Source organism: Veillonella tobetsuensis (assembly GCF_001078375.1).
Lineage (GTDB): Bacteria > Bacillota > Negativicutes > Veillonellales > Veillonellaceae > Veillonella > Veillonella tobetsuensis.
Map to the genome: position 1 here is coordinate 57672 of NZ_BBXI01000014.1, position 169660 is coordinate 227331.

157 protein-coding genes, 1 tRNA gene, 2 other RNA genes, 2 pseudogenes, 1 riboswitch and 1 other annotated feature (1 of these 164 running past the window's edge) are annotated in these 169660 nt (G+C 37.8%); of the genes and pseudogenes, 17 read left to right on the forward strand and 145 right to left on the reverse strand.

Going from position 1 to position 169660, the window contains the following annotated elements; genetic code table 11:
- The 28 genes from VEI_RS05665 to VEI_RS05800 all read right to left on the reverse strand — a co-directional run.
- On the reverse strand, window positions 1–240 hold the 5' end (the start) of the coding sequence (locus VEI_RS05665; RefSeq protein WP_059363117.1) for a porin family protein. Its footprint begins 333 nt before the window's first position; the window shows 240 of its 573 coding nt (coding positions 1–240); it begins with the start codon at window positions 238–240; its stop codon lies off the left edge, out of view.
- A gap of 79 nt (window positions 241–319) precedes the next feature.
- The gene (ftsZ, locus tag VEI_RS05670; protein ID WP_059363119.1) at window positions 320–1357 is read right to left on the reverse strand and encodes a cell division protein FtsZ; all 1038 of its coding nucleotides are present in this window, start codon (window positions 1355–1357) and stop codon (window positions 320–322) included.
- Between the two features lie 145 nt (window positions 1358–1502).
- Window positions 1503–1847, reverse strand: a complete 345-nt coding sequence (locus tag VEI_RS05675) for a small basic family protein (protein ID WP_059363121.1) — start codon at window positions 1845–1847, stop codon at window positions 1503–1505.
- The gene (locus tag VEI_RS05680) at window positions 1844–2524 is read right to left on the reverse strand and encodes a DUF881 domain-containing protein (RefSeq protein ID WP_082161459.1); all 681 of its coding nucleotides are present in this window, start codon (window positions 2522–2524) and stop codon (window positions 1844–1846) included. Before VEI_RS05680 ends, VEI_RS05675 begins: the two co-directional genes overlap by 4 nt.
- A gap of 33 nt (window positions 2525–2557) precedes the next feature.
- Window positions 2558–3562, reverse strand: a complete 1005-nt coding sequence (locus VEI_RS05685) for a cell division protein FtsQ/DivIB (RefSeq protein WP_059363123.1) — start codon at window positions 3560–3562, stop codon at window positions 2558–2560.
- 27 nt (window positions 3563–3589) lie between these two features.
- Window positions 3590–4522, reverse strand: a complete 933-nt coding sequence (locus VEI_RS05690) for a D-alanine--D-alanine ligase family protein (RefSeq protein WP_059363125.1) — start codon at window positions 4520–4522, stop codon at window positions 3590–3592.
- On the reverse strand, window positions 4519–5901 hold the full coding sequence (gene murC / locus VEI_RS05695) for a UDP-N-acetylmuramate--L-alanine ligase (RefSeq protein ID WP_059363126.1): 1383 nt from the start codon (window positions 5899–5901) through the stop codon (window positions 4519–4521). Before murC ends, VEI_RS05690 begins: the two co-directional genes overlap by 4 nt.
- Before the next feature lie 15 nt (window positions 5902–5916).
- On the reverse strand, window positions 5917–7026 hold the full coding sequence (murG, locus tag VEI_RS05700; RefSeq protein WP_059363129.1) for an undecaprenyldiphospho-muramoylpentapeptide beta-N-acetylglucosaminyltransferase: 1110 nt from the start codon (window positions 7024–7026) through the stop codon (window positions 5917–5919).
- Between the two features lie 4 nt (window positions 7027–7030).
- On the reverse strand, window positions 7031–8395 hold the full coding sequence (gene murD, locus VEI_RS05705) for a UDP-N-acetylmuramoyl-L-alanine--D-glutamate ligase (RefSeq protein WP_059363131.1): 1365 nt from the start codon (window positions 8393–8395) through the stop codon (window positions 7031–7033).
- Window positions 8396–8526: 131 nt separating this feature from the next.
- Window positions 8527–9513 (reverse strand): phospho-N-acetylmuramoyl-pentapeptide-transferase, encoded by a 987-nt coding sequence (gene mraY / locus VEI_RS05710; protein ID WP_059363132.1) that lies wholly within the window; start codon window positions 9511–9513, stop codon window positions 8527–8529.
- 59 nt (window positions 9514–9572) lie between these two features.
- Entirely contained in the window at window positions 9573–10931 is a 1359-nt protein-coding gene (locus VEI_RS05715; protein ID WP_059363135.1) for a UDP-N-acetylmuramoyl-tripeptide--D-alanyl-D-alanine ligase, read from the reverse strand.
- 1 nt (window position 10932) lies between these two features.
- Window positions 10933–12417, reverse strand: a complete 1485-nt coding sequence (locus VEI_RS05720) for a UDP-N-acetylmuramoyl-L-alanyl-D-glutamate--2,6-diaminopimelate ligase (RefSeq protein ID WP_059363140.1) — start codon at window positions 12415–12417, stop codon at window positions 10933–10935.
- A gap of 58 nt (window positions 12418–12475) precedes the next feature.
- On the reverse strand, window positions 12476–12880 hold the full coding sequence (gene ftsL, locus VEI_RS05725; protein WP_059363143.1) for a cell division protein FtsL: 405 nt from the start codon (window positions 12878–12880) through the stop codon (window positions 12476–12478).
- 20 nt (window positions 12881–12900) lie between these two features.
- Window positions 12901–13833: a 16S rRNA (cytosine(1402)-N(4))-methyltransferase RsmH gene (gene rsmH / locus VEI_RS05730; RefSeq protein WP_059363145.1), complete on the reverse strand. Its 933-nt coding sequence runs from the start codon at window positions 13831–13833 to the stop codon at window positions 12901–12903.
- A 9-nt stretch (window positions 13834–13842) separates the two neighbouring features.
- Entirely contained in the window at window positions 13843–14274 is a 432-nt protein-coding gene (gene mraZ / locus VEI_RS05735; protein WP_059363147.1) for a division/cell wall cluster transcriptional repressor MraZ, read from the reverse strand.
- A gap of 355 nt (window positions 14275–14629) precedes the next feature.
- A complete protein-coding gene (locus VEI_RS05740) occupies window positions 14630–21292 on the reverse strand; it encodes an ESPR-type extended signal peptide-containing protein (RefSeq protein ID WP_059363150.1) in 6663 nt (2220 codons plus the stop codon).
- A gap of 359 nt (window positions 21293–21651) precedes the next feature.
- Window positions 21652–21972 carry a thioredoxin gene (trxA, locus tag VEI_RS05745; protein ID WP_059363153.1) on the reverse strand — a complete coding sequence of 107 codons (321 nt, stop codon included), beginning with the start codon at window positions 21970–21972 and terminating at the stop codon, window positions 21652–21654.
- Window positions 21973–21981: 9 nt separating this feature from the next.
- Complete coding sequence (locus tag VEI_RS05750; protein ID WP_059363154.1) at window positions 21982–22356, reverse strand: CoA-binding protein; 375 nt, start codon at window positions 22354–22356, stop codon at window positions 21982–21984.
- Window positions 22357–22409: 53 nt separating this feature from the next.
- On the reverse strand, window positions 22410–23357 hold the full coding sequence (gene gluQRS, locus VEI_RS05755) for a tRNA glutamyl-Q(34) synthetase GluQRS (protein WP_059363156.1): 948 nt from the start codon (window positions 23355–23357) through the stop codon (window positions 22410–22412).
- A 96-nt stretch (window positions 23358–23453) separates the two neighbouring features.
- Complete coding sequence (locus VEI_RS05760) at window positions 23454–26360, reverse strand: insulinase family protein (protein ID WP_059363158.1); 2907 nt, start codon at window positions 26358–26360, stop codon at window positions 23454–23456.
- Window positions 26361–26571: 211 nt separating this feature from the next.
- The gene (locus VEI_RS05765) at window positions 26572–26889 is read right to left on the reverse strand and encodes a hypothetical protein (protein WP_059363471.1); all 318 of its coding nucleotides are present in this window, start codon (window positions 26887–26889) and stop codon (window positions 26572–26574) included.
- 9 nt (window positions 26890–26898) lie between these two features.
- On the reverse strand, window positions 26899–28128 hold the full coding sequence (locus VEI_RS05770) for an aspartate kinase (protein ID WP_059363160.1): 1230 nt from the start codon (window positions 28126–28128) through the stop codon (window positions 26899–26901).
- Between the two features lie 242 nt (window positions 28129–28370).
- Window positions 28371–28760, reverse strand: coding sequence for a class II SORL domain-containing protein (locus tag VEI_RS05775; RefSeq protein ID WP_059363162.1), 390 nt, complete (start codon window positions 28758–28760; stop codon window positions 28371–28373).
- 125 nt (window positions 28761–28885) lie between these two features.
- Window positions 28886–29428, reverse strand: a complete 543-nt coding sequence (cobO, locus tag VEI_RS05780; protein WP_059363164.1) for a cob(I)yrinic acid a,c-diamide adenosyltransferase — start codon at window positions 29426–29428, stop codon at window positions 28886–28888.
- Between the two features lie 70 nt (window positions 29429–29498).
- On the reverse strand, window positions 29499–30872 hold the full coding sequence (locus VEI_RS05785; RefSeq protein ID WP_059363166.1) for a cobyrinate a,c-diamide synthase: 1374 nt from the start codon (window positions 30870–30872) through the stop codon (window positions 29499–29501).
- 73 nt (window positions 30873–30945) lie between these two features.
- Window positions 30946–31653 carry a precorrin-2 C(20)-methyltransferase gene (gene cobI / locus VEI_RS05790; RefSeq protein WP_059363168.1) on the reverse strand — a complete coding sequence of 236 codons (708 nt, stop codon included), beginning with the start codon at window positions 31651–31653 and terminating at the stop codon, window positions 30946–30948.
- 87 nt (window positions 31654–31740) lie between these two features.
- Entirely contained in the window at window positions 31741–32595 is an 855-nt protein-coding gene (locus tag VEI_RS05795) for a sirohydrochlorin cobaltochelatase (protein ID WP_059363170.1), read from the reverse strand.
- A 213-nt stretch (window positions 32596–32808) separates the two neighbouring features.
- Window positions 32809–33690 carry a sirohydrochlorin cobaltochelatase gene (locus tag VEI_RS05800; protein WP_059363172.1) on the reverse strand — a complete coding sequence of 294 codons (882 nt, stop codon included), beginning with the start codon at window positions 33688–33690 and terminating at the stop codon, window positions 32809–32811.
- A 1271-nt stretch (window positions 33691–34961) separates the two neighbouring features.
- On the opposite strand from VEI_RS05800, the gene VEI_RS05810 reads away from it, so the two are divergent.
- Both VEI_RS05810 and VEI_RS05815 read left to right on the forward strand, forming a co-directional pair.
- Window positions 34962–35963: a sirohydrochlorin cobaltochelatase gene (locus VEI_RS05810; RefSeq protein WP_059363174.1), complete on the forward strand. Its 1002-nt coding sequence runs from the start codon at window positions 34962–34964 to the stop codon at window positions 35961–35963.
- A gap of 51 nt (window positions 35964–36014) precedes the next feature.
- Window positions 36015–36956 carry an ABC transporter substrate-binding protein gene (locus tag VEI_RS05815; RefSeq protein ID WP_059363175.1) on the forward strand — a complete coding sequence of 314 codons (942 nt, stop codon included), beginning with the start codon at window positions 36015–36017 and terminating at the stop codon, window positions 36954–36956.
- Between the two features lie 70 nt (window positions 36957–37026).
- On the opposite strand, the gene VEI_RS05820 is transcribed toward VEI_RS05815, so the two are convergent.
- The 13 genes from VEI_RS05820 to VEI_RS05880 all read right to left on the reverse strand — a co-directional run bounded on the left by VEI_RS05820 (window position 37027) and on the right by VEI_RS05880 (window position 48592).
- A complete protein-coding gene (locus VEI_RS05820; protein ID WP_059363176.1) occupies window positions 37027–37809 on the reverse strand; it encodes an ABC transporter ATP-binding protein in 783 nt (260 codons plus the stop codon).
- Window positions 37809–38804, reverse strand: a complete 996-nt coding sequence (locus tag VEI_RS05825) for a FecCD family ABC transporter permease (RefSeq protein ID WP_005379268.1) — start codon at window positions 38802–38804, stop codon at window positions 37809–37811. Before VEI_RS05825 ends, VEI_RS05820 begins: the two co-directional genes overlap by 1 nt.
- 119 nt (window positions 38805–38923) lie before the next feature.
- Window positions 38924–39589, reverse strand: a complete 666-nt coding sequence (locus VEI_RS05830; RefSeq protein WP_005376263.1) for a precorrin-8X methylmutase — start codon at window positions 39587–39589, stop codon at window positions 38924–38926.
- Complete coding sequence (gene cobK / locus VEI_RS05835) at window positions 39576–40364, reverse strand: precorrin-6A reductase (RefSeq protein ID WP_059363177.1); 789 nt, start codon at window positions 40362–40364, stop codon at window positions 39576–39578. Before cobK ends, VEI_RS05830 begins: the two co-directional genes overlap by 14 nt.
- On the reverse strand, window positions 40361–41050 hold the full coding sequence (cobJ, locus tag VEI_RS05840; protein WP_059363180.1) for a precorrin-3B C(17)-methyltransferase: 690 nt from the start codon (window positions 41048–41050) through the stop codon (window positions 40361–40363). The genes cobK and cobJ overlap by 4 nt, the downstream gene beginning before the upstream one ends.
- Window positions 41051–41079: 29 nt before the next feature.
- Window positions 41080–42201 (reverse strand): cobalt-precorrin 5A hydrolase, encoded by a 1122-nt coding sequence (locus VEI_RS05845; RefSeq protein WP_059363475.1) that lies wholly within the window; start codon window positions 42199–42201, stop codon window positions 41080–41082.
- Window positions 42202–42205: 4 nt separating this feature from the next.
- Window positions 42206–42967 (reverse strand): precorrin-4 C(11)-methyltransferase, encoded by a 762-nt coding sequence (cobM, locus tag VEI_RS05850; protein ID WP_059363182.1) that lies wholly within the window; start codon window positions 42965–42967, stop codon window positions 42206–42208.
- Between the two features lies 1 nt (window position 42968).
- Window positions 42969–43556, reverse strand: a complete 588-nt coding sequence (gene cbiT / locus VEI_RS05855; protein ID WP_059363184.1) for a precorrin-6Y C5,15-methyltransferase (decarboxylating) subunit CbiT — start codon at window positions 43554–43556, stop codon at window positions 42969–42971.
- On the reverse strand, window positions 43553–44179 hold the full coding sequence (cbiE, locus tag VEI_RS05860) for a precorrin-6y C5,15-methyltransferase (decarboxylating) subunit CbiE (protein WP_059363188.1): 627 nt from the start codon (window positions 44177–44179) through the stop codon (window positions 43553–43555). The genes cbiT and cbiE overlap by 4 nt, the downstream gene beginning before the upstream one ends.
- Window positions 44155–45273, reverse strand: coding sequence for a cobalt-precorrin-5B (C(1))-methyltransferase CbiD (cbiD, locus tag VEI_RS05865; protein WP_059363190.1), 1119 nt, complete (start codon window positions 45271–45273; stop codon window positions 44155–44157). Before cbiD ends, cbiE begins: the two co-directional genes overlap by 25 nt.
- A 71-nt stretch (window positions 45274–45344) precedes the next feature.
- Window positions 45345–45839 (reverse strand): YajQ family cyclic di-GMP-binding protein, encoded by a 495-nt coding sequence (locus VEI_RS05870; RefSeq protein ID WP_059363192.1) that lies wholly within the window; start codon window positions 45837–45839, stop codon window positions 45345–45347.
- Between the two features lie 273 nt (window positions 45840–46112).
- The gene (locus VEI_RS05875) at window positions 46113–46829 is read right to left on the reverse strand and encodes a hypothetical protein (RefSeq protein ID WP_059363194.1); all 717 of its coding nucleotides are present in this window, start codon (window positions 46827–46829) and stop codon (window positions 46113–46115) included.
- Window positions 46830–46978: 149 nt separating this feature from the next.
- A complete protein-coding gene (locus tag VEI_RS05880) occupies window positions 46979–48592 on the reverse strand; it encodes a WG repeat-containing protein (RefSeq protein ID WP_059363196.1) in 1614 nt (537 codons plus the stop codon).
- Window positions 48593–48738: 146 nt separating this feature from the next.
- Between VEI_RS05880 and VEI_RS05885 the strand changes: the two genes are divergently transcribed.
- The 3 genes from VEI_RS05885 (at window position 48739) to VEI_RS05895 (ending at window position 52279) form a co-directional block, all read left to right on the forward strand.
- Window positions 48739–49659, forward strand: coding sequence for an RluA family pseudouridine synthase (locus tag VEI_RS05885; RefSeq protein WP_059363202.1), 921 nt, complete (start codon window positions 48739–48741; stop codon window positions 49657–49659).
- A gap of 130 nt (window positions 49660–49789) precedes the next feature.
- Entirely contained in the window at window positions 49790–50719 is a 930-nt protein-coding gene (fba, locus tag VEI_RS05890; RefSeq protein WP_059363205.1) for a class II fructose-1,6-bisphosphate aldolase, read from the forward strand.
- 3 nt (window positions 50720–50722) lie between these two features.
- Window positions 50723–52279 carry a putative polysaccharide biosynthesis protein gene (locus tag VEI_RS05895; protein ID WP_059363206.1) on the forward strand — a complete coding sequence of 519 codons (1557 nt, stop codon included), beginning with the start codon at window positions 50723–50725 and terminating at the stop codon, window positions 52277–52279.
- Between the two features lie 128 nt (window positions 52280–52407).
- Here the strand turns inward: VEI_RS05895 and VEI_RS05900 are convergent, their stop codons facing one another.
- Window positions 52408–53772, reverse strand: a complete 1365-nt coding sequence (locus tag VEI_RS05900) for a hypothetical protein (protein ID WP_059363208.1) — start codon at window positions 53770–53772, stop codon at window positions 52408–52410.
- Window positions 53773–54101: 329 nt separating this feature from the next.
- Between VEI_RS05900 and VEI_RS05905 the strand changes: the two genes are divergently transcribed.
- Entirely contained in the window at window positions 54102–54830 is a 729-nt protein-coding gene (locus VEI_RS05905) for a gamma-glutamyl-gamma-aminobutyrate hydrolase family protein (protein WP_059363213.1), read from the forward strand.
- Window positions 54831–54876: 46 nt separating this feature from the next.
- Here the strand turns inward: VEI_RS05905 and VEI_RS05910 are convergent, their stop codons facing one another.
- The 3 genes from VEI_RS05910 to VEI_RS05920 form a co-directional block, all read right to left on the reverse strand.
- On the reverse strand, window positions 54877–55719 hold the full coding sequence (locus VEI_RS05910; protein WP_059363216.1) for a hypothetical protein: 843 nt from the start codon (window positions 55717–55719) through the stop codon (window positions 54877–54879).
- A 79-nt stretch (window positions 55720–55798) separates the two neighbouring features.
- Window positions 55799–57973, reverse strand: a complete 2175-nt coding sequence (locus VEI_RS05915) for a YadA-like family protein (RefSeq protein ID WP_059363219.1) — start codon at window positions 57971–57973, stop codon at window positions 55799–55801.
- A 336-nt stretch (window positions 57974–58309) separates the two neighbouring features.
- The gene (locus VEI_RS05920) at window positions 58310–59308 is read right to left on the reverse strand and encodes an AEC family transporter (protein WP_059363222.1); all 999 of its coding nucleotides are present in this window, start codon (window positions 59306–59308) and stop codon (window positions 58310–58312) included.
- Between the two features lie 392 nt (window positions 59309–59700).
- On the opposite strand from VEI_RS05920, the gene VEI_RS05925 reads away from it, so the two are divergent.
- Window positions 59701–60312: an acetate uptake transporter gene (locus VEI_RS05925; RefSeq protein ID WP_059363224.1), complete on the forward strand. Its 612-nt coding sequence runs from the start codon at window positions 59701–59703 to the stop codon at window positions 60310–60312.
- 89 nt (window positions 60313–60401) lie between these two features.
- Here VEI_RS05925 and VEI_RS05930 read toward each other — a convergent pair whose 3' ends face one another.
- The 4 genes from VEI_RS05930 to VEI_RS05945 form a co-directional block, all read right to left on the reverse strand.
- Entirely contained in the window at window positions 60402–60989 is a 588-nt protein-coding gene (locus VEI_RS05930) for a hypothetical protein (RefSeq protein ID WP_059363225.1), read from the reverse strand.
- A gap of 17 nt (window positions 60990–61006) precedes the next feature.
- A complete protein-coding gene (locus tag VEI_RS05935; RefSeq protein WP_059363231.1) occupies window positions 61007–61321 on the reverse strand; it encodes a hypothetical protein in 315 nt (104 codons plus the stop codon).
- Window positions 61322–61546: 225 nt separating this feature from the next.
- Window positions 61547–62035: an SF0329 family protein gene (locus VEI_RS05940; RefSeq protein WP_059363237.1), complete on the reverse strand. Its 489-nt coding sequence runs from the start codon at window positions 62033–62035 to the stop codon at window positions 61547–61549.
- A gap of 143 nt (window positions 62036–62178) precedes the next feature.
- Window positions 62179–62427: a hypothetical protein gene (locus tag VEI_RS05945; RefSeq protein ID WP_059363239.1), complete on the reverse strand. Its 249-nt coding sequence runs from the start codon at window positions 62425–62427 to the stop codon at window positions 62179–62181.
- A 93-nt stretch (window positions 62428–62520) separates the two neighbouring features.
- Here VEI_RS05945 and VEI_RS05950 point away from each other — a divergent pair, with 93 nt between their 5' ends.
- From VEI_RS05950 to VEI_RS10585, 3 genes are all read left to right on the forward strand, one after another.
- Window positions 62521–63921 (forward strand): YkvI family membrane protein, encoded by a 1401-nt coding sequence (locus VEI_RS05950; RefSeq protein ID WP_059363241.1) that lies wholly within the window; start codon window positions 62521–62523, stop codon window positions 63919–63921.
- Between the two features lie 14 nt (window positions 63922–63935).
- Window positions 63936–65168, forward strand: a complete 1233-nt coding sequence (locus VEI_RS05955; RefSeq protein WP_059363243.1) for a threonine/serine exporter family protein — start codon at window positions 63936–63938, stop codon at window positions 65166–65168.
- 362 nt (window positions 65169–65530) lie between these two features.
- Window positions 65531–65581: a hypothetical protein gene (locus VEI_RS10585; RefSeq protein ID WP_353511575.1), complete on the forward strand. Its 51-nt coding sequence runs from the start codon at window positions 65531–65533 to the stop codon at window positions 65579–65581.
- A gap of 229 nt (window positions 65582–65810) precedes the next feature.
- Here the strand turns inward: VEI_RS10585 and VEI_RS10490 are convergent, their stop codons facing one another.
- From VEI_RS10490 to VEI_RS05965, 3 genes are all read right to left on the reverse strand, one after another.
- Window positions 65811–66296, reverse strand: coding sequence for a hypothetical protein (locus VEI_RS10490; protein WP_223209334.1), 486 nt, complete (start codon window positions 66294–66296; stop codon window positions 65811–65813).
- The gene (locus VEI_RS10495; RefSeq protein WP_223209335.1) at window positions 66278–66580 is read right to left on the reverse strand and encodes a hypothetical protein; all 303 of its coding nucleotides are present in this window, start codon (window positions 66578–66580) and stop codon (window positions 66278–66280) included. Before VEI_RS10495 ends, VEI_RS10490 begins: the two co-directional genes overlap by 19 nt.
- Before the next feature lie 196 nt (window positions 66581–66776).
- Window positions 66777–67994, reverse strand: coding sequence for a hypothetical protein (locus VEI_RS05965; RefSeq protein ID WP_059363244.1), 1218 nt, complete (start codon window positions 67992–67994; stop codon window positions 66777–66779).
- A 175-nt stretch (window positions 67995–68169) separates the two neighbouring features.
- Here VEI_RS05965 and VEI_RS10625 point away from each other — a divergent pair, with 175 nt between their 5' ends.
- From VEI_RS10625 to VEI_RS10600, 3 genes are all read left to right on the forward strand, one after another.
- Window positions 68170–68304, forward strand: coding sequence for a hypothetical protein (locus VEI_RS10625; protein WP_256359132.1), 135 nt, complete (start codon window positions 68170–68172; stop codon window positions 68302–68304).
- Window positions 68305–68563: 259 nt separating this feature from the next.
- Window positions 68564–68651, forward strand: a riboswitch (ZMP/ZTP riboswitch).
- An 85-nt stretch (window positions 68652–68736) separates the two neighbouring features.
- Entirely contained in the window at window positions 68737–69948 is a 1212-nt protein-coding gene (locus tag VEI_RS05970) for an L-lactate MFS transporter (protein WP_059363246.1), read from the forward strand.
- Between the two features lie 341 nt (window positions 69949–70289).
- Window positions 70290–70340: a hypothetical protein gene (locus VEI_RS10600; RefSeq protein WP_353511575.1), complete on the forward strand. Its 51-nt coding sequence runs from the start codon at window positions 70290–70292 to the stop codon at window positions 70338–70340.
- A 201-nt stretch (window positions 70341–70541) separates the two neighbouring features.
- Here the strand turns inward: VEI_RS10600 and VEI_RS05975 are convergent, their stop codons facing one another.
- Genes VEI_RS05975 through VEI_RS05985 form a run of 3 tightly spaced genes read right to left on the reverse strand, consistent with a single transcriptional unit; the run spans window position 70542 to window position 71795 of the window.
- Complete coding sequence (locus tag VEI_RS05975) at window positions 70542–71159, reverse strand: hypothetical protein (protein ID WP_059363247.1); 618 nt, start codon at window positions 71157–71159, stop codon at window positions 70542–70544.
- Window positions 71160–71168: 9 nt separating this feature from the next.
- A complete protein-coding gene (locus VEI_RS05980; protein WP_059363248.1) occupies window positions 71169–71576 on the reverse strand; it encodes a hypothetical protein in 408 nt (135 codons plus the stop codon).
- A gap of 3 nt (window positions 71577–71579) precedes the next feature.
- A complete protein-coding gene (locus tag VEI_RS05985; protein ID WP_059363250.1) occupies window positions 71580–71795 on the reverse strand; it encodes a hypothetical protein in 216 nt (71 codons plus the stop codon).
- Window positions 71796–72461: 666 nt separating this feature from the next.
- Here VEI_RS05985 and VEI_RS05990 point away from each other — a divergent pair.
- Window positions 72462–73401 (forward strand): annotated as a pseudogene (locus tag VEI_RS05990) (IS30 family transposase).
- Window positions 73402–73640: 239 nt separating this feature from the next.
- On the opposite strand, the gene VEI_RS05995 reads toward VEI_RS05990, so the two are convergent.
- The 4 genes and pseudogenes from VEI_RS05995 to VEI_RS06015 all read right to left on the reverse strand — a co-directional run bounded on the left by VEI_RS05995 (window position 73641) and on the right by VEI_RS06015 (window position 77568).
- The gene (locus VEI_RS05995) at window positions 73641–75194 is read right to left on the reverse strand and encodes a protein kinase domain-containing protein (RefSeq protein ID WP_059363252.1); all 1554 of its coding nucleotides are present in this window, start codon (window positions 75192–75194) and stop codon (window positions 73641–73643) included.
- Window positions 75195–75206: 12 nt separating this feature from the next.
- Window positions 75207–75968, reverse strand: coding sequence for a hypothetical protein (locus VEI_RS06000; protein ID WP_059363254.1), 762 nt, complete (start codon window positions 75966–75968; stop codon window positions 75207–75209).
- Between the two features lie 103 nt (window positions 75969–76071).
- Window positions 76072–77250: pseudogene (locus VEI_RS10500) on the reverse strand (IS256 family transposase).
- Window positions 77251–77349: 99 nt separating this feature from the next.
- Window positions 77350–77568: a hypothetical protein gene (locus VEI_RS06015; RefSeq protein ID WP_059363263.1), complete on the reverse strand. Its 219-nt coding sequence runs from the start codon at window positions 77566–77568 to the stop codon at window positions 77350–77352.
- Window positions 77569–77655: 87 nt separating this feature from the next.
- Here VEI_RS06015 and VEI_RS06020 point away from each other — a divergent pair, with 87 nt between their 5' ends.
- Window positions 77656–78138 (forward strand): restriction endonuclease subunit S domain-containing protein, encoded by a 483-nt coding sequence (locus VEI_RS06020; protein ID WP_323131781.1) that lies wholly within the window; start codon window positions 77656–77658, stop codon window positions 78136–78138.
- Between the two features lie 23 nt (window positions 78139–78161).
- Here the strand turns inward: VEI_RS06020 and VEI_RS06025 are convergent, their stop codons facing one another.
- The 16 genes from VEI_RS06025 to infC all read right to left on the reverse strand — a co-directional run bounded on the left by VEI_RS06025 (window position 78162) and on the right by infC (window position 92865).
- Window positions 78162–79088: a site-specific integrase gene (locus tag VEI_RS06025; protein WP_059363271.1), complete on the reverse strand. Its 927-nt coding sequence runs from the start codon at window positions 79086–79088 to the stop codon at window positions 78162–78164.
- Window positions 79082–79654, reverse strand: a complete 573-nt coding sequence (locus VEI_RS06030; RefSeq protein WP_059363273.1) for a restriction endonuclease subunit S — start codon at window positions 79652–79654, stop codon at window positions 79082–79084. The genes VEI_RS06025 and VEI_RS06030 overlap by 7 nt, the downstream gene beginning before the upstream one ends.
- Window positions 79655–79698: 44 nt before the next feature.
- Window positions 79699–81300: a type I restriction-modification system subunit M gene (locus VEI_RS06035; protein ID WP_059363275.1), complete on the reverse strand. Its 1602-nt coding sequence runs from the start codon at window positions 81298–81300 to the stop codon at window positions 79699–79701.
- A 16-nt stretch (window positions 81301–81316) separates the two neighbouring features.
- Entirely contained in the window at window positions 81317–82516 is a 1200-nt protein-coding gene (locus tag VEI_RS06040; RefSeq protein ID WP_059363277.1) for a restriction endonuclease subunit S, read from the reverse strand.
- A gap of 32 nt (window positions 82517–82548) precedes the next feature.
- On the reverse strand, window positions 82549–85773 hold the full coding sequence (locus VEI_RS06045; protein ID WP_059363279.1) for a type I restriction endonuclease subunit R: 3225 nt from the start codon (window positions 85771–85773) through the stop codon (window positions 82549–82551).
- A complete protein-coding gene (locus VEI_RS06050) occupies window positions 85774–86349 on the reverse strand; it encodes a restriction endonuclease subunit S (protein ID WP_059363281.1) in 576 nt (191 codons plus the stop codon).
- 150 nt (window positions 86350–86499) lie between these two features.
- Window positions 86500–87378: a GIY-YIG nuclease family protein gene (locus VEI_RS06055; RefSeq protein WP_059363282.1), complete on the reverse strand. Its 879-nt coding sequence runs from the start codon at window positions 87376–87378 to the stop codon at window positions 86500–86502.
- A 185-nt stretch (window positions 87379–87563) separates the two neighbouring features.
- Complete coding sequence (locus VEI_RS06060; protein ID WP_059363285.1) at window positions 87564–88094, reverse strand: hypothetical protein; 531 nt, start codon at window positions 88092–88094, stop codon at window positions 87564–87566.
- A gap of 105 nt (window positions 88095–88199) precedes the next feature.
- Window positions 88200–88574, reverse strand: coding sequence for a hypothetical protein (locus VEI_RS06065; protein ID WP_059363286.1), 375 nt, complete (start codon window positions 88572–88574; stop codon window positions 88200–88202).
- A complete protein-coding gene (locus tag VEI_RS06070; protein ID WP_059363289.1) occupies window positions 88564–89406 on the reverse strand; it encodes a BRO family protein in 843 nt (280 codons plus the stop codon). Before VEI_RS06070 ends, VEI_RS06065 begins: the two co-directional genes overlap by 11 nt.
- A gap of 450 nt (window positions 89407–89856) precedes the next feature.
- The gene (locus VEI_RS06080) at window positions 89857–90402 is read right to left on the reverse strand and encodes a hypothetical protein (protein WP_059363293.1); all 546 of its coding nucleotides are present in this window, start codon (window positions 90400–90402) and stop codon (window positions 89857–89859) included.
- 155 nt (window positions 90403–90557) lie between these two features.
- Window positions 90558–90860: a DUF6693 family protein gene (locus tag VEI_RS06085; protein WP_059363294.1), complete on the reverse strand. Its 303-nt coding sequence runs from the start codon at window positions 90858–90860 to the stop codon at window positions 90558–90560.
- Window positions 90861–90959: 99 nt separating this feature from the next.
- Entirely contained in the window at window positions 90960–91556 is a 597-nt protein-coding gene (locus VEI_RS06090) for a hypothetical protein (RefSeq protein ID WP_223209336.1), read from the reverse strand.
- Window positions 91557–91729: 173 nt separating this feature from the next.
- Window positions 91730–92080: a 50S ribosomal protein L20 gene (rplT, locus tag VEI_RS06095; protein WP_059363296.1), complete on the reverse strand. Its 351-nt coding sequence runs from the start codon at window positions 92078–92080 to the stop codon at window positions 91730–91732.
- A 47-nt stretch (window positions 92081–92127) separates the two neighbouring features.
- Window positions 92128–92325 (reverse strand): 50S ribosomal protein L35, encoded by a 198-nt coding sequence (rpmI, locus tag VEI_RS06100; RefSeq protein ID WP_004696338.1) that lies wholly within the window; start codon window positions 92323–92325, stop codon window positions 92128–92130.
- A 21-nt stretch (window positions 92326–92346) separates the two neighbouring features.
- Entirely contained in the window at window positions 92347–92865 is a 519-nt protein-coding gene (infC, locus tag VEI_RS06105; RefSeq protein WP_059363479.1) for a translation initiation factor IF-3, read from the reverse strand.
- 341 nt (window positions 92866–93206) lie between these two features.
- Here infC and VEI_RS06110 point away from each other — a divergent pair, with 341 nt between their 5' ends.
- Window positions 93207–94727, forward strand: a complete 1521-nt coding sequence (locus tag VEI_RS06110; protein WP_059363299.1) for a DASS family sodium-coupled anion symporter — start codon at window positions 93207–93209, stop codon at window positions 94725–94727.
- Window positions 94728–94803: 76 nt separating this feature from the next.
- Here VEI_RS06110 and VEI_RS06115 read toward each other — a convergent pair whose 3' ends face one another.
- The 67 genes from VEI_RS06115 to VEI_RS06445 form a co-directional block, all read right to left on the reverse strand.
- Entirely contained in the window at window positions 94804–96009 is a 1206-nt protein-coding gene (locus tag VEI_RS06115) for an MFS transporter (protein WP_059363305.1), read from the reverse strand.
- A gap of 216 nt (window positions 96010–96225) precedes the next feature.
- Entirely contained in the window at window positions 96226–98136 is a 1911-nt protein-coding gene (gene thrS / locus VEI_RS06120) for a threonine--tRNA ligase (RefSeq protein ID WP_059363307.1), read from the reverse strand.
- Between the two features lie 72 nt (window positions 98137–98208).
- Window positions 98209–98440: a binding site (T-box leader), on the reverse strand.
- A gap of 179 nt (window positions 98441–98619) precedes the next feature.
- On the reverse strand, window positions 98620–99612 hold the full coding sequence (locus tag VEI_RS06125) for a hypothetical protein (protein ID WP_059363309.1): 993 nt from the start codon (window positions 99610–99612) through the stop codon (window positions 98620–98622).
- Window positions 99613–99651: 39 nt separating this feature from the next.
- Complete coding sequence (locus tag VEI_RS10200) at window positions 99652–99981, reverse strand: DUF4911 domain-containing protein (protein WP_082161462.1); 330 nt, start codon at window positions 99979–99981, stop codon at window positions 99652–99654.
- Window position 99982: 1 nt separating this feature from the next.
- Entirely contained in the window at window positions 99983–101224 is a 1242-nt protein-coding gene (locus VEI_RS06135) for a peptidase U32 family protein (protein ID WP_059363310.1), read from the reverse strand.
- Window positions 101224–101829, reverse strand: coding sequence for an O-methyltransferase (locus tag VEI_RS06140; RefSeq protein WP_059363312.1), 606 nt, complete (start codon window positions 101827–101829; stop codon window positions 101224–101226). The genes VEI_RS06135 and VEI_RS06140 overlap by 1 nt, the downstream gene beginning before the upstream one ends.
- A gap of 107 nt (window positions 101830–101936) precedes the next feature.
- Window positions 101937–103364: an endolytic transglycosylase MltG gene (gene mltG / locus VEI_RS06145; RefSeq protein WP_059363313.1), complete on the reverse strand. Its 1428-nt coding sequence runs from the start codon at window positions 103362–103364 to the stop codon at window positions 101937–101939.
- Between the two features lie 128 nt (window positions 103365–103492).
- Window positions 103493–103783, reverse strand: a complete 291-nt coding sequence (locus VEI_RS06150) for a DUF1292 domain-containing protein (protein WP_059363315.1) — start codon at window positions 103781–103783, stop codon at window positions 103493–103495.
- Between the two features lie 53 nt (window positions 103784–103836).
- Window positions 103837–104259: a Holliday junction resolvase RuvX gene (gene ruvX, locus VEI_RS06155; protein WP_059363317.1), complete on the reverse strand. Its 423-nt coding sequence runs from the start codon at window positions 104257–104259 to the stop codon at window positions 103837–103839.
- Window positions 104259–104519, reverse strand: coding sequence for an IreB family regulatory phosphoprotein (locus VEI_RS06160; protein WP_059363319.1), 261 nt, complete (start codon window positions 104517–104519; stop codon window positions 104259–104261). Before VEI_RS06160 ends, ruvX begins: the two co-directional genes overlap by 1 nt.
- Before the next feature lie 96 nt (window positions 104520–104615).
- On the reverse strand, window positions 104616–107234 hold the full coding sequence (alaS, locus tag VEI_RS06165) for an alanine--tRNA ligase (RefSeq protein WP_059363321.1): 2619 nt from the start codon (window positions 107232–107234) through the stop codon (window positions 104616–104618).
- A 278-nt stretch (window positions 107235–107512) separates the two neighbouring features.
- Complete coding sequence (locus VEI_RS06170) at window positions 107513–108307, reverse strand: C40 family peptidase (protein WP_059363327.1); 795 nt, start codon at window positions 108305–108307, stop codon at window positions 107513–107515.
- A gap of 84 nt (window positions 108308–108391) precedes the next feature.
- Window positions 108392–109402, reverse strand: coding sequence for a glycosyltransferase family 2 protein (locus VEI_RS06175; protein WP_059363332.1), 1011 nt, complete (start codon window positions 109400–109402; stop codon window positions 108392–108394).
- A gap of 246 nt (window positions 109403–109648) precedes the next feature.
- Complete coding sequence (locus tag VEI_RS06180) at window positions 109649–110026, reverse strand: hydrogenase expression/formation C-terminal domain-containing protein (protein WP_059363338.1); 378 nt, start codon at window positions 110024–110026, stop codon at window positions 109649–109651.
- A gap of 68 nt (window positions 110027–110094) precedes the next feature.
- The gene (locus VEI_RS06185) at window positions 110095–110670 is read right to left on the reverse strand and encodes a HyaD/HybD family hydrogenase maturation endopeptidase (protein ID WP_059363343.1); all 576 of its coding nucleotides are present in this window, start codon (window positions 110668–110670) and stop codon (window positions 110095–110097) included.
- The gene (gene cybH, locus VEI_RS06190; protein ID WP_059363349.1) at window positions 110663–111472 is read right to left on the reverse strand and encodes a Ni/Fe-hydrogenase, b-type cytochrome subunit; all 810 of its coding nucleotides are present in this window, start codon (window positions 111470–111472) and stop codon (window positions 110663–110665) included. Before cybH ends, VEI_RS06185 begins: the two co-directional genes overlap by 8 nt.
- A gap of 14 nt (window positions 111473–111486) precedes the next feature.
- On the reverse strand, window positions 111487–113388 hold the full coding sequence (locus tag VEI_RS06195) for a nickel-dependent hydrogenase large subunit (RefSeq protein ID WP_059363351.1): 1902 nt from the start codon (window positions 113386–113388) through the stop codon (window positions 111487–111489).
- A gap of 11 nt (window positions 113389–113399) precedes the next feature.
- Complete coding sequence (locus tag VEI_RS06200; RefSeq protein WP_059363353.1) at window positions 113400–114527, reverse strand: hydrogenase small subunit; 1128 nt, start codon at window positions 114525–114527, stop codon at window positions 113400–113402.
- A gap of 216 nt (window positions 114528–114743) precedes the next feature.
- On the reverse strand, window positions 114744–115076 hold the full coding sequence (locus VEI_RS06205; protein ID WP_059363355.1) for a thioredoxin family protein: 333 nt from the start codon (window positions 115074–115076) through the stop codon (window positions 114744–114746).
- 38 nt (window positions 115077–115114) lie between these two features.
- Window positions 115115–115471, reverse strand: an RNA gene (gene rnpB / locus VEI_RS06210) — RNase P RNA component class A.
- A 70-nt stretch (window positions 115472–115541) separates the two neighbouring features.
- Window positions 115542–116648: a Nif3-like dinuclear metal center hexameric protein gene (locus VEI_RS06215; RefSeq protein WP_059363357.1), complete on the reverse strand. Its 1107-nt coding sequence runs from the start codon at window positions 116646–116648 to the stop codon at window positions 115542–115544.
- 26 nt (window positions 116649–116674) lie between these two features.
- Window positions 116675–117415: a tRNA (adenine(22)-N(1))-methyltransferase gene (locus VEI_RS06220; RefSeq protein ID WP_059363358.1), complete on the reverse strand. Its 741-nt coding sequence runs from the start codon at window positions 117413–117415 to the stop codon at window positions 116675–116677.
- Between the two features lie 149 nt (window positions 117416–117564).
- A tRNA-Ile gene (locus tag VEI_RS06225) sits at window positions 117565–117639 on the reverse strand.
- 321 nt (window positions 117640–117960) lie between these two features.
- Complete coding sequence (folE, locus tag VEI_RS06230; RefSeq protein WP_059363360.1) at window positions 117961–118524, reverse strand: GTP cyclohydrolase I FolE; 564 nt, start codon at window positions 118522–118524, stop codon at window positions 117961–117963.
- Between the two features lies 1 nt (window position 118525).
- Entirely contained in the window at window positions 118526–119188 is a 663-nt protein-coding gene (locus tag VEI_RS06235; protein ID WP_059363362.1) for a radical SAM protein, read from the reverse strand.
- Entirely contained in the window at window positions 119163–119501 is a 339-nt protein-coding gene (gene queD, locus VEI_RS06240) for a 6-carboxytetrahydropterin synthase QueD (protein WP_059363363.1), read from the reverse strand. Before queD ends, VEI_RS06235 begins: the two co-directional genes overlap by 26 nt.
- A 143-nt stretch (window positions 119502–119644) precedes the next feature.
- Window positions 119645–120808, reverse strand: coding sequence for an RNA polymerase sigma factor RpoD (gene rpoD, locus VEI_RS06245; RefSeq protein WP_059363365.1), 1164 nt, complete (start codon window positions 120806–120808; stop codon window positions 119645–119647).
- Window positions 120809–120829: 21 nt separating this feature from the next.
- A complete protein-coding gene (gene dnaG / locus VEI_RS06250) occupies window positions 120830–122587 on the reverse strand; it encodes a DNA primase (RefSeq protein ID WP_059363367.1) in 1758 nt (585 codons plus the stop codon).
- Window positions 122588–122759: 172 nt separating this feature from the next.
- Window positions 122760–124319 (reverse strand): ribonuclease Y, encoded by a 1560-nt coding sequence (rny, locus tag VEI_RS06255; protein WP_371851258.1) that lies wholly within the window; start codon window positions 124317–124319, stop codon window positions 122760–122762.
- A gap of 114 nt (window positions 124320–124433) precedes the next feature.
- Window positions 124434–124886: a regulatory protein RecX gene (locus VEI_RS06260; protein ID WP_059363370.1), complete on the reverse strand. Its 453-nt coding sequence runs from the start codon at window positions 124884–124886 to the stop codon at window positions 124434–124436.
- A gap of 58 nt (window positions 124887–124944) precedes the next feature.
- A complete protein-coding gene (recA, locus tag VEI_RS06265; protein WP_059363372.1) occupies window positions 124945–125988 on the reverse strand; it encodes a recombinase RecA in 1044 nt (347 codons plus the stop codon).
- Entirely contained in the window at window positions 125988–127238 is a 1251-nt protein-coding gene (locus tag VEI_RS06270) for a competence/damage-inducible protein A (protein WP_059363378.1), read from the reverse strand. Before VEI_RS06270 ends, recA begins: the two co-directional genes overlap by 1 nt.
- A 60-nt stretch (window positions 127239–127298) precedes the next feature.
- Window positions 127299–128645 carry a 30S ribosomal protein S12 methylthiotransferase RimO gene (gene rimO / locus VEI_RS06275; protein WP_059363379.1) on the reverse strand — a complete coding sequence of 449 codons (1347 nt, stop codon included), beginning with the start codon at window positions 128643–128645 and terminating at the stop codon, window positions 127299–127301.
- Between the two features lie 116 nt (window positions 128646–128761).
- Window positions 128762–129802 carry an ABC transporter substrate-binding protein gene (locus tag VEI_RS06280; RefSeq protein ID WP_059363382.1) on the reverse strand — a complete coding sequence of 347 codons (1041 nt, stop codon included), beginning with the start codon at window positions 129800–129802 and terminating at the stop codon, window positions 128762–128764.
- Window positions 129799–131700 carry a YgiQ family radical SAM protein gene (locus tag VEI_RS06285; protein WP_059363384.1) on the reverse strand — a complete coding sequence of 634 codons (1902 nt, stop codon included), beginning with the start codon at window positions 131698–131700 and terminating at the stop codon, window positions 129799–129801. The genes VEI_RS06280 and VEI_RS06285 overlap by 4 nt, the downstream gene beginning before the upstream one ends.
- Window positions 131701–131734: 34 nt before the next feature.
- Window positions 131735–132187 (reverse strand): helix-turn-helix domain-containing protein, encoded by a 453-nt coding sequence (locus tag VEI_RS06290; protein WP_059363386.1) that lies wholly within the window; start codon window positions 132185–132187, stop codon window positions 131735–131737.
- Window positions 132188–132200: 13 nt separating this feature from the next.
- On the reverse strand, window positions 132201–134894 hold the full coding sequence (locus VEI_RS06295; RefSeq protein WP_059363388.1) for a DNA translocase FtsK: 2694 nt from the start codon (window positions 134892–134894) through the stop codon (window positions 132201–132203).
- 77 nt (window positions 134895–134971) lie between these two features.
- A complete protein-coding gene (locus tag VEI_RS06300; protein WP_059363484.1) occupies window positions 134972–136276 on the reverse strand; it encodes a replication-associated recombination protein A in 1305 nt (434 codons plus the stop codon).
- A gap of 29 nt (window positions 136277–136305) precedes the next feature.
- Window positions 136306–136478, reverse strand: a non-coding RNA gene (ssrS, locus tag VEI_RS06305) — 6S RNA.
- Between the two features lie 100 nt (window positions 136479–136578).
- On the reverse strand, window positions 136579–138381 hold the full coding sequence (gene aspS, locus VEI_RS06310) for an aspartate--tRNA ligase (protein ID WP_059363389.1): 1803 nt from the start codon (window positions 138379–138381) through the stop codon (window positions 136579–136581).
- 8 nt (window positions 138382–138389) lie between these two features.
- A complete protein-coding gene (gene hisS / locus VEI_RS06315; RefSeq protein WP_059363392.1) occupies window positions 138390–139661 on the reverse strand; it encodes a histidine--tRNA ligase in 1272 nt (423 codons plus the stop codon).
- On the reverse strand, window positions 139661–141088 hold the full coding sequence (hemZ, locus tag VEI_RS06320) for a coproporphyrinogen dehydrogenase HemZ (RefSeq protein WP_059363394.1): 1428 nt from the start codon (window positions 141086–141088) through the stop codon (window positions 139661–139663). Before hemZ ends, hisS begins: the two co-directional genes overlap by 1 nt.
- Entirely contained in the window at window positions 141081–141569 is a 489-nt protein-coding gene (locus VEI_RS06325) for a Fur family transcriptional regulator (RefSeq protein ID WP_059363396.1), read from the reverse strand. Before VEI_RS06325 ends, hemZ begins: the two co-directional genes overlap by 8 nt.
- Before the next feature lie 127 nt (window positions 141570–141696).
- Entirely contained in the window at window positions 141697–142332 is a 636-nt protein-coding gene (locus tag VEI_RS06330) for an MBL fold metallo-hydrolase (protein ID WP_059363397.1), read from the reverse strand.
- Window positions 142332–144572: a RelA/SpoT family protein gene (locus VEI_RS06335; RefSeq protein ID WP_059363399.1), complete on the reverse strand. Its 2241-nt coding sequence runs from the start codon at window positions 144570–144572 to the stop codon at window positions 142332–142334. Before VEI_RS06335 ends, VEI_RS06330 begins: the two co-directional genes overlap by 1 nt.
- Window positions 144569–146563, reverse strand: a complete 1995-nt coding sequence (gene recJ / locus VEI_RS06340; RefSeq protein WP_059363400.1) for a single-stranded-DNA-specific exonuclease RecJ — start codon at window positions 146561–146563, stop codon at window positions 144569–144571. Before recJ ends, VEI_RS06335 begins: the two co-directional genes overlap by 4 nt.
- A 288-nt stretch (window positions 146564–146851) precedes the next feature.
- Window positions 146852–148270 carry a [FeFe] hydrogenase H-cluster radical SAM maturase HydG gene (hydG, locus tag VEI_RS06345; protein ID WP_059363402.1) on the reverse strand — a complete coding sequence of 473 codons (1419 nt, stop codon included), beginning with the start codon at window positions 148268–148270 and terminating at the stop codon, window positions 146852–146854.
- Between the two features lie 152 nt (window positions 148271–148422).
- Window positions 148423–149187 carry an ABC transporter permease gene (locus VEI_RS06350; RefSeq protein WP_059363405.1) on the reverse strand — a complete coding sequence of 255 codons (765 nt, stop codon included), beginning with the start codon at window positions 149185–149187 and terminating at the stop codon, window positions 148423–148425.
- The gene (locus tag VEI_RS06355; protein ID WP_059363407.1) at window positions 149184–149840 is read right to left on the reverse strand and encodes an ABC transporter ATP-binding protein; all 657 of its coding nucleotides are present in this window, start codon (window positions 149838–149840) and stop codon (window positions 149184–149186) included. The genes VEI_RS06350 and VEI_RS06355 overlap by 4 nt, the downstream gene beginning before the upstream one ends.
- A gap of 140 nt (window positions 149841–149980) precedes the next feature.
- A complete protein-coding gene (rpmA, locus tag VEI_RS06360; RefSeq protein ID WP_004696430.1) occupies window positions 149981–150265 on the reverse strand; it encodes a 50S ribosomal protein L27 in 285 nt (94 codons plus the stop codon).
- 12 nt (window positions 150266–150277) lie between these two features.
- A complete protein-coding gene (locus VEI_RS06365; protein ID WP_059363409.1) occupies window positions 150278–150592 on the reverse strand; it encodes a ribosomal-processing cysteine protease Prp in 315 nt (104 codons plus the stop codon).
- Window positions 150593–150594: 2 nt separating this feature from the next.
- Window positions 150595–150906, reverse strand: a complete 312-nt coding sequence (rplU, locus tag VEI_RS06370; protein WP_004698652.1) for a 50S ribosomal protein L21 — start codon at window positions 150904–150906, stop codon at window positions 150595–150597.
- 210 nt (window positions 150907–151116) lie between these two features.
- Window positions 151117–151683, reverse strand: a complete 567-nt coding sequence (locus VEI_RS06375; protein WP_059363411.1) for a manganese efflux pump MntP — start codon at window positions 151681–151683, stop codon at window positions 151117–151119.
- Between the two features lie 33 nt (window positions 151684–151716).
- Entirely contained in the window at window positions 151717–153144 is a 1428-nt protein-coding gene (locus VEI_RS06380; RefSeq protein ID WP_059363412.1) for an Rne/Rng family ribonuclease, read from the reverse strand.
- A gap of 10 nt (window positions 153145–153154) precedes the next feature.
- Window positions 153155–153847, reverse strand: coding sequence for a TIGR03936 family radical SAM-associated protein (locus VEI_RS06385; protein ID WP_059363414.1), 693 nt, complete (start codon window positions 153845–153847; stop codon window positions 153155–153157).
- A complete protein-coding gene (locus VEI_RS06390) occupies window positions 153819–155702 on the reverse strand; it encodes a TIGR03960 family B12-binding radical SAM protein (RefSeq protein ID WP_059363416.1) in 1884 nt (627 codons plus the stop codon). Before VEI_RS06390 ends, VEI_RS06385 begins: the two co-directional genes overlap by 29 nt.
- A 56-nt stretch (window positions 155703–155758) precedes the next feature.
- Window positions 155759–156862 carry a rod shape-determining protein RodA gene (gene rodA, locus VEI_RS06395; RefSeq protein WP_059363417.1) on the reverse strand — a complete coding sequence of 368 codons (1104 nt, stop codon included), beginning with the start codon at window positions 156860–156862 and terminating at the stop codon, window positions 155759–155761.
- A 7-nt stretch (window positions 156863–156869) separates the two neighbouring features.
- The gene (locus VEI_RS06400; RefSeq protein WP_059363420.1) at window positions 156870–157796 is read right to left on the reverse strand and encodes a P-loop NTPase; all 927 of its coding nucleotides are present in this window, start codon (window positions 157794–157796) and stop codon (window positions 156870–156872) included.
- 10 nt (window positions 157797–157806) lie between these two features.
- Window positions 157807–159684, reverse strand: coding sequence for a penicillin-binding protein 2 (gene mrdA / locus VEI_RS06405; protein ID WP_059363425.1), 1878 nt, complete (start codon window positions 159682–159684; stop codon window positions 157807–157809).
- 38 nt (window positions 159685–159722) lie between these two features.
- On the reverse strand, window positions 159723–160214 hold the full coding sequence (gene mreD / locus VEI_RS06410) for a rod shape-determining protein MreD (protein ID WP_059363430.1): 492 nt from the start codon (window positions 160212–160214) through the stop codon (window positions 159723–159725).
- Window positions 160211–161128, reverse strand: coding sequence for a rod shape-determining protein MreC (mreC, locus tag VEI_RS06415; protein ID WP_059363435.1), 918 nt, complete (start codon window positions 161126–161128; stop codon window positions 160211–160213). The genes mreD and mreC overlap by 4 nt, the downstream gene beginning before the upstream one ends.
- Window positions 161125–162162: a rod shape-determining protein gene (mreB, locus tag VEI_RS06420; protein WP_059363436.1), complete on the reverse strand. Its 1038-nt coding sequence runs from the start codon at window positions 162160–162162 to the stop codon at window positions 161125–161127. The genes mreC and mreB overlap by 4 nt, the downstream gene beginning before the upstream one ends.
- A gap of 44 nt (window positions 162163–162206) precedes the next feature.
- Complete coding sequence (radC, locus tag VEI_RS06425; RefSeq protein ID WP_059363438.1) at window positions 162207–162905, reverse strand: RadC family protein; 699 nt, start codon at window positions 162903–162905, stop codon at window positions 162207–162209.
- Window positions 162906–163008: 103 nt separating this feature from the next.
- Window positions 163009–163578 carry a Maf family protein gene (locus VEI_RS06430; protein WP_059363439.1) on the reverse strand — a complete coding sequence of 190 codons (570 nt, stop codon included), beginning with the start codon at window positions 163576–163578 and terminating at the stop codon, window positions 163009–163011.
- 8 nt (window positions 163579–163586) lie between these two features.
- Entirely contained in the window at window positions 163587–164192 is a 606-nt protein-coding gene (locus tag VEI_RS06435) for a hypothetical protein (protein ID WP_059363441.1), read from the reverse strand.
- A 157-nt stretch (window positions 164193–164349) separates the two neighbouring features.
- Window positions 164350–165552 carry an acetate/propionate family kinase gene (locus tag VEI_RS06440; RefSeq protein ID WP_059363444.1) on the reverse strand — a complete coding sequence of 401 codons (1203 nt, stop codon included), beginning with the start codon at window positions 165550–165552 and terminating at the stop codon, window positions 164350–164352.
- Window positions 165553–165555: 3 nt separating this feature from the next.
- Window positions 165556–166119: a hypothetical protein gene (locus VEI_RS06445; RefSeq protein WP_059363445.1), complete on the reverse strand. Its 564-nt coding sequence runs from the start codon at window positions 166117–166119 to the stop codon at window positions 165556–165558.
- A 208-nt stretch (window positions 166120–166327) separates the two neighbouring features.
- Here VEI_RS06445 and VEI_RS06450 point away from each other — a divergent pair, with 208 nt between their 5' ends.
- The gene (locus VEI_RS06450) at window positions 166328–167533 is read left to right on the forward strand and encodes a tRNA(Met) cytidine acetate ligase (protein ID WP_059363447.1); all 1206 of its coding nucleotides are present in this window, start codon (window positions 166328–166330) and stop codon (window positions 167531–167533) included.
- A gap of 55 nt (window positions 167534–167588) precedes the next feature.
- Here VEI_RS06450 and pyrR read toward each other — a convergent pair whose 3' ends face one another.
- The 3 genes from pyrR to lspA are packed head-to-tail and all read right to left on the reverse strand — an operon-like array spanning window position 167589 to window position 169480.
- Window positions 167589–168110 (reverse strand): bifunctional pyr operon transcriptional regulator/uracil phosphoribosyltransferase PyrR, encoded by a 522-nt coding sequence (gene pyrR / locus VEI_RS06455; RefSeq protein WP_059363450.1) that lies wholly within the window; start codon window positions 168108–168110, stop codon window positions 167589–167591.
- 11 nt (window positions 168111–168121) lie between these two features.
- Window positions 168122–169039 carry an RluA family pseudouridine synthase gene (locus VEI_RS06460; RefSeq protein ID WP_059363452.1) on the reverse strand — a complete coding sequence of 306 codons (918 nt, stop codon included), beginning with the start codon at window positions 169037–169039 and terminating at the stop codon, window positions 168122–168124.
- Window positions 169040–169480 carry a signal peptidase II gene (lspA, locus tag VEI_RS06465; protein ID WP_059363454.1) on the reverse strand — a complete coding sequence of 147 codons (441 nt, stop codon included), beginning with the start codon at window positions 169478–169480 and terminating at the stop codon, window positions 169040–169042. It lies immediately after the preceding gene.
- Window positions 169481–169660 lie beyond the last annotated feature (180 nt).

A 169660-nucleotide genomic window follows, 5' to 3' on the forward strand; every position in this document is an offset into this window, starting at 1 on the left:
TTTAGCATTTACTTTGCTATAAGAGTATTGAAGAGCAGATTTATTGCTTAAATCATGTTCTAAAGATACGCCAAAGCCATCATTGTTAATGCCACCGCTATTAGATACGCGTTGGTTGAATGCATAATCAGCTTGAATTTTTGTGGAATTATCACTCATTTTAGTTACTGGTACGGATGCTGCAAATGCACTACCAGCAACTACTGTTGCAGCTAAAGACAATAATACTAATTTTTTCATTGGTACCTCCTATACACACATATAAATATGTGTCTTAATAAGTTACATTTTATAATATGGTAAGTATATCTATCAATTATTAGCGTTTCATGAATACAGGGATATCAGGGATACCGCTTGTAGGTGCAGATGTACTTGCTGGACGTGTAGTAGTTGTTTTACCAAATTCTGGTACACTCTTAGCACTGGAGTTAAAACCAGTTGCAACAACTGTGATTTGTACTTTATCGCCCAAGTTTTCGTCGATAACAGAACCAAAGATAATGTTTGCATCAGGATCTGCAGCATCGGAAATGATTTCAGCAGCTTCGTTAATTTCGAACAAGCTCAAGTTGGAGCTACCAGTGATGTTAAGTAAGATACCTTTTGCACCATCGATAGAAGTTTCTAACAATGGACTATTGATAGCCATTTTTGCAGCATCTGCAGCACGGTTTTCACCTTCGCCCACACCGATACCCATCAACGCTTCGCCTTGCTCAGTCATGATAGTTTTAACATCTGCAAAATCAAGATTGATTAAACCAGGAACTTGAATCAAGTCGGAAATACCTTTAATACCTTGACGAAGTACTTCATCAGCTGTACGGAATGCATCGGACAAAGAGCATTTTTTATCTACAACTTGTAACAATTTGTCATTAGGAATAACGATAATTGTATCAACTTTTTGAGTTAAGAACTCAATGCCTTTTTCAGCTTGTGCACGACGACGTTTACCTTCAAATGCGAAAGGTTTAGTTACAACACCTACAGTTAATGCACCAACTTCTTTAGCACATTCAGCAACGATAGGAGCCGCACCAGTACCTGTACCACCGCCCATACCAGCAGTTACGAATACCATATCCGCACCTTCAAGAGCCTTCATGATGTCTTCGCGACTTTCTTGAGCAGCTTCTTCACCGATTTGTGGGTTAGCACCTGCACCAAGACCTTTAGTTACTTTTTCGCCAATTTGAATAGCCACATCCGCTCTGGATAATTCAAGCACTTGGCTTTCTGTATTAACGGACAAGAATTGAACACCTTTAAGATCGCTTTCAACCATGCGATTAACAGCGTTATTACCGCCGCCACCTACACCAATAACTTTAATATTTGCAAAATCAGACATTGCACTTCCTCCTCTTATCGTTATCTATTTTGTCAATATAAATTTGAATGTTTCTATTTATATACTGAGTTAATTATAACAATTACATTTATTTTACACTATAATTTAAAAACTTTCCACTACAACTATAATCGAATCATAATTATTAGAATCGTTTAGTCATAATGTTCTTGCGTATCGCAGCTAGATTTATAAACACCCGTAATCCAAATCCAATGAGCGCTACGTAATATAAATTAATCCCAATTAAATCACCTACATATACAAGCACGACTGCGAGTATTACATTGGAAAAAAATCCAGTAATAAAATTGCTCAAATCAAAGACCCGTTCTAAAGCGGCTCTACTACCGCCAAACACGGCATCTAGCGCAGCTAAAACAGCTACAGATGTATAGTTAGCATAACTTGCAGGAATATGTAATGGTGTTAACCATCCCACCACAACACCTAGTATAAGACCTACAATAGCAAAGATGTATATATTCATTCTTTACCTCCTAACTCATTAGATTGTAGGTGTTCTTCCCTATAAGAACCTGTAAAAGCAGGAATTGCTACAGACTGTTCTTCTTTTATAGTTACCTTTATTCCCCAATGTTTTAAGGAGTCTACTATGCCACCACGCATGGTTAACGCAGAATTTAACGTCTTCGGATCACCTATGGCCTTAACCGTAAACGGAGCACCATAGACTTTGCCATTAACAGTAATAGTTGGCCCCGAACAACGAATTTCTGAAGTACCAATCAATCGTTGATCATTAATAGCTAATGCTTCTGCACCGCCGGCCCGCAATTCATTGACAATACGCAATATATCCTCATCGTGAATTACGTATAAATTAGGATTTTCTCCACTTTGAATCGGTTTAGAACTATCCTCTATCAACACGGTTACACCAGGCCCCTTAACATTAGTTAAAGCTGCTTTTCTACGTAAGGATTCATCTGGCTCAGAACCATTCCCATTAGCCCTTAACTGGTCTATTTGTTTTAATAATGCGTCTTTTTCTTGTTCCGCATCCTTTAACTGAGCCACCAAATCACCGGTTCGTTGCAACCGTATATTTTCTTCAATATTATCTTGTGTCATCTTATATTGGGTTACCACCATAAACCCTAATATAAAACTAACGAGACCTATAGCCCATCGTTCATGTTTCACAACATTATTCCACCTTTTTATTTCTGCCAATAACTAGTCTTGCTTTGATTTAGACGTATTATCATTTTGTTTTGATGTATCTGTCTTGTCAGATTGGCTGGTGTCTGGCTTAGATTTATTATTTTTATTAGATTTTGGTTGCACTGTTATCCTATCAGTCTTGATATATGGAGATGATGGATTAACATCAATATATTCAACCTTACCTTGTGTTTCTGGCAAATCTTTTAACATAGCAGCTGTTAACTCGGCTTTATCTTTAAGATTTGTACCATCACCTAGTCGAATTTGTATTCCTGATACGGTATATACCAATATATTATCAGGATCACCAATATTAACCTCTGCAATTTGTTTAAACGTATCATCATCTAAAGCTCGCAGATAATCAAGAACCTGAACGATAGGCTTATCAGTAACCACATCACCTAATAGTATATTACCACCTTTAACACCAGAAATCATCGGCACCGTCGTATCTTCTATAACACTATCAGATGCAATAACTTGCCCATTTTTATCCAATGTTAAATATCCAAATTGTGCGGGTATAACAGAAATCCCCTTTCGCTCAGCGATGCGAATAACCATAGTCAATGGCAATTCATAACTTATTTGAGCATCTTCAACACGAAGATCTTTAGATAGGCGATTTCGTAATGTTTCCCTATTGATGCGAAGTATATTTACCGGTTCCCCAATATCACCGGCAACCTCAACATCTTGTACAGTCACTTTATCAGAGCCAACAACCTTTATAGAACCAAGTGGAATCGGAAGTGTAAATAACCCAACTAACACTAGGGCTACAACACCACCTATTTTTAGAAACTTCTTTCTAACCTCTGCTTTCTCCCGTTCATGATTACGAACTAATTCTCGCTCATGATTATGCGCAAAATCCCGTTCATTTCTATAGATTGAATTATGTTCATCATTATAGATTGAATCATGCTCCTGCTCATGGAGTAATTCCGTAGTATTAGTAGCAGACTCCTTTGACTCTGAGGCGGGTGGATGTTGATTCAACTCATCCATAACTACACTCCTTACATATATTAGTTCTTAGAATTTCCCATAACCTGCTGTTAATAATATTTTTTCGCATAATTCAGGGAAATCAATGCCCATCTCCTTGGCTGCCTTAGGCACTAAAGATGTAGCAGTCATCCCTGGAATTGTATTATATTCTAATACATACATATTATCTTTATCATCAGTCATAACATCAACGCGAATTGCGCCACTCGCTTGTACTTCACGATATACAAGTTCACCAATAGCTTGCATCTCTTTTGTCATGTCTTCACTAATTGGTGCAGGTACCAAATAATCGGTGGCCCCTGCTGTGTATTTACTTGCATAATCATATTCACCAGAGTGTGGACGAATTTCAATAATTGCCAATGCTTTACCATCAAGCACTGATACAGTAAATTCACGACCATTTAAAAACTGTTCAACTACGAGAATTGGATCATATGTAAGGGCCTCAGTAACGGCCTTAGCCAATTGATCTTGTTCTTTTACAATAGTTACGCCAATACTAGAGCCTTGTGTAGCAGGTTTTAATACAACTGGCAAGGAAAAAGTATCTTCAATATGTTTAATGATATCTTCTTTAGATTGCAAATTACCATTATAAGAAATGGATTCTGCTGTAGGGATATGTGCACCTTTAAACACATCCTTACTTACTTTTTTATTCATACCCACAGAATGAGCCATGATACCTGATCCAGTATAGGGAATTTCAGCCATTTCAAGAACGCCTTGTAAAGCGCCATCCTCACCATAGCGGCCATGGATTGCATTGAATACAACATCACCCTTCAAGTTTTCAATATCTTGCAATACAGTTTTTGGATTTAACTCCAATGTAGATACATGATAACCTTTGCTTTTTAAAGCATCTGCAATAGCAGCGCCAGTACGACGAGATACCTCTGCTTCTGCAGAAGGCCCCCCCATTAATACGATGATATGCTTATCTTTCATTGTAAACCTTCTTCCAATAATGCTAATAATTTTGGCCCATATTGATTAATGGATCCCGCCCCCATAGTGATAACTAAATCATTTTGTCTAACTACTTTAGCAAGAATAGCAGGTAAATCATTTACATCTTCCACATAATTTACATGTTGCTGTGTCGCTTCACTAATAGCATTAGGGATAGTATGACCATCAATACCTTCAATAGGATCTTCACCAGAACTATAGATATCTGTCATATAGATTTCATCCGCACTGGTGAAAGCAGTAGCAAATTCATCTTTCAACAAAAATGTACGAGAATAACGATGTGGTTGGAATACACAAATCACACGATGTTTTTCTAATTCTTTTGCCGCTTTCAAAGTAGCCTTAATTTCTGTTGGATGATGAGCATAATCATCGACAACCCATACGCCAGCTACATGACCTTTTGTTTCGAAACGGCGTTTAGCACCAATAAACTTACCAAGGGCTTTCACAATAGAAGCAACAGGAACATGACAACATTCATGAGCCACAATAAAGGAAGCTAACGAATTCAGTACATTGTGATTTCCAGGTACACGCAAAGATATGCGCTCCAAGTTGGCCCCCTTATGGACTACATCATATACGAGTGAGCTATCTTCGTAATGAATATTTTTAGCTACATAATCATTAGTTTCTTCTAAACCATAGGTAATAAATTGGCGATCAACCTTACCCATGATGTCACGAATATTGTCATTATCACCACATACAACAGCCTTACCGTCCATAGGTAATGTTTCAACAAATTGACAGAATGCATTAAGCAAATTATCCATTGTCTTATAATGATCCATATGATCATCTTCTATATTAGTGATAACAATAGTCTTTGGTTTTAATTTTAAGAATGATCCGTCACTTTCGTCTGCTTCTACAACAGAATATTCACCAGCACCTAAGCAACTACTCCCCTTTAAATAATCAACTTCACCACCAATAATCACCGTTGGATCCATCGCACCTTCTACGAGAATTTGACCTATCATAGAAGTAGTAGATGTTTTTCCATGGGCACCAGCTACAGCGATACCATTCGTTACATCCAATACTGCTTTTACAATATCAGAGCGATGTAAAATAGTGATTCCTTGTTCCTTAGCCGCTACAATTTCAGGATTATCTTCACGAATAGCAGTAGAACGAACTACAGCATCTACACCATTCACATAATCAGCATTATGACCAATATGAACGGTAGCCCCCATTTGTCTAAATCGTTCAATTACATCAGATTCTTTCACATCAGAACCAGATACTTCATATCCTTTTTGAATTAAAATATTCGCAATAGCGCGCATACCAGATCCACCTATACCGATGAGATGAATCTTATGGATACCTTCTAACATAATAACTCTCCTTAACTATTTCGCAATAGATAGTGCTAGTTCAGCAATATCATGAGCCGCATTTGGTTTACCTAAATGCAAAGCACTAGCCCCCATTTGAGCTAACAATTCACGGTTTGCCATAAACATTTCAATTTCACCAATCAAATCATGGCTCGTCAAAACCTTGTCAACAATCATATGTGCTGCTCCCTCTTGTACAAAGATGCGAGCATTATACGTTTGATGATCTTCTGCTGCATATGGATATGGCACCAATACAGATGGAATACCGCGTACTGCCAATTCAGCAAGACCGATAGCACCAGATCTAAACACAGCCAAATCAGTAGCCGCTAAAGCCTTTGGCATATCGTGTAAATATGGCAAAATCAACGATGATTCCCCCAAACCAGATTCATCATTAATTCCTAATTTTTCTAATACTGATGTATATTCCCCATTACCGGTAATATGAATTAATTTAATGCCGTCCTTACCCTGAAAATGTTTATGAACATCTATCATGGCATTATTAATAGTTCTAGCTCCACGAGAACCACCGGCAATAAGAACCGTAAAGATATCATCGGATAGACCAAAATGCTTACGACCTTCTACACGAGAATCTACCAATACATCGGGACGCACTGGATTTCCTGTATATACAACTTGCTTTGCCTTATCAAATGATTTTGCTGCTTCATTATAACCAACAGCAACTACATCTACAAAACGGCTTAAAATTTTATTAGTAATGCCAGCAATTACATTTTGTTCTTGAATAAGTGTAGGAATATTACGCAAAGCTGCAGCCATCAAGATAGGACCACATACATAGCCACCAGTCCCAATAACCACATCAGGTTTAAAGCTAGAAATAATAGAATTAGCCTTTATAAGTGAATACGCTGTTTTCCCCATAGTTACTAAAGTACCTAAAGACAGTTTTCGCTGTAAACCTTGTACTGGTAATGTAACAAATTCTATATTTTCCTTTGGTACTAAATCAGCTTCTAACCCATGTTTCGTTCCTACATAGAGGACCTGTGCATCAGGTTGCTGTTTCATAATTTCCTTGTAAATCGTAATGGCTGGATAAATATGACCACCCGTGCCACCGCCAGAAATAATGATTCGTTTCACTCCCTTAGCCCCTTTCCTCTAGTTCTTTAACACATTTTTTAAAATCGTCGCCCCGTTCTTCAAAGCAACTGTACCAGTCAAAACTTGAGCATGCTGGTGAAAGCAAAACAATATCACTAGGCTCAGCTAGTTTATAGCCTAGTTCAACAGCCTCCTTCATAGATTGAGCGCGATGAATATTCGTTACCCCAACTTTTGTAGCAACTGATTCAAAACGTTCCGCAGCTTCGCCCATAAAAATGACCTCTTTAGTATTCTTCTTCACTACGTTCATAAAATCTTCTAAAGGTGTCATTTTGTCATGGCCACCAGCCAACAAAATAACAGGTTTATCAAAGGCATCCAATGCTTTTACTACAGAATCAGTATTGGTTGCTTTCGAATCATTATAAAATGTTACATCATGGATTGTAGTAACACGTTCTAAACGGTGTTCTACACCATGGAAATTTTCAATTGTACGCTTAATACGTTCTACATCAACACCCAAAGCGTAGGTTAAGGCAATAACGGATAAAATATTTTCAATATTATGGGCGCCTTTGATATGAATCTGTTCTGTATCAATTACAAAAATAACATTACCATTTAACACGGCATAGCAAGTATTTCCTTCAAAATAAGCACCACATTCAACCTTATGGTGTTGGCTAATGCTAAGAATTTTACTATGTACATCCTTTTTCATAGCTGCCACAATAGGGTCGTCATCATTAAGAACAACAAAATTTTCAGCATTTTGGTTCATAAAAATGCGTGCTTTAGCAGCCGCATAATTTTCCATTGTTTTATGGCGCGCTAAATGGTCAGGCGTTACATTCAATACAATGGCACCTAGAGGACAAAAAGATTTAATTGTTTCTAGTTGATAACTTGATAATTCAGCGATTAAATAACCACCCTCAGGCATATTGAAAGCAGCTTCACTGAGAGAATCACCGATATTTCCACCTACTTTTATAGGCAATCCTGTGGACTCCATAACTTGAGTCAACAATGTTGTGGTCGTAGTTTTACCATTTGTCCCTGTCACACCAAGAATAGGTGATTTACAAACATCATAGGCAAGCTCAACTTCACTTACCACCTCTATATGACGATTAAACGCCTCTTGCACAATAGGAATAGATAAGGCTATTCCTGGAGAGATAACGATGCGATCGACACCATTAAGCAAACTATTATCCTGTCTACCTGTAATAATCGTTACACCTGCATCATCTAATTTCTTACGCGTAGATGATTCAAATTCTACAGGTTTATAATCATTTAATACGACATTTGCATGCAATTGTGCCAATACCCATGCAGCACCGATACCGCTTGAACCAGCGCCAAGAACAAGAATGTTTTTCTCTCCATAATCCATTTCTATCACCCAAATATACTAAGTAAGAACGAAATTTACCTTATTTTATAAGAATACCATTAAATGCCGTTCAAGTTAAGTATTTTCCCCATTCTAACCATAAATTAATTAAGGTAATTTATTTTTCAAAACTAAAGGGTAACAGTAGCTAATACAACGCCTAACACGGCTAGAACTGCACCACCAAACCAGAAGCGGTTTACTACGGTTTGCTCGGACCAGCCAGATAACTCAAAATGATGGTGAATTGGACTCATCTTAAACACCCGAACACCACGAGTTTTAAAGGAAATAACCTGAATAATAACAGACAAGGCTTCCATCACAAAAATACCACCAATAACCACGAGTAGTAATTCTGTTTTTGTTAAAATCGCCATACCTGCAAAAGCGCCACCAAGGGCTAAAGAACCAGTGTCCCCCATGAAAACCTTAGCTGGGTTTATATTAAATACTAAGAAGCCAAGACATACAGCAGTCACAATAGCTCCAAAGTAAGCTACACTTTCAGCAGCCACAGAGTTTTCTGTGGAATAAATCATGAGACCAATAACAGAAAAAGCAATAGCTGCTACTGCAGACGTACCAGAAGCTAGACCATCAAGTCCATCCGTTAGATTCACGGCATTTGTAGCACCTACAATAATTAAGAAAGCTAAAATATAATAAGCAAAGCCTAATTGCACATGAGCATCTATAACAGGGATCCACAAGGTTGTAGGAAGCACCATAATTTCAGTTATAAAATAGCAAAAAATAGCCGCTAAAATAAATTGACCTAGCAATTTTTGTTTTGCTGTTAAACCAAGATTACGTTTTTTTACGGCTTTTACAAAGTCATCAAAGAAACCGAGTAAACAATGCCCCAGAGTAAGGAATAATAACATGCCTGTGGCCACATTCCATGGTGCAAAAATAGCCACTCCAGTCGTAAGAGCAAGCATCATAAAAGCACCTCCCATAGTTGGCGTACCAGCCTTAGCTTGATGGCTTTCAGGGCCTTCCTCACGTATACTTTGTTGGGCATGTAAAGATTTAAGCATAGGAATGCCAACCTTGCCCAACACTAATGTAATTATAAAAGTCACTACAAATGCTAATAGAATGTGGTAAATCATATTACTCCCCTATTCTTTAAATAGGCATTACGGCTAGACCAAGCCAGCCGATACACCTTTTATTCACGTTCTTTTAATTCTTCTACAACACGTTCCATTCTAAGACCTCTGGAACCTTTTACCAATATAACATCGCCTTTTTCACGAATATCATTATAGGCATTTGCCATTTCGAGATGACTATTACAACGATGTACTTCAAGTCCTGCCAACTTTGCTTCCTTAGCGATAAAATTGGCTGCATCACCAAAGGTAAACACAACACTATAGCCTTCTTCTGCAAGCAATCTACCCACTTGGCGATGACCTTCTTCCGTAAAATCTCCAAGCTCAAGCATATCCCCAAGCATCGCTATTTTACGTTTACCTTCCAGTTGCCCCAATGCTTTAATTGCTTCACTCATAGAAGATGGGTTGGCATTATACGCATCATTAAGAATAACGATATCATCAAAGGCTACAATTTCTTGACGCATAGGTGTGCCTGTAAATTCACTAAGACCTTTTTTTATCTTACTGGATTTAACGCCCAACACACGACCTGCTCCGATAGCTGCCAATGCATCATATACATTATGCTCACCAATCATCGGCAAGAACACATCAAAAACTTCGTCATAACATTTGCAGGTAAATTTTATACCATCTTTTTTATAGCGCAAATGACTGCCAATTACAGTGGCATTGCTATGAATACCATAAGTAACGGTCTTCCCTTTAGCAATAGAGCTCATAGCCTTTACAAAAGAATCATCTTCATTCAGAATCGCTACGCTATCAGGACCTAAACAGCGAATTAACTCACCCTTGGCCTCTGCAATAGCTTCTTGAGACCCTAATAATTCAATATGGCTTGTTCCAACATTGGTAATAATACCAATCGTTGGTTCAGCAATAAGTGCTAATTCTTCAATTTGACCTAGCCCACGCATCCCCATTTCTACAACACAAGCCTCATGTTCTGATGTTAATTGCAATAAGGTTTTAGGCAAACCAATTTCATTATTGAAGTTCTTTTCTGTTTTTAACACATTAAACTCTGTACCAAGAACAGCTGCTACCATCTCTTTTGTTGTCGTTTTCCCAGATGAACCCGTAATAGCAACTACGGGAATTTGAAAACGCCGTCTATGATAATTCGCCAAATCTTGATAGGCTTTCAACGTATTCTCTACTTCAACACAGACAATCCCCTCTACAGCGCGACCATTTTCAACGATAGCCGCAGTGGCGCCCTTTTCAATAGCTGCATTAATAAAATCATGGCCATCGAACGTATCCCCACGCAACGCAACAAATACATACCCCGATTGAATTGTACGCGTATCAGTAGATATATCTTTAAACCGTAAACTTACATCGCCCTTACATGTGCCGCCTGTAGCATCAATTATTTCTTGTAATGTAAATTCTGCCATATTAGATCTCCTTAAGAGCCTGTCTAGCCTCTTCTCGGTCATCAAAATGAATAGTTTCATTCTTTAAAATTTGATAATTTTCATGACCCTTGCCCGCAATAATAACAATATCGCCTGCTTTAGCATCATGAATTGCATGATTGATTGCCTCTCTACGATCGACAATCACCTCATACGATGTACCATCACGAAGTGCTTCTTTTACACCTACCTCTACATCCTTAACAATTTGTATCGGATCTTCAGTGCGCGGATTATCGGATGTAACATAAATTCTATCGCCATATTCTGCTGCAATGCGTCCCATAATTGGACGTTTTGTAGCATCACGATCACCACCGCAACCAAATACGATGATAATGCGATTTTCTTTAATAGCCTTTGCTGTTTCTAAAATATTTTGTAAACCATCAGGTGTATGTGCATAATCTACAACTACAGCAAAATCTTGCCCTTCCTCGATTAATTCAAATCTACCTGGTACAGAACTAAATGTTTTCAAAGCCGTATCAATGGCTTCCATTGAAATACCTTCTTGTAAACAAGCCCCAATGGCAGCCAATGTGTTATACACATTAAATAGACCCGTAGTATTCATAGATACAGGATAACTTTCACCATTATAATTAACAGTATACTGGCTCATCTTAGTAGACATATGAACATCGGATGCATTTAAGGAACCATTTCCTAATGTACTATACGTAATAGTTGGAGCTGCCGTTTTTTCAACCACACGATGACCATACGCATCGTCAATATTGATTACAGCGCCTTTACTCCCTTTAACTTGATTGGATGCACTAACTTGTTCAAACAACTTACATTTAGCTTGCAAGTAGTTCTCAAAGGTTTTGTGGAAATCCAAATGATCTTGCGTCAAATTCGTAAATACGGCCGTATCGAATTCAACGCCACTAACACGACCTAGTGCTAGCGCGTGAGAAGATACCTCCATCACACAATATGTAACATCTTCTTGAACCATTTGATTCAAAATATGCTGTAGGTCAACTACATCAGGCGTCGTATTATGAATCGGATAACTAGTGTCACCAATCATAATATGAACCGTACCAATGACACCCACCTTATGGCCTTGAGCCTTTAAAATATGACGAATCATATGCGTCGTAGTAGTCTTGCCATTTGTACCAGTAACACCAATCATACGCATACGATTGGCCGGATAATCAAAGAAATATGGTACACAAGCCATCATAGCTTGACGGGTATCAAAAACGGTAATCACACATATATCATTAGGTACAGTTACTGGTTTAGATACAATAACTGCTACGGCACCCGCCTCAATAGCTTTATCAATATAATTATGACCATCTACTGTAGCGCCATCCAGAGCAATAAATAAACTATTAGATTTAACCGCTCTAGAATCAGCTGTAATATCTTGAATAACTACATCTTGATTACCTTGTAATTCTTGTACATCTAGTGTACTAATAATATCTTTTAAGGATTTCATATTATCGTCTCCTCTATATACGCAAATTAAAGCAGCCCATAAGAGCTGCTTTTGCCTGCTAGTCTATAATTTGCTGTTTCGCTTGTACATTGCGTTCTGAAGTCGTACTTTTAGTGCTATACACAAAGGAATCAGGCAAAACCATCCCCAATTGTTCTTCCGCAATCTTTTGAATGCGTACTGGAGATTTCAAGGATGCCACCTCTACATCAAGGGTATCATTGTCCTTCGCTAATTGTACTACAGCCTGTTGTGTTTTAACTACTTCATAACCTAATTTTGTAGTATATGCATTCATAGCCATCATAATCATCAAAAAGCCCGCAAGGATTGCTATACCTTGAACAATCTTTTTCATTAGTGGGCTAATATCAAATATAACACTAGCACTCGCTTTTCTTGCTTGTACACCTAACAACACATCACGTTTAACGTGGCCCACAACAGCCTTTCTCGCCAACATCTAAATAACCCCTTCCAATACTACAGTTTAACCCCTACTCTAAGCTTTGCACTCCTAGAACGAGGATTCACTTCGACTTCCCCTGCACTAGGCTCAATCGCCTTATTTTTAGCTTTAATAATCGCCTTATTATGACAGACACACACTGGCAACTCTGGTGGACAAATACAAGCTGTACTCAACTCTTTAAATGTTTGTTTTGTAATGCGATCCTCTAAGGAATGGAATGTGATGACACCAATTCTCCCCTTTGGCTTCAACATACTCACAGCATCTACAAAACTATCATGCAAAATAGCAAGCTCTCGGTTTACTTCAATGCGTATCGCTTGAAATGTACGTTTTGCTGGATGCGGACCATCCTGTCTCGCCTTTGCTGGTATAGCCTTCTTTATAATTGACACTAATTCGCCAGTAGTGGTAATTCTCTTTTCATTGCGTGCCGCTACGATAAACTCAACGATGCGCTTAGCCCATCGTTCTTCTCCGTAGTCACGAATAATTTTTAATAATTCATCTGGTTCATATTCATTCACCACGATTTCCGCATTAATTTTCGCCTCTTTATCCATACGCATATCAAGGGGCCCATCATTCATATACGAAAATCCACGTTCTGGTGTATCAAGCTGATAACTAGAAACACCTAAATCAAATATGAATCCGTCAACTTCGTAAATGCCTTGTTCTTGCAAAGCATGTTTTAAATTCGAAAAATTTGTAGGTATCGTCATCACTTGACAGGATAAATCGGACAATCGTTGTCTCGCTACACCTAAGGCATCCTCGTCTTGATCTAGACCGACAATCATACCTTGAGGACTTAGTCGTTCCCCTACAGCATGTGCATGACCTGCACCACCTAATGTGCAATCCACATAGATACCATCTGGATTGGTAACAACAGATTCTACCGTTTCATTCAACAGTACACTGACATGATTAAATTCCACGATAGCCTCCTACAATATAATGCCCTCTAATCCTTCAGCTAAGGATTCTACACTTTCAGCCACTTCCGCATCATAAGCATCGAAACGTTCACGGCTCCAAATTTCAACCTTATCGCCAGTACCAATAATAACTGCATCTTTTTGCAATTCAGCATGCTCACGAAGAGCACTAGGTACCAAGATTCGGCCTTGTTTGTCAAATTCAAGCTCTGCTGCACTACCAAAATAAAAGCGTTTAATGGCGCGAGCATTAGCTTTATTAGATGGTAAAGATTGTAATGTTTTTGAAAGTTGCTCCCAACTTTCGGCAGTATAAATAGCGATACAATTGTCTAAGCCCTTTGAAAGCACGCAATGATCACCTAGTTGTTCACGTATTTTGGCAGGTATAATCAACCGTCCTTTTGTATCTATAGTGTGATTATATTCCCCCATGAACATCTAAAATCACCGCCTAACATTCCTAATTCACCACTATATGGTAAATTTTACCACAATCCCCCACTTGTTACAATAAATAAAACGTAAAAATTGAGGAAATTATGAATTTTTCTTCATATTTTTATCTTTTTCTCTATTTTTCTCTATTTTTCACAAATATATGTTCGTTTTTATATGGTTATTTTTATAATTTTCACCATATATGTACCACCATTCACCACCAGCTATACATATTCACCACAACATTAAAACTTCAAGTTCAAAATCAAAAGAAAACCGCGTAGTACGAGTGTACTACGCGGTTATACATACCTTAGATAGACAGGTATTCAGTGCCTACCTTTTGGGAGGTATCTTATTTAGTTGTCTTTTTAGCTACTTGAGGATTAGCAGCTAATACTTTTTCAAGCACTTCTTTAATTTCTTTATTTTGTGCTTCTAAGCTAGCAACCTTATCTTCGAGAACTTTTACAGTTGCTGGAGATGCAGGTTTGGAAGGTGCTGTAGGAGCGGAGCCAATACCGATAGTTACACCAGCATTTGCCATTACACCATTATCACCATCATAAGCAGCACCAGCGTGGAATAACAAATCAGGATTTGCATAATGAGCAACACCTAATGCAGTTGCTGTTTTACCTTTGTATGTACCAACAGCTGCCATGATTTGAGCTTTTTGGCCTTCATGGTATTCAATAGGTTTCAATGCTGCCAATGCGGCTGCAGATGCACCTACTGTTTTAACTTCACGTTCTACACTGCTAATGCGACGAGAGTTATCTTGAATTTGTGCTGTATGTTGTTCAATAGTTTCATGATCTTGAATTGTTAATGCACTTGCACGCAAGCTGTAATTTGCAGCTTCAGCTAATGTACTAATATCTGCAGTATTCTTGTTAACTTGTAAGCCCATTACATTGATACGTTCATTGTTTTCCAATGCAATCGCACCTACTGCCTTAGCTAATTTAGTATTGTCATTAACTTGATTTGTTACAGTAGCAATACTTTGTGTATTTGTATTAACTTGGTTAGATACTTCTGTTACACGGTTATTAACAGTGTTAATATTAGTAGCATTTGCTTTCACAGATTCAGTAATACCAACAATAGCATTTGCATTAGTGGTTACACGGCTATCAATGTTTTTAATATTTTCTGTATTCACGCTAATATTCTTAGCATTTACATTGATATTATTGATATTCGTAGTAACTTGATTAGATACTTTAGCAATGTTAGTAGTATTTGCTGTTACTTGGTTATTTACTTTTGTAATATTGTTTGTATTTTCAATAACGGATGCATTGATAGTGGCAATATTATTAGTATTTTTATTAACTTGAGCAGATACACTATTAATTGCTGCAGTATGTTCATCAACCTTGTTGATTACTTTTTGAACAGTAACGTTAGTATTTTGAATTGCTTCTGCATTTTGCTTGATAGCAGCTTTGTTAATATTGATATTTTCAGTATTGTGTTTGATTCTATCAGTATTAACTTCTACTTGGCTTTGAACATTTTTAATGCGTTCTTCGTTAGCGTTAGCTTTGATTGTATTCGCATTAACTTGTTCTTTCACCTTAGATACATCAGCACTTACATTTTGCAAGTCTTTAATTGCTTGTGTATTTTTGCCAACTTGATCTTTCAAGCCAGATACATCTGTTTGGATGCCGTTGATAATCTTAATATTGTTTTCAACTTTTGCATTCACACTTGTTACATCAGATTTAATGCTAGTTACATCAGATTTGATGCTAGTCACATCATTCTTAATATTTGTAACTTGATTATTGATAGTCTTCACATCATTCTTGATGTTTTCAACATTGTTGTTCACAATATTAATCTTCGCATCAATCTTCGCATTGATGTTAGTAATATCATTCTTCACGATAGTTACATCAGCTTTGATATTGTTAACATTCTTTTCAACATTTACTACATTAGCTTTAATATTGTTAATGTTGGAAGTATTGTTTTGAATATTTACAGTATTAGCATTGATAACACTATTTTGAGCTTTAATGTTGTTTGTGATGTTTTCAACTTTCTTTTCAACATTAACGATTGTAGTGTTGCCTTTACCTACTTGACCTTTCAAGGATTCAATAGCTTTCGCATTAGAATCAACTTTACCATTCAAGTTACCAATAGCTGCTGCATTTGCATCGATACGAGTGGAGTTAGCATTTACCTTAGCAGAAACATCTGCGATGTTTGCTGTGTTACCTGCTACTTGTTTAGATACACTAGCAATAGCTGTTGTATTATTAGTTACATCAGTGCGAATTGCTTTAATATCTGCTGTATTCACATCAACTTTACTATTAATATTAGCTACATTATTTTGAATAGCTGTAATAGATTTGCTATTGTTTTCAATAGCTTTTGCATTCGCATCAACTTTTACATTTACATTATTGATCTTACTATCAATCTTCGTATTGTTTTCAACAATCTTCGCATCGATATTTTTATCAACTTTGTTAATAATAGTTGTATTGTTGTTATTAATTGCAGTATCAATATACTTGTTGATTACTGTGTTGTTATTAGAAATTGCGGTGTTGATATCGTTTCTAATCACTGTATTATTTGCTTCAATCTTAGTATTGATTGTATTTTCTACATTTGTGATTGTTGTACCAATTTTACCATTCAATTTCTTGATAGCATCTTCATTAGCAGAGATACGTTCAGAATGATGAATAATGTTGCCATCAATGTAATCAAGACGTTGATCATGACGGTCTATGCGTGCTTTAAGGCCAGATACATCACCTTTAACACCATCAATCTTAACATTTACATCACCAATCTTCGTATTGATTGTGTTGTTAATTTGTTTGTTGTTTTCATTGATTTTTACATCAATGTTTTTATCAACCTTATTAAGAATTGTAGTGTTATTTTCTGTAATCTTGTTATCGATAGACTTATTAATAACTACATTATTTTCATTAATTTTGTTAGTAATAGTGTTTTCGATATTTGTGATTTGAGTACCAATATGACCTTTTAATTCATCAATAGCTTTAGTATTGGATTTCACACCATCTTCTACAACACTGATACGTGTAGAATGATCTGCGATGTTATCTTGTAAGTAATCCAAACGTTGATCATGACGGTCTACACGTTTAGTAAGACCTGCTACATCACCTTTAACACCATCAACTTTTACATTGATATTATTAATATCACCTTTAATGCCGTCTACCTTAACATTTACGTTGTTAATAGCTGTTGTATTATTTGCAATGTTAGCTGTATTAACATCTACTTTCACATTTGTTGCATCAATACGTTTACTATTATCTACGATAGCTTGTGCATTAACAGCAATGTTCTTAGTATTATTTGCAATGTTAGTAGTATTATTTTCTACCTTAACATTTGTTTCGTTGATGCGTTTGCTATTATCGACGATAGCTTGTGCATTAACAGCGATGTTCTTAGTATTATTTGTGATGTTAGTAGTGTTATTTTCTACCTTACCATTGATATTAGTGATTTGGTTTTTAATATCGTTGATAACAGTAGAGGATTGACCTACTTGACCTTTCAATTCATCGATAGCTTTAGCATTGATATTAATATTCTTAGTATTGTTTGCAATGTTAGTAGTATTAACATTTACATTATCTTCAACAGCACTAATGCGTGTAGAGTTATCTACAATATTGTCTGCTAAGTAATCTAAACGTTGATCGTGACGATCCACGCGACCTTTGAGACCATCCAAGTCGCCTTTAAGACCATTTAAATCACCTTTAACGCCATCAATCTTAACATTTACTTCACCAATCTTAGTATTGATTGTATTGTTGATTTGTTTGTTATTTTCGTTGATTTTTACATCGATGTTTTTATCAACTTTATTAAGGATTGTTGTGTTGTTTTCATTGATTTTAACATCGATATTTTTATCAACTTTATTAAGAATTGTAGTATTGTTGTTAGTAATAGCAGTTTCAATATTTTTATTGATTACTGTATTGTTATTATTGATAGCTGTTTCAATGTTCTTATTGATAACAGTGTTGTTATTAGTGATTGCAGTATTGATATCATTTCTAATAACTGTGTTATTGGCTTCAATCTTAGCATTGATTGTATTTTCAACATTAGTGATTGTTGTACCAATTTGGCCTTTTAATTTCTTGATATCATCTTCGTTAGCACTAATACGTGTAGAGTTATCTACAATATTGTCATGCAAGTAGTCTAAACGTTCGTCATGACGATCTACGCGTTTAGTAAGACCAGCTACATCACCTTTAACACCATCTACACGAACATTAACATTATTGATGGCTGTTGTATTAGCATCGATTTTTTTGCTTAAGTCGATAACATTGTTATCAATCTTAGTATTGATTTCGTTAACCTTGTTATCAATGTTTGTGTTGATTTCAGTTACTTTATTATCAATCTTAGCATTGATTTCATTAACTTTATTATCTACCTTTGTATTGATAGTTACATCGTTCTTATCAATCTTAGCATTAATTTCGTTAACTTTATTATCAATATTAGTATTGATTTCGTTTACTTTATTATCAATCTTTTTGTTAATAGCAATATCGTTATTATCAATTTTTGTATTGATAATATTTACATTGTTATCGATTTTCTTGTTAATAATATTTACATTGTTATCAATGTTTGCATTGATTTCAGTTACTTTATTATCAATTTTTTGATCAATAGCAATTACTTTATTGTCAATCTTAGTATTGATTTCATTAACTTTATTATCTACTTTTGTATTGATAGCAATGTCATTTTGATCAATCTTTTTATTGATGTTTGTAATATCATTTTTAATATTGTTAATATCTACTTGAACGTTGCCAATATTTTGACCAACTTTACCCTTCAAATCAGCAATATCCTTTGTATTGATATTGACTTGATTTGTAGTATTGCTCAAATCAGTCTTGATATTCTTAACATCATTTTCTACAGCTTGTAAACGACCTTCATGGTTGCTCATAGCTTCAAGTACGTAGTTAATACGGGTGTTATTACTATTAACTGTATTAGTTAAGTTTGTAATAGCTGTCGCATTTTTATTAATGTTTGTAGTATTATTCGCAATATTTACTTCATTAGCAGCAATGCGTTTGCTATTATCTACAATTTTACTTGTATTGCCATCAACCTTAGTGTTCACATTGTTAATTGTAGTGTTGACATTATTAATCTTAGCATCAACATCAGCATTCACTTTATTGATAATAGTTGTGTTGTTAGCATTAATTTCATTTTTGATTGTCTTATTGATTTCGACATTATTTTGTTTAATGCTATTATCAATGTTAGCGTTAATAACTGTGTTATTAGCGTTAATTTCATTTTTGATTGTCTTGTTAATTTCAACATTATTTTGTTTAATACTATTATCAATGTTAGCGTTAATAACTGTGTTATTAGCGTTGATTTTATTATCAATATTAGTGTTTACTGTATTGATAATATTTGTTTTACTATTATCAATTTTAATGTCTATATCTTTATTGATTTGATTAATAATCTTAGAGTTGTTTTCATTAATCTTATTATCAATTGTTGTGTTGATGTTGTTAATAGTAGTACCAACTTTACCTTTCAACTCATCGATGGCTTTTTTATTATCATTGATATCTTTCTTATTGTCGCCGATAAGTTTGCGGTTTTCCATCGCAATTGTGTTGTTGAAAGTAATGTTTTTGGTGTTTTCGTTAACTTGTTTAGACAAGTCAGCAATAGACTTGCTGTTATTGTTAACATTAACAGTCAAGTTGTTGATAGCTTTGCTATTAGCATCTACCTTAACATCAACCTTGTTAATATTCGCTTGTAATTCATTTTTTACATTGGCGATATTTTGATCAATTTTTACATTATTTTCATTGATCTTATTAACAATCGTTTTATTAATTTCAACATTATTCGCTTCAATGCTATTTTTGATATTATTGTTAATAACAGTGTTATTAGCATTAATTTCATTCTTAATAGTCTTATTGATTTCTACATTATTAGCATTAATTTCATTTTTAATGTTGTTATTAATAACTGTATTGTTGTTTTGAATACTTTCATTAATAGTTTTATTCACTGTATTGATGATAGAAGTATTATTTTTTTCAATCTTAGCATCAATATTTTGATCTACTTTATTAATGATTGTTGTATTGTTATTTTCAATTTTATTATTAATTGTTTGATCAATATTTTGATTTACTTGATTAATAATAGTTGTATTGTTAGCTTCAATCTTATTATTAATTGTTTGATCAATATTTTGATTTACATTGTTAATAATAGTAGTGTTATTATTTTGAATTTCTTTTTTAATGTTAGCATTTACAGTATTAATAATAGTCTTATTATTTTCTGCAATCTTAATATCAATCTTATTATTTACATTGTTAATAACATTGTTAGTTACCTTGTTAGTAACATTATTAGTAATCTTATTTTCAATATTTTTAATATTGTTATTGATTGCATTAACGCTTACATTAAGTTGCTTAATATCTAAAGAGTTTTTAGATACCTTATCAGATAAGCAGTAAAACTGAGTACCAAGGCAATTAACTTTGTTATTTAATACATTGATATTATGAGTATTTGTATTAACTTGTTTTTTAATGTCGCCTAAACCAACAATAACGATTGCATTACCGTTTTTTTGAGATTGTTGATTCCATTGTTGTTGCTGTTGTTGCTGCTGCTGTTGTTGCCATTGTTGTTGGTCTTGTTGATGCAAATCAATTGGTCTTTGTTCAACTGGTTGAGATGCTTGACCAGGTGTTAACCATTTTTGACTACCAATAAGATCAGTTCGATACCAATCCGCAGGTGTGGATGCTGAAACAATGCCTCCACCCAAACTGGCACTAAACAAAATGGCTGCTACAATTGTAGTAGCTGTTTTTTGATGCGACTTTGCTAGTTCAGATGTAACTACATATGCATTTTTAGTCGCACTCCATACTACTTTGAATACCTTATTCATATAATGTTCCCTCCCAACTTATGCGGCTCTCACCCCGCAAAGATGAAATAAATGAAAATACTGGAATACACTTCACTAAATATTCACAATATCTAACTAAATACTAGCATAAGTAATTTTAAAATTAAAGCATTTTTTTAATAAGTTATTCTTATGCTTCACATTTTACTCATGTATTTTTCGCTAAAATCCAATACTTTCCTTTAAACATCGTATTCTTTAAATATTTAAACTACATTCTTCATTTTATATTTATTTTAAGATATTACTCGTATGTTTATTCACAGCAATAAAAAAGGCCTATTAATGTATATGTATACATTAATAAGCCTTATATGTTCTATATTATATAAATCTAATTAGAATTTAGATTCGATAGCACCTTGTAAATCACCTTTTGGTAAGAAGCCAATTTTACGATCTACTACTTCGCCATCTTTCAAAATTACAAATGTAGGTAATACTTCTACTTGTAATTCACGAGCTAAGCTTGGTTCTTCATCAGTATTTACTTTTACAAAGTTTGCTTTACCTTCTAATTCACCAGCGATTTCTTCGAAAACCGGCATCATGCGTACACAGTAACCGCACCATGGAGCCCAGAAATCAATTACTGTTACGCCACCTTGATTAAGAAGATCTTGATATTCTGCTGTTTTTAACTCTTTTAATTCGCTCATTATTTCCTCCTAAGGTAATTGAACTAATACACAATCTTGAATGTAATCCAAACCTACCTCTTTTGCCTTGGCCAAAACAGCTGGTTTATCCGCACCGGGTTGTAACCAGATTGTCTTAATACCTAATTCTTTACATTCATCAATTGCTGCAAGCCCTGCTGCTTCTGGAACTACAAAATCAACAACGCTAGGAACAACTGGCAAGGCAGATAGACTAGGATAACAAGTATCACCATCGATACTCGTCACATTTGGATTAACCGGATAGACTTCATATCCATGCTCTTTTAAGCACTTATAAATCTTATATCCAAACTTATCGGTTTTGTAAGTGGCACCTATTACAGCCCAAACTTTTTCAGCTAATGCGTTTTTAATAGTCATTCTTACCACCTCTTAATTAATATTATATATCAATATCGAAAATTGTCAATATATTATATTGATTTTTCTAATACAATATGTTCGCAATGCAATGCTTTTGTATGTGCAGTATATATTAATAATGATTCTAAAGAGATGCTCGGTGCATCGCTTTTGGGTATGAATCCAGCTAATACAGCTAATTCACCTAAAATGCGCTCCGGTGACCAACCACACTCTCTCAATTCTTTTACTGTTATACTTTTCTGTCGCTTTGAAAGTCGATGACCATCTGTGTCAATTAGCAATGGTGCATGTCCATAATAGGGCGGATTAGCTTGTAATGTACGATATAAAAATAGTTGTTGAGCCGTAGTTTCCAGTAAGTCATGACCTCGAATAATTTCAGTGATGCCCATAGATATATCATCTAATACAACTGCTAAATTATAAGCATACATACCATCACCGCGACGTAGAACAAAATCATCATTACCACACCTCAATGCAAAATGCTGTGATCCTTGATATAAATCTACGAATTCCATATGCGAATCCGCAACCTTAATTCGCATAGATGGGCTCTTTTCAAGTTTCTTTTGCGCCACAGTAAAACCATCTAAATCACGGCAATGACCATCATAATGATGAACTACTTCTCCGCGATGAGGTGCAGAAGCAATAGATTGCAAACGTGCGCGATTACAAAAACATGGATAAATTAATCCTTGTTCCTCAAGCCTATTAAGGACTTTGTCGTATAGTATAAATCGTTCACTCTGCCAATAGGATTCTTCAGGTCCACCCACACGTGGTCCTTCATCCCATTCAAAGCCAAGCCATTCCAAATCATCTAACAAGGCCTCTCCTAAAGAGCGTTTAGAGCGTTGTAAATCGATATCTTCCATCCGGACCACATAGGTGCCGTTTTGATTACGTGTAGATATATACGATAAAAGGGCGATCCACACATTCCCTAAGTGGATATACCCCGTTGGGCTAGGTGCAAATCGTCCTTTCATAAATAGTATCTCCTAATCACTCTATAATATACTAATATAATAATACATTATTATATTAATGTATCGTGAGAGTGTCATCAGTTTATAAACTATATATTATCCAAGGGATACAATGTTATCAAAGACACCAGCGTCTTTAATTTTTTGTTCATTTCCCATGGAGCAAATATTATTATCTTTCAAAACAGGCTCTACTAGTTCTGCAAGAGCTACAATATCCTCTGGCTTACAAGCGATAACTTGTTTCCTAAATGCTACCTTATCTTCGATATTGGCACCACTAAAGTATAAACCCATAGCACGTGGCCCACGTAATGCAGGCGTCATCGGCAAATCAAGACCACTCATGGTACCGATAATATATTTACGCATTTCACGATCTGTTAAGGTAAATTGTCGTAAATACTCTGGCAATTCCTTGTAAACATTTAATGTTTCTACAAGATTTGGATCTCGATAGCTACAGAAAATCATATTACCATCATCGTAGAAATTAGCAAAGGCACCATAGGCACCGCCTTGTACGCGGATGCGAATCCATAAGTATTCGTAACGTAAAATAGTTTCTAATACACTCATAGCGCCAACATGAGTAAATCCATGATCTATAAAATTGCCGCCTTGAGCTACATATTGAACCTTGCCGGCAGTAACAATCCCTTCATTACTCGTTGTATGCTCTATAGTTAAAACATCATCTGGTAATATTTCTGCATTCCAGTTTTCAAGTAATGGTGCCATCAATTCTGTAAATGGTGCTAACTCATGTTCTTCACCAACAAATAAAATATCTACGTTATTGGAGCGGAAAATTTTACGAGCCACATCGGCTAATTTTTCTGGCAATAACGGTAATGCAGCTGGATTAGTAGCTAATTCACTAATCTTTTGATAATAACCTAAATTACCATCATCACGGAATTTACCAACCTTAGATACCTTGGCCATAACGCGTTGGCTAACGATAGTATTACCTCTACGGAAAGCCTCATTATCCCAAATGGCTTTGCTTTCTTGCACAAGCTCGGTCAAACGAGTTACATCTGTATACTGTGCATCATGAATAACTTCATTTACAAGTTGGCATAGTTCAGGCAATTTAGCATGAAGTGCCTTACTACGTACAATCATAAGCGGTACAAATTCATCGCGTTTACCCGCTTTGCTAATACCCGTAACATCAGAACTCAAACCGCCAAGATTTAGGTTAATAGCCTTTGCCATATCTTCATAGGAACGTTTAGATGTATCTACACGCCCAATGATATCACTTAAAATATCAGCATAAAATAATTCTTCTTCTGTAAGGCACCCTAGATTAAAGTAATAGGACACATAATTAATGCCTTTTGCAAAGGTCGGTACAAAATGAAGTTTCGTATGACCAATCATGCTTTCACGACGTTCTACATCTTCAACGTCAGGACTCAAATCAGATAATTCTAACAACGGAATCGTAGCCAAAGCTTCTTCACTATCTGGTGTTTCTTGGCGAAGTTTAAGGCGTTTTGTTTGATCTACAATGGCTTGTAACTCGTCTTGTGTCATAGATACTTTAATATTTGCCAATTCAGCCTTAACCTCTGCGTCCTTTTGCTCTTGTAATCCTTGTTCTGGATATAAGGACACAATCGCTTTATGATTATTACCCAAAATAGAATGACGAATTAAATCTTCAAAATAAGTACCTTGTAAACCCTTGCGGATATTAACCAAAGCCTCTTCATAATGTAATAGTTCTAACGGGTCATGGCCATATAACCAATTGTCCATCATGCGAATCACATAAGCAAGACCAATTGGTCGACCGCCAAAGTCGCTTTCACGAAGGGCAAACTCAATAGAGTTAAGAGAGGCTTCTAATAACTCTTTATCAATACCCTCTGTACATAATTGTTCTAATGTGGATTCTACAATAGATTGTAATTGTTCTTGCATATCTAAATTAGAACCACTCGCATGAACAGCCCAAATTGGTTGACGGATACTATCTAAATAATAGCCGGACACATCAGAACCAATGCCAGCTTTTACCAATGCTTGTTTTAGCGGTGCTGCTGGAGATGTTAATAAAGCATGAGTTAACACCTCAAAGGCAAGGCTTTGTTCAGGTGTTACTGATGGTAATACATAGGCAAAAGCATGCAATGTACGATTATCTGTACTTTCATCAGAACCTACACTATATGGATATGTAATGACACGGCCTTCCTTAAATGGGGCCTGCTCAGTCACCTCTGTATCGATTTCAATAGCATCAAAATGACTTAAGTATTCATCATGGATAAAACGCAATTGCTCTTCAATATCCATCGTGCCATACAAGAAAATATAGCTATTGGATGGGTGATAATGAACATTGTAAAATTCCTTGAATTTTTCATAGGTTAATTCTGTAATATTATCTGGGTTACCACCAGAATCTACACCATATGTGGTATCAGGAAATAAGGCATGCATCAATTCACGTTCAAGGACGGAATCTGGAGATGAGTAAACACCTTTCATCTCATTAAATACTACGCCCTTATATGTCAATTCATCATCTACTGAATCGAGTTCATAATGCCAACCTTCTTGCATCATGATTTCTGGGTCATTCGCAGCACGTGGATAGAAAACGGCATCGAGATATACATCCATTAAGTTGTGGAAATCCTTGTCATTCTTACTTGCTACAGGATACATTGTCTTATCTGGATAGGTCATAGCATTCAAGAATGTATTTAGGGAACCTTTAACAAGTTCAACAAAAGGCTCTTTTAATGGAAACTTACGAGAACCACAAAGTACGGAATGCTCCATAATATGTGCTACCCCTGTACTATCTTGAGGTGTTGTTCTGAAAGCAATATTAAAGACTTTATTAGAATCAGGTGAGTCAATATAAATAAGACGAGCACCAGACTTTTCATGTTTCATTTCATAAGCAGTACCATTGATTTCATCAATGCGTTCTATGCGATCAAGGCGAAAGCCAGAATATATATTATGTAATTCCATACTGTCCCTTCTTTCTATTATGTAATATGTATATATATAAATATAGGTTTTTAATGTATTACTAACTATTTATTATACCACATCAGTATAGTTAACACGAATTTTCAAGAATAATTATCAAATTATAGATTATAAATTGCAAAATCTCATCATCACAGAATAATACAAAGATTTACAGCAAAAAAGGACACTGCGAGAGTGTCCTTCTTAATTATTTCTTAGGATTCATTTGCCATTTTAAATTGCGTCGACTAGTCAAAAGACCTTCGAGAACAACTTCGAATTGGCGAAACGTCAATGTATAAGGAGCATACATATTTGGTACCACCTTATACGATATGGTCACTTCGGACGTATCGTAATTATAGAAAATACCATGAAGATTGCTCATTGTTGTATAGCCTGTTTGTGCTTGCTCTAATGTAGGAATCGGTTGTGTTTTTAAATTAGCCAATAAATCACTAATAAAACCTTCCTTGCGCCCCTGATCATCGAGCATCTCGTCCATAAATGTACGGAGACTATCCATCATACTATATTAGCCTCGTTCGTTAAGTAAAAGACCATTATGAATTACGCGAACAGCATCTTTTACACGCTCTTCTGCTACCAAGCAAGAAATACTGATTTCAGAAGTACTGATGATTTCAATATTGATACCTTCTTGGCTAAGGATTTCAAACATTTGTGCAGCTACGCCAGGTTGGCCCAACATGCCCGCACCAATGATGGATACTTTAGCCATGTTTTCATCGATATTCACAGCTTCGATATCAACTGTTTTTTGTAACTCTTCCAACACTTCACGTGCTAAAACTACATCATCAAGAGCAACTGTAAAGATTAAGTCTGTTTTAGGCTCGCCAACGGAACGGATGGATTGGACAATCATATCCACGTCTACGTTTTTATCTGCTAATGCTTTAAATACTTTTGCTGCAATACCAGGTTTATTTTCAACGCCCACAAGAGCTACTTTCGCTGTATTAGTATCATCAGCTACGCCTGTAATAATATGTTTATTTGCTTCCACGGTATAATCCTCCCGAATAATTGTGCCTGTATTATCAGTGAATGTAGAACGAACATGAATAGGTACACCATAACGGAAACCCATTTCAACGGCACGCGGTTGCATAACACCAGCACCTAGACGAGCCATTTCAAGCATTTCACCATATGTAACTTCTTCTAATTTGAAAGCTTCCTTCGCTACGCGAGGATCAGTAGAGTATACACCTTCTACGTCTGTGAAGATTTCACACACATCAGCTTTCATAGCGCCAGCCAAAGCAACTGCAGTTGTATCGGAACCACCACGACCTAATGTTACCATATCACCATATTCAGTTATACCTTGGAAACCTGCGACAACAACGATATTGCCTTCTTCTAATGCCTCGAACACACGATTAGGATCAACACCTAGAATGCGACCTTTATTAAAGTTCTCACTACTTGTGATGCCTGCTTGATCACCTGTCAAAGAGATAGCCTTTTGACCACGTTCATTGAACGCCATCGCCATTAAAGCGATAGTTACTTGCTCACCAGTACATAGCAAACGGTCCATTTCACGACCATAAGGTTTAGATGTCACTTGTTTTGCCAAAGCAACCAAGTCATCTGTTGTATCACCCATTGCAGATACAACTAACACAATGCGATCGTCTTCTTTCTTTTCATGAAGGACACGATCAACAATATTAAATATTTTTTCAGGTGTAGCAACGGAACTGCCACCAAATTTTTTAACGATTAAGGCCACTGTTATCCCTCATTTACCTATCTATACTAAAAATAACATGCATATACTGTACCATAAACCAATAGCACTGTAAAGGCATATACACATATTTTTCCACCTGAAAAGTACAAAAATCTTTTTTAAGGGGACAAACATGCATATCAATAAGTTATATTAATTCATATAAAAAAGCTATATAAGATATACCAACATACAAAAAAGACCAGCCCTCAGGCTGGTCTTTTAAAGTCGAATAGATTCAATTATTCAACAACGATATCTTTTTCAGACTCCCATAAACCATGGATATTGCAGTAAGATACAGCAATTAATTTACCAGATTTTTTCAAGGATACTGCTAATGTACCTTCAGAAACTGCAACTACAGGACCTTCGTTTGCTGTTGCACCATCACCATGTACATTGAAGGATACTTCACCAACTTCGAAAGGCAATTGAGTACCTTCAGCTACGAAGTATAATTTAATCCAGTTAATATGATGTTCTACAGTATTTGGATGAGCAATATCTTTACCAACGGATAAGTTTACGTGGAATGTTTCACCAGCTTTTACTTTGTCAGCAGCTTCAATAACAGGAACGTGTTTTTCAGTAGCGAAATCGCCAGATTTAATGTAATCATGTACAGCCATAGTCAACCTCCTGGTTATAGTTATATACATACTTAATGTCTTAAAAAATAGCACCTTGTGCTTATGACTATATTATACATTTTCGATATAGTTTAGGCAAGGACTTTTTCGAAAATTTTCTATATTTAAAACTCAATTCCTTTTGCTGCTTTTATGCCTTTTTCGTAAGCGTGTTTTACTACGTTCATTTCGGTCACTGTATCAGCGACATCGATGATTTCAGGTTTTGCATAACGGCCTGTGAGGATGACATGTAGTCGTTCCGGTTTGTGTTTGAGCATGTCTACAACGGAGTTGACATCGATGAGTTCATAGTTAATGGCATTGTTGATTTCGTCCATAACGATGAGATCCCAATTATCGGAATTGACTTCTTCCACTAATGTTTTCCACGCTTCTTGAGCTGCTGCTTTGTGTTTTTCTAACTCTTCTACCGTAACTTTATCTCGGTTATAGTATATAAAACCTTTTCCCATAGATTTGATGGTAACAGCATCGCCTAGCTTTTTTAAACCCTCAAGTTCACCATAGCCATGTCCACTTTTGATAAATTGTAAAATTAAAACCTTTAATCCTTGTCCTACAGCGCGTAGCACAACACCTAAAGATGCCGTTGTTTTACCTTTACCATTACCAGTATTTACAAGTATTAAACCATGTTCACTCATTTCTAGTACTCCTATTATGTCATACACTGTTATGCCATATACCTATCATAATAAGGCTTATATAACAGCACTATTTTGCGTTACCAAAGGCTTCACACATATCTACAAAATGCTTGGCCCCTTCAAGAGAGCCTGCAAAATTAAGATGTAAGTAAGATGCTAACACATTATTCGTAGCGTAACCTCCATCATAGGATTGAGGTTTTCGACCACCTTCTAAATGAAAGGCCCATGGGAAGTCTTCAATAGTTGGTTCCATTGTAGAAAAATGGAATTCATGACCACGCAAAGCGGTTCCAGTATTACCCAGTAATGTATCCCGTTTTGCCGTTGCGGTCACATAGCCGACCTTTTGCAATTTTTGTTGCATTACGCAATTGGCAGGCACGACACCAACCGTATCAAATACATTACCACCAAAATCATGAATGTGTTTACAAAGATACATAAGTCCACCACATTCAGCATAAATCGGCATATGACGTTCATTTGCATCAAGGATGGATTGCTTCATAGATAGATTCTCGGATAAAGCCTGTAGGAACATTTCAGGGAAGCCGCCCCCAAACACAAGACCATTCACATCAGGAATAGTACTATCTTTCAAGGGACTAAAATATACAAGTTCTGCCCCTTGAGCCTCAAGAGCAGCTAAACTCGCTGGATAGTAGAAAGAAAAGGCTTCATCATACGCAATACCAATCTTGGTGCGCTTTGTAACACCCTTAGTAGCATCAATAGGTGCTGCCATAGGGGCTGCACTAGCGGCAACCTTGTAAAGTGCATCTAAATCCACCATTGATTGCACTGCATGTTGGATTGTAGCAATCGCCTCTGTTGGATCGATTTCTGTAACTGGTGTTAAACCAAGATGACGTTCTGGAGAATGCATACGATCATCACGGCGAATAGCACCAATAACAGGTACACCGATCTTCTCCATTCCTTCACGAACCATACGTTCATGATTATCGGAACCTAAACGGTTTAATATTACACCTTTAAAATCCACATCCTTATCATAGTCTCTAAAGCCCATTGCAATAGCAGCTGCGCTTTCACCCATGGCCTTACAATCGATAACGAGCACAACAGGAGCACCTAATTGCTTAGCAATTTGAGCCGTACTACTCACACCCTCTCGGCCACCATCATACAACCCCATAACGCCTTCAATAATGGCTAGATCTGCATCGCCCGCCATGGATGCAAAAAATGTTGGCAATGTATCCGGTGGAACTAACCAAGAATCCAAATTATAACTTTCACGGCCCGATGCAATTTTATGAAAGCCCGGATCGATATAATCCGGGCCCACTTTAAAGGATTGCACCCCATGGCCACTTGCTCGATACGCTGCGAGAAGGCCCGCAACAATAGTCGTTTTGCCGACACCGGAATTGGTACCAGCTATAACAACACGTGGAATGGGTACAGTATTCATATGTATTACCTCTTATTAATACTATCTATAGGGATTTTACAATATCCATATAGTTAACAGAGTATATAATCGATTAACGATCTTTACGTTTTGCCAAAATTGTGGACAAGTAATTCAATTTCTTGTCTTTAGGCATATTGTCTAAACCTACGAAAACTTGTTCATCAGGCAAACCAACGCGGGAAATCATAACGGCATCATCTGCCATATTATGTTTCAACAATACTTCTTGCACTTCATCAAAATTTTTATACACCTTCATGATAACTGCATCATCAGCTACTGCCAATACAGCATCAATTTTTTCCTTAGGTGCTGTAGCCGGAACGATAGCCAATACTTCTTCTTTTTCTACAATTGGATAACCAAGATGAGAACCAATAGCACAGAATGCAGTGATACCAGGAATTGTTTCAATTTCAAAGCCTGTATGTTCAATCAAACGATATACATACATGTAAGTGCTGTAGAACATTGGATCTCCAAGAGTAAGGAATACAACCTTCTTACCTTGTTCTAAGTAAGATACGATAATACGTTTCGCTTCTTCCCAACCCTCTTGTTGTGTAGCATCATCGAGTACCATTGGGAATACAACTGGAACGATTTCAGTATGTTCTTGAATGTATGGTTTCGCAATATTAAGGGCTACAGAACCATCTTTCTTTTCTGTTTTAGGTGTAATGATAACGTCCGCTTCGCCAACAATACGCGCCGCTTTCACCGTCATTAATTCAGAGTCCCCAGGACCAACACCTATGCCATATAATTTACCTTTCATGGTGATTCTCCTATTCTAATTTCAATATGTTTAACATTAATATTATACCTAATTTGCTAAACATATACAAAGAATTTTATGAAAGTACTATTTTACATTAGGAATAATTGGTCTATGTCCACTACGTTTACCGTATACATCATCAATACAGTCTTGAATATGTTGACAGTAAATATCTTGAATTTGTGAATATTCACCTAGAGCATGGTGCATCTCTTCTACTTTATAGCCTGCTTCACGCAATACATTGACCACACTATCCTCTTCATCGCCAAACAAATCATTGAGTGCATGGTCACCTAGCACAAGCAATAGTGGATGAACATAGATTGTATTAGGTCTTTTACCATCAAGCCACTCCCAAGGAAGCGCTACATCCTCAATTAAAGGTGCATTTTCTAGGGTAGCGATACGTACATGGCCGAGACCACTGCGAATTAATTGATATTGCAAATGACCATAAGAGGAGTTGCCAGAACTAATACCACCATGACCAACTAATAACAAACCATCATCAGCGGAAATAGATAGGCTCTTAATAAATGTATCAATAAAGATTTGATAATCATTAGGATGTTCTTCTTGTCCCATGTAGAATACCAACGGACGACCTACGCGAAGAACCTCTAGTTCACTAGCTCGTTCATGATGTAAAATATTATATTTTAGCTTTTCAAATTCTTCCCCACCGGCAAAGTGCAATGTTTGTACATAAATGTGAGTATATCCATCCTCAATGAGAGCATCGAGTGCACCTTGCTCTGTAGGAATATCAATACCACGATCGCGTAAGCGCTTTACAATGATACGAGATGAAAAGGCCAAACGCACTTCATAATCCGTATATTTCTCTTTAATACGATTTACAACAGCATCAATTTGGTTTTCACGAGCAGAATCAACAGTTGAGCCAAAGGCTACCACTAAAATAGCTTGTTTCATAACGTTCTCCTTATAAAATATAACTTACTATCCATCATACCATATGCCCTGTTATAGTGGGATACCATACCCCGTATAAAGCCTATATTATGATAAACTTTCATATGCATATAGTTAATACATATCAAAAAGCATCCTCCTGATTTAGAGGATGCTTTTCGATGATAGTGTGTATTATGAGAGAGTTTATATTACAACCTTACATGAAAGCAATTAGGAAATCATTCCCTGTGCTTCCATGCGTGTAGATCGAATAACGGATTGAAATGAGTCCTTTTGGGAACTGCGTTTTCTGTCAGACATACGGATGGCTTGACCTAAATGCTTTAAGAATAAATCTTGCACATAAGGATTTTCTCCAAGACCTTCATTCCAAATATCTACATTATAGCCTTGTTCTGTAAGAAGCGCATAAATCGAATCAGAACGATCGCCGCCGAGGTAATCCATTAAATGTGCAGAACCAATCAAAGCCAATGGCACAACGAGTATGTCCTTATGTCCCATACGTTCTACTAAGGTCAACGCTTGTTTAAATGTAGGGAAACCATTTGTAGTAAATACCGCTACATTAGGTGCTACCCCATACATGGCTTTCAATTGTAATGTAGAGAATTCCAATTGATTTTGTCCATTTGCCATCAATAAAACCGATTTATTGAGAGATTTTGTATTGATATGACGCATAATTCCATCAATGGTTGCTTCATAATCATCAGCGTAGTTTTTCACCCCCAAGGATGTCAATAAAGGTTTGCCAATATTAACTTGGGTGAAGCCATATTCACTGCTGTGAAGAAATTTAAGAGCTTGTTTACGCATTTGTTGATAACATTGATCTGCTACAAGAGTGATTGGTTGAATATAGACCTCATCTATCCCCTTGCGGCTAAATTCTTGCATGACCTCTGTGAAGGAAGAAATTGTATCGTCATATTTTTCATTCCACTTTTCCACCAATGCATCAGACAAAAATACCCGTCGTACCTCTACATCTCTGTATAAGGAACGAACTTTAGACTCTATAGTACCAATGGATGTTTCCACTGCTTCTTTATAAATTGATCCGAAGGATGCAATAATTATACCTTTCATATGTGACCTCCATATACTCATATATATGAAATAGATTTCATAATTGAAAACTATTATCAACTACTATGTATTAATAATACAAGATTAATATATGAAAGTCAATGAGAAATATTATCACTAATTTCATTTGTATAGGATAATATTTCGGTATTATTTCCAATTAAATCCAACGTATAAATATTTTCTACAGTTTTATCTATACTACTCTTTAAAATTTTAACAGCTTCATTAGTAAAATTACTCTTTATCACTAGTAACCATCCCTTATATTAAGAAACATCAATTTTCTGAAGTTTTTCCGGTGCCTCTGACATATCGACAGCACGATCTTACTATAATCCTCTATCTATTTACGAGTTTATAGCAACTACAGCTCTATAGGTCGCTATGACTATAATCAACAACTTTATAACCAGCGGCATCTCGCTTTGTATTAACCAAAATATAAATACTATGTAGCTAAGAATAATAAAGCTCCATTTAAACTTACTTTTAGGAACTATATTAATTCCTAGCAATTTGCCGTGTAAGCCTAAAAATACATAGAAAAATACCTTTGTTTGAGAACCACAATTCCTTAACGCTCGTTTATAAATAAATTTATATAGCTTTCGCCTTCTATATATAGGTCCTAATACAACGCACGCATATAAAAATGCGGGAAACATGCCTTCTAAAACAGATAGTGAAAGCTCATAATTCATATCTTGTAGGCTGCCGATAAAGAAACCAACCAATAATATTAACGAAGAAATCCATAGAAATCGTTGGTCATTTAGAAATGTTAGTAATACTCTCTCAACACACAAATTATCTCCTCCTATTATTAGTCAGTCTATCCGCAATATGAAGCAGAATATTTCCGATAAACTCTATAAACTCTCTAATAGTTTAAAGAAACAATACAATACTTTATTATTTTTTAATCTATCTAATTATATAACATATTTTTATAAGATATGCCTACTAAAAGAACTCTGAAGAAGTGTTTCTTCTCTCTATAAATCATGTTTCAAATATATTTATATATCTAGATACACAAGGTGAATCACTCATAATTATACCATTATAACTAATAAGAATATTAACCTCAAACATAAGAGCACTCTATATTTATCATAATATTTTATTAATAAACCCTTATATTATCTATACTTGTACAGGTATGGGGTTTATTGACTTATACATCCTAACTTGCTACGATTAATTATAGATTATATATATTTATGTCTGCATAGTCAGATGATGTTGTTTAATGAGGTGATTCACTTATGTTTAGTGTAAAAAAACAAGCATTAACAGTTTCTGCTGCATTAGCGGCTTTCGCATTGACATTTGGTGCTCCTGTACTTGGTCACGCTGCATACCAATTAAATGATCAAGTAAAAGACCCTACTCCAGCATTAAAAGAAGCTTCTACAATCGGTGTTCGTACACACAATACTGAAGCTTTACAAAACTTGCCAAACAAAGATGCTATCGTTGTTATGAGCTTTGGTACAACTTTCAAAGATACTCGTGCTAAAACAATTGATGCTACTGTAGATGCTATTAAAGCAGCTCATCCAAATACAAAAGTAGTAACAGCTTTCACAAGCCACATTATTCGTGACCGTATCCAACAAAAAGAAGGTATTACATACCCAACTCCTGAAGAAGCATTAGCCCAATTGAAATCTGAAGGTTACTCTCGCGTAGCTTTGACATCCTTGGATGTTATCCCTGGCATGGAATACAACTATGATGTAGCTGTTTATAACCTTTACAAAAACAACTTCAAAAAAATGACATTAGGCACTCCACTTATGTACTGGATGGGTCAAGAAGGTCAAACAGATGAAGTTATTCAAACAATTAAGGCTGTACAATCTCAATTCCCTAAAGTAGGCAAAGAAGATGCTGTTCTTATCATGGCTCATGGTACTCCGGATCCTGCAAATGCTTACTATTCTGTAATTCAAGACCGTATCCATACTCTTGGCTTGAAAAATGTATTTGTCTACACTGTAGAAGGTACTCCAAATCTTGAACAAGTTATCCCTCAATTGAAATTACATGGTATTAAGCATGTTACATTGATGCCATTTATGATGGTTGCCGGCGACCATGCAAACAACGACATGGCTGGTGATGAACCAGATTCCCATAAATCTATTCTTGAAAAAGAAGGCTTCAAAGTAGATACTTACCTTCATGGTTTAGGTGAAAACCAAAACATCCGTAAATTGTTCGTTGAACGTGCAAATGAATCTTGGGACGCTTTACAAAAATAATCAATTTACAATTTAACTAGTATCGTTATATAACGTACATAGGAGTACATCATGAAAAAACTACTATTTTGTAGTCTTGCTTTGGTCATGATCGTACTAGCAATAGCTGGGTGTGGTAAAACCACATCCAGCTCTTCTGCTACTACGAAGGAACTTACCTTTAATGGTGAAACCTACACTGTACCAAAGGATCCGCAACGCATCGCCGTTCTTTCAAATTCTGTATTGTCCATGCTATACGCAGTAGATGGAAAGGCAGTTTCCCGAGCTAGCACAACAGATAAGTTAGCGCCAGACTTAGAAGCATTACCAGCATTAGGTCAAACGGCTAACATCAATATGGAACAATTGTTAGGTTTAAAACCAGATGTGGTATTGGGTTTGGAAAACCAACATAAAAAATATGAATCCCAATTACAATCTAACAATATTCCAGCCGTACTTTTCAATTACGATGGTATCAAGGATAATGTGCCAATGCTAACATTCCTTGGAGAGTTAACAAACCATCAAGATAAGGCTAAATCCGTTATTGCCACCTATGAAAGTAATATTCAAAAGGTAAAGGATGCCATTAAAAACCAACAACCTGCACGTGTTGCCGTATTGCGTGCTACCGGTAAAGGTGTGACAGCCGAAACCGACGAAGCGGTAACTGCATCTATGGTCAAAGAATTAGGTATGACAAATGTTGTAACATCTCACCTAGATGGTACAGCTAAAGATAAAACGGTACCGTATTCTCTTGAAACATTAACCGCTGATAACCCTGATATTATCTTCGTCGTTACCATGGGTAAAGAAGAAGAAATTACAAAGGCCATGAAGAAATCTATGACAGATAATCCTGCATGGGCTAATCTTAAGGCTGTACAAAACAACCGTGTCATCTACTTACCATCTAAACTATTCCTACTTAACCCAGGTCTACAAACACCTGAGGCTATGGCTCGTTTAGTGAAAGAAGCATATGGCGTTGATGTTACATTTTAACATATCCTAACATACTAAAGAGGGCATTCCCCATTTTGGGAATGCCCTCTTTCACTATTAGTCTAGCTATCTACTCAACTAAACCTTTTACGCGTACATATTGTTTATCATCAAAGGTATCGATTTGTACATCTACGGAAAATACATCTCTAAATAGTTCATCCGATACGATTTCTTTCGTGTCTCCAGCTGTCACTAAATGACCATCTTTTATAATAGCCATATAATGAGAATATTGTACGGCTTGTGTCAATTCATGGAGTACCATCAATACGGTTAACCCTTGTTCATCGTTTAATCGTTTTAACAATTCCATGATTTCTAGTTGATGGTTAATATCTAAGTATGTTGTTGGTTCGTCTAACACTAATAATTTTGGTTGTTGTGCTAACGCCATAGCAATCCATACCCGTTGCCGTTCACCACCAGATAAGGAGGGAATTAATTGATTCCGTAAATGATTCGTTTTTGTAATTCCTAATGCATAGTCAACGATTTCTCGGTCCTCTTTGGCCGTATTCTTCCACCACATTTGGTATGGATAGCGTCCACAATATACCAATTCTTCTACGGTCATATCCTTTGGCATATTAGGCACCTGTGGCAGAAACGCCATTTGACGTGCCAATTCATTTTGTGAATACGACTGTAATGGTTTACCTAAAATAGTCACACATTCACGAGGACTATGAATATATCCAATCATAGACCGTAAGAGTGTACTTTTACCACAACCATTAGGCCCGATTAAAGTCGTTATTTTACCAGTAGGGACAGATACATTAATATCATGTAAAATATGACGACCTCCGAGAGTGACGGATAACTGATTTACATCAATAGCCGTATTCATTAGTTATCCCTCCTCAATAGATATAAGAAGAATGGCGCCCCAAAGAATGCCATGATAATGCCAACCGGTACCTCAATTGGACTCCACATAACACGCCCTACCGTATCACTAACAACGAGGACGAGTGCCCCTAATAATGCAGAGCCGGGGAGTAAATACGCATAATCATTACCGATTATAAGACGTAACATATGCGGTATAACGAGGCCTACGAAACCGATTAAGCCCGCAATACTAACGGCACCTGCTGCTAATAGAGCTGCAACAGCAGTCATAATAAACCGCGTTTGTTCTACCTTAAGGCCTAGCCCCTTTGCTGTTTCATCACCTAAACTTAAAATAGTAAGACGTTTGGCACCTAAACAGGCAAAGATAAGACCGACTAACGCGTATGGGAACAGAACCTCTACTTGAGGCCAACTGCGTGCAGCCAAGCCCCCCACCATCCAAAGTAAGGCTCCTTGCACACGATCTCCATAGAATACAAGTAGTGCAGAAATACCAGAGCCTAAAAAAGCAGCCACCGCAACACCAGCCAAGATGATACGGCTTGGGCGTACACCATTCTTCCAAGCAAGAGCATATACCATCAACGCCGCAGCCATAGCACCTATAAAGGCGACAAGAGGCACAATATGATCATAGCCAGGGAAAAGAATAAATATAATAACACCGGCAAGTCCAGCACCGGAGGAAACGCCAACGATTTGAGGATCTGCTAAAGGGTTCTTCATAACCGCCTGTAAAATGGCACCCGATACGGCTAAACAAGCACCAACTAATGCGGCAACAATATTACGAGGCAACCTAATATTCCAAATGATTTGCGATGCTGTATCTGTTAGCTCACTAGCCCACAATGTGTGCCAAATCTCCGATAGTGACACCGGTGTGGAGCCCCAAATCAGTGAGATAATCATGCTAGCTATGACAGCAATAACCAAGACAATAATAACTGATATGCGAAATAGTTTTCGTTCATTCAGAGAGTCCACAGTAACCTCTCCTTTCACCAATACATGATACTATCAGCACCCGTATTATACATATAAACCTCATAATAGATACAGTAAAACCCGAATCGCCCCCAATAAGCAACGATTCGGGTTAACTATTATTTAGATTCTTTGCCTTCTACGAAGAGCATATCGTTGCGTTTTACATCTGTGTAAAGCAATGCATTACATACGGAAGCAGCGATTGGGCTACCACCCTTGTTACCTTTTACAGTGATATAAGGAACTGGGGATACTTCCATTAAATAATCTTTAGATTCCGCAGCGCCAACAAAGCCTACAGGAATACCAATGATAAGAGCTGGTTTAATACCTTCTTCAAGAGCTAAACGCAATACTTCATACAATGCAGTTGGCGCATTACCAATAGCAACGATTTGGCCTTCTAGTTGTTTGCCAAATGTACGCATAGCAGCGATAGAACGTGTTACGCCCAATTCTTTAGCCATTTTAGCTACGTTTTCATCTTTGATTAAGCAATGTACTTCATTGCCACGAAGTTTAAGGGCTGGTTTAGAAATACCTGTGCGAACCATTTCTACGTCAGTGTAAATATCTGCACCATTGTCTAATGCTTCGATACCTTTTTGAACAGCGTCAGGGCTCATTTTTACGAGTTGAGCATATTCAACGTCACCAGATGCGTGAACTGTACGAGATACAACGCGTACTTCATCATCAGTTAAACCTAAATCCTTTACATAATCGTAAATGATTTCCATACTCTTATCTTCAATAGCTTTAGGATTTTTAACGTAATCCATTAGTGTCCTCCCATAATTTGAAAAATTCATCATTCGATGATACCACAGGGCATTCGAGTTTTACCCGCGGACGATCGATAACAATAACGTGGATGCCAAGGTCGATGGCAGCCTGTAATTTCGTATCAGCACCACCTACGAGGCCAGAGTTTTTCATAACCACAACGCTCGCCTTTGTATCGTGGAACATAATGCGGTTCATATCGTAAGAAAATGGACCTTGTACGGCAACGATCCGTTTAGGACTCACATTGAGGTCCTCCATCATTTGCAACACCTCAGCAGTTGGCAAAATACGTGTCCACACTTCACAGTCTCGCAAAGCTTCAGATTCAGCAAAGATGTGCATTGTCTTACTACCAGTAGTCAAATATACATGGTTATTATTTTCTTTTGCTAACTTGCCTGCTAGATTAGCTGCTTCTGTTTCATCCACTACGATATGCAACTTATCATAGTCTGGCAATGGTACCTCTTTTCGTTCAAACCGAACAAAAGGGATACCCATCGCCTTAGCTGCATCTTGAGCCGTTGCGGTCACAATAGCCGCATACGGATGGCTTGCATCGATGAGTAGGCGCACATTGTGCTCCTTAATCAATTGTTGCATAGCCTCTTGGTCAAGACGGCCTGTATGAACTGTAATGCCTTCATGAGCTGCCAATTCCGCCCCATATTGGCTCACAACCGTCACGAGAACCTCTTCACCGGTTCGTTCTTGAATATCTACCGCTAAGGTTCGACCATCCAAGGTACCAGCGATGACCCAAATCATAATTTATAGCCTCGAGGTGTAATCATACGACCATTTTCAACATAAGTTTGGCTGTTACCAATGATAACAAGTGTTTGCATATCCACTTCTTCTTTTGTGAAGTTTTCAAGGTCAGAGATAACCATGTGTTGACCTGGACGGCCTGCTTTTTGCACGATACCTACTGGTGTTTTAGGGTCGCGGTATTGAAGAACGATTTCACGTACTTCTTCTAAGTGAGTAACGCGTTTTTTACTGCGTGGGTTGTACAAGGAAATAACCATGTCACCTTGCGCACAAAGATCAGCACGTTTTTTGATAAGATCCCATGGAGTCATCAAGTCACTAAGAGAAATAACAGCAAAGTCATGCATCAATGGTGCACCCAAAACAGATGCTGCTACGTTTACAGCACTAAGTCCTGGTACGATATCTACAGAAGGACGTGTGTCAGCTGGTACTTTGTTAGCAAGCTCCAATACAAGACCTGCCATACCGTATACACCAGAGTCACCAGAGGATACTACGACTACTTGATGGCCTGCTACTGCAAGGTCAACAGCTTGTTGGCAACGATCTACTTCTTGCATCATCGCTGTACCAACAGTCTCTTTACCTTCGATAAGTTCTTTAATCAAATCAAGATATGTTAAATAACCGACTACACGATCTGCCGCTAAAATTGCTTCCCGTGCTTGTGGTGTCATAAATTCAGCGTCCCCAGGGCCAATGCCGATTACTTTGATGTTACCTGTGCAATGGCTACCGTTGTTTTGGGATACACCGTTTTGTGTTGTATTAATATTTGGCTCTTGGCCGCTAGTAATGCCGTTGTCTCGCATACGTTTCCTACTCCTATTGTTCCTTTTACAAATGTGGATTCTTTTAAATCCTGTTCTTCTATAACGGGTGCTATCTCTTCTTGTGTGTAGAAATGGATAGACCACCCTAATTCATTTACAGCCTCTAATAGACCGACTTCATCTTGTTTCACGATAACCGATGCAGCTGTGACGATGCTTTTTGGTGAAAGCTTATGCGTCTGCAGAGATTGTGTAATGGCATCCAGTATGAGTTCCTTTGGCGTATCTCGACGACAACCGATCCCCATCGTATACGTACAAGGGCGTAAGATGAGTTGCTCTGTATACTCAGGAATCACCTTATCTGTTATCACTACACGACGAACGCCATTAGTCTCAGGCAATGTAAATACATCTACCATCTGAACAGTACCATGCGTACCGATATGTGCTGTAGCAGATTGCGCTAAATGCTGTGCATTGACCAATGTGTTATCGATATAATAATTAACTGTTTCACCTGCGACGACAGCTGAGTTCACATCCACTAAGGTTTGGAAATCATCTACCAACAGATGCTCATGGCGCGCCAACACGTCAGGTGCTGGCAATCCGTTTACATCCGTAGCGGTTGTAATAACAGGGTCCGCATCGATGGCCAGCGAAATGGACTGCGTCCATTCGTTGGCGCCCCCAAGATGTCCGGATAATAAGCTAATTACATGGTGTCCTACTTCGTCCATTACAACAATCGCAGGGTCCTTAGATTTATGCTCAATATATGGTGCAATCATGCGCACTACAATACCGAGTGCCATAATGCACAACACTTGATCATAATCCTTGAAAATCTGTCCAATATGGTTTTTGAGGGAATCAAAATAGATGGCCTCGCCTCCAGATGGACGATTTTCTTTTTCAAAGCAATCTGCATGGGGTACCACCAAAGACTTGATGCGTTGACCTAGCTTTGCACCTCGTTCAGACACTGAAAGAATAGCTGTTCTATTCTTCTTGCTTCCCGTCAAAGGCGCAACAGTTTCTAGTGCTTTCATCACACTAGTCCTTAGCACTACGATACATGTGAGCAAAGCCCTTATCGTAAAGCTTAGATAATTCGTATTCACTATCTAGTACATGACTAACAACGATCATAGCTTGACGTAATACGCCTTCTTCAGCCACGATATCCGCAATCGTTTCTAATGTGCCACGAATAATGCGTTGGTCTGGCCAAGAAGCTTTCACTACGATAGCTACAGGTGTTGTTTTATCATAACCACCTTCGATAAGTTCAGCTACTACCTTATCTAGCATTTGAACGCTAAGGAAGATACACATGGTCGCTTCATGAGCCGCCAACATGCGCAATTTTTCCTTTGGAGGCATTGGTGTACGGCCTTCCATGCGCGTAATAATGACGGTTTGAGATACATTTGGCAATGTATATTCTTGTTTCAACGCCGCTGCTGTAGCAAGGAAAGAGCTTACACCTGGCACTACTTCATAGGTAATCCCCATGCCAGCCAAAGCATCCATTTGCTCTTGAATAGCACCGTAAATAGCAGGGTCGCCAGTGTGCAAACGGACAACCTTTTTGCCTTCTGCTACAGATGCTTTCATAACAGCTAGTACCTCATCAAGATTCATAGTAGCACTGTTATGAATTTCACAGCTAGGTTTACAAGCCTCTAAAATAGCAGGATTCACCAAGGAACCAGCATAGATAACAACGTCCGCTTCTTGTACTAAACGATAGCCTTTTCGCGTAATAAGCTCTGGATCCCCAGGGCCTGCGCCTACAATATGCACGTCAACCATATTACTCTCCTTCTGCGATACGCGTTGCAGATACAATAAAAATTGGACTCAATGGGTCCAACAAATGATATGGACCAGCCTTACGATAGCGGCTAATGGACATTTGGTACCCTTCATAGGTGAAAGGACGACCTTTCAACTCTTTTAAAATGGTATAACCCGTTTCCATCGTTACCGCAGTTACAACAAGGCGACCGCCTACCTTTAACAACCGTTGTACTTCATCCATAATGCCCGTCATACCACCAGCACTGCCGCCGATAATAACCGCATCAAGCTCAAGTAAATCTTCCATACCTTCTGGAGCCTTGGATTTTATAACAGTCATATTATTTACATTGAATTTCTTCATATTTTCATGAATCAACTCAATGCCTTTATCAAAACGTTCGATAGCATACACATGTCCTTTAGGTGCTGCAAGAGCCGCTTCAATTGAAATCGACCCAGTACCTGCACCTACGTCGAGGACGATGCTATCTTCTTCGATACGTGCTTCATTCATAACGGCTTTGCGAATCTCGCATTTCGTCATCGGCACGTCGCCGCGGATAAATTCCTCATCAGGAATTCCAAAAAAATGTCTCATCCTAGTACCACCATTACAGAATGACCAAATCCTTCGAGTTCTGTAAGAACCTCTAGCGTGGAGTCTACGATTTGCTCATCGTCATAACTCAATCGCTCAAGGGCTGCAGCTCTCGTTTCTTTTGGCCATCCTGCATCTATTAAAATACGCGCAATATGCGCTGGATTATATTCAGGATCCGTTAAGAATCCCATCTTCTTCCCTGCTTCATACACGAGTTTCTCAGGCGCTGGTTGGCGTCCATGAAAACTCATTAAATCCGCATCATGCCACACTTCGTTAAGGCGTGCAAAGGCAAATGTCATGGAACTAATGCCTGGCACCACTTCAATGCGTGTGGTAGGAAATTTCTTTTTCAAATACGGTAACAAGCTGTAGTAGCCTGTATCACCGCTTACCATAACTACAACATCATGGTCGTTGAGCTCACGCTCAATTTGTTCAGATAACATGCTTAGCTTACCTGTTACAGGATATGTAATTTGGCCAGGCTCTTGAAAGTCCTCTAAGGACCGTTCACTGCCTACCAATACTGTAGCATGTTTAATTAAATTAAGGCCTTTAGGCACCACATAATCAGGATTGCCCGGACCAATGCCTACGATATACAAGGTATGTGCCAATGTTCTAGCTCTCCTATCTCTTTTGCATGCTTATCCATAGCCAAAATCTCACCCTTTAATGTGGTAATAATAATACCTACTTCAGCCTCATTGGCAATATATCGTTCACTACGTAACGATGCACGATCTACCACACGTTGATATACACCAGTTAGGCCTTCTCGCTCTAAGATAGGGAACGTAGATTCTGTAGTTTGACAATTAAATAACTCTTCACAAACCGCCTGTGATGCACCTTCAAGGGCTGCATAGGCCACAATACTTTCCATGCGACCATCGCTCATGCGATTATGGGTATGAAAACTTCCGCTAGCAAGCTTAATAAGTTTACCAATATGACCAATAATTAAGATACGTTTAAATCCAATATGAACGGCTTGTTCAAGCATAAATCCGATGAAGTTACTCGTTTCAGCCATTTGGTTCTTATGGATACCAAGCACTTGTTCTGCCAAATCTTGACCAATCCGTCCTGGTACGAGAACCGCTGTTTCACAGCCATTGGCTTTCATCACCTTTAACTGAGGCACCAAAGAATTCTTGAACCCTTCTTCACTCATCGGTTTTACAATGCCCGTCGTACCAATAATGGAGATACCACCTTCAATACCAAGAGTATGATTCAATGTCTTCTTAGCCAACACCTTACCATTAGGCACACTAACGGTTACCGTTATGCCTTGACCATGAACACAGAATTCCTCAAAGACAAGTTTCATCATAGTCCGTGGACCCGGATTAATGGCAGGTTCGCCTGGCGGCATTGCTAGGCCTGGTTTCGTTACGGTGCCGACACCAAAGCCTGCGCGAAAGCGAATCTCCCCAGAATCATCAAGGGTAATGGTCGTTTCCACATCATTGCCATGTGTTACATCAGGGTCATCGCCGCCATCTTTCATAACGGTTGCCTTAGCCTCCGTATCAGATATAATCTCTACGGCCTTAATAGGCACCTCAATGTATTGACCTTGTGGGTTTTCAATAACCACCTTATCTACAATCTTCTTATCTAAGAGAGCCAATAAACCAGCTTTCATTCCTGCCGTAGCACATGAACCGGTTGTATATCCACCCTTCATGTCCTCTACTCTCATAGGGCCTCCTACACCAATAGGGTTAGCGATTCAAAGGAATCAATCTAACCCCATTTTTTATATCTATGTTATTAGGAACGGAAATTAACGAATTGCAATTCTACAGGAATATCCAATTGTTTTAACATTTGAATCACTGCTTGCAAATCATCTTTATCCTTGCCAGATACGCGCACTTGATCCTCTTGAATAGATGCTTGTACCTTTAATTTCATGTTTTTGATTGCTTTTACTACTTCTTTAGCATTTTCTTTTGTGATGCCTTTTTTAATAGTAATTACTTGACGTACAGTTGCACCTGCAGCTGGTTCAATCTTGCCATAGTCAAGATTTTTAATCGCTACATTACGCTTAACCATCTTGCCTTTTAATACATCGATAATAGCATTCAATTTATATTCGTCATCGCCAATAATTTTGATGGTGTCACCTTCAAGACTAATTTCTGCTTTAGAACCGCGGAAATCATAACGCGTACCAATCTCTTTCTTGGCTTGGTTTACCGCATTATCTACCTCTTGCATCTCAACTTCAGATACTACGTCAAAGGAACAATCTTTAGCCATATAATACCTCCCTACACCTGAACCCGTTGGGCATGGGGTCCACGCATTATTTTCATCATCATCCACGTATTCATTGAATAGAATACATCTATATAATTATATCGTAAATTATCAATATTTACTAGGAATTCAAATAATTAGATTATGATGATTTTTCATTAATCTAAATACAATAATTATCTTCGTATCCTATTATCTTTATATAATCAACTAAAATACCCAATAGCAATATTTTAAAATTTATCACTATTGGGTATTAATACTACTTATATTTTATTTAATTGGTAAAACAATATTTTGACCAGTAGGTTTGCTTGGATTCATAGCATTAGGCAAATCTTCCACTGATGCATTTAAATCTGTATCAGTAGATACAACAGCTACAAATTTTTGGCCAGGTTCATAGTATATATTAGTCCCTTTCATGAACAAGCCACCAACCAAACTTACTGCAGCAGCAACGGCAACTGCTCCATTATCAGAATGGCCCTTACCTTTAACTTCTGCAGTTAATGGAACATTTACACCATTAATAGTCTTAATGCTATCAATTTTAAACTCTAAACGACCTTTGCGTCCAAGCATACCATTTTTTCTTGCTTTTGTAATTGTCCCTAATACCTCTTGGTTTGCTGGAATAACAACTACATCATTAATTAGTAAATTTTCTATGGTCTTTAATCTAAAGGTATTTCCTTCTTTGCTTTTCTTAGAACTAATAGGATCGATTAATTCTAAATTTATATTTGTATCTTTAGGAATATACGCATGTCCAGCAGCAACAGATGATGTCTTTACAGTTGCCGTAGTTTCACCACTCTTTAACAACTGAATGCGATTAACTCCAGATGGTAATTCTGTCTTAACTACAGATTCCTGAGTCACACTTTGTGTACTTGTATCTTCTGCTGAAGCAGTCAGTGGTAATGCACAAGAAACACTAAGACAACCTACAACCAAAAGTTTTAATAATGCTTTAGATGTTTTCATATATTCCTCCAAAAGCGAATAAATTCACAAGCCAATTTATAACTACAGTATAGCACATTATGAAAAATTAATGAATTCCTCATTTATAGTTAAACAACACAATATACTAGGATAACCAATACATAAATTTTTATTATAATACAATCTATCTATAAAATCTCAATATCCTCATACTGTGGTTGTACAACCCACTCACCACGAAGATTTACAATTCCCCACTTACCTTGAGATTTGACCGGAGCAAAACCATGTTTAACGGGCATTGCAGAAGTGATTGTATTATCACTAAATAATACTTTACCACTATCATCAATAAGCTTATAATCACTAGAGGTCTTATGTACCCAAGTATATGGTCCACTAAATTTGTTTATCCCCATATCTTTGGAGGTAGTCAAAATGACATTTCCTGTTGTCATATCGATTAACTGTTGAGTATCACCACTCACGACAACCATATTAGTTAGGCTTACAAATCTAATAGAATCATAGGTAAACGGAATAACTTGTTTACCTGTATCCACGTCAAATACACCCGCTTTTTTATTATCTTTATTGATAAGTACTAACAATCCATTAATATCACTAAATTCGCCTAAATCATAATTACCTGGTTGAATAATATAATTACCTTCACGATTTACGAACCCAATAAGACCTTGATTTTTCACAAGTGTACCGTAAGCAGTAATTGGCCAAACTGCATCATTTTTACTGTCGATAACAATTTTACCATCACGATTAATATAACCACGCTTTACACCATCATATACAGGGTTCCATGCATCACCATAATAGATTCCGCCATGATTACTAAGGGTTATTCCTACAGCCATACTCAACAAGCCTCCAAGATTAAACTTGCTTATATGGCGTCGGAATTCTGCCAATCCATCATCATATGCGTCAATATCATTAGATGGTGCTTCAAATACAGTCTTACCTGTGCCATCAATTGCTACAGTTTTACCTTTCGCATCTTTTACAAAAGCACGATCTTCACTAAATTTCGTATATACTTCTTTAAATTGTGGTGCGATTACAGTATTACCTGATGCATCAGTAAAGCCCCATTTTCCTTTTACAGAAACGGCCGTATAAGAATCACTTGCATAGGTTTCCTTATGGTTTAACGAATTTTGATTCTTGTTTACAGTCTCATCATGATGATCAATAATTTGTTTAACCTGTTCATCTAAGGCATCTTTACCAGTTGATAAAACGGTACCATCTACTTTAATATGTTCTAAAGTTTTCTTTAACTTTACGAAGTATGTTCCGTCCTCAGCATAAGATGGATCTAACTCTTTATATTGTGGATCAAGCAAAACTTGACCATTAGTTCCTACAAGTCCCCATTTACCATTTTGCTTAACCTTAGCTAATTGACCCATTTTAATAAAAGCACTATTACTTTCAGTAGCCTCATCAATGTTTGCTTGGAGAGACTTAAATGCTTCTGGTGCTAATTTTTGAGTTGCTCCAATAATTGGTACGGCTACATAATCACCTAATTGCCCTACACCAACAGATACAGTTGTACCACTTGATTTAGTAGATACCTTTTCAGTCGTAGAAATATTAGTAGTAGATGTGGATGCACTATGTTGTTCACGTGTTACACGCGTACTTGTAGATGTTGGTGTATCATGATTTGTTACTGTTGTACTACTAGTGGATGTTGTACTAGATGCTGCGAAAGCACTCGTAGACATAGCCGCCAACACACATGCGACTAATAAAGATTTTCTGTTGAGTTTCATAGGCCTCTCCTCTTATTACTCAAAGTATTCTAGATATAAAAATTTTATAAACAACTATTAACATAAATTATACTATATAGCCCTTTATATATACAACAAATTGTGAAAAATTCTTCATCCATTATTTTTTTGCTATAATAGGACCTATGAAAACAGCAACCATAATCGACTTGATTGTAGATGCTAATGTACACACGCAATCTATGAATCACATCATAAAACAACAGCATATTTCACAGCGCATGCGACGACGTCTAAAAAATAATGGGATCATCACCATTAACGGACAATCGGCTACATGGGATACCCTTGTTCATGGCGGAGATCATCTACTTATGAAATTAGCACCTGAACAAGAATTTTCACGCACTCCAATAAATCTGGAAATCGTATACGAAGACGATTACATCCTCGCTGTAAATAAAGCCGCCGGTGTTCTTATGCACCCTACCTCGACAGTACGCGAGGGAACATTGGCCAATGGAGTTTTGTATTATTACAACAAAACACATCAAGTCCATGATTTCCACCCTGTCCATCGTCTCGATAAGGACACATCGGGCATCGTTATCATCGCTAAAACATCGGTAGTACAACACGCCTTTGATAAGCAACGCATAAAATTTCAAAAGGTTTATGACGCCATCGTTGAAGGCACTATGCCAAGTCAATCGCTAACCATTAATTATCCCATCGGACGTAAACCGGGTAGCATCATCGAACGGTGTTGCACATTAATCGGCAAACCGGCTCGTACAGATGTGACGGTATTGACACACCACATAGTTTCCGAGCCAATACAAATGGATATAAATATTAGCACGCAACAGGTTCTCACTCATGTGCAATGTGTATTGCATACGGGCCGAACCCATCAGATTCGTGTACATCTATCCCATTTAGGTTTTCCTTTAGCTGGTGATGATTTATATGGTGGTCATTTAGACCTAATTCAGCGCCAAGCATTACACGCAGGATATCTATCTTTCACCCATCCTATGACACAAAAACACATGGAATTACGTGCACCTCTACCAGAGGACATGAAAAATATACTTAATCCATAAAACAGTATAAAAATTGTGGTACTTTACATTGTTTCTTGATATACTAACAATGAATAGATATGTATCATCATAAGTTGATGACAATACTTTCAAAATACATAGAATCGGCTACTATGCCAAGGAGGACATTATGCCATTAGTAACGACTACGGAAATGTTTAAAAAAGCTTATGAAGGCGGTTACGCAGTAGGTGCTTTCAACGTTAACAATATGGAAATCGTGCAAGGTATCGTAGATGCAGCCAAAGAGGAACAATCCCCTCTTATTTTGCAAGTATCTGCAGGTGCTCGCAAATATGCTAAACATATTTATCTTGTAAAACTAGTAGAAGCAGCATTGGAAGATAGCAATTTACCTATCGCGCTTCACCTTGACCACGGCGATTCCTTCGAAATCTGTAAGGACTGTGTAGATGGCGGTTTCACATCCGTTATGATCGACGCATCTCACCATGATTTTGAAGAAAACGTAAAAATTACAAAACAAGTTGTTGAATACGCTCATGCGCACGGTGTTGTAGTAGAAGCAGAACTTGGTCGTTTAGCTGGCGTCGAAGATGACGTTAACGTATCCGATGCAGACGCTCGCTTCACAGACCCTGAACAAGCTGCTGAATTCGTAGCATTAACAGGCGTTGATTCCTTGGCTATCGCTATCGGTACTAGCCATGGTGCATACAAATTCAAAGGCAATCCTTACCTTGACTTCGATCGTTTGAAAAAAGTTGGCGAATTATTGCCTAACTTCCCAATCGTATTACATGGTGCATCCTCTGTATTGCCTGAATTCGTAGCAAAATGTAACGAATTTGGTGGCAACATTCCAGGTGCACAAGGCGTGCCTGAAGCAATGCTTCGTCAAGCAGCTCAAATGGCAGTTTGCAAAATCAACATCGATACAGACCTTCGCCTTGCGATGACTGCATCTGTTCGCGAATACTTGGCTCAAAATCCATCCGAGTTTGACCCTCGTAAATATTTAGGACCTGCTCGTGACGCTATTAAAGGCATGGTAGCTCACAAAATTAAAAACGTATTGGGTTCTTCCAACACTCTATAATCAATGGCTAGTGGATTTTTAAAAGGAACCTTAATTTTAACCATTGCCGGTTTCGTAGTAAAAGCCATCGGTAGTATTAACTGGATTCTTCTATCCCGTATTTTAGGCGGTGAAGGCATCGGTATCTACCAGATGGCCTTTCCTATCTATTTATTACTCTTACAAATTTCGAGCGCAGGTGTGCCAATCGCCATTTCTATATTAACGGCAGAACGGCTAGCCCTACACGACTTTGGTGGGGCCAAACGAGTATTCAATCTTTCCTTTATTATGCTCACCATAACAGGACTCATCGCCAGCCTCGCCATGTATTTTGGTGCGGATTGGCTCATCTCTAGTGGCATCATTACGGAAAGTCGTGCCTACTACTCTATTATCGCGCTCGCTCCGGCAGTGTTCTTTGTAACTTGGATATCCTGTTTCCGTGGTTATATTCAAGGTTATGAAATGATGACCCCTACAGCGGTCAGTCAAATCGTTGAGCAACTTTTGCGCGTTATCGTTATGCTCGGTGCGGCGGCCATTCTATTGCCTTACGGTTTACCTGAGGCGGCAGGCGGTGCTAGTCTAGGCGCCGGCGTTGGTGCCTTTGGTGCCTTTCTAGTACTCCTATACTATTACTACAAATTGCCTAAGGCTAGTAGTACTGGTGAAAGCTACGATGGCCCACGGGAATCCAGTGGTGAAATCTTAACACGCCTTGTGGGATTGGCTTTGCCAATTTCCTTGGCCAGTATCATGTTGCCATTGACGGCTAACCTAGATTTGCTCATCGTACCTCGTAGACTATTAGTGGCGGATTTCTCCATGAACGAAGTGACAGAGCTATTCGGTTACTTAACAGGCATGGCAGTACCACTCATCAACTTGGCTACTATCATCACGGCTGCCTTGGCTACGAGTATCGTACCGGCCATATCTCACGCATTTGCCAAACGAGATCAAGAGGGCATCTACTCACGTACATCAGGTTCCATGAAACTTACCTTTATGGCAACTGTGCCATTTACGGTACTCCTTTATGTATTAGCTGCTCCAACGGTAACATTAATCTATAATGCACCAAAAGCAGAGTTGGCTACACAAATTACAGCCTTCTCCATCTTCTTCCTCGGTGTTCACCAAGTAACAACAGGGATTTTACAAGGTTTAAATAAACCTCGTATCCCAGTTATCAACATGGCTATCGCCCTTGTTATCAAGGTTATCTTAAACTGGAACTTAACCTCCATACCTTGGCTTGGCATCGGTGGTGCTGCGTGGGCAACCGTTGCAGATATCGGCTTTGCAGCCTTACTCAACTTGATTTACATCAAAAAATACACAGGCTACTTCCTCGATATTTCCCTTCTATGGAAAAACGTAGTCAGTGCCGGTGTCATGGGTATACTCATCTTTATGAGTTACCACTACTTAACAGATATCTTACCAATGTGGGGTAACTTTATACTCACAGGTATCGAAGGGTTAGTCCTCTATGTTATCATTATGGTTCTATTAAAAGGAATCAATAAAAATGACGGGGCTAATATGCCGTTGATTGGTAGATTCTTTAGATAATTACATATAACAACAAGAGGACTGACCTATGCGAGTCAGTCCTCTTTCTTGTATCGAACAATATAAAATACTCTATATATGATCTCTATATGATTATACCCTATGAAAAGACATTTATTTTTTATTAGCTATTTTTTATTAGCTATTTTTTCTAGCAGTTTTTCTTCCAATAAATACGATGGCATACCTAAACCCGCCTTATACTTACTGTAATTCTCTTTATTTTGCTTATAATCTACATATTGCACAATATCACGAAGCTTAAAATTACTAACATGAACCTCATGAGGCTTTATTATATAGTGAGAATAACGATGTGTATCATCAAATACAGTCATAATAAATAAAGTATCCTTCTCACCCTTAATTTCAAAATATATGCCAGGCAACCCATCATTCCATACGGTCGCATATTGAATTGGCTTGCCTTCATTTAATGAATCTACACCTACAAAGTCCATTAAAGAATTGTATAAAAGATTTTGTGCTTTTACGTCATCCCTTTTATGAAGTGGGGCTACTGAAATAGACTCTTTAATTTTCCCTGATTGGAAATACTCTATTTGCTTACCAGTTTTAGTAATCTTCGTTCCCTTCGATTTACTATTTTTTAGAGTTCTAAATGTGAAAGGCCCTCTATGTACCTCAGAGGTGTACTCTAGTATATCACTAGCAGGCTTAACAGATGGCAATACAATATTGGCCAATGGAGCCATAATAGTCCGTACTACTGTATCTTCACCTTGAGCACTTAATTTTTTTGAAACACTCTTAGAAGGTATATAACCAAGATGATAAGAGATCGTTGGCTGTTTAGGCATTGTAAAGTTTATGGTACCTACTATTCGGTTATTTTTATATTCAAACACATCCCATGTAGCCTTGTTAACAGTTGTATATGTAAAAGGATTGGCACCTAAAACCTTTATACTACGTTTATCTTCATTCGATATAGGATTCCGTTTCTTATAAAATACGTCTTTCATAGATTCAGAGTTTAACTTATTATAGGCTATATTAGTGTCTTCCCAATTCTCACTCTTTGGCTGTGGTCTTAACTCATAAGACCATTCACCATCGTAACTCAAGATACCACCACTGCGTGTTATCTCCTTATGCTTACCGGAACTCTCATCAGCATGCCCTACGATACTCGCTTCAGGAACAGTAAATTTTATATCCGCCCCATGATCTTTTAAAATAAACACTGTACTAGAGTACTTAATACCATGATTCAATTCCGTATTATGGTAAATATCTGCTGGCAATCTAGACATATCATAATTGGGAATCGCCTCATCAGCCTTTGTAACACGCTCTACTATTTTTTGTTCCATTTGTCGGGACTGTGCTGTATTCTTACGATAGTTTTGATATTCATCTACAGACACTGTCGCATCAGCACCAGGTATATTGACAGAAATTCCATAGGCCTGTCCCATACCTAATGTCATACCAAGAAAACCTAATGCTATTAGTCGCTTCCAATTCATAAATACGCTCCTCTATACTTCTATCTCTTAAACTAACCATTATTATACCTAATTATTAAATATTTATCAATTTTCTTTAAATTTTTGTTTTTTTCATGAGTATGACAGTGTCTTAATATATAGAATTATTAGCATAGAAATAGTACTTGTGCATTATGTTATAGTCTATTAAAAATATATGCTATATACTAATACATAGTGTTAATGACTAGTGTATAGGATTAAGGCTTCTTGTTAGACCTTCTCTTTTTGTATGGTATTGATATAGACCTATAAGGTTACTACCAATTTATATAATTGAAACTATGATTTATATATGAGGTGATACGATGACTAAACCATGTATCGGTATTTCTGGCAGCATATTGCGTACAAATGAAGCGCCTTTTGCAGATGTGTTAAGAGCTTTTGTAAACGATGATTATGCTCGCTCTATTGAAGAAGCTGGTGGAATTCCAGTTATTATTCCTTTTACAAAAAATCTAAAGGTTGCCCGAGAATCACTCTCTCGTTTAGATGGGCTCCTCCTTACTGGTGGTCACGATGTGTACCCTCTGCACTATGGTGAAGAACCTTTACAAGGCATCGAAGATGTTTGGCCGGAGCGAGATCAATTTGACTTTGCTTTGTTGAAAGCTGCCGAAGAAAAACAAATTCCGATCTTTGCCATCTGCCGTGGACTTCAAATCCTTAACGTATATCGTGGTGGCACATTATATCAGGATTTAAAATATGATACATCCTGCTCCTTAAAACATTCACAAAATCAAACGCCAGCCCTTGGAACCCATACAATAGCAATTGATAGTAATTCAAAATTAGCCAACGCTATTGGACATACTAATTGGGTAACGAACTCACATCACCATCAATCGGTAAAGGATGTGGGCGATAGTTTACATATTACGGCCCATGCCAAAGACGGTACTGTGGAGGGCTTAGAGGATGATAACTATCCATGGCTTGTAGCTTGCCAGTTCCATCCAGAAATGATGACAATAAATGACCAAAAAGCAAAGCGCTTATTTAAAGCATTTATAAATGCTACAACAAAATAATACAGCAAAGAGGCAGGAGCAAGCTCCTGCCTCTTTATACGTTCTATTAAAACTCTTCGTCTATATTTTCTTCTGCTAGTTCTGCTAAGTCCTCTTCAATATAGCCTATATCGTCAAGGGCCTCATCTTCATCACGAGTATCTATGTACATACTGATTAAGGCCAACTCACCTTCTTCGTTAAGGCTCACAATGAGACTCATAGGTCCATATGTTAAGATGAGTTTATCCTCTTCATCGCGAATAATGTGCGGCACAGCAGCAAAATGTTGATTCATCAACTGATCAAAATAGTCCTCTACATCGAGACCATTTTCAAGGGTAATGGATTCGGCATCACCTTTTTGGAATACTACCTTTGTATCCTCCGCAATATATTTGTAGAAATCGTCTACATCTAGATTGTCTATTTCAAGCCATATACTAAGTGCTGCAATCCAGTCTTTCACCGTATGGGGCACGGTCATAAAGCGATATGGTGACTCATCTAAAGACAGTCGAAGATCATCATATTCGATGGTATAGTTTTCTTGGCTAGACACGATGCGCTCAATGCGACCATCGTCATTAAGGTCTACAAATAACATATACGCATATGCATCGCCTTCATCATAGGCCACCGTAAGACCTACACGGCCTTCGCGGAACAATGCATCATCTTCATAAACTTCAGCAATATGCATTACACGACAGATGACGGGCACGCGATCGGCTTTAATAGAATCGGTCATAGCCGATAAAAACTCTATGCTTTCAATTTTATTACGCGCTATGGTACCACGTCCCGTAGATACATACACACAATCTTCGGCGAGTAATGATTCAACACCGTGAAGATCTGAGGACTCTAGAGACGCTTTCAATAATAAAAGAGCTTGTATTTCAGTCATAACTACCTCATTATAAAACAACAGCCAACTACATTACTATTGTAACATAGTTGGCTGTATATACACTTAAAAATCTATATTATAAATTCAACTTAGCCATCATTTTTTCAATTTGTTCTTGCATAGCATTAATCTTTTCATCTTGCTCTTTAATTTTTGCATCTTGGTCATTGATAACCTTAACAAGTCCTGCTTTGGAGTAGTCTGCATAAGGTTCACTCTTACCAAATTTGAGACTAACGCCTAAGTTAAAGAGGTCCTCTCCGCCGCCTAGGCTAACACCAACAGAATATAACATCTTATTATTAGGACGATAGAATGCACCAAGAGCCATAGCATTAGCACCACGGTAATGACCATACCCAGCAGCAAAGGTCCATTGATCATTAGGGTCAAACTCTTGAGGATGCAATGCAGCCAATGCTGCTGCACCGGCACCTACACGTTTAACACGACCATCTACAGCATCAATACGATTATTAACTTGAGTCAATTGATTATTAATAGTAGATGTGGAATCTGCTGTAATTCGTTTTAACTGTGCTACATTGACAGCATCAGTATCTTCTGAACCAGCTGCTACATTTGTAATTTGGCGTGTAAGAACAGTTGTTCCTGTGGAATCACCAACAGAAATAGCGGCTGCCGTAGACTTCCAAGTTGGAGAACCATCAGTAGATGCTGCTTTTGTAGTTGGATCATACCCAGCAATCCCTTTATCTACAGAAGCAATCGATTCACTCCCTAATGCTACACCACCATTTCGAGTAACGTTCGTATTGTAACCAAGCATTACAGCATTTTCAACATTTGCTGTATTGCGACGAGTAGCAACTAATTCCTTCACTGTATAGGTAGATGTACTACCATCAAATATATTTGTAAATGATTTCGTTACATCTCGCTCCTCAGCTGCCATGGAGCCAAGTACAACATTATGCTTTCCACCATCAAAGTTATGGAAATCCCCAATCACTACATTATCTTCACCATTTTTAAGGTCATTTCTAGTACCCACTATGGTGGATCGACTAATATTCGTACCTTCATTACCATATCCACTGACAGTATTGAAAGTACTTAAATTATTCTCTTGCCCTTTTAAGACATTATTAGTACCTGAAATTTGAGAGCGAATAGCATAATCAGCTGTATTGCTACTACCTAAAATAGATACGGCACCAGCACTCAAAGCCATGTATTCTTTCATATAATGTCGACCATCTTCTACTGTAGTTTCGGTTTTACCTCTGAGTTTATCGGTCCCAATCATATCTATAGTTTGAATAGAAAAATCACCAATGGTTGAACCTAGTGCAGGATTATCTATCATTGGGGCTTTAGAATTTGTCACCACATTACCAGAACCAACAATCATGGTACCTGTAGTTCCAGCTGTTCGGTTTAAACTACCTGTTACAGAGTTAGCAACATTATCAGCTTCCTCCGTATCAGTGGCAGTACTTTCAAGCGAATTTAGAGCCCCATAAGAGGAAGAGTACGAACCCGATAAATTATTCCCACCTTCAATTGTGGTTCCGTGACCAGTAATAGTTTGTAATATTTGCCCCGATTTTGAATGGTTGCCTACCACTACACTACCGCCTGAAGTGTTAGATGTATGATATCCAATAATCGTACTAGACCCACCAACCGTATATTTTTTATCGCTTGGATCTTGATCTGATTTTTGGGCTTGCTCCGCAGGCGACATACTACCAATCACAACAGACTCACTTATAGTATCAATATTTTGATTATCCCCAATGACAATACCTGCTGAAGGACCACCAGCAGATTCTGTGCTGTACTCAGCTTTGTTATTATTACCGATAACAGTTAAGGAGTCCCACTCATTTCTATATGTGTCAGTACCTCGTATAAAATTCCCTCTACCAATTGTCAAATCTGATGCATTCGGTTCACGACCAGATGGATGTCCATAATCAGTAACCGTCCCAGCATCACGAGCGATGATTTGGTTATTATCACCAATCACATGTTGTCTCCGGCTACCTTGAACTGTATTATTAGCCCCCACTATTCGTACATCTTCATTGCCAACGGCATTTACAAGAGAGCCATTGTCTCTAGGGAATGTCTTTGTAACTGTATTATTATCCCCCACAATAGTAGCATTTTTACCACTCGGAACTGAATTACTTTTACCAGTAATATTAGTATTATCACTAGCCAGATACGTGTTGCCATTCGCATCAGTAATTGGAGTTTCCCCATATACAGAGCCCCCCATAAACAACTACAAGTACTCGTTACCAAAACAGCCGTTAACAAAGTGCTAACCTTACAATGTTTATTCGTTTTCTTTTTCATACTCTCACCCACTCCATCACATAAAAAACAAAAAGATTAACATAATTTATTTAACTAACTATTTTAACACTATACCTAAAAAATACATTTGTCAACAACATTAATAAATAGAATGCTATTTAATTTACTCAACTTATATTTCAAGCTATAATATATTCTATATAAATTTTAAAATTGAAAAAGACTAGCAGTACAGCACCCGCTATATATACTGCTAGTCTTTTACATTGTATATACCTGAGAATTAAGCCATCCATTATGCTACAATCCCAACTATTGTTAACAGTTCCATAATGAGTGGTATTACGAAGACGAATAAAATAGTACTAATCATAACAAGCCCTGTAGCAAAGGGTAAATCAGCACCAGATTCGTTGGCCACGATTGGTAAAACCGCTATGACAGGACCTGCGGATTGAACGATAAATGTAATCATCGCAATGGGCTCTAATGTAATACCACCTATATAACGAACCGTTATAATAACGCCAAACATGATGAGTGGTGCAATCACAAAACGACCAAAGATACCACCTAATGAGTCTTTATTAAGAGCCATACTCTTAAGGCCTGCATCATGAAGCACAATACCAATATATAGTAAGGATAATGGTGTAACCATATCGCCTAAGTAATTTAAGGTATTATGTAAAATCGTAGGCAATGGAATCTGTGCATATAAAAATATCAAAGCCACGATAAAGCCCATAAGTGGCGGTGGTAATAATTTCTTCCAAGAAAATTTATGTCCTGAAGGACGCACGCTTTCACCAGTAGCACTAGAATTCTGTGGCAAAGGATCCATTTCGATAAGAAATACCCCTACCATCCATACGGATATGGTGTTACCAATGTAATACAACAGAAAATATGGTAGCGCCTCTGGTCCAAACAAGGCAATCTGTACTGGTAAGCCGATAAATAGGCAATTATCATTTACTACCATGTTGATAAAAATACCACGACGACCTGGCGGAACGCGTAATATTTTCATCATAATGAAAGCCACAATATACGATACAAAATAGGTCAAACCAACTACAAGTAAACCATATCGTAAATCCCATAAATCCGATGTTTGCATATGATGCAAGACCGATACAAATACACCGGCTGGTAAAATGACGGACATAATGAGGCGTGACAGATTAGAACTAAAGGTATCGTTAAACATACCTCGCCCTTTTAATATATACCCTAATGCTATTAGCAACACAATGGGGATAATACTTTGTAATGAAGTAAGAAAAACCATATAACCTCCCATACTCTATAAGTAGTATATCACAAATAAAATTGGCCAGTTACATGGCAATACAAAATTACGCTAATACCGCATTCATTTCGGTCAACAACTATAACAAATCCATATAGAACAGGCAATTATAACGTAAATACAGTTATAAAATAAACTGGAAATCGTAATATTCCTTATAAATGCTAACAGTATCAACTATGCATTTTACGTATTATTACTATAACTCATTGTATTGCCTTGAAAGTGTGATGTATGTTACATTTATGGGGCAATACTTTCACAGTGGTTATATATTGATTTATTCGATGCATTATAGTATGACTAGTACCATGTGAGTATGTATCTGTATATTTGTAGTTAGTTGTCCCCCACGGAGAAATGAGGAACAAATGGAAAACGAAGTAAGAAAAGTTGAAATGAGCGAAAATGTAGCTGATCCTACTGGTCTTGGTTTACTAGGTCTCGCTGTAGTATGTTTTGTGGTATCCACGTCCCGCGTAGGCTGGTCTGGCCCAACAACATCTGTTATTATCCCTTGGGCAGTGTTATTAGGTTCTATGGCCCAATTAATTGCAAGTTATTTTGATTTCAAGAAAAACAATCCATTCGGCTCCGTTGTATTCGGCGCATACGGTTTGTTCTGGTCCGCTATGGCTGGTGTTTGGTTAATCCAAATGGGCTCCTTCGGTCCTGAAATCCAAAAAGGTTTCGATGTAACACAATTAGCATTCGCCTTTGTGGGCTTCTTAATCTTCTCTATCTTTGGTACAATCGCATCTTTGAAAACAAACAAAGTTGTATTCGCTATCATGTTCTTGATCTGCTTCCTATTCTTTGGTCTTGCAACAGACCTATTCTTAGGTGGCAAAACAGGCTTCTTCGCTCTTGCAGCATGGTCTGAATTATTCATCTCCCTCTTGGGCTTCTACGGTTCTGGTGCCGTACTTGTAAACAAAGTATTTGGCAAAACTGTATTCCCTATGGGTAAAAGTATCCTATAATAGTTTGAAAACTATATAATAGACTTAAAGGTCTATATATTACTGAGTTGTAATATATAGACCTTTTTTATTACATATGTACCTTTAATCTATTTAAAGCTAAATTGCGCATCCATAATCATGTGTCGCAGTTGCTCAATGCGTACACCATTTGGTAGCTTATCCCTATAGAACTGCAAATTATAATAGTATCTAGTGCCTTCATAATCAGTAACGAATACCATATCCGTCCTATTATTTAATGGCCAGCCATACATAAATTCAGCTAGTAAACTACGCACGCCATCATTATAGACCTCTATTACATCATCCTTAATAGGCAATACCATCTTAACAGTCGGTTCAGGAATCGTTCTATCTTTAACAATCTCATTAACCTTAGCCTCTAAAGTGGAATCAATAGATTTAGCCTTTACATGCATAAATACCCCATCAGAGGTTCTAAACACCCTACCATCAATATCCTTTGTTTCACCCTGCGTTTCAATAGCATCCTTTAATACGCGGAACTGGTAAGGTCCATAAAACTTTGTTTCTGTAAAAGTATCTAACGAATCATCATGTTGACCACTATGCTCATTCGTAACACGTATCATTGGTGTTATATCAATTGCTTGTGAAAGCAATGGTGTCGCTAGCAATACACCAAGGCTGATAGCACATATTATTCGTTTCATCTCTACGTCCTCCATGATTAACGATGATGCGGAAAATCCTGTTCAATATCCTCTCGATAATCGTCTTTGTACCGGATTTCATCAATCTCTGCTGGAGTCAACACACGGCCTTCAGCATTAACATATTCACGGAACTCATTAAAGTATATGCCTTCTACATCGGAAGGTTCTAATTGCGGCTCATACGATTCCACATTCCCATATGTACGATTGATTTCATCCAATATGCGATTCTGTTTCTCTATATCCGCATCATTATCTATTTGATTATTCGATGACCTAGATTTTGCAATAAGTGCAATAACGATAATGGCAATGATTAAGTACACCATACGACGCTCCTACAATACAACTACTATCGTATTAATTGTAATATCTTGAGATAAATAAATTGTTTAAGTCATGAAAAAAGGCCCGACTGTGAAGTCAGACCGTTTCTTCAACATTAAATTCTAGAAGCGAAGTCTGGCGTCCAAACCATTTATGCCTCACTTTGATATAAATTATATCATATCTAAACACGGAAGGGAATTGAACAATTTCCTTCCGTGTTTTGTTTACAAACCTTCATGGTGCACACGAATAGCATAAAACTCTTGAAATACAGGAGCTTGCTCCTCCATGAGATTTCTCATTGCAATGAGTCTACGTTTTCCCACACGTCTATCTAAAACTGCAAAGATACGTACAATTAGATTATCACTAACCAAGCTCTTATCTATATTTTGATTCTCAAATTCATCAAAAGCCTGATAAAAGCACCGCTGATCAAATACGCCTAATTCTAGTGCTGTATTGTCTATGAACGGAAAACCTTCATACATTCTTCGTTCATAGGTATCATCTTTAGGAAACAGATGGGCCTTCACATATTGATTCCAATAATTGCCTTTTATAATTTCCTTACCATTATATCGTATAGCAGCCCGCCCCTCATGATCAGGCGATTTACTATAAGTGGTAACAAAATATTGAATATGCCCTCGCAAGCTGATAGCAAGATATTCTGTTTCTAACTTATGCCGTATTCCAGACCACGTAGCCATAGGATTCACACCTCAACACACGAAACAAATATACACATTACTTAAAAGGATAATTCTGCTCATAGTCCTCTTGATAATCTAGTTTATGACGAACCGCATCAACTTCATTGGGACTTAGTACATTTCATATTACTATTATTGTATCATAGTAAATCTACTTCACCCTTATAGGTATCTCCTAAGTTTGCAATCTTAGCATCTGAAATAATACTATGCAATAATCCAATATTATAATCATTCGTTGCACGATTATAATTAATCGTATGGATATAAAGATTATGAGCATCTTGAATACTAAAGCGTAATTTACCAGTGCCATCCTTATACCCAAACACTGTGAGCACACCAGGAACGCCATCATTCCATATATACCTATGGCTTCCATGACGCATACTCGGTTTAAGTTTTTTTCCATCAACTGAATCATTAGTATGATATAATATTAAATATTTACTAAGTTATGTATTTGAAAGGAGGAAAATATAATGCAACAATCATGGAAAATTGCATTTGCCTACATAGGTGTTATTGTAGGTGCAGGACTCTCGAGTGGACAAGATCTTCTACAATATTTTATAAGTTTTGGCCAAATAGGTCTTATTGGTGTTCTATTACTAGGTCTATTAAATGCCGCATTTGGTAAAATCATGCTTTCTTTGGGGAGCTACTATCGTGCAGACAATCATGAAGAAGTTTTTACACAGATTTCCCATCCTATTATTACAAGAATACTTGATTTTGTACTAATCTCTGGTAGCTTTATTATGGGATTTGTTATGATTGCTGGCGCAGGCTCAAACTTAGAACAACAATTTGGATTCCCTTTTTGGCTTGGTGGATTAATTTGCTCACTTTTAATCATAACCGTATCATTTATGAACTTTGACAAAATAACCAGTGTTCTAGGTGTTTTTACACCTATCATGATTGTTATGATATTCATCATTACAGGCTACTCTTTTATTGGTAAAAGTCATGATTGGACTACATTAGAGGCTATAGCCCACACAATCAAACCAGCCACAAGCAATGTATGGTTTTCTGTCATTAATTATTATTCTCTATGTGCTATGACAGCTGTTTCTATGGCCTTTATTTTAGGTGGTTCTGTTGTTCGTATTGGTATTGCTGAAAAAGGTGGCACTCGTGGCGGCCTATTAGTCGGATTAGTTGTTTTTATAGCTGCTATCTCTATTTTTGCAAATCTAGATACAGTAAAAGATGCAGATTTGCCGATTCTTGCTATTGCCAATCAAATTCATCCTTGGCTAGCATATATATATGCAATCACAGTCTTTTCACTTATTTTTAATACAGCATTCTCTCTTTTTTATTCTATTGCTAGACGTTTTGCCAACGGCAGTACAAAAAGAATGAGAATTGTTATTATTTCTGTAGTAATCATAGGATATATATGTAGTTTCTTTGGTTTTAAAGATTTGATTAGTATCCTCTACCCAATTCTCGGTTATATGGGACTATTACTCCTAATTATTCTTATTTATGGCTGGCTCCGTGATCGTAAAGATATCATTATGGAAAAACTCTTCCGAAGAAAGATGATCCATTTATCACTAAAAAAACATAGTCCTCACAAAACACTATCAGAAGAAGAACGTGAACTATTCCACACATTAGGTGATATTAGTCAAGCAGATACAAAAGCTCTTAAAGAAGATATTCATGATGTAGCAAAAGAGATACTTTCAAATACGGAAACAGTTCAAGACTTAAAAGACTATGTAGAAGAGCATCTCACAATAGATGAAGAATTAATACATGAAAACATCAATAGTCTACAAGAACAGAAAGACTCTAAACAAGCTGATTCACCTAAAAATAAATTAACAAAAGAGTCTAATAAAAATAACAATAAGATAAAATGAGTGATGAGGAAATAATGACCAGTGTAGAATTAGAAATTATATTAAAAGCTGGGAAAATACTTCTTAGTAGTGGTGCTGAAATCAGTCGTACAGAGGATACTATGAACTACATAGCACGAGCTATGAATTTTAAAGATTTAGAAGCCTACGTATCCAATAGAGGTATTTTTGCAACTGCTAAGAAAGCTGATGGAACTGAAATTACTCGTATTTGTAACGTTCCTGAAGTCGATATTAACCTCAGTAAAATTGAATCTGTTAATGCTCTCTCCCGACGTGTCACACAAAAAAATATTACTATTGAGGAGATTGAAAGTGAACTTAATCAAATTGATACCATGTCAGACTATTCTTTTTTTTGGAGATTAGTAGCTTATACGTTAGGAGCTTCGGGCTTTAGCTATGCAATTGGTAGTTCTATAACAGACTCTATAATTGCCGGTATTATAGGCTTAATATTAGGCGTCTATATGTGTACGATTAAACGCATACTTAGTTCTGATGTATTGATTACCATTTTAGGTAGTATTCTAATAGCCTTATTGGGTAATCTCTTTATCCACTTTGAATTAGGCTCCAACCTATCAGTTATATTACTAGGAGCCATGATTGACATTGTTCCCGGAGTTCCTTTCGTCAATGCTATTAGAGAGTATAGCCAGAATAACTATAATACAGGAATAACCCTTATGATGGGCGCGTTACTTACCTGTATTTCAATGGCTGTAGGGGTCGCAGTAGTACAATCACTACTCTTCAACACACAAATGATTCCTCTTTATACCTCTAATTTAGATACTAATTCCTTAACCTCTATGTTTATGCGTAGTATAATGGCTGGTATTGGTACGACAGCATTTGCAATCTTATTCCGTGTAGCTAAACAACATTTTATCGATTGTACAATATTAGGATTCATCTCATGGTTCTTGTTCTTAACATTATCTTCACTACAGTCTAATGTTATGCTCTCCATATTCATCAGTGGTTTTATCATCGCCATAGCATCAAGAATATTGGCTGTTAAACGGAAATGCCCTGCTATAGTTTTCCTAATGACTAGCTTATTCCCTTTACTACCAGGGCTCAGCTTTTATCGATCCATTTATTATATGCTAATGGGACAAGAAACTATTGCCATTAGCTTCGCAAAAGAATCCTTTTTGATAGCTTTTACAATTGCTATATCTATCGCAATTGTAAAACATATAAAACCACCACGAATCCAAAAAAACACTTATAAATAATATAACCTTATAACAAATTCATGTAAATGAAAGCATTTACAACGTAATTTCCAAATCTATTACCTGTAAAAATATGATATATGTCACGTTTATGAAGCGGTACTTTCACGTAGATGCGCCATCAAAACTGTATTTCCTTTGGGTAAAAGCATTCTGTAATAGTTTACTAACTATATAATTTACTTGCACAATAAAAGAGGTTCCTATAAGTCACTACTGTGACCATTAGGAACCTCTAATCTATTTACTTTTATAATTGACGGCATTATATTGAACTTGAGGCCTCTAAATGGGTCCAGCCTTAGCTAATCTTCTAGAGATTGGCGGTGATCAATATGAGTACATTTAAAGTGTTATCGTTAATGATTTCCTTTGGGATACTTGTAGCGACCATTATCATGGCAGCAAAGTGATTGACCTCTAGCTGAAAGCTAGCTTTCTAATCGTGGCATGAAAAAAGGCCCGACATAGAAGTCAGACCGTTTCTTCAATTTTAAATTACTAGAAGCGAAGTCTGGCGCCGAAACCATTTATGCCTCACTTTGATATAAATTATATCATATCTAAATAGGGAAAGGAATCCCATACGATTTCTTTTTTGTTTTAAAACATAATAAACCTATGCAAGAAATAATATGCGAACTAATCTTCACTGTAGTCAATATAAATATGTACAGAATTTGCTGGCCCCGCTAAACTACGGCCGATTTCAATCGTCATAGGTCCATACTTTATAAAGGATCTATTATTCTTATCACGAATTATATGTGGCATAGTATAGAAAAATAAATTCATTATCTTATCAAAGTCATTTATAATTTCTTCCTTACCTAACAACAAAATAGGTTCTTGATTTTTTCTTTGAAAATGTACACAGCACTCATCAGCAAGTGAATCATAAAAAGAATGCTTATCTACATATCCAGTTTCTAACCAAATACTAATGGCTGTAAGCCAATCCAAAAAATCAACAGGCTCCTTATAAAAAATGTAATCTATAGGAGGGGAATTATTTTCAGCACGATGTTTATCAAGTCTAAAACTCGGAATATTATTACTAACAATAATTTTGTTAATAAAATTATTTGAATCTAACTCAATAAACATACCTATAGCATAATTGTCCATTTCATTGTATGCAATAGCGAGCCCTCTTTCACCTTCATAAAAAACTCTTTTTCGTTGGTTCCCTCACTAAGTGTCATCATATGTGCATACACAGCTAAATTATCATCTCTGGTCCTTTTTGCCATTGAATTTAAAAAATCATATACTTCTATCTTTCCATTTTTTAATATATTCCTCTCAACATTAATATACTGACAATTATCTGCTAACAAATTATTAATCCCCTTAAAATCAGCATATTCTAATGCAGATTTAAATATTAATAACACATGATTTACATTCATCTAGGACACCACTTTCAATAAAAGAAAAACTGATTATTAGCGCCTTAATTACTGAATTGGATACAATAAAATAAATCATACCACTTGCATCTCATAATAATTTCATTATATAGTAAGAATTTATTAAAATAAATCTATAAAATCCAAAATTCAGAAGGGTAGATAGGGCTTTTTTACTATAAGATAAAAATAAGGATTAGATAAACCAAACATCCTCTTGATACATATTACCAGTGTCAGATAATGTTGCATCTGTAATTAATTTTCGTAACTGCACCTTGATATATGCACCATTATCTAAGGGATAGTGGATTGAATTTTGGTATTTAAAACTGTCATCATAAGTAATAAACATCAATATCCCCTGTCGATTATCTAATTCAAGATCTAGTAATAAACCTGGCATACCATCATTCCAAACAAAGGAATGGCTACCTTTGGTAATCTTTGGGGATCCAGGAAATCCAAAGAACTCAGCAGTCTTATTATCTAGTTTATGTAACAGATCAATTTCGTCAAATGAACTAAATATACCCTTTTCCAAATTATTCGCAGGGTCAATCAAAATTTGTTGCCTTATATCTTTATCAACTGTGAAAGTCACACCATCTATTTTAACATTAGGGTTATTTTCTTTAACGGCTGTTTTAGGAACTCTAAAAGAATATTTCTTATAGTTTTCTACTCGGCTATAGTCATCTAAATCTTGAAGAGAATGAATTGAAGGCAATACATAATTAGCCATTATTTTATTAATATCATTTGATGTGACACTCTCCGTTACACGAGGATACAGAATAACATTATATGCTTGCTTAGGATGCTTACTCAACTCAAAATTTAAAGCAATAATGTCCATATCTACAGCACCAGTAAGAGTTATTTTTCTCCAGTAACTTTTACTAAGACCATCATATTTAAAAACCATATCTGTTTTATCAGGAGAATATGGCATTTTATTTTCAATAATAGCAGTAACAATCATTGGGGACTGAAATAAATAACCAGCCGCTGCATCTGGAAAATCACTTAATGCCTCTTTTTGTACTACACTAAATGGTAATGTTACTGATAGGCCGCCCTTTTTATTATGTAAATTCACTACTGTGTTACCATCATACTTACGGCGCTCAATAGTATAAATCTCATTTTTTAAGGCTTCTACTGCATCGTCATCTACAACTACACCAAACTCTTGATTAAAGCGCTCTTTAGAATAAGCGGAAAATGAATCTGCCTTCTTTTTTAATCTCTCATCATATGTAGACTCAATTTTATTAGTCGTATATACCGCTTGTACATATGCATCACGCGAAATACTTGGATCCGCACCAGGAAGTTTCACATCAACAGCATAACTAGAACCACTAATAGCGCTCAATACAATAGCACTTAATAATAATCGTTTTAACATATACATCTCTCCACAAAATAGTAATTTTAACAGTATTGTAACATAATAAAAAGATATTGATAAAATTAATTACAAAACGAAAGAGGTTCCTATTGGTCACCTAGGTGACTATTAGGAACCTCTAATCTATTTACTTTTATTATTTACAACATTATATTGAACTTGAGGCCTCTAAATGGGTCCAGCCTTAGCTAATCTTCTAGAGATTGGCGGTGATCAATATGAGTACATTCAAAGTGTTATCGTTGATGATATCCTTTGGCATACTTGTAGCGACCATTATCATGGCAGCAAAGTGATTGACCTCTAGCTGAAAGCTAGCTTTCTAATCGTGGCAGGAAAAAAGGCCCGACATAGAAGTCAGACCGTTTCTTCAATTTTAAATTACTAGAAGCGAAGTCTGGCGCCGAAACCATTTATGCCTCACTTTGATATAAATTATATCATATCTAAATAGGGAAAGGAATCGAAGGATTCCTTTCCCTATTTTCAATTATAAATGTTTATGGTGTATACGATAGTGACTTATATCATCGACAAGATATCCTCTTAATTGCTATATTTATAATATATTACTACTGGGCTGACGGATTCGTAGAATTGACTACATGCACAGTAGCGCACATCGTGTGATAGCCGACCGTCTGGGCAAGCTTTTGTTCAGACGGTCTTTTTTTGTTCTCTCATAACAAATATGCATATAAATTTTTAATCATTTCACCTATATGAAAGGAGTTTTCTTATGAGAAATCGTTGGCTTATTGCACTAGCTGCCATTGGTCTGCATATATCTATCGGTAGTGTGTACGCATGGAGCGTGCTCACGCGCCCTATCATGGTAGATATGGGATTTACCTTATCACAAACAACCTGGACATTTTCACTAGCCATTCTAATGCTTGGTCTATCTGCAGGTTTTCTTGGATCCTTTGCAGAGAAGATTGGTCCTAAAAAAAGCGGTCTCCTCGCCATGTTATTTTGGGTAGCAGGTCTATTCGGTACAGCCTATGCACTTAGCATCCATAGCCTTACCTTACTATATCTATTCTACGGTATCATCGGTGGTATAGGACTAGGTATTGGTTATATAACACCAGTGTCTACGCTCGTAAAATACTTTCCAAATCGCCCAGGATTTGCCACCGGATTAGCCATTATGGGTTTTGGATTTGCTTCACTCATTGCAGGCCCGCTTATGCAATTCCTCGTAGCTCAAGTTGGATTAGTAAATAACTTCATTATCCTCGGCGTAATCTATCTAGTGGTTATGGGCGCCTCTTCGCTCTATTTGAAAGCACCTCAACAAAAACAACCACCGCGAACTACGAAAGATAAATCCACTATGTACGTTCACAACCATGGTATGCTAGCCAATGATGCTATGAAAACTTGGCAATTTGGTGCCCTTTGGTGGGTCTTCTTTGTTAATATTACCTGCGGTATTGGGCTCCTATCTCTAGCATCCCCAATGGCACAAGAAACCATTGGCATGACACCAGCAGCTGCGGCCTCTCTAGTCGGTATTATTGGCATTTTCAATGGTGGTGGTCGCATTGTATGGTCCACTATCTCTGATTTCCTTGGACGAGCACAAACTTATATACTATTCTTTATTATACAAATCATCGCATTCTACGTACTTGCCGAAACCAATAATGCTCTAACATTCCAAGTTTTAATTCTTCTCATTATCACCTGCTATGGCGGCGGATTCGCCTGTATGCCAGCATATCTTGCAGACCTCTATGGCATACGCCAACTCTCCACTATTCATGGCCGCATTCTAACCGCTTGGGGATTAGCTGGTATAGTTGGTCCTATGCTCGTGTCATACTTTCACGAAGCAGGATATGGCTATACTACAGCCTTAGTATGCTTTGCTCTTCTATTTGTATTAAATACAATTATTGCTATAATCTTAAAAATATACGGCAAACGAGGGTTACATAACTGATATTTAATTCTAGTACTATAAAAATTGTAACTGCATTGTCACTTCCAAACCATTTATGCTTCACTTCGATATAAAGTATCTCATATATAAATAAGGAAAAAATCTAAGGATTTCTTTCCTTCTTTTCTTTATAAAAGATACTGTTAAATCCCCCGAACTAATTACAAAACGAAAGAGGTTCCTATTGGTCACCTAGGTGACTATTAGGAACCTCTAATCTATTTACTTTTATAATTGACAGCACTATATTGAACTTGAGGCCTCTAAATGGGTCCAGCCTTTGCTAATCAACTCGAGGATTGGCGGTGATCAATATGAGTACATTCAAAGTGTTATCGTTAATGATTTCCTTTGGCATACTTGTTGCGACCATTATCATGGCAGCAAAGTGATTGACCTCTAGCTGAAAGCTAGCTTTCTTATCGTGGCATGAAAAAAGGCCCGACATAGAAGTCAGACCGTTTCTTCAATTTTTCTTATTAGAAGCGAAGTCTGGCGTCGAAACCATTTATGCCTCACTTTGATATAAATTATATCATATCTAAACAGGGAAAGGAATCCAAGGATTCTTTTCCCTGTTTTGTTGTTATAACTTAAAACTTTTCCCAATCAAAAGATATAATAACTTCTCTTAGCTTACTATCAATATCCCGTACCAAATTTATAAACGGTTGTCCTTTATTATCTTCCCAAGAGGCTAACACGGGTTCAATACCAATATGAATCAAAGTATTTTCATAATAGTTGCCATGTTGAGGTCTAGTGACACATTGATTATAAGCATGATTTAATGTCTCCAATTCATTTGAAATTGTTTCGTCAATCATGGTATTAAGCTTAGCATATACCTTTTTACGTAATGCCTTCCCAGCTTCACTCGAGTCATTATTATAATATCGCAGTGATAGATATAAACCTTTTGAATCATGATCTACACGCCAAAACATCCAAGGCTTAAAGCTAGTTGGAGGGGTAGACCAGATAGCCTCTGATTCTGTCCGACTCCAAAAGCGACGGTTAGTCCACGGACTACCTCCCTGATTTGTACCAGTACTATATTGATTGGAATATGTACTCATATCTTTCCATAACCAATCTCCATCCAACCTTTCATTATCAAATAGAACCTGTAAAAAGCCATGCTGCGTAATACGTTCCCACTTAATATAATAACATTCTTCATCATTATATTTTCCATCAATCTTAGACACGGCTTGATACTAATCTAGTTGATTTTTTAAGTGCTCACAATAGCCTCTTAAAATATCACTTTCACAGTCATGAAAATGCTTCAAGATATCCCAGAACATAGGTCCCGTTAAATAATTATCCACCGAACCGCTATGGGCTACCTGCCAATCATAATCAAAGTAGTACCCTGTCTTAAAATAGACTGTATGAATATGATAATTTGCAATATCAGCGTACTCTATATTAAGATTCGCTAATTTAAAAGCATTTTTCAATTTATTATAAGCATTCCAAGGTTTCTCATTTTTAAATACACCATCAAGAGACTCTCTATAAAATTTAATTTGATTCCCATGCTCACTAGTACTTGTTTTATCTTCTATGATAATAGCTAACTTATATTGAGGAATTATAGCTAATACATCAATATTTAACACTTGCTAAACTAAAATAATTTTATCTATTGAATTAATATCGATATTTAATAATTGATTTTTTTCTGACAAGTTATCTATTAACTTAGCTAGCAAATCTAAACCAAGTTGACGATATCTATGTGTAGTTACATTATCTGGTTCATTAATCCAATTTAAACACCAGCAAATAAAAGCATCTTGAGATAACTCGCCAGTGGCATAAGTAAAGAGGTTATTCATGCTTAATTCACCTAAGTTAAATAGCTGTTCATGTTTCTAGTTTTCAATAAAGCTAATTATAAAGCTATTTTAATACAATGCACTCTATCATTAAATTTGATTTCAATATGTGCTTTACTTATAGCAATAGATACCGACAGCCAGTCATCTGTATTAGCTTCTCTATTTTTTATTGATATTTAATTATTTTTACTATTAAAACTATATTTAATAAGACGTGTCTAAAAACATAACGCGCCACTTGTGAACTATTTAATGTTTTATTACTAAACTTTGTATTTGCATTCTTTTCTAAATCGTTAGGTATTTCTGGGCTTTCAAACTTAGGGTCCAATAAAGACTCACCAATACGATATACCTTTAACCCAATAAAATAGAAATTTATATTACTTACTGTATTATTTAACTATTCTATAGCACTTTTATATTTAGGCCGTGCATGTGTAACACGTCAAAATAATAGTAGTTGTATCTAAACCCGACACCTAAGTAATAAAATGGTCGTAATTAAAATGTTCCATTGATTTTCAATAATAACAATTTTATCTTTATTATCTTTTGTAACTGATGAATTGTAAAATATATTGCGACAAATAAAAAGACTCATATTGTAGATCTCGTGTAAAATGTAAATAACCACAAATACATGACACGGAGGTCTCTAATATGAACTATATACATCTTACCATAGAAAAACGAAGTCAAATAGAAGTTTTACGAAAAGAAGGATACTCTGTTCATAGGATTGCTAGCTTAATCGGGGTTCACCATTCTACTGTAGCAAGAGAATTAAATCGTGTTGAAGGTGAATATTCTGCGATTAAAGCACAACAGTTAGCAATTAGTAAGTCTGCTAATAAAGGCAGACCAACAAAGTTAACACCTCAATTAGCGGCTTTAATTGAATCCAGATTACAACAAACTTGGTCTCCAGAAGAAGTAGTTAGTGCTGAATTAGCTGGGGGCTCTAAGCTTTAAGACAATATATTCTTGGATCCATCGTGGTTTTCTTGCTGTAACCGAAAAAGTACTTCGCCGGAAAGGCAAAAATCCTGGTACACAAGAAAAGCGTGGACGCTTCAATGTAAAAAAGACCATTAAGGACCGACCTAAAGAAGTTGAAAACCGTGAGACTTTTGGTCATTGGAAACTAGATACAATGGTATCTTCCAGAGGTCAAAGTAAAGGTTGTTTAGCTACATTTGTTGAACGTAAAATCCGATTCTATGTAGCAATAAAAATGGATGACCGAACTAAGGACTCTATGTTTTTAGCTATTGGTTTCCTATACAACACATTAACAAGTAAACTACTTAAAACTTTTACAGTGGGCCGTGGTAAAGAATTTGCGTACTTTGAACAGGTTGAAACCGAGTTTGGGATACCGATGTATTTTGCTGACGCCTATGCAGCATGGCAACGTGGCTCTAATGAAAATAGTAATGGTTTACTTCGAGAGTTTTTTCCTAAGAAAACCGATTTAGCTAAAGTAACACTAGATAAAGTAACAGAAGCACTAGTGCTGATTAATAGTCGACCTAGAAAATACCTTGGATTTAAAACACCATTTGACATGTTTAAACATGAGATTAGAAAATTGATTTAATTTTGTCGCATTACTTATTGCAATTCATCAACTATATAACATCGATAACATCCAATAAATGACTCTGTTTCAAAATCACTGAAAGATATACCTAATGGCTCCCCTAAAGTTGATAGGCTTTCTTCTTTTGAAAGCCATGTTTGAAAACTATATTATCCATGCACCCTTAGTTCACATACTTGAAGTGATACACCTTTGACTAACTTCATATTTATAACCGATTAAAAGAAAGCAACTTATTATTGAAAGTTGTAAAACTCTTTTGGTTTATTACGTCTTATTTTCAAAATATATTCATGGATAGTTTGTACTGTCACATTTTGCGCTTGTAAATCATGTAAAATATCATCATTTTCTATATATATTGGTGCAGATAAACGGGGTCCAATTGCATAATAACATCGGTTCTTATCGCTCCTCTCATAATTTATACAATCACAAATCTCAATTACACCTTTATCTTCACCGTTTTCAATACCTAAGTCTAAATATCCACTTCTTGTCTCATTTGTATCAACTTCAATTATCCCATTAACAATAGACTTATAATAGGTCTCTTTCCCGTTAATTATATATGGCTTTAAACGATTTAACTGTAACAAAATAAGTGATGTATAACCAGAAACATCTGCATATAACCAAATTTTCTCTAAAGAAAACTCTAAAATGGTATTTAAATCTTTTATAAGAAGTTGTAGTATATTTTCATTTTTTATATAAGTAATCCCCTTTAAGGTCTGATTATGCCATCCATCACTATACCATATCTCACAATCAGATAAATTTTCCTCTATAAAAGCATTAATTTCTTTTATAATGCGTTCAAAGTATATACTATCTAATAAACATTCTATTTGATTATCTGCTTTTGGGTAAATTCTTCTAATCAAATTATTAAATCTATCATTAAACTCTAGGCTTTGTATTGTTCGTGCTATTTGACAACTTTCTTTTTTTTCAACAGATAAACGATTCCTCTCTTGAGATAAAAAAAGTTCAATTTCTTCTATTGATTGAAATCGATCAGCTTGATTATATTTTAAACACTTGGATAATAATGGTTTTATCAAAGGATTATCATAATCATCAATATCTGATGTTCCTACTAATGTATGTCCTTCCAACACCCAGTATAGTAATTGCCCTAAAGAATATATATCAGATGCAAATATAACATGACCATTCTTTTCACTTTGTTCTGGTGCAGAAAATTTATAATTTGCTAATCGCTCTCCTTTTTTTGTCATATTATTTTCTATATATTTAGCTATTCCAAAATCAGCAAGATAAAACAACTCATCAGAATCTACTAAGATATTTTCTGGTTTTAAATCACGATGTATTATATTCTTAGAATGTATTTCTTTTAAAACCAAAAGTAAAAAATCTAGTACTTTATCATATATTTCCATACGACTACCTTGATAGTTTTGTACATATTTTTTCAATGTAGTTTTATATTTTTTCATTATATATAAATAAAACAGCTTACTACCAATCTCTATATGTTCAAAATTTATATATGATGCTAAAAAATTTTTTTGATGATTTTCCAGCATTTGGATATTGAAATATTCGTTTTTAAAACGATCAAAATCATGCTGGTTATTATCTCTGTTATAAAACTTTAAAACAACATCATAATCATTGTATTTGCCAGTATAAACTAAACCACTACCACCTTGACCTATTTGTTCAAGATTTACTATTTTCCCCCATTGAAAAGAAATAGTATTATTATTCTCTTTAATATACTGACTTATTTCTGTCGAATAATCATTCTTTAATGACATATTACCCTCACCTTAATCTAAATTTCTACAAATCAAATGAACTAAACTAACTCCATAATCAATCAAAAATATTTTCTCTGAATCACTAAAATTACGTCTATATTGTATGGTATTACCATGACGAAAAACATGAGTTATCTTTCTAAAATCTATAGGTCTAACCAGATCTGAAATATTTTCTATATCTGGTATATCAATAAACTTACGATCTAGCTTTAAAAGATATTCAATAGTGTTATTTAAATTCATTAATTTAGTATCTAAAGACATCTCACTCCACCTATGATTGTTGGTATCTATATCACTAATAAGATTTTCAACCTCCTTATCTAAACCAATATTACCGCTTTTTTTTATTATCCTTAAATCTGCTACTATTGTTCTTCTAACATTCCATTTTACGATACCATCAACATCAAAGTGATATTTCTTTGCATAAGCTCGAATATCATCATACGCAAATTCTGCTAAGCCTCTTGGTCGTTCCAATAAATTTGGAAATTGCTCAATAATATATCCATTATTCCAAAGATAAAAGCATATAAGAATAAACCACGAATTATCCATATCATTATAGCCATTACTTGGTTGGCATAGCTCTCTAAACTTATCAATAACCGCTTGATCATCAAATAAACTATAAGGTATATCGACAGTTCCAACTAACTCACCATAATCATTATAAACCAACTCACAAAAACATATTTTTAACCTTAAACTACTATAATACGAATTCGAACAATTTGTTTCAAAATACTCAACCAAATTAATCATATATTAACCTCAAACTTTATTGTATACTAATTATAACTAGTTATTAACCATAACCACTATGTCTCAGGTAGTGTCAATAATTTTATGTAAACGTTTTTTATTCTCAATTACCAAACATATTTTGTAACTGACTAAATGCTGCACCAAATCCACGATGTGTTTTACCAAAGAATTTAGCATTATACTCACTAGCAAATGTGCATACAAAAGTATCTAATGATTCAATTGATGGAAACTGCTCTTTATGGCTGATTCGTCTTTTTAGGTGTTTATTCCAGCCTTCAATTAGATTATTAGAATAGATTGACGGCCTAATGGATTCAGGAAACTCTAAAAAAGTGAATAAATCAGTAATATCAGATAATGTATTCGTAAGCTTAGGATACTTAGATGATCACATTTCTAAAAATTTATACAAAGCTGGCTCAGCTACTTGTGTTGTATTGGCAGTATAAACCAACTTTAATTGTGCTAATACAGGAGCTATATCTTATTTTCTAATTAACATACGTACCATACGAGTTATATGTATCCAACAACGTTGGAAACGTACTCTTGGATATATTTCCTGACAAGCTTGATGTAATCCTTGAAATCTATCACCGACAAAAAGAAGAATGTTCTCTAGACCTCTTTGTTTTGCATGATTTAATAGCTCTTTGTAGGCTAATGTGCTTTCATTAGGATATATGCCATAATCAATGACATGTTTCTCGCCTGATGGTGTAATACCAATTAAAACATGAAGAGCCTCTTTTTGTGCTGTTCCACGTTTAACGGTAATAAAAGTAGCATCTAGATAAACTACAGCAAACTGTGAAGGTAATGGCCGATTATGAAACGCATCTACTTCTTCTGCAACGACTTTAGTCATGTTAGAGATAGTTTATGGCGAATAATAGCAACTATATATTTTTTCAATAATATCAGCTATTTCACGTGTGGTAATACCTTTTTAATATAACTATATAATCATTTCTACAAGATTACCAAAGTTCCGATTGTACGGTATAAGTAATTTATTTTGAAATTGGCCCAATCGATCGCGAGGTATTTTGATCGTGATATTACCGAAAATAGTATGTAAAGAACGCTCATAATAGCCATTCCGAGAATTACCCGTATTATAGCCGCTAACATCATATTTATCATAGGATAAAAACTCAGTTAATTCAGCTAGTAATAGCGTATTTGACATCATTTCGAGTTCATTACGAAATAAGTCCATAAAAATTGAATGATTATCTGGAGCGTCAACTGAGATTATGTTAACATTAAACATAGAGAATCAACCTTCTTTCTGAGATTATGCTTGGTAACTTAATCATAAAGAAGATTGGTTCTCTTTTCAATTGTTTGAGAACAGTTTACACAAAATATTTTACACTGCCGATGCCTGTAAATATAAATCAGCTAAACATAATATATAGTGTTTAAATAGATTATGCCATAAAATACTATCTCCATCCCAAAATACATTAAGAAACCCTTCCATCTGATCATTGAGATTTTCTAATTCACTAAAATAAAGATAGTTATCAAGTAGCTCTTTACGATTTAATAACTGTTTAATTGTTCTATATCTATATGCTTCAGACATTTTTTCTCCTTTCAATTTACTTGGGAACAGCGTAAGTTGGGCGAAATATTTGAATACCTACAAAATAATACTCTATCTAGAGACTCGTTGAATTATAAAAATCCTAATATAAAGAATATTCATTATGGTGATATTTTGGTTAAATTTGATGAGATACTAGATGGATCTAATAAGGATATACCTTATATTAACTCTGAGCTTGATTTATCTAAATTTAGCAAATCATTACTCCGAGATGGGGATATCGTCTTTTCGGATACAGCTGAAGATGATGCTGTTGGTAAAGCGATTGAGTTGCAGAATGTAAGTGCGCCATTTATTCTTAGTGGTTTACATACAATTCCTTGTAGGCCACTAATTCCATTTGGTAAAGGTTATTTAGGTAATTTTTTAAACTCAGATTCTTATAGGATGCAGCTTAGACCATTAGTTCAGGGCATAAAAGTTAGTTCGATATCTAAATCTGCTTTGAAAGATACAATGATTGTATATCCAAAAAAATTAGATGAACAAGAAAAAATTGGTGGTTTATTTTACCACATTTCTAAAATGATTACCCTTCATCAGTAAAAGCCATTTCTACAAAATAAATCTCAAGCTAATCCAGCCATCGACCGCATTACCAGATCAATATCTCTATTTTCCATTTCCTGAATTATATGTATATACGTTTTCTGTGTCGTCGTCATACTCGCATGACCTAAACGTCTTGCAACACTTGCAATAGAGACTCCTGCAAAAAGCAATAGCGATGCATGTGTATGTCGTAATCCATGAATTGATATAACTGGTATTTCTAATTTTTTACAATATCGTTCTAATACACCATTAATTGTTGAATTAAATACACGACCCTTCACAAATATCGGCTTATCTTCAGGTAAGCCTTTAATTATTTCAGAAAACTTTATGATAGTTTGCCAATCAAGCTGTATTTTTCTCACTGATGATTTATTCTTCGTTGGTAAGAACCCACCATCACCTTTATAATCCCACGTCTTATCTACAATCAATGATTGATGTGAGAAGTCAAAATCTTTTGGAGTTAATGCTAAAGCTTCTGAAAATCTCATTCCAGTTTTTGCTATTATCAATATCAACCAATCCCAATTAATTTCTGATGTCAATTTCAAATTTACTAACAAAGTATGTAGTTCAAACTGGTTCAGATATTTAATCTTCTTAATTCTCGGTGACCGGCCTTTTATAATAGCCTTTCGAGTTGGACCCCTATCTATTAAACCTTCATCCACTGCATCTAATACAGCTGCTTTTATTTGATGATGAAAGTCCATCGTTGTTTGTCGTTCATGAAACTCCGCATAGTCATTTAATAATTGTTGATATGATATCCTATTTAATTGTGAAAGCCTAAGTTCAGGGACTAATCGCTTTAGCCATAGCAGCGTTATCTCATATTTTCGCATTGTTACATCACGAATAGCACCTTCTTTATATATATGTATCCATTTTTCGTAATAAATATAAAATAATTCGGACTTTTCCTCTATTGTTAACATAGTTTTCCCCTACCATTTACGCTGTTCCCACATAGAAATGGCTCTTGCTGATGAAGGGTAATAGTACTATCTATCATATTAAATAGTTTACTAATTTTTCGCTGCTCATCTGTAGAAATAGGTATTTTTAATATAAAACTATCAATCTCTTTAGATGATATATTAGGCTGTGCCCCCGCAACTAAAACTGACTCCAATTGTTTCAAAAAGATAGATGATTTTACCAATGTACTTATAAAAGAATAATCACACTTCAAATTATTTTGAAAATAACCAACACGTTGATTCTGATAAAATTTAATATTCCCAGTATTTTTCAGTACTGCAGCTTTTCCTGTCGTTGCACCTGACATGGCGATAACCAATGCATTATTAGGTAAAACATAATTCTCATCATTATTTTGTTCTAAATAGTACGCAAAATCACCGCCTATGGAACCATCACTAAGAATATTAGAAATTCTAATAACAGGAACTCCTGTCGCTTTAAACTCGGTACTTTTAAAAGCAAAGCCTCCCCTTAATGGTGTTAAATCACCTAACTTACGCTGTTCCCAAGAATACAAAAAGAGGTAGAAAAGTCCTATTTGGTCTTTTCTACCTCTTTTCCTTACATTTTGACGCCTAATAGGGCTAATTGTTCGGCTATTTCTTTTTCAAGTTGTGCAATTTCTTGGTTATCTTGTTCAATCATACGATTGATTTCATCAAGATCAAGTTCTTCTTCTTCCTCAAATGTGTCTACATATCGAGGAATATTTAGATTGTAGTCATTCTCCTTGATTTCTTCGAGAGATGCAACGTGTGCATATTTATCAACGTCTTGTCTATTTTGGTATGTTTCAATAATTTTAGTAATATTTTCTTCACTTAAATTATTTTGATTTTTACCTTTTTCAAATTCATTACTAGCATCGATAAATAGTACGTCACGTGTCGTGCGGTTTTTCTTAAACACAAGAATTGTTGTAGGAATACTCGTGCCATAGAACAAGTTCGCAGGCAAACCAATCACCGCATCAAGGTAATTCTTTTCTATAATAGTTTGGCGAATCTTACCTTCCGCAGCGCCGCGGAATAGAACACCGTGAGGTAAAACGATTGCCATTGTACCTTCATTGTTTAGGTGATATAAGCTATGTAAAATGAAAGCATAATCTGCTTTAGAGGCTGGTGCTAATTTACCATATTCACTAAAGCGTGGATCTTTAAGTTTACTTTCATTATTATCCCATTTAGCAGAGTATGGAGGATTCGCAACAACCGCATTAAAGGAACGTGGTCTATCGATACCATCACGATCAGGACCATCTGGCCAATCACTTTCAAGAGTATCAGCATTATTTAGTGTCATATTATTATACGTAACACCATGCATCATCAAGTTCATACGAGCCAAGTTATATGTTACCGTATTTAGTTCTTGCCCATAAAAGCTAACCGCACCTTGACGAGATCCATCAGGCAATTCATTACGAACCGTCAATAGTAGTGAGCCAGAACCCATTGTTGGGTCATAGACTGTGAAAGTATCAGTTTGAGATTCTATATTTCCAGTAACAATTTTAGCCAAGATTTGACTAACTTCATGAGGTGTATAGAACTCCCCACCTTTTTTACCAGCATTAGCAGCAAACTTACCAATTAAATACTCATAAATCTCACCAAGTATATCTTTACCACTTTCATCTTTATACTCGATTTCGTCGATTTTAGTAACAACTGCATTCAAAGTCTTAGTTCTACCTGCTGTCGTTGACCCAAGCCCAGAATCACCAAGATTGATATAGTTAAAAATACCTCTAAAATCTGCTGCAGCTTCTTTATTAATTTCAGCATTCTTATTAAAATTTTCAAATAATCGTTGATAATCACTAGGAATAACGGAACCATTATGAATGCTTTCAGTTAAAGAAGCCCATGTATCCTCAGGATTAATAGCATATCCTAATGTACCTGCAATATCAATTAAACAAGCCTCTAAACCTGCGTCTTCGACAAGTTCCTTATATGCTTCATTAACAGATTTGCCATCTGAAATATCAACCAAGTCATTATTAACTAAGTACTCTTCTTGATGAATGGAAAGATATTTATAGAATAAAAATGGAAGAATGTAATCTTTAAAAGAACTTGCATCCATTGTGCCACGCAAATCATTGGCAATCGCCCATAATTGGCTGGAAATATTCTGTGCTTTTGATTCTGCCATACAAAATCTCCTTTATTTATACAAACATCTGTTGAAGTAATGCTTTTTTCTGTAATTGTAAGTGATCTAACTTACGCTGATGAAGGGTAATATATTGATTATATGCTTCTATTAACTTTGATATTTGTTTTAGTTCATCAATATCAGGAGTAATCATGATATTAATTTCAGCCATTACATTATTCATTAATTTAGGATTGCCTACTTTAGAAACATATTTATATGCAACTTTATTTATAATTTCACTCACTGCATAACAGGCATATCCATTTTCATTAATGAGAACACCATTAACATTTGTACTATAAAATCGACCAGGTCTAAAATTTACCGTACCTGCATTTGCCCCATCTGTAGTCCACGTTATAGCATTCTCAAATAAGTATTCTGAATAATATCCCAACAATCCATTGTCTTTTGTTTGTGAAGAAAACACAGGATAAACATTTCCCCTATTTTTCTCTGGAGTAGTTAATGAAGCAGCAAGTACTTGTCCTCTTGTAACTTTAAATATTTCATTAACCTTACGCTGTTCCCAAGCATCAGTAAATCCCGGAAAACGAAGTTCTGGATAACGCTCTCCATTTTTTGGGAAAAGTTTTTGAAGCAACGCTTTTTTCTTTAAATTTAAGTGTTCAAGCTTACGCTGATGAAGGGTAATAAACTTATCCAACTGTTTTATAAAGTTACCTATTTTAACTTGCTCTTCGATACTATTAGGAATATTTAGTTCACTGTCAAAAAAATCTTCTGTTGAAATATTAAGTAACCCATGGTTGCGAGCACCTTCTGCAGCCCTTTTTGAGATTTCCTTATACCATAAATGAGTCATGTAATAACTAACAATAAAATCAGAACTTATATTGTTATCTGTAATTTCAAATAAAATATAAAGAGTTGATAAAGCACCTATATCATAATAATCAAGGCGTTTTACAGCCCCAAATGGATACCCCTCAGAATAACTTTTGTTATATGCAAATTCTCCTTTTTTAATAAGATAATAATTTGACATATCCCGACTAGCAACTTGTCTATTAAAGTATTTACGTTGATCTACCAAACCATCTTGTGCTGATATTGTAAGTGGCAAATCAGATAGACCACCATTTTTTCTTGTTACTCTCGTAGTAATCTGACACAACTTACGCTGTTCCCAATCTTCCGTAAATCCAGGGAAACGTAATTTAGGTACTCTCCGTTTTTCCTTATTCATCGCAACCCCTCTTTCCTTTTACCATACCAACACTACCTTTCATTAACATAAGAATCCGCAAATTTATATAATGCAGCAACTAGCTCGTTACCATATGTAATCTTATTAAGTGCAGCCACTTCTTTATCTTGTGCCTTAACTTGGTATTCTTTACGCGCATCTTTCTTCAGTTGACTAATTCGTCCCGTACTATCAAGGTCTTGTTTACCTGCAGTATGGTGTCCAAATAGTTCTAAAATTTCATCATTACTAATAACATCAATAATGCCCCATTTTAAACGGAAATCAAAGATATTATCTTTCACAATCATGGTATTAGCATCATGTATAATATCCAAACTAGATTTTAACTGAACTGGATACTTTACTTCATGCCCTTCAGGAGGATAATTACCGCTATAAATGGCATCAGCAGCGTTATTAATTTGTTTTGCATATTGACGATCTTCCAGTGCCATAGCAAAATCACTAATCTTATCTCGATAGTCAGCGGCTACATCCATACGGTCCTCATGCACTGCATTCATCAATGCTTCTACCAATTCAGTTAGATAATCATAATTGACACTAACATCTTTTACATGAATCATGCGTAATTCAATTTGTGCGACAGGTACATCATGTATTTCTGCAATTCGTTCCTTCAAATCATTATACAAAGATGTTGTTAGTATTTCCTCTTGTTCAGGAGTCATGCCAAGTAATGTAACTAGTTGCTCTGGATTATCATAGTCAAAACCAATATCTTCACCATTAACTGTCTCTGGGTCATATTGTTTCAATTTAGACATTCCCGAACTATAGGTACGCATGAGATTAAACATTTCTTCTTGTTTAGCTTCACTAGCAGGTACTTCTGTGAAAGTATCTGTAATATCCGCTAATTGATTTACTACATGTTTTACATCTTCAAATTGCTCTTTAAAAGATTTAGCTAAAACACCAGTATCTATTAATTCTTTTGTATCAATCAATGTTTCTTGTACATCAGCAGAGGCCTTATTAGCATAGATACTTAACGCCCGATTCATAAGTTCTTCATTCTTAGCAGGCCATCTGTAATTAACAATACGGCCCCATGGTTTACCTTGATTATCAGCAATGCGGTTTGTTCTGGAGTAAGCCTGAATCAACAACGCATCCTTCAATGTACGGTCTACATATAGCGTATTCATTTTAGGTGCATCAAACCCAGTTAATAGTTGATCTACAACTATAACAATATCTAAATATTGTCCGTCTTCCGCAGTACGATTTAATCGTGTTGTCAAATCTTGTGTATAACCAGATACATCATCTAAACCAAAGCTGGTACCGAACATCTTATTATAATGATTCATCGCTCGTAATAAACCATCATTTGTCGTTAATTGATTATCACTATTATTTGTACTCATGCTAAATGTAACGCCAACTTTCAGCGTCGGTAATCCTAGTTCTGCTCGTTCTTGATTAACACGCTCAAATTCATCAAAGTACATCAAGGCCATTGGCGTACTTGGACGATTACCACCTACATGTGTAGTAAGCATAGCATTATAGGCACTATCATTAGAACGGTTACGCCAGTTTTTGAAGATATCCTCCACAACTAATCGCACATGATTAGGATTATTATCATAGAAACTAGGTTCAATCATATCATCCATATCATTGTCGGTAAGGTTAGCGATTTTACGTTCAATATCAGATTCATTCCAATCAGGATATTGTGCCTTATAAAATTTAGGTAAGTACTCTTGCTTCATTTGATCTTCGGCAATAGTCGTTTCAAAATCCACCTTAAACCCTAACACATTTTTATCGGCAATCGCTTCGCGAATTGTATAAGCATGGAGTAATTTGCCAAATACTTCATGAGTCTTAGTGCCTTTTTTACCAACTACTTCATCAAACATAGGTGTTCCTGTATAACCTACCCATGCAGCGCCTTTAAAGACCTTTTGCAATTCTTCAAAGCTTTCACCACCAGTGGAACGATGAGCCTCATCGACGATGAATACAAATTTTTTCTTAGGTACCACAAAATTTTTGCGTTTAATAAGAGTATTTAACTTTTGCACAGATGTAACAATAATTCCGTAACCACTTTTGTTCAATTTACGCTCTAAGGCATCTGTATTTAACGTACCACTTACATTGTTATACTCTTTACCCCCATCGTCAATGGATCCTTCAGGGTCATACGCTTTATAGTTATCTTCTGTTTGTTTGGTTAGTGCAATACGGTCTACAACAAAGATAACCTTATCTACATTAGGCATACGGCTAGCTAACCATGCTGTTTTAAAGCTAGTGATAGTCTTACCAGATCCAGTGGTATGCCATACATAACCTAATTTATTGATAGGTAAATCAAAGTCTGCACGTTTCAGCTCATTCAAAACGGCCTTTGTAGCATATACCTGATAAGGGCGCATAACCTTAAGCATTTGTTTATTCTTAGTGCCGTCAAGAATAGTAAACAATGTAGACATTTGGTGCGCCATTGGAATACTGAGGAACATATCAGCAAAAGTAGTCCAATTACGAACTACCTTATTATCATTAGGATTTTGCCATTCAAACGCAAAGTCCTTGTTAAATAATTCAGCCGTTGTATTCGCCATATATTTAATACGATTAGGCGTCATAGCTACTAGAATTTGAACTGTTGAGAAAATATCACTATACTGTTTCTCTTGAATATATTGATGCATTTGATTCAATGCTTCATCAACAGAATGTTTAACAGATTTCTCCTCAATTTGAATGATTGGTAAACCATTAATAAGTAGTGTAGTATCAAAACGACGTTCTGGACGACCCGCAATTTGTGGGTCTCGCTTAATTTGACTTACCACTTGGTATACTGTATTACCTGCTCCAATTTGTTTTTGATCAAATACCGTCAAAAATACATGACGTCCATCATCAAGATCTACTTCTACTTGAGATACGCCATTAATACCATATAAAAATTGACCCGCTTGATATGGTGTATAAAGTTCATTAATAACCTTTTGAACCTGTTTAAACTCTGTATCACTTAATGGTTGCGTCAATTGATTTTGATTCAATTGATACAAAATAGACCGAAAGTTTTCCCACAAGTCTTCAGTCGTTTTAATTGTTGGCTCATACTTCCATAATTTGCTTTTAAACACCTTCATATTACCGTATGGAGCTGTAGTGTCTCCCATTTGGTTAGCTGTACTACTAATAATCCCTGACGATAATTGTTCAATTAGCTGACGTTCAAATTCTAGTTCTGTCATTTACTCCACTCCCTGTAACATAGCAATTGATAAACGATATGTATTCTCGGCTACCCGTTGTCTTAATGAACGTAATAATAATTGCTTAAAGTATATATCCCCTATCACCCGTTGAATCTCTATTGATGGTAATTCTGGTAGCGCAATTTCTTTCAATAGTTTTAAACTATATCGTATCACCTGACTACCTTGTAAATTTTGTTTAAACTGACGTTTAATCGATTGATTTTCATTAATCAAATATGCCATATACTTTCTATCTACTAACCTACTCATAGGCTCCATACGAGCATAATTTTGTGTAAATACATAGCCATCGTGTTCCGCACTTACTATTGTAGCTTCACCAGAAATTGTGCTAAATAATAAATCACCTTCTTTAGCAATAGCACCAGGCCCCATTCCATCTACTTTTATCTGTTTCCGATCACTCATAGCCCCAGGTACACCATATAAATCCTCATATAATTCATTCTGCCCATACAAGGTATATACTTTCGCATCAGGACTATTGCTTTCTTCAATGCGATACTGTGATATCCCCGTATTACTATGAAATACATTTTGAATATACATTATGTCACCTCTTTCTTTAGTATATTATTTTCATCTCATATTTATTTTTGCATTTAAAAAAATTACACTGCATATCTTTTAATTAAAGTATACAGTGTAATTCATATAAAAGCAAATGTAATTTGTAATTTTTAAAAATGCAACTTTAGTTTAAATAGTATTGTTTCTATTTCGTATTTCTTTTAAATTAACGCCTTCTTTATTTTTCCAAAGAATTAATCCATTTGCGGTCTGACCAATTAAAAACATAGCTGCGGTAGAAGGACTATTAAATAAAATATCTTCCGTTATACAATTATCATTATCTTTTTTTGCTGTTTTCCGACGTAACTTAAGTGATTCAGATATAGTTTGAGCAGTCTTATGAGAAACTTTACTTCCCTTTAGAAGTAAAAAACCTTCATTAGTTTCTTTAGCATAACCAGTAATCACTTCACTTCCAACTTTTTGAGTCATAGTATATATTACATCACCATCACTGCGACTCGATTCTGCCAACTCATCAATTGGTGTTAACACTTTCTTACCTAATAATCCTATAGGCAGCTTTGAAAACTCTATATACGCTAGTAACTCACTAACTTTTTCTTCAGTTACATTTCCAAGAGTTGGTTCATTTTCATTAAAGACCTTATATCGATTGATTTCTTTAATCAATTTATAGTAATGATTCTCCAAGAAATTTAAATCAGTAGGACCAAAACTATCATTCGATGTTGTTAATACTACAGCTTCTGTCCAAAAGTCCTTACTACTATCTATATCATGTTCTCTTAAGCGCTGTAAAACCCCATCATCATTTTTTCGAATTCCAGCCTGACCAATATATACCAATGGTTCATTATTATCATCCATACCAAATAACATATAGATTGCACTTTGATGTAATGCGTTGATTTCTTTAGATTCATCTAATAAAGATCTAGGAATTTTATAAACTAATCCGGTCCAATTAGCCAAAGTACACTTAATACGACCAGTAACCTCTCCATCTAATAAAAATAAATTTACATTCTGTCCCTTTACCATATATATGCTCTCCTATTTATTATGTGTAATTTTCTTGAATAACAAGTCTCACATAAAATATCTTCATTTAGCTCTCATTTTACTACAATAATAGCCACATATAAACACTTTACTACAGTAATAGTGAAATATGTGGCAAAAATAAAACATCTTCAAAAATCAGGGAACATCATATTCTTTTTACGCTAAATTACAACAAACCAATATATCCCATAAATTGCACTCAATATAGACAATGCACATAGTACTTCATCCATATATTCCGGCAATAACTTAATACGATATACATCAAGATATCTATATATAACTTTTACAGGAACATTCTTTGTAAATATAGATACAAAATAAAGATAAAACTCACAAGTACTTTCTACTGCATCTATAAAGGCTAGAATCATAATGACAATAAGTAAATAATACATAAAAACTGGCATACTTATTGTTTGAATGATTAAATAAAAACCTACTGCGTTAATAAGGTTAAATATAAAGATGCCTAGACTAACAAGCGATATAATAACTCTTTTAATTTCAGGTATGGCATTAGCAAAAACTATAAATCGATTGGACTCAACATAATCTTCCATATCCTCATTAATAGCATCTTCATCATCACTTTTAATTGGCCACCATGTAAAATCAACAGGACCACGGTATAACCGAACTACTAGCCAGAGTATAAAATACAATAATACTAATCCTGTGTAATATTCCATAATACAATACCTCCCATGAATCATATATAAATAAAATACCACATCATACGGGACAAAAAATTCCTATATGATGTGGTATTATTTTCTTTACGATCTACTCTATCACTATATATTCAATGTAATACTACTTTTAGGATTCTTCAATTTTGGAAAGCCATATGCTTCCAACGCATGTAAAATCTTTTGAATATTTTCTTTGATACTATCTTTAGAAACAGGTATAGAACTCACGATATATATAATGCCATCCACTTTTGCAGGATAAATACTTACAACACAATCTTGGCTATGTATGATTCGAAGTAGATATACATCATAGATAGACTCAACATAAAAATCAAACTCCTGATTTTCATGTATTACATCAGGTATATCGTGTACTGGTGCTACTGTACAATCAGATATCAGAAAAGAATCTTCATCAAAATGTACTCTACAATTACGCTTTCGTTTCATCCGTTCAAATCGTTCATCTATCATGTTTCATCACATCACTAATTAGTCGCCCCAAGTCTATAGCATTTTTAGATGTAATAACAGGTTTGCCAGTTCTAGCTTCAATAGACTTACGTGCATCACCAGCAATAGAACCACCATCTTGAGCAACTTGTTTATTCTCGTCTAATCCTTGAGGATTAGTTGCCTCCGCAATATCCTTTGTAGCCGTTTCAGCTAACATATTTAAGATAAGTTCTGTAGTAGACATATTATCTCGTAGATTCTCTTTTTTTAGCCCTTTAAAGTCTTTATATTCTCTAGTCGTCATTCCAGACCAAGCTTTAGAGATTTCATTCGTTAGGATAGCATATTCATTGCCCGTTTTAACCCCATGATCTTGCCAAGTATCGGTTAATTCTTTACGAACCTGAATGGCCTGTAATCGTTGATTAATCCATTCTCGGCTATATCCTTTTCTAGCATATCCTTCTAGGGCCCTATCTATAGTTAGCTCTGGGTCAATTATCTCATCAATACGCTCTTTACCAACTTCAGCCAACCACATTTTAAACGGTTCCGCTTTAGGAGAAGGCACAGATTGGATTATACGAAAAATACCTTGCATATCAGCTACATCAGTCTTATATGACTTACCATCTGTCGACTTAAGTTTCAGTTGTCGACAAAATGTCGACAACTCACTTCGTTCTTCTTCTGACATACGTTTTTTCACACGATACCAATAGTCACGCGGATTATTGCTTTCAGTCAGAGAACCTATCACATCAACCACACTAAAATACCACTCTTCCCTTTCATTATCCCACACAGAACGAATTTGACTACCTTCAAACATCTTTACATCATCACTCATACATCTTCCTCCTCTCTTTAAACACAAATATATGTTCTATATTATTATCTATAGTATACGCCTTTTAGCATAAGAAATAAAGATATTTTTAGCTTCCCTTACATTATCATATTTTGTTTGACATATTGTAGTACAATATAAATATAGAAACTAGGAGGTGATTACTATGAAATTTACTAAACGTATACTCATCATGACTGCTTTAGCCGTGACTGCTGTAGTGTCCACAGGATTTGCTTATGATTATGTATGCAATAATTCTCAGTACAATTGCAATACTAACACACAATACAACTGCAATAACAATGCTAACTATGCACCATGTAACAATAACAACCAAAACTATTGCGGTCCAAATTCTAATACTAGAGGATGCGGCGGATACAGAAGATAAGATATTAGACATGACAGAAGCCTATAGTACGATTTTCATACTATAGGCTTTATTTTTTAATGTATAACTAATCCCGCTATTCCCAACATCACTGCTACAACTCCCAATATAAATCCCCATGTACTAAGGAATAAATGCACCATAGAATAATGTGGATAGACTCTAATAGAATACGTCGTATAATCATCATCACTACTAATTAGATAGCGACGAATCGTACCAAATATCTTTGCAATCTGACTAGGGTTATCGTTAAATAATAGCTGATACGTCCCCGGCTTAGCATAAAATGTATAGAGCTCGAGTCGTACGTCGATTACTTTAGTCACACTAATGGGTATCAAGTTAGCTCTTAATGGGACTTCCTTTTCCGTTTCACAGTTAATAAGCTGTAGTCCAAACAGCCCTAACGGAGCTTTTTTAAACCGATTACCATTAAGCCATATATCATAGCGACCAGCTGTTTGTATAGTAAATATCCCTTTGTCCGTTCTATAAGGCATATCATGTATGGCCGTTATCGTATACACTTTCACAATATGCTTAATGCTCAGTACGAGTAACAACAGTCCTAGGGGAATCATCAGTCCGAAAACATACAATATAATGCCACCTTTATTACGAATTCATGCGATTAAAGTATTCAATGGATTGTGGAGGAAATTCAATATAGGTTGTTCCATTAGAATAACCTCCCCATTGCAAGGTATGTACCTCACACTAGAGAGCCTAATGACATTATTCATTTACATACCTATTAATCAGCAAAGTGTGTATGTTTAACGCGCCAATGTGTCATTTTATTAAACAACCAGAAGCCATAGATACCAAAAGTAATGAATGTTAACAGTAACCATTTAATATAATTACCGAATAGTTGTGAACCTGTTCCATCAAAACGTAGGCGTCTGCCATCGATAATGGTATTGCGGCAAACCCAACTTTGGAACATCACTTCCACCCAAGGGAATGCTAATCCAAACGTAAATATAGTTACTAAAGATGCTATAATGCTATAACCGATATACTCAATCACAGATCCTTCAAATCTTGATTCCATAGTTCTACCTTCTACTTTCTTCTTACAAATTAAAATATATACGAGGTCTATTATACAATAATTATTAAGTTTATTCAGCTTCTACAATAAAATAATGATTTATATTTTTGTACCAGTAAGTACTGCTAATATAATCCCTCCTACAAAGCTAAAGAATCCTAGCATAATTAACCAAGTGCATAGGAATAATAGTATAGTGGGTTTATTCTTATAGATTTGTATGGAGAACTGTGTATAATCAACGGCCTTTTTGCTCATCACTTTACCTAGAGCACCTGAAACTGTATCTAATAGAGATGGATCGTTCGTAAGTGATAAGGTATAGCTGCCAGCATTAGCACTAAAGGTGTATAATTCTATTCTAGAGTTTGTAAAGCCATTTACCCTAGTTCTCATGATGGATGGCATTATAGAAATACGCTTTCCTGTCTGTTCATTAACGATAGCAAAACCAAATTCCCCAATAGGTGCTTTAGTAAACATTTTGCCACTAAGCCAAATACCATATGTCCCACTTTCATCTAGCTGAAAGTTGCCCTCTTTATTCACATAGGGCATTTCAAACAACATCTTAGATTTAGCAAAGCGAAGTGTGTATTTAATGCCATTGTACAAAAGAAAAAGCCCTAATGGTATCAATAGGTAAGGTAGGTATTCCATGTATTGCATATATTCCATGTGTTCTATGTGTTCCATGTCTCTCTCCTTTTAACACAATACAACATAATTCTAGTAAGTCTCCCTTAACTAGATTTCTAGATGGCACTAGGAATCTAAGGTGACTAGTACATATAGATACACTATATCATACTTTCACCATACAAAAAAGGACCCTCATTAGAGAGCCCTTAGTGTATTATATTATGCTATTAAGCGTTTTTAGCTACTTCAACAAGTTTAGCGAATGCTACTGCATCGTTAACTGCCAAGTCAGCCAACATTTTACGGTTAACTTCAACGCCTGCTTTAGTCAAACCAGCGATGAAACGGCTATAAGTTGTACCATTGATGCGAGCCGCTGCGTTAATACGAGCGATCCACAATTGACGGAATTCGCGTTTTTTCGCACGACGGTCACGACGAGCGTAGTACAACGCTTTCATTACTGTTTCGTTAGCTTTTTTGAACAAACGGGAACGTGTACCGCGGTAACCTTTAGCTAATTTTAAAATCTTTTTATGACGTGCATGAGCTGTAACGCCCTTTTTCACTCTTGCCATTGTATATTCCTCCTAAATTACGATGTTGTCGATTTAATAATTAACGATTAAGCGTATGGTAAGCATTTAGCTACGCGTTTGTGGTCAGCTTTTGCAACCAATGTAGCTTTACGTAAATTACGTTTACGAGCTGGAGATTTTTTCTCAAGAATGTGGCTTTTGAAAGCTTTTGCACGCTTGAATTCACCAGTACCAGTTACTGCGAAACGTTTAGCCGCTGCGCGACGAGTTTTAATTTTTGGCATAATTATAATCCTCCCAAAACATTATTTACTTACTAAAATCATGGTCATGTTACGACCTTCTAATTTAGCTGCTTTTTCAATAGACGCTGTTTCTTTGAGTTCTTCAGCGAAACGTGTCAACACTGCCATGCCTAATTCAGGATGTGAAAGTTCACGACCGCGGAACATGATAGTTACCTTTACTTTGTTACCTTCACCCAAGAATTTGGATGCGTTTTTCATTTTTACGTAAAAGTCATGGTCTTCAATATGTGGACGTAACTTAACTTCTTTTAAAGTTACGGTTTTTTGTTTCTTTTTCGCTTCTTTCTCGCGTTTTTGTTGTTCATAACGATATTTACCGTAGTTCATAATACGAGCTACCGGTGGTTTAGCGTTAGGTGCAATTTCCACAAGATCAAGATGCTTTTCTTCAGCCAATGCCAACGCCTCACGGCCAGACATGATACCGATTTGTTCGTTTTCAGGACCTACTACACGAAGTTCACGAGCACGAATCTCTTCATTAATGCGTGGTGTATCCTTGCTAATAGCGTTCACCTCCAAGAGAATAAAAAAAACGGATGGCAAACACCATCCGAATAGAGTTCTCTATATTAACCTCATACTTCTTGGTATTAGGTGAGTGGCGGATGGCCTCTGCTTCATAAATTACTTAATTATAATAACAAATAGAATTGTGAAAGTCAAGAACAATCTTAATAACTTTCAGCAAAACTATATATTTTTATAACTACTGTAGTATAACAAAAATTCTTGTCCTTGTACACTCTTTATTATATCGACAAATTTATATATATCATTATATAATAATAGTAGTTATAAATTATTTTTATGTTATTATTCTTTGTATTTATAGTATATTCTAAGGAGGTTTTATTATGAGTGCAACAAATAGTACTCTCCCACCTAAAGCACCATCTAATCAAGCCCCGCAAAAGGCTCGTACAACGGTGCAAAATATCGGTCTTATTCTTGCCTTTATCGTACTAGGCGCTATTTTATTAGTACCAACACCTGAAACATTATCTACAGGTGGTCATCGCATGATTGGAGTCCTCGCATTCGCCATCATCTTGTGGATGACGTCGGCTGTATCCTATCCTGTAAGTGCGACCATGATTACAGCACTCACAGCATTGCTATTAGGTTTCTCACCAAATCCAGAGGCACCAGCCAAAGCAATGGGCACAGCTAATGCTTTGAAATTGATTATTTCGGGTTATTCGGCCCCTGCCATGATCCTCGTTGGTGCGGCTATGTTTATCTCTGTAGCTATGCGTAAAACGGGACTTGATCGCCGCATTGCGATGCTTGTATTATCTAGCGTAGGCACTAAGGTGAGCCGCATTTATTTAGGCGTTATTATCACTGGTCTCATCCTCGCCTTCTTCGTACCGAGTGCCACAGCACGTATCGCCTGCTTAGCCCCAATTATTATTGGTATTGTTGAGAACTTAGGTATTGAACGTAAAAGCCGCGTTGCAGCCCTCCTGATGGTAGGTGCTGTCCAAGCAGATACGTTCTGGAACATCATGATTCAAACAGCGGCAGCTCAAAACCTTGTAGCGGTAGGTTTCATGCAAACCCAAATGAAAAGTGCCGTAAGTTGGATTGACTGGCTCATGGCAGCGGCTCCATTCTCCATCATTATGGTTATTATTACGTACTTCTTAACACAAGCTTTCATTAAACCAGAGTTCAAGGAACTCATTGGCGGTGATGTACAGCTCGCTAAGATGCGCCAAGAAATCGGGCCTATGAGCACTGATGAAAAAAAACTATTATGTATCTCCATTATGCTCCTTGCTTTATGGGCAACAGGTGGTAAATTACATTCCATCGATACTACAACTACAACAATTGTAGCTGTCGCATTATTCTTCCTTCCTAAAATAGGGATTATGGACTGGAAATTTGCTCAACCAAATATCGATTGGGGTTCCATCGTTATGTTTGGTGCTGGTATTGGTCTTGGCTCCGTATTACTAAAAACAAAAGCAGCTACTTGGCTCGCTCAAGTATTCGTGAATGCATTCTCCCTTGAAACAGCCAGCGTATTCTTATTAATTGCGGTTATGGCTGCATTCCTTATTCTAATTCACCTAGGCTTTGCATCTGCTACAGCCCTCTCCTCTGCTATGATTCCAATCGTTATTTCTATCGTTATGGGACATAACGCAGAAGGCCTTAACCCATTAGGCGTAACAATGCTCATGCAATACGCCATCTGCTTTGGCCTAGTACTACCTGTAAACTCACCACAAGGTATGGTGGCTTACGGTACAGACACATTCGACGTAAAAACATTTATGACTACTGGTATTCCATTGACTATTATTGGCTATGTAATGATGCTCGTATTTGCTCTTACATATTGGCACTGGATTGGAATCGCATAATACTATACTTTCATAACAATCATATATAAACCAAAAGGCTCTGTCAGAAGACAGAGCCTTTTCGATATTCACTATATTATTCTAATTCCTTACCTTTAAGTTCAGGGATTAAGAATAGGGTTGCAAGAATATCAAGTACGTAGATAATAGCTAGGAATGCAATTGCTACTTGGAAGGAGTACATAGAGATAATCATGCCTACTACCATTGGGCTAAAGCCACCTACAGCACGACCGATATTAAATAGTACGTTTTGAGCCGTTGCACGAGCAGTTGTTGGGTAGGCTTCTGCCATCAAGGCACCGTAGCCACCCATCATACCATTTACAGAGGCGCCTAAAATAGCACCGGCAAATAGCATGGCAGTTGGATCAGATAGTTGAGAATAGATTAAAATAGATGCTACAGCACAGACTTGGAATAGGATGAATGTAGGTTTACGACCTATTTTATCAGCTAAGCGACCAAATAACCAAATACCTACCATCATGCCACAAACAGTAACCGCTGTCCACAAACCGGATTTTGTAAGAGAGAAGCCTAATTGCTTACTTAAGAAATTAGGTAACCAAATCATAATACCGTAATACCCAAAGTTTTGAACAGATGTTAAAATAGCAACACCAATAGATGTCTTTGTAGTTCTTACATCTTTTACTAATAACTTGAAAGAGTTTGTATGTGAATGCTCTTTATCTTCTTTACTTTGTACAAAGATTTCTGGTTCATGTAGTTTCGCACGGAATACCCAAGCAACTAGTGCTGGAATAATGCCAACCATAAACATACCACGCCATCCAATGATAGGAATGAGTAATGGTGTTAACAAGGCAGCAGCCAACACGCCTAATTGCCAACCAAGAGCAACATAGCTTGTCGCTTTTGCACGATGTTGTGCAGGCCAAGCTTCAGCAGCGAGTGCCATACCAATACCAAATTCACCACCTAAACCAATACCGGCTATTGTACGGTAAATTAGAAGATCCCAATACCCTTGAGCAAAAGCACAGAGACCAGTAAATACTGCAAATAGCACGATAGTCCAAGTCAATACGCGAACGCGACCAAATTTATCTGACAAAGTACCGAAGATGAAACCACCAAGTACGGCACCAACCAAGGTCCACGTCACCAAAGAACCTGCTTGACCAGTGGTCAAGCCTAAATCTCCAGAAATCAAGGTTAGCATAAAACCTAAAATCAAGAGATCAAAACCATCCATGGCATAACCAACGGAAGAACTAACGACGGCTTTCCAGCCATATGAATTTACTTCTTTCATAGTATTTCCTTTCGCTACTCACAGGTAACAATTAAAGAGATAGCCCCCACTATACAAATGACTAACTCCTAGACTTAAGTCTAATGAAAGGCTTTAGTATATGGGGGCTAAATTTATATCTGTTTATTTTGATGCATATAAGAAATTAGATTATAACAATTTCAAACATGACAACTCATCCATCAATAATATTGATGGATGAGTCATAATAGTCAATTAGTTGCGTTCTTTGATTTCGATTTTAATAGCATTGAAGAATTCTTCGAATGGTACGGAACCCAATTCGTCACCGCCGTGTTTACGAACGTTAACTGTGCCTTCTTCAACTTCTTTATCGCCTACCACAAGCATGTATGGAACTTTTGCCATTTGTGCTTGGCGGATTTTATAGCCAATTTTTTCGCTACGATCATCCACTTCTACACGTACATAGTCGCGATGCATTTGTTTTGCCAATTCTTTAGCATATTCAACATGTTTTTCAGAGATAGGCAAAAGTTTAACTTGTACAGGAGCCATCCAAGTTGGGAACGCACCTGCATAGTGTTCAGTTAAGATGCCGATAAAACGTTCCATGGAGCCGAAGCATGCACGGTGAATCATGATAGGACGATGTTTTTGACCATCTTCGCCAACGTATTCAATTTGGAAGCGTTCAGGCAAGTTCATATCTAATTGAATAGTACCACATTGCCATGTACGGCCCAAGGAGTCTTCGATATGGTAGTCAAGTTTAGGACCATAGAATGCGCCATCGCCAGGATTGATTACGTAAGGAATACCTTTGGCTTCGATAGCATTGCGCAATGCTTCTGTAGCTGCTTCCCAAATTGCATCATCCCCCATTGCATTGTCTGGTTTAGTGGACAATTCAACATGGTATTTTAAACCGAATTGGCTATAAATGCGGTCGAATAATTCGATAACTTTCATCAATTCAGATTGCATTTGATTTGGCAACATGAATACGTGAGCATCGTCTTGTGTGAAAGCACGTACGCGGAATAAGCCATGCAACGCACCGGATAATTCATGACGGTGTACTAAACCAAGTTCAGCATAACGCAATGGGAAGTCACGGTAGGAATGCATATCGTTTTGGTACACCAAGATACCACCTGGGCAGTTCATTGGTTTAATTGCATATTCTTCTTCGTCGATGATTGTAGTGTACATATTTTCACGGTAATGGAACCAGTGACCAGATGTTTCCCACAATTGTTTGTTCAAAATGATTGGTGTACGAATTTCTTCGTATTCAAATTCATGGTGAACTTCACGCCAGAAGTTTTCTAATTCGTTGCGAAGAGCCATACCTTTTGGTAAGAAGAATGGGAAGCCAGGACCTTCTTCTTTGATAACGAACAAACCAAGTTCTTTACCAAGTTTACGATGGTCCCGTTTAGCTGCTTCTTCAAGCATATGAAGGTATGCATCAAGTTCTTCTTTCTTTTCAAATGCTGTACCGTAAATACGTTGCAACATTTTATTCTTTTCATCGCCACGCCAGTATGCACCTGCAATGCTTTGTAATTTGAAAGCTTTTACCTTACCAGTGGATGCCACGTGAGGACCTGCACAAAGATCGATGAAGTCGCCTTGCGCATAGCAAGAGATAACAGCATCTTCAGGAAGATCTTCAATCAATTCTACCTTGTAGTCTTCGTTTTTAGATTTGAAGAACTCAATAGCTTCTTGACGAGACATTACGGATTTAGTGATAGGCAAGTTTTCTTTTACAATACGGCTCATTTCCTTTTCGATTTTACCTAAATCTTCAGGAGTCAAAGTATGTTCCATATCAATATCGTAGTAGAAACCTTTATCGATAGCAGGACCGATAGCCAATTTAGCTTCAGGCCATAAGCGTTTAACTGCTTGTGCCAAAATATGAGAAGCTGTATGGCGTAAAGTATGTTTACCGCCATCTTCTTCGAATGTTAAGAAAGCTACTTCAGAACCATCTACGAGTTCTTCGCGAAGGTCTGTTAATTCACCGTTTACGTTAGCAGCCAGTACTTTTTTAGCCAAGCTGTTAGATAGTTGTTTTACTGCTTCACCAAGAGTAGTGCCAGCAGCGTATTCCTTTGCACTACCATCAGGTAAAATGATTTTTACATCTGCCATTTTTCTTTCCTCCAATTTATAAACTAGGATAGTTGGATTTTGGTAATAAAAAAAGACCCTCTATCCCTACAAACAAGGGACGAAGATCATTCGCGGTTCCACCCTAGTTAACTACCTATACGAATATATATGTATAGTAATTCACTTCATTAAGCCCGATAACGGTGGCGGCCGTATTTGCCTACTTAGGTTCGACAAATCAGTTTAAAGGGGGTAACTCTGATATATGTGTAAGGCATTTCCAGCATCTGCCTCTCTCTGGTACACAGGGATATGAGAATCATGTCCTTTGCATCACTTTTACTCAATCATCTTATCATAGACATTAAAAAATTTCAACTATACAATAAAATCACAACAGGCCTGTACTATCTTGAAAGAGCACCATATCAGCGCACCTTCAAATGTATTACAGGCCTGTAGTATTTCTGGAGAGTGTTAAAAAATCCCACCCTCTGCGTCCAACTTTAGTTTACCACTTCATTATTTTCTTTCAAAATGAGCGGACAACATGGATCCAATCACTTTTTCAATTTTAGCATTTGTAATGTCTGGGCCTTTGAACAAGATTAACATTACATCGTCAGAGTTGTCTTGCTTAGATACCATCAATACGCCGCTACCACGAGCACCATTATCATCGTAGTCTTTTGCAACGATAACCATATTGAGGTAATGATCTTTCATGTATGTGTATACCTTGCTTTGTTTAGCAGAGTTTCCAATGCTGCTAGCCATACCCATGGCACGATTAAATACGATTGTATTTGCATTGTGTGGATTGTTGCGAAGTTGTTGTTTTTCTTCGTCATTAAGTGGCAATAGGTTCACCATCAAGGATTCACCCATGCGGCCACGGAGCATAGCGGGCATTGTTTCACGCACATCGGCCGGAATATCGGTGCTAGGATTCAACTTTAATTCTTTAGGAACAGTCATGTACAATGTGCCTTTGCTATTTTCACCTAACACAGTCTTACTGTTATCGATAGCACCCATTGTAAAAGTATCTTTAATGATTTCCATTTGTACACCCAATGGTTTTTCAGGTACGCCACGGCTAGCCACTTGGATGTCACCAGATTTTGTTTTCTTAATGGTTTCTACGGACCAAGCTGCACCTGGTTTACCTTCATCACTAGGAGAGGTCAAAGCAGCAGGCACTTCTTTAGCACCTGTGAACACATAGGTTTGGGCTGGTACGATTGTATCAGGCGCACCTGCTTTGTTGAATACAGCACCATATAATACATTTGGCACTACAGCAGAACCAATTCGTAAGTTATTGTTTTCTTGGCTTTCAACATCAAAATTGATATTGCCCGCAAAGGTTACGTCTGGATTATGGTTAATAATAACAACAGTGCCTGGTTGTGGAATCATAACAGGACCAGTTGGCGCTGCAAAAGCAGCTGTTGCCATGGATGCCCCAAGAGCAGTTAATACCAATGCGCGTTTTAATACATTACATTTCATTATTATTCTCCTAGATTCGGATAATTCTCTACGCTACGTTTAGCATACTAAAGTAACTATAGGCAGGCTCGATAGAATATCAATAGCCAGTTCTCGTGTGTCAGGTGTACATCTAAGCATACAGCGTCCAGCTGTATCGACAGTAGTCATGACACCTACATATTCATAGCCTTCTAAGATTCGATTGACATAATTTGTATGTTTCGGATCGATGTGAAAGTACAAATAGGATTCCTCCCCTGTCCCTGTATAAACAGTTGGTTCTGGAAAGCCTTGTAACGAGCGAGATGCTACTAAAGGCACTTCATTAGAAGTTATATAGGCCTCTTCATTACAGGCGGTCATATCAATGGTATGTGACTCCACCATATTAGTCTTCTTTCACCTTGCACTCGCGGCGCATCATGGAATACGGTTCTAATTTTGTATCCATGTACAAGCGAACCTTCATTTGTGCATGAGGTGCTACGTCGATAGGATTACCATCTTCGTCTGTCATTTTTTCAATAACCGCTTCTATAAGGTCACCCTTAGGTTGGCAGAATTCTACCTTATCACCAACCTTAAAGTTATTACGTTGTTCAAGGTCAACATATTTTTCTTCGTCGTTATAACCAAGAACTAAACCAATGAAGTCATGTGTTTGGGTATTCGTAGATTTGCCGTAGTTTTGAGCACTTTCATCAGGACGGCCATCAGCAAAACCATCTGTGTAAGGACGATGAGAAATTTTTTCTAACTCAGCAATCCATTCAGGACGAACGTACCAATTTTCACGCTCTTTCAAGTATGTATCGATAGCCGTGCGGTATACCTTAGCCACCGTTGCACAATAGTGAACAGATTTCATGCGGCCCTCTACCTTAAGACTATCGATGCCTGCTTCATATAATTCAGGAATGCGATGGATGAGGCACAAATCTTTGGAGTTAAAGATGTATGTACCATGTTCATCTTCCTCGATTGGATAGTATTCACCAGGACGATTGGATTCTACAATGCTATATTTCCAGCGGCAAGATTGAGAACATTGACCGCGGTTAGCATCGCGTGTACCTGTCATATAGTTAGACAAAAGGCAACGACCAGAGTAAGAAATACACATAGATCCATGGACAAAGGATTCGATTTCAATGTCTACATTCTTCTTCATCTCTTTAAGGTCTGCTACAGATACTTCACGAGCCGCTACAACGCGAGCCGCACCAAGCTCCTTCCACATTTGTACCGTATGCCAGTTCGTAGTAGATGCTTGTGTACTTACATGAAGCTCAAGACCTGGAGCCACTCGTTTAGCCAAGCTAAAAATCCCCATGTCAGCTACAATAATCGCATCTACACCAATACTTTCAAGAAACTTCAAATAATCCTCAAGGCCCTCAAAATCTTCATTATGAGGGATGATATTACATGTAACATGGATTTTTTTACCATGTTCATGCACAAATTGAACGGCCTCCTTCAATTCTTCGTCGGAAAAATTGGAGTTACCAGCGCGCAAGCCAAATCGTTTACCTGCACAATAAACGGCATCCGCACCATAGCGAATAGCCATTTTTAGCTTGTCCATATTACCTGCCGGACAAAGTAATTCTATAAAATGATCTGCCATTATTTGTTGTGTCCTTTCCACACACTCACACTCATACCATCCCCCATAGGGTAAATGGTGGTGTTAAATAATTCTTTATTTTCTACATATGCCAAATATGCTTGTAATCGTTTAACAATCGTTTTAAAGCGATGTGGAGCCTCTTTATCGCCTCGTACATAACCTCTAAACAGAACATTATCTGCGAGGATGACGCCCCCTTCTTTCACATGAGGTAAAATCACCTCTAGTTGACTTAGGTATTGCCCCTTAGGACCATCTAAAAACACGAGATCGTATTCCCCTTTAATCTTAGTTAATACGTCCTTCGCATCCCCCTTAATCAATGTGATTTGATCCTTATAATCAGATTGACCGATATAATATTTCGCCATTTCGTAACGTACCTCATCAAGTTCGATAGACGTAATCCGTCCGCCTTGCTCAATAAGGGGTGCCATCAGTAATGTTGAGTAACCAATGGCGGTGCCCACCTCCAACACAGAGGTGGGCCTGTATAATCCAATCAATTCTTCAAATAAATGCACTTCAGATTCCCGAAGGATGGGCACATTATTAATCATCGCGTAAATACGCTGCTCATTTAGTATTTCATTTAATTCCATAAAATATATTATAAATTCCTAGTATATATATAACTGTGAAAGTAATCATATACACGCAAAAGGCTGCACGTATATGACATAAGAATTAATGTAATGATATAGATACACTATCTATCAACACCGCCCTGTGTATTACCTGTACTTGGTAACGTTTGTGTGCTAGGGGTTGTACTAGGTCTCACAATACGAGGTTCCTCTACTGCTGGCGCAGATTGAACAGGTACAGATTGTTGAGGTACTACCTGTTGCATACTAGGTGGTATTTGACTATCTGTAGATGTTGTCGCCGGTTGTTGTTCTGGTGTAGGAACGGCAGCTGGCGTAGGTGTTACTTGTGTTGTTGACGGTACTGTAGATGGTTTATATGTATTTGTTGGTTCTACATCAACATATTGAGCATCCGCCTCTACGGCCTCTACAGGGCTATAGTTATAGTCTGGCTCAGACGTAGCCGCCACGTCATAGTTAGGCCCAGCCTGTGCCAATACAGGAGCTTGTCCTTGATCAGAGGATGATGTAGTAGCTTGATCCCCACCATAGATTTTTTCAATAGCTGCTAGATGTTCAGCATAAGTCTTGGAGAAGTGATTATGCCCTTCCTTGTCAGCTACAAAGTATAGATACTCCGTATTTTCAGAGTACAATACCGCATCTAAGGATTTTTTACCAGGATTTGCAATAGGTCCTGGCGGTAAACCTTTACTTACATATGTATTATAAGGACTTTGTAATTGCGTATCGCCAATCGATACATTTTCTTTTGCATAACCAAGTACATAAGAGATTGTTGCATCAGACTGTAATGGAATGCCGTGGGCTAAACGCTTTTTAAAGACCCCTGCAATAGTTGGGCGATCTGCATCAAATAAAGATTCACGTTCAACGATAGATGCCAAGGTTACAAAGTCATGAATACTCATGTGTTGCGCTTGAATTTGCTTTTTTACAGCTGGCGTTAAATAGCGATTCATTTCATCAGCCATCATCATAATGACATCTTTCGCCGTAGCACCTACAGGAATCTCATAAGTGCTTGGGAATAAGAATCCTTCTACAGGATATGTTGTCGGTTTAGTGCCTTTCATATAAGGGTAAGGAGTAAAGGTTTTTGCCTCTGCTAAGAATTCAGAAGCCTTCATAATTTGGGCTTTTTCTAGAGCGATAGCAATATCCCCTACTGTATAGCCTTCTGGAATTGTCAATTTAATAGACTCTACATGGCCTTCTTGTAATAAGTTTATTAATTCATGGACAGATACCTTATTTGGAATCTGATAATGACCAGATTGCAATTTTGAACCTGTCCCGCTAAGAGCTAACCATAATTTAAAGACCTGTGTAGAACGAATAAGCCCATGTTCATAGAGCATATCGGCAATTTCTGTTCCTGTTGCATTCTTGCCTATCACTAGGACTTGCGAGCCACCATCATTAGAAAATGTGTTAGGTACGAAATAAGTTGCACCTAAGGCACCTCCACCTAAAATGGCAAGGCTAAGAATACCTACGGAAACATATTTTAAGGCTTTTCTCATGGATGAGTTCCTTTCTATTACAAACTATTGTAAATCATCTTATTATACCATATTAAAGCCTTTCGATGTATCTATTCTTTTACATAAAAAAGCCCTGATATAACATTTGCTATATCAGGGCCCTAGTATTATTCTTCTTCACCCATTGATTCGTATAGGTTTACTAATGCTTCGAAGTTTTCATCATCTTCATCTAAAGGAACGTATTCTTCTACGCCTTCATCATTTGTTTCGATGCGAGCCAAAATCATATATGTATCATCTTGACCTTCATGTTCTTCATCTTGTACATGAACGAGTACAGCGTATTCTTGACCTTCGTGATTTAAGATAACATCTTCAGTGAAATATTGTTTGTTACCATCTTCATCTTCAAATTCAAGATAGAAAATTTCGCCTTCATAATTTTGATCAACCATGGGAATTCCCTCCTTTATAGTTTATACACAAGGACTTTTTGTGTTCGTTACAATTAGGATTTACTAAATTGTAATCGGTCCAAATAGCCTTGTAAAATAACGACAGCTGCCATCTTGTCGATAACGTCCTTCCGTTTTTTACGGCTCACATCCGCTGCGATGAGCTGGCGTTCTGCCATTACGGTAGATAAACGTTCATCCCAAAAGGTAATCGGTAAATCGATGACCTCTTTCATTTTTCCAACGAATTCCTCGGTCTTTTCAGCTCGTTCACCTTTTGTGCCATTCATGTTTTTAGGCATGCCTACAACAAGTTCATGCACTTCGTATTCTGAAATCAATTCGCTTAGTCGCTTAAAATCATTTTCTAAGGATGTACGGCGAATCGTTTCAATGCCTTGTGCAGTCATCAATAATGCGTCGCTACATGCGATACCAATGGTGCGACTGCCCACATCTAATGCCATAATTCTCATTATAGTTGTTTAGCCTTTGCGTATTCTTTTAATAATTCTTCGATTAAATCATCCCGCTCTAAACGGCGAATATCACTACGCGCATTATTATAGCTTGTAATGTACGCTGGATCCCCAGAGATTAAATAGCCTAAGATTTGATTAATTGGATTATATCCTTTTTCTTGAATAGATTTATAAACGCGAGTCAACACCTCTTCGGCCGTCATCGGTTCATCGTCTACTTTACGGAATAACATAGTTTCATCTGAAACGTTCATGGGTATCCCTCCTTTGTATGAATGGGTCACTATAGTGAACCTCATATGTATATTCGTGTATCTATTATAGCATATACAGCTATTATACCCCATTATTTATGCGTTAAGAGCTTCCTTAACAGCATCACCAGCTGCTTTTAAAGCATCCATCAATTTAGCTGGTTCTTTACCACCTGCTTGTGCCATATCTGGACGGCCGCCGCCATTACCACCAGCTACTTGAGCTGCCGCTTTGACGATATTACCTGCTTTTACGCCTTTACCGACAACATCTTTGGAAACTTTACATACAAAGTTTACCTTGTCATCGCCCATAGCAGCACCTACTAGGACTACGCCAGAACCGTCTAATTTATCGAGGCCCATATCTGCAAAGTCACGCAATTCATCGATAGAAGACGCTTTCACAGAAGCAGCAACAAATGCCACATCACCAATCATAACCTTACCAGCCACGATATCAGCAGCACCTGCAGCAGAAACCTCTTTGCGGATTTGGTCTAATTCTTTAGCTGTTTCTTTAGCCTCTACTAATACTTGGTGTAAACGTTCTTCTACTTGAGGCGCTTTCGTTTTAAGTTCCCCTGCCATGCGTTCGATAGTCAAGCGATCTTGTTTAGCTGCATCTAGAGCTGCACGGCCAGTGATAGCTTCGATACGGCGTACGCCAGAACCGATGCCAGCTTCAGATGTTAAGCGGAAGGAACCAACGAATGCTGTATTACCTACGTGAGAACCACCGCACAATTCAACGGAGAAACCTGGAACCTCTACTACGCGAACTACATCACCATATTTATCGCCAAAGAGTGCCATAGCACCTTTTGCTTTTGCTTCGTCCATAGACATTTCAGCAATCGCAAGGTCAGTTGCTTTAAGGATTTCTTCATTTACAAGAGCTTCGATTTGATCAAGTTCCTCTTGTGTTACAGGGGAGAAATGAGTGAAGTCAAAACGCAAGTAATCTGGAGTTACTAAGGAACCAGCTTGGTTTACATGGTCACCTAGAATTTGTTTGAGTGCAGCATGCAATAAATGTGTTGCTGTATGGTTACGAGCCATCGCAGAACGACGGTTTGTATCCACCTCTAGTTCTACATCATCACCTTCTGAGATAGAACCCTCTATAACAGTACCGATGTGGTATACAGTACCTTCTGGTAAACGTTTTGTATTATGAACCTCTACCTTGCCCATTGGACCAACGATAAAGCCCGTATCGCCTAATTGACCGCCCCCTTCTGCATGGAATGGAGTAGTGCGAACAATTACAGTAATTTCATCGCCATCAGCAGCTGTTTGTAAGCGTTCAGAACCTTTACCAATCATCAATACAGAGGATGCTTTAATAGCTTCATCTTCAAGAAGTTCTTCATCTTTTAAGAATGTAATATCTGGTGTTGCTACCTTTGCATCTTCTTTTACACGTGCTTCACGAGCGCGTTCACGTTGTTCTTTCATGGCAGCTTCAAAGCCTTCATGGTCGATTGTGAAACCACGTTCACCGGCGATTTCCTCTGTCAATTCCCAAGGGAATCCATATGTATCATATAATTTGAATACTTCAGAACCAGGAACTACAGTCGCTTTTTCAGCATCTAATGTATCGATTAAGGAGTTCAACAACTCAAGACCTTGTTCCAATGTTTGGTTGAAACGTTCTTCTTCGTTTTGAACTACACGTTTTACAAAATCTTGTTTTTCTGCAATGGATTTAATGCCAGGGCCAAGGATTTCTACAACTACATCAACAAGCGGTGTTAAGAAGATACCGTCAATGCCAAGCAAACGACCATGACGCACGGCACGACGCAAGATACGGCGCAATACGTAGCCACGACCTTCGTTGGATGGTAATACACCATCGGAAATCAATGCTGTTACAGCACGAGCATGGTCAGCGATAACCTTCAAAGATACGTCTGTATTTGGGTTTTCGTTATATGTAACACCAGCACGTTTTGCGGTAGCTTCGATGATTGGATAAATCAAATCTGTTTCAAAGTTTGTTTTGCAGCCTTGCAATACAGAAGCCAATCGTTCAAGACCAGCACCTGTATCGATGTTTTTATGTTGCAATGGCTCATATGTGCCATCTGGCATTTTATTGAATTGCGTGAACACAAGATTCCAGATTTCAAGATATCGATCGCAATCGCAGCCTGGTGCACAGTTAGAATCATCACAGCCATGTTCAGGGCCTTGGTCGAAGAAAATTTCACTATCTGGACCACATGGACCTTCACCGATTTCCCAGAAGTTGTCTTCTAAGCGGGAAATGTGGCTTTCTTCTACGCCACAATCGTTATGCCATGTATCATATGCCTCTTGATCATCTGGATATACCGTAACATATAATCTGTTTTTGTCGAGCTTAATAACCTCTGTTAAGAACTCCCATGCCCAGTGAATCGCTTCTTTTTTAAAGTAATCACCAAAGGAGAAGTTACCAAGCATTTCAAAGAATGTATGGTGACGTGCTGTGCGACCTACATTTTCAAGATCACCAGTACGCATACTTTTTTGACTTGTTGTAATACGACGACAAGGAGGTACCAATTTACCTGTAAAGAAAGGCTTTAATGGCGCCATACCTGCCCCAATCAATAATAGAGACGGATCGTTTTCTGGGATAAGAGAAAAACTTTCTAATTTTAAATGTCCTTTGCTTTCAAAAAACTGCAAGTATGCTTGACGCAGTTCATTACCTTTCATGTGTATATTCCTCCTAAAATAATTTACTCTTAATTATAACGTAAAATACAGAGAAAATCTATTACAACCTCTATTTATCCTTATATAATTGACTATCATTAGCCATGAATATTCTTTACGATTATAGTTAAGATAGATATAGAGATACATATAGATAATTAGCAATATAACATACAGAAAAGAGGTTATACAAATCAACAAAACTTAATTGATTCGTATAACCCCTCTTATGGCTTATATAGTTCGCCAATGGATTCCATTGTGGGAATACCAGGATATTACATAACGCGTTTAGCGCCGATATAACGTTCACCCCAATAGCCTGTGTCAAGATCAGCAACTGCTACGCCACGACTGGATGTAGCACTGATAAATTGACCATTGCCGATGTAAATGCCGGAATGAGATGGACCTGGTTCATATGTTTCAAAGAATACAAGGTCGCCAGCCTTAAGGTTTGCACGAGATACAGATGTACCTACATTGTATTGCTCATCCGCTAGACGTGGCAAAGCAATGCCTTGTTTCGCGAATACGTATTTAACATAACCGGAGCAGTCGAAACCGCTAGGTGTAGTACCGCCAAACACATAAGGAACGCCACGATATTTGTCAGCTTCCGCTAAAATAGCGTGAATGTTGCTTGGTGTTTGCACCTTTTTCAAGTTATTCAATTTAACGTTTTGGCCTGCAAGACGTTTAGATTGTGCATTTTGATTTGTGAAAGCAGATTTTGTTGCTACTGCTTTTGTAGCTGCATTATTAGACAATACTGCCTTAGTTGTACGAGGAGCACCCATCAACGCATTGTACGTTGCTGGTCCAATAATACCATCTACAGGTAAACCACGATCTTGTTGGAACAGGCGTACAGCCCATTTTGTTTCCTTACCATACACACCATTTTTATCGGTTGCATTGTAGCCGTGTTTAATTAATTGTTGTTGTACAGCAATTACGTTTTTACCTTTATCACCATATTGTAATGTTGTGGCACTTGCCATCGCAGTGGTAGCGCACACAAACGTTAATGTTAATGCCGCAATTTTACTCTTACTATATTTTGACTTCATATTCTGCCTTCCTATACTTTAAAGTGAGTTTATTTATTCAAAATATACTAACCGTCTCATTATTTGCATATCCAACAAATACAGCTAGTCTTTATTTTCTTCAGGGCCAGGTACTTGATTGGCTATAAATACATCAGCTTTTGATGGTTCATAAGCTATTTCTGGATTTTCACCATCAAAATTTATAGCAGCTTTCACCCAATATAAAGGACGTTGTTTTACCTCTTCGAATACGCGTCCTACGTATTCACCAATGATACCAAGTCCTACTAATTGGATTCCGCCGATAAACAATATGGACACGCCCAAGGTGGTCCACCCATTTAATGCTTGCCCCGTTAAGTACACATAGAGTAAATGTAGAATCAAGAGAAAACTCAAGCCACCACATAATACACCTACGTACAAAGCCGCACGCAATGGTACGCGAGAAAACGCTGTAACCCCATCAAGAGCAAAGCGAATCATTTTACGTACACTAAATTTCGAAACACCTGCAAAGCGAGGTGGCGCTACAAAGTGAAGTTCTGCTTGGCGATAACCAAGGGCCCCCACGATACCACGCAAGAAACGTCCATGTTCACGGAAATGTTTCAATGTTTCTAGCGACTTACGATTCATTAAACGGAAATCAGATCCCCCTTCTACGATGGGAACATCTGCCATTTTATTCATCAGCTTATAATAATATTTAGAAGTAAAGGATTTTGCCCAGCTGGCATCCTCTGTAGAGTCTCGAATGGTGCGCACTACATCATACCCATTCTCCCACAACCGTATGAGTTCTGGAATTAATGCTGGTGGATGTTGCATATCACCGTCCATCGTAATTACTGCATCCCCTTTGGCGTAATCAAGACCACAAGTCAATGCAGTTTGATGTCCAAAGTTTCGCGCTAATAAAACGACTTTAACACGAGCATCTAATTTTGCAATTTCTCGCAAAATAACGACCGATGAATCTGTAGATCCATCATCAACATAGATAAGTTCATATTCATATGATAGGCCTGACATAACCTTTGTTACGGCATTGTAAAAAATAGCTATATTTTCTTCTTCATTATATACAGGCACAACAATTGAAATTAACATATATCCTCCGTCGATTACCTTTATATTTTACAGTCAAATAGTCAATATAGGCAAATCTAAAAGGTTAACAATAGCGAAGATGAACCCCATAAATCCAGTAAATAAGCGGTTTTATTAAATTTCGAGGTTTATTCTCTTCATTTTTATTTATTATTATAACAACTTATTAGTAATACACTTATTTATTAAAAAGTTATATTTATACAGTTTTATACACACTATATAAATAGGTGTTAAACCCTGATTTTATAGCCCTGCCGCATCAATCCATGTAGTAAGATCCTCTTCCGCAGTTATGATATCCTCATCATATGCTCCTACAACCTCAGGGTACCGAGATACTTCTACAGTGTGAAGAATTGAGTCATCACGGCCATTTTTGTAGGTACCAATCCAAATTCCAGAAAACTGCGACTCGTACCACTCTACTGGTTGGTCTGTTTCATTAAAGTTAATCGTAATATGTCCACGACCTAATGTTTCTAGTACCTCTACCTGCTCTTCTTCAGTAAGACCGGTTTTCTCAATATATATGGAATAGGTTTCACCTGTTTCACGTAATTGCTTTAATGCTTGACGTAATTCATTCAATATAGCACGCACATTATTATAATTCTCTATCATGCCATCCCTCCTCTCTTGTTAGTATCTTTTAACTTATTTAATCTATAAATACGTTTATCTATCAGATCTTATTTAGGTTCTATTTGTATGCCCCAGCCGCGAAGCACAGAAAGCACACGAGCCTTCACCTCTGGTAAGGCCTGTTGCACAGCTGCACTTGGTGCAAATCCAATTTCTAAGGATTCTGGCTCTACGCCAATGACGATAGCATCCTCTAAAGGATTTTCCTGAATGGCACGAATACGCAATATATCCTGCATACCTACTTCGTGAACGGAAATATGGTCCGTAAAATATTGTTCCAATTCCCGATGTGGAAATTCATATACAGTCCCAGGATTTTTTCCACCATTGATAGCATCGATTAATAGAATTTTTTTCATGCCCCTCATATAGGTCAGCAGTTCCATGCCCATCGTGCCACCATCAATCAAGGTGACTTGAGGCGTGAAAGTATAATTAGCTTTTAAATCTTCTACGACATGAACGCCAAGGCCCTCATCGGTAAGTAAGATATTTCCTACCCCTAGAACCACTATGGAGTTATCATAATCATCATAAATGGCTTGTAAATCAATACGCGGGCTCTCAGAGCCCGCGTATTCTTTCAAGCCACTGATGTTTTCAGTACTTGTATCAATCATCTTCTTGTAATTCTCTTTCTCTTGGATCGTCAGGATTGCTTGGACGATATGTTGTGCCAGATGGTTTTTCGATACGTTCACCACGCCGGCGTTTACCATTGAGGTCCTCTAAATCAATTGGATCATGAGCATAATACTTCATGCCAGAAACCATAGCAGATACTTCGCCAGATTCTTCCATAACGTCTTCTCGGAATGCCATGTATACGTGAACAATAGTAAAGAACAAGAATCCCCATGCAATATAGTGATGGATTAAATGAACCTTATATTCACCACCGAACATTGTAACCAATGGTGCAAATATAGAACCTAAAATACCATTTGGATTAATCATGGAATACATTGTAATACCGGTGATGATTTCAAAGAAGAACATGATATACACCATCAAATACGCCGTTCTCGCCAAGGAGTTACGAAGCCAGTGATGTTCATGTTTTTGAGGAATCATCAAATAGTGCAATGTAGTTTCTCGAAGACCGTACCAATATCGTTTTTGACGGAATTTAGGTAATAATCTATCGCCGCGATTATAGAAACCGCCCGCCACACGGAAGATAAAGGAGAATGTTAAAATAGCTCCAGCAGTGAAGTGAATACGGCGCATAGTCTCCATAGAGAACCAACCATCTATTGCAAAGGTTGGTTCAGGATTACCTGTAATCGCCGCAAAGCCTGGGTCACCGATATATAGACCAGTCCAGAACAATGCAGTTACGCTAAGCACCATAGTCCAGTGGAATATACGCAGCCATAAACTAAATACGACATACGCTTTTTTGTCAGTATGTATTAACATAAGCCCACCACCCTTTATTTACACAATGCATCGGTATTGACGGAAACAATCTTTTCGCCTTTTTTATTGTATAAATGGGTTGCACATGCGAGACATGGGTCGAAGGAGTGAATTACCTTCAAGATTTCAAGTGGTTTATCCGCAATTTTAACGTGTGTATCAATCATGGAATCTTCGTATGCGCCATGTTCATTGGCAGCTGTCTTAGGACATGCATTCCACGTGGATGGTACGATACATTGATAGTTTGCAGAACGACCATCTTTGATGTGAATCCAGTGACCCAAACCACCGCGAGGTGCATCTACAAGACCAACACCTTTTGCATCTTTAGACCATGTGTTAGGTTCAAATTTAGTCATATCCGCAACGGCAGTATCACCATTTTTAATATTGGTAACAAGTTTATTATAGAAATATTGGCTAATATTTGCTGCCACTTGTGCATCAAGACCACGACATGCTGTACGACCAACCATTGTTGTCATCCACACATGAGCTGGTACACCCAATACTTGAGATACTGTATCGATTTGGCGAACAATCATCGCTTCTGCCCAAGTTGGGTCTTTAATGATACCCTGTTTTACCTTTGTATAGACTACAATGTATTTTGCTAATGGGCCGACCTCTGCAGTTTTACCTTTGAAAGTCGGGGATTTAATCCAAGAGTATTTTTTATCTTCATCAAGGAATTCCCATTTTTCTTTTGTACCAGATTTAGGGCCTGTGAATTTAGGTTCAGTCACACCATCAATGGGATGAAGTGTGCTTGTACCATTTGGATACGTAAACCAGGAATGATCAACCTCTTCGCTAAGGTATTGTGGATCCATGAAATCCTTACCTTCTAACGGAATAAATGTTGCCTTATCTACGCCAAGGGCAAAGTTCTCTACAACACCATTAGAGCGAACGATACATTTTTTGTGGTAATCGCCATCAGAAATGCCTGTATAAGACTCATCAGGATAGTCACCATAAGACATAACGCGTTTTTTCGCAAGGCCACCACCATCGATCATGCCTTTTTCAACGTACATCTTACCAATTGCTAATAAGTCTGGTACATAGAAGTTGTCTACTAAATCTTTAGCCAACGCAATAGATTGCTCTACTGCAGCAAGACGTTGTGTATTAATAGGTGCATTCATGTCATTCATAGAAATGGAACATGGCATGCCTCCAATGATGTAATGTGGATGAGGGTTTTTACCACCGAATACAACGTGAGGAATTACGATGTCACGTTGACGGTCAAGAATATTCAAGTAATGGGATACAGCCATTAAATGAACCTCTGGTGGCAACAAATTATAATCAGGGTGATCCCACCATTGGGCGGAGAAAATCCCCAATTGGCCGGACTCAACGATTTTCTTAACCTTTTGTTGTACCGCTGTAAAGTATGCAGTGGTAGCCTTAGGGAATTCTTTAGGATATGCAGAATCCTTGGATGCTGTTTCAGCAGGTGCTAAACCACTTACATTGTAGGTTGCCAATACATCATTTTGTAATTGAGCTGTTTTTGCTGGATCAGCACTGAGAGCAGCTACAGGGCTCACCCAGTCAAGCGCATGCAAGTGATAGAAATGTACGATATGGTCATGTACATCTAAGCAGCTGTGCATGATATTACGAATGTAGTTTGCATTTCTAGGTATAGTAATACCCAACGCATCTTCTACAGCACGCAAAGACGCTAGTGCATGTGTTGTAGTACATACGCCACAAATACGTTGTACAAAAGCCCAAAGGTCGCGAGGGTCGCGGTCCTTTGCAACGAGTTCAATACCACGCCAAGCAGTACCAGAGGATAATGCGTCCTCTACTTTACCACTTGCTTCATCAACTTTTATTTCTACCCGTAAATGACCTTCAATACGGGAAATCGGATCTACTACTACGCGTTTCATTAGCGACCTCCTCAATTATTATGTTTCTTCTCATCCCACAAACCTTGTTCTTTCAAGCGTTTTTCCTCTTGAATATCAATGTATTTATTGCGAACAAGGGTTGCAGCACCATGGACGATAACCGCCGCAGTAGCGCCAACAGCTGCTACTGTGCCGATTGTATCAGCCGTAGTAATGGTGTTTGCCAATGGAATATCAGGTAATCGTTTGTAGAATACGTCATTATCCCAAAAACCTTTTTCAGAGCAACCAATACAGCCGTGGCCGGATTGGATTGGGTAGGATAAACCATTCCACCAACGCAAATTACCACAAGAATTATATGTTTGAGGTCCACGACAACCTACTTTGTACAGGCACCAACCTGATTTAGATGCATCATCGTCAAATTTTTCAACGAAAAGACCGGAGTCAAAGAAGGCACGACGATAGCAAGTATCGTGAATACGATTGCCATAGAATTGTTTAGGACGACCTTGAGAATCTAGAGGCGGAATTTGACCGAACAATGCATAGTGCATAACTACACCAGTCATAACCTCTGGAATTGGAGGACAGCCAGGAACCTTGATAATAGGTTTACCAGATACAACAGAGGATACGGATACCGTGTTTGTTGGATTTGGTTTTGCTGCTTGAATACCACCCCAAGATGCACAGGAGCCATACTCGATAATGGCCGCTGCACCTTTAGCAGCTTCTAATAAGGACTCCTTAAATGTACGGCCCCCTACTGTACAGTACACACCGTTTTCATCTAACGGAACGCCACCTTCAACAGCAAGGATATATTTGCCATTTTTCTCAGCAATGATTTTTTTGAGGTGTTCCTCTAATGGTTCCCCAGATGCTGCAGCCAATGTATCATCATATTCCAAAGAAATCATATTTAAAATTACATCGGATGTAAACGGTGAAGAAGAACGAATAAAGGATTCACTACAACCTGTACATTCATGACCATGAAGCCAAATCACTGTAGGTAATTCTGTCGTTTCCGCAGCTTTTACCACCGTATTAAGCATGGTAGGTGGCAAACCTAAAATAGCAGTCAGTGCCACGCAAGACTTCATAAATGTACGTCGACTGAGACGTCTCTCTTGAAAGAGAGTCCATAAACTGTTCACACGATTTTTCATGGAATACAGCCTCCTCACAACAACTTTGAAGCAATATTTCTATATTACCTACTTAACTATTACTATCGAGAAATATCATCTCTTAATTAATTTATTATAACATTTTAATAATTATAAAACTATGACATAATACTCAGTTCTCTATATGTTTATCAAAAAAAATGCCCAGCTAAGTAATTATTATAATTACCTAGCCAGGTGTTATTCATGTATAAATTATTTTATCACTTCATTAATCAAAGCTTCTAATACATTTGCTTTTTTATAGCCTGCAATGCGATCCAATAATTTGCCATCTTTAAAAAATACCATGGAAGGAATACCTTCTACATCTTCTTTTAACAAGATAGGCCGCAAAGCTTTATCTTCTGCATCTACTGTGAAGAATTTAATACGGCCGTCCAATTTTTCTGCTACAGCTTCTACTTCCGGACGCATAACTATGCAAGGTTCACACCAACCAGCCCAGAAATCTACAATAACGAGCTCTTTAGAACCTAATACTAATTCATCAAACTGTTCTACACTAGTAATAGCAGTGATAGCCATCGAAAGGCCTCCTTTTTATAGTTCAATATAAATATCATGTAAGAAGCAAGCAATCATTAAGCCGAGTTCTGTTCCGCTTGCGCGGTGACGATTATCTTTCTAGGCGTACAGTCGCCTGCACGCTCGAGCGACACAACCCGGAAGGTAGGCGGGACCACCGTTAACCCTTCCCTATTCGGTCTTGCTCCGGATGGGGTTTACCGAGCCAGCCTGTTACCAGACTGCTGGTGAGCTCTTACCTCACCTTTCCACCCTTACCACTTACATGGCGGTTTCCTTTTCTATGGCACTTTCCCTAAGGTCACCCTCGCCAGACGTTATCTGGCATCCTGCCCTATGGAGCTCGGACTTTCCTCGAATCCAATGGACTCGCAACCGTCTTTCATACTTGCTTCAATTCAGTTTATCATAGCTCTATGCACTATGCAAGAATATCGAATTTTTCTGTTAGGATTATGAAAGTCTCTAATCAAAGAAAAAATCACATTGATTTTCAAAGGACTGTATAGTAATGCCCCAGTTACTTTCTGCTGATTGATTCATTAAATAATCACGAATTCCATCCGCTACGATTTCTTCCGTACCAAAATGGCCTGCATCAACAACGAGTACACCTAATTCTTTTGCTAATTGAGCATCGTGATATTTCAAATCACCGGTGACATATGCATCAGCCTTGATTGCATTCTTAATAAACTCTGCACCACCACCGGAGCAAAGTGCCACAGTTTTAACGGTCTCTTTTTTTATGCCCCCAAATCTTACATTAGCATGAGGCAAAGACTCTTGTATATGCTCGCGGAAGCTTTCAAAATCCATAGATTCAGGCAATTCACCAACTCGCCCCAAGGTGCGACCCATATTCGGCTCATGCATAGCAAATACCTCATAAGCCACCTCTTCATAAGGATGCGCTGCTTTCATAGCCTCAATAACAGCTTGTTTATGATGACTGTCCACAATAACATTGATAGCTACCTCAGGCACTACCGTTAATGAACCCGCTTCGCCTACTACAGGATGGGATTCATCATTACCTCTGAATCGACCTTCGCCGGTAAAACTAAAGCTACAAGCCTCGTAATTGCCAATGCGACCAGCCCCAGCCTTAGCCATTGCGTCGCGCACCGCATCAGCCGCATCAACAGGTACAAAGGTGGTGATTTTATATAGCGTATCAGCCCCTGTAGGAACAAATCCTTTCACATTAACTAACCCTAACCGGCTCGCCAACATATCATTGAGCCCCCCCTCAGCAATATCGAGGTTCGTATGAGCACTATATACAACAATATCGTTTTTTATAAGTTTCTCAATCACATGGCCTTGGGGGCTATCTAGATTTAGGGATTTAATGCCCTTAAAAATAAAGGGATGATGGCTAATAATCATTTGCGCTTGCTCTGAAATAGCATAATCAACCACTTCAGGTGTAATATCAAGGCTAGTTATAATCTTAGAAACCTCACGTTGTTTCGACCCAACCATAAGACCTACATTATCCCAAGATTCAGCATAATGAGGTGGAGCCCATCGTTCCATTGATTCAATAATTTGTTTTGCTGTAACCATAGTATCACTCCTAACGTCTCTAAAAATCAGCGTAATCTCGCTAATTCATCGATTTCACCTTGTAATTCTTTATATTTTTCCGTATGTGAAAGTGCCTCTGTCATGCCGTCTAAGGCGCATTGACGTTGATAAATTAAATAATCTACGTATTCATTCCATAACGCAGGTTTTTCTTGAGCTAATAAAGCCCCTACAGACCAAAGAATGGAAGTAGTGGGTAAATCTATATAGGGATTATCACTTGAAATAGTAACATCAGCACCATTGTGACTAGGATTGTGACTATTCATATCATGACGAATTGCTAAAAATGCGGTGTACATTTTCCCCATATCTTTCATGATAATTTCTTTGACAATACGGTATCCTTTTTCCACCATGTATTGGCGCAATTCTGCTTGACCATTTTGTGGTTGCAATACATAAAACTCTAGAGGTTCCGGTCCTGCTTTAATGATATCTCGCATCAAGAAACCACCCATGCCACAACAAATGGCACCATTTAGCTCTCCCTGTTTCGTCATCTGTAATCCATCTCCAAGGCGACAGTCGATTACATCACTTAAACCTCGAGATTGAATGTATGATTTTGCTGATTCAAGAGGTCCCTTATTCACATCGCCAGCTATAACACGCTTTGCTTTACCCCGCGTGATTAGCTCTACCGCTAAATAACCATGATCCGTTCCAATATCAGCAATAGCGTCTGCCTTTGGAACGATATCAAATACCGCCTCTAAGCGATTCATCATAGGTCTTGCTTTCATAATTGCCTCGTTTATAACAGGTCCATAGACCTATCTACTATATCACTAGATTAACAATAAAGAGTAATCAAATTTTTATTCTATATATCTGTATTATAACAAAAAACCTGCCCCTAACGGACAGGTTTTAGGTTCGTTTTATACAAGTTTGGTGGGCCCACCTGGGATCGAACCAGGGACCGACCGGTTATGAGCCGGTTGCTCTACCCCTGAGCTATAGGCCCAAGCTTGCGTATAAAATTATACTGAAAATTTTTAGGTACGTCAAGTTATCTACGTGGCCACAAAAAGAAGGGTTGCCCAAGCCTCCACCGCCTTAACAGTCTTCGGCCTAGGGCCTCGACTTAGCAAAGTCGTTTGGACACCCCTTCTTTTTGTTACTATACGACAACTGAGTACCTAAGAATTTTCAGCATCTACGGGAATCCCGGATTAAACAGGAAAAATCGTTTGTGGACGGTACCTTTCCGTTACACTTCAAAATCTATGTGAGCAAAAAATTTTCAGTATCTACGGTGCTCCGGGCTCAGGCAGGATAATTTATCTTATGCGTTTTTTAGTGTTAGGAATCGGTTGATCATATCGTCTTGTTCGAATATGCCTTTTGTGGCGAGGGTGGTTGTTTTGCTATTAGTGGATTTTACGCCACGAGCGCTGACGCAGCTATGGGAGCTGGTGATGTGGACGATGACGTCGTCAGTGCCGGTAGCGATGGAGATGACCTCCGCAATGTCTTCGCCGATTTTTTCTTGCAATTGTAATCGTTTACAGCACATTTCTGCAATACGTGGCATTTTAGAGAGACCGATAACGCGACCTCTAGGAATATAGCCTATACTGATATTCATATCGTACATTAAAGCCATATGGTGTTCACAGTGCGAAAAGCATGTAATGTCCTTTACCACAACCATTTGGTTTGTATCCACCTCAAAGGTTTTACCAAACATATCAGCAATGTCCGCGTTGGTATACTGAATGCCTTCGAACATTTCTTCCATCATTTGAGCTACCCGTTTTGGTGTTTCCACGAGGCCCTCACGGTTTGGATTTTCCCCTAATGCTTCTAGTAGTTGATACACTAGAGATTCTATTCGATTTGTGTCCATGTTATACTCCTTTCGCACCAGGGTCCCAAATAAATTTATGGATTTGCAGCTGAAATTTAACGTTCTGCCAATTATGGGCTTTCATATAATCAACAATCATAGCCCCTTCAATATTTCCCCACACAGGGGACACGAAGATTTGACCATTCGTAGGATATGTTTTAAGAACTTCATCCATACGGTCTAAATCTTGAACAGAACCAACTACAAATTTAATGATATCCTCAGCTGTTGCTATCTTGAAAATGTCTAGATTCATAGAATCTTCTGCCAATGATGATGGCATTTTATAGTCATAGGTAAACCATACATTATCTCTTTGAAAACTTGGTACGATAGTACCATTTGTTTCAATATTGAAATCATATTGAGGATTGCGTTTCGTCAATTCATCAATTAGTTCTATAACAGCCTGTTCCTGTAAAAGAGGTTCTCCGCCAGTAATAGTAATGCGATGATTACCTAGTTGTTCGATAATATCCGCTACAGCCTGAATACTCATACTTTCAAAAGTACTTTGAGGACCATAACTATACAAAGTATCGCAATAAGAACAGCGAATGTTACAATCATGAAGGCGTAAAAAGGTAGTCAAACAACCTTGGCCCTTCCCTTCACCATCAATGGATGCGAATATTTCAATCACGTTCATAGATAGCAACATTTCCTTCTGACTCTTGAACCTCTACCTTAAAGCATTTTGGACCTAATTCGTCGGCAATCCATTTTGCCATATTTTCCGCAGTTGGGTTAATATCCCCTAACACATCATTAATATATTTATGATCCAAGCGACCATGAATCTGCTCTTTAATAATTGTAAAGTCAATAACCATACCATTGTGATCCAATTCTTCACTGCGTGCATGTACAGTAATAATCCAATTATGGCCATGTAGGTTTTGACATTTACTTGGATAATCTAATGTTAGTTTGTGAGATGCACTCACCTCTAAACGTTTGCTAACGGTATACATAAAAACTCCTTTTGTATATCTGTAATCTATCTTTTTATTATAACATGCTATGATAATACAAAAAATACAGTCCTCTCAAAGAACTCAATTGTCTCATAAACAGATGACATACGAGTAATGTTGAGAGGAACTGTATTTTGACTTTATAAGAAATCTTTAATTTTATCGCGTTTTCCACGATTGCGTAATTTCGTTAACGCTTTACCTTCGATTTGACGAATACGTTCACGTGTTACATTAAAGTGTTGACCTACTTCTTCAAGTGTACGTGGTTTACCATCTTTCAAACCAAAACGTAAAATCAATACTTGTTGCTCACGATCAGTTAAGCATGTAAATACGTCTTCGATTTGTTCTTGCAACAAGATGTAGCTAGCCGCATCATCTGGTGCCACCGCATCTTGGTCTTCGATAAAATCACCCAAGTGGGAGTCTTCTTCTTCACCGATTGGTGTTTCCAAGGATACAGGCTCTTGTGCAATTTTTTGAATTTCACGAACACGTTCTGCAGTAATGCCCATGCCTTCTGCAATTTCTTCCGGCGTAGGTTCTCTACCTTTATCTTGCAATAATTGTCGAGAAATACGAATCAATTTATTGATTGTTTCAACCATATGAACTGGAATACGTATTGTTCTTGCTTGGTCAGCAATGGCCCGTGTAATCGCTTGACGAATCCACCATGTTGCATAGGTGGAGAATTTATAGCCTTTTGTGTAATCGAATTTATCTACCGCTTTGATAAGGCCTAAATTACCTTCTTGAATCAAGTCCAAGAATAACATGCCTCTACCAACATAACGTTTAGCAATACTTACAACTAGGCGCAAGTTAGCATCTACCAATTTCTTCTTAGCCTTCTTGCTAAGCTGTATTTCTTTATATGTAGCATCCTCTGCTGCCCCAGCTTCAATTTGTTTTGCTAAAACAATTTCTTCATCGGCGGATAACAATGGAACACGACCAATTTCTTTCAAATACATGCGAACTGGGTCGTCGATATTAACGCTAGCATCCACACTTAAATCTATGGATATATGTTTTTCTGATGCGCCTTCAACATCTTCATCATCAGGTTCAGGTTCGAGGGCATCGTCTTTATCTTCGTCATCAACATCTGGAACAACTTCAATGTTTAATTTGTTAAAAGTAACATAAATATCATCCAATTGTTCTGCTGTTAAATCAGTTTGCTCATGAAGAGCATCTGAAATTTCCGATTGTGTCAACACACCGCTTTTACGGCCTTTTTCAAGAAGTTGTGCAACAATCTCCTCTATTTGACTTTTTTGTTCTTTCTTAGCCACAGCGCTCTCCTTTATCAATCACTATTTAGACCATTCTCTAATTAGATTTTGTATTTCCTGACACTTATGTAATTCGCTAATAAATGTCGAATCTCCTGCACGTTTTAATTGATCGGCCAAAATTGAGTGCATTTTATATTGTTCCCGTAGGGAATGAAGCCGTATTTTACGGATAAGTACAGGCACCGCTTCATTTACTTCAATCATCATAAGCCGTGAAAAAATTTCATATTCTTGAGGCGTTAGCACGACCTCCACAGATTCCGGCTGATATTGACCAGTTTGAGTAAATAAGGTGTATATCTTTTCTATTATACCGCGATATTGAATATTTTGAAAGTCCTCTAAGGGTAAATACTGTACAACCTCTTGTAAAGCCTGTGGATTTGTAATGGCTAATGCCATTAATAACTCTTCATCACCACTGACAATATCCTTGGGCTTTGTGGCCCCTTCATTCACTAATTCAATATTTCCCTTTTGTGTGTAGTTTCTAAAATAACGAAATATAGTGCTATTATCTAACCACAACGGCAATGCTAGTGCCTTTAATGCATCATCTCGCACGGTTTGGCTATGGATATTCGCAATGAATGGGAATATATCCTGCATAACCGCCTGCTTACCTTCCGCTTCATTGGTGTCATGTTTTATAAGCGATTCACTCAATAAATAGTCTAGAGGTTTAACCGCTTTTTCTACGAGTTCTCTAAACGCCTGTCCTCCATGATTTCGCACATAATCGTCTGGGTCCTTACCATCTGGCATAGCTAATACGCGAACCTTAAAATCTGTATTCTGTAATAATTCAATGGCTCGAGCAGCAGCTTGACGACCGGCACCATCCATATCATAAGCTAATATAATTTCATCTGCTTGGCGCATCAAGATATGACCATGATCCTTTGTATATGCAGTTCCTAATGAAGCCACCACATTGGTGATGCCCTTATTATGAGCTGAAATAACGTCCATATAGCCTTCAACTAAGATGGCTTGTTTGTGCTCACGTATCGATTTATAGGCTTTATCAAAGGCAAATAGAATTTTCCCTTTCTCAAAGATTTGGCATTCTGGAGAGTTCAAATACTTAGGCGTGCTATCATCCATGACGCGGCCACCAAATCCCACTACACGGCCTTTACCATCCATAATGGGAAACATAACTCGGTTCCGGAAGAAATCATAAGCTTGACCCTTTTCATTCTTACGAATCAAATTGAGCTCAATCAAAATCGATTCCTCGATGCCTCGTTCTCTAAAGGCTTTGTATAACTTATCCCATCCATCAGGGGCAAATCCAAGCTTAAACTTTTCTATCGTTTCATCCGTAAGTCCCCGTTTTTTAAGGTACTCTAATCCCACCTTGCCAAACGATGTTTTGAGCAAACAATTATGAAAGAAATTCGCTGCTAAGTCGCACGCTTCATATAGTTTCTTTCGCCGCTCTTCTCTAGCCCGTACCTCTGGTGAAAGCTTTGCCTCTGGTAATGGTATATTCGCGCGATTTGCAAGGCGTTCTAAGGCCTCTACAAAGGTAATCCCCTCTAATTCCATCAAAAATTTAATAGCATTACCCGATGCATGACAGCCAAAACAATAATAAAACCCCTTATCTGGAGCTACACTAAATGACGGCGTCTTTTCATTATGAAATGGACAACATCCCCAATAATTTTTTCCTTTTTTCTTTAAAGCAACATGTTCTGATACAACGGATACGATATCATTAGCATCTTTAATTTGTTCAATTAATTCATTTTCAAAATATCGACTCACCAGAACACCTCCCCTGCTTTGTATCCCTATTTTATCGACTATACAACCATAGACGAAAAAGGTCTATAATTCTATATTCGATAAAACTTTCAAAAATCCTCTAAAAAGAATAGATAAGAACTAAAAAGGATAGGCTGCAATATAATATTGCAGCCTTAATTTGATATAATGCTTATTTAGCGTAATCTACAACGCGTGTTTCACGAATGATAACAACCTTGATTTGACCAGGGTATTCTAATTCGGATTCAATGCGTTTTACGATATTCCGAACAAGTAATGTAGACTCAGCTTCATCAATCTTATCCGGTTTTACTACAACGCGAATCTCACGGCCAGCTTGAATTGCAAAGCATTTTTCAACACCTTCGAAAGATTCGGCGATTTCTTCCAATTTAGATAATCGTTTTAAGTAATTTTCTAATGTTTCTCTACGCGCGCCTGGACGTGCTGCAGAGATAGCATCTGCAGCTGCTACGAGAACAGCTTCTACTGTTTGGAATTCTTCATCGCCATGATGAGCACCAATACAGTTGATTACAGCAGCGCTTTCACGATATTTACGAGCTACATCGACACCAATTTCCACGTGGGAACCTTCAATTTCTCGATCCAGAGCCTTACCAATATCATGTATTAAGCCGCCCCGTTTAGCTAATGTAACATCACAGCCAAGTTCTGCTGCCATAAGACCTGCTAAATGGGATACTTCAATAGAGTGTTTTAACACATTTTGACCGTAACTAGTACGATACTTCAAACGACCTAAAATTTTAATAATTTCAGGATGTAAACCGTGAACATCAGCCTCAAAAGTAGCTTGTTCACCAGCCTCTTTAATTGTTTGGTCCACCTCTTTACGAGCCTTTGCCACCATCTCTTCAATGCGAGCAGGATGGATACGACCATCAACAATTAGTTTTTCCAATGCGATTCGTGCTACTTCACGACGAATTGGATCAAAGCCAGATAAAATTACGGCCTCTGGTGTATCATCGATGATTAAATCGATACCAGTTAATGTTTCTAGAGCGCGAATATTACGGCCTTCACGACCAATAATACGACCCTTCATTTCATCGTTTGGCAATGCTACTACAGAAACTGTTGTTTCTGCTACATGGTCAGCTGCACAGCGTTGAATTGCACCAGAAATAATTTCCTTTGCTTTCTTTTCCGCTTCATCTTTGGCTTGCTGTTCCATTTCTTTTACCATCATAGCCGTTTCATGACGGATTTCTTGTTCCACATTGGTTAACAAGATGTTCCTTGCCTCATCAAAGGTTAAGCCAGAAATACGTTCTAATTCTGCCATTTGCTTTTCATATAAAGCATCAACCTTTTCTTGGCTTTGAACTAAGTCAGCTTCTTTACGATGTAAAGCTTCCTCTTTGTGCTCAATATTGTCTAATTTTTTGTCCAAAGATTCTTCTTTTTGAAGAATACGTCGTTCCATACGTTGTAATTCAGAACGACGATCTTTATTTTCTCGTTCCACATCGGAACGGAGCTTATGAATTTCTTCTTTCGCTTCTAATAAAGCTTCTTTCTTTTTAGACTCAGCCATGCGCTCACCATTTGCGATAATGCGCTCAGCCTCTTGCTCAGCTTGATTCAGTTTTCCTTCTGCGATATTTTTTCGTAAAAAATAACCTACACCTAGTCCAATCAGTACCATTACCACTGCAATTAGACTATATTCTAAAATCAGACCCACCTCCTGTATCGTCACACACGGGCATTTGCCCCTTGATTCCAGATTTTCAAAATACCAAATTACATAACCTTATAACTAAATTGTATATTTACAAGGCTATTTTAATTTTAGACTTGAATGCCCATTCTGTCAAGGTTGACAGGCCTCTGAAACCTTTGTAATGGTGCTCATAGAGAAGCCTCTATTGCGAAGAAAATTCATTACTTTTATGCGTGATGTATCACTGATATGTTCACCGTATTTTTTATCTACTACGCGATACGCGGCCGCTAACTCATCATAGCTTTCAATATCACGAGGAACCTCAAGACCACGCAATTTCATTTTTTGTCTAATAAGAAAGGCACCATATTTCTGTTCTCTCATTAAGTACGATACAACTTGTTTTGCTAATCGTTCATCGTTTATATAATCGTAGTAAATCAGCCGTTCTTCCACGTAATCAATCAATTCTGATGCAATTTGTTTACGTTTCATTTTTTGGCGTAATTCATAAGAGCTCAAAAACCGTTGTCCTAAAAATCGATATGCTTGATCTAAGGCCGCCTGTTTCTCTTCTTCTGTAAACATATTATCTGTCATAATAACCTCAGTAAAAAAGGGCTACCTAGTAGCCCTTTCAGTATATATGATGTAACAATTAATCTTCTTCAGGAGTAATATCTTCCCCTACAACATCAAATGTTTCTGGTTCAGCTGCTAATGTATCGCGAATGATACGATCGATTTCTTCTGCTACTTGAGGGTTATCAAAGAGATATTGTTTAGCCGCCTCTTTACCTTGGCCCATGCGTTCACCATTATAAGAATACCATGCACCGGATTTTTTGATAATTTCCATATTAGTACCGATATCGATTAAAGTACCTTCTTTGGAAATGCCTTGGCCATACATCAAGTCAAATTCAGCGGTTTTGAATGGAGGTGCCACCTTATTCTTAACAACCTTAACCTTTGTACGAGCCCCTACGTTCTCATTATTAGCCTTAATCAATTCGCCCTTACGTACATCGAGACGTACAGAAGAATAGAATTTTAGAGCGCGACCACCCGTAGTTGTTTCTGGGTTACCAAACATTACGCCTACTTTTTCACGCAATTGGTTGATAAAGATAACAACGGTTTTAGTTTTATTAATAGTACCTGTTAGTTTACGCAATGCTTTACTCATCAAACGAGCGTGAAGGCCTACGTGAGCATCGCCCATTTCCCCTTCGATTTCCGCTTTCGGTACCAATGCAGCAACTGAGTCAACTACTACGATATCTACAGCACCGCTACGAACAAGAGCCTCTGTAATTTCAAGAGCTTGTTCGCCATTATCTGGTTGAGAAATCAATAGATTATTGATGTCTACACCAAGATTGCGTGCATAGATTGGGTCCATAGCATGTTCCGCATCAATAAATGCAGCAACACCACCTTGTTTTTGTGCTTCTGCTACGGCATGAAGAGCCACTGTTGTTTTACCAGATGATTCAGGACCATAAATTTCAATCACACGGCCACGCGGAAAACCACCTACACCTACAGCAAGGTCAATAGCAAGAGAACCAGAGGAAATAACCTCTACATTCATGCGATCTGCCGCTTCACCTAGGCGCATAATAGCACCTTTACCGAAATCCTTTTCTATTTGTTTTAATGCGTTATCTAACGCCGCTTGTCTACCATCAAGAGCCATTATTTATCCCCTTTTTCTTGAATATATAAGTTCACATAATATAATGCTAATTCAGCCGCACTAAGGCGGATATCTTCACGATTACCAATTAAATTTACTTTGTGTGCCACTGTTCCTTGTGGACCAGTTACACCAATCCACACAAGGCCTACTGGTTTATCGGCTGTGCCACCACCAGGACCCGCTATGCCCGTTGTGGACACTGCATATGTAGTATTACATACGCGCTTTGCTCCTTCTGCCATCGCTTTCGCCACTGATTCACTAACAGCACCATATGTGTCGAGTAATTTTTGTGGCACACCTAGCACTCGATGCTTTACATCATTGCTATAGGATATAATGCCTCCCATATAGTAATCACTACTACCGCTTACATTGGTTAATAATTTACCAACAAGTCCCGATGTACAAGATTCAGCCGTAGCAATTGTGGCAGATCCATCTTTTAAGGTATTACCTAAGGTTTCCTCCATAGAAATATCTAGTTCTCGGCCAATATGCGAACCTAAACGCCGATAAATTATATGGGCCCATGGATCCAATAGATCATGTGCTGCTTTTAAAGATTCAGCCTTAGCAGTAATGCGCAATTCGATGTAACCTTTTTTAATTAACAGAGCTATGGTCGGATTGGATTGTTGTTTAATCAAATCCATAACACGCTCTTCTAAATCGATTTCTCGAATATCATAAACCGCATATCGATAAGAGGTTACAACCCCTTGAGAGCCAAAGCGCTTAGAAAGATAAGGGACAACGCTCTGTTCAAACATGCCTTTCATTTCACCAGGAGGTCCTGGTAACAAAATGTAGGTTACATCCCCATCTACAGTTACTACACCAGGTGCGACACCGACAGGATTTTCTAGGACACTAGACCCTTCTGGCAACATAGCCTCTCTGCGACTCGCATCAGGCATTTCACGACCAACACGCTTAAAGAATTGTCTCACCTCAGCCATGGCATCTTCATTATATACTACATTGCGATCCAATGAAGAAGCTAATACTTGTCGTGTTATATCACCTTGAGTTGGTCCCAATCCACCGGTACTAATGACAATATCAGCACGTTGACCAGCTTTTCTAAAGACCTCTGCCATGCGTCCAGGATTATCGCCTACTACGGACTGATAGGCAACGGAATAACCTAATTTATTAAGCTCCTGTGCTAACCAGGAGACATTTGTATTCACCGTATCCCCTAGTAATAATTCAGAGCCTGTAGAAATTAATTCTACAATCATCGTAAATACCTCCCATCACTTCATATGTGTTAGTAGTGGTATTACCTAATACACTGCTTATTATTCTACGATAGTAGCTACTACATCATAAGCAAAACCTTGTTCTACTTGAACTTTCAAGATATCCCCAGGTTTAACTTTGTCGCCACAATCCTCAATATACATATTGCCATCTACATCAGGAGCTTGCGATTTTAAACGACCTTTAGCAATAAGCGTATCATTATCGCCTTCTTCTAATTCTTCAACCATTGCATAATCAATAGTTCCTTCTAAATCGCGGTTATTTTCCTCTGAAATGGCAGCTTGTATGGACATCAATGTGTGATAACGATCTTCTTTAACCTCTTCTGGCACTTGGTCTTCACGGGCGCCAGCAATAGTGCCCTCCTCTTGAGAGTACGTAAATACGCCCATATTATCAAACTTGATATCTTTCACGAATTCGCAAAGTTCCTCAAATTGTTCATCGGTTTCCCCAGGGAAACCTACGATGATAGACGTACGAAGTGTTACATGAGTCGAAGCATTACGGATTTTTTTCAATAATCGTTCAATGTCCTCGCGAGAATCACGACGATTCATTTGTTTCAGAATATCATTGTTAACATGTTGTAATGGAATATCCACATATTTACAAAGCTTAGGTTCGTTAACGATGATATCCAATAATTCGTCACTAAAGAATGTAGGATATAAATAGAGCATGCGAATCCATTCAATACCTTCTACCTTAGTTAATTCTTTTAATAATTTTGTGAGCAATGGTTTACCATTATTCAAATCAATACCGTAGCTAGTCGTATCTTGCGCAATGAGAACGATTTCCTTAACGCCGGCATCAGCCAATCGTTCAACTTCAGCCTTAATAGATTCAATGGTACGACTTCTAAAAGCACCACGAACCTTAGGAATGATACAGAATGTACAACCATTATTACAGCCTTCAGCAATTTTTACATACGCACTGTAGCGAGGTGTTGTTTGAATACGCGGCATCCGTTCATCATAGATATTAGTGATATTTTCCATAATGCAACTACGGTTACCATGCTCAATAGCATCAACGGCAACCATAACTTGGTCCCACGCACCCGTACCGATAAGTGCATCAATTTCAGGAATTTCCTTAAATAATTCATCTTGATATTGTTGACTTAAACAGCCCGCTACAATCAAGCCCTTACAACGGCCCTGTTCTTTATATTGAGCAGCCTCTAGAATCGTATTAATGGATTCCTCCTTCGCTTTCTCTATAAAAGTACAAGTATTGATGATAATCAAGTCAGCCTCATTTAAATCATCGGTAATAGCATAGCCATTATCCTTTAATAATCCCAGCATGACCTCTGTATCTACTAAATTTTTAGCGCAACCTAGGCTAATGTATCCCAATAATTTGGTCATTCTAAATCCTTTCTCTATAGAATGTAACTATTTCAATTAGAGTCCTGTATCAAACTCAATAGCTATTAATCTTACATCAAGCTCAATATCTATTAATCTTATCTGAAACTCAATAGCTATTGATCTTTTCTAAAACGCACTTGACTTACCCAGTGATTTAGTAAAAGCTTTTTCCCCTCTACTGTATAGCCTCCATTAACAGGCCATAATACTACAGATTTCCCTAGAGAATCTAATGGTTCTACTACCTCTGGATTCGCGAAAATATAAGTAAAATTATTTTCCATCATATACTTGGCTGTATCGTTAGATAATAGCCAAGTAATGAATTCAATACTTTCATTTTTATGTTTAGAGTCCTTTTGTATAGCCGCACCAGTCAAATAAAATGATGTGCCATCACTAGGGTAAATCATTTTTACCGGATATGAATGGCGGATATATTGTTGGGCATCAGATAGATTGCCAATACCAATATCAGATTCGCCAAGAGCGGTTAAACGTATCGGAGTAGAAAGAAATTTAGCATGTTGCATAACATGTGGTTTTAAAGCGAGCAAATATGCTAGTGCATCTGGTTCGCCTTTATATTCCACCATATTATACAAAAGATTGGCCGCATTTTGAGAAGCTACAAAATCTGTCATCACGATGCGCCATGTCCCTGGTTTCTGTAATGTATCCCAAGTCGTAATATGTTGGCCTAAACCATTATAAAAGGTTCCATTTTGGACAAAGACAATAGGATCATACCAAAGACCAACCCAGTATCCATTGGAATCCTTTAATCGGTCTAAAACCTCATCAATACGTTCATTAACAATAGGTACAAATTTATCCTGACTGGCGCCAATAACTAGATTATCTTCAGATGTAATGACCACATCGCCAGAGGTATCTGCCAACTTAGAGGAAACACGTTGCTCCATTTGTTCCTCTGTAAGAGGCATAATAGTAACCTTTACATTCTTTTCCACTAAATATTTATCAGCAAGCAATGTAGTTAAATTGTTAGGTAAATCGGTATATACTGTGATTTCACCACGTACGGGGGCCTTCGCTTTTTCAAGTTGCTCTGCCCGATAAAAGTATATGCCATATCCTAACATCCCTATGACAAACAGCATGAGTATGCTAAAAGCCATCCATCGTTTCATCGCGTAAATCTCCTTTTACGTCCACCCTTGGATTCGCTTATATGAGACTGATTAAATCCTCTTGAGTGTCCCATTTTTTTATGACCAATACTTTGTGATTTCCCCTGTCCAATAGGTCTAGGTGGAATTAAACATTCAGGCCCAAATCCAATTAAATCACGTCGTCCAGCCTCAATAAGAGCTTCCTTTACAAGATCATAGTTTTCAATATTTTTATATTGCATCAATGCCCGTTGCTTAGCCTTATCGCGCCCTTTTTTTGCTACATATACTGGTTTACCATCTAATGGATTAATGCCCGTATAGTACATACAAGTAGAAAGGCTTCCCGGTGTAGGAATAAAATCTTGCACCTGCTCAGGGTACATATGTTGATCTCGTAAAAATTCAGCCAATTCAATGGCATCCTCTAAGGTACATCCTGGATGAGAGCTCATGAAATAAGGCACAAGATATTGCTTTTTACCCAATTCACGATTTGCTTCTTCAAACCACTTTTTAAAAAGTAAGAACTCTTCTTTTCCAGCCTTGCCCATCATGGTTGTAACACGTTTAGAAACATGTTCAGGGGCCACCTTTAACTGCCCACTCACATGATGTTCACAAAGTTCCTTAACAAAGGCTTTATTATTATCAGCTAGCACATAATCATATCGCAGACCAGATCTTACAAATACCTTTTTTACGCCCTTTAATTTTCGTAATTTACGTAATAAAGATACATAATCATCATGATTTGTATTTAAGTTTTCACAAGGTATAGGTGCTGCACAAGTACGGCCTTTACACGCACCATAAGCAGCTTGTTTATCACAAGCTAAGTGTCTAAAATTTGCCGTTGGCCCACCCACATCGTGGATATAACCTTTAAACCCATCCATATTAATCATCAATTTTGCTTCATCAATTAATGATTCATGGCTACGATTTTGGATGATACGGCCTTGGTGATTCGTAATGGCACAGAAAGAGCAACTACCAAAACATCCCCTCTGACTAACGAGGCTAAATTGAACCTCGCTCAATGCAGGGACACCACCCTTATCATCATAGGAGGGATGCCATTTACGAGTATACGGCAAATCGTAGGCACCATCCATTTGTTCTTGTGTTAATGGTAATGCTGGGGTATTTTGCACCACATAGCGATCACCATGTTTTTGAGCAATTGCCTTTCCATAAAATGGATCTTGCTCATCATATTGAATGCGAAATGCCTCAGCAAACGCTTTTTTATCAGACTTGATATCTTCAAAGGACGGACACTCAATACAATAAGATGGTATTTCTTTTGCCATATAGCAAATACCGCGAATATTTGGCAAAGACTCATCAAATCTATTTTTATCAAGGGCCTCCGCTAACTCAATAATTTGTAATTCACCCATCCCATAGACGAGTGCATCAGCCTTAGAGTCAACCAGAATGGATCTACGCACTGTATCAGACCAATAATCATAATGTCCAAATCGGCGTAAGGATGCTTCAATGCCCCCAATAATAAGAGGTACATCACGATAGGCCTCTTTCATTCGATTCGAGTAAACCAATGTGGCTCTATCAGGACGATGTCCCGCCTCACCACCTGGCGAATAATCATCTTCACGACGAATTTTTTTAGCCGCCGTAAATTTATTGAGCATAGAATCTAAATTTCCAGCGGTTACAAGGGATGCCAGTCGAGGCTTGCCCAATCGTTTAAATGCATTCACATCATTCCAATCAGGTTGAGCAATAATGCCTACACGATACCCCTTTGATTCTAGATAACGACCGATTACGGCAGGCGCAAAAGATGGATGATCTACATACGCATCGCCACTGATAAGCACAAAGTCAAGCTCTGCCCATCCGCGTGCTTCCATATCTGAGCGTTCTGTAACTAAAAATGTATCCATCAATGTAACCTTTCCTTAAACGTAATGATTTATCTTAGAATAAAAACAACCAAATCATAAATATGACTATGAATACAGCAATAACAGCTAACATCACGCGTTCTTGTGCGATAGACCGTTGACGCTTTTTTTGTCGTGTCTCTAAAGACATGCGGCGTTTTGCCATCTGATGCTCTACGTATTCACTTTGTACAGAGTTGATAGTTCCCTGCTTTTTTTGACGCATAATAGGACGTATCGTAAAAGTATCTACTTCACCCACTTGATTTTGATAAGCTTTTACTAAACGCTCTCCATCAAGTCCTAGATAATTTCCATAGTTACGAATAAAACCTTTGGCGTATACACGTCCTGGGATAACTGCAAAATTTCCATCTTCGATGGCTTCTAAATAGGTTGTTTTAATATGAAGTACTTGTTCAATATCTTTAAATGTGAGATTTCTACGTACCCGTTCACGGCGTAGTTCTTCACCTAATTCAGCCACAGTATATCCCTTTCTATTCTTCAGAATCAGAGAAATATCTTGCTTTCACCTGTTCTGGACTCATTAAAATCTCTCGAGCCTTACTACCCATGTTAGGACCTACAATTTTAAGGTCCTCCATCGTATCTACAAGACGTGCCGCCCGAGTATAACCAATACGGAATCTACGTTGCAACATAGAAACTGATGCTTGTCCAGATTCCATAACAAGATTAACCGCTCTCTCTAGTAATTCATCGCGATAAATATCTTGTTCATCATTATCTTGCGATGCAGATTCCTTTTCTGCTTCAGCAGTCACTGTATCGTCATATTCCGGTTCTCGTTGTTGTTTTACAAATTCTACCAAATGCTCTACTTCATCATCAGAGATAAAAGCCCCTTGTACACGAATTGGTTTATTCGCACCAATTGGAGAGAACAGCATATCACCTTTACCAAGAAGTTTTTCAGCCCCTGCCATATCGAGAATTGTACGAGAGTCTATTTGAGACCCTACGGCAAAGGAAATACGGCTTGGTACATTAGCCTTGATAGAACCGGTAATAACGTTAACAGAAGGTCGTTGCGTAGCTAGAACCATATGAATACCAGCGGCACGAGCCATCTGTGCTAATCGACTAATGGACTCTTCTATATCATCAGGAGCAGTCATCATCAAGTCAGCTAACTCATCGATAATCAATACGATGAGTGGCATTGCCGCTTTTGGATGTGCTTCATTATAGCTTTTAATATCACGCTTACCAGATGCAGCAAATGCCTTATAACGAGCTTCCATTTCACGCACGGCCCAGCGCAATACAGCTGCTGCCTTTTTCATATCTGTTACAACTGGTGCCATCAAATGAGGAATCCCATTATAAACAGATAACTCAACCATCTTAGGGTCAATCAATAGTAATTTAACCTCTTCTGGTTTACGACTAAAGAGAATACTAGAAATCAATGTATTTACACATACAGATTTACCAGACCCTGTTGTACCAGCTACCAATAGATGCGGCATTTTAGCAAGATCCGTAATAACAGGTTTACCTGCAATATCTTTGCCAAGACCAACAGGAATACCACCCCGTGCCTCTTTAAAGTCACTGCAATCTAGTACATCACGAAGATGAACCGCTTCAGTTTTCGTATTTGGTACCTCAATACCAATAGCAGATTTACCAGGAATCGGCGCTTCCATACGAATATGTTGAGCCGCAAGATTCAGCGCAATATCATCTGTCAAATTGACGATTCTACTTACCTTAACACCTTGAGCAGGCTCGATTTCATAACGTGTTACAGTTGGGCCTTGCGTAGCATTCACAACCTTAGCAGCTATCCCAAAGCTTGCCAACACCTCTTCGAGACGCATTGCATTATAAGCAACCTCATCATTATTGTTTTGACCTACCTCTCCTTTCGCCAAAATATCTAGGCTTGGGAAATGATATGGTCTGTCATAGGTTCTATGAATATGTCCATCTTTAGAAACAGCTACTTGCGCTGTATCCTCAGCAGTACTTGCTAAGGAAGGAACTGACAATGGTATACCACTCATACCAGCACCTGCGCTAACGGCACTGGCTGCTGCACCAGTGCCAGGAACGGCGCTAGCTATAGCAGCATGATTAGTCTCAGTAGGCCCCATTGTGATTGGTCGATAAGAATATTCCTCTGGATTTGTTTCCACTACAATATGCTCGTCATCCTCAATAGGTTTTCCCCCATCTGTATCAAAATCTTCATCGTCAAAGTCATTTTGATTATTTAGCCACGCGGGAACCGCATCAGATTCTCTATCAACTGTAACATCATCATCTTCACTGCTATTATTAGCATCACCAGATTCTTCAGATAATGTTGATAATTGCTCTGCTGCGCGATTGCGAGCCTCTAAATCTGCCAGTTCACGCCAAGAGGATGGACTATGTGTATCCATAGCTTCAACTACATACTCGTCACCAGACTCTAGTACGCCACGGTTCTCAAGGGACTCTACAGCCTTTTCCGTTGCATTGGTATACCGTTGATCCTTTTCACGATTATACGCCTTGCGTTGAGCCGCCTCTTTTCGTTGCTCATTCCAATCTTCTATAACCTCTTTTGCAACAGCAACCTTTTCAACGGCTACTTCTTTAGCCTTATCAAGGCCTACCTGCGTCTTATCAGCTGCCTTACGCAACCCACTACCCAAGGATAAACGGGTAATAATGATACCACAGCAAAGCATAAGGATGGATACAACAATAATAGAACCTAGCTCACCGAATAAAGTTCTAAAAAATGTAGCTAATAAACCACCTACGACGCCACCTTCTCCCGCTAATGCAGTAGTCATTAATTCATCCCCTACAGGCACGCGACACAATGGTACTAAGGTAGTAGCTAATAAGTAGAACACGGTTATAATAATGCCGCGCCTAGTAATGGACATAAATTCACCTTGATATAATAGACGCCAACCAAGCCATAACAAAGAAAGACATGGAATAAAGCCCCCAAAGCCAAATCCATAGCGAAAAACACCTGTTAATACTTCGCCTACAACGCCTAATTCATAACCAAAATAGCCCAATAGTGCCAATATAGCAACGCCAATGACGATAATGCCTTTCACTTCATTGCGCAGTGAAAATCCTTCCTTTTTAGGCGCCGGTGTAGCCCGTTTTTTACGGGGCTTCTGCCCTCGTGTAGAAGTTTTTTTCTCTTCTGCCATAATCTTGTACAAACCCCTTACTTTAATATAAAAATCTATTTTAAATCATCATTATATTATACCATATATTGGCCATTCTATTTACCATTACAACGGTTGTTCCAATCTTTTAACAGTATTGCTTCCGTGCCTCGTTCAATACCTTTATAGTATTCAGCCTTAACTAAAGGATCTGGTAAATATTGTTGCTTTACATATCCATTCGGATAATTATGAGCATATTTATAAGTTACACCATGTCCCAATTTACTAGCCCCACTATAATGACTGTCTCGTAAATGATCTGGAACTTGACCACAATCCTTATGACGCACATCAGAAATAGCTGCATCAATGCCAACATACGCAGAATTACTCTTAGGAGCTAATGCTACATAGCAGGCGGCCTCTGATAAAATAATGCGCGCCTCTGGAAATCCGACCATATGAGACGCTTGTGCCGCCGCATTTGCTAAGATTAAGGCTTGTGGATCAGCTAATCCTACATCCTCTGCTGCACAAATTACAATACGACGAGCAATAAAGTTAGGATCCTCTCCTGCCTCTATCATACGCGCTAGATAGTGAAGTGTAGCCTGTACATCGGAACCGCGCATACTTTTGATAAACGCAGAAATCGTATCGTAATGACTATCCCCTTTTTTATCGTATGTGTAAATGCGACGTCCTATGACCTTTTCAAGGATTTCTATGGTTATCTCTTCCCCATCATGAACCATTGCCGCAGCTTGCTCTAAAATATTAAGAGCCATGCGACCATCGCCATTAACAAAGATACCAACATCCTCTAATAATTCATCTTTTACTTGTAATTGACGAGATCCGAGCCCAACCTCAGTATCTGTAATAGCTCGTTTTAAAATTTGGCTAATCGCCTTAGGTGTTAAAGCCTCTAGTGTAATGAGCCTCAACCGTGATAATAAAGGACGGTTAACCTCAAAAAAAGGATTTTCCGTAGTGGCCCCAATGAGGATAATCGTACCATCCTCTACACAAGGCAATAGTACATCTTGTTGACTCTTGTTAAAGCGATGAATTTCATCGAGAAATAAAATAGTACGTTGCTGTAATGAACGAACTCGTTTTCTCGCATCCTCAATAATATTTCGCAATTCACCAATACCTGCATTAGTAGCATTCAAATTGACAAAATGGCTATTGCTCATTTTAGCTATAATGCCAGCTAATGTCGTTTTACCGGTACCACAAGGTCCATAAAACAACATGGATGGTATGGTATCCTTTTCTACCATAGCCCGCAAGAATGTCCCTTTGCCTACAGCTTGTTCTTGCCCATACAAATGGTCTAGCTCTGTGGGTCTCATTCGTACCGGTAATGGTTCATATCTATTTGTAGGTAATGCATCAAATAAACTATCCATGCTACCTCCATTCATATTTTTACATGCAAAAAAGCCCCACCATGCCGTAATGTACCGCGTTTTGATCCTGCTAGAGCAGGTGGGTGTCCTCCTCATCCTGCAGTTTTCCCATAAGGGCATAACGTTCAGACGAGAGTTCCGGACTCCCGAAGAAAATGTGTTGGCTCAAAACTGCGATATCACACGCACATGGCAGGGATATCTTCTACATAAATAGTAGCAAAAAGATTTATCATTTACAAGACTTGACATTTAAAAATTTAGCAAATCTTGCGGACTTTTTATAATTCGTTTATCAACGATTATACTAAGGATTGTTCTTCTTCCTCTACATCTGGTTTAATATGTAGCTCTTTTAATTGTTTAGGTTCTACTGCTGATGGAGCTTGGCTCATGATATCAGAAGCGGATTGTGTTTTAGGGAATGCGATAACGTCGCGGATAGATTGGCGTTTAGCCATCAACATTACGAGACGATCGAGACCAAATGCACAGCCTGCATGAGGAGGTGCACCATATTGGAATGCATCAAGCATGAAACCGAATTTGGATTTAGCTTCTTCTACAGATAAACCGATTGCTTTAAATACTTGTTCTTGTACATCAGCTTGGTAAATACGCAAGGAACCACCACCGATTTCTACGCCGTTCAATACCATGTCGTAAGCAATTGCTTTTACACTGCCAGGATCGGATTCTAATTTATCAAGATCTTCGTGGCGTGGCATTGTGAATGGATGGTGCATTGCAACATAACGTTTTTCGTCTTCGTTATATTCGAACATAGGGAAATCTGTTACCCATGTGAACGCCAATTTATCTTGATCAATCATGTTCATGCGGCGAGCCATTTCAAGGCGCAATTCGCCAAGTGCTCTCGCAACAGTAGCAGGTTTATCAGCAATCATCAACACTAGGTCGCCACCTTTGGCACCCATTTTTTCACCGATGTTGCGGATTGTATCTTCGCCTAAGAATTTCATGATTTGTGATTTAATGGAACCATCTTCATTGAAGCAAGCCCATGCCAAGCCTTTTGCACCGTAGCGATTTACATATGCTACCAAATCATCAAGTTCACGACGTGCAATGCCAGCGTCGCCAGGTACTACGATACCTTTTACAACACCACCATTGTCGATAACGGAACGGAATACTTGGAATTCAGTGTCTTTTACAAGCTCTGTTACATCTGTGAAAGCCATGTCAAAGCGAAGATCTGGTTTATCAGAACCGTATTTATCCATCGCTTCATCCCAAGTAATACGAGGCATAGGCAATGGAATTTCTTTGCCCAATGTCTTTTTGAATACTTCTGCAACCATTTGTTCCAAGATTGCATAAATGTCTTCTTCGTCAACAAAGCTCATTTCTAAGTCGAGTTGAGTAAATTCTGGTTGACGGTCTGCACGTAAATCTTCGTCACGGAAGCAACGAACGATTTGGAAATATTTTTCATAGCCTGCTACCATCAAAATTTGTTTAAAAATTTGTGGGGATTGAGGCAATGCATAGAATGTACCTGCATTTACACGAGATGGTACTAGATAGTCACGAGCACCTTCAGGTGTAGATTTTGTAAGCATCGGTGTTTCGATTTCAAGGAAATCACGGCTATCAAAGAAATCGCGCATAGCCTTAGTCACTTTGTGACGCAAAATCAAGTTACGTTGCATTTCAGGGCGACGTAAATCAAGGTAACGATATTTCAAACGAATATTTTCATCTACATCGATATCATCTTGAATGTAGAATGGAGGCGTTTTCGCAGAGTTTAATACGCGAAGTTCTTCACAATACATTTCATAAGCGCCTGTTGGCAAATTAGGATTGATTGCGTCTTCATCACGTTTTGTAATTTTACCGCGTACACAGAGAACATATTCATTACGAACATCTTCTGCTTTGTGGAAAGAATCCACATTATGGTCTGGGGACGCTACAACTTGAACGATACCAGAACGATCTCGCAAATCCAAGAAGATCAAACCGCCGTGGTCACGACGACGTTCAACCCAACCACATAATACGACCTCTTTACCTACTTCTGCTTCAGAAATAGTGCCACATCCGTGCGTACGGTGTAAGCCTTTCATTGTTTCCATTCTACTTGTCATCCTTTCACCAAAGAAGATATACGCTCTGAAACAGACGTCAATGGTACTGTTTCTTGTTCACTTGTTTCCATGAAACGAATAATGGCCTCTTGATTAGCCAATTCATCATCACCCATTATAATAACATACTTTGCATGAATTTTGTTAGCATATTTTAATTGGGCCTTCATACTTTTACCTTGACCATCCATTTCGGCTCTCACATAAGCACTACGCAAGGTATTACAAATTTTGAAAGCTTCTAGTTTTGCAGCATCCCCAAGAGATACTATAAATACAGCCGGTTCGATAGCTGGTTCAGGCAATAAGTTTTGTTTTTCTAGAGCTAACAATAAACGTTCCATGCCCATAGCAAAACCAATAGCCGGTGTATGAGGGCCGTCGAGTTCTTCTACGAGACCATCATAACGGCCACCACCAGCAACGGCGCTTTGCGCACCTAATGGAGTATATTGAACTTCAAACGCTGTTTTAGTGTAATAATCGAGACCACGTACCAATCGTGGATTTAGATTATATTGAATGTCTGCCGCATCAAGTAATGTTTTAAGTTCTTCAAAGTGAGTGTTACATTCTTCACATAAATGCTCATGAATTTCAGGGGCACCTACAGATAAAGCTTTGCATGTTTCATTTTTACAATCCAACAAACGCAAAGGATTTTTATATAAACGAGATTGACAATCTGGGCACAACTGATCTTTCTTAGGTTCGAAGAATTCAATCAATTTTTGGCGATATGTAGGACGACAATTTGGACAACCTACAGAATTCACCTCTACATTGAGATCCTTTAGACCAAAATCCTTCAACAATTGTACAATCATACAGATAACTTCGCTATCCACTACTGGAGAGGAGGAACCAAGTACTTCTGCTCCGAATTGATGGAACTCACGATAGCGGCCAGCTTGTGGTTTATCATGACGGAACATGGATCCCATATAGAACCACTTAGTTAAATTTTCTTTGCCATACACCTTATTTTCTAAATATGCACGTACTGCAGATGCTGTATTTTCTGGTCGTAATGTATAACTTTGCTCTTTGTCATCTCCAGTGGAGAAGGTGTACATTTCCTTGGATACTACGTCCGTAGTTTCCCCAATGCCACGCAAAAATAATTTTGTATCTTCAAAGGCAGGTGTGCGAATTTCGCTAAAGCCATAAGCTTTACAAATATCGCGCATACACTGTTCTATATAATGCCAATTAACAATTTGTTCTGGCAAGAAATCTTGTGTGCCTCTTGGTTTTTTAATAGCCATTACACAACCTCCCAAAATGATTTACATAATGCATGCCTTTTATCTAGTAGAGTTGTTAACGTATCTATGTAAACATCTACATCCTTTGGCATATGCTGTTTCTTTTGTCTATATAAAGGCGCGCGCATCCATTTAGAGGATCCGCCTGGCCCCATAGACATAATTGTTTGCCGCTCTTCCATGATTTGAATATTATATTCACAAGCTTTACCTGGCAATGTATACCCAATATTTTCAAGTTGACCTCTCATATATTGTTGGCGATATAGATAATAAGGCACATAACCAGCCGCTTCTAATCGCTCCTTGGCATACTGAACCATGTGACGTACCACGCTTTCCTCTGGTACATCATCTTGCATATTCAAATCATATAACGGACTACCACGTTTGATAGCTAACGTATGAATTGTAACATTTTCAGGCAAATTATGACAAATATAATCCATGTTATGCATCATATGTTTTATTTCTTGACCCGGAAGTCCTGCTATAAAATCCATATTTACAGCAAAATCAGTATGCTTTTTTACATATTGATACATATCATCAATATCTTGAGCGTTATGTCCACGCCCTATACGCCGTAATATAGTATCATCCATAGTTTGTGGATTAATACTAATACGATTAACATGGCAATGTTGCATAGACCGAATCTTTTCAACGGTTATTGAATCGGGACGTCCCGCCTCAACAGTAAACTCACGGCCTTCTGGTATCAATGTTGCTAAACGAGTCAACAGATGGTGAAAATCCTCATTACCCAATATAGTGGGCGTACCACCGCCCATATAGAGCGTATTAGTGTACAGATTATAGCTTTCACAAATGGACCTTACATCATCAATATCCTTTAACAATGCTGTAATAAACTCAGCTTGCCGTGGATAATCCTGATATAAACCATAGGGAAATGAACAATATACACAACGAGTCTCGCAAAACGGAATCCCACAATAGAGGCTAATGTGTTTAGGCGAATCATCGCCTAAAAAAGGCCGTTGATAACGTCCAATCTTACTAAGGACCTCAAGCTTTTCCATAGACACAGAAAACTCGTCCCTAATGTGACGAGTTGCATCCTCTAGTGAACCATATTGATCCATGTATTTATGAAGTAATTTTGTAGGGCGCACACCCACCATGGTGCCCCACTCATTATGAGCAGGCAATCCCTGTTCTGTACGCAATAGTACAAGCAAAGATTGTCCAATAGAGCGCCGTCCCAATGAAGATATGGACCCCGTCAACGTATGTTCTACACCACGAATAGAGACCGTCAAAATATACATATCATCATATTCTACAGCACTGAGTTTAACATCTGCATCAGTATTACTAGAAAACAGTCCAGCAGCGCCACAGTTGTGGGCCACTACCGATCCGAGTGGTAGTGGCCCTGTGTAATGATATCCATTAAGCATGATGTGCCATTTTATCAAGTTTCTCAAGTTCTGCTGGCGTCATATGTGATTGGCAATCACTGCAGTAGCCATAGACTTTCAATTGATGATCTATGGTGCGGAAATTTAATTTTTTCGCAATAATAGATTCTAATGTTTCTAGCATATCATCTTCAAATTCAGAAACTTTGCCACATTTAACACAAATTAAATGATGATGGAAATGAGCAAATTCTTCGTCATTTAATTCATAACGGTTACGACCATCACCAAAGTCAAGGCGTTTTAACAAATCTAATTCAGTAAATAGATCCAATGTACGATAGATAGTAGCAAGACCGATATCTGGCGCTACTTCTTTTACCAATACATATACATCCTCTGCACTCAAGTGATTCTCTTCAGCGTCGATGAAAGCTTGTAAAATGGTTTGACGTTGTGTTGTCAATTTATATTTTTTGTCCTTAATGCGTTCCTTTAATTTTTCCAATGTTGTGTTCATGATAACTATCCCCTCTATTAATAAGAACCTATTCTCTTATGGTGTACATACCATTAATACATGAGTACATACTGCTAATTATTGTGACCATAAGAATTAAAAATGATACTAACTCAAATTATTTATATTAAGCGCCTACAAATGGATTATATTGTTTTTCATATCCAATTTGTGTTTCTGGGCCATGTCCTGGATAGACCATCGTTTCGTCTGGCAATGTATATAATTTTGTTTTAATTGCATCGATTAATGTATCATAATCACCTTCTACAAAATCGGTGCGGCCAATCGATTGGTTAAACAAAGTATCGCCTACGAATACGAGGCCGGGCATATAGTAGCATACACCACCTGGCGTGTGCCCTGGCGTCTCATATACTGTTAAATCAACGGAACCACAGGTAATGTGATCTCCTTCGCGAACCTCTTCAATGCGCCCCTTCACAATAATCGGTGTAGGATTACTGTAATTGCTCAGATTCAATTCAGGATCACTTAGGTATTTCACATCATCATGTTGTATATAAATCGGTATATCATAAGCATCAACAATGCCTTGTACACCACCAATATGATCGCCATGTCCATGTGTTAAAAGGACTGCTTTAGGCTTTAAATCATATTTTTTTAATGCTTCTAGGACCTCTGTACTAGCGGGGTCGATAATGACTGCTTCCCCAACTTTCTTATCGCCTATAACATAACAATTTGTTCCTAGCGGACCTAAAGGCATACGCATAAGAACTAGATTAGATGTATCCATCAAGCACCACCTTTGCTACGTTGTACTGTGTACACTTCACGAATACGACGCAATTTAGTCATAACAAAATCAAGTTGTGAAATATCGCGGATTTCAACGACTATGTTGATAATTACATTTTTAGTATTTTCAATAACTTTAGCATTCATATTGGTAATGGTAATTTTCAATTCTGAAAGTACGGCCATAACCTCCATGAGAATCCCAGGTCTATCATAGGCTTGAATATCAATGCCTACATGGAAGGATTCGCTAGTAGATTCATCCCACGAAACCTCAATCATACGCTCTAAATCTTCCGGTGTGTGACCTAAGCTTGTACAATCAGAACGATGTACAGAAACACCACGACCTCTCGTGATGTAACCGATAATGTCATCACCTGGTACAGGATTACAGCATTTAGCCATACGAACCATAACCCCTGGTTCTCCTTTTACGAGAATACCAGTGCCATTTTTCGCCTTTTTGGACCCTTGAACCTTTAGCTTTTCAATGATTTGTTCCGTTGTTTTACGAGAATCTTCATGCTCTTTAGATTTCTTATACAGTTCAACAAGACGTAATAAAACTGTGCTGACAGGTATACCACCATAACCACAAGCAGCATACATTTCGTCTTCTGTACCCGACTTCAACTGTTTTACAACCTGTTGAATCCGATTATCTGCACAAAGGGCCTTCCAATTATAGTTGAGACGTTTTGCTTCACGTTCAAGAGCCTCAAGACCCTTTTCAATATTTTCTTCTTTATTTTCACGTTTAAACCAATTGCGAATCTTATTTTTACTTTCAGAAGACCCTACAATATTAAGCCAATCAAGGCTTGGTTTACCATTCTTAGACGTGATAATATCAACAATATCGCCATTTTGCAATGTATAGTCAAGGGATACAATTTTTCCATTAACCTTTGCCCCCACACAGCGATGACCTACATCGGTATGAACCCGGTATGCAAAATCAAGAGGTACGGAACCAATCGGTAATTTAATAACGTCCCCTTTAGGCGTAAAGACAAATACTTCACCAGAGAACACATCCAATTTTAAAGCATTCACTAGTTCCTTAGGATTGCTCGTATCTTGCCATTCTAATACTTGACGGAGCCAAGCCACCTTTTGGTCAAAATCCTTATCGCCATTCTTATTGCCTTCTTTATAGCGCCAATGAGCTGCTACACCATATTCAGATACACGATGCATTTCCCATGTACGAATTTGAATTTCTACTGGTTGCCCCATCGTGCCGATAACAGTGGTGTGCAAGGATTGATACATGTTAGATTTCGGCATAGAAATATAGTCTTTAAAGCGATATGGCAACGGTTTCCAAATACTATGAGCAATACCGAGGACGGCATAACAATCCGGAATTGTATCAACGATAACGCGAACAGCCAGCAAATCATAGATTTGAGATAAATCGCGATTATCCTTTTTCATCTTCTTATAGATGCTGTAAAAATGCTTTGGTCTCCCCTTGATATCGGCCTTGATATGGGCCTCCCCAAGTGCTTTTGTAAGCTGAACCATCGTATCATTTACAATATCTTCACGGCACTGTCGTTTTTGTTTCATTTGATCCACGAGATCATAGTACTTATCCGGTTCCAAATAACGGAATGATAAGTCCTCTAGTTCCCATTTCACATTAAAAATCCCGAGGCGATGTGCCAAAGGTGCGAAGATTTCTAAGGTTTCCTTGGCAATACGTTTTTGTTTATCACTACGCATATGTTTCAAAGTACGCATATTGTGCAAACGGTCACCCAATTTAATAACCACTACACGCACGTCCTTTGCCATGGCTAAAATCATCTTGCGATAATTTTCCATTTGACGATCTTCTTTAGTTTCGTATTGAAACTGATTTAATTTAGTAACCCCATCAACGAGGAATGCCACTTCGGTACCAAAGAGATTTTCAATATCTTCCTTGGTATAATCCGTATCTTCCACTACATCATGTAACAAAGCTGCAATAAGTGTAATATGATCGATTTGCAAATGTGCCAAAATTTCAGCCACCGCAAGAGGATGCATGATATACGGTTCACCAGAGGCTCTAAATTGACCTTCATGAGCCTTGTCTGCAAGGGTGAAAGCCTTCATAATTTGTTCGCACTCATCATCCCCTAGATACGAATGCACATAATCCATAAAATCTTTTAAGGCCACTTCTTTATTAAAGCCTTTTTGTTCAACTAAGGCTTTACCTTCTTCATTTATGGTCATCATGGTATCACCTCCTGCTGACTATACGTTATAAACGTAACGGATGTGGTCAAATCAAGTTTTCCGTTAATTACATTCCAACGAATCATGGTTTGTCCACTATCACTAGTTTCTTCACTAATAATGCCTAATTCTTTAAACACATCAAGGGCCATCAAAGCTGATACACCATTTTGATCAGATGGCTTGCGGCGCAAAATCTCTTGCTCTACATAGTATAAAGAATTCGCACCACCTTTTAAGGATAGGCGTACGATTGTATAAATCTCACGCAAACCTTCCGGAGTAAGATGAATTGGTTCCTCAACTATAGGCTCTATATCTTGAATCATAAGTTGCGGTGATACAAAACCTTGCCACTCATTTTTTTGAAGTGTGAATGCGACTTTCACATTCATGCCTTGAAAAATATGTCTGAATAAATCTGGTCGATTCCATGCGATAGCATCAACAGTACCATTGGCCGTTTCTAAAATCACCTTACAATGATTTTTAAGCTGTCCCATGAGCATAATATTTTCTACCTTAGCATCCATAACACCGAATATAGGCGTACTATTACCCATACCATATGGTTCTAATGCAGACACTCTATCTACAATATCAACATCTATATCATCTACAGGCAAGGTAGCATCAATAGATACAACGGGGATATACTCATCAGCCGATACATGAGCCTTACAATACTCGGTTAATCGATGTCGCAATTCATCAATACAATTAGCATCGATACTAAATCCTGCTGCGGCGGCATGACCACCAAACTGAATTAATATATCCTCACAGGATTTTAGTGCATTATAAATATTAAATCCATCAATACTGCGACAAGAGCCCTTTCCTACGCCTTTATCAACACTAATAACAAAGGTAGGCTTATAAAACTCCTCTACCAAACGTGATGCGACGATGCCGATAACGCCAGGGTGCCATTCCTCACCGGATACAACTGTTACATAATCAGCGAGATGCCCTTGAGCGGCCACATTAGCACGTGCTTCTTCATGAATAGAGCGCTCTATTTCTTGGCGTTCTATATTTGTCTCATGTAGTTCTTGCGCAATAGCTTCTGCTAAATCCACATCATCTGTAACAAGCAGTTCTACAGCACGTGTGGCATGTGTAACGCGGCCGGCTGCATTCAAACGGGGCGCTAAAGTGAATCCAATATGTCCTGCTGTAACAGTTTTATCATGTAACCCTGCTACTTCAATGAGTTTATGAATCCCAAGATTAGGCAACTCATTCATCTTTTTAAGACCAGCTTGAACGATGATGCGGTTTTCTCCTACTAAAGGCACCACATCTGCTACTGTACCCAAGGCAACGATATCTAAATCCTCAAGATACCATTCGCCATGTTGACGTAACCATAGTGCTTGGCATAATTTTAAAGCTACCCCAACGCCAGATAGGTTTTTATCTGCATACGGACAATCTGGCTGTTTATGATTGATAACAGCTCGTGCTGGCGGAATTTGAGGCGGTGCCGTATGATGATCTGTAATAATAATATCGAGGCGGTCACAAACAGCTTGTACAATATCATAAGAGCTAATACCACAGTCCACCGTAATAACTAATGCAGCACCATCAGAGATAATATGTTCTAAAGCCTCTAAATTTAGGCCATAACCTTCACTTTGGCGTTCTGGTATGTAATAACTTACATCGGCCCCCAACCTTACTAGAAAACGATATAAGAGAGATGTAGCCGTAATACCATCTACATCGTAGTCACCATAAACGACAATAGGTTTTCTAGTTTCAATGGTTTCAAGAACAAGGGCAACCGCTGTTTCCATATCCTTTAATGTAAAGGGATCTAACAAATCATCGAGGGTACCCTCTAGAAAACAATGGCCTTCGTTGACATCAATACCACGATTTACCATCAACCGTGCCACGATAGGATTTACACCGAGTTCACGGATTAATGTATTCTCTTTTTCTACATTCCTTGGCATAATATGCCAACGTTTCTTTTTCATCATTCCATCCTCGGTAAAATATATTACAAGATATACAATATCATTATATTTTCGTTAAGTTTATAATCAATATCAATAAATTTAATATATGTATTATCATTATCAATTTCTTACATTATACTATAAACATCCATATAAATAAAGGGTTTTATCTGTATCTTTCATATGAAATTCACTTGTTTTTCTCAACAAAACAGCACTGCTTATTATCATTATCATAATAAGCAGTGCTTGTTTATATCAGTTTATACTATTTTTGCATGAACATTAAAATACAAATATTGTTAATTAGAAACGGAAATCTCGTTTCCCGTCTTCCATTTGTGCAATATAAGCTTTGGCTTTTTCTTTTACCAAGTCGTTTTTGATATTTTCTAACTGTGCTTCTATAACTTTAGCACCATGTTCTTTGGTATGTTCATCGCCATAGTCCATAATGTATTCATTTAATGTCATCAATGCATTTGGTTGGCAACAATTGTGAATTTGGCCCGATTTGGCCAAGGCCATGAATCGGTCACCGGTGCGACCTGCGCGATAACACGCAGTACAGAAGCTTGGTACGTAACCCAGTTCGAGTAACCAATCCACGATTTCATCTAAAGTACGCGTATCACTACGATCAAATTGAGCCGAATTATCTTCTGGTTTCTCTTCTTCTTTATAGCCACCTACACTAGTACGAGAGCCGCCACTGATTTGGGAAATCCCCAGTGCTAAACCACGCTCACGCATTTCCTGTGTTTCACGAGTAGACATAATCATACCAGCATATGGTGCAGACACACGAATGAGGGCTACGATTTTTTCAAATACATCATCAGGTACAGCATTGCTAAAATCATCTACATCAATATCATCAGCCGGACAAATACGAGGTACAGAAATCGTATGTGGACCTACGCCAAATACGGCTTCTAAATGTTCGGCATGCATCAACAAGCCTACAAAATCATATTTATAGTGCTCCAATCCATAAAGAACACCAATACCTACATCATCAATACCACCTTGCATAGCTCGATCCATCGCCTCCGTATGGTAGGCGTAGTCGCTCTTAGGTCCTGTTGGATGTAGTGCTTCATAGTTTTCTTTATTATACGTTTCTTGGAATAATGTATAGGTACCAATACCTGCATCGTGAAGTTTTTTATAATCCTCTACGGAACATGCCGCAATATTTACATTAACACGGCGTATTTCACCATTTTTGTTCTTAATACTGTAAATAGTTTTAATGGATTCCAAAATATATTCAAGAGGATTATTGAGTGGATCTTCACCAGACTCAATAACGATACGCTTATGGCCCATCGCTTCTAAGGCAATAACCTCTTCTCTAATTTGGTCCTGTGTAAGTTTCTTACGCTTAATATCTCTATTTTTAGAATGATAAGGACAATACACACATCCATTGATACAGTAATTAGACAAATATAATGGTGCAAACAATACGATGCGATCACCATAAATAGCTTTTTTGATGTCCTTCGCTAATGCAAAAAGCTTTTCCTTATAATCAGGTAATGGACATTCTAACAATACAGCTGCTTCTCTGTGATTTAAGCCCTTAAAGGTAGCTGCTTTTGCTAAAATTTGATCTAATAATTCGCGATTTTCTTTATTTTCCTCTGCATAAGCAAGGGTATCAAGAATTTCTTGATGAGAAATAAATTCCTCCGCCTTAGGAGACTTTACATCATACATAGTACTTACCTCAAATCTTTCTACCGGGTATCTACCCCATTTTTAAGTGTATGAAAGTATATGCCAACCATAAAACTGGTATTTCACTGATACTGTTCATAGTATACCACTATTCCTACTAAAAAACATAGGAATTTAAAATATATTCTATATTATTTATTCAGTTGATTGCGCTTATTAAAAAACCCCTTGTAAGCTAATTGGCAGGCGATAAAGCAAGCTATGGATATCGTCGATAAAGACATAAAGGTTACAATCATTTGGTATTTTACAGCCTCTAATGGTGGCATACCAGCTAAAATAAGACCGGTCATCATACCTGGTAACGCTACTATCCCTAATGTTTTAGCACTATCTATAGTCGGCTGTAAACCAGTCTTTATAACATCTCGTATGATTGCCTTAGATGCTTGTTTAGGCGTACTCCCCAAGGCGAGTTTAATCTCAACCTCTTGTTGACGTAACTCAAAGTTTGACAGTAGTTGACGGTAGCAAAGACCTATAGCAACCATAGCACCACTAATGACCATCCCACCAACAGGAATCAGCTGATACGCAGTAAAGCTAAGAATACCGGTTAACAGTAAAATCGATAAGGTAATACTAGCACCTACGGTTATAGCAAACCAAGAAATCCATAGCGCATGAGGTATCCCAGCCCCACGTTTAGAAGCATTATAAGCTGCATTAACAGCCATAAAGCCCAACAATCCAATTATAAATATAGGGCTTTCAGTACTAAAAATATAGGACAAAATAAGTCCTATAATCAAAAGTTGAATAGATGCACGTACGGCACTTATGAAAATGTCATTCTCTAATTTTAATTCTTGCCGATAGGACATTAGCATACTAATAACTACCAGTACAGACGCTAGGCATAAAGATGTAGTAGAGATAGTTTGAAATTGACTCATCGCAATACCTCCTCTTTTGCTATCGATCCATCTATAATAGTGATGCGCCGATTAGCAGAGCGCAAACTTTGTTCCTCATTATGTGTAATAGATACTATGGTTATCCCATTTTTATATAGCTCATCAATAACTTGCTCTACAATAGCTGTATTAACTGAATCTAATGCAGAGGTCACCTCATCTAAGAGCAATACTTTAGGTTCAAATATAAGACTACGAATGAGGCAAATCCGTTGCATTTCACCGCCAGATAATTCATCATTGTGACGCTCAAAATACTCCATAGGCATATGAAGCAAATCAAAGAGCAATTTGATGCGCTCCATATCTGGTTTCATACCGCGAATATCATAAGGAAACAAAATATTGCGACGCACTGTTTTAGCAAATAAATAAGGTCGTTGAAAGCAGTACCCTACCTCTTTACGATAACTTTCAGGTTCTATAGCAGTTAAATTCCGACCATTATATGTGATACTACCTAATGTAGGACTAATCAAATCGCTACACAATTTTAAAAGTGTACTTTTACCACTACCTGAAGGACCTACAATAGTAAGATAATCCCCTTCATTTACAGCTAGAGATACATTACGAATAATAGTTTTGTCTTTTACAGCATAGGATATATTAGATAATTCTAATAATGCCATAATATCTCCCTTCCAATTCCAAAACGTCAGAATAGATTTGATAATTACTTTAAATTATAGTATATCAAGGCCACTCATACCATAGGAAAAACAAAAAATCCCTAGTGGAAAACCACTAGGGATTAATAGTCTTTGTAAAATTAAGCTTCTACAGGGTATACGCTAACTTTACGGTTATAACGACCAGCACGTTCAAATGCTACTTTACCAGGCACAAGTGCGAATAAAGTGTCATCTTTACCGATACCTACGTTAGTACCAGGGTGGAAGTGAGTACCACGTTGACGAACGATGATGTTACCGCTCTTTACGATGGAACCATCATGGCATTTAACACCAAGACGTTTAGATTCACTATCACGACCGTTACGAGTACTGGACACACCTTTTTTATGTGCGAACAATTGCAAATCAAAAGTAAACATTAAGTTCACCTCCTATATTTCGTGTATTTGGACAAACTCTGGATATTGACGGCTAATCTCCTCTAAACCGAGAATCATAGTCCCCAGAATATCCTGTCCACTCTGGTTAATCGTACCAGAGAGAACCATATCACATTGACCTTCGCTATTCGTATATTCCCCTTCTTGCTGAGCAATTCGGGTAAGTCCTAACATTGCCGTTGCTGACAAGGCAGACACTGCAGCACATACGATATCGAAGCCATGATCATCATATCCTGCGTGACCGGACATGTGACAACCAATGACTTGGCCATCACTATTCCGCTGGATTCCAATGGAAACCATAATTAAGCTTGGATAGATTCAATACGAACTTTTGTGAACGGTTGACGATGACCTTGACGACGACGGTAGTTGGATTTAGCTTTGTATTTGAATACTAAGATTTTTTTACCTTTACCATGCTCAAGAACTGTACCTGTAACTTTTGCACCGTTTACAAGAGGAGCGCCAACTTTAACGTCGCCGTCATTCACTACAGTCAAAACTTCTTCGAATGTAACGGACTCGTTAGCAGCTGCTTCCAATTTTTCGATAGTAATTACATCGCCTTCAGCAACGCGATATTGTTTACCACCAGTTTTAATAATTGCGTACATGAGAACACCTCCTTGTTATCGAACTCGCTGAATTCGGTATCCCGACCCGAACTTCGGTCGGGCGTTTAAACCTGCTTCACGCGGATTGCAAAGTTCAGTAAACCGAACTAATACTGATATAGTATATCGTATTTAACCATTCATGTCAAACAAAATCCAGTATAAACTGCTCAATTTCTAGGACTTTCATATATATACAACATCTGTAAACTATTCAATAATACCGAGATGTTGTAATAATATCTTGGTACCAATGAGGATTAAAACACCACCGCCTATGATATCTGCATATTTACCAACGAATCGACCCATAAATTTACCTAAGTAAATGCCCACCAAGGATATACCAAAGGTTATGACACCAATTGTGGCTGATGCTTCCCAAACATTGATGGGTAAAAAAGCAAAGGTTAAGCCTACAGCCATTGCATCGAGGCTAGTTGCTACAGAGAGCATCATCATTTCCCATACACCTAAAAAGGTCTTATCATCGTCTTCGTCATCATCACTAAGACCTTCTCTAATCATAGCAATACCTAAATAACCGAGCAGACCAAAGATAATCCAATGATCCCAGTCTGCGATTACATCGATAAACTGGAGACCAATGAGCCAACCGATAAGAGGCATGAGAAACTGAAATAAACCAAATAAGAATGCTAAGGTCACTTTTCGACCATTCTCACCTACGGGCATAGTCAGGCCTTTGCCGATAGATACGCCAAAGGCATCCATAGCGAGACCTGCGCTAATTAATATAATTTCAATTAAGGACACAAACTTCACCTATATACAATAACAAACATACGGTTAATCGGACACAGCCATGAGAGAATACCCTTCTCTACTCATCTGTTCATTTACAACAATGGAAATAGTGCGTCCTATAGAGTTTCCCAAATCCTCCAGCACAGATTTCGTTAAATAATACGCCACCTCTGGATGAACCTCAATTTCAAGATTTGATTTAATACGGCCTGATTTGAACAGTTCTCGGATACGACGTACAATCTGCATATACACGGTGCGACCAGATAACATATAACCAGTGCCACCACATTGTGGACAAGTATCAAACATCAATGTTTGTAGACCTTGTCGAGCGCGTTTTCGTGTCATCTCTACAAGTCCAAGAGAACTGATACCGCATACAACGGTTTTCATCTTATCCCTTTTCGCTAAATCACTCAATAATTTCAAGAGCTCTTGTTGATGCTCCTTCTCCTTCATGTCAATAAAATCGACAATGATAATCCCCCCGATATCGCGCAATCTAAGTTGACGACATATTTCATGAGCCGCTTCCTTATTGACTGTGAAAGCTAAATCTTCCGCTTTATTAGAACGTCCCGTATAATGTGCAGAGTTTACATCAAACACAGTTAAGGCCTCTGTATGATCAATCCGGATGGAGCCGCCTGATGGCAAGCTTACATCTCTAGAAATGAGATTCTCCAGTTGTGGTTCAATATGATTCACTTTAAAAATAGGCGTACTATTATCATGCAATGTGACTTTTATATCTGATGAGGCTTGCCCTGTACCTAGCAAATCCTTTAAGCGTTCCATACCATGTTTAGAGTCGACGATAATTTCACAGACATTGCGATGAGCATAGTCCCGAACAAGGCGGAACCAAAAATCTGCATCACTATATAAATCAGTGCCACTCTTCGCTACTTTAAAACGCTTTGTTACATGTTGCCAAGTGCGCCACAGATAATCCATATCTCGGCTAATTTCCTCTTCTGTTGCCTTGGCAGCAGCGGTGCGAATAATAAATCCAGCCCCCTCTTGTACATAAGGTTTAGCTTGCTCTTGCAATCGATCACGCAAGGTTTGATCTGTAATTTTCTTAGATATATGCATGCCTTCTGAATATGGCAGTAAAACCATAAAGCGTCCAGCCAGGCTAACATCAGCCGTAACGCGAGCCCCCTTGCCAAGCATTTCTTCTTTGATAACCTGTACAAGAATTTGTTGTCCTACCGACACATTACGAAGAATCTTTAATTGTTTTCCTTGCTGTAAATTGAGATACGCATTTTGCGTGCCTCCGATATCAACGAAAACAGCTTGCATACCAGGCACCACATTTTTCACGATACCTTTATACATATGATTCGCCATATGCGTTTCATCGGTTCGCTCTAACACAAAATCAACGAGTTGCCCCTGTTCATCAAGAACAGCCATTCGAATTTCTTCTCGCATCACATTAACGAGGATTTTATTCATAGTACCCCCATCAATTCACCTCTAATGGTGTAAAACGTCCAGACTCATTTTCAACCATAATAGCTTTTCGATTTATTTCATAGCAACTCGTAATAGGCCAGTTGAATTGTTGATGACCTAAATTCCACACTTCACTAGGCTTAATCGTCCCTTGCGGGTAGATACCAATGCCCATTGTCAAAGTAACCATGCCATCTTTTACAGTTGCTACTATCGGCTCTTTTACGAATTCTTTTACATCAATGAAACGAGTTTTCTTAGGTGTCACCTTTTCATAAGAAATTTCAGTAGCATCATTGAAAGACTTAAGCAATACATCCCAATCTACATCAACATCAGTTACAGGACCCGTAACCTCGTAAATTGCATAATTACAGATAGCCATCATCTTCTTAACCTTTTCAGGCATAACCTTGCCACCGAGCACCTCAAGACCATGAGGAGCAACTCGATTCAATCGTTCCATAATGGACTCTAATGTATCTTCTTCTAGTACATCCATATCTATGTATTCTGCTTCTGCAGTAACACCTAATGCTAAGGCAGAGGAGAAGCTAATTTTCATGTGCGGATTAAAACCTTCAGAATAGGCCATTTTAATCTCTGCACGACGAATCATGCGCTCTACGGCTTGAGCAAAATCGAGATGTGACAAGAATCTCAATTCTTCGCCTTTATGTAAGGCCAAACGTAACTTTTTCAACTCTGCCACCCTCCTTATAATCTACAATAGCCGTATTTAATTCTGGGCACACATTACAGCCCTTACATGGAGCACGACGGCAATCAGGTGTTAAGTTTGCTGCAACAGCCTGTTCCCATTCGCGTTTTAAAAAGGCTTTACTAACAGTACAATCTAAATGATCCCAAGGCAACGGTTCATCAAAATCACGGGTACGACGTGCGTAGTACACTGGGTCAATACCGCAGTTTTCAAAGGCTTTCAACCATGTTTCATAGCTGAAGAATTCAGTCCAGCCATCAAATTTACAGCCTAATTTCCAAGCCTCTACCAATACGCTTGATAGTCTACGATCACCACGAGCAAATACAGCCTCCATATAACCGGTATAGCCATCATGATAATGATAGGAAATATTGCGATTATTAATAAGAGATTTTAAGTATTTTTGCTTGCGATGAATTTCTTCTACATCTTGTTGACCATACCATTGATATGGAGAATGTGTCTTTGGTACAAAGAAAGATACGCTAACAGTGACACTACCATTGCGCTTACCTGTAATATCACGGTGTAAATCGAGTACCTTATACGCTAGGTCTGCAATGCCTGCCAAGTCTTCATCCGTTTCAGTCGGTAAGCCCATCATGAAGTATAGTTTTACCGTATTCCAACCAGACTTAAAGGCATTTGTACAAGCCGCTAGCAAATCTTCTTCGCTAACGCCTTTATTGATAACATCGCGCATACGTTGAGAGCCTGCTTCTGGAGCAAAGGTAAGGCCACTCTTACGCACTTGTTGTACCTTTTTTGCAATATCAATGGAGAAGCTATCGATACGCAAAGAAGGTAAGCTAACACTTACTTGCTTGTCTTTAAACTCTTCCATGAGCATATCAACGAGTTCTGGCAGTTTAGAGTAATCTGCAGAGCTCAAGCTCATCAAAGAAATTTCGTTGTACCCAGTATTGGCAATCGTTTCCTTAGCGATTTCTAACAAGCGTTCTGGTGTGCGTTCACGTACAGGACGATACAACATACCCGCCTGACAGAAGCGACAGCCACGCGTACAACCTCGGAATAATTCGAGAACCGCGCGATCATGGACTACATCAAGGAATGGAACAATTGGCTTTGTAGGGAAAAATATATGCTCTACATCCTCTACGATACGTTTTTGAATAGCTGCAGGTACCCCTTCAAAGTGAGGTGTAATCGATTTAAAGTCCCCTTGTTCCGTGTATTCTACATCATATAAGGCTGGGCAGTATGTACCAGGAATTTGAGCTACTTTACGTAGAAATGCCTCTTTACCTCCAGGGAACCCCTTTGCTTTTTCAGCTTTAAGAAGGTCGATAAATTCATCGCCCCACTCTTCGGATTCACCGAGGGAAACGATATCAAAAAAATCTGCAATAGGCTCTACATTGAACGCACATGGGCCACCACATACGAGCAATGGGAAATCCATATCACGATCTTTGGCATACATTGGGATGCCAGCCAAATCAAGCATGTTAAGAATATTGGTAAAGCTCATCTCATATTGCAGCGTAAAACCAAGTACGTCAAAATCCTTAATAGGCGTACGCGTTTCTAAAGAAAACAAAGGAATATTGCGCTTGCGCATTTCCTCTTCCATATCGTGCCAAGGTGCAAATACACGTTCCGCCACAGCATCTTCACGGCGATTGACTAAGCCATATAAAATTTTGATGCCCAAATGGCTCATAGCCACTTCGTATACATCTGGAAATCCTAGCGCCATTGTTACATCAACAGTACTGTGATCTTTTATAATACTGTTGTATTCACCACCCGTATAACGAGCAGGTTTTTGGACATGTTGTAACCATGACGTATCTAATTGAATCATACATCCTCCGTCTTTTGTGAAAGACTTCTTTCAAACCGATTCCTATGAAGGGAATCCTAAAAAATATATTTTGTTCTCTGCATTGATATATTTAACAAAATACCTATACTAATCATATTCGTTGTCAATGCACTAACACCATAGCTAATGAAAGGCAAGGGTATCCCCGTAACAGGCATAATCCCCATTGTCATGCCTGCATTGACCAATACCTCGAAGCATAACATGGATCCAATCCCCGTAGCAAGTAACATACCAAAGCGGTCATTACAAGTATAAGCAACCTTTATGCTGCGATAAATGAGCATAAACAAAAGAATTAATACAATAATACAACCTATAAACCCTAGTTCTTCACCAATAACAGAAAAAATAAAATCCGTGTGGTTTTCAGGCAAGAAGTTTAACTGACTTTGCGTACCGTTGAACAAGCCTTTGCCGAATATGGTACCAGAACCTATGGCAATCTTAGATTGAATGATATGATACCCGGAACCAAAAGGATCAATATCAGGGTTCATAAACACAAGAATACGTTTTTTTTGATAATCTTTCAATATAAACCAAGCCAGTGGCATCAAGAAAACACCAACTGTAGCAATGATACGTATCAATCGCAATCGTATACCGGAGATAAATAGCATTCCGATAAAAATCGCCATATATACGAGGGAGGTTCCCAAATCTGGTTGCATAAATACAAGCAATATAGGAAAACCTACATAAAGTACAGGAACGATAAGCGATTTAAATGTATCTAGTTTGTTAAAACGAGACTCTAACATTTTAGCCATACAGATAATCATGAGTAGTTTTGAAAATTCGGATGGCTGAATTGTAATAGGGCCCAGCTGAATCCATCGTTGGGCACCTAGCGCAGAGGTACCAACGAAAATTACAGCTAATAGCATGAGAATCGTCAAAATGTATATACCATTAGCCCAATCCTTCAATTTATGATAGTCCAGGAACTGAATGGCGATGACTAATGCCACATTAATAACAAAGAAAATCAATTGTTTTGCTACTAATGTAGAAAAATGAAGTCCTGTTTGATTAATGTGGGTAGCACTACCTATGGCAACTACCCCTATTGCGACAAGCAATAGTGTGCACGTAATGATTGTCCAATCACAATCACGCCAAATTCTTTGTAACATGGCACACCTACTTCAAACGGGTCCGGCGCCACATACTTTCTTTACCAGAAATGAGTCGATTTCTAGTAGACCAAGAATTGGTATATGTCACTGCACGCGTTCCATCGGTTGAATCATTTATACTATCTGTCTCCACTGGTTGCGCTAGCGTAGCCATAACAACTGAGTCCATGGCTTTCACAGCAGTTACATCATTAAAACGATGTATAATATCCTGTTCCTCCCACGCATCACCTGATGTAATGTAGTCCACCATAGGTGCTAACATATCTTGATATGGCTTAGGCATAGCCTCTATGAGTAATCCCTCTTGTGTGCCATCAAGGATACGAGCATCATAAGGTAACATGGACCCTACATATTCAGCACCCAAAGCATCTAACATATCATACATATTAGGCATATCCCGATCTGTATGAATAGCATTGAATACAACTGCGTAATCACGATGCCCATATTCACGGCAGAATTGAATTGTTCGTGCTGCATTTCGTATGGAAACCCATATTGGCTGTGTAATAATCAAAAAACGTTGTGCCAAATCCATAATAGACTCAAGGCCACGACCAATACCTGCAGGGCAATCAACGAGCACATAGTCATAAGATTTCGCTAAGTGGTTAACAAGTTTTCTGTATTTTTTGCGCCCCATATCTTCCCAGCGAATACTTTGACTAGCTGGCAGAAAATATAAATTGCTTTTAATTTTCATGACCACATCATCAGCCATGGATTTATCTTCTAATGCATTATACGCATCAAAACATACTTCGTCTTCTTTACCTAAGATAATATCTAGGTCACGTAAACCAAAATCGCCATCACAAAGAAGAACTCGATATCCTTGTTCGCTAAGCGCAGCCCCTAAACAGGCTGTTATTGTCGTTTTGCCTACGCCACCTTTACCTGAGATAAGACCGATTATATCACCCATAATATCCTTCCTATTCCTTCACACTTGGCTTAATATTCTGCTGATTATTTTTGGTATTAGACTTCTTCGTATCAGTTGTCTTTTTAGTTGCATCAGGAACCTTAAAGTATGCACTTAATATATCACGTACAATAGGTCCCGCTGAGCCAGCACCAAAACCACCTTGTTCAACTAATGCAACAACTACGATTTGAGGCTTATCATATGGAGCATAGGCAACAAACCAACCATGGTCGCGACCATGCGCATTTTCAGCAGTACCAGTCTTACCAGCTACAGCAATTGGGAACCCTTTAAATAGAGCACCTGCTGTACCCCCTTCATTCGTAACATCTCGCAAGCCTTCACGAATAAGATCCATAATATTTTTTGGGACTGGCAATACACCTAAATTTTTAGGCCCAAATATTTCGGCTGGTGTTCCATCTGGATTGTCAACACGACTCACCACATATGGCTGATAACGAATACCACCATTAGCCACTTGGCTAAGAAGTACAGCCATTTGTAATGGTGTTGCCAAATGAAATGATTGACCAATTGCAGCATCAAAGGTTTCCCCTAAATACCAATCCTGATCAAATACCTTACGTTTATACTCAGGGCTTGCTACATTACCAGCCGCTTCACCTACAAGATTGATACCCGTTTTTTCACCTAAACCAAAATAGCGCGCATAGAGATCAATATTTTCAATACCTAGGCGATTACCCATTTCGTAAAAGTATACATTATCTGATTTAGCCAAGGCTTGATTGAAGTTTAACCACCCCAAAGCTTCACCTTCTGCATTTCGCTTATCTATGAGCCAATGTTTTCCACTATCGAAAATCATTTCATCAGGTGTCACCTTTTTCAAATCTAATGCAGCCGTACCTGTTACTATTTTGAACGGTGATCCTGGCGGGTATTCACCAGCGATAACCTTGTTTTCAAAAGGATGATTCTTATCATTATTTAATTGATTCCATTGAGTATTCGTTATGCCTTTAGCAAACCAATTAGGATTAAACTCTGGAGCACTCACCATAGCGAGTACTGCCCCCGTATTAGGATCAAGAGCTACCACAGCAGCACCTGTGGCCCCGGAGCTACGCAATATATCTAATTGCTTTTTAACCGCTTCCTCAGCCGCCTTTTGAACATTCACATCGATGGTAAGATGAATATTAGAGCCTGGCACTGTGTGTTTGCGATCTACCTCTGCTACAGGTCTCCCCGAAGCATCCACCTCAAGTTGCTTGCCCCCATCAATACCTCGCAAAACAGAATCATATAGCTTTTCTAAGCCTGCACGGCCTAAAATAGAACCTGCACCAACTGTTGTATTAGGATTTTGCGCTTTGATTTCCGCTAATTCCTCCTCGCTAACCTCGCCTACATACCCAAATAGTTGAGCTGCCATAGTTTCATATGGATAATATCGTAAAGGCTCCACATCGATTGATACACCTGGTAATTCATGACGATGTTCCTCTATGCTAGTCACTACATCCATAGAAATATCATTAGCAATACGGATAGGTTCATAACCATGCTTATGGTCATTTACCTTTTTCTGAATATCTTCTGGTTTCTTGTTGAGCAATTTAGCCAACTTAGCCAATTCATCTTCATCCAAGGGCTTGCCATTAGGCATGATAGAAATTGTATAAGCCGGCCTAGAGCCTACTAAAATCTGTCCATTTCTATCATACATAACACCGCGAGCAGCAGTCATAGGAACCATACGCAAGCGATTACCTTCTGCCTTCGCTTGATAATAGCCACCTTCTAATACTTGCATGGCAAATAAACGGAGACCTAGAATGACAAAAATCCCCATTACAATATAGAAAAGCACATCAAAACGGCTCGTTTTTTTTCTTTTATATAAACTTTCAAGCACCTATGATTCCCCTTATATGCTTTACTAAATCAGTAATACTACCAAATATAATCCTCTTTCTCTTCGGTAAGGCCCATCAAAATATGACCTATACCACCTAAAACGGCATTCCAGAATACCGTGGGCATAACCATATGTCCGATGTAAGAAAAGAAGATAATATCGCCGCCACTAGAGCTTATCATCACATATCGCACAATACCATCAATGAGAGTGCATATCCCTACAATGGCACAAGACCAATACCATCGTTCTTCATAGACATGACTTTTAACGAACGACAATAGATATACAACTATAATATAGGGAAATAGATGTAAACCAAAAAAATTGGATATCAATATATCATGAATCGAACCACCTATGACGGCAGCAATAAGCCCCGTCTTCCGGCCTTTAAAAATGGTAACCAAAATAACGGCTGTTAAAATACAATTAGGTAACCAACTGGTATGGAATATAGCGGGCAGTAGTTGAGCCTGTATGAAATACAGCCCACAACATAACATGACTAATGCAATATATCTCATTGGATTACAGCTCCTTTAGCCCCCTGAACTTGATCGCGCTGTGTTTGCGGAACCAGTTTAGGTTCCAATTGTGCCTTGTCTGGTGTTTGTACCGTAGAAGAGGTGATAATGAAAACCTCTTCTAAACGATGAAAATCGACAGTCGGTTGAATGGTTGCATTCTTAACGAAACCTTCTGTATCATTTTCGATAGACAAAACATTGCCCACCAATAATCCCTTTGGATAAATGCCACCATAACCAGAGGTAATCAATTTATCACCGACTAGAACATCGCCTTCACGTGCAATATTTACCATCATCGGTTTATTCGGATGATTTCCATCCCCCTTAACGACACCGGCCAAGCGTGACTCTGGACGTTGCACAATAACGCCAATAGCACTACGTGGGTCTAAAAAGGTTTGAACACGCGCAGAATTAGGATATACATCGGTAACAAAACCAACTACCCCACTTGGCACTACAACGGCCATATTCGGTTTTATCCCATCATTTTCTCCGCGGTCGATGGTGAAGGTATTTGTCCATGTACCAAAATCTTTAGTGATAATGCCTGCCAAAGTCATAGTAAATTCAGGATGAGCCGATTTATAGTTGAGCATTTGACGAAGTCGAATATTTTCTGCCACCACTTCATCATGATTAGATACCTTTTGCTCTAGGTCTGCAATCATATTATCCTTACTGTCACTATCAATGAGCCCTAGGATAGCGTTATCAATGATGCGTATACCCGTTTGAATGGTAGAAAGCACACGAGCTGATCCATAGGCAAAAGGGGTAGCAATTTTTTCAAGCGGTACCGTCACGAATGGAATGCTGGTCCGTTGTTTCCATGCAAACCCAAGAAGAGCCATGATGATACAGCCGAGGACAACAAAGATTAATAATTTCCGATCTGACTGTATCATACACGTCCCCTTCTATCCTTTGAATTAATAATAAATCTAGATAATTCAACAATTTGCCCTGAACCGCGGTGAAGTCCTTGTACTACTTTTAATTCTGGCTCAAGAGCAACTTGTACAGGTACGCCTATTTCAGTGCTAACACGTTCAGCTAAGCCCTGTAAACGAGCCATACCACCGGTCAACACAATTCCATGCTGCATAATATCAGCCACTAACTCTGGCGCTGTTACACGAATCATTTGTCGTATAGCATCTAAAAAGTTTTCAAGCCCATTATTAATCACTTGATATATTTCCGATTGATGCACCACGGAACGTCTCACAATACCACTAGTCATATCTCGACCGGAAAAAGAATATTCACAGTCCTCTACAGGTATAACAGCTGTACCTATGGCATGTTTAATATCCGTTACGGTTTCTTCTGACACCATCAAACCAAAGCACTGGTTAATATACTGCATGATAGCACGGTCTAAATCATTACCACCAAAACGTATAGTTCGGCTAACAACCGTACCACCTAAGGAAATAATGCCCATATCCGCAGTACCTTCACCAATATCTATAAGCATAGAGCCACGAGCCTCAAAAATAGGCAAACCGCATCCAATAGCAGCCGCAACCGGTCTTTCAATAAGAAATACCTCCCGTGCACCAGCTTGGATAACGGCATCCATCATGGCCCTCTGCTCTACATCGGTCATACCACAAGGTACACCTACAAGAACGCGAGATCTACGCAGTGTATTGGACACCTTGTGAAGAAAATATTTTAACATCGTGTGCATAATACGATAGTCGACAATAAAGCCATCTTGTAACGGTGTTACAGAGCGCCACATATCAGGCATACGGCGCACAATGCGGTCTGCCTCATCGCCTACAGCGACAATTTTTTCTAGTTTTGTATCAGTAGCCACGATAGATGGCTCACTCATCATGGTCTCTCGTGTACCCCCCATGACACGTGTCATAGACGTGCCAATATCGATACTCACGTCTTTTCCAAGAGACGGTAAAATGGAATTCATAATGCTAATCTCCTTCATTACATCATCATTCCATTTTACCATAACTAGCTTAATTTACCAATTTCACTCAAGCTCGTAAACTCGCCATCGCCAATGACGATATGGTCCAAAACTGGAATGCCCATAAATTGTCCTGCACTCACAAATAACTTGGTAACCCGTATATCATCATCACTAGGTCTGCTGTCGCCAGATGGGTGATTATGTATTAATATAATAGCCGCCGCATTGCAAGCTATGGCCTTTCTAAATACGGCCCGTTGCTCCACAAGACTCGATGTGAGGCCTCCATTAGATATGGTTTCTATGTGAATTAATTTATTGCGAGACGTCAGCATAGCTGCCAACACATGTTCTTCCGTTTCATGGCGGAGCCGTTCCATCACATATTGAGCTATTACATAAGGCTGCGAAAAATCTTCGTACGTAGAGGTAATCTTTAATTCCCCTAAACGCCTACCTAGTTCTACAGCAGCACAAATGGTAACCGCTTTATCCATACCAACACCTTTGATTTTAACTAAATCATCTAAAGTCATATGATTTAATCCGCGGATGCCGTCTGTGAAAGAGTCAATAATCGTATGTGCTAAATCGATAGATGATTGACCTTTCAAGCCTGTTCTCAATAATATAGCCAACAATTCTTCCATCGCCATTTGTTTAGGCCCTAAGGCAACAAACTTTTCCCGTGGCCGTTGAAATGGCAACATATCTTTTACGCTGATAGTTCTGACTTGCATAGAATTTCTCCATTCTTACAGTACGCAAACAAAATCAGCCTCAATATTTCTATTATCTTTATGTTACGAACCTATTTTTCGTACAGATTTTTTCCTATTACATTTAAGACTTTACGCCCAACGCTTTACATATTTCTTCGTATACATGTTCTACGGGCAGTCCTACCACATTCGTATAAGAGCCTTCGATTGTATCCACCCACAAAGCCCCCTTCCCTTGGATGCCGTAGGCCCCAGCCTTATCCATCGGCTCTAGGGAATCAATATAAGACTCTATTTCAAAATCTGCTAATGTTTTAAAATATACCTTTGTTTCATTATGAAATACAATCTCACGGCCTTTGATAAGAAGAGCTACACCGGTAATAACGGAATGAACTTGTCCGGATAAGGTACGAAGCATAGCGCGTGCCTCATCCTTACTGTGAGGTTTACCAAGCACCTGACCATTACATACTACAATCGTATCTGCCCCTAAAATGATACCACCTTCTGGTACCCCCTCTGCACAACGAGCCTTTCCCAAGGCTTGGGCCTTGACCATCTCGATAGGATCCGTGATAACCACATTATCCTCTTCATAGGAACTAGAAACAACGGTATGCTCAATGCCTACTTGGGTCAATAGTTCTGTACGTCTTGGAGATTGGCTCGCCAAATATAATCCACTCATAATACGTCCTACTCTTCTACACTATTAATTAGGCTTTCGTAATATTCCTTAACATCGATGCCTTGTTTCGCCGCATCAGCTCGCACGGTAGCATAGAAAATAACATCTGCTTCTGGTACGCGCACGCGATTAGGCACAAACTGTTCAAGTGTTTCATAGAATGCATCGTCTGCTTTCAACATAACACGACCATATTGAACCTTTTTTCCTTTAGTAATGGAATATACCATGAACCAAATCGGTCTATCATCAGAGGTAGAACATTTTCTATACTTATAGCGATAGCGCAAATTCGTTAAAAAATCGCGATTATACGCATAAATACCATCAATATCCTCATACTTTACAGAAAATGTACGCTTTCTAAAAAAGGAATTCTCTTCGATGATAAATTCTGTATCTGTTAATGTATACGTGTAGCGACTAACGGCCTGTTTAACGATAACAACAAGTGCGGCTAGCTCGATAAAATATTCAGCTAATAAGAGATGACCTACATTAAGGCTTCTAAAGGTCGTAAATATCATGGCACCGATTAGCAAAACAACAAAGAGTAATACTAATAACTCCGCACTACGGGTGCGCTGAGACTGTTCACTATATAAAATATTCATACGTAACCCCTTTCAAAAATGACTCTGCATACTATTTATTATATAGGATTCATCTCTGAAAAACTACAAAAACCCCGCTTATATCTAAGATATAAACGAGGCTTTGTATAAATAGTCTAATTAACTATTAAAATGGGCATAACCCATGTGCTTTTTATTATTTCAAAGCGCTTGTGATGCGTTGAGTATCACGAGCAATCATAATTTCTTCGTTTGTAGGAATTACGAAGATTTTAACTTTGGAACCTTCAGCACTGATTTCTTGTTCTTTACCACGAACATTGTTACGTTCAGGGTCGATACGTGTGCCAAGGTATTCTAAACCATTGCAGATTGCATCGCGGTTACCGATACCGTTTTCGCCAATACCAGCTGTGAAGATGATAGCATCAACACCGCCCATAACAGCAGCGAAAGCACCGATTACACGACGAACTTTGTAATGGAACATGTTAAGAGCCAATTTAGCGCGTTTGTGTCCATTAGCAGCCGCTTCTTCGATTACGCGGAAGTCATTGGACACACCGGAAATACCCAATACGCCGGACTCTTTGTTCATTACTTTGTCGACTTCTTCATAGGACATGCCTGTTTTATCCATCAAGAATGGAACGATAGCAGGGTCGATATCACCAGTACGAGTACCCATGATCAAACCAGACAATGGAGTGAAGCCCATTGTAGTATCGATGGAACGACCACCTTTGATAGCGGATACGGAAGAACCATTACCCAAGTGACAAGTAATAATACGAAGATCAGACATGTGTTTACCCATTAATTCTGCGCAACGTTGTGCAACATATTTGTGGGATGTACCATGGAAACCGTAACGACGGATACCATAGTTTTCATAGTATTCATAAGGAAGCGCATACATGTAAGCTTCTTTAGGCATTGTTTGATGGAATGCAGTATCAAATACGCCAACTTGTGGTACGTTTGGCATAATAGATTGGCAAGCTTCGATACCTTGAATGTTTGGTGGGTTGTGCAATGGAGCAAGAGCCGCACATTCTTCCAATGCTTGCATAACAGCAGGTGTAATCAATACGGAATCAGCGAATTTTTCACCACCATGTACTACACGGTGACCAACTGCATCGATTTCATCCATAGATTCAATAACACCGAACTCTGGATCTACCAAGATGTCAAGCAAGATGCGCAATGCTTCTTTATGATTTAAAATTGGTTCAACGCGTTCTAATTTGTCTGCGTTAGGGCGTTTATGAGTGAAGATAGCGTCTTGATCACCAATCTTTTCAAATAAACCTTTCGCTAATTCATGTTCAGTTGTCATATCAAGTAATTGATATTTCAAGGAGGAACTGCCGCAGTTAACTACTAATACGTTCATTGATTAACCCTCTTTCTTTTGCGTAACGTAAATCTTATTCATAATTTGTTTGCTGATATCAGCACCTATTTGATCATCCGTTGGATATCTATAGGTTATATTCCACAATACACCTTTATCTACAAAGACATATTGAGAGAAACTAGTTTTAATTTTGTTAACATAAAAATCACCGGTTATAAGCTGTGCTTGAACACCATTTAAATCGATGTTTTCTACATTAACAGTAGCACCTAATTTAGCATACTCAGATTTCTTTTGATTTACAAAATCCGCTACTGTTGGTAATGCTTTATTAGGGGCTGCTTGACGAGCCTCCACAGAAATCAACATATGTTGACTTAGGCTTCCATATGCATCCATAGGATATCCATCAACGCTAGTGGTTTCCGATGTTTTTCCCATTTCATATGGCAATGCTACAGTCACTTCTGATTGTCCAGAACGAATGACTTGATTACCAAAGCTATATATATCCATCACATTATTGGAGCCACAGCCAGCTAGTGCCAGTAGTGACGTGCCTAATACGATGGCTTGTACTGTACGTTTCCACTGAACCTTCATCAAATCACCTCACGTCAAATCAGAATTCACAAATAATTATACCATTACACCGCCTACCATTCTAGTACTTTCACAATAAATTCTATAATTCCTTATAAGAATGTTGAAAGTTTCTAAGATCACAAAATTTTCCCTGCAAAGAACAAATTATATAAATTCACTCATTTGTTATATAATAATATAAATTACACCTATGAAAGGACTCAATATGAAAGCAATCGGTATTATCTGCGAATATAATCCGTTTCACAACGGTCATTCCCATCAATTACATACATTAAGCAATACCCATCCTGATGCAGTGCGCATCGCTATTATGAGTGGGTCCTTTGTGCAACGTGGCGAACCGGCCTACTTTAGTAAATTCGACCGTGCCCGTTGGGCTATATATGGTGGTGCTGATGTGGTTATCGAATTGCCTACGGTTTATTCCTTAGGCAGTGCAGAACTATTTTGTACCGGTGCTATTCGTCTTATGAAAGCCTTACATATCGACAGCATCTCCTTCGGCTCTGAACTGAATAACAACACGGTACTTCATGAAGCCGCTGAATTTTTAAACACCAAACAAGGGCAGGATGCCATACAGCAGCAAGTAAGAACAGGCGTATCTTATGGTACTGCTTTACGCCAAGTGATTGCAGAACATGTGCGAAATGGTGAACTTATCAACAACGCCCCTAATGCGTTACTAGGTCTTGAGTATATTCGAGCAGCACAACAATATTTTAATGGTTTATCTGTGGTTCCCATTACACGTCAGTCATCACATCACAGTACCCTCCTTCCCTACGGCCAAGAATTTCCATCAGGCACTGCCTTAAGAGAAGCGCTCATTCAATATAAAGCAATTGATTCATATGTTCCAGCCTCAATTATTGATGATGTAAATAGAGTCATAAAAAGCGGTGCCTATGTAGACTACGAACGCTATCAAGATATGCTACACGGCATCAATCGATTATTATCCACAGTAGAGCTAGAAAGGTATGGCGATTTTACAGAAGGCATTGAATATCGTTGGTACCAAGCGATGCGACAAACCAATTGGACCGATGCCCTTGAAGAAATTAAAACTAAACGTTATACCTATGCTAGATTGCGCCGCATGGCAGCCTATACAGCACTACATATTACTAAATCTATTTTACAAGAAGCACATATGCTAGGTCCACAATATGCACGTCTATTGGCGTTTAATCAAAGGGGACGCACCTGGTTAAAACATAAAACACCGAGCATCCCTGTGATACAAAAATGGGCAAAAGCTCATTCTATGGTATCCATTTGTGGAAAAGAAATGCTTTGCATCGATACGAAAGCTACGGATTTACAAGCCTATGTGTTTAAAGCACCAACAGCCCGTACAGGTCATGATGACTTTCACTATTCCCCACAATATATTGAAACATAAAAATAAAGACTCGACTTATAGTAATAGGCCGAGTCTTTTCATATGTAACTATCTATTATTGCTCGATGGTCACGCCATCACAGCCATCTAATTCCATCACTTGTACACGTACCTTTTCCAAGTGAGATGTAGGAATATTTTTACCTACATAATCAGCGCGAATCGGTAATTCACGATGACCGCGATCAACTAGTACGGCTAATTGAATCGATTTAGGACGCCCAGAGGTCATCAATGCGTTTAAAGCAGCTCTAATTGTGCGTCCCGTATACAATACATCATCTACGAGGATAATGGTCTTTTCTGTAGTATCAATAGAGCATGGAGCTCCTTCCTTTGGACGCGTATCTCGATCATCGCGATACATGGCCACATTTAAAGGTTCACATTCAATATGAAGCCCCTCAATAGTATGAATTTCTGTTTGTAATCGTTTAGCAAGCATCACGCCACGTCGTTCAATACCAACAATAACAGCATTAGAAAGGCCTTTATTACGTTCTAAGATTTCATGACCAATACGTCTAATGGCGCGTTTAATTGCGTCTTCATCCATTAAAATACGCTTTGTTTCCATAGTAGTATCCCTTATCTACGTTCTCTATATTCCTTAGCAAACTCGATACAATTTTGAAAGTCCTCAGGTACTGGCGCTTCAAAATGCATCTCTTTTCCTGTAATTGGATGTACAATATCCAAGGTATGAGAATGAAGCACTTGCCCTTCTATAGGGAAATCCATGCGACGATAACCATAGAATGGGTCATTAACAACAGGATGCCCAATATGCGCAAAATGAACACGAATTTGATGTGTACGCCCAGTTTCCAACACACATTCTACTAATGTTTGATATCCATAGCGTTCAAGCACTTTAAAATGGGTAATAGCGTCCTTGCTATTTTCAAACACTACAGCCATCTTCATGCGGTCTTTTGGATGTCGACCAATAGGTGCCTTAATAATCCCTTTTTCCTCTACAATATTACCTTGTACAAGAGCTAAGTACGTGCGTTTAGCACTATGGGCTTTCACCTGCTCTGCCAAACCAATATGAGCGGCATCATTTTTTGCAGCCATCATTACACCAGAAGTGTCCTTATCTAAGCGATGTACAATACCAGGGCGAATTTCACCATTGATACCGGATAAATCCTTACAATGATGTAATAAGGCATTCACAAGAGTACCAGAGTAATTCCCTACTGCTGGATGTACCACCATACCACGGGGCTTATTAATAATAATGATATCGTGATCCTCATATAGATAATCTACAGGAATATCCTCAGGCAATACCTCTACAGATTCAGGTTCAGGAATCTCAACAGAAACTACGCTATCTACATTAAGGCGTAGATTAGCTTTACCAACCTTGCCATTGACCTGAACATGACCAGATTTTATAAGACTTTGGATATAACTACGAGACCCTTCTATTACTTCAGTCAAAAATACATCAAGACGTTTTCCCTCTTGTTCCAAAGATACAATATATTCGTTCATCTATGACTCCTCATGTTCATTTCTTAACAAATGATATATGATGCATGAAACACCGACACATATACCAATATCTGCGACATTAAAAATAGGCCAAATTCTAAAATCAAAAAAATCAACCACACCATGTAATACATAACGGTCAATGCCATTGCCGATGGCACCAGAAATAAGTAATGCACTACCTATGCGCAAGGAAATAGGGCCTCTATTAACCTTCTGATGATAGATAGCATACACAATAATCAAAATAAAAGCGACTACCAAAAAGAACCATCGTTGATTTGCTAACATACCAAAGGCAGCCCCACGATTTATAATATACGTTAAATGAAATACATTTTGTATAACAGACACTGATTCACCTATTACAAAATGATTCATTACATAATATTTTGAGACTTGATCAAGTACAAGCCAAATAATTGCAATTAAATAAAACAAAATTTACTCCCTTATCAAATATATATCTTAATAGTCCTATTATACTAAGATACACAATTTTAGGCAAAATAAAAAGCCCCTCAATGATGATATGTACCCATTTTCCTGGACACATATTATTTACTAGCCTAAACACATGGATGCTTCCCTGTATTTTACAGGAGGCATCCATTTTGTTTT

What these genes read in the sequence shown, in the direction of transcription:
- VEI_RS05880 (WP_059363196.1), bottom strand. Translation starts at nt 48,592, where the DNA reads ATGAAACTCAACAGAAAATCTTTATTAGTCGCATGTGTGTTGGCGGCT.
- VEI_RS05795 (WP_059363170.1), bottom strand. Translation starts at nt 32,595, where the DNA reads ATGAAACAAGCTATTTTAGTGGTAGCCTTTGGCTCAACTGTTGATTCT.
- VEI_RS05815 (WP_059363175.1), top strand. Translation starts at nt 36,015, where the DNA reads ATGAAAAAACTACTATTTTGTAGTCTTGCTTTGGTCATGATCGTACTA.
- VEI_RS05685 (WP_059363123.1), bottom strand. Translation starts at nt 3,562, where the DNA reads ATGGATGAGTTGAATCAACATCCACCCGCCTCAGAGTCAAAGGAGTCT.
- VEI_RS05720 (WP_059363140.1), bottom strand. Translation starts at nt 12,417, where the DNA reads ATGAAATCCTTAAAAGATATTATTAGTACACTAGATGTACAAGAATTA.
- VEI_RS06355 (WP_059363407.1), bottom strand. Translation starts at nt 149,840, where the DNA reads ATGGCATTATTAGAATTATCTAATATATCCTATGCTGTAAAAGACAAA.
- VEI_RS05740 (WP_059363150.1), bottom strand. Translation starts at nt 21,292, where the DNA reads ATGAATAAGGTATTCAAAGTAGTATGGAGTGCGACTAAAAATGCATAT.
- VEI_RS05925 (WP_059363224.1), top strand. Translation starts at nt 59,701, where the DNA reads ATGGAAAACGAAGTAAGAAAAGTTGAAATGAGCGAAAATGTAGCTGAT.
- VEI_RS05820 (WP_059363176.1), bottom strand. Translation starts at nt 37,809, where the DNA reads ATGAATACGGCTATTGATGTAAATCAGTTATCCGTCACTCTCGGAGGT.
- cobK (WP_059363177.1), bottom strand. Translation starts at nt 40,364, where the DNA reads ATGATTTGGGTCATCGCTGGTACCTTGGATGGTCGAACCTTAGCGGTA.
- ftsL (WP_059363143.1), bottom strand. Translation starts at nt 12,880, where the DNA reads ATGTTGGCGAGAAAGGCTGTTGTGGGCCACGTTAAACGTGATGTGTTG.
- recJ (WP_059363400.1), bottom strand. Translation starts at nt 146,563, where the DNA reads ATGAAAAAGAAACGTTGGCATATTATGCCAAGGAATGTAGAAAAAGAG.
- VEI_RS05800 (WP_059363172.1), bottom strand. Translation starts at nt 33,690, where the DNA reads ATGAAAGGTATAATTATTGCATCCTTCGGATCAATTTATAAAGAAGCA.
- VEI_RS06090 (WP_223209336.1), bottom strand. Translation starts at nt 91,556, where the DNA reads ATGGAACACATAGAACACATGGAATATATGCAATACATGGAATACCTA.
- cbiD (WP_059363190.1), bottom strand. Translation starts at nt 45,273, where the DNA reads ATGAGAGTAGAGGACATGAAGGGTGGATATACAACCGGTTCATGTGCT.
- ftsZ (WP_059363119.1), bottom strand. Translation starts at nt 1,357, where the DNA reads ATGTCTGATTTTGCAAATATTAAAGTTATTGGTGTAGGTGGCGGCGGT.
- VEI_RS05830 (WP_005376263.1), bottom strand. Translation starts at nt 39,589, where the DNA reads ATGGATTACGTTAAAAATCCTAAAGCTATTGAAGATAAGAGTATGGAA.
- mraZ (WP_059363147.1), bottom strand. Translation starts at nt 14,274, where the DNA reads ATGTTCATGGGGGAATATAATCACACTATAGATACAAAAGGACGGTTG.
- mreD (WP_059363430.1), bottom strand. Translation starts at nt 160,214, where the DNA reads ATGAGATATATTGCATTAGTCATGTTATGTTGTGGGCTGTATTTCATA.
- VEI_RS05915 (WP_059363219.1), bottom strand. Translation starts at nt 57,973, where the DNA reads ATGGGGGGCTCTGTATATGGGGAAACTCCAATTACTGATGCGAATGGC.
- radC (WP_059363438.1), bottom strand. Translation starts at nt 162,905, where the DNA reads ATGCAAGTCAGAACTATCAGCGTAAAAGATATGTTGCCATTTCAACGG.
- VEI_RS06270 (WP_059363378.1), bottom strand. Translation starts at nt 127,238, where the DNA reads ATGATTGTAGAATTAATTTCTACAGGCTCTGAATTATTACTAGGGGAT.
- VEI_RS06195 (WP_059363351.1), bottom strand. Translation starts at nt 113,388, where the DNA reads ATGAAACGCGTAGTAGTAGATCCGATTTCCCGTATTGAAGGTCATTTA.
- VEI_RS06060 (WP_059363285.1), bottom strand. Translation starts at nt 88,094, where the DNA reads ATGGAATATTACACAGGATTAGTATTATTGTATTTTATACTCTGGCTA.
- VEI_RS06040 (WP_059363277.1), bottom strand. Translation starts at nt 82,516, where the DNA reads ATGAATAAGGAAAAACGGAGAGTACCTAAATTACGTTTCCCTGGATTT.
- VEI_RS05750 (WP_059363154.1), bottom strand. Translation starts at nt 22,356, where the DNA reads ATGACTATTAAAAACGCATTAGCTGAAAAAGTTTGGGCTGTAATAGGT.
- pyrR (WP_059363450.1), bottom strand. Translation starts at nt 168,110, where the DNA reads ATGGAAACAAAGCGTATTTTAATGGATGAAGACGCAATTAAACGCGCC.
- rplT (WP_059363296.1), bottom strand. Translation starts at nt 92,080, where the DNA reads ATGGCAAGAGTGAAAAAGGGCGTTACAGCTCATGCACGTCATAAAAAG.
- VEI_RS05900 (WP_059363208.1), bottom strand. Translation starts at nt 53,772, where the DNA reads ATGAATTGGAAGCGACTAATAGCATTAGGTTTTCTTGGTATGACATTA.
- VEI_RS06140 (WP_059363312.1), bottom strand. Translation starts at nt 101,829, where the DNA reads ATGGAATTAAATGAAATACTAAATGAGCAGCGTATTTACGCGATGATT.
- VEI_RS05715 (WP_059363135.1), bottom strand. Translation starts at nt 10,931, where the DNA reads ATGGCAGAATTTACATTACAAGAAATAATTGATGCTACAGGCGGCACA.
- mltG (WP_059363313.1), bottom strand. Translation starts at nt 103,364, where the DNA reads ATGAGAAAAGCCTTAAAATATGTTTCCGTAGGTATTCTTAGCCTTGCC.
- fba (WP_059363205.1), top strand. Translation starts at nt 49,790, where the DNA reads ATGCCATTAGTAACGACTACGGAAATGTTTAAAAAAGCTTATGAAGGC.
- mraY (WP_059363132.1), bottom strand. Translation starts at nt 9,513, where the DNA reads ATGATTTACCACATTCTATTAGCATTTGTAGTGACTTTTATAATTACA.
- VEI_RS10490 (WP_223209334.1), bottom strand. Translation starts at nt 66,296, where the DNA reads ATGGACAATTATGCTATAGGTATGTTTATTGAGTTAGATTCAAATAAT.
- VEI_RS06015 (WP_059363263.1), bottom strand. Translation starts at nt 77,568, where the DNA reads ATGTCTGAAGCATATAGATATAGAACAATTAAACAGTTATTAAATCGT.
- VEI_RS05930 (WP_059363225.1), bottom strand. Translation starts at nt 60,989, where the DNA reads ATGAAACGAATAATATGTGCTATCAGCCTTGGTGTATTGCTAGCGACA.
- VEI_RS05920 (WP_059363222.1), bottom strand. Translation starts at nt 59,308, where the DNA reads ATGGTTTTTCTTACTTCATTACAAAGTATTATCCCCATTGTGTTGCTA.
- VEI_RS06200 (WP_059363353.1), bottom strand. Translation starts at nt 114,527, where the DNA reads ATGAAAAATCGTGTGAACAGTTTATGGACTCTCTTTCAAGAGAGACGT.
- cybH (WP_059363349.1), bottom strand. Translation starts at nt 111,472, where the DNA reads ATGTTAATACATACTGACAAAAAAGCGTATGTCGTATTTAGTTTATGG.
- VEI_RS05845 (WP_059363475.1), bottom strand. Translation starts at nt 42,201, where the DNA reads ATGAAAGCACTAGAAACTGTTGCGCCTTTGACGGGAAGCAAGAAGAAT.
- VEI_RS06110 (WP_059363299.1), top strand. Translation starts at nt 93,207, where the DNA reads ATGAGTGCAACAAATAGTACTCTCCCACCTAAAGCACCATCTAATCAA.
- VEI_RS06065 (WP_059363286.1), bottom strand. Translation starts at nt 88,574, where the DNA reads ATGATAGATGAACGATTTGAACGGATGAAACGAAAGCGTAATTGTAGA.
- VEI_RS05940 (WP_059363237.1), bottom strand. Translation starts at nt 62,035, where the DNA reads ATGGCTACGTGGTCTGGAATACGGCATAAGTTAGAAACAGAATATCTT.
- VEI_RS06280 (WP_059363382.1), bottom strand. Translation starts at nt 129,802, where the DNA reads ATGAAACGATGGATGGCTTTTAGCATACTCATGCTGTTTGTCATAGGG.
- VEI_RS05765 (WP_059363471.1), bottom strand. Translation starts at nt 26,889, where the DNA reads ATGGATAGTCTCCGTACATTTATGGACGAGATGCTCGATGATCAGGGG.
- VEI_RS05785 (WP_059363166.1), bottom strand. Translation starts at nt 30,872, where the DNA reads ATGAATACTGTACCCATTCCACGTGTTGTTATAGCTGGTACCAATTCC.
- VEI_RS06330 (WP_059363397.1), bottom strand. Translation starts at nt 142,332, where the DNA reads ATGGATACATCTAATCTAGTTCTTATGCGTATGCCTTTAGGTCCGCTA.
- rpmA (WP_004696430.1), bottom strand. Translation starts at nt 150,265, where the DNA reads ATGTTTACTTTTGATTTGCAATTGTTCGCACATAAAAAAGGTGTGTCC.
- VEI_RS06115 (WP_059363305.1), bottom strand. Translation starts at nt 96,009, where the DNA reads ATGAAAGAAGTAAATTCATATGGCTGGAAAGCCGTCGTTAGTTCTTCC.
- VEI_RS10200 (WP_082161462.1), bottom strand. Translation starts at nt 99,981, where the DNA reads ATGGTGGAGTCACATACCATTGATATGACCGCCTGTAATGAAGAGGCC.
- VEI_RS06135 (WP_059363310.1), bottom strand. Translation starts at nt 101,224, where the DNA reads ATGGCAGATCATTTTATAGAATTACTTTGTCCGGCAGGTAATATGGAC.
- VEI_RS05970 (WP_059363246.1), top strand. Translation starts at nt 68,737, where the DNA reads ATGAGAAATCGTTGGCTTATTGCACTAGCTGCCATTGGTCTGCATATA.
- VEI_RS06045 (WP_059363279.1), bottom strand. Translation starts at nt 85,773, where the DNA reads ATGACAGAACTAGAATTTGAACGTCAGCTAATTGAACAATTATCGTCA.
- cobM (WP_059363182.1), bottom strand. Translation starts at nt 42,967, where the DNA reads ATGGTTGACGTGCATATTGTAGGCGCAGGCCCTGGGGATCCAGAGCTT.
- VEI_RS06350 (WP_059363405.1), bottom strand. Translation starts at nt 149,187, where the DNA reads ATGAGTCAATTTCAAACTATCTCTACTACATCTTTATGCCTAGCGTCT.
- mreB (WP_059363436.1), bottom strand. Translation starts at nt 162,162, where the DNA reads ATGAATTCCATTTTACCGTCTCTTGGAAAAGACGTGAGTATCGATATT.
- alaS (WP_059363321.1), bottom strand. Translation starts at nt 107,234, where the DNA reads ATGAAAGGTAATGAACTGCGTCAAGCATACTTGCAGTTTTTTGAAAGC.
- VEI_RS05995 (WP_059363252.1), bottom strand. Translation starts at nt 75,194, where the DNA reads ATGTCATTAAAGAATGATTATTCGACAGAAATAAGTCAGTATATTAAA.
- cbiT (WP_059363184.1), bottom strand. Translation starts at nt 43,556, where the DNA reads ATGAGACATTTTTTTGGAATTCCTGATGAGGAATTTATCCGCGGCGAC.
- queD (WP_059363363.1), bottom strand. Translation starts at nt 119,501, where the DNA reads ATGTATACCGTTAGCAAACGTTTAGAGGTGAGTGCATCTCACAAACTA.
- hydG (WP_059363402.1), bottom strand. Translation starts at nt 148,270, where the DNA reads ATGTATGATGTAAAGTCTCCTAAGGCGGAGGAATTTATTTCTCATCAA.
- VEI_RS05675 (WP_059363121.1), bottom strand. Translation starts at nt 1,847, where the DNA reads ATGAATATATACATCTTTGCTATTGTAGGTCTTATACTAGGTGTTGTG.
- VEI_RS06175 (WP_059363332.1), bottom strand. Translation starts at nt 109,402, where the DNA reads ATGTTAATTTCAATTGTTGTGCCTGTATATAATGAAGAAGAAAATATA.
- VEI_RS05810 (WP_059363174.1), top strand. Translation starts at nt 34,962, where the DNA reads ATGTTTAGTGTAAAAAAACAAGCATTAACAGTTTCTGCTGCATTAGCG.
- thrS (WP_059363307.1), bottom strand. Translation starts at nt 98,136, where the DNA reads ATGGCAGATGTAAAAATCATTTTACCTGATGGTAGTGCAAAGGAATAC.
- VEI_RS06445 (WP_059363445.1), bottom strand. Translation starts at nt 166,119, where the DNA reads ATGAAGGTTCAGTGGAAACGTACAGTACAAGCCATCGTATTAGGCACG.
- mreC (WP_059363435.1), bottom strand. Translation starts at nt 161,128, where the DNA reads ATGATACAGTCAGATCGGAAATTATTAATCTTTGTTGTCCTCGGCTGT.
- VEI_RS06085 (WP_059363294.1), bottom strand. Translation starts at nt 90,860, where the DNA reads ATGGAATCAAGATTTGAAGGATCTGTGATTGAGTATATCGGTTATAGC.
- ruvX (WP_059363317.1), bottom strand. Translation starts at nt 104,259, where the DNA reads ATGAGAATTATGGCATTAGATGTGGGCAGTCGCACCATTGGTATCGCA.
- VEI_RS06170 (WP_059363327.1), bottom strand. Translation starts at nt 108,307, where the DNA reads ATGAAGTCAAAATATAGTAAGAGTAAAATTGCGGCATTAACATTAACG.
- VEI_RS05945 (WP_059363239.1), bottom strand. Translation starts at nt 62,427, where the DNA reads ATGCGTCATGGAAGCCATAGGTATATATGGAATGATGGCGTTCCTGGT.
- VEI_RS06185 (WP_059363343.1), bottom strand. Translation starts at nt 110,670, where the DNA reads ATGATTGATACAAGTACTGAAAACATCAGTGGCTTGAAAGAATACGCG.
- VEI_RS05965 (WP_059363244.1), bottom strand. Translation starts at nt 67,994, where the DNA reads ATGTTAAAACGATTATTATTAAGTGCTATTGTATTGAGCGCTATTAGT.
- VEI_RS06460 (WP_059363452.1), bottom strand. Translation starts at nt 169,039, where the DNA reads ATGAACGAATATATTGTATCTTTGGAACAAGAGGGAAAACGTCTTGAT.
- VEI_RS10495 (WP_223209335.1), bottom strand. Translation starts at nt 66,580, where the DNA reads ATGAATGTAAATCATGTGTTATTAATATTTAAATCTGCATTAGAATAT.
- rimO (WP_059363379.1), bottom strand. Translation starts at nt 128,645, where the DNA reads ATGACCAAATTATTGGGATACATTAGCCTAGGTTGCGCTAAAAATTTA.
- VEI_RS05910 (WP_059363216.1), bottom strand. Translation starts at nt 55,719, where the DNA reads ATGACTGAAATACAAGCTCTTTTATTATTGAAAGCGTCTCTAGAGTCC.
- VEI_RS06295 (WP_059363388.1), bottom strand. Translation starts at nt 134,894, where the DNA reads ATGGCAGAAGAGAAAAAAACTTCTACACGAGGGCAGAAGCCCCGTAAA.
- VEI_RS05985 (WP_059363250.1), bottom strand. Translation starts at nt 71,795, where the DNA reads ATGAATAACCTCTTTACTTATGCCACTGGCGAGTTATCTCAAGATGCT.
- VEI_RS06300 (WP_059363484.1), bottom strand. Translation starts at nt 136,276, where the DNA reads ATGGATAGTTTATTTGATGCATTACCTACAAATAGATATGAACCATTA.
- murD (WP_059363131.1), bottom strand. Translation starts at nt 8,395, where the DNA reads ATGGATTATGGAGAGAAAAACATTCTTGTTCTTGGCGCTGGTTCAAGC.
- VEI_RS06205 (WP_059363355.1), bottom strand. Translation starts at nt 115,076, where the DNA reads ATGGCTATCACTGCTATTACTAGTGTAGAACAGTTTGATGAATTAGTA.
- VEI_RS06400 (WP_059363420.1), bottom strand. Translation starts at nt 157,796, where the DNA reads ATGGGTGATATAATCGGTCTTATCTCAGGTAAAGGTGGCGTAGGCAAA.
- recA (WP_059363372.1), bottom strand. Translation starts at nt 125,988, where the DNA reads ATGGCTCTTGATGGTAGACAAGCGGCGTTAGATAACGCATTAAAACAA.
- VEI_RS06390 (WP_059363416.1), bottom strand. Translation starts at nt 155,702, where the DNA reads ATGATTCAATTAGATACGTCATGGTTACAACATGTCCAAAAACCTGCT.
- VEI_RS05935 (WP_059363231.1), bottom strand. Translation starts at nt 61,321, where the DNA reads ATGGTGTACTTAATCATTGCCATTATCGTTATTGCACTTATTGCAAAA.
- rplU (WP_004698652.1), bottom strand. Translation starts at nt 150,906, where the DNA reads ATGTACGCAATTATTAAAACTGGTGGTAAACAATATCGCGTTGCTGAA.
- VEI_RS06180 (WP_059363338.1), bottom strand. Translation starts at nt 110,026, where the DNA reads ATGATAGAGAATTATAATAATGTGCGTGCTATATTGAATGAATTACGT.
- VEI_RS05950 (WP_059363241.1), top strand. Translation starts at nt 62,521, where the DNA reads ATGCAACAATCATGGAAAATTGCATTTGCCTACATAGGTGTTATTGTA.
- gluQRS (WP_059363156.1), bottom strand. Translation starts at nt 23,357, where the DNA reads ATGAAAGGACGATTTGCACCTAGCCCAACGGGGTATATCCACTTAGGG.
- VEI_RS06070 (WP_059363289.1), bottom strand. Translation starts at nt 89,406, where the DNA reads ATGAGTGATGATGTAAAGATGTTTGAAGGTAGTCAAATTCGTTCTGTG.
- VEI_RS06215 (WP_059363357.1), bottom strand. Translation starts at nt 116,648, where the DNA reads ATGGTTACAGCAAAACAAATTATTGAATCAATGGAACGATGGGCTCCA.
- VEI_RS06235 (WP_059363362.1), bottom strand. Translation starts at nt 119,188, where the DNA reads ATGTTGCTATCTATGAACGTGATTGAAATATTCGCATCCATTGATGGT.
- VEI_RS06220 (WP_059363358.1), bottom strand. Translation starts at nt 117,415, where the DNA reads ATGAAAGCAAGACCTATGATGAATCGCTTAGAGGCGGTATTTGATATC.
- VEI_RS05885 (WP_059363202.1), top strand. Translation starts at nt 48,739, where the DNA reads ATGAAAACAGCAACCATAATCGACTTGATTGTAGATGCTAATGTACAC.
- VEI_RS06050 (WP_059363281.1), bottom strand. Translation starts at nt 86,349, where the DNA reads ATGTATATTCAAAATGTATTTCATAGTAATACGGGGATATCACAGTAT.
- folE (WP_059363360.1), bottom strand. Translation starts at nt 118,524, where the DNA reads ATGGACACAAATCGAATAGAATCTCTAGTGTATCAACTACTAGAAGCA.
- VEI_RS06000 (WP_059363254.1), bottom strand. Translation starts at nt 75,968, where the DNA reads ATGATTAATTTGGTTGAGTATTTTGAAACAAATTGTTCGAATTCGTAT.
- VEI_RS06325 (WP_059363396.1), bottom strand. Translation starts at nt 141,569, where the DNA reads ATGAACACAACATTGGAAAAATTAAAGGAACGCATTAAGGACAAAAAA.
- rodA (WP_059363417.1), bottom strand. Translation starts at nt 156,862, where the DNA reads ATGTTACAAAGAATTTGGCGTGATTGTGATTGGACAATCATTACGTGC.
- VEI_RS06450 (WP_059363447.1), top strand. Translation starts at nt 166,328, where the DNA reads ATGAAAGCAATCGGTATTATCTGCGAATATAATCCGTTTCACAACGGT.
- VEI_RS05690 (WP_059363125.1), bottom strand. Translation starts at nt 4,522, where the DNA reads ATGAAAGATAAGCATATCATCGTATTAATGGGGGGGCCTTCTGCAGAA.
- VEI_RS06285 (WP_059363384.1), bottom strand. Translation starts at nt 131,700, where the DNA reads ATGGATACATTTTTAGTTACAGAACGCTCAGATATGGAAGCACGCGGA.
- VEI_RS05870 (WP_059363192.1), bottom strand. Translation starts at nt 45,839, where the DNA reads ATGGCTAAAGATTGTTCCTTTGACGTAGTATCTGAAGTTGAGATGCAA.
- murC (WP_059363126.1), bottom strand. Translation starts at nt 5,901, where the DNA reads ATGTTAGAAGGTATCCATAAGATTCATCTCATCGGTATAGGTGGATCT.
- VEI_RS06125 (WP_059363309.1), bottom strand. Translation starts at nt 99,612, where the DNA reads ATGAAATGTAATGTATTAAAACGCGCATTGGTATTAACTGCTCTTGGG.
- VEI_RS06440 (WP_059363444.1), bottom strand. Translation starts at nt 165,552, where the DNA reads ATGAACGTATTAGTAGTTAACTGCGGCAGTTCCTCCTTGAAATATCAA.
- VEI_RS05760 (WP_059363158.1), bottom strand. Translation starts at nt 26,360, where the DNA reads ATGGAATTACATAATATATATTCTGGCTTTCGCCTTGATCGCATAGAA.
- VEI_RS06150 (WP_059363315.1), bottom strand. Translation starts at nt 103,783, where the DNA reads ATGGTTGATCAAAATTATGAAGGCGAAATTTTCTATCTTGAATTTGAA.
- cobI (WP_059363168.1), bottom strand. Translation starts at nt 31,653, where the DNA reads ATGAAAGGTAAATTATATGGCATAGGTGTTGGTCCTGGGGACTCTGAA.
- VEI_RS05875 (WP_059363194.1), bottom strand. Translation starts at nt 46,829, where the DNA reads ATGAAAACATCTAAAGCATTATTAAAACTTTTGGTTGTAGGTTGTCTT.
- VEI_RS06055 (WP_059363282.1), bottom strand. Translation starts at nt 87,378, where the DNA reads ATGGTAAAGGGACAGAATGTAAATTTATTTTTATTAGATGGAGAGGTT.
- VEI_RS06035 (WP_059363275.1), bottom strand. Translation starts at nt 81,300, where the DNA reads ATGGCAGAATCAAAAGCACAGAATATTTCCAGCCAATTATGGGCGATT.
- aspS (WP_059363389.1), bottom strand. Translation starts at nt 138,381, where the DNA reads ATGGAAACAATGAAAGGCTTACACCGTACGCACGGATGTGGCACTATT.
- VEI_RS06430 (WP_059363439.1), bottom strand. Translation starts at nt 163,578, where the DNA reads ATGAGTGGATTATATTTGGCGAGCCAATCTCCAAGACGTACAGAACTA.
- trxA (WP_059363153.1), bottom strand. Translation starts at nt 21,972, where the DNA reads ATGAGCGAATTAAAAGAGTTAAAAACAGCAGAATATCAAGATCTTCTT.
- VEI_RS05905 (WP_059363213.1), top strand. Translation starts at nt 54,102, where the DNA reads ATGACTAAACCATGTATCGGTATTTCTGGCAGCATATTGCGTACAAAT.
- VEI_RS05775 (WP_059363162.1), bottom strand. Translation starts at nt 28,760, where the DNA reads ATGGCTGTACATGATTACATTAAATCTGGCGATTTCGCTACTGAAAAA.
- VEI_RS06025 (WP_059363271.1), bottom strand. Translation starts at nt 79,088, where the DNA reads ATGTTAACAATAGAGGAAAAGTCCGAATTATTTTATATTTATTACGAA.
- hisS (WP_059363392.1), bottom strand. Translation starts at nt 139,661, where the DNA reads ATGGCTATTAAAAAACCAAGAGGCACACAAGATTTCTTGCCAGAACAA.
- VEI_RS06335 (WP_059363399.1), bottom strand. Translation starts at nt 144,572, where the DNA reads ATGATGACCATAAATGAAGAAGGTAAAGCCTTAGTTGAACAAAAAGGC.
- VEI_RS05895 (WP_059363206.1), top strand. Translation starts at nt 50,723, where the DNA reads ATGGCTAGTGGATTTTTAAAAGGAACCTTAATTTTAACCATTGCCGGT.
- cobJ (WP_059363180.1), bottom strand. Translation starts at nt 41,050, where the DNA reads ATGACACCACAAGCACGGGAAGCAATTTTAGCGGCAGATCGTGTAGTC.
- VEI_RS06435 (WP_059363441.1), bottom strand. Translation starts at nt 164,192, where the DNA reads ATGAATATTTTATATAGTGAACAGTCTCAGCGCACCCGTAGTGCGGAG.
- VEI_RS06260 (WP_059363370.1), bottom strand. Translation starts at nt 124,886, where the DNA reads ATGACAGATAATATGTTTACAGAAGAAGAGAAACAGGCGGCCTTAGAT.
- VEI_RS06160 (WP_059363319.1), bottom strand. Translation starts at nt 104,519, where the DNA reads ATGAACGTTTCAGATGAAACTATGTTATTCCGTAAAGTAGACGATGAA.
- hemZ (WP_059363394.1), bottom strand. Translation starts at nt 141,088, where the DNA reads ATGCTTAATGGATATCATTACACAGGGCCACTACCACTCGGATCGGTA.
- VEI_RS05955 (WP_059363243.1), top strand. Translation starts at nt 63,936, where the DNA reads ATGACCAGTGTAGAATTAGAAATTATATTAAAAGCTGGGAAAATACTT.
- VEI_RS06380 (WP_059363412.1), bottom strand. Translation starts at nt 153,144, where the DNA reads ATGAATAAAATCCTCGTTAATGTGATGCGAGAAGAAATTCGAATGGCT.
- VEI_RS10625 (WP_256359132.1), top strand. Translation starts at nt 68,170, where the DNA reads ATGGGTCCAGCCTTAGCTAATCTTCTAGAGATTGGCGGTGATCAATAT.
- VEI_RS06365 (WP_059363409.1), bottom strand. Translation starts at nt 150,592, where the DNA reads ATGGTTTCCATTGGAATCCAGCGGAATAGTGATGGCCAAGTCATTGGT.
- rpmI (WP_004696338.1), bottom strand. Translation starts at nt 92,325, where the DNA reads ATGCCAAAAATTAAAACTCGTCGCGCAGCGGCTAAACGTTTCGCAGTA.
- cobO (WP_059363164.1), bottom strand. Translation starts at nt 29,428, where the DNA reads ATGAGTGAACATGGTTTAATACTTGTAAATACTGGTAATGGTAAAGGT.